Genomic DNA, 224,838 nt, shown 5'->3' on the forward strand with positions numbered 1-224,838 from the left:
TCCGCCGCGCCGATCGCGTCCACCGCCGGCACGGCGCCCACCCCGACCGCCGCCCACGCCGTCGCGGTCGCCTCGTAGCGCGAGCTGACGCCGAGCTTCGCGTAGACGTGCTGGAGGTGCTTGTCGAGCGTGCGCGGGGCGATCCCCAGCTCGCGCGCGGCGTCGGCCGGGGTGCGGCCGAGCGCGAGCAGGCGCAGCGCCTCGGCCTGGCGCGCGGTCAGGCCGAGCGTGCGCAGCGCGCCCGTCGTCAGCTCGCCGCTGTCGCGCTCGATCAGCAGCACGTCGCGCCGGTCCGAGCGGCGGCTCGGCAGCAGGCGCACGAGCACGGTCGCCTCGGCGGTGCGCAGCACGAGCGGTTCGGCGCCGCTGTGTGCATCGGCGCCGCTCCCGCCGGCGCCGTGCGCCCCGGCGACGCGGCCGCCGCCCCGCTGCGCCTCGACCCACGCGTAGATCGCCGGATCGAGCGATCTGCGACCGGAGCGTGCGCCCAGCAGCCGGCGCGCGTCGGGGGTCGCGAACTCGACGCGGCCGCGCGGGTCGAGCACGACGACCTGGCGGCCGAGCGTCTCGAAGCCGTCCTCCAGCGCCCGCAACGTCGCCTCGCGCGCGCTCGTCAGCTCGGCCGAGCGGTACGCCTGGATCAGGTGCGGCCGTGCGAGCGTCAGCAGCAGCAGCTCGTCCGCGTCGTAGTCGTCCGGGCCGCGGCTGAGCGCGAGCGCGATCACCAGCGGCGGCCGTGCCGGCAGCGTGAAGGCGACCTGCGACTCGATCCCGAGCGGCCGGTAGAAGTCGCGGTAGATCGCCAGCCGCTCCAGCGCTGCCCGCTCGATCACGTCGCTGAAGCGCTTCGGCCGTCCGTCGCCGGTGCGTCGCAGCTCGAGCAGCAGCGGGTTCTCGTGCGCGACGCGGACCCAGCGGCGCAGCTGCTCGTCGTCGAGCGGCGGGTCGGAGGCGCCGTAGACGGCGTCCGGCTCCTCGCCGACCTCGTTGTAGGAGACGTAGTCCGACGGCACCGCGCGCCGCAGCAGCTCGAGGATCCCGGCGCGGAAGTCCTCCAGCAGCTCGAACCCGTGCGCGTCGCCGACGAGCTCGACCAGGCGGCGTGTCGTGACCAGCGATCGCGCGCTCATGCTCGTCAGACCGTAGCCGGTCGCGCTCAAGCTGGCACGCCGACAGGCGATTCCCTGGGCATGAGTCCATTCGCCCTCCCCCTCCGGCGCAGAGCGCGTCGCGGCACGTTGCCGCTGCTGCTCGCGAGCGCGGCCGCGCTCGCCGTGCTGCCGGCCGCGGCCGCCGACGCGGCCTCCGACGACACCGTCTACAGAACCTTCGACGCGATCGGCTGCGGCGGCGCCAACGTCTTCACGGTGCCCGCGGGCGTGACCGTCCTGCACGTCAGAGCCACGGGCGCGTCCGGCGGCGCCCGCGGCGGCAACGCCGCGCTCATCCAGGCCGACGTCGCGGTCACCGCCGGGGCGACCTTCGAGGCCTGCGTCGACGTCGGCGGCGGCGCGGGCGGCCCCACCAACGGCTGGCAGAACGGCAACCCCGGCGGCGGCTACTCGTCCTTCGGGCAGCCGTCGAGTGCGCCCTTCGTCGTCGCCGGCGGTGGCGGCGGCATGGGCGGCGACGGCCCCAACGGCGGTGCCGGCGGCGACGCCGGAACGCTCACCACGGCCGGTGCGGCAGGCGGCGCCGCGAGCGTCGACGCGTTCGGCAGCTCCGCGCTCGGCGGCAGCGGCGCGGACGTCGTCGGCCCCGGCGCGGGCGGCACCTACGGCGTCTATCCGACCGAAGGCGCAGACGGCGTCAGCCTCGCCGGCGGCGCGGGCGGCAGCGGCGACATGACCGCCGGCCAGTCCGGCAGCGGCGGCGGCGGTGGCGGTGGCGGCTACTTCGGCGGCGGCGGCGGCGCCGGCGGTCACCGCGCCTCGAGTGCCGGCCAGTACGGCGGCGGCGGTGGCGGCGGTTCGAGCGCCTGCCTCGCCCCGGCGACGGACTGCGAGGGCAGCCTCACCGCCGCCTCGGCGCAGGTCGAGGTCTCCTACCTGAAGCCGAGACCGGTCGTCACGGCGAGCGTCTCGCCGGACCCGGTCGTGCGCGACACCCCCGTCACGTACACGGCGACGTTCGACGTCGCCCCCGGCGACGGCACGGTCGCGTTCAGCCTCGACGGCGAGGAGCTGCCGGAGTGCCCGGCGCAGCCGATCTTCGGCACGACCGCGACGTGCCAGCCGTACGCCCCGTTCGACACCGGCGCGCACACGCTGACGGTCGACTACAGCGGCGGCGACGAGTACCAGTCGGGCAGCGACGACGCCGGCTTCACCGTCGTCGGACCGATCGCGACGGTCTCGCCGACGAGCCTCGACTTCGGCCAGACAGCGCTGACGCAGACGAGCGCGGCGCAGACGGTCACGCTGACCAACAGCGGCGCCGGCTACCTCGTGATCGGCAACCCGCCGTCGTTCGCCGGCGGCATCGGCGCGCGCGGCGCGATCGATACCGGCGTGACGCTGACCGGGGCCGACGCGGCGCGCTTCGCGATCGCCGGCGACAGATGCACCGACACCGTCCTGCTGGCCGGCGAGAGCTGCACCGTCGACGTGACGTTCTCCCCGACCGAGGAGGGTGCCCGCACCGCCGCGCTGCAGTTCGCGACCAACACCGACGACTCGCCGCAGCTGGTCGCGCTCAGAGGTGTCGGCGTTGCGAGACCGACGCCCGATCCGGACCCGGACCCCGATCCGCAGCCGAGACCCGATCCGACGCCGGACGCCAGACCCGACCCGACGCCGGTCGTCCCGACCCCGCCGGCGACGCCGGCGACCCCGGCCGCGCCCGTGACCCGGCAGCCGCCGCCGACGAGCCCCGCTCCGACGTTCCAGCCGGCCACGCTCGCGCCGTCCGCGCAGGGTCGCGTCACGGTCACCAGAAGCGACGACGTGACGCTGCCGCTGGAGTGCCCGAGCACGACGCCGTGCAGCGTCAGCGGATCGCTGACGCTGTCGGCCGACGCGTTCGCGTCGAAGGCGACGGCGCGCTCCAGCGCCGCCAAGGTGCAGGTGCTGGTGCGCTTCGCCGGCGTCAAGGTCGGCGCCAACCAGGTCAAGCAGCTGAGACTGCGGCTGCCGCGCGCGTTCGTGCGCAAGGCCCAGGCCGCCGGCCTGCGGACCGTCCGCGCGACGCTGACGATCACGACCAGATTCGGCGCCACCGGCGCCAGATCGATCACCAAGCGCGAGCGGGTCACGCTCGTCATCCCGCGTGCGAGAAAGGCGCAGAAGCCCGCGTCCAGAACGCAGAGCAAGCCTGCGCAGCGGCCCAGCTTCACCGGCTGAGCCGCACCATGACGGCCCCGCAGCGATGCGGGGTCGTCACGGGGTTCGGCGTCAGCCGCCGCGCACGACCGCGTGCATGCGGTCCAGATCGACCAGCTTCACGCGCGGGCGGCCGTGCGGTTCGCCCGCCGCCTGCTCGTGCGCGTCGATCGCGTCCCAGCCGGACCATGCGACGGCATGACCGCAGCGCTCTTCCAGCCACGCCTCCAGCGCCGCATCGGACGCGTCCGCCGCGGCCGGATCGCTCGCGTCGGCGGAGCCGTCCCCGCGCGCGAGCAGGCCCGCGTCGCGGTCGGCGACGATCGCCGCGACCGTCTCCAGCGCACACTGCTTGTTCGTGCCGATCACGCCGCTGGGACCGCGCTTCACCCATCCGGTCACGTACTCGCCGACGCGGATCGCGTCGTCTTCGAGCACGCGGCCACCAGCGTTCGGGATCAGGCCGCGCTCGTCGTCGAACGGGACGCCGGGAAGCGCGCGACCGCGGTAGCCGACGGCGCGCACGACCAACCCGCACGGGATCGTCTCCTCCTCGCCGCTCGGGCGCGCCGCGAGGCGCCCGTCGGGCTGCAGCTCCAGGCGGTTGACCGCGACGCGCACGCCCGTCACGCGCCCGTCCTCGCCGAGCAGGATCTCGCGCGGGGAGCGCAGGAATCTGAGCGCGACGTTGTGCGAGGCGCCGCTCGGGGCGCGCGCCGCGTACTCGCGCAGCAGCTCGATCCGCACCTGCAGCTCCGGGTCCGCCTCGACGGCGGCCGCGCTGGCCGCGTCGAGCGGCAGTTGCGCGGCGTCGGCGCTGACGTCGGCGCGCGACAGTCTGCCCAGCTCCGCCAGCTCCGGCGTCGTGAACGCCGCCTGCGCGGGGCCGCGGCGGCCGAGCACCGTCACGTCGCGCACGCGCGAGCCGGCGAAGGCGTCGAGCGCGTGGTCGGCGACGTCGGTGGTGCGCAGCTCGTCGGGGTCGAGCACGAGCATCCGCGCGACGTCGAGCGCGACGTTGCCGTTGCCGATCACGACGGCGCGTTCGACGTCGAGGTCGAGGCTGGTGTCGGCGTGCGTCGGGTGGCCGTTGTACCAGGAGACGAAGGCGCTGGAGGCGACCGACCCGCGCGCGTCCTCGCCGGGGATCCCGAGCTGGTTGTCGTGCGGCGTGCCGACGGCGTGCAGGACCGCGTCGTAGCGGGCGCGCAGCTCGGCGACCGCCACGTCGACGCCGATCTCGACGCCGCCGAAGAAGCGGAAGCCGTCGCGCTTGGCGGTCTTGTCGAAGACGCGCGTGACGAGCTTGATCTTCGGATGGTCCGGCGCGACGCCGGAACGGATCAGGCCGAACGGGGTCGGCAGCGCGTCGAACAGGTCGACGGCGAAGCCGGCCTGCAGCAGCGCGCCGCACGCGTAGAAGCCGGACGGGCCGGCGCCGATCACGGCCGCGCGCAGCTGCGCCGCCTCAGACACTGCGGTTCTCGAAGAACTCGCGGTTGAGCGCTTCGAAGTGCGCCCATCTCTCCGGCAGCCGGTCGTCGGAGAAGGTCGCTCTGACTGGGCAGGCCGTCACGCAGGCGTCGCAGTCGATGCACTCGGTCGCGTCGATGTAGAGCTGCTCGACGGAGTCGTAGTCGGGGTCGCCGGGCAACGGCTTGATGCAGTCGACCGGGCACACCTCGGTGCACGAGTTGTCCTTCTGGCCGATGCAGGGCTCGGCGATCACGTACGGCATTGCAGGGTCTCCTTCAGAAGTCGTTTTCAGTGCGTCGAGAAGCCGCCGTCGACCACGACTTCGCTGCCGGTGATGAACGCCGACTCGTCGCTGAGCAGGAACAGCACGGTCGCGGCCACCTCCTCGGGGGTTCCCTCGCGGTTGAGCGGGCTCATCGCCTGAAAGGCGCGGCGCGCGTCGCCGTCGACCGGCCCGCCGGCGGCCGCGGCCATCGGCGTGTCGATCGTGCCGGGATGGATGCTGTTGACACGGATCGCGTCCCTGCCGAACTCCATCGCGGCGCCCTTCGACATCGCCTGGATCGCGCCCTTGGTGGCCGCGTAGGCGGCCGCGATGCCGCCCTGGCCGCCGCAGAACGACATCACGGACGAGACGTTGACGATCGAGCCGCTGCCGGCCGCGCGCAGCGCGGGCAGCGCCGTCTGCATCCCGAGGAAGGTCCCGGTCTGGTTGACGGCGAGCACGCGCTGCCAGCTCTCCAGCGTCGTCTGCTCGATGTTCTCGGTCGGGCAGATCCCGGCGTTGTTGACGAGCCCGTCGAGCCCGCCGAACTCGTCGACGGCGACCGCGACCGCCCGCTTCCAGTCCTCCGCAGAGGAGACGTCGAGCTGCACGAAGGCCGCCCGTCCGCCGTCGGCGACGATCGACGCGGCGACCGCCTCGCCCTCGGCGAGGAGCACGTCGCCGAGCACGACGGCGGCGCCTTCGCGCGCGCACACGCGTGCGTCCGCCTCGCCCATCCCGCGCGCGGCGCCGCTGACCAGCACGACCTTCCCGTCCAGACGGCCGGGCATCAGTCGTAGAACTCCGGCGCCTGCTTCAGCGTCGGCCACAGGTCCGGGTCGTGCCCGGGGATGACCGTCGCCTGCTCGCGCCACGCGAGGTAGCGCAGGCGCTTGAGCGAGCGGCCGGCTTCCTTCGGCATCAGGTTGAAGCCGGGGATCAGCCGCTCCTCGAGGTGGTCGATCGTGTTGGCCGCGTCGACCGTCAGCAGGTACGCGCGCTCGCTCGGCATTCTCACCAGCAGCGACATGTGGCCGGGCGTGTGGCCGGGCGTGAACCAGCACGTCAGGACGCCGTCGCCGAACAGGTCGAAGCCGTCGTCGCCGTCCTCCAGGAGGAACCAGTCGATCCCGTCCTTGACGTAGTCGGCCGGGCAGTAGCCCATCGCGACGAAGCCCTCGGGCGCCTGCGCCCAGGTGAACTCCGTGCGCGTCGCCAGCACCTGCGCGTTCGGCAGTCTGTCGATCACCGCGACGGCGCCGGTGTGGTCGTTGTGCAGGTGGCTCTGCACGACCCAGCGGATGCTCTCCGGGTCGACGCCGATCCGCTCCAGGCCGGGCAGCACGGCCTGGTCCGGGGTCATGACGACTCTGGAGATGTCGAGGATTCTGCCCCAGTGTCTGCGCGCGTCGACCGCGACCTCGGGGGCGTTGCCGCCGTCGATGATCACGTTGCCGCGCGGGTGCACGAGCACCGACCACGTGATCGGGGTGGTGATGAAGTTCTCGCCGCCGCCGAGGATGTGGTTCTTCTCCGGCAGGTGGACCGTGCCGCCCTCGAACAGGTACAGACGGATGTCGTCAGCCATGACTAGCCCTCCACCGAGACGCGCTCGCCGATCGGCGTGCAGTTCCATGACGCGAATCTGACGTCGGACCACCAGGTCGGCAGCTCCGGCCCGTCGTCGCCCGCGTCCTTGCGCTCTCTGTAGGAGTCGACGTCGACGAGCTTCATCTCCTCCATCTCGCGCATCAGCTTGTCGGTGTCGGAGTCGACCTCGTAGACGACGAGGCGCCGGAACGGACCGGAGTGGCCGTCGTCGATCGCCGCTTCGAGTCTGTAGCGCTGCGCCGCCTTGAAGCCCGGGATCGACAGGATCTCCTCCAGGTGCTCCTCGTACCAGCCGTCGAACTGCTCGTCGGTGACGTTGTCGCCCGGGTCGCTGAACACCAGCTGCAGGTGCTTGGCCATCTCGTCTCTCTCTCCTGAAAATCGAGTTCGTCGGCTACGCGGCGCTGACGAGCGCCGGCGCGATGCGACGCCAGATGTCGAGCTGGAGCGTGCCGTTGGGCACGCCGACGACCTGCACGGCGACGTGGTCGGCGCCGGCCGCGTGGTGCTCGGCGACGCCGGCGGCGATCGCCTCCTCGTCGCCGTACGCGACGAGCGCCTTGACGAGCCGCTCGCTGCCGCCGTCGGCGACGTCCTGCTCGGTGAAGCCGAGCCGCAGCAGGTTGTTGACGTAGTTCGGCAGCGCGAGGTAGTCGGCGACGAACGCGCGGGCGCGCTCGAAGCCGCTCGCCGGGTCGTCGTCGAGCACGACCGACACCTCGGGCGCCAGCAGCCGGTCGGGCCCGAGCGTCTCGCGCGCGATCCGCGTGTGCTGCACCGGGACCAGGTACGGGTGCGCGCCGCCGGCGCGGTCGCGCGACAGCTCCAGCATCTTCGGGCCGAGCGCCGCGAGGATGCGGCGCTCCTGCGGCACCGGCGTCGGGCCGGCGTCGAGGCCGTCGAGGTACGCCTTCATCGCCGACAGCGGTCTGCCGTAGCGCGGCTCTCTGCCCTCGGCGTCGACGACGGCCGCGTGGCTGGCGCCGAGCCCGACCGTGAAGCGGCCGGGGTGACGCGTCTCGAGGTCGGCGATGCCGGCCGCGATCGCGCCCGCGTCGTGCATCCAGATGTTGAGGATGCCGGTCACGACCGCGACCTCTCTGGTCGCGTCGAGCACGTGCTCGACGTCGCCGAGCACGTCGCCGCCGACGTCGGGCAGGAACAGCGCGTCGTAGCCGAGCTGCTCCAGCTCGGCCGCCGCGTCGGCGATCGCCGCGCGGTCTTCGGAGTAGCGCAGGCCGTTGGACCAGATCCCGACTCTGCCGATCGACGAAGCCATCAGACGGCCGGCACGTCGGTCGGGGCGTGGCGATGCGTGAACAGCCAGCGGCCGTCCTCGCGCACGAGTCTGTCCTCGTAGTGCCCGATCTTCGCGAGGTCCGGCTGGTCGTCCTCGCCGCGCAGCACGTACGTCCACGTGCTGCGCGCGCTGGCGCGGTCGCCGTCGAGCACGATCTGCACGTTGCCGACGATGTGGAAGTCGTCGCCGCCTCTGGGAGTCAGCATCGAGCCGACCATGCCGGTGACCATTCTGTGGATCTCCGCACGGCTGCCGGCCTGCCACGCCGGGTCGGTCGTCGTGAATCTGCCGTCCTCGGTGAAGAGGTTCGCGTAGCCCTCGAAGTCCTTCTCGTCGAGCATGCGGCGGTACTCCATGAACAGCGCGTGGATCGCCTCGCGGTCCTCCAGCTGCTGCACGCGTTGCTGGAGCTGCGCGAGCTGCTCCTCGATCGATGACGCGACGTCATGCGACATGCAGTCCAACCCTCCTGTCGTAGCGGGTCCGCCGGATCGCGAACTCGCGGTTGCCGCGCTGCTCTGAAGCCGTCTGCTCGCCGTTCGCCGCGCTCAACAGCGCGGCGTGGATCGCATCGCCCATCGACTGCAGCGTGTGCGAGCCGTCGAGGATCCTGCCCGCGTCGAGGTCGATGTCGCCGGCCATCCGCTCGAAGATCGCGGTGTTGGTGGAGATCTTCAGGCACGGCGCGATCGCCGAGCCCGTGGGGGTGCCGCGGCCGGTCGTGAACGCGACGATCTGGCAGCCGCCGGCGACGAGGCCGACCATCTGCTCGATGTCGTGGCCGGGCGTGTCCATCACGTAGAGGCCCGGGACCGTCGGCGTCTGCGCGAAGTCGACGACGCCGGTGAGCGGCGCGTTGCCGGCCTTCTTGGCCGCGCCGAGCGACTTCTCCTCGATCGTCGTGAGGCCACCCTCGATGTTGCCGGGGGTCGGCTGCGCGCCGCGGATGTCGACGCCGAGCGCTTCGACGGAGCGCTCGAAGTCGTGGATCGTCTTGATCATCCGCGCGCCGACCGCGGGCGTGATCGCGCGTGCGGCGAGGATCTCCTCCGCGCCGACCAGCTCCGGCACCTCCGACAGCATCGTCGTCGCGCCCGCGGCGACGAGCCGGTCGCTGGCGACGCCGAGCGCCGGGTTGGCGGTGATGCCCGAGAGCGCGTCCGAGCCGCCGCACTCCAGCCCGATCGCGAGCGCCGACCACGGCATCGGCTCGCGCTGCTGCGCGGCCGCCTCGGACGCCAGGTGCGCAGCCATCGTGCGACCCGCGAGAATCGTGCCGGCGGTGCCGCCGTGGGCGGACATCGCGAGCCGCTCGACGCGCTGGCCGCGGGCGGAGATCGCCTCGGCGAGCTCCTCGTCGGCCCTGATGACCGTGACGAGCAGGACCGCCGCCACGTTCGGGTTCGCCGCGAAGCCCGCGAGCGTGCGCTCGACGAGCGCATGGTCGGGGTCGCCGGGGACGCCCTCCCACTCGTGCGTGACGGCGACCGTGCCCGACACGGCGGAGGCGATCTCCTCCGCAGCCCGGTTGGCCGCCGCGCGCGCCGGCAGCACGAGGACGTGGTTGCGCACGCCCCAGCTGCCGTTCGGGCGGGGGAAGCCGGTCAGTTGTTCACTCATGTTGTGGCCTCCAACGTCGGAAGAACGAGCCGCCAGGCGAGTTCTTCCAGTGGGACGCAAGGCCTCCGGCCGCAGCGTCTCACATTGTCACCGCGAGCCGACGCAGCACGAAGTCGCGCGCGCCGCGGCGCTCGGACGCGGTCCGCTCGCCGTCGGCGACCGCCGCGACGCGCTCTGCGATCCGCTCGGCCAGCGCGGCCGGGGCGTCGTCGCCCGCGTCGAGGTCGAAGTCGTCGTGCAGCGCCGCGTACAGCTCGGGATCGCCGGCGACGGCGATCACGGGGCAGGTCGCGAAGCCGATCGGCGCCTCCTGCGCGCCGCGCAGCGAGACGATCGCCTGCGCGCCCTGGCCGGCGAGCGAGACGTGCGCCTCGGCACCGGACAGCTCCGGATCTGCGAGCAGGGTGCGCCAGCCACGCGCGTCGAAGACCTCCCGCAGCGGCGCGACCAGCGCGTGGTCGGCACGGTCGATGCCGACCGCCAGCGCACCCGCGTCCAGCGGCGTGCGGGCATCGGCGTCGAGCAGCTCGCGCATCCGCGCGACCTCCGCGCGACCTTCCTCGATCGCGCGCGCCGTGCCGCCGGCCTGCTGGATCCCGACGAACGCGACGCGCTGGTCGCGCTGGGCGATCCGTCTGGCGAGGCGGCGGCCCTGGATCGTCTCGCAGCCGAGGCTGACGACGACCACGCCGCCGACGTTCGGGTTCGTGGCGGTCCCGATCAGCTCGTCCTCGGTGTGCGTCAGGTCGTCGCCGACGTGCAGGCAGCCGTGCTGGTGCGTGATCGCGATCGCGTCGTCGCCGTCGCGCGCGATCTCCATCGCCGCGTGCGTCGAGCAGACGACCGACGGCAGCACCAGCACGTGGTTGCGGATCCCGACGCGGCCGTCGGCGCGCAGGTAGCCGGCGCTCATGACGATGCCTCCGCGCCGGCCGCGCGCGCAGCCGCTGCGGCGGCCGCCGCAGCGACCTCCGGCCCCGGCAGCCGTGCGCTGACGACGTTGTGCACGTGCACGTGCGTCCCGGGCTCGATCGCCGTCGACGCGCGCCCGATCGTCTCGTTGTACTTGACGACCGGCTCACCGGCGGGGATCGCACGCAGCGCGAGCTTGTGGCCGAAGCGGATCGGCTCGCTCAGCGTCACGGCGCCGCCCTCGAGCTCCACCACCTCGCCCGCCGACAGCGCGATCACTGCGACCGCGACGTTGTCGGCGGGGTCGAGCACGAGCGCCCGCGGGCGCTCGCTGACAGGGGTCTCAGCCATGGTGGTGGTAGGCCGTCTTGATCTGGGTGTAGCGCAGCATGCCCCACTTGCCGTCCTCGCCGCCCATGCCGGACTCCTTGTAGCCGGTGTGGTGCGCGTGGACGGACTCGCCGAGCGTGCGGTTGATGTAGATCTCGCCGAAGTCCAGCTCGTCCACGGTCCGCATGACCGTCGGGTAGTCGCGCGAGAAGAGGTACGCGGACAGCCCGTAGCGCGAGTCGTTGGCGACATCGAGCGCCTCGTCGAGCGAGTCGATCGCCATGATCGGCGTGACCGGGCCGAACGTCTCGTCGACCATGATCCGCATGTCGCGTCTGACGCCGGCCACGACGGTCGGGGAGACCCAGTAGCCGGGGCCGAAGGAGGCGTCGGCGGCGCTGCCGTCGAGCAGCACCTCGGCGCCCTCGCCGCGCGCGGTCTCGACCGCGCCGCGGACCTTCTCCAGCTGCGCGGCGGAGGCCAGCGGCCCCATGTCGGTGCCGGCCGCCGACGGCGCGCCGACGGTCAGCTGCGAGACGGCCGCGACGTAGCGCTCGGTGAACTCGCCGACGATGTCGCGGTGCACGAAGACGCGCTCGGCCGAGGTGCAGACCTGGCCGGCGTTCGCGTGACGAGCCTGCACGATCGCCGGGATCGTGACGTCGAGGTCGGCGTCGCGCCAGACGATCGCCGGCGCCTTGCCGCCCAGCTCCAGCGACACGCGCGTGAGGTGCTTGGAGGCGGCCGCCATGATGCCCTTGCCGGTGTCGCGGTGGCCGGTGAAGGAGATCAGCGACGTCAGCGGCGAGTCGACCAGCGCGCGGCCGGTGACCTTCGCGCCGGCGACGACGTTGATGACGCCCTTCGGCACGTCGAGCCGCTCGTCGATCAGCCGCACCAGCTCGATCGTGCTCAGCGGCGAGACCTCGCTCGGCTTGACGACGACCGTGTTGCCGGTCACCAGCGCCGGGCCGATCTTGCGGCAGAGGACGGCGAGCGGGAAGTTCCACGGGCAGATCGCCGCGATCACGCCGACCGGCACGCGCAGCAGGTGGATCGTCTCGCCGCGCACGTCGCCGGGCAGGATCTCGCCCTCCAGGCGACGGTCCCACTCGGCGTTGTAGCGCAGGTAGGCCTCGGCGAAGTCGACCTCGCCGAGCGCCTCGCTCAGCGGCTTGCCGACCTCGCGCGAGAGCAGCTTCGCCAGCGGCTCGCGCTCGGCGCGGATCAAGTCGGCGATCGCGCGGATGTGCGCGCCGCGCTCGGGCGCCGGCGTGCGGGCCCAGTCGCGCTGCGCCGCGCGGGCGGCGCTCAGCGCCGCCTTGACGTCGGCCTCCGTGCCCTCGTTCACGCGCGCGAGGACGCTGCCGTCGGTCGGGTCGAAGACGTCGACCGTCGCCCCGCCGGCGGACGACCACTCGCCCGCGACGTAGCGCGATCCCGCGAACTGCTCAGTCGTGGTGCTCATACCTCACCCCACACGTCCTGGGCCACCTGCACGACCAGCTCGAGCTTCGCCTTCTGCGCGTCGTACGTGATCGCGTTGCCTTCGGCGTTGGAGCCGAAGCCGCACTGCGTCGACAGGGCGAGCCGCTCCAGCGGCACGTATCTGCTGGCCTCTTCGATCCGTCCCTTGAGCTCGTCGGCCGACTCCATGTCGGACCTCTTCGTCGTCACCAGGCCGAGCACGACCGTCTGGTCCTCGCGCGCGTGGCGCAGCGGCGAGAAGCCGCCGGAGCGCTCGTCGTCGTACTCCAGCAGCAGCCGCTCGGCGGCGACGTTGGGGAGCACGGCGGCGGCGAAGTCGTCGTACGGCTCCGTCCCGGTGAAGTGGCTGCGGTCGTTGCCGCGGCAGATGTGCAGCGCCGTCGTCGCGCCCTCGACGCCCGCGAAGACGCGGTTGTCGATCTCGACCAGGCGCTTCAGCTCGGCATCGCGGTCGCCGATGTCTCTGACGACCTTCTGGATGTACGCGTAGTGCGGCGCGTCGAGCTGGATGTGGTCGGCGCCGGCGGCGGCAAGCGCCTTGGCGTCCTCGTTCATCAGCTCGCAGAGGTGGTCGAGGTACTCCTCTCTGCTGGCGTAGGCCTGGTCGGAGGTCCCCTCCTTCCAGTACACCGACAGCAGCGACGGGCTCGGCATCGTGACCTTCACGAGCTTTCTCGTGTGGTCGCGCACGTAGTCGAGCTCGTACTCCTTCAGCAGCGATCTGCGCGTCAGGCGCGCGACCGGCGTGGGCGTGCGCAGCTCGTGCTCGACGCCCTCCTCGTCGCGGTGATGACGCACGAAGCCCTGCGGATCGATCCCGTCGACCAGCACCTCGATCGTCGAGAAGAAGAAGCGGCGGCGGTACTCGCCGTCGGTCACGACCGGCAGCCCGGCGTCCTCCTGCAGTCTGATCGCGTCCTCGACCGCTCTGTCCTCCACGGCCCGCAGCTCGTCCGCCGGCAGGTTCGCGGCGCGCGCCTCCAGCAGGTAGTCGGGACGCAGCAAGCTGCCCAGGTTGTCAGCTCGCACGATGCTGGCCATGTCTCTCCTCAGGTCGATGGGTGAACATGATCGTAGATGATTTCCTATGCAACCGGATAGCACTCGAACAGCAGCGCCACGGTGACCGCGCCGGGATCGATCACGCCGCGCGCGACGTCGCCGACGTAGCTGGCGCGACCGCGTCTGGCGACGAGGTCGGCCGTCTCCTCGGCGCCGCCGCGGGCGGCCGCGCCGGCGCTGGCCAGCGCGTCGGCCAGCGCGGCTCCGGAGTCGGCCGCGGCCTGCAGCGCCTGCGCCGCCGGAACCATCGCGTCGACCATCGTCTTGTCGCCGAGCTTCGCTCTGCCGAGCCGCATGACGGCGTCGACGCCGCCCTGCGCGGCGGTCGCCAGCGCGGCGACGTCGAGCGTCGCGCCCGCGGCGTCACCGCTCGCGGCGGCCGCGTCTCTGCCCGCTCTGGCGAACGCGCGGAAGTACATGCCGAACAGCGGACCGCTCGTGCCGCCCGTCTGCATGAAGCCGCTGGAGACGGCCGCGAACGGCTCGGCGACGCTCGCCGAGGCCTCGCCGAGCGCCTCGCGGATGCGCGCGACGGCGGTCTGCAGGTTGGAGCCGTAGTCGCCGTCGCCGGCCTGGCGGTCCAGCTCGCCGAGCGCGAGCCGCTCGGCGTCGACAGCGGTCAGGAACGCCTCGACCCACGCGCGGGCGCGGTCGGCGTCGAGCACTGCGGTCGAGGACATCGACCCGCTCACCAGCGCAGCGCGGCGGTCGTGACCGGCGCGTCCCACAGTTCCAGCAGATCGTCGTCGGCGCGCAGCAGCGTGATCGAGACGCCGCCCATGTCGAGCGCCGTCACGTACGCCCCGACAAGCGCCCGCTCGACGCTGACGCCGCGCTCCCGCAGCAGCGCGACCAGCTCGCGGTGCACGACCGACAGCTCCAGCGGGTGCGTCGAGCCGAGCCCGTTGACGATCGCGATGACGCGGTCGCCGTCGGCCAGCGAGAGCGCGTCGGCGACCGGCGTCGCGAGCGCCGCGACCAGCTCTCTCGCCGGTGCGAACGGGATCCGCGCTCTGCCGCGCTCGCCGTGGATGCCGATCCCCAGTTCGACCTCGCCGTCGGGCAGGTCGAACGAGGTGCGGTCGGCGCCGGGGTGCGTCAGCGGCTCCAGCGCCAGCGCCATCGTGCGCGCCGTGCCGTTGACGCGCTCGGCCAGCGCGACCAGCTCGTCGAGCGAGGCGCCGCGCTCGGCGGCGGCGCCGCAGAGCTTCTCGACGGCGACGACGGCCGCGGTGCCGCGGCGGCCGGGGCCGTCCTCCTGCCCGTCGGTCGCGAGGTCGTCGTCGACGATCACGTGCTTGACGGTGACGCCGTCGTCCGCGGCCAGCTCGGCCGCGATCGAGAAGTTCATCACGTCGCCGGTGTAGTTCTTGACGATCTGCAACACGCCCTGGCCGCGGTCGGCCGCGACGGTCGCGGCGTGCACCTGGGCGGCGGTCGGGCTGGAGAAGATCGCGCCCGGGACGGCGGCGTCGAGCATGCCCTCGCCGACGAAGCCGGCGTGCAGCGGCTCATGGCCGGAACCGCCGCCGGAGACCAAGCCGACCTTCGGCGCGGCGGCCTCGCCGGCGCGCACGACGATGCGTGCGGCGCGGTCGTAGCGCACCAGTCGCCCATGCGCGAGCTCGAACCCTTCGAGCGCCTCGCTGACGAAGTCCTGCGGATCGTTGACGAACTGACGACGTGCCACGACTCTCCTTCTCTCGCGGAAGATCCTACAGGGAAAAGGTATAGGATCGCCGAATGTCACCGCCTCCGCCTTCGAAAGTCATCGCGGTCCACCTCAACTACCGCAGCCGCGCGGAGCAGCGCGGACGGGTGCCCGAGGAGCCGTCCTACTTCCTCAAGCCGCCGTCGTCGATCTCCGGTGACGGCGACCCGATCGTGCGCCCGCGCGGCACCGAGCTGCTCGTGTTCGAGGCCGAGATCGCGGTCGTGATCGGGCGCAGAGCGCGCAACGTGACGCCCGCCGAGGGCCTCGGCTGCATCGGCTGGTACGCGCCCGCCAACGACGTCGGCCTCTACGACATGCGCGCGGCCGACCGCGGCTCCAACCTGATGGCGAAGGGCCAGGACGGCTACACCCCGATCGGTCCGGTCGTGGCCGCCGAGGGCATCGACCCGGCGTCGCTGACGCTGCGCGCGCGCGTCAACGGCGAGGTCGTGCAGGAGGACTCCAGCGCCAACCTGCTGTTCGACTTCGGACTGCTCGTCGCCGACCTGTCGCGCTTCGTGACGCTGGAGCCCGGCGACGTGATCCTCACGGGCACCCCGGCCGGCTCGCGTCCCATGCAGCCCGGCGACGTCGTCGAGGTCGAGCTGGAGGGCCACTCGAAGGTCTCCAACCCGGTCGTCGAGTCCGACTCCCCGCTCGCGTCGTTCGGCGCGCAGCCGCGCGTCTCGGCGAAGACGCGCGCCGAGGCGATCGGCGCCGGCGCGCCGCGCGCGGTGACGCTGTCCGCGGACGCGATCGAGGCACTCAACACGGTCTCGACCGCGACGCTGACGGTCCAGCTCAGAAGACACGGGATCGCCAACACGTTCGTGCGCGGCCTGCGCCCGACACGCCCGGGCATGCGCATGCTCGGCTACGCGCACACGCTGCGCTACGTGCCGCTGCGCGAAGACGTCCTGAAGGCCGACAGAGCCGAGCTGAACGCGCAGAAGCGCGCGGTCGAGACGATCGGGCCCGGCGAGGTGCTGGTGATGGACGCGCGCGAGCAGCCGTTCGCGGGCACGATCGGCGACATCCTCGCCGCGCGCGTGCTCGCCCGCGGCGGCACCGGCATCGTCACCGACGGCGGCATGCGCGACAGCCCCGCCGTCGCGCAGCTGGAGATCCCGGCCTGGTACCAGCAGCCGCACGCGGCCACGCTCGGGCTGATCCACTATCCGCTCGAGGTCAACGTGCCGATCGCCTGCGGCGGGACGTTCGTCGTCCCGGGCGACGTGATGGTCGGTGACGCCGAGGGCGTCATCGTCCTCCCGGCCGCGCTGGCCGAGCGCGTCGCCCACGACGCGGTCGAGCAGGAGTCGCGCGAGAGCTTTGCGCTCGAGCGCGTGCAGGCGGGCGAGTCGATTCGCGGGATCTACCCGCTGAGCGACGCGCGCCGCGCCGACTACGAGGCCTGGAAGGCAGGACAATGAGCAGATTCGCAGCCAACCCCGACGCGGTCCGAGGCGCCATCACGCCGCTGATCACGCCGTTCACCGACGACGGCGCGCTCGACCTCGACAGCATCGAGCCGCTGATCGACTGGCAGCTGGAGCGCGGCACGCACGGCATCTCGGTCGGCGGCTCGACCGGCGAGCCGACGTCGCAGACCGTCGCCGAGCGGATCGAGGTGATGCGCGCGGCGGTGAAGGCGATCGACGGCCGCGTCCCGTTCCTGCCGGGCACCGGTACGGCGCTGATGGCCGAGACGCTGGAGCTGACGGCCGAGGCGCAGAAGCTCGGCGCCGCCGCCGCGCTGGTCGTGACGCCGTACTACGGCCGCGCCCAGCAGCAGGGTCTGTACGACTGGTACGCGCGCGTCGCACGCGAGTTCCCCGACATGCCGATCATCGTCTACAACGTGCCGATCCGCGCCGCCGTCGACATCGTGCCGAGCACGGTCGCGCGGCTGGCGAGAGAGTTCGACAACATCGTCGGGATCAAGGAGACGACGCGCGACTTCGAGCACGTCTCCTACGTGCTGGACCAGTGCGGCACGGACTTCATCGCGCTGTCCGGGATCGAGCTGCTCTGCTACCCGATGCTCTGCCTCGGCGGGGTCGGCCACCTCAGCTGCGTGGCGAACTTCTCCCCCGAGCCCGTCGCGCAGCTGTACGACGCGTTCGTCGCCGGCGACCACGCGCTCGCCCAGAAGCTGCACTACGACCTGCACCCGCTCGTCGACGCGGCCTTCGCGGAGACCAACCCGGTGCCGGCAAAGTGGGCGATGCACCAGCTCGGCATCCTCCCCTCGCCGTTCGCCCGCGAGCCGCTCGCCCCGCTCGCCGACGCGACGGTCACGAAGGTCCGCGCGCTGCTCGACAGCAGCCCGCACGTCGACCTCCCCGCCGCCGTCGCCTGACGGCGGCGATCCTTGCCCGCGCGCGGCGCCCGCAAGGGGCTCCGCTGCGCGGTGGCGCACGAGCCGGACTCAGTCCGGCTGGTGCTCGCCGCGCCAGGCGCGGAAGCTCTGGACCGTGTGCATCTTGTGCTCACGGGCGAGCGCCTCGATCTTCGAGGCGTCGGCGCCGTCCGCGATCAGGTCGATCAGCTCGCCGTGCTCGGCGACCGACGCCGAGCCGCGGTACGGGATCTGCACGAAGACCGTGCGACGGATCGCGTCGAGGCGCCGGGCGACGTCGCGCAGCATGTCGACGAGCGCCTCGTTGGGGCAGCGCGAGTTGATCAGCGCGTGGAACTCCTGGTTGAGTCTGCCGAAGCTGAGCGAGTCGAGCTGCTCCATCGCCGCGCGCATTCTGTCGTTGATGCGACGCAGCTCGGCGATGTCTCTCGCCGTCAGGTGCGGGGCGGAGAGCGCCGAGGCGAAGCCCTCCAGCACTGCCAGCACCGTCATCTCCTCGTCGAAGACGCCGGGCTCGGCCGGCGCCACCTGGGCGCCGGCGTTGGGCCGGTAGATGACCAGGCCCTCAGCCTCCAAGCGGCGGATCGCCTCCCGCACAGGCAGGGCGGAGACCGCGAACTCCTCGGCCAGCGCATCGATCACGACGCGGTAGCCGGGGCCGTACGCGCCGCTCAGGATCCGCTCGCGGATCGCCTGGTAGACGCGCTCCTGCTTCGTTACCGATGGGGTGCGGGCTGCTGACATGTGCGTTGATTATCCCCTCAAAACCGGATCGTCTGTGCCGATCAGACGCCGTCTGGCGCCGTCGCGGGGTCCCACAGCACCGGCAGCGTGATCGGTCCCCGAAACACCCACCCTCTCATGACCGGCGGATCGTCGAGGTCGAGGCGCAGGTTGGGCAGTCGTTCGAACAGCGCCGGCAGCGCCGCGCCGCCGATCATCTGACGCGCGAGCCAGACGCCGAGGCAGAAGTGGTGGCCGACGCCGAACGCGACGTTGCGCGCTCTCGGGCGCGTGATGTCGAACTCGTCGGGGCGCTCCCAATGCTGCTCGTCGCGGTTGGCGGAGCCGACGATCAGGCCCATCCGGGCGCCCGGCTCCAGCGTCGTGTCGCCGAACGTGACGCGCTGCGCCGTCTCGCGCGGGAACATCGCCAGCGGCGAGACCCAGCGCATCGCCTCTTCGTTGGCTCTCGCCCACATCGACGGGTCGTCGAGGCACAGCTGCAGCTGATCGCGGTGGGTCAGCAGACCCCACAGCACGATGCCGATGCCGTCGCGCGGCTCGTTGAGGCCGCCGCCGATGATCAGCTTCGTGTTGGCGCGCGTCTCCTCTTCGCTGAGTCTGTTGCCCTCGTCGTCGCCGTACAGCATGGCGCTGATCAGCGAACCGTCGCGTCTCTTCATGACGCGCTCGATCGCGACCGTCGTGGCGGCGTCGATCTCGGCGATCGCCGCGTCGACGCGCGCCCACACGACGGGGTCGTCGCCGTAGTTGGCGGTGCCGTCCATCAGCGCCTGCGACCACACCTGCAGCTGCTCGTCGGTCGCCTCCGGCACGCCCAGCACCCAGCCGAGCACGCGCGCGGAGAAGGGACCGGCGAAGTCGCTGAAGAGATCGCCGTGACCGCGCTCGGCGAATCTGTCGATGTACTGGTTCGCGATCTTCTTGAACTCGGGCAGCATGTTCTGCTCGACGGCCTTCGGCGTCAGCGGCACCTGCGTCGCACGACGCAGGCGCTTGTGCTCGTCGCCGTCGGTGCGCAGCATCGTGCGGCCCATCACGCGCGTCTGCAGCGAGTCTCTCTCACGCGCGGTGAAGGCCTCGCCGTTGCGCTCGATCGTGTCGATGTCGTCCCAGCTGGCGACCAGCCAGCGGTTGACCTCGGGGACCCACGTGACGCCCTGCTCGCGCAGCTTGCGGTACGCGGGGTAGGGGTTGTGGATCAGCTCGTCGAGCGTGATGTCGTCGGAGACCGGCCCGTGCCCGTAGGTCGTGGCCGGATCCGACAGCGTCAGCGTCTTGCTCATGTCGCCACCGGTGTCGAGTTCGCGGCGGCCGTCGCCGGCCACCACGCCTTGTGCGCCTCCGAGTGGTCCGAGCCGGCCGGCAGCGCGCCGACGGCGTCCTTCCAACGCGAGCTGACGAGCTGCGCGGTGGGGGCGTCGACGCCCAGCTCGGTCGCGAGGTCGGCGGCGATGCCGGCGTCCTTCGCCAGCAGCGCCAGCGCGAAGCCGGTCGCGTACGTGCCGGTCACGACGTGCTCGGTCAGCACGATCTCGCTGACGAAGCTGCGGCCCGTGGAGGTGTTGACGATCTGCACGATCGTCGCCGGGTCCAGGCCGAACTCGCGGCCGATCTCCAGCGCCTCGGCGCCGGCCGCGTAGGCGGCGGCGGCGAGGTAGTTGTTGAGCGCCTTGACGGCGTGGCCGGAGCCGAGCTCGCCGGTGCGGTAGATGCGCGCGCCCATCAGCCGCAGAATCGGCTGGACGCGGGCGATCGGCTCCTCTTCGCCGCCGACCATCAGCGTCAGCGAGCCGTCGGTCGCGCGCGGGACGCCGCCCGAGACGGGGGCGTCGACGAGTGCGATGCCGTCCGGCAGGCGCGTCGCCAGCTCGCGCGTGCCGAGCGGGCGGGAGCTGCTCATGTCGACGATCACGGCGCCACGGGGCAGCGCGGCGGCGATCCCGCCGTCGATCAGCGCAGAGGCGACGATTCTGTCGTCGGGCAGCATCGTGACGAGCACCTCGACGTCGCCGAACGACTCCGGGCCGCTCGCCGCGACGGCGTTGCCGTACTCGGCGGCGAAGCGGGCCGAGGTCTCGGCGTTTGCGTCGTGGACGACGAGCTCGAGCCCGCCGCCCGCGATGTTGGCCGCCATCGGCCAACCCATGTTGCCGAGGCCGACGAAGCCGACCTTGCGGGGATCGGCCATCACTTCGCGCCGAGTCTGTCGAGCACCGGCTCGGCGGTGCGGAACGCCTCCACCGACGCCGGCACGCCGCAGTAGATCGCGGCGTGCAGCAGGATCTCCTTGATCTCGTCCTTCGTGACGCCGTTGGAGATCGCGCCGGCGACGTGGACGCCCAGCTCATGCCCGCGGCCCTGAGCGACCAGCATCGCCATCGTCAGCATGCTCCGCGTTCTGTGGTCGAGCGCCTCGCGGCCCCACGTCGCGCCGAAGCAGTATCTGGTGACGAGCAGCTCGAGGTCGCGCTGGAAGTCACTTGCAGCGTCGACCTTCGCCTGGGCGCCACCGGGGCCCCACATCTGCTCGCGGATCTTGATGCCGGTGGCGTAAAGCTCGTCTTCCATCTCAACTCCTGAATGTTCAGTGTGAGACGGCCCAGACCCACCCCTAGAGGTGGATCGTGACCGTCTTCTCCTCGGTGTTCGCCTCGATGCCGGCGAAGCCCAACTCGCGGCCGACCCCGCTCGACTTCACGCCGCCCCACGGCACCCGCGGGTCGGGCGGGGCGCTGCCGTTGATCCAGACGCCGCCGGCCTTCAGTCTCGCGGCGACGCTGTGGGCGACGGAGATGTCGCGCGTCCAGACGTAGGCGGCGAGGCCGTAGCGGGTGCCGTTGGCCTGCGCGATTCCCTCGTCGATGCTGTCGAACGGCAGCACGAGGCCGACCGGTCCGAAGATCTCCTCCTGCGCGATCGAGGTCTCGTGTCCGCCGCCGGCGAAGACGGTCGGCTCGACGAAGTAGCCCGGTCTGTCGGGCCGGCTGCCGCCGGTGACCAGCTCGGCGCCCTCGGCGGTGCCCTTCGCGATGTAGCCGGTGACGCGCTCCAGCTGTCTGGCGCTGATCAGCGCGCCCATTCTCGTCTCGGGGTCGAACGGACCGCCGAGTCTGACGGCCTTCGCGGCCTCGGCGACGCCGGAGACGACGTCGTCGTACAGCTCGCGCGCGACGAGGATGCGCGTGCCCGCGGCGCAGATCTGACCCTGGTTGGCGAGGAAGCCCATCGCCAGGCCCGGGACGACCGCGGCGAGGTCGGCGTCGCCGAGCACGAGCTGCGGTGACTTGCCGCCCAGCTCCAGTGTCACGGGACGGAACTCCTGCGCCGCCGCGACGGCGATCTTACGGCCGGTCTCGGGGCTGCCGGTGAAGCTCAGCTTGTCGATGCCCTTGTGGTCGACGAGCGCCGCGCCGGCGGTGTGGCCGAGGCCGGTGACGACGTTGACGGTTCCGGCCGGGAAGCCGGCCTCCTCGATCAGCGCGGCGAGGTGCAGCGTCGACAGCGACGCGTCCTCGGCGGGCTTCAGCACGACCGCGTTGCCGGCGGCGAGCGCGGGCGCGAGCTTCCACGAGGCGATCAGCGTCGGCGCGTTCCAGGCCGTGATCGCGCCGATCACGCCGAGCGGCTCGCGCACGGTGTACGCCTGGCGCGGCTGGCCGAAGAACGGCTGCAGCTCGATCCAGCGGCCCTCGATCTTGTCGGCCCAGCCGCCGAAGTGGCGGAAGACGTCGACGACGTTGGGAAGGTCGACCATTCTCGGCTCGAACGCGGGGCGCCCGACGTCGAGCCCCTCGAGCGTCGCGAGCACGTCGATGTCGCGCTCGATCAGGTCGGCGAGCCGGTACAGCAGCAGCCCGCGGTCGGCACCGGACAGCTGCGACCAGGCGCCGCCGTCGATCTGCGCGCGCGCGGCTCTGACGGCCAGGTCGACGTCGGCGGCCGATGCGGCCGCGACCTGCGCCAACTGCTCTTCGGTCGCCGGTGCGACGACGTCGAAGGTCGCGCCGTCAAGCGCGTCGCGCCACTCTCCGTCGATGAACAGCTGCGTGGGTACACGCGGCACTTCGACGCCCGCGACCACGGCTCCGACTGCGATCCCGCTCACGCTGCTCTCCTCGTTCGCTCGTCTATAGCGATCATATAGCAAAACCTATCCGATTACTCGGTCTGTGTCCGCGCTCGCGCGCCCGGACCAGTTGGCAGCCAGGTGGCGCGCCGTGCGGCGCGCGAGCGCCTGCACCGTCAGCGTCGGGTTGTGCCCGCCCGCCGTCGGGAAGACCGAAGCGCCGAGCACGCCGAGGTTCGGCACCTCGTGCGCGAAGCCGTGGCGGTCGACGACCGACGTCGCCGGGTCGTCGCCCATCCGCGTGCCGCCGTAGCAGTGGCGCGGCTCGATCGGCAGATGCGGCGTCGTCCACGTCTGCTCGGCGCCGGCGGCGCCCAGCCAGGCGTGCAGCCGCTCCAGCATGAAGGCGGCGCCGCGCCGCTCGTTCTCGCCGGGCCGGAACGTCACCCGCACGACCGGGTCGCCATGGGCGTCGCGCACGTTCGGATCGAGGTCGAGCACGTTGTGCTCGTACGGCAGCGTGTCGAATTGGGCGCCGACGACGCCGATCGACTGCGCGTTGCGCGCGAACCACTGCTTCCAGCCGCTGCCCCAGCGCGGCACGCCGGGCGGCAGCGGAGCGCGCGCCAGCCCGATCGGCTTCAGCTCATGCGAGGCGGTGCAGAGGCCGCCGCCGATGAAGCCCTCGCCGGCGTGGTCGAAGTGGTCGGCGTCGAAGTCGTCGACGCACGTCGCCTGCGCCCACAGGCCGCTGAAGAGGTTGAGCCGCTTGTCCGGGAAGAGCCCGTAGGCGAACGGCGTCACGTGCGCGATGTAGTGGCGCCCGACCTGGCCGGCGTTGTTCGCGAGCCCGTTCGGGAACGCCGGCGAGGCGGACTTCAGCAGCAGGCGCGTGTTCTCGTAGGTGAACGTGCCGACCAGCACCACGCGCGCGCTCAGCACCCGCTCGACGCCGTCGCGGATCCAGCGCACGCCGCTGGCGCGTCCGTCGGGGCCGACCTCGATCCGCGTCACGCGCGCATCGGTCTCGACGCGCAGCCGGCCGGTCGCAAGCGCCCGCGGGATCACGTTCTGGTCGGTCGATCCCTTCGCGTTCACGTGGCAGCCGTTGGAGGTGCAGAAGCCGCAGTAGGTGCAGGCGGCGCGGCCCTCGTGCGGGACGGAGTTGATCGCGGCGGGCGCCGGATACGGATGCCAGCCGAGCTCGCGCGCGGCGCCGTCCATCAGCTCGGTCCAGCCGCTGCGGCGCAACGGCGGCAGCGGGTAGCCGCTGCGGCGCGGGCCCTCGAACGCGCGCCCGCCCTCGCCGGCCTGGCCGGCGACGCCGATCGTCTGCTCGACCCACTCGTAGTCGGGCTCCAGCTCGTCGTAGCTCAGCGGCCAGTCGGCGAGCGTCGAGTCCGACGGGATCGCGTCGGCGCCGTAGCGCTCCTCGGTCGCGCTGCGGCCGCGGAAGGTCCACGGCGCGAAGCGGGCGCTGAGGCCGGGGTAGTGAACCGTCGAGCCGCCGACCGCGTTGACCATCAGCATCGGCCACGGCGACGGGCCCGCCGGCTCGTCGGCGTGCGAGCGCCAGGTCGGCACCTCGCCGTGCGCCTTCGGCGCGGCGAGCCACTCGCGCACGTCGTTGCGGATCTCGTCGGAGCGCATCTCGGAGGCGGCGCGCTCGGGCCCCGCCTCCAGCGCGACGACGTCGAGCCCCGCCTGCGTCAGCTCCAGCGCCGCGATCCCGTTGGCGCCGCCGAGGCCGACGAGCACGACGTCGGTCATGTCCCTGCGGCGCGCAGCCGTGGCAGCGGGGCGGGCTCGGCGCCGCGCGAGTCGGGGGCGCGCGCGGCGCCGAGCCGGTCGTCGGAGCGCGCGCCGATGCGCTGGTCCTGCGCGCTCCAGGTCAATCTCGGTCCGTCGTAGCCGATCAGCCGCCAGCCGGCCGCGTCGGCGTTGCCGCCCCAGGCGGGATCGCCGAGCAGCCCTTCCAGCAGATGCGTCCAGAGCGTCATGAAGAAGATCGGCTCGTCCTGCTCGACCGCCGCCAGCAGGACGTCCTGCCGATCGCCGGACAGCTCGCAGAAGCCGCGCCCCTCGTGCTCGGCGCGGGCGCGCGCATCGAGCGCGTCGAGACCCGCGCGGTACGCCGGCGCGTGCTGCCCCAGTGCTTCGGACAGCCCGCGCCGGATGTAGCGCGTCGCCTGCGCGTCGAGCGCGCCCGCACCGTGCTCGTCGCGCGGGACGAGCCGGTCGGCGGCCGCATCCAGCACGGCCGCCTGCGCGGTGCTGAGCGGCTCCTGCATCACACCGGCGGCTTGTCCGGGACGTCGGTGTACGTCAGCCGCTGAGCGAAGCGCCAACGGCCGTCCTCGCGCACCAGCGTGTCGGCGTAGTGCCCGTAGAATCTGAGCACCGGTGTGTCGTCCGCACCCCGCACGATCAGCGCCCACGTCGTTCTCGCCGTGGCGCCGTCGCCGTCGAGCACGATCTGCGGATCGGCGATCAGATGGAAGTGCGTCTCGCCCGGCGCCTCGACGCGCGGCGTGATCCGCTCCTCCAGCATGCCCTTGATCCCGGCGGGCGTCGCGGCCCGGCCCGACGCGCCGGCCCACTCGCCGTCGCGCGCGAACAGCGCCGAGTAGGCGTCGAAGTCGCGCACGTCGAGGTGGCGGGCGTAGTCCTTCACGAGGTCGCGGATCTCCTCGAGATCCTCCAACCGCTGCAGGCGCTCTTCGATCGAGCGGCTCATCGGTGGGAGGGCAGCCAGCCCGCTCTGACGTTGGTGCGCACGCTGTAGAGCGTGTCGGAGGCGTTCAGGAACAGCGTCTTGAGGTCGTCGCCGCCCCACACGAGGTTGCCGACGATCTCTCTGACTCTGTAGATCCCCAGCAGCTCGCCGGCCGGCGAGATCACCCACACGCCGTAGGGGCCCGTGCACCACACGTTGCCGTGCTCGTCGCACTTCATCCCGTCGGCGGTGCCCTCTCTCGTCTCTCTGCGATCGATCCCGCTGTGGATCAGCCTGGCCGGCCCGAGGGTGCGATCGGGCCGCACCTCGAACGCCTTCAGCTCGCCGGCCGGCGAGTCGTTGACGTAGAGGATCGACTCGTCGGGCGAGAAGCAGAGGCCGTTGGGCTGCTGGAACTCCGTCTTCTCGACGACGAGCGTCAGGTCGCTGCCGTCTCTCTCCATCCGGTAGACGCCCTGGAAGTCGAGGTCGCACTCGCGACCCAGCCCGAACGGCCCGTCCCAGCGGCCGTAGTTGGGGTCGGTGAACCAGATGCTGCCATCTGACTTGACGACGATGTCGTTGGGGCTGTTGAGGTACTTGCCCTCGTACTGGAAGGCGACGACCTCGTGCCCGCCGTCGGGCTTGAAGCGCGTCACGCAGCTGGTGACCTGCTCGCAGACCAGCAGCGAGCCGTCCTCCTCGAAGACGGTCCCGTTGCCCTTGAAGTTCGGGCTGATCACTCTCTCGAGCCCGTCCTTCTCGGTCCAGCGCCAGCGCACGTCGCGCGGGATGTCGCTGAAGATCAGCTCGTTGCGCTTCGCGCTCCAAGCTGCGCCTTCGGTGAACCAGAACCCGTCCGCCAGCTTCTCCAGCGGCGTGTCGGGGTCGATCAGCGCGTCGAGCGCGCCGGAGGGTGCAGATGACGTCATGGTGGGTGGGGCCTCCCGATCAGACGCGGTCGCGCAGCGCGCGGTCGCGTCCATACACCGTCACCGCGATCAGGATGATCGCGCCGTAGAGGATCTGCTGGTCGGCGGCCGATGCGCCGTGACCGATCAGCACGGTCGTCAGGACCGTCAGGAAGAGCGCGCCGAGGACGGTGCGAGCGTAGTCGCCCGGGCCGCCGAAGACGGTGCCGCCGACGATCACGGCGGCGACGCTCTGGAACAGGTACGGGTTGCCGAGCGTCGCGTCGACGGAGCCGGCGAAGCCGGCCAGCAGGACGCCGACGAGGACCGCCGCCATCGCGCTGAAGGCGAACGCCATCGTCCACACGCGGCGCGTGCGCACGAGCGAGAACTCGGCCGCGCGCGAGTTGGCGCCGGTCGCCATCAGGCGGCGGCCGCCGACCGTGCGGTGCAGGAAGATCGTCATCGCGATCGCGACGGCGGCCCACAGCACGACCAGCGGCGGGATGCCGATGCCGAACGTCTTGGCGGCGGGCGAGGTCAGTCTCGACAGCCACTCCGGCGCGCCGCCGGCGAGCGTGCCGCCGGTCTGCACCTGCACGACGCCGACGGCGATCGCTCCGGTCGCCAACGTCACGATCAGCGGCTGGATGTTGAAGCGGTGGCAGATCTGCCCGGCCATCGAGCCGATCAGACCGGCCGCGACGAGCGCGCCTATCAGGGCGACGGCGAACGAGATGTGGTACTTCGCCGTCAGCGACGTGACGACGAGCGCGCCGCCGACGATGAAGCCGGAGACGGACATGTCGAAGCCGCCCATCAGGATCAGCATCGTCTGTCCGCAGGCCGCGAGGCCGGCGAGCGAGGCGAGCACGAGGATCGAGCGGATGCTCGACGCGCTCGCGAGCCCGTCGAGCGTCATCGCGCCGTAGACGAACACGATGACCAGGGCGATCGCCTGCATGATCGGGTAGCGGCGCTGCAGGTGCAGCGCGTTCTGGAGCACGCTGCCCTCTCTCTGGGCCGCGACGACCGGGGGCGCGGTCTCGACCGTGCTCATGATCCCTCCTTCTGGGCTCTCGTCAGCGCAGCGCCGAAGACGACGGCGATCAGGAGCATCACGCCGTACATGACCTGCAGCCATGTGGTGTTGATCTGCAGCGCGTTGAGCAGGCTCTGCAGCAGGTAGATGCACGCGGCGCCGACCAGCGAGCCGAGCACGCCGCCGCGACCACCTGCCAGCGACGTGCCGCCGAGCGCGACGGCCGCGACCGCGACGAGCGTGTAGGAGGCGGCCGTGCCGGCGTCGGCCGAGCTGACGACCGCCGTCAGGGCGAAGCCGCCGACCGCGGCGAAGAGGCCGCCGAGGGCGTAGGCGCCGATGCGCACGGCGCCGACGTTGACGCCGCTGGAGAAGGCCGTCGCGTCGTTGGAGCCGACGGCGTAGAGGATCCGCTTGTAGGGCACGAAGCCCATCGCGCCCCAGATCGCCAGCGGCAGCAGGATCGTGAAGAGCGCGCCCGGTATCGGCCCGATCGAGCCGCCGAAGTCGCTGACCCAGTTGCCCGACAGCGTGACGGGCGTCGGCGTCGTCTTGAGGTCGATGCCGATGAAGATGAAGTACGTCGACAGCGTCACGACCATCGGCGGGACGCGCAGGAAGACGATGATCGCGCCGTTGATCGCGCCGCAGGCGGCGCCGATCAGCAGCAGGATCGGGATCGCGACGTAGCTGCCGAGGCCGGCCGGCACGAGCCAGCTGACGAACAGGATGCTGATGAACGTCATCAGCGGCGAGATCGTCAGGTCGAAGCCGCCGCGGCCACTGACGATCGACGGCGTGCTCGCCATCGCGGCGATCGCCAGCGGGGCGAACGTCGCGAGCTGCTCGGTCCAGCCGAAGTGATCCTGCGTCAGCAGGTTGGCGACCAGCAGGATGAGCGCCAGGATGAGCGCAAAGCCGAAGCTGTACTGGCGCAGGATTCTGCGCACGTTGGGCCCCAAGCGGGCCCCTCTAACCGGCACTGCGATCGCCATCAGCGTCGCCCTCCTCTCCGAAGAAGCTCGCGAGCATCGCCGAACGCGTCAGCGACGCGCGGTCGAGTTCCTTGAACAGCTCGTGCTCACGGAAGATCAGCACGCGGTCCATCAACTCGATGTGCTCGTCGAGCTCGGTCGACAGCATCACGACCGCGAGGCCTTCGCTCGCGAGTCTCGTCAGCAGTTGGTACAGGTCGCGCTTGGCGTTGACGTCGATGCCGCGCGTCGGGTCGTTCAGCAGCAGGACCTTCGGGTTCGACGCCAGCCAGCGGGCGATGATGACCTTCTGCTGGTTGCCGCCCGACAGCGTCGTGATCGCGTCGTCGGGGTCGCCGAGCACGATGTTGAGCTGCTCTCTGTAGCTCTCCAGCCGCTTGCGCGAGGCGCTCGTGCTGAGGAAGCCGTTGCGTCTGTCCTTCGCCATCGTCGGCATCGCGAAGTTCTCGCGAATCGACATCCAGCTGAAGAGCGAGTCGAGGCGGCGCTCGCGCGGGACGTACGCGATGTCCTGCTGGGCTGCGCCGGCGGGCGACCTGACGACCGTCTCGCCGTTGTCGCCGTGACGCACGACCTCGCCGCCGCTGTTGGAGTGCATCCCCCACAGCGCCTCGAGGAACTGCGTCTGGCCATGCCCCTCCAGGCCTGCGACGCCGACCAGCTCGCCGGCGCGCAGTCTGAGGTCGAACGGTCTGCTGCTGCCCTTCAGCTGCAGTCCGCGCGCCTCCAGCACGACGTCGCCGGTGCGCTCGGCGATCGAGGCGGCGTCGTGACGCGCGCCCTCGGTCATCTGGTCCGAGCCGGTCATCATCTGCACGAGCACTCTCGAGTTCCACTCGCCGCGGGCGAGCGTCCCGACGGTCGTGCCCGACCGCATCACCGTGATTCTGTCGCCGATCTGGTCGATCTCGTCCATCCGGTGCGTGATCAGCACGACGCCGACGCCCTCTCTGGAGAGCCGCTGGACGATCGCGAAGAGGCGGTCGCGCGTCTCGATGTCGAGCGCGGACGTCGCCTCGTCGAGGATCAGGATCCGCGGTCTGCGCAGCAGCGCGCGGACGATGCCGATCGACTGCCGGTCGCTCAGGGAGAGGTCCTCGACGGGGGTGTCGAGGCCCGGTGGGCGATCCAGCAGCTCGGCCAGCGCGGCTCTTGCGCGGTCGCGCTTCTCCTGCTTGGGCACGCGCGAGCGCAGCGGCGAGTCGACGCCGAGCCAGACGTTGTCGAGCACGGAGCTGGCCTCGGCCACGAGCACTTCCTGGAAGACCGTGACGATGCCGCTCTGCTGCGCCGCACGCGGGGTGCGCAGGTCGGGGCCGGTCACGCCGCCGAGCACGATCGTGCCGGCGTCGGGCGCGTGCACGCCACTGAGGATCTTCACGAGCGTGCTCTTGCCCGAGCCGTTCTCACCGACGAGCGCGTGGACCTCGCCGGCCTTCAGCTCGAACCCGCACGCGCGCAGCGCCTGCGTCGGGCCGAATGCCTTCGCCATGTCCGCTACCTGCAGCAGCACCGGCTCGTTCGCATCTCTCGCGATCGGCGCCGCCGTGACGTCAGCGGCGCTCATGCGCCTCGTTCCCTTCGCACAGCTCTGCTCTCCTCGTTCGGCATGCCAGCGCAGCGGTGTTCGTTGTAGCCACTCTCGCCGACCGGACCTTACACGATCCTATAGCATTTGCACGAATGATCTAGGGCCGCCCGTGTACGCGGCCGTCGTGCCCTTCAGTTCAGGTGTCTGAGGTGGTGCGCGCTTCGATCGCGGCGCAGTCCCAGCTGTTGAACGTGATCCGGTCGAAGAATCTCGGCAGCACGATCTCGTTGTTCTCCAACCGCTGCGTCAGCTTCTCCCGCCACGCCGCCATCTCGCCCTCGTACTCGTAGATCGCGAGGTGCTGCGTCGTCACGTCCTCACCGGCCCTTCTGACCGGCGTGGTCGAGTAGCGCCGCGCGGCCCGGAAGCCCGGAGTCTCGATGTTCTCGCGGACATGCGTGTGGTACCAGCGGTCGTACTCCTCCGCTGACACATCCGCTGGCTTCTCACTGAAGACGAGGTACAGGCGTTCGGACATCGAGTGACTCCTCGGATCTCTTCTACGTAAATCGAGGGGGCGCGGACCGAATGGTCCGCGCCCCCTCCCTGCAGCGATTCGTTATCTGGTCGGCTCGACGTTGCCGGGTCTGACGAAGACCTTGTCGAGGTACGCATCCGGCGCGTACTCCTGCGTGGTGCCCGTCGGGTCGTCGACCGTGTTCAGCGTGGCGCCGGGCGGCGCGTATCTGTCCACGTTGTCCGCCGTCACCAGGGCCGGGTTGAGCGGGATGTCGGTGACCTTCAGGCCCTTGCCGTCGAGGATGCGCATCAGGACGCGCCACGCGGCGTCGGCCTGCTGGACGCCGTTGTAGGCGCTGCCGGCCGTCTCGTAGCCGTCTCTGACGTGATCCTTGAACCAGGACAGCTCGCCCGCCTGGGCGCCGACCATCGTGACCGGCGGAACCTCGCGGCCAGCCTGCTCGAAGGCCTGGATGATGCCCTGCGCCATGATGCCGTTCTGCAGCACCGCGTCGATTCTCTGCGGGTGGCTGGCGAGGTACTGGAGCGTCGCCGTCTTGGCCGTCGCGTTGTTCCAGTTGCCGTTGATCTCGCCGATCACCTTGACGTCGGGGCAGGCTCTGATCGAGGCCATGATCTGGTTGTAGCCAGCGGTCTCGGCCGGGACGCCCGGGATGCCGCGGACGACCAGCACGTTGCCCTTGCCTCTGAGGATGTCCAGCGTCTTGGCCGTACCCGCCGCGATGTTCGGCGAGTTGACGACGACGGCGTATCTCGAGGGGTTGGTGTTGCCCATCACGACCGTCGGCACGCCCTGCTCGCCGGCCTTCGTGATCGCCGGGGCGATCGCGTCGCCAGCCAGCGGAAGCATCAGGACGCCGTCGACGCCGTCGCGGACCATCGACTGGTAGCCGGCGATCTGCTGGGCCGGGGTCTCCGTCGCCTGATCCGGGTTGATCGCCTTCTGCAGCGAGCCCGTGACGATGCCCTGCGCCTTGGCCTCGTTGAAGAGGACCTCGATCTGTCTGTACAGATTGACGTTGAACGCGCTGTTGGCTGCGAGCGCGACGAGGCCGATCTTGTACGGCTGCGGCTTGCCTCTGAACGTCTCCCACGGCGATCTGCGGACCGGGCCGGGGTAGCCGTTGAACTTGTCCTGAACCTCTCTGTCGAGGCTCGTGAGTATGCCGTCGGGATCCGGCGGGGCCTGCAGCGGCACCTGGCCGCACTCGTTGCCGTTGGCGACCGTGTCGCCGGACGCGGCCGCGCCGCTGTCGTCGCTGGACGTGGTCGAACCAGCCGCCGCCGTCGTCTCCGACGACGAGCCGCTGTCGCCGGAGGTCCCGGAGGACCCGCACGCGCTCAGCACGACAACCATCAGCACGCTGGCAAGCACGGCCAACAGGCCGCCCAACCGATGCTTCGAATGCCTCATGCCCATCTCTCCTCCTGGTCTCGCCAGCCCCCTCAGGGCTGGCCGACTGGCCTCCCGCACTCTCCTGCGCGGGAGGCTCTCACCACTACGAACTACCTCAGCACAATCCTATAGGATTTGCTAGAGGATATGAAATCAATTGATGAGCGCGCTCACGCCATCGCTTCGCTGCGGGACTTGCGCTCGTCCACGCTGGCCACTCGGGTCTCCAGCACCTTGCCGTCGAGCCCCAGCACCTCAGAGGACTCCTCGTACCAGCTGTCCGGCGCTCTCGTGCCCCAGAACGAGCGGCAGCGGGGGTCGGAGACCGACCAGCGCAGCGGCTTGTGATCCGGGTCGCCCGTCCAGTAGTCGCACGAGTACAGCTCGATGCGATGGCCGTCGGGATCGCGCAGGTAGACGAAGAACGCGTTCGAGACGCCGTGGCGGCCCGGGCCGCGCTCGATCGAGCCGACGTAGCCGGCCGCCGCGAGCTGGTCGCAGGCGCGCAGCACGCTCGCCGGCTCCGCCACCCACAGCCCGAGGTGGTGCAGACGCGGGCCCTTGCCCGCCGTCAGCGCCACGTCGTGCACGCCCGGCTTGCGCAGTAGCCACGCGCCGGTGACACGCTCGTCGTCGCCGTCGGTGGAGATGTACTCCGAGCAGCGGAAGCCGAGCGTGCGCCAGAAGGCGAACGCCTCCTCGGCCTCCGGCACGTGCAGGTTGAAGTGATCGAAGCGCAGGATCGGCGCGCCGCGGTGCAGGTCGAAACGCTGCAGCTGCGGGTCGAACTGCTCGATCTCGTAGAAGAACTCGAGCGGGAAGCCGAACGGATCGCTCGCGCGCAGCACTCTGCCCATCCCGACGAGCTCGCCCTCGATCCACTCGACGCGGCCGCCAGCCGCCTCGATCGCGACGGCGATCGGTGCGAGATCGGCCTCGGAGCGGACGCGAAAGCCGATCCGGCTGACCGCGGCGAGCGGCGCTTGGCGCAGCACGATCGAGTGGTGCTGGCGCTCTTCCCAGCCGCGCAGGTACAGCGCGTCCTCGGTCCGCGCGCTCACCAGCATGCCGAGCTGACCGACGTAGAACTCCTCGGATCTGGCGAGGTCGGTCACGTGCAGCTCGCCGTAGGCGGCGCGCAGGATGTCGAAGGACGGCTGCTCGACCTCAGCGGCCAGCAGCTCGACGACGTTGGTCACAGCAATTCCTCCTTGAAAGGGTCAGTCGGGATCGCCGAGGCCGAGCCGCGGAATCCTGTGCGTGCCGAGCGCCACGTGGACGATCTCCAACTCGCAGTAGAAGTCGAATGCGTAGTCGCCGCCCTCGCGGCCGATCCCCGATGCCTTCACGCCGCCGAACGGGGTGCGCAGGTCGCGCACGTTCTGCGAGTTGATCCAGCACATCCCTGTGTCGATCGCGTGCGCGACGCGATGCCCCCGCTGGATGTCGTTCGTCCAGACGTATGCGGCCAGGCCGTACGGCGTCGCGTTCGCGAGCCGGACCGCGTCCGCCTCGTCGTCGAACGGCATCGCGACGAGGACCGGACCGAAGATCTCCTCCTGGAAGACCTTCATGTGCTCGTTCACGTCGGCGATCACGGTCGCCTCGAGGAAGCAGCCGTCGGGCAGCGACTCCGGGCGGTTGCCGCCGGCGAGCACGCGCGCGCCCTCGTCGCGGGCCGACTGGACGTAGCCGAGCACGCGCTCGTGGTGCTCGGGGCCGATCAGCGGACCCAGCTCCGTGCGCGTGTCGAACGGGTCGCCGACGCGGATGTTGCGCGCGCGCTCGGCGACGGCCTCGACGACCTGGTCGTAGAGCCCGCGCTGCACCAGCAGCCGCGAGCCGGCGGTGCAGCGCTGACCGTTCATCGTGAAGATCTGCGCGACCGCGGCGTCGACCGCCAGCTCCGGATCGGCGTCGTCGAAGACGACCACCGGGGACTTGCCGCCGAGCTCGACCGAGGAGCGCTTCAGCGTCGGAGCGCCCGCGGCGATCACGAGCTTGCCCGTCGAGGTCTCACCTGTGAAGCAGAGCAGATCGACACCGGGATGCGCCGAAAGCGGCGCACCGGCCGTCTCACCAAAACCCTGCACGACGTTGAAGACGCCGTCGGGCAGCTCGGCCTCGGCCATCACCTCGGCGAGCAGCGTCGCCGTCAGCGGCGACCACTCCGCGGGCTTCAGCACGACCGTGTTGCCGGCCGCCAGCGCGGGCGCGATGCGCCACGTCGACAGCATCAGCGGCGCGTTCCAGGGCATGATCATGCCCGCCACGCCGACCGGCTTGCGGATCGTGTAGTTGAGGAACTCGTCGCCGACCTGGAAGGCGCGGCCGTGCAGCTCAGGCACGACGCCGGCGTAGTACTCGAAGTTCATCGCGGCGCGACCGGCGAGTCTCTTCATCTGCGCTATCGGCATGCCGATGTCGCACACCTCGCGCTCGACGAACTCGTCGGCGTGGACCCGGATCAGCTCCGCGATGCGCCGCAGCACGGCCGCGCGCTTCTCGGCGCTCAGGCGCGGCCAAGGGCCCTCGTCGAAGGCGCGGCGGGCGGCGGCGACAGCAGCATCGACGTCCTCCGCGCGACCGTCGCTGGCCTCGGCCAGGACCACGCCGTTGGCAGGATTCGCGGTCGTGAACGTGCCCCCGGCGACGCTCGGACGAAATGCCCCGTCGATGTAGTGCTGCTGCAGCGGGAACCGGTTGGCCTCCACCGCAGGCGCCGTCGCCGCGAGCGGTTCCGCGTGCGGTTGCGTCATGTGCGCTCCTCATTCCGTCCGTGCACAAGCATGCAGGGGATCCTATAGGTTTTCTGATCGGAGATGGCAACACCAAATGATTTGAGGAGATGCGATGGCTGATCTGATCGTGTTCGGAGCGGGTGGCCAGCTCGGCCGGATGCTGGTTGCGGAGGCGCTCACGCGCGGGCTCACGGTGACCGCCGTCGTGCGCGATCCCGCCGCGCAGCAGCAGCTCGCGGGTGACGGCGTGACCGTCGTCACGGCCGACGCGACGTCCGCGGACGCGGTCGCCGAGGTCGCCGCCGGACACGCGACCGCGATCAGCGCCGTCGGTCCCGCGGCCGACTCGCCGCGCGACTACCTGGCATCGCTGCAGCTCGCGATCCTCGACGGAAGTGGGCGCGCAGGCGTCGAGCGGCTGCTCGTCGTCGGCGGTGCCGGCAGCCTCGAGCTGGCGCCGGGCGAGCGGCTCGTGCACACGCCGGACTTCCCGCAGGTCGCGCTGCCGACCGCGCTCGCGCACGCGGACGCGCTCGACGCGATCAAGGCGGCGAGCACCGAGGTCGACTGGGTCGTCGTCTCCCCGCCGGCGATATTCGCCCCCGACGGCGAGCGGACCGGCAGCTACCGCGTCGGCGACAACAGATTCATGACGTCGGAGGACGGCGGCAGCCACGGCTCCTACGCCGACTACGCGATCGCCCTGCTGGACGAGGTGCAGACTGCCGCGCACTCGCGCGCGCACATCTGCGTCGCGGACTGAGCAGTTGAGCTGACGGGTGCGGTGCGATGCGGGCGGCTGCGGGCCACCCGCCCGCCTGCCTCGTCATCATCTGCGTGCGTCGCGCGGCGGCGCCTTCGCCGCACGACGATGGAGCGCAGAGAGAGATGAAGCTGATCGGAGCCGGCCTCGCCCGCACCGCCACGACGACGCAGATGGTCGCGTTGGAGATGCTCGGGATCGGGCCCTGCTACCACATGCGCAACATGCTCCAGGAGCTGCCCACGAGCGTGCCGCTGTGGGAGGACGCGCGCGACGGCAACGCCGACTGGAGCGCGATCTTCGGCGACTGCACGACGACCGTCGACTGGCCGTCGGCCTACTTCTACCGCGAGCTGATGGACGTCTACCCGGACGCGAAGGTGCTGCTCAGCGTGCGCGACGGCGCCGCGTGGGAGGCGAGCATGCGCGAGACGGTCTACGCGATGTTCTACGGCGACTCGGTGATGGCGCACATGCTGCGGGCGCGCTACCACGTCGATCCGCTGTGGCGGCGCTACATGGACGTCGTGCGCAGCATCTCGTTCGAGCAGCGCGGCCCGTACGCCGGCAGCCACCACGACCGCGAGTCGCTGATCGCGGCGGCCGAGCGCTGGAACGACGAGGTCAAGGCGACCGTCCCCGCCGACCGGCTCGTCGTGTGGCAGCCGGCCGACGGCTGGGAGCCGATCTGCGAGGCGCTCGGCGTGCCGGTCCCCGACCAGCCGCTGCCCCACGTCAACGACACGCAGGGCTTCAAGGACATGCTGATCGGCGGCTCGCTGCAGTCGCTGAACGCGTGGTGGGAGCAGACCCACCCCGCCGCGGCCTGAGGACGGCGCGCCCCGTGCGATCACGGGGCGGCGCGAGTCGTTCACTTCTTCTCGCCGGCTCTCGCTCGCTGCGGCGCGGCCGGGCGCGTGGCCGGCGACGGTCGCGCGGCGGCGCGCGCTCAACGCGATGCGTCACGAGCGCACGGCGGCGGCGAAGCCTGCCGTTGCTGATCAAGATCTTCTCGCGCGCGGGCGCGCGAGAAGATCGCGCTGAGCGACAACGCGGCCGAGCAGGAGTTCCTCAGCGAGCAGCTCGCCGCGGCGATGGGGGCGGGCGCGTGATTCGCGCGCACCGATCGAACGCGGCACGCGGACAGCTGGATCCTCAAGCGATCCGCTCCGCCCGTCGATGACGGGACTGTTCCCCTGACGAGAGCGAGCACCCGCGCATGTGCACCACCTTCCGGCTGACGACGAACGACGGCGCCCCGATCGTCGGGCGCACGATGGAGTTCGGCGCCGACCTGGACTGGCGGCTGGCGATCGTGCCGCAGGGGACGCGGTTCGCCGGCACCGCGCCGGACGGAGCGAGCGGCCGGCGCTGGACCGCGCGACACGGCTTCACCGGAGTGACCGCGCTCGGCCGCATGTCCGCCACCGACGGCGTCAACGACGCCGGGCTGTACGCGGGTCTGCTGTACCTGCCTGGCTTCGCGCAGTACGAGGCGGCGGACGGCGTCGCGGCGGAGGACCTGATCTCCCCCGACGAAGTCGCCTCACTCGTGCTGGCGAGCGCTTCGTCGGTGGAGGAGGCGGTCGACGCCGTCTCCTCGGTCGTCGTCTGGAACCGGATCGAAGAGGTCCTCGGCGGCATCCTCCCGATTCACCTGGTGCTGCACGACCGCAGCGGCGCGGCCGCCGTGGTCGAGTGGGTCGACGGCGAGCGCCACGTGCACGAGAACCGGCTCGGTGTCTGCACCAACGCGCCGCCGTTCGACTGGCACCTGATCAACCTGCGCAACTTCGTCAACCTCAGCGCGACGAACGTCGCGCCGTTGGAGCTCGACGGCGCGCAGATCGCCGGCCTCGGCCAGGGCACCGGCCTGCTCGGCCTGCCGGGCGACTGGACCCCGCCCTCGCGCTTCGTCCGTGCAACCGCGATGGCGCAAGCGACCCTGAAGGTCGACGGCCCCGACGCCGGCATGCTCGCCGCCTTCCACGTCGTCAACGCGTTCGACATCCCCAAGGGCGTGGTCCGCGGCCCCGACGGCGGCGACTACACCGCCTGGTCCAGCGTCGTCGACCTCGCCGGCGGCCGCTACGCCGTGCGGACCTACGAGGATCCGACGCCGCGGCTGGTGACGTTGGGAGAACTGGACCTCAGCACCGGCGCCGAGGTCCAGTCGCTCCCGCTGCCGTCACAATCGGCGTTCCTGCCGTGGTCCGCGGTCGAAAGCCGAACGTGATCATGCATGCGGACGCCGATAGGATCGCCCCATGAGCGCGAACCCCGCTGGCAGCCCCTCCGTCCTGATCGTCGGCGCCGGGCCCGTCGGCCTCGTGCTCGCGTGCGAGCTGACGCGCCGCGGGGTGCCGATCCGGGTGATCGACAAGCGTGCGCAGCCGACGACCGAGTCGCGCGCGATCGTCGTGCACGCGCGCAGCCTCGAGCTGATGGAGCGCGTCGGCGCGCTCGACGCGCTGATCGCCTCGGGCGTCAGAACGACCGCGATGGAGATGCACTCCAACGGTCGCACGCTCGCGCACGTGCGGCTCGACACCGTCGACAGCCCGTTCCCGTTCAGCGTCACGACGGCGCAGACGGAGACCGAGCGGATCCTGGGCGAGCGGCTGACGGCGCTCGGGGGGATGGTCGAGCGCGGCGTCGAACTGGTCTCGTTGGAGCAGGACGACGCCGAGGTCCGCTCGACGTTGCAGCACGACGACGGCCGCACCGAGGTCGTCAGCTCGGCGTGGATCGCCGGCACCGACGGCAGCCGCAGCACGGTGCGCGCGCAGGTCGGGACCCGGCTGGAGGGCTCGTTCAAGGGCGAGCGGTTCCTGATGGGCGACGTCGAGACCGAGCACCAGCTCGACCCGACCGCGATCCACACCTTCTTCTCCGCGCATGCCGCGCCGCTGATCGCATTCCCGATGAAGGGCCGGCGGATGCGCGTGATCGCGCAGCAGGACTCGGCGCCGGAGGGCAGCCCGGACGCGGGCTCCAGCGCGTCCGGCGCGGCCCCGACGCTCGCCGAACTGCAGGCCGCCGCCGACCGCCTCGAGACCGGCATCAGGCTGACGTCGTCGCACTGGCTGACGGTCTTCGAGATCCATCACGCGCAGGTGCCGCAGTACCGCCATGGGCGCGCGTTCCTCGCCGGCGACGCGGCCCACGTCCACAGCCCGGCCGGCGGGCAGGGGATGAACACGGGGATGCAGGACGCGTTCAACCTCGCCTGGAAGCTCGCACTCGTCGACGCCGGTGAGGCGGGCGACGCGCTGCTGGACAGCTACCACGCCGAACGCCATCCGGTCGCCGCGCGCGTGATCGAGCTGTCGACGAAGCTGACCGACGCCGCGACGCTGAAGGGCACGTTCGCGCGCAAGCTGCGCAACCACGTCGTGCACCTCGCGACCGGCCTCGCGCCCGTGCAGCACGCGCTCGCGAACGAGACCGAGGAGGTCGACGTCGCCTACCGCGACAGCCCGGTCGTCGCGGGCCGCTCCAGCCGCCGGCTGCACCCGGGCGACGCCGCGCCGGACGTGGCCGGGACGGAGCTGCGCATCGCGCTGCTGGGCGGCAGCGACGCGCGCGCCGCGCACACGATCGTCTCGATCGCGCCGGCCAATGGCGGGGCGCCGGCGCTGCCGGGGTCCAACGGCTCCAGCGTCGCGGACATCCGCCACGTGCTCGTGATCGAGTCGATCACCCACGCGAGCGGCTTCGACGCGATCGTCCCCGATCCCGACGGCCTGATCGCCGAGCGCTACGGCGTCGGCGCCCACGGCGGCACCGTCGTCGTGCGCCCCGACGGCTACGTCGGCCTGATCGCGGCGCTCGACGACGAGGCCGCGGTCGGCCGCTACTTCGACGCGCTGCGCTAATCCTGCAGCAGCCCGGCGGTCAGCAGCCCCGCCGCGACCAGCGACGTGACGGTGCGGACGTGGTTCCAGACAGTCCAGCTGTCGAGGAAGTGCGCCCACTCGCGCGCCGCCGCCTCGCTGTGCGGGGCGAGCGGCGCGAGCGCGTCGTTGAGCGGCACGTTGCCCGCGATCGTGACGCCGACCGTGCCGATCAGGTAGACGACCGCCGCAGCCAGCACCCAGATCGCGCGCGCGTCGGACCAGTTGAGCGCCGACCAGCCGATCAGCCCGAGGCACGCGAGCGCGACGCCGAACAGCGCGATCATCAACGGCGGCAGCACGGCCGTTCTGTTGATCGACTGCATCGCGGCGACGCCCTGCGCGGTCGGGAGCCGCTCCAGCGCCTGCATCACGAAGGCGGAGAAGGCGAACCAGACGCCCGCCATCAGGCCGCAGCCGAGCGCGGTCGCGAGCGTGAGACCGTCGACCCAGTCGTTCATCCGCCTCATCCCTTCAGGACCCAGGCATCGCCGGCGGCCGCGCGGCGAGCGTAGTCGCGGAAGTCGCGCGGCGGGCGCCCGAGCGCGCGCTGCACACCGTCGCCGAGCGTCGCGTTGCTCTGCACCAGTACCTCCGTGAAGAGGTAGCGCAGCAGCGAGATGACGTCGTCGGGGACCCCGGCGGACGCCATCCCGGTCGCGAACTCCTCCAGCGAGATCGGCACGTACCGGGCCGGCCTCCCGATCGCCTGCGCGATCTCTGCGACGGCCTCGGCGAAGGTGAGCGGGCGCGGTCCGGTCACGTCGTAGAGCTGGCCGGCGTGGCCGTCGCCGGTCAACGCGGCGACCGCGACGTCGGCGACGTCGTCGGCGTCGACGAAGGCGGCCGGCACGTCACCGGCCGGGAGCGCCAGCACCCCCGCCGCGATCCCGTCCGCGAAGTAGCTCTCGTCGAAGTTCTGGTTGAACCAGGCGCAGCGCACGACGGTCGTCTCGGCCCCGACCTCGCGCACGAGCTGCTCCGCGCGCTCGGCCTCCGGCTCGCCGCGGCCGGACAGCAGCACGAGCCGCTCGACGCCGCGCTGCGCCGCGAGCTGCGCGAACGCGGCGACGGTCTCGGCGGCGCCCGGGACCGCGAGGTCCGGGTAGTAGCAGAGGTAGGCGGCGCTGACGCCGTCGAGCGCGGCGGACCAGGTCGCGCGGTCCTCCCAGTCGAACGCCGGGCTGCCGGAGCGCGACCCGACGCGGACCGCACGGCCGTCCGACGCGAGCCGCTCGGCGATGCGGCGCCCTGTCTTGCCGGTGCCGCCCGTGACGAGGATGAGGTCTGTCTGTGTGGTTGGCATGGGAAGCAGTCAACCGCGGCTTGGTGAGACGTTCCATCGCTGAGCGTCGACATTTCATACGCAAGCGTCTAAGGTTGCTCGCATGGACGCACTCGCAGGACTGCTCGACGGCCCACGCGCGCGGCAGGCGTTCCTGCTGCGCTCGAGCATGAACCCGCCGTGGGCGCTGCGGATCCAGGACGAGGCACCGCTGACCGTCGTCGCGATGGTGCGCGGCGAGGCGGTCGTGATCCCCGACGCCCCGCCCGGCGTCGAGGTGGAGCCGATCGCGCTGCGCGCCGGCGACGTCGCGATCGCCCGCGGCCCGGATCCGTACACCGTCGCCGACGACCCCGCGACGCCGCTGCAGGCGATCATCCACCCGGGCCAGGTCTGCACCGCCGTCGACGGCAGAGTCCTGACCGATCTCTACGACCTCGGCGTCCGCACGTGGGGCAACGCGATCGACGGCGAGACCGAGATGATCACCGGCACGTACCAACTCGAGGGCGAGGTCAGCGAGCGTCTCCTGCGCGCCCTCCCGCAGCTGATCCTCTTGCGCAGCGACGAGTGGAGCTGCCCGGTGATCCCGCTGCTGGCCGACGAGCTGGTGAAGGACGAAGCGGGCCAGGAGGCGGTGCTCGACCGCCTGCTCGACCTGCTGCTGATCGCCGCCCTGCGCGCCTGGTTCGCGCGCCCGGGGACGGACACGCCCGGCTGGTATCGCGCCTACGACGACCCGGTCGTCGGCCAGGCGCTGCGCCTGATCCACCACAACCCCGCGGCCCCGTGGACGGTCGCCTCGCTCGCCCGCGAGACCGGCGTCTCGCGTGCGGCGCTGGCGCGCCGCTTCCACGAGCTGGTGGGAGAGCCGCCGATGTCGTTCCTGACCGGCTGGCGCATCGCGCTCGCCGCCGACATGCTGCTGGAACCAGGCGCGACGATCGGCTCCGTCGCCCACGAGGTCGGCTACGGCAGCCCCTACGCGCTCAGCTCCGCGTTCAAGCGCGTGCGCGGTGTGAGCCCGCAGCAGCACCGCGTCGCGGTGCTGCTGGCTGCGACGGCATGAGCGGGGCAGTCACGGCAGGCGCCGGCCGTGCCGCCCACGTCTGAGACCAACCCGCGACCACTCGGATGCCGCGCTCCCGCGCGGCACGCTCGATCCTGCCCGCCGGTCGCGACCGACGCCGACGACTACGACCCGACCGCCGGGAGCTGGCGGCCGGCTGCTGCCAGGGGCTGACAGGGCTTACCGCCGCGGCCGCAGCGCGATGTGCGTGACGGCCTCCGTGTCGACCACGCGCGCCTTCTCGAAGCTCACGAGCTCCGGATCCAGCCCGTCGAAGAGGCGGTTGCCGCCGCCGAGCACGATCGGGACGAGGTGGATCAGCAGCTCGTCGAGCAGCCTTGCGTGAAGGAACTGGCGGATCGTGTCGGCGCCGCCGGCGACGTCGACGTTGCGATCGCCGGCGGCGGCACGCGCTTGCTCCAGCGCCACCTCGAGCCCGTCGGTCACGAACGTGTAGCTGGTCCCGCCCTCACGCTGCAGCGTCTCCCGCGGCTCGTGTGTGACGACGAAGACCGGGGCGTGGAACGACGGGTTCGCGCCCCACGGCTCCTCGCCCTCGTCGAACATCCGGCGGCCCATCACGATCGCGCCCCAGTTGGACATCGCCGCCGCGATCGCATCGTCGTCGGGTCCTGTCGAGCCGCCGTCGCGCCCCTGGCGCTCACGCCACGACTTAAGCCCGATGATCCACTCGTGAACCCGCTCGCCGCCGTCGCCGAGTGGATTGCCGATGCCCGCGTTCGGTCCCGCGATGAAGCCGTCGAGCGACATCGCCATGTGCGCCGTGACCTTGCTCATCGTGCGCTCCTTCTCGATCCGGGTGAGCGGCGCCGTCCGCCGCTCTCACCCTCGAGTCGGAGCTGACCCTGTGCACTCGACATGCGCGGCAGAAAAGAGGCGGGCCGGTCTCCCGGCCCGCCTCTCTCCACCGCGGATGCAGTGCTGCTCAGTCGCGCGTCAGCCGGTGAAGCTGGGACGCTGCGCCGGCTTCGGCGCCGGCGCGGCCGCTCTTCTCTGCGCGACTCTCGCGCGCGGGATCAGCAGCGTCAGCTGTTGACGCGTCGTGACGCTTCTGCCGTCGCCGAGCGTCGTGCGGATCGTCAACGTCGTGCGCAGCTTGCGCACGCCCTTGGCCTGCTGCGCCTTCACGAACGCGGCCGGCAGTCTCAGCGACAGCGTCTTCGTCTTGTTCGCCGCCACCCTGATGCCGCTGAAGCGGACCAGCACCGTCGTCTTCGCGGCGGCCGCACGAGCGGCCTTCGAGCCGCCGGCGATCGCCAGCGTCAAGGTGCCGTCGACTCTGCAGGCCTGCCTGTTCGGGCACGTGACCGGAAGCACGAAGGTCCCGTTCTCCTTGACCGCGGCGCGGTTGTCCGCGGACGGCGCCAGCGTCGCGCCTCTCGCGCCCGCGGGCGCGGCGACCGGCGCCGACGGAGCGGGCGCGCTGACCGGCGGGGCGGCGGGCGGCGTCGGCGTCGCCGGGGGAGCCGGCTCCGGCTCTCTCGGCTGCGGCACGACCGGCGCCTCGACGCCGTTGCCGGTCAGCTGGACCGCATCGGCGTCGCCGGCGTAGTCGCCGTAGACGCGCAGCCGCGCGACGCGCTCGCCGAGCACCGTCGGTCTGAACGAGATCTGCGCGGTGCAGCTTCTGCCGGGCGCCAGCACGACGTCGTCGCAGGCGCTGGAGGCGACCGCGAAGTCGCTCGTGTTTCTCTCCGGAGCGCGCCGCGGGGCGAGACGGACGGATGCGGAGTGGTCGTCGACGACGCGGACCGCCGTCGAGCTGAGCACCAGGTCGGCGTCGCCGCTGTTGGCGACGGTGACCTCTCTCGTCGCCGACTCGCCGACGACGACGTCGCCGAAGCCCGCGGGATCCGGCGTCACGGTGACGGCGCCGGCAAGCGGGTCGTATCTGGCGCTGCCTTCGGACGTCGCGTAGTCGGCCGCACCTGAGTAGGTCGCGGTGACCGTCTGCTCGCCGGCCTCCCACGGGGTCTGCGTGTCGCATGTCGCGACGCCCGCGACCACCGGGACCGACTCGCAGTCGTAGATCGTGTAGCCGGCGTGGGCGAACGCGACCGTGCCGCCATCCGGCACGGGCGAGATCGTCGCGGTGTATCTGATCGGCTGGCCGGCGGTCGGGATCGCCGGGGCGACCGTGACCGTCGTCTCGGTCGGCGCCGGCGGCGCCGCGTAGCTGATCTCGACGTAGCTGGCGCTCGACACCAGCGACGAGTCGCACGACAGCGCGGGGTCGCAGAAGCTGCTGCCGCCGCCACCGCCGGCACCGCCGATGGCGACGGTGTCGCCCGTCGAGCCGCCGCCGCCGCCGAAGTAGCCGCCGCCACCGCCACCCCCACCGCCGGCGCCCATCGGCCCGGCGTTGGCGCTGCCGCCCTGGTGGCCGACGCCGGGGAGACCCGAGCCGGTCGGTGCGGCAGCGTTGACGCCGCCGGCCCCGGGACCGGCCTGCGTCCCGCCCCCGCCGCCGCCGGAGCTGCCGCCGGACTCTCCGACTTCGCCTGACCCACCGGGCAGGCCGGCGTCGCCGCCGTCACCGGCGCCGGGACCGCCGCCAGCTCCGCCGCCGCCGCCCGCGAACAGGTCGGGGTCGGCGATGTCGCCGGAGAAGCTGATCGCCGCGAAGCCGCCGCCCTTGCCGGGCGAGTAGCTGGAGGAGCCGCCCCAGGTACCGCCCTGGTCGGCGCAGACCGCCGCTCTCGCTCCGGGCGTGACGGGGATCGTCGCGGTCAGCTTCGCGCCGACGCCCGGCTCGCCGCCGTTGCCCGGTCTGATGCCGATGCCGCCCTGGACGGTCGCGGTCACGCTCGTGACACCCGCGGGGACCGTGAACCAGTTCGCGTCACACGCCGAGGTGGTGAATCTTCTCGTGACCGGCGCGGCGCTCGCCGGCGACGCCGCGACCAGCAGCGCCGCGGCCGAGAGGAGGGGAAGGCCGATGCGGCCGGCCCGGCACAGCGGTGCGCCGAGCTTGACGGGGGACATGTGGTGGGCTCCTTCGAGGTCGGGTCGCGGCGAGCACCTATCGCTCGCCGCGCTGCCGCACTGCGTGCAGATTCCCTCAGTGTGGCATGTCGGAGCGCAGTGAGTTACCCGAATTCACAGCGATGTCAGCATGAGTTCACTACCGCTAAAGGAATCGAATCAAGCGGTCGATGAAGCTGTTTGGAACCACGTTCGCGTCAGCTGTGAACCGGTCGCCGCGCGTCGATGTTGAGGCGCACGTAGTCGAGCACGAGCGGGTCGCCGGCGACGGCGACCGTGTCGGCGATGAAGGCGTCGTGCAGCTGCGGCGGCAGCCGCTCGATGTGCGGGTGCAGGCAGACCGCGCGCAGGAACTCGGCCGGCTCGGGCGGCGTCACGTCCCACGGCTGCAGCCACGTTCTGATCTCGCTGAAGCCGGCATGCTGCAGCCGCTGCGCGGTCTGCTCGGCCGAGGCGTAGTTCCACGGTCCGCTCCAGCCGGCGAGGAACGGCGCGTACGGCTCGCGCGCGGCGACCTCGTCGGAGCGGCGGCGGAACGCGTCGATGTTGCCCTCGCCCCCGCACTGCGCGACGATCCGTCCGCCGGGCTTCAGCGCCGCGAACAATCGTGCGAAGAGCGCGTCGTGATCCGGGATCCAGTGGAAGACGGCGCTGGAGAAGACCGCGTCGACGGGTTCTTCGAGCGTCAACTGGACGAGGTCGGACTGCAGCACGCGCGCGCGATCGCCCTCGGCGGCGAGCAGCTCGCGCGCCTGCTCGACCATCGACGGCGCGCCGTCGACCGCGACCACGCGCCCCCGCGGCAAGCGGTCGAGCAGCTTCAGCGTGACGCGGCCGGAGCCGCAGCCGGCGTCCAGCACGGTCTCCTCGCCGCGCAGGGCGAGCCGGTCGAGCAGGACCGCGGCCCAGTCCTGATGGGGCGCCGAGACGCGGTGATAGGTACGGGCGTCCCAGTCGCGGGTCGAGGAGCCCTGTTCACTCATGACGATCCTCCAGCTCGGTGTACATCTGTACGTTATCACGTACAGATGTACACCTATACGTCGCTGGTCCTCAGATGTGGATCGTCTGGCGCTGCGCGCTGACGGTGCCCGGCTGGGTGACCGTCACGGCGAGCGTGTAGCTGCCCTTCTTGGCGGCGTGCTTGGGCCGCAGCGTCGTCTTGACGCGGCCGTGCTCGAGGATGCCGCGCGCGGTCGCGAGCACGCTCTTGCCCTTCATCAGACGCACCCGCACCGCGGTCTCCGAGCGGTTGGACGGTGCTCTGCCCTTCACGCTGCAGTTGACGGCGATCTTCTTCGCGCTGCCGCTCGTGGTGCAGCGCAGCGTGACCTTCGGCGCCTTCGCGCCTCTGCTCGGCACCTCCTTCACGACGGTCGGACCCGGCGTGACGACCGTCGGGCCGGGGGTCGTGACCGTCTGACCGGGCGTGGTGACCGTCGGCCCCGGCGTCGTGACCGTCTGCGTCGCGCCGGGCGTCGTGACCGTCTGCGTCACGGTCGTGGTGGGCGTGTCGACCGGCGGGGCGGTCGCTTCCGTTCTCGTCACGACGCCGGTCTGCTCGTCGAGGAAGACCTTCGGCACCGTCGGCGCGTCGAAGTCGAACATGTTCTCGATCGTGCCGGCGCGGTCGTCGAACGACTGGTCGCCGATCTGGCCGAGATGCCAGTTGTCCTCGATGAAGCGCAGCACCGAGGTCTGGTCGGTGAGCGTGTGGTCGACGTAGTTCTGCTTGGCGTACGGCGAGACGACCAGCAGCGGCTGACGCGGGCCGTAGCCGCAGCGGTCCGGGTAGGCGCCCGCTCTGACCGTTCCGCACAGGCCCGTGCCCGAGAGCGTGTCGCTGGCGCCGGCGGAGCCGCTGACGATCGGCGACATCTGGTGGTCGTACCAGCCGTCGGAGTCGTCGTAGGCGAGGATGACCGCGGTCGATCTCCACTCCGGCGAGTTCTCCAGCGCGTCGATCGTGCGGGCGACGAAGTGCTGCTCGTCGAGCGGGTCGGAGTTCGACGGGTGCGCGTCCTCGAACGCCGACGCCTTCAGGAACGACACCTGCGGCAGCTTGTCCGCGGCGAGCGCCGCGTCGAAGTCGACGAGGTCGTACTGGTGGTTGGCGTCGCCGTCGTGGCCGATCTCGTCGACGCTGGCCGGCGGCGTGTGGTGCTGGTTCGCCGTCGTCGGGTAGTACTCGAACGGCTGGTGGTGGGGGATGTAGTCGTTGGACGCGCCGCCGGCGACGTTGTTGTGTCTGGACCCGCAGGTCGCTCTGCCGGTCGAGGAATCGACGGCCGTGGGTCGGAAGCCGCCCTCGAACCATCCCCAGCTGACGTTTCTCGCGTTCATCAGATCGCCGACGTTTCTGCCGGACATCGTCGCGCCGGCGCTGCCGTTGGCGCAGTCGTCGAGCGCCAGCGGCGGATCGGGGTCGCCGATCACGGTGCCGTTCTCGATGCCGCTGCCGGTCGTCGGCGTGGAGCCGTGCGTCTGACCGCTGATGAGGTTGATCGCGCCGACCGTGGAGGGGCCGAAGTTCGTGCTGAAGCTGTTGTCGTTGAGCGCGAAGTTCTGCGCCAGGTTCCACATGCCGGTGACGGTGTTGCCGTCGTAGTAGTCCATCACGATCGGCGTCGGGCAGAGCGTGCCGCCGCCCGCGGTGAACTCGACGAATCTGTCCATCAATCCGTTGTCGAACGCTCTCCCCTCGGCGCCGTAGCCGTGGTTCTGCGAACAGGTGACCGCGCGGTCGGGACCGATCCGCTCGGGATTGAGCGAGTTCGGGTTCTGCGTCAGCAGCGCGTTGTTGAGGCCGTTGACGGCGGGCGTGCCCGCCTTCGCGTGGAAGGCGGTCTCGCCGTCGGGGTTCGCCGCGTTCGGGTAGGTCCCGAAGTAGTGGTCGAACGAGATGTTCTCGCCGAAGATCACGACCACGTGCTTGATCGGCGTCGCCGTGTCGTCCGGGCTTGGGGACGTGTCGGCATGGGCGGCCGCGAGGACGACCGCCAACAGGGCGGCAGCCACGAGGCTGCCGCCGGTGAAGACCTTCTTGAACAAGAGAGAACCTCTTTATGTAACGCGCGATCGTGCGAACACGCCGCGCAGTGCGTCGGGGCACTGCGGATGGTGCCCCGACGCGCGCACGAGGTTGTGATGCGGCTGTGAAGAGGTCAGTCGACAGATGAGAATCCGCTGATCGCGGAAGGATGCCCGCGGGGCCGGGGTCTCGGTGACTGCAGGGCCTTGTCACCAAGCATGGAGTTTCCGATGCACAAGCCTCCCCACCCGCGCTGGACCGGCGCACTCGCGCTCGCCGCCGGCGCCAGCCTCGCGCTCGCGCCGACCGCGCTCGCCCACTCGGGGTCGTCCGGCCACGGGTCCGAGCACGACGATCACGGTCACCACGGCCGCGGTGACGACCACGGCCGCGGCGACCACGACGGCCGCAACGACGACCACGTCCGCGACCGCCACGCCGAGCGCACCGTCGGGCGGTTCGCCCAGCGCGACCTCGTCGCCGACGCCGACGGCGCCGCCGAGCTGACCGACCCGGCGCTGGTCAACGCTTGGGGGCTGTCGTTCGGTCCCGCGACGCCGGCCTGGGTGTCGAACTTCGCCAGCGCCAACTCGACGCTCTACGCGGGCGGCGTGAACGGCTCACCGGTGACGAAGACCCCGCTCACCGTGACGATCCCGGGCGGCACGCCGACCGGCCAGGTGTTCAACCCGACGACCGAGTTCGTCGTCAGATCCGGCGACGCCGCCGCCCCGTCGAGATTCATCTTCGCGACGGCCAGAGGAACGATCGCCGGCTGGAGCTCGACGGTCCCGGCCGCCGGCTCGACCGAGGCGCAGACCGCCGTCACCACGCCGACCGCCGAATACACGGGGCTCGCGATCGCCGGCAGCCAGCTCTACGCGGCTGACTTCCACAACGCGCGCGTCGACGTCTTCGACGGCAGCTTCGCCCCGATCGACCGCCCCGGCGCGTTCCGCGACGCGCGCATCCCGCGTGGCTACGCGCCGTTCGGCATCGAGACCGTCGGCGATCGGGTCGTCGTCACGTACGCGAAGCAGGACGCCGCGCGTCAACTCGACGTGCCCGGCCCCGGCCACGGCTTCGTCGACGTGTACAGCACGTCCGGCCAGCTGCTGAAGCGGCTTGCCGCGCGCGGTCCGCTGGACTCGCCGTGGGGCGTCGCGCAGGCACCGCAGAGCTTCGGCGCCGCCCGCGACGCGCTGCTGATCGGCAACTTCGGCGACGGCCGCATCTCGGCGTACTCCCCGCGCGGTCGCTTCCTCGGCCAGCTCGCCGGCGACCACCGTCGCGCGATCGAGATCCCCGGCCTGTGGGCGCTGAAGTTCGGCAACGGCGTGATCGGCACGCCGGACTCGCTGCTGTTCACGGCCGGCCCGGCGCAGGGCAGACACGGCCTCTTCGGCGAGCTGAACGCCGCGCAGACGCAGGCGCCCGCGCCGACGGCACCGACGACGCCGAGCGCGCCGTCGATGCCGGGCGGGTACTGAATCAGCCTCTTCTGCTGCCTCTCGTGGCCGGCTTGTCCGCTCTCGCGGGCTTGCCGGCGGCGAGCGCCGCGCGGTTGAAGGCCGACAGCTTCGGCGAGCCCCAGCCGCTGGCGAGGTCGTAGCCGCGCACCGCCGGGTAGATCCCGAGCGGCGTGCCGTTGCCGAACGACGACGCCGGCGCCGCGGCCGAGATGTCGTTGCTGCCGATCGTGACGTCGTTGAAGAGCGACGTGCGCCGACCGCTGTTGGCGAGCGCGTAGATCAGCGGGTTGAGGAAGCCGAGCGGCTGCTGGCCTCTGCGCGCCGCATCCTGGCTCATCAGCAGGACGCCCGCGGTCAGCAGCGGCGTCGCGGCGCTCGTGCCGCCGATCACGCCCCAGCCCTCGACGCCGATCCCCTTGCACGCGGCGGTCGTGCAGTAGTACGAGTAGCCGGGCTGCGAGTCGGCCAGCGCGGCGACGTCGGGGACGACGCGCGGCGTGCCGGAGAGGCCCGGCGCGACCTGGTACCACGGGCGCTGGAACAGCAGGCTGCGACCGCCGCCGCCCGCGCCGGCAAGCTCGGCGGGCGTCTGACCGAGGTTCAGCTTCTGGTTCACCAGGACGCTGAACGGCGTGTCGTTCCAGACGACCTCTCTGTCGATGCTGTTGTCTCTGTTGAGTCTCAGGTTGGTGCCGCCGACGGCGGTCACCCACGGCGAGCTGGACGGGAACGAGACGATCGGCAGCGCCGAGTTGATGACCCGCGCGCAGCCGCCGGAGCCGGTGTCGCCGGCCGCGACGAGGACGCTGATGCCCGACGCGCCGGCGAGCGCGAAGAGGTCGTTGAGCGACTCGACCGCGGTCACCGAGCCGCCGATCTCCAGCAGGCCCATCGACGCCTCGCAGAGCCCGAGCGACATCGAGATCGCGTCGGGATGCTGGCCTCTGGTGCCGAGCGCAAGCGACGTCGCCTGCACGAGGCTGGCGGCGAAGTTGTTGTCGGCGGCGACGCCGTTGGCGGTGTAGACGTCGATGCGCGACAGCCGCGGCGCGGCGCCGACGAGCACCTCGAGGTCGAGCGTCGTCTCGTCGCCGTCGTCGGAGTTCTTTCTGCTGCCGACGGTCGTACGGTGGATCTGCGGCATCTTCGCGCCGAAGCAGTCCGCGAACGTTCTGATGTCGCTGTGGCGGAAGCCGTCGGTCTCGATCACCGCGACGCGCATGCCCTCGCCGCGCAGCCCTCTTCTGTGCAGCGCGTCGAAACCGTACGCTCTGTGGAGCTGGCTGGGCGTGAAGCCCTGTCTCGCGCCGGCCTCGCAGCCGGCCGGCGTGCCGCTCGGATCGGCCGCGGAGCCGACCTCGGGCGAGAGCCCGTTGTACGGGTCGTTGGGGGCGAAGTCCGGGATGTTTCTCGCGGTCGCTCTCTGCACGCGCTTGGCGAGTGCTCTTCTGGCCGCCGCGGGCCGCGCGACGGGCGCGTCACCGAGCAGCGCCGCCGCTGTCACCGTGCCGCGCAGCGCGGCCGGGACCGGCAGGGCGCTGGCAACCTCGCCGGCGCTCGCGGCGCTGGCGCTCGCGCCCGCGTCGAAGGCGTCGCGGATCGCGCCGGCGGAGCCGTGCGCAAGCACGAACGTGCCGCTCTGCGAGATCGTCGCGCGCAGGCCGTGCGCGCGCAGCCAACTCGTCGTGGCGGCCTTCGCTCTCGGCGCCGCGCCGAAGCGTCTGCGCAACTGCTCGACCGTGAGGTACTGGCGGTACTGCGGCGAGGCGGGGTCGGAGACGCTGCGGGCGAACGCCTGCAGGCCGTCGCTGTCACGCAGTCTGAGGATCGCGACGGACGAGCCGGAGGCGGCCTGCGCGGAGGGGACGGCGACGGCGCCGAGCGCGAGCGCGGCGACGGCGACGGCGCATGCGCGTCGCGCGCGCGGCGCGGCGGCGCGACGGCGCGACAGGCGGGCGTGAGACGTTGAGGCTTCCATGCCGCGATGAATCGACGGCGCGTGACAGCGACTTGAGGCAGGTGTCAGCGCACCGGTTACAAGGTCCGACACGCCGGTTCTATGTCGGACACGCTCACGCGAAGCGCAGGACGTCGAGACCGCCACTGCACCGGGCAAACGTCGCGGCGGGCCGCCGCAGCGCCGTATAGCCTCGCGCCCGTGAGCGACTGGGACGGCGAGTACGAGCGGGCGGGCGTCCCGTCGAGCTTCCGCGACGCGCCGTCGGCGGCGGTCGTGTGGGCGCTGGAGAACTGGGCGCGGCTCGGCGGCTCCGGCGTCCCCGCGCGCGGCCTCGACGTCGGCTGCGGCACCGCTCGCAACAGCGCCTTCCTCGCCCGCCACGGCACCCGCATGCTCGGCTTCGACGCCTCTCCCGTCGCGATCGAGCGGGGCCGCGAGCGGGTGCGGGCGGGGGGAGTCGGCACCGACGCGGTCGAGCTGCTCGTGCACGACCTCCAGGACGGGCTGCCGGCCGGCGACGGCGAGATCGACCTCGTGCTCGACACGTTCGTCTACAAGCACCAGCTCCAGCCGGCCGCGCGCGAGCGCTATCGCGCGGAGCTGGCGCGCGTGCTGGCACCGGGTGGTCGGATCCTGATCTCGCTCGCGGAGCCCGACGACGGCTACTACGGCGCCTGCCCGCCGTCGCCCGAGCCGGGCGCGGGCCCGCACGCGATCGTCGACCCCGAGGTCGGCGCCGGCAGCGTCCTCTTCACGCTCGCCGAACTGGAAGCGGAGCTGTCCGACCGCTTCGCGCTCGAGATGGCATGGCGCAAGCAGAAGCCGGGCACGATGCACGGTCGCACCTACCTGCGCCGCACCCTCGCGACGCTCTGGCGCGCCGCCTGAGGCAGCCAGGCCGCGTGACACAATCGCTGGATGGCGACGTCGGCGCCCTCCACCGCGTCCTTCGAGGCGCTCTACCACGGCGATCGACTGCAGCTGGTGAATCCCACGGGGGACGTGGGGATCGTCACGCTCTGGTCGCCGTGGCGGACCGTCGAGCGCAAGCTCGCGGCCGACGCCCCTGAGCTGCTGGACCCCGCGCGCAGCCGCGTCGCGGTGATCGCCAACCTCTATGGCGACGGCATGTACGCGATGTTCTGCAACCTGCTCTACAACCCGCAGGTGCGGCATCTGATCGCGATCGGGCAGGACCTCGGGCTCGACACGACGCGCGAGATCGCGGCGTTCCTCGCCGACGGGCTGGAGGACGCCGAGCTGCTCGGCCGCCCCGTCAAGCGGATCCGCGGCATGCACCGGGTCTTTCCGGCGGCGGCCGAGTTCGACGACGCGCGGCTGCGCGCCGGGCTGAGCTTCCATCCACTCGGCAAGCTGTCCGATCCGCTGCTCGGCGAGCAGCTGACGAAGCTGATGCGGGAGCTGCCGCGCGCGAGCGGCGGACCGCTCGACGGCGCCGAGCGCATCCGCGTGCCGATCCCGACCGACGTCGCCGACGCCGACATGACGCTCCCGTCCGAGGTCGGCGCGCACCAGGTCGTGCGGCCGCGGCCGCTGGACTGCTGGGACGAACTGGTCGTGCGGGCGGTGCGCTTCGGGCGGCGCGTCGAACTGCGCGACGGGCCGCGGCTGGAACTGCTGAACGCGAAAGCGGTGATCACCGACCCGGCCGAGGACCCGCGCGCCGCCCTTGCCGAGCGCGGCTTCGAGCTCGACCGCTTCCACGCCTACCAGCGCCGCATCCTGCAGCCCGAGCTGCCGGAGGGCATCTCGTACACGTACGGCAACCGGCTGCGCGGGCACTTCGAACTGGGCGGGACGACCGGCGCCGCCGTGCGCGGGAGCGCCGCCGGCGGCGCGCCAGCGTCCACCGACACCCTCCAGGCCGCGATCGACAAGCTGCGCGCCGACCCGCGCACGCGCGGCGCGTACGTCTCGCTGTGGGACACGGCGGAGGATCTGCCGCCGGCCGCCGACGAGGCCAGACGCTCGAAGCCCTGCCTGACGACGCTCTTCTTCCGCACCGCCGCCGACCGCCTCACGCTGACGGCCACCTACCGCGCGCACAACCTGCTGACCGCGTGGCTGGAGAACGTCTACGGGCTGATCGCGATCCAGCGTCACGTCGCGAACGGCACGGGGATCGAGCCGGGCGCGATCACCGTCATCAGCCACTCGCTCGGGATCGATCCGCGCAACCAGCGCTACGAGCTGGCGCGCACGCTCGCGCAGCGCTGGACGCGCGACGACGACGTCGACCACGCGACCGGCAAGACGTCGCTGCGCGAGGACCCCAACGGCTACTTCGTCGTCTCGCCCGATCCCGAGCGCAGGCTGATCGTTGCCGAGCATCGCTTCGGCGGCGTGCTGCTGAAGCGCTACGAGGCCGCGCGCGCGGTCGAGATCGAGCACCAGGTCGCCGCCGACATGGCCGTCACGCTCGTCTCCCACGCGCTCTGGCTCGGCCACGAGCTGGCGCGCGCGGAGCAGCGGCTGAGAGGTTCGTCGGCATGAGCGCCGCAGATGCCGCCGGCGGACAGCGTGACGGCGACGGCGCCCGGCCGGTCGCGCGCCTCGCGATCCTCGACATCGGCGCGACGCTCGTGACCGGTCCGGCGCGCGGCCCTGCCGCACGGATCGCCGAGGCGCTCGGCCTCGACCGCGCGCAGAAGACGGCGCTCGCAAGCGCCCTGATGACGTCGCCGTTCGCGGCACCGGAGGAGGTCGCGACGTTCGCGCGCGGGCTGGGTTGCTCCGCTCCGGAGGTCGGCGACTCCGTCGCCACCATCTGGAACGCCCAGCGCGCCGAGGCCGAGCCGCTGCCGGGAGCACTCGACGCGCTGCAACGACTGCGCGACGACGGGATCGCGCTCGCGCTGATCTCGAACATCTGGGAGCCGTACCTGCGCTCGGTGCGGGTCCACTACGGCGCGTTCTTCGATGCGCACATCCCGCACGATCTGCAGTTGTTCTCGTTCCGCGAGGGCAGCGCGAAGCCGGCGACGCAGCTGTTCGAAAGGGCGTTGGCGCGCGCCGGCGTCGGGCCTGCGGACGCTGTCATGATCGGCGACTCGTACGGCGAGGACATCGCGCCGGCGATCGCGCTCGGGCTGCAGACGACGTGGGTCCTGCACCGGCCGCAGCGCGAGGCTTCGAACCTGATCCGGATCCTCAACGGCGAGGCACCGCCGCCGTCGCGCACGATCGGCGCGATCGCGGACCTCGCCGTCGCCGCACGCCGCGACGAAGCGGACGCGGCGCCCCGCCCGCCAGCCCCAGACCACCAAGGAGTCCCCGTTGCACGTGCTGTCAGTTGAGCCCTTCGGCCGCGACGAGCTGCTCGCCGCGCTGCGCCGCACCCGCCTGCGCGGCTTCGACGGCGCGCAGCCGTACGCCGATGCGACGTTGGAGCTCGTCCCCGACGCCGATCCGGAGCAGCTCGTGCCGGCGCAGCGCTATGTGCTCACGAGCGGCGTGGCGCAGATCCTCGAGCTGCGCGCGGCGCTGCTGCCGCACGGTCTCGACCCGCTGTCGCTCGACGGCGGCGCCTGGGTCGTCTTCGCCGACGCACCCGAGGAGCGCGTCCCGGTGATCCCGCCGATCGTCGAGCAGTCGCTCGAGGACGACGGCCGCACCGTGCTGCTCGTCAACGACGGCATGCACCGTGTCTACGCCGCCCGCGAGCTGGGACTGCCGATCGCGGCGGTCGTCGTGCGCGGCGTCCCGGCCGAGTACCCCTATTACGCGCGCGCGCTGCCTGACGGCTGGGCCGGCGTGCAGGCGTTCGCGCAGCTGCCGGACGGCTTCGAGAAGAAGTCCTACCGCGTCCCCGACAACTACAAGGCGCTCTTTCGCCAGTTCAACGAGGTCTTCCCAGGCGTCCAGCAGGAGCGCAGGAAGACCAACCCGGATCACCTGCGCGCGTAGGGCTATTGCGGGACGCGCGGGCTGACGCGGAAGCGCACCGTCGCGGCCGGCTCCGGATCGAGCACGACGAAGTGCGTGTGCAGGTGCGCGACGCTGCCGCCGTTGAGGCGCATGTCGCCGCTGCGCTCGACCGTCGCGGTCGCCAGCGGGGCGAGTCTCGCCTTCAGCATCCGCTTCAGCGCCCACAGCTCCGCGCCCGCCGCGTCCGGCAGCTCGTCGAACGACGCGACGTGCGGGACCGCGACGATCAGGTAGTGCGCGAGCGTGCCGGCGTACGGGAACGCGTTCTGCGTCACCCACCAGTGCTCGCCGACGTGCTCGACCGGCTGCGGATGCTCGTGGCGGTGCTCGGCGCAGAAGATGCAGATGCCGGCCGCTTCGAGCTGCGCCATCCGCTCCCGCTGCGCGCCGCCGCGTGCAGCGGGCAGATGGTAGAGCGGGTCAGGTCGAACGCTCATACGTGCGGAACGTGAAGACGTGGCCGTTCTCGTCCTGCGGCGCGCTGCGCTCGACGCATTCCCACGCGCCGTCGTCCTCCAGCGGCGCGAAGAAGGCGTCGCCGCGCGGGGCGGCGTCGACGCAGGTCGCGAGCACGCGCTCGGCCAGCGGCAGCGCCTGCGCGTAGATCTCCGCCCCGCCGATCACGAAGCAGTCGCGCTCGCACGCTGCGAGCGCCTCGTCGAGCGAGGCGAACACCTCGGCGCCCTCCGGCGCATACGCCGCAGCGCGGCTCAGCACGATGTTGCGCCGCCCCGGCAGCGGGCGGAATCGCGGTGGCAGCGACTCCCACGTCTTGCGTCCCATCACGACCGTGCCGCCGTGCGTCAGCGCTCTGAAGCGCGCGAGGTCGCTCGGCAGCCGCCACGGCAGCTCGCCGTCGCGGCCGATCACGCCGTTCTCGCCGTACGCGACGACGAGCGCGATCACGTCAGCACCGGGATCCCGGCGATCGCGGGGTGCGGGTCGTAGTCGCTCAGCTCGAAGTGCTCGGCGCGGAAGTCGTGGATGTCGTCGATCCGTCTGCCGGCCGCGGTCAGCTGCAGCGTCGGCAGCGGGCGCGGGGCGCGCGCGATCATCTCGTCGACCGCGTCGAGCTGGTTGGCGTAGATGTGCGCGTACTGGATCCAGTGCACGTACTCGACCAGCTCGTAGCCGGTCAGCTGCTCGATCATCAGCCCGAGCGCGTTGTACTGCGCGAGGTTCGACGGCACCCCGATCGGCGTGTCGCCGGAGCGCTGGTTGTGGATCAGGTGCAGCTTGTCGCCGAACACGAGCGCGTGGATCCAGCCGTGGCACGGCGCGATCGTGTTGCGCGACTTGACGCCCGCCTCGCGGTGGTTGGCCTGCGGGATCCACGGGCTCATCAGTGCGGTGCGGTCGTTCGGCAGGTCCCTCAGCTTCTGGATCAGGTGCGGCAGCTGGTCGAAGCCGGGGTCGTCGCCGTCGAGGTCGGTCGTGAAGTTGCGGAAGGCGTGGCCGTAGGAGCCGGGGCCGAGGTCGCCGGCTTCGAGACCGCGCGAGCCGGACTTCTCCGGCGTCGCCCACGCGTCCCACCAGTCGCAGCCGAACTCCGCCAGCTGCTCCAGCGTGCGGGCACCGTTGATGAACGCGCACAGCTCGCCGATCGCCTTGTTGACGAACCCTCCGATCGAGCGCTCGGTGATCACCGCCGCGCCGTGCGCCATCGGAAAGCGCAGCGCGTAGCCGGCGACCGCGTAGGCGTCCTCGCCCTGCTTCGTCTCGACACGCACGCCCGTCTCGCGGATCGTGCGCAGCATGTCCTGGTACTGCGTGCCGGGGCGGCGCTCGGCGAAGGGAAGGTAGTTCGGCATTCCTGGCGTGGATCGGGTGGGGCCGGGGAGTCTGGCAACGGCGGCGGATGCCGCGGCAGCCGCTATCTTCCTTGCTCGCCCGCCCGGAGATTGCGCTCGATGGTATCCAGCAGCAACGGCATCCTCAGTCCAAACGTCAACTACGAACAGCGGCTGATCGGCTCGCTGGCGGAGATGACGCGCACCGTCGAGCACCTCAAGGGGCTCGGCTTCAGAATCGTGCTGACGTCCGGCTCGTTCGACCTGATCCACCTCGGCCACGTGAAGTACCTGGCGAAGGCGAAGGAGCAGGGCGACGTGCTCGCGGTCGGCGTCGACAGCGACGCGAAGATCCGCCGCCGCAAGGGCGAGGACCGGCCGATGGTGCCGCAGGACGAGCGGTTGGAGATGCTCGCCCACCAGCGCCCGGTCGACCTGATCTACCTGAAGGACGACGACGAGGCGCGCTGGGCGCTGATCAAGGCGGTCGAGCCGGACGTGCTGGTGCTGACCGCGGACCACTCCTACAGCCCCGAGGAGCAGAGAGGGCTGCTGGAGTTCTGCGGTCGCGTCGAGGTGCTGGAGCGCCAGTCGTCGGTCACGACCTCTGAGCGGATCCGGCAGATGTACATGCACCTGGGGGAGCGGCTCGGGCCGAAGCTCGCCGAGGTCCTGCCGGGCTTGATCGACAGCATCCTGCGCCGGGCATGAGCGGCGGCGACGCGGTCGTCGTCGCGTACGTCCCGGTCCTGCACGACGGCTACCGACGCTTCTTCGAGGCGCACGCGCGCGGCCACCGGCTGCTGCTGATCGGGCCGGAGCTGCACCGCGACCAGCGACCGCTGGCGAAGGACGTGCGCGCGCTCGACGCCGAGCACGCGCGCGATGCGATCGCCGCGTGGGGGATCTGCGCTGCGGTCGACGTGCTCGACGAGGCGGGCGCCCGCGCGCTGGCCGCGCAGACGCCCGCGCCGTCGCTGGTGCTGCCGGACGAGGACGTCAGCCACCGGCTCGTCGAGCGCTTCTTCGAGCGCCTGCCGGTGCGCTACGACACGGTCTTCCTGCGCTGGGACAAGACGAAGACGGTGCAGCTGCTGCGGCCGCGGCCGGCGCGCGTCGTGGACGAGCGGGAGGCCGCGACGGACCTGGTCGGCGCGAGCGCGAGCGGCGCGAGCACGAGCGCAGGCGGCGCAGAGGCCCGCGCGCTGGCCGCGGCCGCCACGCAGGCCGCCGCGCACAGCGTCGACTGGTGGCGCCAGGTCGGCGCCGCGATCCGCTTCGCCGGCGGCGAGCTGGTCGCCACGCACAACGAGCACCACCCGCACCCGCTCAGCCCCTACGCCGTCGGCGACCCGCGCAGCAACTTCTACAAGGGCGTCCACCTCGAGCTGTCGACCGCCGAGCACGCCGAGGCGCGCCTGATCGCCGACGCCGCACGGCGCGGGATCGCGACGGACGGCGCGGTCATGTACGTGACCGACTTCCCCTGCCCGCCGTGCGCGAAGCTGATCGCCGGCGCGGGCGTCGCGCGGCTCTACTACCGCGACGGCTACGCCGTGCTCGACGGCGAGCACGTGCTGGCGCGAGCGGGCGTCGAAGTCGTGCGGGTCGCCGAAGCGATGCCGGCCGACACGCCGCGAAGCTGAGCATCGCCGGCATCGGCACGGCTGTCCGCGCGGTGACGGGCGGACGCGGGCAGCTGCGCTGAGACTGGCGCGCCTCCGCTCAAGTCCCGTGCAGATCCGGCCGATGTGACCGAATGCCCGCGCGCCACGCGCGCGCGAGCCCGTGCCCGCGTCCGTCCACCTGCACCGAAGGATCCGCCGATGCCAGCGAGCCGCACCCGTCCGTACCGAACCCGTAGGCGCGTCGCCGCCGCGCTCGCCAGCGCGGCCGCAGCCGTGCTGCTGGCCGCGCCAGCCGGAGCGCAGGCAGAGAGCTGGATCGACGGTCCGTCGTTCGCGACGAGCCCCTTGACGGCGGGGGGCACCCTCGCGCAGGCGCCCGACGGCTCCTCGACCGCCGCATGGGTGGGGCTCGACATCACCGGTCCCGGAGGGGCGCAGCTGAGCGTCCAGCACGCGTCGCCGAGCGGCGACACCGGTCCGGTCCAGGCATTCGGCGCTGCCAGCGAAGCGATCCCGCCCGCGGTCGCCACCGGCCCCTCCGGGGCGACAGCGGTGGCGTGGGTCGGGGAGACGGAGTCGGGTGACCGCAACGAGCTGAAGGTCGCCCTCTTCGCGCCCGACGGCACGACGACCGCGAGCGCGACCGTCGCTTCCGTCGACAGCAGACAGACCTTCGACCCGACGGTCGGGCTCGACGTCGACGCCGACGGCGACGCGACCGTCGCCTGGCACGCGTACAACGCCGCCAGAGGCGATGCCGTCCAGGCCGCCCGCGTCAGCGCGACCGGCTCCGTCGGCACGACGCAGGTGCTCTCAGCGACCGCATCCAGCATCGTGCCGAGAGTGGCGGTCGCGCCCTCCGGCGTCGCATGGGTCGGATGGGCGGACGCGAACACGGCGTGGGCCGCGCGCCTCGGCGCCGACGGCCAGGTCGACGCCGGAGCCGTTGCGCAACCGGTCTCGGACGCGGGCGCCATCCCGTTGTTCAGCTCCGCGCCCACCGTCGGGCTCGCCGCAAGCGCCGCCGGGGGCGTGCTCGAATGGACGTCGGGAAGCGATCCGAGCGCGGTGACGACGGAGGCCGTGCGCCTGCCGCTGTCCGGCGACCTCGTCGGGCAGGCGCTCGACCCGCTGCCGCAGCCCGTGCCGTTCGACACCGCGGCGGCGCTCGCGATCGGGCCCGATGGGACGATCACGCTCGCCCGCTCGCTCGGCGACATCGGCGACCTCAGCGGACCGACGCCCGATCCGGCCGACCTGCAGTTGGAGATCTCGCTGACGCGCATCGCCCCAGGCGCCGCCTCCGGCTCGTCGCAGACGATCTCGGCGCCGCCCGCCGGGGTCCTGCCGCTGTTCCCGAGCATCGCGTCCACGGCTGACGGCACCCTGCTGGTGAGCTGGCTGGAGTCGAGAGGGCTGGCGCCGTTGGGCGCGATCGTCGCGCGTCGCATCACGCCCGACGGCACCCTGGGACCGCTCACGACGGCGGTCCGCTCTGCGCTGCTCGCGTTGTCCGGCGGCCCGGGCGCTACGTCGCTGTACGCGTCGACCGTCGACAGCAGCGGCGGCGCGCTCATCGGTACGTTCGGCCTGGGCCTGCTCGGTGGCCAGACGTCGGTCGTCGCGCTCGACGCCGCGGCACCGGTCGTCAACGCCACGATCCCGGCCTCCGGAGTCGTCGACGCCCCGCTCGCGTTCAGCGCGAGCGCGACCGACCGCACCGGCGTCAGCCTCTGGTGGGAGTTCGGTGACGACAGCGACGCCGGCTCGTCGAGAGCGGCGCCCCGCCACACGTACCACGCCCCCGGGACCTACACCGTCAGGCTGACGGCGACCGACCGCGCCGGCAACGAGACGGTCGTCACGCGGCAGGTGCAGATCGCGACGCCGGCCGGGCCGCCCAACCCGCTGCCGCCGGTGCCGGCGCCCAACAGACCCGCGTCCGCCGACCTGAAGATCTCGCAGGCGAGCCGCAACGGCGCCCGCGTGACGGTCAGCGGAACGATCTCCAACCGCGCGAGCGGCAAGGTCACGATCGCCTACGCGCAGAGAATCGGTCGCAGAACGGTCACGACCAAGACGACCGCGAGAATCGCCAGAGGCCGCTGGAGCGCGACGCTGCGACTGAGCGGCTCGCTGGCGAGAGCGCGCGGCGGCAGAGCGACCGTGACGGTCTCCTACGCCGGCGACGCGGGGGCGCAGAAGGCGAGCGCGAAGCGCGCCGTCACCAGAGCGAGAACCGGAAGCAGAGCGGGCGGCAGAGGCAGAGGCAGAAGCAGAAGAGCCGCGCCGCACAAGGACAAGCGGCACGGCTGAGCCGACGCCTCGCGGACGCCGACGCTCGCGCGGGCTGCGGCCACGGCCGCAGCCCCGCGTCAGTGCTCGTGGTCGTGCGCGTCGCGCTCGTGCGCGGCCAGATGCGCGAGGCGAGCGCGCTCGGCGGCCAGCTCCTGCGGCGTCACCAGCCGCTGCTCCAGCAGCAGCTGCTCAAGCGCGGCGAGCCAGCGAGCGTAGGAGTCCCACTCGTCGCGCTCGCCGTCCCACGCGCCGATCTGCGCGACGAGGCGGTCGCGGAACTCGTTCCAGTCGCAGACGCCCGTCTCCGTCAGCGCGACCGCGACGCTGAACGCGCGCGACTCCCACGGCGCGTCGAAGACCAGCTCGCCGTTGCGCCGCGGCAGCGACGGCTCGTCGCGGATCGCGCTGGAGACGCTCATGCCGCGGACACGGCCCCGCGGCAACGATGCCGTCGATTTGATCAGAAGTCAAATCGACGGCGGGCCGTCTACTCCGCGAACACCGGCGGCACCGGATCGGGGACGTCGACCCGCTCCCCGCCGAGCCGACCGCTGATCCGCCTCAGGTCGATCTGAACCAGCGCCGACGCGCCCACAAGGCCGCGGCCGAATCGCAGCGGCTACCGCGTCCGCAGCCCCCAGCCGAACGGGTACAGCGGGTCGTAGTCCGCATCGCCGACGTTGATCGGCTCCTGGTCGAGCGTCTTGGGCCACGTCATCGGCAGACGGCCGCTGAACGGCCGGCGCCCGAACAGCGTGTCGGCGACGCCCGCGCCCTCGCTGCCGGGCAGCCAGGCGGCGACGAGGCCGTCGATCTCGTCCAGCTGCGCGGGGTCGAGGATCAGCGGGCGACCGGAGACGACGACCACGACGCAGCGCTTCGCTGCGGCGCAGACGCGGTCGACGGCGGTTCTGTCCGCGGCCGACAGCTGCATGTCCTTGACGGGCCGCGGCACGCCTCTGTCGCCGGGGTCGAAGGCCCACTGCGGGCCGCCGACGTCGCCGAAGCCCTCCGCGTACGGCGTCTCGCCGACGACGACCACGCCGGTCGCGTCCGACGGGACCGGCGTTGAGGCATCCTCGCTGAACGTCACGTCAGCGCCGTGGACGGCCTCTCTGATCCCGCCGAGGATCGTCGTGCCGGGGATCACGTTCGTCGAGCCGCCCTGCCACGTCAGCGTCCAGCCGCCGGCCTGGTTGCCGATGTTGTCGGCGTTGGAGCCGGCGACGTAGACGTCGCGGCGGGCGCTCAGCGGCAGCGTGCCGCGGCGGTTCTTCAACAGCACCTGCGACTCCGCGACCGCGCGGCGGGCGAGCGCGCGGTGCGCCGGCGAGCCGATCTCGTCGATCTGGGTGCGGTCGACGAACGGGTGCTCGAACAGGCCGAGCTCGAACTTCTTCGTCAGGATCCGGCGGACCGCGTCGTCGATCCGGTCGGTCGAGACGTTCCCGGCGTCGACCTCGTCGATCAGCGTCGTGACGAAGCTCTGGTAGGCGTTCGGCTCCATGAACATGTCGATGCCGGCGTTGACGCCGGTGCGGACCTGCTCGGGCCACTCGCCGGGCAGCTGATGGATCCCCTCCCAGTCGCTGACGACGAAGCCGTCGAAGCCGAGCCGCTGCTTCAGCAGGCCGTCGATCAGCTCCTGGTTGCCGTGCATCTTGATCGGGTTGCCGACGCCGTCCTCGGTCCAGTCGACGCTCGAGAACGACGGCATCACGCTGCCGACGTCGTGCCGCTTGACGGCCGGCACGTACTGGCGCAGCGAGGTGTTCCAGAAGTCCTGCCGGTTCGTGATCGAGATGCCCTGGTCGATTCTGTAGTCGCCGCTCGCGCTGCCGTAGACGGTGTCGCCGTCGCCGGCGTAGTGCTTCGCGGTCGCCAGCACCCGGTCGCGATCGGCGAGCTGGCCGCGGCGGCCCTGGTAGCCGTCGATCGCGGTCTCGTACTGCTCGACCAGCCGCGGATCCTCGCTGAAGCTCTCGTAGGTGCGACCCCAGCGGTCGTCGCGCGCGGCGCAGATGCACGGCGAGAAGGTCCACTGCGGCCCGCTCGCGCGCGTCTCCTCGGCCGTCACGTGCGCGATCTCCTGCACGAGGCCGGGGTCGCGCGTGGCGCCGAGCCCGATGTTGTGCGGGAAGACCGTCGCGCCGAGCATGTTCGCGTCGCCGTGGACCGCGTCGATCCCGTAGATCAGCGGGATTCTCAAGCGCGTCGCGAGCGCGGCGCGCTGGAACCTGTCGACCATGTCGGCCCATGCCTGCGGCGTGTTCGGCTCCGGCACGGACCCGCCGCCGGAGAGGATGCTGCCGAGGTACCAGGTGGTGATCGGCGTCGCGTCGGGATCGACCTGCAGCCGCTCGGTCTGCGTCATCTGACCGACCTTCTCCGGCAGCGTCATGCGCGACAGCAGATCCTCGACGCGCACGCGCACCGGCAGCCGCGCGTTCTCGTACGGGAGCCCGGCGGACGGGCCGCCGCCCGGCGGTTTGGGGTGGTGGCGGGGTGCGTGTTGGCGGCCGGGGCCGTCGTGGCGATCGGGCGCGTCGCGGTGGCCCGCGGGCGCACCTCCGGCGCCTGTGGCGAATGCGGTCGCGACGAGGCCGGTGGCGAGCGTGGCTGCGGCGGCTGTCGCGAGCCGCCGCCGGCTCGTTCCGTTGACGGACATGCTCTGCTCCCCTCAAGACGGTTGACCCTTGATCGGGGCCCGGGCGCCCGCTACCCGCCGCCCGCGACGCGCTAACCGGTCGTTGCGCCGGATGTCAGACGGATACCGCGGCGCGTTGGTTGCGCGCGAGGTGGCGACGCGCGTGCACGAGCGCTTCGTCGATCGTCGGCAGCACGTGGTTCTCGTGCGCGAGCGCGTCGACGGTGCCGACCCGTTCGAGCAGCAGCAGGTGCTGCGGGCGCACCGACGCGAGCAGGACGGTGATCCCGCGGTGCTCGAGGTGGGCGATCAGGTCGGCGAGCGCCTGCGCCCCTGTGCTGTCGAGCACGCGCAGGCGGCCGAGGCGCAGGATCACGACCTCGACGTCGCTGACCTCGGTCAGCTCCAGCAGGAATCGCTGCGCGGCGCCGAAGAAGAGCGCGCCGTCGAGCCGGTAGGCGACGATGTGCTGCTCCAGCAGGCGGTGCTCCATCTCCGCGTCGACCGTCGTCCCGGTCGACGCGATCGGGTCGCGGTCGAAGGTGGTGCTCACGGCCATCGCTCGCAAGGCCAACAGCGCAGCCAGCGCAACGCCGATCCCGACCGCGATCACGAGGTCGAACGCGACGGTGGCGCCGGCGGTCGCGATCAGCAGCGCCGCGTCACTGCGTGTCGAGCGGACGATCCGCGTGACCGTCCCGAACTCGACCATCCGCACCGCGGTGACCATCAGCACGCCCGCGAGCGCGGCGAGCGGGACCCGCTCCAGCAACGGCGTGAGCACCGCGACGATGGCCAGCAGCACGAACCCGTGCACGATCGTCGCCGCGCGCGTGCGACCGCCGGCGCGCACGTTGACGGCGGTGCGCGCGATCGCCCCGGTCGCCGGCATCCCGCCGAAGAACGAGACGGCGACGTTCGCGACGCCCTGGCCGATCAGCTCGCGGTCGGGATCGTGCGGCTCGCCGTCCGCCATCCCGTCGGCGACCTTCGCCGACAGCAGGCTCTCGATCGCCGCCAACGCCGCCACCGCGACGACCGCGGACAGCAGTCCCGGCACGTCGCTGAGCGCGACGTCCGGCAGCGCGGGGAGCGGCAGGCCCGACGGGATCGCGCCGATCGGGACGACGTCGAGCGCGGTCAGCTGCGTCAGCACTGTCGCCGCCGCGACCGCGACCAGCGAGGCCGGCAGGCCACGGTGCAGGCGCGGCAGGCCGACCATGATCGCCACGACGAGCGCGACGACGGCGAGCGCGGCCCAGCCGCCGCCGGCCCAGTCGGCGACCGCCCGCACGGCGACCGCGGCCGTGTTCTCGCCGTCGGGCTTGGCGACGCCGAGCGCAGCCGGCACCTGCTGCAGAAAGATCAGCAGCGCGATCCCGACCGTGAAGCCCTCCACGACCGGCCACGGGAGGATCCCCGCGTAGCGTCCGAGGCGGGCGGCGCCGGCGACGATCAGCAGCAGCCCCGCCAGCAGCGCGACGACGAGCACGCCGCCCGGCCCGACGGAGGCGACGACCGGGACCAGCACGACCGTCATCGCTCCGGTCGGGCCGCTCACCTGCACGTTGGAGCCGCCGAAGACGCCGGCCGCGATCCCGGCGACGATGGCCGTCACGATGCCGGCCTCCGCGCCGAGGCCGGAGGCGACGCCGAAGCCGAGCGCCAGCGGCAGCGCGACGATCGCGACCGTGATCCCGGCGATCAGATCGGCACGCCAGCCGCCGCGCAGGCCGCGGTAGTCGCGACGCGACGGCAGCAGCGCGGCGAGCGCCGCGCGTCGGCGCGCGCGGCTCTCGCGGTCGCCGGCGCGCACGCGCCCATGCGTCTCGTCGTCGCGCCGTCGTCTCATGACAGGCGCAGCTGGTCGCGCGTGGCGGTGACGCTGTCGAGCAGCATCTGCCGCGCGATCGCCAGCAGCTCGGCGACCCGTTGGTCGGCCAGCTCGTAGACGACGTTCGGCCCCTCGCGGCGCGTCGCCACGAAGCCCGCCCGGCGCAGGACCGCGAGCTGCTGGGAGAGGTACGGCTGCTCGACGTCGACCTGCGCGAGCAGCTCCGAGACCGAAGCCTCGCTCTCGCTCAGCAGCTCCAGCACACGGATGCGCAGGGGGTGGCCCAGGGCCTTGAAGAACTCCGCCTTGAGGCGTGGGATATCCGGCATGGCGAAATAAGGATATTACAATATCTGCATATTGCATAGGCGGGCGGGCGCGGTCGGGCCGCCTGGTGAGCGACGTGCCAGGGCACGCGTGCCCTGGCACGTCGCCGGGTAGCGCAGGTGACGAACCGACCGTCATCAGCAGCGAGGTGATCCGATGCCGCCCAGAGGCGTCAGAAGAGGGAGCAAGCGCGCGCGTCAATACGAGCACGTGAAGCAGGCCGAGAAGGACCAGGGCCGCAGCGAGAGACGCGCCGAGGAGATCGCCGCGCGCACGGTCAACAAGGAGCGCGCACGCAGCGGCGAGTCGAGAACGGCGTCGCGCACGTCGACGAGAGACATCTCGTCCGGTCGCCGCGGCGGCCTGCGCTCAGGCACGAGACGGGCCCGCGGTCGCACGCGCGACCAGCTCTACGAAGAGGCCAAGAAGCTCGGCGTCGACGGGCGCTCGAAGATGGACAAGCAGCAGCTGCAGCGGGCGGTCGACGCGAAGAAGTGAGGAGCGGCGGGCGGGCGGCGCGCGTGCGCCCGCGCGGCCCTCGTCCTCACCCCCTGCCGAGCCGCGTCAACGAGCCGGCGATCGCCAGCATCTGGTCGTTGGAGAGCTGCTTCTCCAGCGTGTTCGAGATCCAGTAGACCGCTCTCGGCTGTCTCCACGCGACCAGCCGCAACTGCTTGCCGTCGTAGTAGAGGTCGAGCTTCTTGCCGTTGATCGTGCGGTGGTCCGCCGACGGGCGGGTGAGGATCGGCGGGTCGGTCCAGGTCATCCCCTGCACGCCCATGTAGTTGCCGGCGCGGTTGCTGCGGCCGACGTCGACGACGAACCGGTAGGCCTGCTTCATCCTGCCGTCCTGCGCCTTCGTGCGGTACTTCAGCGGGTAGCCGCCCTCGGCGCCGGCGTTCGGCGTCATGTAGCCGGTCGGGTTGGGCAGGTAGCGCGGGTAGTAGACGGGGAATCTCATCGGCCCGAGCTGGAGCGCGTACTCCTTGCCGGTCTGCGTCATGTCGACGAGGCCGAGGCTCTCCGGAGTCGGTCCAGCGGGAACGGCGGGCGCGCCGGCGCGGCGTCTGCGGCCTCTCCCGCGCCCTCTCGCGCCGCCGCGCCGCGCGGCGGCTGCTCTGCGCGGCGCCGCCGGCGCGGGGTCCGGGTGCAGGAACGCCCTTCTGACGCGTCTCAGCTCGTCGTCGGTCGCCACGACGTACTGCGCGCCGTCGGATCCGACCTCGTCGTACGGTCTCATCGCGATCTGCTGGATCGGCTTGCTGGCGGAGAAGGCGACCAGCTGCGCGAGCTTCAGCAGCGCGTCGACCGAATGCAGGTCGGCGTCGGTCTGCATCCGTCTGCCGATCACTCTCGTGATCTCGTGCGGGTTCTGGATGAACTCGGCGGCGTCATACTGGGAGCGGACCTGGCGCAGGAAGTCCTGCTGGCGAGCGCCGCGCACGAAGTCGCTGTCGAAGTGGCGGAAGCGGACGTAGTCGAGCGCTCTCTGCCCGCACATCAGCTGGTAGCCGGGCATCAGGTTGATCTCCGCCCACTGCTCGGTGCCGGGCGTGTTGACGTGGTAGTAGCGCCGGTCGACGTCGACGTAGACGCAGCCGATCTGGTCGATCACCTCGCGGAAGCCGGTGAAGTTGACGTTCGCGATGTGGTTGATGCGGATCCCGAGCAGGCCGCTGATGACGCTCGCCGTCAGCGCCTCGCCGCCGATCGTGTACGTCTCGTTGATCTTCGCGGGACCGTGCACGCGCCCGCCCCTGTCGGTGTAGGTGACCTTCAGGTCGCGCGGTATCGAGAGCACCGTCGTCGCGGCCGCGTCGGGGTCGATCCGCATCAGCATCATCGTGTCCGAGCGCGAGTCGTCTCTGCCGGCGCCGTAGCGGTGGTCGGAGCCGATCAGCAGCAGCGTCTGCGGATCGCCGGCGTCGGCGCGCGTGATCACGTCCTCGGCGTCTCTGATCGTGCCGCCGGCCTTCAGGTCGTCGACGAACTTCTGCACGTTCAGCAGCCCGGCGGTCGCGGTCGCGGCGGCCGTCAGCACGATCACGATCACAGCCGCGCAGAGGAAGCGAGCCCAGGTCCCCCCTCGTGCACGACCCGGAAATCCGTCTGGCGCGTCGCCGGTCATCCGTCGTTCAGCCTACCGAGCAGGTGCGGCGGACTCGGCGTCCGCCGTCGCGCCGGTTTTCGCCGCCGGGGCTCGGCATCCTGCTCGCGGCCGACGCGATCACATGCGATTCGCATGCTAGCCTCGAAATCACATGTCGCCGATGATCCAGATCCGCAACGTCCCGGACGAGCTGCACCGCGAGCTGAAGGCGCGCGCGGCGCGCGCGGGGATGACGCTGTCGGACTTCCTGCTGGACGAGCTGCGCGCGCTGGCCGTGCGGCCGACGATGCAGGAGTGGCTCGACGAGAGCCGGAAATGGGAGCCGGTCGAGGTCAGCGAGTCGCCCGTTGACGCGCTCGCGGCCGAGCGCGACCGGCACGCGGCGTGACGGTCGCAGCGCGGGATCGGCGGGCGGCGTGATCGTTGCCGACGCGAGCGCGGTCGTGGAGGTGCTGCTGGCGCGGCCGGCCGCCGCGGCGGTGCGCGCGCAGCTCGCCGCGCACGGCGAGGTCCACGTGCCGGAGCACTTCCACGTCGAGGTGCTGTCGGTCCTGCGCCGCTACGCGCTGCGCCGCGAGCTGAGCGACCGGCGCGCGGCGGTCGCGCTCGGGGCGCTCTACGAGCTGCGGGCGGTCCGCTACCCGGTGATGCAGCTCGCCGACACGATCTGGGAGCTGCGCGACAACCTCTCGACGTACGACGCCGCGTACGTCGCGCTCGCGCGCCGGCTCGACGTGCAGCTGCTCACACTCGACGGCGGCCTCGCCGCCAGCGCCCGGGTGGACGGGCGGCTGGCGGAACTGAACTAGTGGTGTGACCGGTCACACCACTAGGCGCGGGCCTCGCTCGGCGGCTCACGCACGACCGAGCTCCGGCACTTCTGAACCGCTACGGTCCGGAACTTGCCGGTGCTCGCCCGTCAGGCCGGCTCGTAGGCGCGCTCCGCCTCGCGGACGGGCTCTGCGGCGGCTTCCGCGGCGGCCGCCGCGTCCGGCTTCGGCGCGTCGCGCAGCACCACCAGCGCGACGACGAGCGCGGCGGCGCAGAGGCCGGCGGCGATCAGGAAGGCGAGCTGGTAGCCGCCCGTGAGCGCGTCGAGCGTGCTCTCGCCCTGGGCGGTGAGCGTGTCGGTGCGCGTCGCCGACAGCGTCGCCAGGACGGCGAGGCCGAGCGCGCCGCCGACCTGGGCGGTCGTGTTGACGAGGCCTGAGGCGAGACCGGCGTCGCGCGGCGTCGCGCCGGACATCGCGAGATTCATCAGCGCCGGGAAGGCGAGGCCGGCGCCGACGCCGAGCAGCAGCATCACCGGCAGCACGTCGGTCACGTAGCTGCCGTCGACCGGCGCGCGGGCGAACAGCAGCAGCGATCCGGCGATCAGCACGAGGCCCGGCACGAGCGTCGTGCGCGCGCCGAAGCGCGTCACGAGCTGCTCGGAGAAGCGGATCGAGAGCGTCCCCATCACGACCGACATCGGCAGGAAGGCGAGGCCGATCTGCAGCGGGTCGTAGTCGAGCACGCGCTCGAGGTAGAGCGAGCCGAGGAAGAACGTGCCGAACATCCCGGCGACGCTCAGCACCTGCACGGCGTTCGCGCCCGAGACGTTGCGCGAGCGGAAGATCCGCAGCGGGATCAGCGGGTTGCGCGCGGTCGCCTCGCGCGCGACGAAGGCGCCCAGCAGGCCCACCGCCAGCGCACCCAGCAGCAGCGTCTGCCCGGCGCCCCAGCCGAGGTCGGCGGCCGGCTCGACGATCGTGTAGACGCCGAGCATCAGCGCGCCGGTGATCAGCACCGCGCCCGGTATGTCGGCGCCGCCGCCGGTGCCGATCCCTCTGTCGCGCTCGATCAGCCGCGTCGCGGCGACCGCCGTCGCGAGCGCGATCGGGACGTTGATGAAGAAGATCCAGTGCCAGCTGATCGACTGCGTCAGGATGCCGCCGGCGAGCAGGCCGACGGAGCCGCCGGCCGAGGCGACGAAGGCGTAGACGCCGATCGCCTTCGCCTGCTCGCGCGGCTCGGGGAACATCGTCACGATCATGCCGAGGATCACCGCGGAGGTCATCGCGCCGCCGACGCCCTGCACGAAGCGGGCGACGACGAGCATGCCGGAGCTCTGCGAGACGCCGCAGACCAGCGACGCGAGGGTGAAGAGCGCGAGGCCCGCCATGAAGACCCGTTTGCGGCCGAACATGTCGCCGATCCGCCCGGCCAGCAGCAGCAGCGAGCCGAACGCGATCAGGTACGCGTTGACGACCCATGCAAGACCGGAGGCGGAGAAGCCGAGGTCGGTCTGGATCTCCGGCAGCGCGACGTTCACGACGGTCGCGTCGAGCACGATCATCAGCATTCCAGTGCACAGCACGTAGAGCGCGATCCAGCGTCTGCGGTCCTGCTTGACCTCGGACATGTCAGGTGCCTCCAGAAGGGGTCTCGGGTGCTTCATCCGTACAGACCGACGGGCGCGCGGGAACTCATCGCCGTCCGCGGTCGCGGTCGTCGGGCGGACAGCGTGCGGTGGACCGCGCCGTCGCGCAGCGCGAACGCGCTCAGCGCCGGGCGCGCGTGCGCGCCGCCGCAGAAGGTCACGCCGACGGCCGCGTCGAAGCCGGTTCGCAGCGAGGAGACCCACGGGAAGCTCCAGCCCATCCGCCACTTGCACGCGACGATCGCGTCCAGCGGCGCGTCTGAGATCGCGACGAGCGCGACGCCGCTCGCGTTGAGATCCGCGAGCGCGCGCTCGCAGCGATCTGCGGCGCGCGTGCAGGCAGGCAGCGCGGCGTGCCAGCCGGCGTCGAACGGGAAGTGCGGGACGAGCAGCTGCCCGCGGCCGTCGAACAGCTCGGCGAGCGTGCGCGGCCCCTCCTCGGTGTCGAACCAGAACTCCTGCACCAGCGCCATGCCGCCTGCCTCCGTCGCGAATCGGGATCCTGCGGGTGCAGACGCGCGCGGGCGGGTGAACTCATCGGCGAGCGGCGCGTGGGCGCGCCAAGAAGGCAACGCGATGCCGCCGGGCTCGCGCGCTCGGCCCTACCTGCCCTCTTCTCGTGCCCGTGTCACACGATCGGACGCTGCGTCGTCCAGGCAGCATGAGCACGACTGAGACCCACACCCACACGTACGCACCCCGACCCGACCTCACCAAGCACATCGGCGGCCCGATCGCTGCGATGCAGCGGCTCGAGGAGCGGATCGAGTTGGACGAGACGATCCGCGAGCTGGTCAAGCTGCGCACCTCCTTCGTCAACGGCTGCTCCTTCTGCATCGACATGCACTGGACCGCCGCCCGCGCCGCGGGCGAGTCCGAGCAGCGGCTGGCGCAGATCGCCGCCTGGGACGAGAGCCCCTACTTCGACGCGCGCGAGCGGGCCGCGCTGGCGCTGGCCGACGCCGTCACCGACGTCGGCGGCACGCACGTCCCGGACGACGTCTGGGAGGTCGCGGCGCAGCAGTTCAGCGAGGCGGAGCTGGCGAACCTCGTCGTCGTGTGCGCGGCGATCAACTTCTGGAACCGCTTCGCGATCAGCGCCCGCGCGCTGCCCGCGAGCTGGGTGGCGCCCGCGGCCTGACCCGACCCGACTACCCTCACCGTATGGGCGAGCTGCTGTCCGTCAACGTCGCGCGGCCGGAGCCGATCGGGCTCAGACGCGGGCAGCCGGTCGGCAGCGCGATTCGCAAGCGACCCGTCGCGGGCCGCTTGCGCGTCGAGGGCGTCAACGTCGCCGGGGACCAGCAGGCCGACTGGCGCGTGCACGGCGGTCCCGACAAGGCCGTCTACGCCTACGCGCGTGAGGACGAGGAGTGGTGGGCGACCGAGCTGGGGCGCGAGATCCCCGCCGGCGAGATGTTCGGCGAGAACCTCACCACGCGCGGGATCGACTGCACCAACGCCGTGATCGGCGAGCGCTGGCGGATCGGGACGACGGTGCTGGAGGTCTGCCAGCCGCGCGTGCCCTGCTACAAGCTGGGCCTGCGCTTCGACGACCCGCTGATGCTGAAGCGGTTCGCGCTCGCCTCGCGGCCGGGCGCCTACCTGCGGATCGTCGAGGAGGGCGAGCTCGGCGCCGGCGACGCGGTCGAGCTGCTGGAGCGCCCCGGCCACGGCGTCACGATCCGCCTCGTCGCCGACGCGATGCTGCTCGACGAGACGCTGCTGGAGCAGACGCTCGCCGCCCCGCAGCTGCCGGCCCCGCTGCGCGACTGGATCGAGCAGCGGGCCGACTGAAGCGGTCGGCGCCCTCGGCCCGCGCCGCTCCTACAGCAGGAACGTGAAGATCGGCGAGCCGGGCGGGACCTGCTCGATCTGCAGCGGGCTGCGCTCCATCCGCTCCAGCAGCGCCGGCAAGTCGGGCGCGCGCTCCAGCTCGATGCCGACGAGCGCCGGCCCGGTCTCGCGGTTGTTCTTCTTGACGTACTCGAACACGACGATGTCCTCGCCCTGCGCCAGCACGTCGTCGAGGAAGTGGCGCAGCGCGCCCGGCTCCTGCGGGAACGTGACGAGGAAGTAGTGGCGCAGGCCCTCGTGCACCATCGAGCGCTCGACGACCTCGCTGTAGCGGCTGACGTCGTTGTTGCCGCCGGAGACGATGCAGGCGACGGCGCCCTGCGGCGGGCGGCGCAGGAACCCGCGCGCGGCGGCGCTGGCGAGCGCGCCGGCCGGCTCGGCGATGATCCCGTCGGACTGGTAGAGGTCGAGCATCTCGGTGCAGACCGCGCCCTCGGGCACCGCCACGACCTCGTCGACGAGGTCGCGCACGAGCGGATACGTCAGCTCCCCGACGCGCCCGACCGCGGCGCCGTCGACGAACGTGTCGACGTGCGCGAGCGAGACCGGCCCGCCGCCGCTCAGCGCGGCGCCCATGCTGGCCGCCCCCGCCGGCTCGGCGCCGACGACGCGGATCCCCGGCTGGTGGCGCTTGAGCCACAGCGCGACGCCGGCTGCGAGCCCGCCGCCGCCGATCGGCACCACGACGGTGTCGATCTCGCAGCCGGCCGCGGCGGCCTGCTCGGCCAGCTCGAGCGCGACGGTTCCCTGTCCCGCGATCGTGCGCGCGTCGTCGAACGGGTGGACATGGATCGCGCCGGTCCGCTCGCTGTCGGCGTGCGCGGCGGCGCTCGCCTCGTCGTAGGAGCGCCCGGCGATCACCGGCTCGATCCACTCGCCGCCGATGTCGGCGATCCGCTGGCGCTTCTGGCGCGGCGTGTTGGTCGGCAGGAAGACGCGGCCCCTGATGCGCAGCTCGCGGCAGGCGAACGCGAGCCCCTGCCCGTGGTTGCCGGCCGAGGCGCAGACGACGCCGCGCTCGCGCTCCTCCGCGCTCAGCGTCGAGATCAGGTTGTACGCACCGCGCGCCTTGTAGGAGCGGCAGACCTGCATGTCCTCGCGCTTCAGCAGCACCGGCACGCCCAGCCGCGCGCTCAGCCGCTCGCTCGGCTCCAACGGCGTGCGCTTGACGACCGCTGCCAGGCGCTGCGCGGCCTGCTGAATCGCGGCCGCGGTCAGCCCGGTGCCGGCGGGCGCCGCGATCTCCTCGGTGCCGGCAATCGCCGCGACGGCGCGGGCGTCGGCGTCTTCGGCGTCGGGAGCGTGAGCGGGATCGGCGGGCATGCAGCCAAATCTACCCGCGGCCGGGATCGACCAGCTCGCCGGCGAGCAGGTCCATCAGCAGGCCGTCGCGCCAGCTGCCGTCGGGCGCCCGCTCGTAGCGGCGCATGACGCCGACGGGACGGAAGCCGATCCGCGTGTAGACGCCGATCGCGCGCGTGTTCGCGGCGGCCGGGTCGATCGTGAGGCGGTGGTGGCCGCGCGCGCCGAGCAGGTGGCGTGCGAGCGCGACGAGCGCGTCGGTGCCGATCCCGCGGCCGTGATGGCTCGGGTGCAGGGCGATGTCGATGCCGGCGTGGCGGTACATCGGCTCCGGCTCCTCCCACGACTGGATCAGGCCGACGGGCCGCGCGCCGCCGCCGCCGAGCAGCTCGATCGCATAGCTGGTCTCACCAGGCTCCAGCCTGACGAGCGCGTGCAGGTCGTCCTCCTGCTCGCCCCACCAGCGCGCGACCTCCGGCTCGGCGAGCAGCTCGCGCAGCCACGGCACGTCCGCCACCGTCACCCGCCGCAGCCGCACCAGCCGTCCGCCGATCGTCTCCATCAGGACAGTCTGCCGCAGCCGCCCCGCACCGTCGCCGCAAGCCCGTCACCATGCAGGGCCGATGGCCGCACCTCCTCGCAACCTCGTCAACCTCAAGTCCGTCGACAAGGGCTACGGTTCGCGCTCGGTCCTGCGCGACGTGACGCTCGGCGTCAACGCGGGCGACCGGATCGGGATCGTCGGCATCAACGGCGGCGGCAAGTCGACGCTGCTGAAGCTGATCGGCGGGATGGAGGACACCGACGCCGGCGCCGTCACGCGCGTCAGCGGGCTGCACCTCGCGACGATCGCGCAGGGCGACGAGCTGGACGGCGCCAAGACGATCCGCGACGAGCTGGTCGGCGGGCGCGCCGACCACGAGTGGGCCGCCGACAGCCGCTTCCGCGCCGTCCTCGACGGCCTGCTCGGCGGCGTCGCGATGGCGCGCTTCCCACAGGGGCTCGACACGCCGATCGGGCCGCTGTCCGGCGGCGAGCGGCGGCGGATCGCGCTCGCGCAACTGCTGCTCGACAGCCCCGACCTGCTGCTGCTCGACGAGCCGACCAACCACCTCGACGTCGAGGGCGTCGCGTGGCTTGCGCGCCACCTCGCCGGGCGCAGAGGCTCGATGGTCGTGATCACCCACGATCGCTGGTTCCTCGACGCCGTCTGCACCCAGACGTGGGAGGTCTCCGACGGGACCGTGCACCAGTACGAGGGCGGCTACGCGGCCTACGTGCTGGCGCGCGCCGAGCGCGACCGGCAGGCGTCGACGCGCGAGGACAAGCGCCAGCAGCTCGTCAGAAAGGAACTGGCGTGGCTGCGGCGCGGGCCGCCGGCGCGGACCGCGAAGCCGAAGTTCCGGATCGAGGCCGCCAACGCCCTGATCGCCGACGAGCCGCCCGCGCGCGACGGCGTCGAGCTGCTGCGCTTCTCCAGCTCGCGCCTCGGCGACAAGGTGCTCGACGCCGAGGAGCTGTCGGTCGCCTACGGCGACAAGGTGCTGCTGCGGCGCGCGACCTGGCGCCTGGGCCCCGGTGACCGCGTCGCGCTCGTCGGCGTCAACGGCTCCGGCAAGACGACGTTGATCAAGCTGCTCGCGGGGGAGCTGTCGCCGTCGACCGGCGTCGTCGAGCGCGGCGCGACGGTGAAGCTCGCGCACCTGTCGCAGGACGCCGTCGAGATACCCGGCGACGTGCGCGTGCTGCAGTCGCTGGAGCAGGTGCGCGGGCGGATCGCGCTCAGCGACGGCCAGGAGCTGACGGCCGGCCAGCTGTGCGACCGCTTCGGCTTCCGCGGCTCGAAGTCGCGCACGTTCGTGAGGGACCTGTCGGGCGGCGAGCGGCGGCGGCTGCAGCTGATGCGGCTGCTGATGAACGAGCCCAACGTCCTGCTGCTCGACGAGCCGACCAACGACCTCGACATCGACACGCTGACCGCGCTGGAGGACCTGCTCGACGGCTGGCCCGGCACGCTCGTCGTGGTCAGCCACGATCGCTACTTCGTCGAGCGCGTGACCGACGACGTCTACGCGCTCGCCCCCGACGGCTCGATCCGCCACCTGCCCGGCGGGATCGAGCAGTACCTGGAGCAGCGGGCCGGGGCGGACTCGGGGTCGGCCGGGGCCGGGCGCGACGGCGGTTCGGGCTCCGGCGGGGGCTCGCGGGGCGGCGGCTCCGGGTCTGGCGCGAGCGGCAACGGCGGCGGTTCGCGCGCCTCCGGCGGCGAGCTGCGCGCGGCGCGCAAGGAGGTCCAGCGGCTCGAGCGCGCGCTGGAGAGACTCGACAAGCGCGAGGCGTCGCTGCACGAGCAGATGGCCGAGGCGGCCACGGACCACGGCCGCCTGCGCTCGCTCAACTCCGAGCTGGCCGACCTCTCGACCCAGCGCGAGACGCTCGAAAGCGCCTGGCTGGAGGCCTCAGCGACGCTGGAGAGCTGAGGACCGCAGGATCACCGCCGCCGTGCGGCAGCGATCCTGCGGTCCTCGCGCGTCAGGCCGTCGCGAGCGCCTTGGCGGCCGCTTCGAGTCTGTCGTCGCCCCAGAAGAGGCGGTCGCCGACCGCGATCGTGGGGGCGCCGGTGACGCCGCGCTCGCGCGCCGCGTCGGTGTTCGCACGCAGGCGCGCCTTGATCTCCGGCCGCCGCACGCCCTCCGCGACCGCGTCGCGCGGGACGCCAACGGCATCGGCCGCGTCGAGCAGGACGTCCAGCTCTCTGAGGTTGAGCCCGCGCCCGAGGCCGGCGTCGAACAGCGCGAGCGCCATCTCACGCTGACGCCCGTGCTCGTCCGCGACGAGCACCGCGCGCAGCGCCGGGATCGAATAGGTCGCTCTCGGGAAGCCGGACGGCCAGACGAGCGGCAGCCCGCGTGCGGCCGCACGCCGCTCGCACTCGCGCATGTGTCCCTCGCGCACCGTCCCCTCCTGCCACGACCACGGCACCTTGCCGATCTCCAGCAGCAGCGCCCCGAACGCGATCGGCACCCAGCGCGGCGCGACCGGCAGCAGCGCGTCGACGCGGTGGGCGGCGAGGTAGGCGTACGGCGAGCTGACGTCGTAGTAGAAGACCGGCGGCTCAGGCGGCACGCGTCCGAGCGTACGGCGCGGGCGGCGAGCAGGGACCCGGTCGAAGCGACAGCGGGGGCTTCGCGACGGCGACGCGCGCCGGCCGCCCGGCCTGCAACCCTGTCGGGCGATGTCAGACGTCGATTCGCTTCAGAACTCCGAGGAGGCCGTCGCGCAGCTGCGCCAGGAGGCCGCCGACGCCACGCACCGCGCTGCGATCGAGCAGCTGCGCAAGGCTCCGCTGGCCGACACGGCCAGCAAGGCGCAGCGGCGCGTGAGCGCGACGCTCGACCACGTGCGCAGCTCGACGAACATGCGCGAGGGCCCGCTGCCGGAGGTCGAGGAGCTGGCGATCTCGCTGCTGGAGACCGGCCTGCTGCACCCGCCGCTGGTGCGCGAGACCGGTGACGGCGACGTCCCCTACGAGCTGGTCGCCGGCGCCCGCCGGCTGGCCGCGATGCGGCTCGTGGACGAGGCGGAGGGCACGCCGCGCACGTGGGACCTCGACCTGCGCGTCGGGATGACGCGGCGCGAGGCGCTGACGCTGCAGTTCGCCGAGAACTTCCATCAGAGAAAGCCCGAGCCGATCATGTTCGCGCGCGCCGTGCGCCAGATCATGATCGAGGACCCGGAGCTGACCGCGGCCGAGGTCTCGCGCATGACCGGCGCGCCGGCCGAGTGGACGCGCAGCGCGCTGAAGCTGCTGGAGCTGCCCGCGATCGCCGAGCGCGTCGAGGCCGGCGACCTCGCCTTCACCGCCGCCGACATGGTGCGTCGCGCGATCTCGACCGGGCGCGTCAGCGAAGCAGATGCGATCGAGCTGGCCGGCAGAGCGGCCGACGGCGACATCACGACCGGCGAGCTGAGAAGAGCGGTCGGCTACGTGCCGCCGAAGCCCGAGAACTACGACGAGCTGGCCGGCGAGCTGGACAGAGCGCGCTGGGACGCCAGACGCGCGGCCGAGAACGGCGGCGCGGCCTCCGACGCCGACCAGCGCGACTGGGAGCGAGGCGGCCACGAGCAGGAGCCCGGCTTCTCCGCCGGCGCCGCGCCGCTGGACCCCGCCGCCGGCGGCGCGCGCCCCGACACGACCGCGGGCGAGAGCGCCGAGGACGCCGAGCGGCGCGCGAGCGAGCTGGACGCCTACCTGCTCGGCCGCGTCCTCAACGAGGTCGCCGACGAGTACCGCGAGCTGCTCGGGATCGTCGACGACGGGGAGTCCTTCCAGTACGCCTTCGCGCTGCGCCCGTACGAGCGCGTCGCGGCGCTGCGGATGCTCGCGAGAAAGCTGCTGGAGGCGGACCGCAACCCGCCGCGCGAGCTGGCTCACCTGACGCGCGCGGGGGTCTGAGCCGGCGCTGTCCGGCTCGCCGTGTGGCGAGCCGGCCGGCGCAGCGAGCCGGCCGCCGGCGACGCGTTCCGCCGCGGCACCCCCTGCCCCTCACGGCGTCGGGGTCCCGCCGATCCCGGCCAGTCGGGGCAGCGGACCGATCGCGAGCATGTCCTGAACCAGCGCCACACCGATGCGCCCGGAGCGTCCCACGAACGGGAGGGCGTTGCCCGGGACGCCGTCGGGCTGCCTCTGCGGATCGACGGGGTACAGCTCGATCAGCCGGTCGTCGAGCACCAGCGCGACGTGCTGCGCGGCGTCCTCGACCGCGACCCCCGGCAGCATCCGCCCCTGACCGCGCTGCGAGACGGCGCGCGTCAGGTCGTGCCAGGCAGCTCTCTGCGCGTCGGCGAAGACCAGCTCGAACGTCACCTCGCCGCCGCCCGGCGGGATCTGCGTCGTCGCTCTCTCCGCGCCCCGCAGCGCGGGCTGGCCGCGCAGCACGAAGAAGCGCGCACGCGGGTCGCTGCGCGGCATCGCGCGTCCGCGGTCCAGACCAAACGACTGCACGATCCGGCCGTGGCCATCGAGCGCGCGCAGCTGGGTGCGTGCGTCGGCGAGCGTCATCCCGACGCTGGCGGCGCCGCGGCGGCTGATCGCCGTCGCGCGCGCGACCCCGTCGGCGAGGCCCTGCGCGACGGTCGTGCCGTCGGGCAGCAGCGCGCTCGCCTCCCAGTCGTAGACGGTCAGGTTGCCGGGACCCAGCGCGGCGGTCGCGAAGGCGCTGTCCTGCGGCGAGACCGTCGCCGTCAGCCTGTTCCCGTCGCCGATCACCTGTGAGCGCTCGGGACCGATCGCCTGCAGCCGCGCCTGCGCCCGCTCGGCGACCGACGCCGCGTCGTCGACGCTGTACGTCAGCCGTCTGAAGCCGCTCGGGCTCGACGGAGCCGGCGCGTCGATCGGCACGGTCTCGATCGTGTCGATGCGCCCGTCCGTCCGCGTCACCAACTGCACGCGCTTGGCCCTGTTGCGCGCGATGGTGAGCGAGAACGGGCGTGCGACGAGCGTCGGCCCGTTGACCCGTCTGACCGTCACCGTCGGACCGCCGGGCACCGATTCGGCCTTGCCGCCGCGGTTCGCGCCGAGCGGTGGGGTGCCCACGACGATCTGCGCGTCCGGAGCAGCAAGCCCCGTCACGACGACGCGGTCGCCCTCGGCGCGCGCCTGCACCCACGCCGATCTCGCCGGCTGTCGCAACTGTGCCAGCACGAGCCCCTGGAACGCGCAGATCGTCGTGCCTGCCGGGTCGCGTCCGTTCGGCCGGTTTGCGCAGATCGCGGCGCGGTCTGTCGCGTAGACCGCGAAGCGGCCGCCGGCGGCGTCGAGCGAGACGCGTTGGCCGCCGGGCGCCGGCCGCGTACCGCCGACGTCGAACGGCGTCAGGGCTACGACGGCCGCGGCCAGCAGGATCAGCGTCAGCGCGGCGCCCGCGGTCTGCTGGAGGTGGTGGCGACGGCGGCGCCGACGGGCCTGCGCGGCGCCGATCAAGCGGCTGCCGATGCGCGCGAGCGGGTCCGCCGCGGACGACGCCGCCGCGGCTGCGTCGCGGGCGGGCAGATCGTCCGCGGACGACGCCGCGTGTGGATCGCGCGCGAGCGGATCGCCCGCGGGCGACATGCCGCCGGGTTCGGGTTGGTGGCCGCTCATCGCGCGCGCTCCTCCTCTGCGTCGGCCATCCGCAGGCCGACGCGGCGCAGGCCGCGCGACACGCGCGCCCGCATGGTGGTCTCGGTGGTCTGGAAGCGGGCGGCCAGCTGCGCGTAGCCCTGCTCGTCGACGACGCGCGCGAGCACCGCCGCGCGCTGGTCCGGCGGCAGGTCGCCGACGAGCCGCATCGCCAGCTCGCCAGCGGCCGCCTCGCTGAGCCGGCGGTCGACCTCGGCCAGCTCGTCCGCCGACAGGTCCAGCGACGCGATCCCGAGCCGCTGCAGGGCGTCGTCGGCGGTCCGCGCCCGCCGGATCGAGTCGATCAGCTTGTGGTTGGCGATCCCGAACAGCCACGCTCGCACCGGTCCCTCGCCGGGCCGGAAGCGGTGCGCCGACTGCAGCGCGGCGGCGAACACCTCCGCCGTCAGATCGAGCGCTTGCTCGGTCGAGCGGGTGCGCGAGCGCAGGTACGCGAGCACGGCCGGGGCGTGACGCGCGTAGACCGCGCCGAACGCGGCCGGCTCTCGCTTGGTCGCAGCCAGCAGCTGCTCGTCTGATCGCTTGTCGTCCCTCATCTGCTCAGTTCCTCGCACGGGCGCGGAACGTGTGACAGCCCGAGCGGCGTACTCTGAAGCAGATGAGCGACGACGCACGGAACCCGGGCCGCGCGATCACCCACGTGGACGCGACGCCGCCGGCGACGGGTGCCGACGTCGTCGACCTGCTGCGGGCGAAGGCGATCGCGCTGGAGGATCTGGCGACGACCGTCGAGCGGCTGCGCGCCGAGGGCTGGCGCACCGACGGCGCCGTCGGGCTCGGCTTCTCGCTCGGCGTCGACGGCGTCCACCTCGAGTGCGACGCGGCCGGCTACCACGTGCTCGCACGGCTGGGCCGCTCGCTGTCGCCGGGCACGGTGATCCACTGGCACCGCAACGACCGCAGCTGGCGCTCGGGCGGCTGGATCGTCGGGCTGCCGGCGGAGGAGCAGCTCGGCGAGACGGAGGACCTGCCCGTGATCGTGCAGTCGACCCGCTCCGGCCGCCAGACCCGCTGCGAGGACCAGCAAGAGCTGGTCGAGGCGGTCAGACTGCACCTGCGCGAGATCGCCGCCGACCTCGACGAGGACCCGCTGCTGCGGGCACGCGCCGGCGAGGTGCGCGAGCAGCTGGCCGCGCTCGACGCGGGCGAGCCGCCGCAGGTCTTCTACCGCTTCGAGGGCTCGCCAGAGGCCGAGGACGCGCTCACGAGCGCGCACATGGTGCACGTCACGCCCGAGGCGCTGGCACGCTGGGAGGGCTTCCGCGACGGCGTCGCCGGCGAGCCGCTGTACGACGGCGACCAGCGGCTGGAGGGCCTCACGGGCCTCGCCTTCCGCGACGGCTTCCGCCGCGGCAGAGAGTGCGCGCACCTGCTCGCGCGCGACGGCTGCTGAGCGGGGCGCGCGCCGGGGCGGCCGAACGTCAGCCGGCGTACTGGCGCGCGAGCAGCGCCACGTGCAGCGTCAGCAGCTGCTCCGGGTCGCTCAGCTCGACGCCGAGCAGCTGCTCGATCCGCGCGAGGCGGTGGTAGAGCGCCTGGCGGTTGAGGTGCAGCGTCCGCGCCGTCTCGGCCTTGCGGCCGCCGTTGGCGATCAGCGCCTCGAGCGTCGGCAGCAGCACGAGTCTGCGCTCGCGATCGTGCGCGACGAGCGGCCCCAGCACGCGCTCGACCATCGCCGTCAGGTCCGCATCGTCGCGTGCGGTCCACAACAGCCGTCGCAGCTCCAGCGCCTTGACGTCGTGCCAGGCCCGCTCGCCGCTCGCCGCGCCGTCGTCCTCGGATCCGCCGGCTCGCTCGCCGGCCGCTCCGCCGTCCCCCGAGGAGGCGCCGCTGGCCGCGATCGCCGCCGCGCTCTGTTCGCCGCGGCGCAGCTCCGGCCCCGCCGCGGACAGCTCGCTCGCCCGGCCCGCGGCGACGGTGACGCGCTCGATGCCGAGCCGTCTGCCGAGTACCTCGTGCAGGACCGCGGCGACCGCATCCGCTGCGGCCGCGCGTTGATCGGCGTCGCGCAGCGCCACGAGCACCAGCAGCGTCGCGCTGGACGAGCGCCGCCCGACGACCGCGTCCCAGCCGCGCGCGGACAGCTGCCGCTCGGCGTCGCGCAGCGCGGCGTCCCAGTCGCCGCCAAGGTGTTCGCTCCCGTCACCGACCAGCGCCGCAAGCGGCAGCAGCAGCGCCGGCACGCGCTCCAAGCCCGCCGCCAGCGCGGCCCGACCGACCGCGCCCGGCGCGATGCGGCCGTCGGCGAGGTCGACGAGCAGGCTGCCGCGCTCGCGCGCGGCCAACTCCTCCTCCTGACGTTCACGCAGCAGCGCGAGCGCGACGATCCCCGCCGCGGGCTCCAACGCGACGCCCGCGAGCGCGTCGTACGGCGCGCGCAGCGGCGCCACCAGCAGGCGCCCGTCGCCGCGGCCGCCGGTCCGCACGGCGGCGGCGCGTCCGCCCGGCGCGACCCCGCCCCGTCGCGCCATCTCCCACGCGTCGAGCGGGTCGACCATGTCCGCATCGCCGCCGGGCAGCGCGTGCGACAACAACCGCCCGCGCGCGTCCTCCAAGAAGACCGGCGCCTGCAGTGTCGACGCGAGTGCGGCGAGCACGGCCGGGATGCCCTCGCCCTCCAGCAGCAGCTCGGTCAGCTCGCGCTGGATCAGCTCGCCGCGTCGCAGCAGCGCGTAGTGCGAGGAGACGAGCTGGGTGTGGACCGCCTCCGTCACGGCGACGAACGGGATCTCGTTGCGCAGCACGATCAGCGGCAGCTGCGCCTGCTCGGCCGCCTCCACCAGCGCGCGCGGCGCCGCGGAGAAGACCGTCCCCAGCTCGATCACGAGGGCGGCCGCGTCGCGCTCCGCCAGGCGCGCGACGAAGCGCCGCTGCTCGGCCGCCCGCGTGCCGATCCCCATGCCCGTCGTCAGCAGCATCTCGCCGCCGCTCAGCAGCGCCGCGATGTTCGCGACCTCGCCCGTGTGGACCCAGCGGATCGTCTGATCCAGGCGCGCGTGGCCGGCGAGCACCTCGGGCAGCCCGCGCCGCAGCGCCGGCAGCTCCAGCGCGGCGCGAACGGTGATGTCGGGAAGCGCTCTGTCGTCGGTGGCGGTCATGCGCCCTTCCGGGGCGTGGCGCGGACCGATACCGTCGCACAACGAAGCGCGCCAGGCTCCGCCATTTCGGCGCACACCCTGCTCGCTAGGCTCCCGCCCATGAACACGACCACCCGCGCTGCCGGCCTGCGGATGCCGGCCGAATGGGCGCCGCACGAGCGCACGTTGATCGCCTGGCCGGCCCGCGAGGAGGCGTGGCGCGGCACGACGATCGAGGAGGCGCGCGACGCGCACGCCGCCGTCGTCGAGGCGGTCGCGGCGTTCGAGCCGGTCACGCTGGTCGCCGATCCGGCGCACGTCGCGGACGCGCGCAGACGCGTGACGGCCGACAACGTCGAGGTCGTCGCGCTGCCGATCGACGATTCGTGGCTGCGCGACTCCGGCCCGATCGTCGTCACCGGCACCGGCGGCTCCGGCACCACGCGCGCGGGGATCGACTTCCGCTTCAACGCCTGGGGCGAGGCGTTCGAGCCGTACGACAAGGACGCGGCGATCGCGCAGCGGCTGCTGGAGCAGCTCGGGATCGAGCGCTTCGGCTCGCCGCTGGTGCTGGAGGGAGGCTCGATCGCGGTCGACGGCGAGGGCACGCTCGTGACGACCGAGCAGTGCCTGCTGAACCCCAACCGCAACGCGCTGCTGGAGCGCGTCGACATCGAGCAGGAGCTGAGGCTGCAGCTCGGCGTCGAGCAGATCGTCTGGCTCGGCCAGGGCCTGATCGAGGACGCCGACACCGACGGCCACGTCGACAACGTCGCGGCGTTCGTCGCGCCCGGTAGGGTGCTGCTGCAGACCGCTCCCGCCGGCGATCTCAACCACGCCAACACGCTCGAGAACAAGCGCCGCCTGCTGGCGGCCGGACTCGACGTCATAGAGCTGTCGCTGCTGCCGCGCACCCAGCGCGAGGACGGCGAGGCGGTCGTGGTCCCGTACATGAACTTCTACCTCTGCAACGGCGCCGCGATCGTGCCGCTTGCGCAACTCGACCACGACATGGACGACGAGGCGCTGACGCGCCTGCGCGCGCTGCTGCCCGGCCGTGAGGTCGTCGGCGTGCCCGGCCGCGTGCTGGCGCTCGGCGGCGGCGGCGTCCACTGCATCACCCAGCAGGTCCCAGCGATACCGACCCCGGAGCAGCAGGCATGAGCGAGTACGAGCTGATCGTCAACACGAACCCGCCGGTCTCGCTCGCGCGCGTCGAGGACGACGCAGAGCCGCGCGCCCCGTTCCGCGTCGGCGCCGTTCAGCAGCGCTGGAACCCAGACCCCGCGGCGCACGTCGCGGCGCTGAACGAGGGGATCGGCCTGGCCGCGCGCGAGGGCGCGACGCTCGTCTGCCTGCAGGAGCTGACGCTGTCGCCGTACTTCGCGATCACGCCCGACGGCCCGGCCGCCGCGGGCGCCGCGCCGGAGCCGCTGGAGGACGGGCCGACGGCTGCGTTCGCGCGGCGCGCCGCGGCCGAGCACGGCGTGCACGTGCACGCATCGCTGTTCGAGCGCGCCGACGGGGAGGGCGGGACTCAATCCCCCGACGGGCTCGGCTACAACACCGCGATCGTCGTCGCGCCGAGCGGCGAGCTGGTCGCACGCACGCGCAAGTTGCACATCCCCGTCACCGCCGGCTACTACGAGGACAGATACTTCCGTCCGGGTCCGGCCGGCGGAGGCCCCAGCAGCGCCGCGAACGGCGCGGCCGGACCCGGCCCGTTCCCGGTGCTCGACCTGCGCGGCGCGAGATTCGGCTTCCCGACCTGCTGGGACCAGTGGTTCCCCGAGCTGGCGCGCGCCTACTCGCTCGCGGGCGCCGAGGCGATCGTCTACCCGACCGCGATCGGCTCCGAGCCCGACCACCCGGAGTTCGACACCGAGCCGCTGTGGGAGCAGGTGATCGTCGCCAACGGGATCGCCAACGGCACCTTCATGATCGCGATCAACCGGATCGGGCACGAGGAGCCGCTCGACTTCTACGGCTCCTCGTTCGTCAGCGATCCGTACGGCCGCAAACTCGTGCAGGCGCCGCGCGACAAGCCGGCGGTGCTCGTCGCGGATCTGGACCTCGCGCAGCGCTCCGACTGGCTGGCGCTGTTCCCGTTCCTCACGACGCGCCGACCGGACGCGTACGCATCGCTCACGATCACCTGAGGGAACCGCCTCGCGGCGCCAGACGCGATCCGGCCCCCTCAGGCGACCGTCTAGGTGTGGACCGGGAAGCCGAGGTCGATCCCGCGGTCCGCGGGATCGGGCCAGCGCCGGGTGACGACCTTGCCGCGCGTGTAGAAGCGCACGCCGTCGGGGCCGTGGACGTGCAGGTCGCCGAACAGCGAGTCCTTCCAGCCGCCGAAGGAGTGGTAGGCCATCGGCACCGGGATCGGGACGTTGACGCCGACCATGCCGGCGGTCACGTCCTGCTCGAACTGGCGCGCGGCGCCGCCGTCGTTGGTGAAGATCGCGGCGCCGTTGCCGTACGGGCTGGCGTTCGTCAGTTCGATCGCCTCGTCGTAGGAATCCGCGCGCACGACGCACAGGACCGGGCCGAAGATCTCCTCGTCGTAGATCGCCATGCCCGGCTTGACGTGGTCGAACAGCGTCGGGCCGATCCAGTGCCCGCCCGGGCGGCCGTCGACCGTCAGCGTGCGGCCGTCGGCCAGCAGCGTCGCGCCGTCGGCCTCGCCGCCGTCCACCAGCCCACGCACGCGCGCGAGGTGGCGCTCTGACACGAGCGGCCCCATCTCGGAGTCGGCCTCGAAGCCGTCGCCGACCGTGAGGCCCGCGATCCGCTCCTCGATCTTCGCGATCAGCGGCTCCGCAGAGGCGCCGACGGCGACCGCGACGGAGACGGCCATGCAGCGCTGGCCGGCCGAGCCGTAGCCGGCGGACACGAGCGCGTCGGCGGCGAGGTCGAGGTCCGCGTCGGGCAGCACGACGGCGTGGTTCTTCGCGCCGCCGAGCGCCTGCACGCGCTTGCCATGCGCGGTCGCGGTCTCGTAGACGTGTTTGGCGATCGGCGTCGAGCCGACGAACGAGACCGCTCTGATCTCGGGGTGCACGAGCAGCCCGTTGACCGCGTCCTTGTCGCCGTTGATGACGGTGAAGACGCCCTCGGGCAGGCCGGCATCGGCGAGGATCTCAGCCAGCAGCAACGACGCCGACGGATCCTGCTCGCTCGGCTTCAGCACGAACGCGTTGCCGCACGCGAGCGCCACCGGCGCCATCCACAGCGGCACCATCACCGGGAAGTTGAACGGCGTTATCCCCGCGACGACACCGAGCGGCTGGCGCAGCGAGTAGGAGTCGACGCCACGCGAGACCTGGCCCGACATCTCGCCCTTCAGCAGGTGCCCGAGGCCGCACGCGAACTCGATCACCTCCAACCCGCGCTGGACCTCGCCGGCGGCGTCGGAGAGGACCTTGCCGTGCTCGCGCGTGATCGCGCGCGCCAGCTCGTCGCGGCGCGCGTTGACGCCCTCGCGGAAGGCGAACAGGACCTTCGTGCGCTGGCCCAGCGACGATCTGCCCCACGGCACGGCGGCTTCGGCCGCGACGCGCACCGCGCGGTCGACGTCGGCCTCGGTCGCGAACGCGACGCGCGCGATCGTCTCGCCGGTCGCCGACTCGGTCACCGTGCCGAAGCGGTCGCCGCTGCCGGCGTCGGCGCGACCGCCGATCCAGTGGGCGAGCGTCGTGGGGGTGGTGGTCGTTGACATGTGGGGCAGCTCCGTGGTGGCGATCGGTGGTGGCGGCGGGACGAGCGGGGTTCAGGCGGCGGTCGCGGGCGCGGCGCCGGTCGCGGCCGACTCGACGCCCATGAACCTACCCGCGTCGGCGAGCACGTCCGCGAGTCCTTCGACGATCTCGTCGAGCACGGCGCGGTCGGCGATCAGCGGCGGGGCGATCTGCAGGACCGAGTCGCCGCGGTCGTCGGCGCGCGCGATCAGGCCCGCGTCGAGCAGGCGGCCGGGCAGGAAGCCGCGCAGCAGCCGGTCGCGCTCGGGCTTGTCGAAGGTGCGGCCGTGCGCGTCGCCGACCAGCTCCATCGCCCAGAAGTAGCCGCGCCCGCGCACGTCGCCGACGATCGGCAGCTCCAGCAGCTCGTTCAGGCGCGCCTGCAGATGGTCCTCGTTGGCGCGCACGTTCTCCAGCACGCCGTCACGCTCGAAGATCTCGATGCTCTTCAGCGCGACCGCCGCGCTGACGGGATGCCCGCCGAACGTGATCCCGTGGCGCAGCGGGGTGCCCGAGCTGTGGATCGCATCGGCGACCCGGTCGGCGACGAGCACCGCGCCCATCGGCGCGTAGGCGGACGTGAGCCCCTTCGCGGTCGTCGCGATGTCCGGCACGACGCCCTCGCGCTCGCTGCCGAGCCAGCGGCCGAGGCGGCCGAAGCCGCAGATCACCTCGTCGGCGACGAGCAGCGCGCCGCAGTCATCGGCGATCGCCCGCAGCCCGGCCCAGTAGCCGGGCGGCGCGACGAGGCAGCCGCCCGCGTTCTGGACCGGCTCGGCGACGATGATCGCGACCTCGTCCGAGCCGGCCGCCGCGACGGCCTCGCGAACCTCCGCCAGCAGGCGCGCGCAGAAGGCGGCGGCGTCGCCACCGTCCGGCGCACGGAACGCGTTCGTGTTGGAGACGTGCGTCACGTCGATCGCGGGCGTGCCGAACGGCTCCTTGAAGCCGGGCACGCCGGTGAAGCTGAGCGCGCCGAGCGTGACCCCGTGGTATGCGTTTCTGCGCGCGATCGCCTTCAACCGCTGCGGCTCGCCCTTCGCGACGAAGTACTCGCGCGCGATCTTCCACATCGACTCGACCGACTCCGAGCCGCCGTTGGTGAAGAAGACGTGGTTGAGGTCGCCGGGCATGATCTCCGCCAGCTTCGCCGCCAGCTCGATCGCGGGCGGATGCGCCGTCGCCCAGTTCGTGTTGAACGCCAGCTTCTGCAGCTGCGCGCTCGACGCCGCCGCGATCTCCTCCCCGTACGAATAGCCCAGCTGCGCGCAGAACAGGCTCGACAGCGCATCGACGTAGCGCCTGCCGGACGTGTCGAAGACGTACGGCCCCTCGCCCCGCTCCAGCACGAGCAGCTCCCGCTCGCCGCCGTACGCGGACGCGTGGTTGGTGAAGTGCAGCAGCAGATGCTCACGTGCGGTCTCGTGCAGCGCGGATTCCGTCATGCCCCAGAGCCTTCCTCCTCCCCCCGCCCCGCGCGATGCGCAGAACGTCGGAATCTCAGCGCCTGAGGGGGACGGGGTGTGTGGCTAGCGCAGCATTCTCAGCACGAGGTCCGCGTGCAGGCGGCCGATCGATTCGGGGTCGCCGCCGCGTTGGGGGGCGTACCAGCGGGCGGAGTCGACGCCGAGGGAGAGGATCGCGCGGACGGTGCCCTGGAGGTCGTCGACGTGGAGGTCGCCGTTGGCGGCGCCGGCTCTGATCTCGTCGGCGACGAGCCGCTCGGTCGCCTGGCGCAGGGCGAGTATCTCGCCGAAGCGCTCGGGCGGCAGCGCCCGCAGCTCGTGCGCGGTCACCTGGCCGAGCGTCGCGAAGCGGGCGTGCCAGGAGGAGAAGGCCATCACGAAGGCGGCGGTGCGATCGGCGGGGGTGTCGCACGGCGCCATCGCGGCGCGCGCCTCCGCCAGCACCGACTCGTGGCCGATCCGCATGATCTCGCCGAGCATCTCGACCTTGGAGCGGTAGTGGACGTAGACGGCGGCCGGGCTCATGCCGGCGCGTCTGGAGATGTCGCGCGTGGTCGCGGCCTCGAAGCCGCGGTCGGCGAACGCGTCGAGCGCCGCGAGCAGGAGCCGCCGCGAGCTCTCCGGCTCGACGTGCGCCCACAGGTCGGCGTACAGCCGAGCGTTCTGGTCATCCATCCCCACAGGATCGCCGATAACGCCTGGAAACGGCGCCATCGCGAGCGCGCGACGCGTAGGCCCGCGGTCAGGCTGCCAGACACGTCATTGCACGGCTCGATCCGATCTGTCACTCTAAGCAAGCGCTTAGTCACTGAAGGAGAGAACCCGTGCTCTACCAATTCAGCCGCGCCATGTACCGGGCCCTTGCCGACGTGATCGTCGACAGTCCCGGACCGTGCGCAACCGACCGCAGCAACCATGTTCGCGTCCTGCACGCGTGCGAGGAGACGGTCGAACGGATGGCGACCGACCGGTGGTACTTCGCGAAGCCCACACGGAGCCTGATCCGCGACCTGCGTCCGTACTTCCCGCTCTCGGAGCAGGCGCACATGAACGCGGTCGTCGAGCAGTACCTCGCGCTCGTCGACAGCTCGATCGAAGAGCAGTTCGAGACTGGTTACGACTTCGCCGGCAACCGTCTCGAGTGTCGCGCGATGACGCGCAAGGGCACGCCGTGCCAGCGCCTGCCGCACCCGCGCAACGGCTACTGCCCGTCGCACCAGCACATCGCCGACGCCGAGGGCGTCGACCCGGCGCTCGCCGAGCGGCCGCTGAGCGAGCAGCTCGCAGTAGCGGCGTAGGGAGCACAGCGGGCGGAGATCTCTCACGAGATCCCCGCCCTGGCTGTCCCCCTGGACCTGACGCCCGCGCGCTACCGGACCGTCACCGGCAGCACCTGGACGCTGCGCCCGGACGCGATGCGCAGCTTGTAGCTGCCGCGCTTGACCGTGCGCACGGTGCGCAGACCGTGCTTGGTGCCGACCGCGAACGTGCGGCCGTTCTTCACCAGGCGGGCGCTGCCGCGGACTCTCGCCGAGCCGCCTCTGACGTACGCGACTCTGCAGGAGACGGACTGGCGCCCGCCTCTGACCGTGAGCTTGCACGTGACCTTGGCGTCACGGCCGGCCGCGCCGCGTGCGCCCCTGTCACCCCTCGCGCCTCTGGGACCGGCCGCTCCGGCATCGCCCTTGGGACCCGCCGCTCCGGCATCGCCCTTGGGACCGGCGGGACCCGCCGGACCCGGCGCGCCGTCTCTGCCGTCAGCGCCGTTCGCGCCGTCTCTGCCGTTGGCTCCGTCTCTGCCGGCAGCGCCGTCCTCACCGTTCTGCGCTTGGCCGACCGGGTGCACCGCGCCCGACTCGGCGGAGTCCGAGCCGGCGCTGTTGGTGCCGGTCACCCGCACGCTCAGCGCGTGGCCGACGTCACCCGCGGTGACGACGTACGTCGCGTTGACCGCGCCGCCGATGGCCTCGCCGTCACGCAGCCACTGGTACGCGAAGGCGGGGTTGGTGCCGGTCCAGCTGCCGGTCTGCGCCGTCAGCGTCGAACCCGCGACCGCCTCGCCCGTGACGTCCGGGGCGCTCGTCGCGACGGGTGCGACGACCGGCGCGTCCGGATCGTCGGGGTTGACGGCCTTGCCGTCGGCCTTCTCGGCCGTCAGCAACACCGTGCCGCTGACGTCCTTCAGCGTCACCTTCGCCGTCGTGCCGTCCTTGACGTAGCCGGACAGCTCGACCGAGCGCATCGGGTCGCCGCTGAAGGCGACGGTGTCGATCACTCTGCCGGTGACGGCGTCGCTCAACTCGGCCGTCAGGCTCTGGCCGACGAGCGTCGAGTAGACGCGCGCGTTGGCGCTGTGGTCGCCGAACTCGATCAGCGCCTGGCCGGCTCTGGTCGCGTTCGTGACGTTCTTCATGTCCATCGACGGGGCGTAGGACTCCGTCCACGTCTTCGAGCCGCCGGCGGGCAGCACGTCCGGCGTGAAGAACTCGCCCGAGGCGCCGGCCCACAGCTCGATGTACGGACGCGCCGAGGAGCCCTTCTGGTACGGGCTGGTGTTGAACGAGCCGTTGAAGCCCCACTCCCAGAACTTCATGCCCGGCGTTCTGGTGTTGTCACCCGTGCGGATGACGCCCTCGCCGTTCTCGTGGTTGACGACGCCCCACCAGTTGGCCTGCGGCAGCGTCGGCAGGTCCTGGCCGTAGGCGATGCCGTCTCTGGTCCAGTTCGACATCTTGTTGAGCTTGTCGAGTCTGAGGTACGTGAAGCCGCCTCTGGTCTCGGTGACCTCCTCGACGTCTCTCATCCAGTTGTAGGACGAGCCCTGTCTGAGCGTTCTGACGTTGGAGAGGATCTCCATCGTGGAGGAGCCGTTGTAGGTGTCCTCGCCCGGCGCCAGCGTCGTGCAGGTCCAGTACTCGAACTCCTTGTCCTGCGCCGTCGGGTTGTCGAGTCTGACGTTCATGTCGACGACCGGGCTGGTCTTGCTGACCGAGTAGGTGACCGTCGCTCTGAGGTCCGTGCGGCCGTAGCGGAAGCGCGACGGTCTGCCCGAGAAGTCGAGGTCGTCGGTCTTCGTCATGACGATGTCGATTCTGTCCTCGGACTGAACGATCTCGTAGTCCCACGGTCTGAACCAGAACTTGCCGTGCTCGGCCTCGACCCAGGTCGGGAAGACGCCGCCGTAGACCATCAGCCAGCCGGCGTAGAACGGCGAGCCGTTCGGGGTCGCCGAGTTGCCGTACGGGGTGCCGACCGGGTTGGTGTAGAGCAGGTCGTTGCCCGTCGGCTTGTAGATCAACGAGACCATACGGCCGCCGTAGCCGGGCGTGAACGTCGCCTTGATGTACTTGTTCTCGATCACGATCGCGTCGAGTCTCTCGTCGGCGAGACGATCTCTCACGTCGGCGCTTCTGACGAAGAAGCCCTCCGGGTCTCTCATCTCGTAGTCGAAGTGACGGAAGACCGTCGACGATCTCTTGTCGATCGAGAGGAAGTCGGCCTGGTTGGGGTCGTAGCCGGGGGCGGTGCCGCCGCTGGTGACGTTGCCGACCGGGGCCGCGAAGCTGTGCGTCTTGCCGGCCGCGGCGTTGGTCGCGCCGGCGACGTCGACGAGGCGGCTGTCGCCGCGCAGCTTGACCGTGCCGCGCGCGAACGGCGCGAGCCGGGTGCCGCTCTCGAAGCGGATCGCGAGCGTTCTGCGGTCCGGGAAGTAGCCGGCCATGTCGTGCAGGCGGCTGGCGCCGTCGGATGCTTCGCCGAAGATGTCGTTGAACGGCGACGGGCCACCGTCGTCGTCCTCGACGGTCGCGTCGAGCTCGAGCAGCGCGCGCACGTCGTCGTCGGTCAGCACCGCGCCGGCGATCTTCTGGTTCGCTGTCTCGCGCACCATCACGTAGCCGGCGGCGGCGTCGCCGTCGACTCTCGACGGCGCGGCCGGAGCGGACGGCGCCTTCACCTTCGCGATGCGATGGTTGAAGCGGACCCGCAGCTCGTTGCGCGCCTGGTCGACCGTGACGCCCTCGATCTCGGGCGCGTTCCACGGCTTCGAGATGCTCGGGACGCCGTTGACGGTGAGCGCGGCGCCGACGGTGCCGGCGGAGGTCGTCAGGTTCATGCCCGCGGCGAACGTGAGGTCGTACGTCGCGCTGGGGTCGAGGTCTCTCGTGAACTGGAGGTCGAAGACCTTGCGGTCGCTGTCGGCGACCGGCTCGATGTAGGACGGCGTGAAGACCGTGCCGCCCGCGTCTCTCAGCTGGATGTTCGAGGTGCTCGTGTACGTGCCGCCGGCGAGTCCGGACAGCAGCGGCGAGGCGAACGCGACGCGCACGGTGCGGCGGTCGATCGCCTTCGCGCTGTCGACGGCGGCGACGGAGGGCGCCGTGCCGTTGCCCGTGAACGCGACGTTGGCGGTGCTCGACCCGCTCAGCGTCGAGCCGTCCTGGCCTCTGAAGAAGAGGCCGGCGAGCGAGTCGCCGGAGGCGTCGATTCTGAGCTGGTACTCGCGGCCGCCGACGAGCGTCGTCGGGCTCGTTCTCGGGAAGACGAGCCGCAGCGTGTCGTGCGCGGGCGTCTCGACGACGTAGTTGCGCGTGCCGGAGACCTCGGTCGAGAGCGCGGCGGCGCCGGTCAGCGCCGCGTCGGGCTCGCTCGCCTGGCCGCCGGAGACGCGGACGAACTGGTGCAGGTAGCTGGTGTTGGAGTTGTTCGCCGCCACCATGCCGAGCAGCTCGTCGCCGAGCGGCTTGTTGAACTCGATGTCGATCGTCTTGGCGTCGCGCGCGACGACCTCGTCGATCGCCAGGCCGGCTGCGCTGGCGGAGCTGGCTGCGACGCCGCCGCCGAGGCAGACGGCGGTGACGGCGATCGCCGGCAGCCAGATGGGACGCGCGCCGCGGTGGCGCGCGAGGGGATGGTGCATCAGGTCTCTCCTCTGGGGGTGGTACGGAAGCTGCGGTTAGCGGATGCGGACGGGCAGCACGAGCAGCTTGCCGCCGGAGCGGACACGCAGCTTGTAGTTGCCCTTCTTCAGCGCGCGCGTCGGGCGCAGGCCGCGCTTGGTGCCGATCGCGTACGTGCGGTTGGCGCGCACGAGCCGGGCACTGCCCTTGACTCTCGCCGCTCTGCCGGTCACGTACGTGATCTTGCAGGCGATGCTGGATCTGTTGGGCGAGCCTCTGATCGTGCAGGTGACCTGCGCGTCACGGCCTCTGGGGCCACGGGCACCTCTCTCGCCCCGTTCGCCCTTCTCGCCGGTGTCACCCTTGGGGCCGGCGGCGCCGATCGGGCCGACGTCACCCGTGTCGCCCTTGGGCCCGGCGTCGCCGGTGTCGCCCTTCGGGCCGGTGTCACCTCTGTCGCCCTTGTCGCCCTTCTGGACCGGGGTGACAGCCTCTGACGTCGCGTCGGTCGCGCCCTCGACGTTGGTCGCCGTCACGCGCACGCGCAGCTGATGACCGTAGTCACCGGCACCGACGACGTAGGTCGCACTCGTCGCACCGTCGATCGGAGCGTTGTCGCGCAGCCACTGGAATCTGAACGTCGGCGTCGCGCCGGTCCAGGTCCCCTCGGTCGCCGTCAGGGTCGAGCCCTCCGTGACGGAGCCGCTGATCACCGGCGGGGCGGTCGAGACCGGGCCCGGGTGGTCGGAGGCGTCGCGCGGCAGGTAGAGCTTGATGTCGTCGATGCGGGCGTTGCCCTCGTAGACGTTGGTGTAGAGGTCGCCGATGACGAAGTAGTCAGGGTAGGCGGAGCCTCTCGGCCACTGGTTGGGCAGCTCCTGTCTGGTGCCGAGGAAGCCGTTCTGGAACAGCGACCCGTTGAATCTGCCGTCGTACTCCTCCGGCGAGCTGTTGTAGTGCCAGATCGGGTTGTTGCCGACGACGAAGTTGCGGTGGAAGCGGATCGTCCGTCTGCCGGCGCGGGCGAAGTTGCCCGTCACCTCCATCACATAGCCGGTCGCGTCACGCTCGATCGCGAACGTGTAGTCCTCTCTCGGCATCAACTCCGGCTGCAGTTCGGCCGCCGAGGCGAGGCTGCCTCTGTCGACGCCGCCCTGGCAGTCGGTGATGAAGCGCTGCGCGTTGCCGGTGATGCCGCCTCTGCCCGGTCTGTAGTTCGGCAGCGAGCTGATCCACATGTTGACCGTGTTGTATGTGCTCTCCGCGTAGGTGTACTCCTCACCCGTTGCGGAGTTGCAGACGATGCCGCCGGTGCCGGTGCCGACACGATCCGGATGCTGGGCGAAGCCGTCCATCAGGACCTTGCGACGGTAGTGCCAGAAGTGGTTGTTGCGCGGCTCCGGGTGATCGAAGTCGACGATCGCCATGTAGTGGAAGCCGTTGTAGCCGTATCTGCCTCTGCCGACCTCCTGCCACTCGCAGTACGGAGCGTTCGGGTCGCTGAGCCAGCCGGGGGTGTTGACGCCCTCGGGCCACGGGTGCTGGGTCCGGCATCTGCCGTCCAGCTTGTAGCCGTTCTCCTTGCCGTCGTAGAAGATCGTGCCGTTGCGTCTGCCGCCGAAGTCGAGCGTCTTCAGTCTGTACTCGACGCGGTACTGCGACGGAAGCGCGTCGGAGGGCACGAAGATCGCGCCGCCGGAGTGGTCGGGCACGTCGATCTTCGCGACGCTGCCTTCGCTCTCGATCGTCTCGGTGCGGATCGTCGGCGGCGCCTCGATGTTGCCGTCGTTGTCCCAGTCGCGCGCGGTCATCGACGCGGTCAGCCAGCCGTCCTCGCCGAGTCTGACCTTCTTTCTCCACGTCGTGAAGCTGTGGAGCTGGTTCAGCCATGGCTGGCCGAAGTCGTTGTTCCACCACGGGCTGGCGTCATCCATGACGTTGTCGAACGACTGCGAGTAGTCGTCGCGCACCCACGGTCTGTTGTCGAGACCGATCGGTCTGTCGAACGTCTCGTGATACTTCAGTCTCCAGTTGCCCGACGCCGGCGGCTCATCCGCCAGCGCCGCCGACGGCAGTGCCCCGGCCGTCCCGGCGATCAGCGCAGCAAGCATCGCGACGCGCACGCCCTTGCGTGGTCGACCCATCTGTCGATCCCTCCTCGACGTCATTTGAATTGAATGCGCCATCACCCCGCGTCCCACCGCAGGGTGTCACTACTTAAACTACTAGTGGAACAGCGTCATGTCAACGAAATTCACCGTTTGAATTATTCGTACGGCTGACTTCTTCGAACGCCGTTGCGAAGGCCCGTGCCCTGGACGTAATCGCATCGAAGTCACCGGCGTCCAGATCCCGCGCCGGACACAGCGCGCCGCCCGCGCCGACGGCGAACGCGCCCGCCGCGAACCACTCGCCGAGGTTCTCCGCGCTGACCCCTCCGGTCGGCATGAAGCTGATGTCGGAGAACGGCTCGCGCAGCGCCTTCAGCAGTGCGACGCCGCCGACCCCGGCCGGGAACAGCTTCACCGCCCGCAGCCCGAGCGCGGCCGCCCGCATCACCTCCGTCGGCGTGCAGACGCCGGCGTAGGTGGGCAGGCCGCTGGACAGCATCGCGGCGAGCACCTGCTCGTCCAGGCCGGGCGCGACGAGAAAGCCCGCGCCGGCCGCGACCGCCTCGTCGACCTGCGCGGCCGAGCGCAGCGTCCCGGCGCCGAGCAGCAGCTCGTCGCCGTGACGCGCGCGCAGCTCGCGCAGGACCGCCGGCACGTCCGGCGTCGAGTACGTGACCTCGAGCGCGCGCACGCCGCCGCGCAGCAGCGCCTCGCCGGCCTGCACCGCAACCGCGGCCGACGGCGCGCGCAGCACCGCGACGACGCCGGCGCGGGCGAGCTGCTCGACCCCGTCCGCCGCGGACACGCCGTCGACGCCGCGTGCGCCGGCCGCGCCGGCGGCTACGTCGTCGTCGCCCGAGCGCGTCGCCGCGCCCTGATCGCCCGCGCTCATCGCAGCACGCCGGTCTGCGGCACGAGCGTCAGCCGCTCTATCGCCGCATCGACGTCAGCCGCCGTCGGATAGCCGAGCGCGCAGCCGCTCGCCTGGCAGGAGAGCGAGCTGGCCGCGACGCCGGCGGTCAGCGCCGCGGCGGGAGCGGCGCCGGAGTAGCGCCTCGCCAGGTAGGTCCCGGCGAGCGCGTCGCCCGCGCCGGCGGCGTCGACGAGCAGGACCGGCGGCGGCGCGATGCTGAAGCTCTCGCCGCCGGCGAACAGCCAGGCCGGCTCCTCGCCCTGCGTGACGATCACCTCGGCGCCCGGCGCGTCGAGCGCCGCGACCATCTCCACGACGTCGGTCTCGCCGAGCAGCGAGCGACCGTCCTCGATCGACAGGAACAGCACGTCGGCGCGGCGCGCCAGCGCCTTCAGGCGCTCGCGGTCGGGCCGCAGCTGCGGGCGGAAGTTGACGGTGAAGGAGATCGCCGCGCCGGCGGTGCGCGCACGCTCGACAGCCAGCTCGACGGCATCGGCCGCGGTCGCGGAGATCGACAGGCCGATGCCGGTCGCGTGCAGCACGTCGAGCTGCTCGAACCACTCGTCGCGCACGTCGGCGGGCCCCAGCAGCGAGGCCGCCGAGCCGGCGCGATGGAAGCTGAACTGGTGGCGACCGGCGTCGTCGACCTCGTTGACGTAGAGCCCCGTCGGGGCTTCGGCGTCACGCGCGACGTGCTGCAGGTCGACCCCGGCTCTGCCCCAGAAGTCGAGCAGCAGCCGGCCGGCGGCGTCGTCGCCGACGCGCGTCAGCAGACGCGTCGAGGCGCCCAGCCTCGCGGCCATCACGGCGACGTTGGCGGCGTCGCCGCCGTACCCGCGCGCGAGCACGTCGTCGCCGAGGTTGGGGTGAACCCCGACTTCCAGCAGTCCCTCGCCGAGTGTCGCGATCCGTGCGGTGCGGCCGGCGGGGGCGATGTCGCCCCCGCCGTCGCGAACGCCGGTCATCGGATCTTCTCCCGAGCGATCCGTGACCACAGCATCAGAACTCGCTGTTCGGGTCGTAGTACTCGTCGACGTTGGCTCTGGTGATCTGCGGCGACGGGATGACCGTGTCCTTCTCGGCCTCCGCGCCGTCGAGCAGCTCGATCAGGCGCGCGTAGGCCGCGTCGCCCATCGTGACGGCGTCGTTGAGGCCGGTGACCTCGTAGTTGCCGCCTCTTCTGATCTCCGCGAGGGCCTCCTTCTGGCCGTCCACGCCCGCGATGAAGATCTGATCGCTCTTGCCCGCGTCTCTGATCGCCTTCTGGGCGCCGAGGCACATCGAGTCGTTCTCGCAGAAGACCGCGTTCAGGTCGCTGTTCTTCGCGAGCAGGTTCTCCATCACTCTCAGGCCGCCGTCGGCGCCCCACTCGGCGAAGTCCGGCGCGACGACGATCTCGATCCCTCTGGCCTCGAGCACGGACTTGACGCCGTCGGTGCGCGCGAGGCCGATCGAGTTGTCGGCCGGGCCGCCGCGGATGATCGCGACCTTGCCTCTGCCGCCGAGTCTCTCGGCGATGTACTCCCCGTCCTGTCTGCCGATCGCCTCGTTGTCGGGACCGACCCACGAGGTGTACTCGCCGGACTGGAACTTGCGGTCCACGAGCACGACCGGGATGCCCTTCTGCGCGATCGCGTTGAGCGCGGCCGGCGCGGCCTCGAGCGGTCCGCCCGAGATGATGATGCCCTGCACGTCCTTGGCCAGCAGGTCCTCGACGTTCGAGGTCAGCGCAGCCGCGTCGCCCTTCGCGTCGGTGACCGAGACCTCGTTGCCGTCTCTCTGGCCGTCGCGCTCGACGGTCTTGGAGATGCCGATGAAATACGGCGCGCCGAGCGTGAAGTTCGCCATGCCGATCTTGTATCTGCCGCCGCTGGAAGCGCTCTCGTCGGCGGTGGCCTCGGTGGTGCTGGCAGCCTCGACCGGGGTGCTGGTCGAGCCGCTGTCTTCGTCGTCGCTGGAACCGCAGGCAGCGATTCCGAACGCGCACGTCACTGCAACAACCAGTGCGAGCAGTCGTCGCATTGGGATACTCCTCCTTGTTGGTACGGATGGGCGATGGGGGGACCGGCGCGCGGCGCCAACCAGGTGCCGGCCCCTCATCGTTCGTCCTCCTGTCGCCGGGCCAGGACGACGGCGACGATGATCAGGCCCTTGAGGACCTGCTGCCAATAGCTCTGAACGTCGTAGAGCGTGAGCAGGTTGTCGATCAGCGCGAGCAGGACGACGCCGCCGAGCGTGCCGATCACGGAGCCGCGCCCGCCGGCCAGGCTTGCGCCGCCGATCACGCACGCGGCGATCGCGTTCAGCTCGAAGGCGACGCCGACGCTCGGCTGGGCGATCCCCACGCGCGAGGCGAGGATCACGCCCGCGAGTCCCGCCAGGAACCCGCTGATCATGTAAGTGGTGAGGATGTGGCGCGGCACGCTGATGCCGGCCAGGCGGACCGCCTCGCGGTTGCCGCCGATCGCGATGATCGCGCGGCCGGGCGCGGTCCGCGTGAGGAATACCCACGCGAGCGCGAAGACCGCGACGACGATCAGCGTCGCGACCGGGATCGGGCCGATCGACTCGGTCCCGATCCACAGGAAGCCGATCTCGGTCGGCGTGATCGGCGTCTCCGAGTAGACGTACGCGAGGCCGCGGATCGTCGTCAGCGCGGCGAGCGTGACGACGAACGGCGCGAGCTTGAAGCGCGCCACCAGCATCCCGTTGACGAAGCCGCAGACGACCGCGGCGACGACGGCGATCGCCATCGCGAGCGGGATCGGCATGTCGGCGGCGAGGCCGGCCGCGATCAGGCCCGCGAGCGCGACGATCGAGCCGACGGAGAGGTCGATCCCGCCGGTCAGGATCACCATCAGCATGCCGAGCGAGAGCAGGCCGGTCGTGACCGACTGCTTGAGCATGTTGGTGATGTTGTCCTCGGTGAAGAACGAGTCGGTCGTCGTCGCGGCGACGATCAGCAGCGCGACGAAGGCGACGACGAAGCTGCCGTTGATCAGCAGGCTGCGGTCGGCCTTCACGCGGGCGAAGAGGCCGCCGGGACCGCCAGACCCGCCGGCGGTGGCCGGCTCGGTTGCGACGTGCTGGCTCATGCCGCCACCCCGATCGAGCGGGCGAGCAGCAGTTCCTCGTCGGCCTGGTCGCTGCGCACGTCGGCGACGAGGCGCCCCTCGTGCATCACCAGCACGCGGTCGGTCGCGCCGAGCACCTCGGTCAGGTCCGAGGAGATCATCAGCACGCCGAGCCCGGCGCGCGTGAGCTGGTCGATCTCGCGGTAGAGGTCGACGCGTGCGGCGACGTCGACGCCGCGCGTCGGCTCGTCGAGGATCAGCACCTTCGGTCTCGACAGCAGCCACTTCGCCAGCACGACCTTCTGCTGGTTGCCGCCGCTGAGCTGGCGGACCGGCTTTGCCAGCGTGCGCGGGCGCACGTCGAGCCGCTCGGTCATGTCCTCGATCGCGGCGCCCTGCTTGCGGCGGTCCAGCAGCCCGCGCGTGTTCCACGTGCCGAGCGTCGCCAGCGACGCGTTGTCGCGCACCGACAGGTCGAGCACGAGGCCCGAGCCCTTGCGGTCCTCGGTCACGAACGCGAGCCCGGCCTCGATCGCCTCCTTCGGCGAGCGCAGCCGCACGGGCTTGCCGGCGAGGCGGATCTCGCCCGCGTCGACCGGCTCAGCGCCGAAGAGGCACTCGGCCAGCTCGGTGCGTCCGCTGCCGACGAGCCCGAAGACGCCGACGACCTCGCCGGCGTAGACGCTCATCGTCACGTCCTCGAAGCGACCCGCGCGCGTCAGCCCGCTGGTTGCCAGCAGCTCGCGCGGCGGTTGCTCGCGCTCGCGCCGCGCCGGGTAGATCTGCTCCAGCCGGCGGCCGGCCATCTGCCGCACGATCTCCTCCTCGTTCGTCTCCTGGGGTGTGCTGGTCGCGGCGATCAGACCGTCCTTGATGACGACGATGCGATCGGCGATCTCCATCACCTCTTCCAGCCGGTGCGACACGTACAGCACCAGCACGCCGTCCGCCCGCAGCGAGCGGATCAGTCTGAACAGCTGCTCGAGGTCGTCGCCCGCGAGCACGGCGGACGGCTCGTCGAGGATCAGGATGCGCGGCTCGCTCGCCATCGCCTTCGCGATCTCGACCATCTGCTGGCGCGCGACCGACAGCCGCTTCGCCGGCGCTCTGGGGTCGACGCCGGTGAAGCCGGTCCGCTCGAGCAGCGCGTGCGCACGCGCGTGGGCGGCGGCCCAGTCGACCAGGCCGGCCTTCTTCGGCAGGTCGCCGAGCAGCACGTTCTCCGTCACGGTCAGCTCCGGAACGAGCGTCAGCTCCTGATGAACTGTGCGGATCCCGAGCGCCGCGGCGGCGCTGGGGCTGCCGAGCGCCACGTCTCTGCCGTCGACCGCTATCTCGCCCGCGTCGCGGTGGACCGCGCCGCAGAGGATCTTGATGAGCGTCGACTTGCCGGCGCCGTTGGCGCCCGCGATCGCGATCACCTCGCCGCCGCGCGCGTCGAAGTCGATCCCGTGCAGCACCTCGACGCCCGAGTACGCCTTGCGGACTCCCTTCAGCGCGAGCATCAGCCGAGCGCGTCCATCACGATGATCGTCTTCTCCTCGGTCATGTCGCGCAGCGTGTCGTGCAGGCCCTCGCGCGCACCGCCGGTCTGCTTGACGCCGCCGAACGGCAGGTTCTCCGAGCGCAGCGCGGTCGAGCCGTTGACGATCACGCCGCCCGCCTCCAGGCGCGCGGCGAGCTTGAAGGCGCGCGAGATGTCACGCGTGAAGACGGCGGCGTGGAGGCCGTACTCGGAGTCGTTGGCGAAGTCGACCGCCTGCTCGGCGCTGTCGACGCGCACCAGCGGCGCGACCGGGCCGAAGATCTCCATCTCGATCGCGGGCTCGTTCGGCTTGACCCCGGTCAGCACCGTCGGCTGCACGAACGCGCCGTCGCGCCCGCCGCCGAGCGCGAGCGTCGCACCGTCGGCGACGGCCTGCTGGATCGACGCCTCGACGGCCTTCGCGGCCGCCTCGGTGATCAGCGGACCGACCTCCGTGTCCTCTTCGAGCGGGTCGCCGATCTTGAGGCCGCGCGCCTGCTCCAGCAGCTTCGCCGCGAGCTCGTCGTGGACCGCGTCCTCGACGAAGATGCGCTTGACGGCGCAGCAGATCTGGCCGTTGCCGCGCGCGAGGCGGCCGAGCACGATCGCCTCGGCGGCCTTGTCGAGGTCGGCGTCGGCGCAGACGATCATCGGGTCGTTGGAGCCCAGCTCCAGGTGCACGCGCTTGAGCGTCGGCGCCGCCAGCGCGGAGATCGCACGGCCGGCGACGGTGCTGCCGGTGAGGCTGATCAGGTTGATGCCGGGATCGGAGGCGAGCGCGCTGGCGACCTCGGGGCCGCCGCCGAGCAACTGGTGCGCGTGCTGCGGCGCGCCGGCCTGCTCGACGATCTCGGCGATCTCGATCACCGCCAGCGGGCACTTCTCCGGCGGCTTGACGATCACGGCGTTGCCGGCCGCGAGCGCCGCGGCGGCCTTGTGCGCGTACAGCTCGACGGGGTAGTTGAACGGCACGATCGCGGCGATCACGCCGAGCGGCTCGCGCCGCGTGAAGGCGAGGTTGCGCTCCAGCCCAGGGACGGCGTCGAGCGGGATCTGACGGCCGAAGATGCGCTTGGACTCCTCCGCGAAGCCGCGGAAGATGCGGATCGCGGCGGCGACCTCGCCGCGCGTCTGCGCGATCGGCTTGCCGTTCTCGCGTGCGAGCAGGTTGGCGAGCTCCTGCTCGCGAGCGGCGATCCCGTCGGCGATCCGCTGCAGCAGGTCCGCGCGCGCGTGGGCGGGGAGCGCGGCCATCGCGCGGCGGCCCTCCTGCGCGTTGGCGATCGTGGTCGCGATCTGGGCCGCGTCGGCGACCTCCAGCGTGCCGATCAGCTCGCCGTCGGCGGGGTTGCGGATCTCGATCGTCGTCGCTGTCGTCGTGGTCATCGGTGTCACCTCGTGTGGGTCGAAGCAGGGGCGTGCATGCGTGCGCGGCCGAGCCGCCGGGCGATCTCGCCGGCGGCGGCGATCATGTGCGGGGTCAGCTCCGCACAGCGCTCGTGGCTCATCCGCACCTCGGGCGCCGAGACGCTGATCGCGGCGGCCGGCTCGCCGCCGACGACGACGGCGGCGCCGATGCAGCGCACGCCGATCTCGTTCTCCTCGTCGTCGAGCGAGACGCCGACGGTGCGGATCCGCTGCAGCTCGGCGAGCAGCGCGCCCTGCTCGACGATCGTGTGGTCGGTGCGGGCGGAGCGCGGGATCGCAAGCGCGTCCTGCAGCTGCTGACCGTCGAAGTGCGCCAGCACGGCCTTGCCCATCGCGCTGCAGTAGAAGGGGACGCGCGCGCCGATCCGCGAGACGAGCCGGACCGAGTGCGGGCTCTCGATCTTGGCGATGTAGACGATCTCCTGGTCGGCGATCACTCCGAGGTGGACCGTCTCGCCGGTGCGACCGGCGAGGTCGTTGAGGATCGGCGCGGCTGCGCTGCGAACGTCGTCGCCGTCGAGCAGCACGCCGGCCAACTCGACGAGCTTGTAGCCGAGCCTCAGCCGCGCGAAGTCGTCGCGGCGCACGACGCCGAGCGCCAGCAGCGTCGCGACGTAGCGGTGCGTCGTCGACTTCGCGGTCGGGATCGTCGCGGCGAGCTGGCCGAGCGTGATGCCGTCCTCGCCGGCGAGCGCGATCCGCTCGAGCACGTCGAACGCGCGCACGACGCTCGTGGAGGTGCCTGGGCCCTCAGCGATCATCTGACCACCCGCTTTCGGGCAGGGTGAATTCGCACCGGGATGGGGGGCGTCCCGGTGTGCAGGCAGCGGCACACACGCGTCTCTCCTCTTTCTGACCCGACCGCCGGCCGTGCGTGGTACGCGGCCGGCTGAGTTCGTGGCGAATGTTCGAACTGCTCGAACGGGGTTCGCCACAACCGTACGGTCAGCAAGCTAACGGCGACCGCATGTGAACGTCAAGCGAACAAATCGTCTTCCGTTCGAACAGATCGAACGCTACTCGATCACGTTCGAGATATTCGTCTGCGTCCGCACCACTATTCAGATAATTCGAACTTCTTTGGCGGTGGTTCAGTGCGGCTCGTGAACGGAAAGCCTGCCGCGACGCCAGTCAGCGCCGCTCCCCTTCGGCAGGGACGAGCAGTGTCGCACGGGACCCTCGTCGGAGAGAGCCTCGTGCCGAGCGTTCACACGGACGGAGGGATCGAATGCTCGTTCGCTGGAGTCTTGACGCGCGGTGCCTCGTCGGGCCAGTAGCCGTGGGCGTCGAAGTAGCGGCGTGCCTCCTCCTCGTCGTCGCGATCGACGTCGCCGCGCACGCCGGCGCGGTAGAGGACGTTCAGCAGCAGCACGCTGAGGCCCGCGCCGATCAGCGCAGCGGAGCCCTCCATGTTGTTCACGTGCGGATCGAACAGGAAGATCGTCACGCCCGCGACGACGACCACGATCGGCAGCACGTAGCGGACGACGACGAGCAGTGGGCTGGTGGGCTCGGTGGCCTTGGCGGCCTTGCGGTCTGACATCGCGTGCTCCTTTGGTTGTCAGACAGCGTCGCAGCGGACGCGCGGCCGGGACAGAGGTGGGATCGGACGATCACTGTCGGGAAAACCCGACACCCGCGGCGAGCGCGCGGTCGATGACGCGGCGTGACGGTTTTCGACCCCCGACGAGGCCGTCTCGACGCTTTTCGTGAAAATCCTCTTTCTGGACCGCGTAGAGGAACGAATTCGTCACATCCGCGCTTATGGAGCCCCGTAGGGTTGCGCGTCCTCGTGTCAGACATCGGACCTGCAACCCGTTTCAAGCGCTCGTCGGCCGTCGCGCTCGTGCTCGCCGGACTGGCCGCCGGAGCGGCCTTCTCCGCGCCCGGCGCGCAGGCGGGCGAGGCGAAGGCGCGGTGTGAGAACGTCCGTCTCTCCCCGGCCGAGGACACACGGCTCGCGACGCAGGCGATCCTGTGCCTGCTCAACCGCGAGCGCGCCAGTCGCCACCTGCGGAGACTGCGCATCAGCACCAACCTCACGCGGGCCGCCAGCGGTCACTCCAAGGACATGGTGAAGCGGCGCTACTTCGCGCACACGTCGCCGGGCAACGTCACCTTCGACCATCGCATCCGCCGTGCCCGCTACGCCCCGGACGCGAGCGCGAAGCTCGGGGAGAACCTCGCCTGGGGAATGGGCGATCCGGCGCTGCCGATCGAGATCGTGCGCGGCTGGATGAGCAGCCCCGAGCATCGCGCCAACATCCTCGATCCGGCCTACCGCTCGATCGGCATCGGCATATCGGCCGGCGTCCCGGTCGACGCGACCGCCTCCAGCGCGGCAAGCGGCGCGACGTACACGACCGACTTCGGCTCGCGCTGAGCGACGCGGACGCGTGAGCGGGGATCCCCCGCGCGCTCGCACGTCCGTCCGTATCGACGTGTCCGCACTCTGTCGGCTGGGTAGGCTCATAACACAACCGCAGCTCGCTTCTCGAAACGGCAAACCACTCGTGAGGGTGGGACGCAAAGCCACGGGACTCCAGGTCGTATGGAGTCAGCCGGGTCGCCGAAGGAACAAGGCATTCGAGGCATGTAGCGGGCGCCCGAATGCAAAGGAGTTGCAGTGCACACTCGGATCCCCGCGATCCTCGCGTCCGGTCTCGTCGCCGCCGCCATGCTTCCCGGCGCGACGGCCTCGGCAGCCGCGCTCCCCGGGGCGCGGGCCGCCGCCGACGACTGCCGCAACGCGCGCGTCTCGCCGGCCGAGAACGCCCGCGCCGCCGCGGACGCGACGCTGTGCCTGCTCAACCGCGAACGCGCCGACCACGGCCTGCGCCCGCTGCGCGCGAACAACGCGCTCGCTCGCGCCGCGCGAGGCCATTCGCGCGACATGGTCCGTCGCAGCTTCTTCGACCACACCGCGCCGGGCAACGTGACGTTCATCGACCGCATCCGCAGAGCGCGCTACTCGCCGAAGGGCAGCTGGTCGGTCGCCGAGAACATCGCTTGGGGCAGCGCAGAGCAGTCGCAGCCGATCCACATCGTCGAGAGCTGGATGAAGAGCCCGGGCCACCGCGCCAACATCCTCAACGGCAGCTTCCGCGTGATCGGCCTCGGGATCGCCCCCGGCGTCCCCGTCGACGCGGCCGCCGCGCGCTCGCAGCCGGGCGGCACCTACACGACCGACTTCGGCTCGCGCTGAGCCGATCGCCCGGCGCCGCTCGCGTCCGCTCCCTCAGTTCAGCGTCGCGAGCGTCAGCGGGACGATCGCCTCGGCTCCGGCCTTGCGCAGCTGACCGCCGACCATCGCGAGCGTGAAGCCGGACAGGCGCCGATCGTCGACGAGCACGCCCGCTCCCGGCGGGGGCGGCTGCACGACCTGGAAGGCTCCGCGCACGTTCGCGGCCTGCTGCGCGGCGTTCGCCATCTCGCGCTGCGGCGGACGCTCCTCGCGCCGTTGCAGCAGCTGCAGCCGCGGCACGCCGAGCTGGCGCGCGAGCGCATCGGCGAGCTGCTCGATCTGCGTCCCGTGCTGAACCGACGGGACGCTCGTGACCCAGTCGACGCGGCGCCCGCTGAGCGCCTCGGCCAACGCGACCGCGACCTCGTCGTCGAGCCGTCCGCGGCGCAGGCCGCGCTCGATCGCCGGCCACCAGCCGCCATCGCCCAGGCGCGCGAGCGCCCAGCCGGGCTCGACAAGTGCGTCGACGGGGATCTTGCGCATCGTGCCGCCGCGGTCCGGCGCCATCTTGCGCTGCTCCAGCGCGATCGGCTGGGAGCGCAGATGGCGCTGCGCCTGCTCGACCAGCCGCGGTGACGGCGGCTCGGCGTAGCGCGGGCCGGCGCAGACCGAGCAGCGGCCGCAATCGGTCGGAGCGGGGTCGTCCAGCTCCTCCTGCAATGCGCGCATCAAGCAGCGGCCGTCGGTGCCGAACGACGCCATCGCCTCCTGCTCGGCGCGGCGCAACGCGGTGATCTGCGCGTAACGCTCACCGTCGTAGCGCCAGGCGCTGCCCTCGACCGCGCGCCAGCGCGTGCCGTCGCGGCGGACCGCGCCCTCGACGTCGAGGATCTTCAGCATCGCCTCGATGCGCCCGGCGCCGAGGTTGACGACGGCCATCAGCTCGCGGCTCGTGCGACCCTCGCCCGCGCCGCCCGCGGCGTTCAGCTCCGCCAGCACCGCCTGCACCTTCTCCTGCGCGGGGAACGCCTGCTCGATGAAGAAGTCCTGGATCCGCCGGTCCTCCGCACCGCGCAGCAGCACCACCTCGGCGTTGTCGACGCCGCGCCCGGCGCGGCCGACCTGCTGGTAATAGGAGACGACGGACCCGGGGGCTTGGTAGTGCACGACGAACTCGAGGTCGGCCTTGTCGTAGCCCATCCCCAGCGCGCTGGTGGCGACGAGCGCCTTCACGTCGTTGCGCAGCAGCCGCTCCTCGGCGGCGATCCGCTGATCGGTCTCCTGCTCGCCGCTGTAGGCGAGCGCCGGGATGCCGTTCGCCGACAGGAACGAGGCGACCTGCTCTGCGTCGCGCTTGGTGAGCGTGTAGACGATTCCCGAGCCGGGCAGCTGCGGCAGCCGCTCGACGAGCCACGCGAGCCGCTCAGCCGGCCGCGGCAGTTCCAGCGCCTCCAGCCGCAGCGAGCTGCGCCCGAGCGGGCCGCGGTAGGAGCGCAGCGGCTCGGTGCCGGCGCTCACGCCCGGGCCGGCCGCGGCGCCCGCGACGCCCGCGCCCGCATCCGCCGCCGCACCCGCGTCAGGCCGCACCTCGACCCCCGCCGCCAGCTGGTCGAGCACGTCCGCGACGACGCGGTCGTTCGCGGTCGCGGTCGTGCCGAGCACCGCGACGCGTTCGGGCAGCGCGGCGAGCATGTCCTTGACGCGCCGGTAGTCGGGCCGGAAGTCGTGGCCCCAGTCGGAGATGCAGTGCGCCTCGTCGATCACCAGCAGGCCGACCGAGGCGGCGAAGAGCGGCAGCATCTCGTCGCGAAAGCGCGGGTTGTTGAGCCGCTCCGGCGAGATCAGCAGCAGGTCGATCTCGTCGTTGGCGAGCCCGCTCCGGATGTCGTCCCACGCCTCGCGGTTGGTCGAGTTGATCGTCTGCGCTCGCAGTCCCAGCCGCTGGGCGCCCGCGATCTGGTTGCGCATCAGCGCCAGCAGCGGCGAGACGATCAGCGTCGGCCCCGCGCCCTGCGCCCGCAGCAAAGCGGTCGCGACGAAGTAGACCGCCGACTTGCCCCACCCCGTCCGCTGCACGCACAGCACCCGCGCACGATCGACGACGACGTCGTGGATCGCCTCCAGCTGGCCGTCGCGGAAGTCGGCGGCAGGGTTGCCGGTGAGCATCCGCAGACGCTCGAGCGTCTGCGCGGCGAAGTCTGGTGCGACAGCGGTGGACATGCCTGCAGCGTAGCCGCCGTCCCGGCCCGGATCGGCCCTTCCGCAATTAATTTGCAGTCCTGCGCAATTGCGTGACAACTACCCGCGCAGCAGCACGTCGACGAGGCCGGGGAAGCGGGATTCGAGGTCGTCGCGGCGCAGGGAGATGAAGCGTTCGGTGCCGGCGGCGCGGGTGCGGGTGACGCCGGCCAGGCGCAGCAGCTTGAGGTGGTAGGAGCAGGTCGAGGTCGGGAGGCCGACGGCGCCGGTCAGCTCGCCCGAGCGCATCTCCGAGCCCGCGTCGGCGAGCGTGCGGATCAGCTCCAGCCGGATCGGCTCGCCGCAGGCGCGCATGATCGCCGAGAGGTCGAGTTGGTCGGTCGCGGGGTGCGGGATCGAGCGCGCGCTCGCGTGCTGGACGGGCGCTTCGCCGGTGGCAGCTTGGTTCGACATTCTTCGTACTATGGTACAACCTTAGTTCGAAACCTTTGGAACTTTTGAAGGAGACCCCGGTGCCACCCGCCAGCTCCACCACAACCGTCGCAGCCCCGCGCCGGCTCACAGGAACGCCCGCATTCGCGCTCGTCGCGGCCGTGATCGGCCTGGCGCTCGCGGCGTCTGCGACACCGACACCGCTCTACGGGGTCTACCAGCAGGAGTGGGGCTTCTCGACGATCACGCTGACGCTCGTCTACGCCGTCTACACCGTCGGCGTGCTCGCTGCTCTGCTCGTCGCCGGTTCGATCTCCGACCAGGTCGGGCGCCGCCCGGTGCTGTTCGCCGCGCTCACCGGCCTGATCGCCTCGACCGTCGTGTTCGCGTTCGCCGACTCGGTCGCATGGCTGTTCGCCGCGCGGCTCGTGCAGGGCCTCTTCACCGGCGTCGCGCTCGGCGCCGCCGGCGCCGCGATGATCGACCTCCACCCGCGCGCCGACCACCGGCGGGTCGGGCTCGTCAACGGCACCGTCAGCGCCGCCGGCCTGGGCGTCGGCTCGATCGTCTCCGCCGCGCTCGTCCAGTACGGCCCCGCGCCGGAGGTGCTCCCCTATGTCCTCCTCGGCGTCCTCTTCGCGGCCGCGCTGACCGCGACGTTCTTCCTGCCCGAGCCGATCCGCGAGCGCTCGCGCCTGGCCCTTCATCTCCAGCGTCCGCAGATCCCGCCGGCCGTGCGCGGCGCGTTCCTGCTGTCCTCGCTCGCCGTGCTGGCCTCCTGGTCGATCGGCGGCATCTACCTGTCGATCGGTCCGCGCCTGGCCAGTGAGATGCTCGACACGCAGAACCACCTCGCCGGCGGCCTCGCGATCCTCGCGCTCACGCTCCCGGCAGTGCTGACGCAGCTGCGCTTCCACGCGCTCGACCCGCACACCGCGGCGTCCGCCGGCGCGGCCACGCTCGGGGTCGGGATGGCGCTGATCGTCGCCTCGCTGTCGACCGGCTCGGCGGTCTTCTTCCTCGCCGCCAGCGCCGTCGCGGGCGCCGGCTGGGGCGCCGCCTTCCTCGGCGCGCTGCGATCGCTGACCGCGGTGATACCGCCGCAGCACCGCGCCGAGGTGATGTCCGCCTTCTACGTCGTCGCGTACCTGTCGCTCGGCGTCCCAGCGATCGTCGCGGGCGTCGTCGCCACGCACCTCAGCCTCGACGACACCTTCCGCATCTTCGGCGCGCTCGTCGTGGTGCTCGCCGCGACCGTCTCGGTGCTTGCCGCCCGCGTGCGCACGACGACCCGCGCCGCAGCCGTCACGGCGTAGCGGCGCTGGCGCTCCCGCCGCAAGGCACGGAGCGCGTCCTCAGACGCGCTTCGTGTCTCTGCGGTAGGCGCGCATCGCCAGCAGCGACAGCACGACCGACCAGGCGCCGATCACGATCCAGCCCTGCGCGCCCCAGCCGCCGCCTCCGATCGAGACGTGGCTCGCCCGCACCAGCCAGTACGAGGGCAGCAGGCGCGCGAGGTCGTACATGAAGCCCGACGTGATCGGGAACCAGGTGCCGCCCAGCAGCGCCAGCAGCGACGCCGTCCCGCCCATCACCGGGCCGATCGCGTCGACCGTCAGGAGGTGGCCGATCAGCACGCCGAGCGCGGCGAACGGCACCAGCCCGACGAGGATCAGCCCGGTCATCGCGAGCCAGTCGCCGGCGCCGAGGCGCACGCCGAGGATCGAGCCGCAGACGTACATCAGCAGGATCGACAGCGTCGCCATCACGTACGCCGTCAGCACCTTCGCGCCGAGGTAGGAGCGCGCCGACAGCGGCGTGATCCGCAGCTGCCGGTTCCAGCCGACCGAGCGCTCGCCGGCGATCCGCGCGCCGCTGCTGATCGTCGCCATCATCGCGCCGAACGCCGCCAGGCCGATCATGTAGTAGAGCGGCGCCGAGATGCCGGTGTCGCCGAAGTTCGTCTCGCCCTTGTTCGGGCCCGCGATCACGAAGTAGAGGATCACCGGGAAGGCGAACGAGAAGATGAAGAAGCGTGCGTTGCGGAACGTCCGCAGCAGCTCGAAGCGGAGGTACGTGACGCTCATCGAGCCGGCTCCCTCGCCTGCGCGCCCGCGTACAGCGCGTCGTCGGCGTCATCGTCGTCGTAGCCGTCGTCGCCGGTCAGCTGCAGGAACGCCTGCTCCAGCCCGGCGCCGCTGATCTCCAGGTCGCACGCCGCGGGGTGCTCGTCCAGCAGCGCGCGCACGGCGGCGTCGGAGTCGTTGCAGGAGAGGATCACGGCGTCGCCGTGACGATCGGCGTTGACGACGCCCGGCAGCGCGCCGAGCACCGCCAGGTTCACGCCCGGCAGCGTCGCGCGGATCGTGCGCGCGCCGACCATCGCCTTGATCTCCGTCGTCGGGCCGTCCGCGACGATCCGGCCGCGCGCCATCAGCACGGCGCGGTCGGCGTAGGCGTCGGCCTCGTCGAGGTAGTGGGTCGCGAAGACGATCGTCTTGCCGCGCGCGGCAAACGCGCGCATCGTCGACCAGAAGGCGTGGCGGCCCTCGACGTCCATCGCGACCGTCGGCTCGTCGAGCACGAGCAGGTCGGGATCGCTCACGAGCGCGACGGCGGCGCGCACACGCTGCGTCTCGCCGCCCGACAGCTTGTTCGTGCGCTGTTCGGCGATCTGCTCGAGCCCCGCCAGCTCCAGCACCTCGTCGATCGCCATCGGCGCCGGGTACAGCGCGGCCATCATCACGATCAGCTCGCGCACGCTGAGGTCCCTGATCAGCGCCCCGGTCTGCAGCATCGCGCCGACTGCGCCCGCGTCGATCGCGGCGGTCGGGTCCATGCCGAAGACGCTGACGCGGCCCTCGTCGGGCCGCGCGAGCCCGAGCAGCATGTCGATCGTCGTCGACTTGCCGGCGCCGTTGGGTCCCAGCAGCGCGACCGTTTCTCCGCGTCCGATCGAGACGTCGACGCCGCGCACCGCGCGGACCGGTCCGTTCGCGGAGCGGAAGCTCTTGACGAGGCCCTGCAGTTCGACGCCGGGCCTCGTCGCCGTTTCGTTCACCATGCTCCGCAGTCTGCGTCAGCCGAGCCGCGGGCGTAAGTGTCGGCCGTCCGGAATGGGGCATGACATCCGTCACGGTTTCAGACGCTCAGCTCCTGGGCATCGCGCTTGCGCTCCAGCGCCACACGCGGCAGGACCGCCCGCAGCCAGCGCGGCATCCACCACGCCTTTCTGTCCAACAGCTCCATCACCGCCGGCACGATCAGGCAGCGGATCACGACCGCGTCGAGCAGGATCGCGACCGCGAGCCCGAGGCCGAACTGCTTCATCATGCGGTCCGGGCTGGCGAGGAAGGCGCCGAAGACGACGACCATGATCGCGCCCGCGGCCGTGATCACGCGACCGGTCTGCGCCAGTCCCTCGCGGACGGCGTGGCGGGCGTCGTGCGTGCGCTCCCACTCCTCGTGCATCCGCCCGACGAGGAAGACCTCGTAGTCCATCGAGAGGCCGAAGACGATCGCGAAGATCAGGATCGGGATCGTCGCGTCGATCGGGCTCGGCTCCGCCCCGAACAGGCCGTGCTGGAAGACGAGCGTCACGACGCCGAGCGCCGCGCCGATGCTGAGCAGGTTCAGCAGCGCCGCCTTCAGCGGGATCAGGACGGAGCGGAAGACGACCATCAGCAGCAGCGCGGACAGCCCGACGACGATCGCGACGAACAGCGGCAGGCGGTCCTGCACGGCGTGCGCGTAGTCGTCGGTGGCGGCGGTCCCGCCGCCGACCAGGTAGGTCGCCCCGGTTCTCGCCGCCAGCGACGGCAGCACGTCGTCGCGCAGGTCGGTCACGAGCCGCTGGGTCGCCTCGTCCTGGGGCTTGGCGTCGGGGTAGGCGATCACGGTCGCGACGCGTGCAGGCGCCGCGCTCGCGCCGCTGCCACCGGACGCGCCGCTCCCGCCGTCCTGCGCCGGCGCCACCGCGGCAACCCCCGGCGTGCGCGCGAGCGTGTCGCGCAGCGCGTCGGCGGCGTCCGCGCTGCCGCCCTCGGCGACGATCAGCAGCGGGCCGTTGAAGCCGTCGCCGAAGCCTGTCGCGAGCAGGTCGTAGGCCTTGCGCGACGTGCTGGAGGTGCTGTCGTTGCTGGCGTCGGCGAAGCCGAGACGCATGCCCGTCGCGGGCAGCGCCAGCGCGACCATCAGCGTGCCGGCGATCGCGAGCACGGCGACCGGGCGGCGCTGCACGGCCGCGGCCCAGTTGCGCCAGCGCTCGCCCTCGACGCGGTTGCGCTTGCGCGCCCGCAGCGCGCGCTTGCGCACGCTGCGCTCGATCCGCTGGCCGCAGACGGTCAGCAGCGCGGGCAGCAGCGTCAGCGAGGCGATCATCGTCACGAGCACGGTCAGCGAGACGCCGAGCGCGATCCCCTGCAGCACGCCGATGCCGAGCACGATCAGGCCGAGCAGGCCGATGATCACGGTCGTGCCGGCGAAGACGACCGAGCGCCCGGCGGTGTCGAGCGCGATCCGCAGCGCGTCGTCGCGGTCGCGGTCGTTCAGCAGCTCGGCGCGGTAGCGGGAGAAGATCAGCAGCGCGTAGTCGATCCCGACGCCGAGACCGACGAGCGACATCAGCGCCGGTGTGAAGTCGGCGACGTCGATCACGTGCGAGCCGAGCACGATCAGCGCGGTCGTGCCGCCGACCGCGACGAGCGCGGTCACGATCGGGATGCTCGCCGCCAGCAGCGAGCCGAACAGGAAGATCAGGATCACGAGCGCGGCGAGCGTGCCGATCGACTCGGCCCCGCCGCCGCCCGGGTTGAGGTAGCGGACGGCGTCGCCGCCCAGTTCGACCTGCAGACCGTCGCCGCGCGCCGCCTCGGCGGTGTCGACGAGCCGTTCGATCGCGGCCTTCGGGACGCCGTCGGCGGTCTTGTCGAGCATCACGGTCGCGTGCGCGATCGTGCCGTCTCTGGAGACCGCGCCGGCGGTCGTGTACGGGTTCTGCACCGCGGCGACGTGCGGCAGCCTGTCGACGCGCGCGAGCATCGCGTCGACACGACCGCGCGTGCCGTCGGTCCACATGCCGCCGGGATCGCGCATCACGATCTCGACGGTGTCGCCGGCCTGGGCCGGTGCGGAGCGTTGCAGCGTGTCGAGCGCCTGCTGCGATTCGGTGCCCGGCAGCGCGAAGTCGTTGGACCAGTCCGAGCCGAGCGCGAACGAGCCGCCGAGGACGGCGATCAGCAGCGCCACCCACAGCGCGATCGCCCGCCGGCGGTGGTGGATCGACCATTGCGCGAGCCGCTCGAAGCGACTCTCTGAGCGGCGCGTCGGAGCGGGCCGCGAGCGTGTGGAAGTCATGCCAGGCACGCTCTCAACGGCGCCGCGCCGCGTCGCTGGGGTGCCGTGCAGGGCGCGCGGGGGTCCGCGGCCGGATCGCGGGCGGGGGTTATCCCCCGCTCAGCGCTGGATCAGGACCGGCGTGCCGCGCGGGGCGAGCGTGAGCAGGCGGTTGACGACCGTCTGCGGGGCGCGCACGCAGCCGTGCGAGGCGGCGGTCCCGAGCGGGTCGCCGAGCTGGTCGGCCGCGTGGATCGCGGCCTGCGGGATCCCGCCCTGGTAGCGGGCGAGCGCGCGCGAGTAGGCGACGAGCGCCAGCACGCGCGGGCCGAGCAGGCTGCCGGGCGGCTCCTTCGCGATCGCGTCGACGGCGAACTGGCCGAGCGGCGTCGGCGTCTCGGGGGCACCGACGACGACACTCGTGCTGAGGACCCTGCGCCCGGCGCGTGAGAACGTCAGCGTGCGCTCTGACAGGTCGACGACGATGCGGCGGTCGGTTCTCGCCAGCTGCGCCGCGCGCGCCGGGATCCAGCCGTGCGAGCCGGCCGGCATGCCCTTCACGAGCACGTCGAGCCAGCGCTCGTCGGCGACCATGCGCGAGCCCAGCACCAGCAGCACGTTCGGACCGCCCCAGAACGGCGCGCGCGTGTCGAGCGTCCGCACGGCCTTCGCTCGCTCGCCCGGCTGCACCCGCGCGACGACCGTCTCGACGACGGTCGCGGTCCACGCCCCGCGCGCGGTCGGAGCGTGGAGGGCGGAGGGCCGGTCGGCGGGGGGTCGCTTCGCCGGCGCGGAGGCGCTCGGCGCAGCCTTCGCCGCGGGCGCCGCGACCGCCGCGGGCACCAGCGACGCGCCCGCCAGAACGGCGGCGATCAACACGAGCGAGATGGCACGCGGGACGGACATCAGGACCAGTGAACGATGGCAGATCGAGATCGTCGGAGAACGTCCGCGCGCCGACTGCGGGATCGCTCTCGGCTGCCGATCACCCATGACGATGGACATCCTCGGTACGTCGACGAACGGCGCGCGCCGCGCGTGAACCTCGACACACCGTCAGCGGCTGTGCTGGAGTCCGTCGCATGACCGACGAGCGACTCCTCCCGGTCGGCGACGGGATCGAGCTGTGCGCGCAGACGTTCGGCGATCCGGCCGACGCGCCGCTGCTGCTGATCTCCGGGCTCGGGCAGCAGCTGATCGCCTGGCCGGCCGCGCTGTGCGAGCAGCTCGCCGCGCGCGGCCTGTACGTGATCCGCTTCGACAACCGCGACGTCGGGCGTTCGACGCGCGCCGCGGTGCGCCCGCCGACGCCGCTGCAACTCGGAACCCGCCGCTTCGCCGCCGGCCAGTACACGCTCGCGGAGATGGCGCACGACACGGCCGGGCTGCTCGACGCACTCGGGCTCGACAGCGTCCACGTCGCGGGCAGATCGATGGGCGGCATGATCGGCCAGACGCTCGCCGCGCGCCATCCGCAGCGGATCCTGACGTTGACCTCGATCATGTCGACGACGGGCGCCCGCCGGCTCGGGCGCCCGGCGCCGTCGACGTGGCGGCTGATGCTCGGCAAGCCGTCGAGAGAGCGTGCCGCCTCGATCGAGCGCGCCGTCGTGCTGTGGCGCCACATCGGCTCGCACGGCTATCCGTTCGACGAGGACGAGGTCCGCGCCGTCGCGGGCGTCGCATGGGATCGCGGCCACGACCCGGCCGGCGTCGCACGGCAGTTGGCGGCGATCGTCAAGTCCGGCGACCGCACCCGCGAGGTGCGCACGATCAGCGTCCCGACGCTCGTGATCCACGGCGACCGCGACCGGATGGTCAACCCGACCGGCGGCCGCGCGACCGCGGCCGCGATCCCCGGCTCGCGCCATGTCACGATCCCCGGCATGGGCCACGACCTGCCCGTCGGCGCGTGGCCGCAACTGGTCGAGCTGATCGCGTCGCAGACGCGCGCGGGCGCCCGCGCGCCGGCGCAGTCCGCTCGCTGAGCGACGGGCCGCCGGCACACGTCGCGCACGCGCCAAGACGCTGCGCGGTCCGTCCTCACTACCCTTCCCGGTCGTGAACGAGGCCTCCGTCCATCCGCTCAAACGCCTGTGGCGCCGTGCGCCGCGCTACCGCTCGAGAGTCGTGCGCGGCTCGATCTGGGCGGTCCTCAACCAGATCCTCGACATCCTGCCGGAGCTGCTGATCGGCGTCGCGATCGACGTCGTCGTGCGTCAGCAGGGCAGCTTCGTCGGGCAGTGGACGGGGATCGAGGACCGCGAGAGCCAGTTGTTCGTGCTGGCCGGCGTGACCGCGGTCGTGTGGATCCTCGAGTCGCTCACGGAGTACCTCGCGCAGCGCGCCTGGCGCACGCTCTCGCAGGACCTCCAGCACGACCTGCGGATGGACGCCTACGGCCACGTGCAGGAGCTGGAGCTGGCGTGGTTCGAGGATCGCGAGGCCGGCAGACTGCTGACGATCCTCAACGACGACGTCAACCAGCTGGAGCGCTTCCTCGACGTCGGCGCGCTGAAGATCCTGCAGACGGCGACGAGCGTCGTCGGCGTCGGCGCGGTCTTCTTCGTGATCTCGCCGCTGCTGGCGGTGCTGGCGTTCCTGCCGATCCCCGTGATCGTCGGCGGCTCGCTGATCTTCCAGAGACGGCTGGAGCCGCGCTACGCGGCGGTGCGCGACCGCGCCGGCCGCCTCGGCGGCCTGATCGGCGGCAACCTCGGCGGGATCGCGACGATCAAGGCGTTCGGCGCCGAGCGGCGCGAGTCCGCACGCGTCGCCGACGCGTCGATCTCCTACGCGAGCGCGAACCGCGAGGCGATCGCGCTGAGCGCCGCGTTCGTGCCGGTGATCCGGATCGCGATCCTGATCGGCTTCATGGTCACGCTCGTCGTCGGCGGCCACCTGACGCTGAACGGGACGCTGGAGATCGGCATGTACTCCGTGCTCGTGTTCATGACGCAGCGGCTGCTGTGGCCGCTGACGGAGCTGGGCGAGACGCTCGACCTGTACCAGCGCGGAACCGCCTCGCTGCGACGGATCCTCGACCTGATCGACGCGCCCGTGGCGGTGCGACCGGGGACGCGGGAGCTGCCGCCGGTGGGCGCGAGCGGCGTCGCGGCGGGCGGGAACGTCGATGCGGCGAGCAACGGCGACGGGGCGCGCGCGGACCGCCGCGATGACGATCGCGCGTCCCGCGGTCGCGCCGTCTCCTTCGACGACGTCTCCTTCGTCTACCGCGACGGCGACGGCGCGGTCCGCACGCGCGTGCTCGACGGGCTCGCGCTCGACATAGGCGCGGGCGAGACGCACGCGATCGTCGGCCCGACCGGCGCCGGCAAGTCGACCGTCGTGAAGCTGCTGCTGCGGCTCTACGACGCCGACGGCGGCACGGTCGCGATCGACGGCGTGCCGGTGCCGGAGCTGTCGTTCGAGGCGCTGCGCGGCACGATCGGCTACGTCGGGCAGGACACGTTCCTGTTCGACGGCTCGGTCGCCGACAACCTCCGCTACGGCGAGCCGGACGCGACCGACGAGCAGCTGCGCACCGCCGCCGAGCAGGCCGAGGCGCACGATTTCGTCGCGGCGCTGCCGCAGGGCTACGACACGCCCGTCGGCGAACGCGGGGTGCGGCTCTCCGGCGGCCAGCGCCAGCGGCTGACGATCGCCCGCGCGCTCGTGCGCGACCCGTCGATCCTCGTGCTCGACGAGGCGACCTCGGCGGTCGACAACGAGACCGAGGCGGCGATCCAGCGCTCGCTGCTGCGCGTCAGCCGCGAGCGCACGACGATCGTGATCGCCCACCGTCTCTCGACGATCCGCCACGCCGATCGCATCCACGTGCTCGACGGCGGCCGCGTCGCCGAAGCCGGCACGCACGACGAGCTGGTCGCCCGCCGCGGCCGCTACGCCGCGCTGTGGGCGGTCCAGACCGGCGAGGTCGCGACCGCCGACGCCGCGCTCGACTGACGGCGCATCCGCTCCGCTCACGCCCCCGTTCGTCGGACCGGGGACGCACGATCAGTCGCGAGCCGCGCGCAGCTCGCCTCACGCTCCCGTCGTCGACCCCGGTCGCACGACCATCAGGACCGTGACCGTCGCCCACAGCAGGTTGAAGACGCCGACGGTCATCGCGAGCTGAGCGGCGTCGCGGCGGACGCGGTCGGCGGGGGCGAGCAGGACGGCGGTGTCGCCGGCGGGCAAGGCGACAGGTGCGTCGGCGGGCGCCGTCAGCTCGCGCAGCACGCGATCCTGCAACGGCAGCACGAGCCCCGCGAGGACGCCGCCGGCGATGCCGGTGAGGACCATCGAGGCGGACAGCCAGGCGTCGCCGAGCACGCCCATCGCCGCCGCGGTCGCGAAGCCGAAGACGGGGACGAGCAGGGCCAGCACCGCGTAGACGCGGCAGATCCGGTGCAGCGTCCGCAGCGACGCCAGTGCCGCCGCGTCGCCCGGCCCCGCGGCAGCCGCCGCGCGCGCCGAACGGGGGAAGACGCTGGCTGCGACGGCCACCGGGCCGACGGCGAGGATCGCGACGATCACGTGGATGCTGAGCAGGAGCTTGGTCACCGCCGCAACGCTATGAACGGCCCGCGTGACGGACAAGTGGCAAGAATGCCACATGTCAACGGGTTTCGGACAGTAGGCTTGGTGGCATGCACACCGTCGCCGTCCTCGCGCTCGACGCCGTGATCTCGTCCGACCTCGCGACACCGCTCGACCTCTTCGGCCGCGCCCGGCTGGCCGACGGGACGCCGGCGTATCGCGTCCTCGTCTGCGGCCCCGCACCTGAGATCGCGGTGGCCGACGGCGCGTTCTCGCTGACCGCGCCGCACGACCTCAGCGCGCTCACCAGCGCCGACACGATCATGCTGCCCGGTCTCGCGCAGCCGGCCGCGTCGATCTCCGGCGACGTGCTCGACGCGCTGCGCAGCGCGTCCGCGCGCGGGGCGCGGATCGCCTCGATCTGCGTCGGCGCCTTCACGCTCGCCGCGACCGGGCTGCTCGCCGGCAGGCGCGCGACCACGCACTGGGCCGCCGCCGCGGAACTGGCCCGCATGCACCCGGCGATCACGGTCGATCCCGACGTGCTGTACGTCGACAACGGGCAGCTGCTGACCTCCGCAGGCGCAGCCGCCGGGCTCGACCTGTGCCTGCACATGGTCCGCCGCGACCACGGCGCCGCGGTCGCCGCCGACAGCGCCCGCTACGCCGTCATGCCGCTGGAGCGCGACGGCGGCCAGGCGCAGTTCATCGTCCACGAGCCGCCCGCGCCGGACGGCGCGACGCTGCAGCCGCTGCTGCTGTGGATCGAGCGCAACGCGCACCGCGAGCTGACACTCGACGCGATCGCCGCGCAGGCGCTGATGAGCACGCGCACGCTCAACCGTCGCTTCCGCGAGCAGACCGGCACGACACCGCTGCGCTGGCTGCACCGACTGCGGCTGCGGCGTGCCCAGCTGCTGCTGGAGACGACCGCGCACCCCGTCGAGCAGATCGCCGCGCAGGTCGGCTTCGGCTCCGCGACGACCTTCCGCGACCGCTTCAGAGCGCTCGTCGGCACCAGCCCGCAGGCGTACCGGCGCGCGTTCCGCACCGCCCCCGCCGGCTGAGCGGCAGCGCGCCGCGCAGGCCCGCCTCGACCGGCGAAGCACGACGCGCACCGTCCAACCGTCGTTTCGACCGGGTTCCACCGCGACCGCGCGCTGCCAAGATCAACCGCGGTCGAAACTTCGAGGAGAACCTGACGATGACCGATGTCGTGATCGCTTCCGCCGTGCGCACCGCCGTCGGCGGCTACGGAAAGTCGCTCAAGGACGTGCCGCCGAGCGAGCTCGGGGCGACCGCCGCACGCGCCGCGCTGGAGCGGGCCGGCGTCGCGCCGGAGCAGGTCGAGCACGTCGTCTTCGGCAACGTGATCCACACGCAGCCGAGCGACATGTACATGGCGCGCGTCGTCGGGATGGGCGCGGGGATTCCGAAGGAGACGCCGGCCTTCACCGTCAACCGTCTCTGCGGCACCGGCGTGCAGGCGATCGTCTCCGCGACGCAGGCGATCCAGTCCGGCGACGTCGAGGTCGCGCTGGCGGGCGGCACGGAGTCGATGAGCCGCGGGCCGTACTGGCTGCCGACCGGCCGCTGGGGCGCTCGGATGGGCGAGACGAAGATGGTCGACCCGGTCTCGGGCGCCCTGACCGATCCGTTCAACGACATCCTGATGGGCGTCACGGCCGAGAACCTCGCCGAGCGCCACGACATCTCGCGCGAGCAGCAGGACGCGTTCGCGGTCGAGTCGCACCAGCGCGCGATCGCCGCACGCGACGCCGGCCGCTTCGTCGACCAGATCGTTCCGGTGACCGTCAAGACGCGCAAGGGCGAGATCGAGTTCGCGACCGACGAGCACATCCGCGACGACGCGTCGCTGGAAGGGATGGCGAAGCTGAAGCCGGTCTTCAGACGCGACGGCGGCACTGTCACCGCCGGCAACGCCTCCGGCATGAACGACGCCGGCGCAGCGGCCGTGCTGCTGTCCGCCGACAAGGCGGCGGAGCTGGGCGTGACCGTCAGAGCGCGCGTGCTCGGCTACGCCAGCTGCGGCGTCGACCCCGCCGTGATGGGGATCGGGCCGGTCCCGGCGGTCAAGAAGGTGCTCGACCGCACCGGCGTCTCGCTCGACCAGATCGGCGTGATCGAGCTGAACGAGGCGTTCGCGGCGCAGGCGCTCGCGGTCATCAAGGAGCTCGACCTCGACCCCGCGAAGGTCAACCCCAACGGCGGCGCGATCGCGCTCGGGCATCCGATCAGCGCGACCGGTGCGGCGATCACCGCGAAGGCGATCGCGGAGCTGGAGCGTGCCAATCACGACTACGCGCTCGTGACGCTCTGCATCGGCGGCGGCCAGGGGATCGCGCTGCTGCTCGGCAAGCCGTAGGGTGCCGCAGGCCGGACGGCGCCGGCCGCGAGCGCGAAGCGGCGCCGTCTCGGCCAAGCACGGCCACAGAGACTCCGACAGCCCGTGCGCGCGGCCCCGACCGCCGATGCCGGCAGACAGTATCTTCGGTGCGATGGTCCCGGCCCCCGACCTGACCCCTCGTGCGCGTGAGATCGTCGCCGTCGCCCGCGAGCTGCTCGAATCCGAGGGACCCGAGGGTCTGTCGATGCGCCGGATCGCGGCGCAGCTGGGGATCCGCGCGCCGTCGCTGTACGAGCACGTCGCGGACAAGCGGGCGCTGGAGAACGCGATCATCTCGGAGGCCTTCTTCGAACAGGGCGACCTGACGCGCATGTCGGCCGACGCGGCCCGCGCCGTCGGCGAGGACCCGCTGCTGGCGATCGGCTCGGCATACCGCCGCTACGCGCTCGCGCACCCGCACGTCTACCGCCTGATGACGGACAAGGGCCTCGACCGTGCGGCGCTCGTGGAGGGCTCCGAGCAGCACGCCGGCGAAGCGCTGCGCCGGGCGGTCGACGGCGACCTCACGCTGGCGCGCGTGCTGTGGGCGTTCGCCCACGGGATGATCATGCTGGAGCTGAACGACCGCTTCGCCGAGGGCAGCGACGCGGACGAGCTGTGGGACGCCGGGCTGCGCGCGCTGCGCGCGTCCACGCGGGCCGGGTAGCGTGCGCGGGGAGGATCCGGAGCAGTGCCGGGATCAGGGGCTTGGCGCTTGCACGTTGCCGTTCAGCGGGCGCGCACGCGCGGCGCGAAGACGAGCTGGTCGCGACCGGCGCGCTTGGCGGAGTAGAGCGCGCGATCGGAGCGGCCGACGAGCGCCGTCGGCGTCTCGACGCCGTCCCACATCGCGGCTCCGATCGAGCAGGTCTGGCCGTCCGGGACGGACGCGCGCACACGCTCGATCAGCCGCATCGCGGACTCCTGGTCGCACGACGGCAGCACGAGCACGAACTCCTCGCCGCCGTAGCGCGCGACGAGGTCGGTGCGGCGCACCGACGCGACCCACGCCTGCGAGGCGCGCCGCAGCAGCAGGTCGCCGGACTGGTGGCCGAAGCTGTCGTTGTACGCCTTGAAGTGGTCGAGGTCGATCATCGCGACGGCGAGCGGCTCGCCGGTGCGGGCGGCACGCGCGACCTCGCGCGTGAGCACCTCGTCGAGCATCCGCCGGTTCGCGAGCCCGGTCAGCGCGTCGGTGCGGCTGAGCTGCTCCAGCCGCTCCAGCAGCGAGGCGCGCTCGATCGCGACCGCGGCCTGGTCGGCGAGCATCGCGAGCGTGCGCTGCGAGCACGGCGAGAGCGACGTGAGCGGGCTGCGCCACCAGGCGATCAGGACGCCCGCGGCGCCGTCGGGCCCGGCGGGCCCGACGGGGAAGACCGCGGTCGCCTTGCCGCCGACGCGCTGCGTCAGCGCGCGCGATATCGCGGGCACCTCGGCGCTGTCGACGTAGAACTCCGATCTGCCGCTGGCGCAGACGCGCCCGCTGACCGTGCCGGGGCCGACCGGCACCGTCACCAGCTCCGGCAGCGGCTCGCTGGAGGCGGCGACCTCGAGCCTCTCGCCCTCGCGCACGGCGAGCACGACGCCGTCGGCGCCGACGGCGGAGATGACGCCGTCGAAGATCCGCCCGTGCACGTCTGAGAGCTCTTTGGCGCACGCGAGCGCGGCCGTCACCTCGGCTATCGCGACGAGCGTGCCGCTGCGCTCCAGCTCGGTCGCGACCGCGCCCGCCATCGTCTGCAGCGTCTCGACCTCCTCGGGCCCCGGCCTGCGCGGGACCGTGTCGGTCACGCACAGCGCGCCGATCGCGCAACCGCCCGCGGTCACCAGCGGCACGCCGAGGTACGCGCGCAGTCCGGCGACGACGTGCGGGTTGTCGCGGAAGCGCGGGTCCTGCGTCGCGTCGGGGATGATCGTCGGGACGTCGGGGGTGAGAATCGTGTGCCCGCAGATCGACAGCTCGCGCGGTGTCACCTCGCCGGCGTCAGTGGTCGTCGCGGCGACCGTGACCTGGAACGTGTCGTGCAGCAGGTTGATGCTCACGTGCTCGTAGCCGAGCAGCCGCGCGACGAGCGTGACGAGCTGCTCCAGCCCACCGTTGGACTGCCCCGCGGCCGCAGTCGCCGCGCGGACGGCGGCGAGCCGCCGCTGCTCGCCCGGAGAAGCGTTCAGGGTGTCGAGCTCCGCGATGCTCATCTCATCTGGTTGTCGGCGTCCCAGCCGACGACTTGACCGTTTCGGTCGGCGCGGTGCCGTCTGGACGTCAGGACACCGCCAAGTCTCCGAAAAGCTCCCCATGACGGACTATCTTTCAGGGTGCGTTCGGGCCATTCGTCCAGGTCCACACCGAACACATACATTCGCTTGAACAAAATTCCCGATACTGCCCGCATGGCTTTGGCCTCCCAACGCACCGCCCTTCGGCTCGTCCCGACGACGACCGAGCAGGCACGGCCTGCTCAGTGGTTCTGCGGTCACTGCGGCGCGATCGCGGCCCAGACGCCCGCGCCGGTCGCGCGCGTGTGCGGGGACTGCAACCTGGGCCTGCTCGTGGAGGCGCGTGCCGAACTGGTCCCGCAGCGCGGCGAGCCGTTCCTGATCGTCGACGGCGGGCTCACCGTCTGCGCGCTGTCGGCGGAGGCGCAGGAGTTCCTCGCCGTCGACGAGCGCGACGCGATCTCGCGCCCGGTGACGGAGCTGCTGGCCCCGGCCGACGCCGAGGCCGCGACCGTCGCCGCGTTCGCCGACACGATCATGTGGGCGGCCGGCGGCGACGACGAGCCACGCCGGTTGACGGTCCGGCCCGCGAACGTCTTCGGCGTCCGGATGCCGATGCGCGTCGGTGTCTGCGGCCCGCCGCGCGCCGCGCTGCTCGTGCTCGAGTAGCACCCTCGAGCGGCTTCGCGCGCGAGCGGCTTCCCGCGCGCGCACGCGTGCAGTCGCCGCGCCCCGGTGCCATGCAGCGCCGTCGCGCTCAAGCCCGCGCCGGGCGCGCCGATCACCCGGGGTGCCGATGAGCATCGACGCCGCGCTTCAGCGCATCAGCCAGATCCAAGGGATGGTCGCGCCGCTCCACGCGGCGGCGTCGACCGTGCCCACCCAGCGCACGACGGGCGGGGCCACCGCGCCGACCGGCGCGCCGCTGGCGACCGCCGCGACCTACCCGACCGCGACGGCGTATGCGCCGACCGCCACGACCGGGGTCCAGCCGACGAGCTTCACCAACGTGCTCGCCGGCACGACCGGCGCGCTGTCGCCGAAGGCCTCGTCGCTGCTGACGGCCGGCCAGCGCACGTTCGCGACGCAGCTCGCGGCCGAGACCGGCCTCAACCCGCAGGTCGTCGCCGCCTGGATGCTCGCCGAGCAGTCCGGCGGCGCCGCACAGTCGCGCGAGTCGGCCGGCAACCACAACTGGCTCAACATCGGCTACACCGACTCGGCGACCTACGGCGCCTCGGCCTCCGTCTGGAGCGATCCCGCCGCCGCCGCGCACGCGACCGCGGGCTGGCTCAAGGGCGAGGACACGGTCGACGGCTACGGCAAGGCGAGCGCCGGCGTGCAGTCGATCCTCAACAGCGCCGGCCAGCCGCCGGAGCTGCAGGTCCAGGCGCTGCAACGCTCCGGCTGGGCGTCGAGCGGCTACCCGGACCTGCCGGCCGTGCTGCGCATGGTCGGCAGCTGAGCGGCGCGCGCCGCTCAGGCCGCTAGACGACCGCGGGCTCCCACAGTGCGTCGACCTCGCGCTGCGCGTCCCTGAGGCTCTCGGCCGCCAGCTCGCGCAGGTGCTCCATCGCCGGGTTGACGTCGGCGAGCGTCAGCTCGGCCGTGATGAAGCGCGGTTCCAGGCCGGTCAGCGCGACGCCGTGCGGCAGCCATGCGGAGCCGTGGTCCCAGCCCTCGCGCGGGGTGCCGGGCGCGTAGCCGCCACCGCGCGCGATCAGCACGATCACCTCGGTGTCGCCGAGCAGACCTTCGCTGCCCGTCGCGTCGGTGGACAGGCCCGGGAAGACGAGGTGGTCGACCCACGCCTTGACGGTCGAGGGCGCGCCGAAGTTGTAGATCGGCAGGCCGAGCAGGACGGTGTCGGCGGTCTTGACCTCGTCGATCAGCTCCTTCGACAGCGCGAACGCGGCCGCCTGGCCGGCGTTGTGCTGATCGGCCGGGACGAAGCGGGCGAGCCCGGCGTCGGGGTCGAGGTGCGGGAGCGGATTCGCCGCGAGGTCGCGGTAGACGACCTCGCCGCCGGGATGCGCGGCCTTCCAGCGCTCGGCCGCGCGAGCGGTCAGCGAACGACTGATCGAGCGGTCGCCCTGGATGCTGGAGTCGATCTGGAGCAGCTGCGGAGCTGGCATGTGATCCTCGCAAAATGGTTGATGCTGTACAAACGAATGCCAGTGTAGAACATGTTCGCCGCACCTCACGGATTTCTTGTGAGCCCGCCACCGGCGACGACCACCCGCTGGGGCACGAGCAAGAGTTGGCGCCTCGGCGTCGAACGATGAATCTGTGTCTCCAGCTCGCCTGAGATCGACGCTGGCGCTTGCTGCCGTCGCGCTGAGCAGCTGGGGCCTGCTCGCGGGCTGCGGCGGCAGCTCGTCGTCGTCCGACGAGAAGCAGGCCGCGGTCGTGCGCAACCCGCTCGGCAACGGCAGAGCGGTGACGTTCGCGTTCGGCGGAGACGTCCATTTCGAAGAGGGGCTGAAAGCGCGGCTGGCGGCCGATCCGAAGACGGCGCTCGACCCGCTGCCGAAGCTGCTGAAGGGCGCCGACGTCGCGATGGTCAACCTCGAGACCGCCGTCACGACCGACGGCAGCTGTCCACAGACGCAGGCGAAGCAGTTCACGTTCGCGACGGTCCCGAGCGCCTTCGCTGCGCTCAGAGCGGCGGGCGTGACGGTCACGACGATGGCGAACAACCACGGGCTCGACTGCGGGCGCGCGGGGCTGGAGCAGTCGCTCGCGGCGGACAGAAGAGCGGGGCTGCCGTTGATCGGCGTCGGCGCGGACCGCGCCGCGGCGTTCAGGCCGTTCACGACCGAGGTCAACGGCCAGAAGATCGCGATCGTCGCCGCGTCGCAGGTGCTCGACGACAACCTCAAGGGCGAGTGGATGGCGACCGCGACCGAGCCCGGCATGGCGACCGCGCGCGACCTCGGCGGCCTCGTCAAAGCAGTCCGCGACGCGCGCGCCACCGCCGACACCGTCGTCGTCTTCCTGCACTGGGGCACCGAGCTGGAGCAGTGCCCGAACGTCAGCCAGCCGCCGCTGGCGAGACTGCTGAGCGCCGCCGGCGCCGACCTCGTCGTCGGCTCCCACGCGCACGTCCCGCTCGGCGCGGGCTTCGACGGCCGCACCCTGGTCGCGTACGGTCTCGGCAACCTCGCCTTCTACGCGAAGGGCGCGCCGAGAACGTCGAGCGGCACCCTCGTCGTGACCGTCACCGGCCGCCGCGTCGACAGATACGTCTGGCGCCCCGCCGTGATCGAGGACGGCGCCCCGATCCCCCTCAGCGGCCCCGCCCGCACCGCCGCGATCCACGACTGGCGCGCCCTGCGCGACTGCACCGGCCTCGCCGCCAAGCCGAGTGGCGTCTACCTGACGACGCAGAAGTAAGGCCGGCGACGGTAGGACGACGGAATCCGCGTCGGCGTCGTACGCTTCGCGGCAGATGCTGAGACCCGGCAGGGATGCAGGTCGGCTGGTCGGTCGCGCGACGGAGCTGGAACGGATCCGGACGCTGCTCGACGCCGCCCGCGACGGACATGGCGGGGCGGTCGTGATCGAGGGTTCGCCGGGCGTCGGCAAGAGCGCGCTGCTGCGAGCGCTGCGCGTCGACGGCGAAGCGCGGCGCGACGGCGACGGGCGCGGAGTCGCGGCGGATCGAGGCAACGGGACCCGATCGTCGACGCTCGCGACGACCGGGGTCGAGACCGAGCTGGACCTGCCGTTCGCGGGGATCGCGGAGCTGTTGGCGCCGGTGCTGGAGCACGGCGACGGGCTGCCGGAGGCGCAGCGCGGGGCGCTGCGCAGCGCGCTCGCGCTCGACGCGCCGGCCGGGGCCGAGCGGGTGCTCGTGCTGCAGGCGATCGTGGCGCTGCTGCAGGCGGCCGCGGCCGCGCGCGGTCCGCTGCTGCTGCTGGTCGACGACGTGCAGTGGCTCGACGCCTCCTCGCAGGAGGCGATCGCGTTCGTCGCCCGGCGCGCGCCGCGGCTGCCGCTGGCGCTCGTGGCGGCCCGCTCGCTGCGGGGCGAGCCGTACGTGCCGTGGGCGGACGTCGAGCGCGTGCGGCTGACGGAGCTGACGCGCGAGCACGCGCTTGCGCTCGCACGCGCGAGCGGCCTCGCGCCGTCAGTCGCGGAGGCGCTCGTCGACGCCGTCGGCGGCAACCCGCTCGCGCTGATCGAGGCGCCCGCGGAGCTGAGCGCCGCCCAGCGCGACGGCGGCGCCGCTCTCCCCGACCCGTTCCCGACCGGCGAGCGCCTGCGCCGCGCGTACGCGACCCGCGTCGCCGCGCTGCCCGCCGCGACGCAGACCGCGCTGCTGCTCGCGGCGGCGAGCGGCAGTGGCGCGACCGGGCCGCTGGTGGCGGCGTTGGGGAATGGAGCCGACGCGATCGGTGACGCGCCGGGGGCCGGCAGCGCGGCGCGGGCGAGAGCCGGTACCGGCGCCGACGTCTTCATCCCCGCCGAGGACGCCGGACTCGTCCTCGTCGGGCCGACGAGCGTGCGGTTCGTGCATCCGCTCGTGCGCTCCGCCGTCTACCACGCGGCCAGTCCCGGTGAGCGGCGCGCCGCTCACCGCGCGTTGGCCGCCGCCGGGCCGGCGCCCGAGCGCGCGTGGCACCTCGCCGCCGCGGCGACCGCGCCCGACGAGCAGCTCGCGGCGGCGCTGGAGGCGCTCGGCCACGAGGCACGCGAGCGCGGCGCGACGGCGACCGCGATCGCCGTCTTCGAGCGCGCCGCCCTGCTGAGCCCGGAGCCTGCGCAGGCGACCGCGCGCACGCTCGCCGCCGCGGGCGCCGCGACGGTCGCCAGCCAGCCGGCGCGTGCGCGCGCGTTGATCGACGCGGTGCTGCCGTCGATCACCGACCCGCTCGTGCGCGCCGACGCGCAGTTCGTGCGCGGCGCCGCGATCCTGCAGGACGGCCGCCCGATGGCCGCCTATGCGCTGCTCGAAGACGAGGCCGATCGCGTCGCGGCGCTCGACCCGACGCGCGCGGCGCTGCTGCTGACGCAGGCGAGCGTCGCGCTGATGGCGTCCGGGCCCGTACCGCGGCTGGCGGAGCTGGCCGAGCAGGCGCAGCGGCTCGCGCCCGAATGGATCGCGTATGCGCCGGCGGTGCTGCGCGCCGAGGCGCTCGCGGGCCTCGGACAGCACACGCAGGCGCTGGCGCTGCTGGCCGAGCACGCGCAGGCGCTGCGCGACGCCGACCCGGTCGGCCCCGGCCACGAGCTGCTGTCGGTCGCGGCGCTCTGCATGATCTGGATGGAGCGCCACGCCGAGGCCGAACGGCTGCTGACGCGGCTGATCGCGAGCGCGCGCGCCAGGGGGGCGGTGAGCGCCCTCGCGCTGCCGCTCGCGGTGCTCGGGACGGTGCACATACGGCGCGCGGAGTTCGACGCCGCAGCGGAGTGCGCGGCCGAGGCGATCGAGCTGTCCGAGGACGGCCTGGAGGGATTCGTGCGCGCGCTGACGCTGACCTGCGGCGCATTCGTGCAGGCGCATCGCGGCGAGGCGCAGGCGTGCCGCGCGAACGCGACCCGCGTGCTCGACATCAGCGCGGAGCTGGGGATGGTCTCGACGCTCGCGACGGGCGAGCAAGCGCTCGGGATGCTCGCGCTCGGGATCGGCGAGAACGCCGAGGCGATCATCCACCTCGAGCGCTCGCGGGCGCACACGCAGCGCTTCGGCACGCTCGACCCCTCGTTCCTCTACACCTCCGGCGACCTCGTCGACGCCTACGTGCGCGCCGGCCGCGACGACGACGCGCGTGCGATCGCGGACGAGCTGGAGGCCGGCGCGCAGCTGACGGGCGGCGCGTGGGCGCAGGCCGCGGCGGCCCGCAGCCGCGGCCTGCTCGACTCCGACGACCGCATCGACACCCACCTCGCGACCGCGCTGGCCGCCCACGCGCGCGTCTCGACCCCGTTCGAGCAGGCGCGCACGCAGCTCTGCTTCGGCGAGCGGCTGCGGCGCGCGCGGCGGCGCGTCGACGCGCGCGAGCAGCTGCGCGCCGCCCACGCGGCCTTCACCGCGATGGGAGCGACCGGCTGGGCCGAGCGCGCCGCGAGCGAGCTGACGGCGGCGGGCGAGAGCGCGGTCCCGTCACGTCCCGCCGCGACCGCCGCAACCGGCGCGACGCTGACCGCCCGCGAGCGTGCCGTCTGCGAGCTGGTCGCGGGCGGAGCGACGAACCGCGAGGCGGCGACCGCGCTGTTCCTCTCCCCCCGCACGGTCGAGCACCATCTGCGCCAGGCGTATCGCAAGCTCGACGTCCGCTCGCGCACGGAGCTGGCGCTGCGCTGGCGCGAGCTGGGCTGAGCGGCGAGCGGCCGCCGCCGTCGCCTGAGCCGGCGGCTCCGACGGTCTCGGCGGACTGACCCGGCAGACCGCCGGCAGACCGCATCCGCCATCCTGTCCTCGGATGAGAGGACGCAGGACAGTCGCGGCGTTGATCGCGACCGCCGCCGCGCTGCTGCTGTTCGCCTGCGGTGGCGGCAGCAACACGCACGCGACGACGCCGCCCGCCGGCCCGAGCTACACGAACCCCGTGATCGGCGGCCAGCAGCCGGACCCGACGATCCTGCGCGACGGCGACACCTTCTACCTCGCGACGACGAGCCGCGCGTGGGCTCCCGTGTTCCCGCTGCAGCGCTCGCGCGACCTCGTCAACTGGGAGCCCGTCGGCAGCGTGCTGCCGCGCCCGCCTGCATGGTCCGGGGCCCCGTTCTGGGCGCCCGAGCTGACGCGCTGGGACGATCGCGAGACGCGCGTCTACTACACCGCGCGCCTGCGCGAAGACCGCACCCAGCCGTGCATCGGCGTCGCCCGCGCCCCGTCGCCCGCCGGTCCCTACCGCGACCTCGGCCGACCGCTGACCTGCCCGCCCGACGGCGCGATCGACGCGTTCGTGACGCGTGACGAACATGACGATCCCTACCTCGTCTACCGCCGCTTCCACGGCGCGGGCGGGATCTGGGCGCAGCGGCTCAGCGCCGACGGGCTGCGCACGGAGGGCCGCGAGCGGCTGCTGCTGGCGGTCGGAGCGGACGACGAAGGCGTCGTCGAAGGACCGACCGTCACACGGCACGACGGCGCCTTCGTGCTGCTGTACGCCGCCGGCGACTGCTGCAGCCCGCCGTGCGACTACCGCGAGGCGGCGGCGCGCGCGCCCGCGCTGCTCGGTCCGTACGAGCGCGCTCCGCAGCTCGTGCTGCGCGGCAGCGCCCAGCTGCGCTGCCCCGGCCACGGCACGCTCGTCGACGACGGTCGCGGCGGCGAGTGGTTCGTGCACCACGGCGTGCTCGCCGACGACCCCGCCAACGCGCGCCGCAACACGCTGCTCGAACCGGTCACGTGGGGCGACGACGGCTGGCCGCGGATCGGCGACGGCGGCCGTTCGGCGCTGCGCGGTCCCGCCCCGCTCGGCGTCGCGCAGCGTCCGCCCCCGCCGCTGGCGCCCGACCTGCGCGCGCCGCGGCTCGATCCCTCCTGGGAGTGGCCGTGGGACCAGCCGCCGCGCGTCCGTCAGCGCGCTGGCCGGATCGAGCTGAGCGGCGCGCCGCACGGGGCGCTGCTGGCGCGGCAGGTCGCGCCGCTCGACGTGCGCGCGCAGGTGCGCGCCCGTCCGCACGGCTGCGTCGCCGGGATCGCGGGCGTGACCGGCGACCAGGACGCCGGGTCGGCGTACGGGATCGAGCTTGCGCGGACGGACGACGGACGCACGCGCGTGCGCGCCTGGCAGGGCAGAGCCGCGGGCGGCGCCGGACGCACGCTCGCGACGACGACCCTGGAGCAGCCGCCGGCGGCGCTCGCACTCGACGTCCGCGGCGCGCGCACGCTGCGCTTCTCGGTGCGCTCGGCCGGCGGCGGCTGGCGCACGCTCCCCGCGCGCGCGACGACGCTGGGGAACCGTCGCATCCTGCGGATCGGGCTGACGTGCCGCGGGCCGCTCACGAGCGACGCGTCGTTCGACGCACTGCAGATCAGGCGCACCGGCCGCTGACGCGCGCCACCCCGGGGCCGGCCTCGCGTCGCGCTACGCCAGTCAGGACCTTCTCGCACCCGCGTCCGCGTCCGCCTCCAGCACCAGCTCGCGCCGCGCGGCCTCCGGCGACAGGAACGCGAGCAGCCGCTCGGCCTCCTGCTCCAGCTCCGACGGGAGCGCGCCCGGGCCGTCGCCGATCAGCGACCGCAGCGTCAGCGTCGCGACGCCGTCGCGCTCGTCGTGGCGCCAGATGCCCGCGACTTGGCCGTCGACGAGGAAGCTCGGCTGGATCTCGCCGTTTCTCGCTCCCATCACGACGTCTCTGAAGCCGGGCGGCAGGATCCGCGTCCGGTCGCGGTGCGAGATCAGCGCCGCGTCCCACTTCGGCAGGAAGCGGACCGGCGTCTGCACGTCCTCGCGCGGCAACGGGGCGCGCGGCAGATCGAGCAGCTCCCGCCCGCGCGCGTCGGTCACGCGCCGCAACGGCTCCAGCGCCGCGAGCGCAGGATCGAGCTGGTGGAAGCGCAGCCACGTGAACGCCGCCACGTCCTCGCGCGTCGCCGGGCCGAACGCGGCCAGGTAGTCGCGCACGAGCGCGGCCGTGCCGGCGGCGGACTCGGCGGCATCGCCCTCCCGCAGCACCAGCGAGAACTTGCCGTGCCGGCGCCACAGGCCCGACGGCGGGACGTGGACGAGCGGGAGCGTCAGGCGGGCGTAGTCGAGCAGGTCGTGGTCCTGCCGGATGCGGTCGCCGGTCAGCTCGCGCGTGCGGACGCGGATCGCGTCGGTCGTGCGCGGCTCGCGCAGGAACTCGGCCAGCGCGGCGACGATCCGCGGGCGCTCGTCCTCCAGCTCCGGCTCGCGTCCGGACAGCATCCGGCCCGCCTGCACGCCCCACGCCGCGGCGTAGGCGGGATGGGCCGCGGCGTGCACGAGGTGCAGCGTCCCGCGCATCAGCGTCGACTTGACGACCGTCCCGCGCGTCAGCGCGCGCTCCAGCTCCGCGATCTCGAAGCCGTCGAGGCGTGCGTGCAGCGCGAGGTAGGGCGACGGCGAGTACTGCGCCTGCAGCGCGACGAGCCGGCGCACGGCCTGCGCGGCGGGCAGCCGCCGCCGCTCCAGCAGCAGCTGCCGTGCGAGCAGCGACAGCGTCAGCTCGCGCTCGGTCAGGGCGCGCGGGCGCGTCATCGCCGGCGGATCCGATCGCGGGACATGCCACGCATCTTCCACCCTGTTGAGGTCAGTACTCGTCCTCAATACGTGGAAAGCTCGGTCGATGCGCGAGACCTCGGCCCGCCTGTTGAGACTGCTGTCGCTGCTGCAGATGCGGCGCGAGTGGTCTGGCGCGGACCTCGCCGACCGGCTCGAGGTGACGCCGCGCACGATCCGCCGCGACGTCGACAAGCTGCGCGACCTCGGCTATCCCGTCGACGCGACGCGCGGCGTCGCCGGCGGCTACCGCCTCGGCGCCGGCGCCGAACTGCCGCCGCTGCTGCTCGACGACGAGGAGGCGGTCGCCGTCGCGATCGGCCTGCGCACCGCCACCAGCGGCGCGGTCGAGGGGATCGAGGAGAGCAGCGTGCGCGCGCTCGCGAAACTGGAGCAGGTGCTGCCGAGACACCTGCGGCGACGAGTCGGCGCGCTGCAGAGCCACACCGTCGCGCTGCCGGTCTACGCGAACGCGGTCGACCACGAGCTGCTCAGCACGATCGCCGCCGCCGCGCGCGACTGCGAGCGGCTGCGCTTCAGCTACTGCCGGCATGACGGCAGCAGCGCGCGCCGGCTCGTCGAGCCGTGCCGGCTGGTGCACGCCGGGCGCCGCTGGTACCTGGTCGCCTGGGACGTCGAGCGCGACGACTGGCGCACCTTCCGCGTCGACCGGATCGAGGGGCCGCCGACGCTGGACCGCCGCTTCGAGCGACGCGACCCGCCGGCCGAGGACGTCGCAGCGTACGTCGAGCAGAACGTCGTGCGGGCGCGCGGACGCGTCGAGGCGCGCGTGCTGCTGCACACGCCGCTCGAGCAGGCGGCCAGACAGGTGCCGCAGTTGATGGCGTCGCTGAGCGCGGTCGACGAGCGCACCTGCATGCTGTCGACGGGGTCGGAGTGGTACGGCGGGCTGACGGTCCACATCGCCTCGATGGGCTGCGACTTCGAGGTCCTCGATCCGCCCGAGTTCGCCGCTGAGGTCGAGCGCCTGGCGGGCGCGTTCACCCGGGCGGCGGGAGCGGCAGGACGTCCGAAACGTTCAAGACACGGCGCGCGCGGAAGGGAAGAATCGCAGCCATGACCGACCTCGCCACAGCAGAGACCTTCCTCACCACGCACGCACGCCTGCTCGAACGCGCGCGGTTGGACCTCGCGCTCGGCCGCGCCGGCGCGGCCGAGCGCGTGCTGTCCGCGCTCGCCGCCTACCGCAACCGTGACGGCGGCTTCGGCTGGGGCCTCGAGCCCGACCAGCGCGCTCCGAGCAGCCAGCCGGCCGGCGCGTACCAGGGCTTCACCGTGCTGGCCGAGGTGGTGGGAGCGCTGGCTCGCGGCGGTGCTGGGGCGGGCGACGCGAGCGGCGCCGCCGGTACGGGCGGGGCGGGCAGCGGGTGGGACGCGGCTCGCGCCAGCGACCTCGCCGTCGGGCTGTGCGACTGGGCCGGGTCCGTTGCGCTCGACGGCGGAGCGCTGCCGTTCTCGCTCGCGGACGCCGCCTCGCCAGGGACCGCGCCGTGGTGGGCCGGCGCGGATCCGACGGCGCCGTCGCTGCACATCACCGCCGGCATCTGCGCGCACGCACAGCACGTCCGCGCGCACGACGCCGCGCTCGCGGCGCATCCGTGGCTGGCCGCCGCGACCGACTGGTGCCTGCAGCAGGTCGCGGCGCAGGCGCGACCGGACAGCGCCTACGAGCTGGCGTTCGTGCTCGGCCTGCTCGATGCGATCGTGGACGTGCGGCCGGAAGCGACCCCTCAACTGCAGCGGATGGCCGCGTTCGTGCCGCCGTCGGGCGAACTGCCCGTGCACGGCGGCAGCGACGACGAGAAGCTGCGTCCGCTGCAGATCGCCCCACTCCCCGACCGCCCGCTGCGCACGCATTTCCCCGCCGACGCGATCGCGCGCCACCTCGCCGAACTGGAAGAGGAGCAGCGACCCGACGGCGGCTGGACGGTCGACTTCCCCTCATCGTCCCCGGCCGGCGAGATGGAGTGGCGCGGGATCGCGACGGTCGAGGCGATCGGGCTGCTGCGCGCCAACCGCGTATGCCGGTAAGGTCGCGTGCAGTGATCCGGTCCGACCTGACCTCGTTCGCGCGCCCGAAGCGGCACCCCGCCCGCGCGGAGTCGCTCGGCGCGTCCGCGGTCGGCGCGGGAACTGCCGGGGCATTCGGCGTCGGCGCCATGAGTGCCGGGGCGCTCGCGGTCGGCGCAGCGGCGATCGGCGCGCTGGCGATCGGGCGCTTGGCGATCAAGCGCGCGGCGGTCGAGCGGCTGGAGATCGAGGAGCTGGTCGTGCGGCGCCTCCAGGTCGACACGCGCAGCGGGATCTCACGCGAGTCGGTCGCAGAGTGGATCGACGCGTACGAGCGCGCCTGGCGCACCCCCGGCACCGACGCGCTGCTGACGCTGTTCACGCCGAAGGCGACCTACAGCCCGGGTCCGTTCGAGCCGACGCTGCAAGGTCTCGCGGCGATCGCCGAGTTCTGGGACGCGCAGCGCGACGACGACGAGTCGTTCACGCTCGAGAGCGAGCCGATCGCACTCGACGGGATCACCGCCGTCGTGCGGACCCAGGTCGGCTACCCCCGGCCTGTGCCGCGCGAGTACCGCAACCTGTGGGTGATCGAGTTCGCCCCCGACGGTCGCGTCCAGTCGTTCGCGGAGTGGCCGTTCTCGCCCGAGCGCGACGTGGCCGCGCCGCGCCCGGACGCGGACTAGGCGGCGCGGGACCCGCCCTACAGCAGCTCCGGCAGCGGCCGGTCGTCGCCGACCGGGGCCCAGCCGTCGGGGCCCGCGGTGTAGGCGCGGTGCGGCCCCTCTACGACGAGACGCTCGATCGCACGCGCCAGCCGCTCGACGTCGTCGCTGCTGGTGCCGACGCCGAAGCTCGCGCGCAGGGCGCCTGGGTGGGCGGGATCGAGTCCGAGGACGCCGAGCAGCTGGTGGGCGCAGAAGCGGCCGTCGCGGATGCCGACGCCGTGCTCGGCCGAGAGGTAGGCGCCGACGTGCCCGGGCGCGTAGCCGTCGACGACGAACGCGACCGTGCCGATCGCGCCCTCGCTGTCGGACCAGATGCGCGCGACGCGGACCGCGTCGAGCCGCTCCAAGCGCGCCAGCAGCAGCTCGCGCAGCGATGACTCGTGCGCCTCCAGTGCACCCGGGGCGAGCGTGTCGAGCGTCTCGCACGCCTGCGCGAGCGCGACCGCGCCGAGCAGGTTCGGCGTCCCCGCCTCGTGCCGCGCCGGGCCGTCGTGCCAGTCGGTCCCCTCCCACGTCACTTCGCGCACCGCGCCGCCGCCGGCGAGGTACGGCTCGGCCACGTCGAGCCAGTCGGCGCGGCCGACCAGCGCACCGGCGCCGTACGGCGCGTAGAGCTTGTGACCCGACAGCGCGAGGTAGTCGGCGCCGAGCGCGGCGACGTCGACGCGGCGGTGCGGCGCGAGCTGCGCGGCGTCGACCACGACGCGCGCGCCGGCCGCGTGCGCGAGCGCGACGATCCGCTCCAACGGCACCAGTTCGCCGGTCACGTTCGAGGCGCCGGTGATCGCCAGCAGCGCGGCCGGGCCGGCGGCGAGCGCCGCGCGCAGCCGCCGCAGCGTCTCGTCGAGCGTCGGCGCGACCGCCACCGCGCGGTGCCCGCGGCGCCGCCACGGCAGCAGGTTCGCGTGGTGCTCGCTGTCGAGGAAGACGACGTCGCCGGCATCCGCGGGGATCGCGCTCGCGAGCAGGTTGAGCGCGTCGGTCGTGTTGCGCGTGAAGACGACGAGGTCGTCGGGCCGCGCGCCGACGAAGCGGGCGACGGACGCGCGCGACTGCTCGTAGAGCGCGGTCGAGACGCGCGCCGGCAGGCCGGATCCACGATGGACCGAGCCGTAGTACGGCAGCACGCGCGTGACGCGCTCGGCGACCGTCGCGAGCGCGGGCGACGTGGCGCCGTAGTCGAGGTTGGCGTAGCGCGCCTCGCCGCCGCCGACGAGCGGGACGCGCAGGTCCTGGCCGACGACGTGCAGGAGCGAACCAGCAGTCGCGCGGTCGGCGACGGACGAGTACGGAAACGGGGCGATCGACATCGGGACCTCTCGGGGTTCGGGACCCGACAGATCAGGTCCACGTCTTGCCGCAGATCCGTCCTCACGACGGCCTGCGCGGCCTGGTCCTCACCCGGGGCACCCCTACATGGAGAAGGGTTGCCGGCCAGCAAGCCGGGGCTTGACGCTGGCACTCGTGACCGCAAGGGAAATTAGCAGCCGATCCAGACTTGTCAACCACTTCGGTCGAGATTCGCCCCGTCTGGACGAACTGCCGAGCAGTTCGAGGTATGCGGAGCGGCCTATCCTGGACGTGTGCCCTCGCAGTCCCCGCCCGAAGCGCCGATCGCCGACCTGCGCGCGCGTCTCGACGACCTCACGATCCGCGACGAGCACCGCATCCGGCGGCGCTTCGATCGCCTGCGCACGGTCCACGGCGACGAGGCGCGCGGTGAGGCGCTGACGAAGATCGCGCAGGAGATCGAGCAGTCGGAGGCGCGCGTGGCGAGACGGCGCGCGACCGTGCCGCGGGTCTCCTACCCGCCGCAGCTGCCGGTCAGCGCGCGCAAGGACGAGCTGCTGGCGGCGATCCGCGACAACCAGGTCGTCGTCGTCGCGGGCGAGACCGGCTCCGGCAAGACGACGCAGCTGCCGAAGATCTGTCTCGAGCTGGGCCGCGGCGTGCGCGGCGCGATCGCCCACACGCAGCCGCGCCGGCTCGCCGCGCGCACGGTCGCGGAGCGGATCGCCGAGGAGCTGAACGTGCCGCTCGGCGACGCGGTCGGCTACGCCGTGCGCTTCAACGACCGCACCAGCGAGGACACGCTCGTGCGCCTCGTGACCGACGGCCTGCTGCTGGCGCAGATCCAGCGCGACCCGCTGCTGCGCCGCTACGACACGATCATCGTCGACGAGGCGCACGAGCGCAGCCTCAACATCGACTTCCTGCTCGGCTGCATCAAGCGGATCCTGCCGCAGCGCCCGGAGCTGAAGCTGATCATCACCTCCGCGACGATCGACCCGCAGCGCTTCTCCAGACACTTCGGCGACGCCCCGATCGTGGAGGTCTCCGGGCGCACGTATCCGGTCGAGGTGCGCTACCGCCCGCTGACGCTCGACCCGCCGCCGGGCGCGAGAGGCGACAGGGACGACAGGGACGAGAGAGCTTCCGCGCCCGACGACCGCGACCAGATCGACGCGATCGGCGACGCGGTCCAGGAGCTGCGACGCGAGAGCAAGGGCGACGTGCTCGTCTTCCTCTCCGGCGAGCGCGAGATCCGCGACACGGCGGACGCGCTGCAGGGCCGCTTCGGCGACAGACTCGACGTGCTGCCGCTCTACGCGCGGCTGGCGACCGCCGAGCAGCAGCGCGTCTTCAGACCTCACTCCAAGCAGCGCGTCGTGCTCGCCACCAACGTCGCCGAGACATCGCTGACGGTGCCGGGGATCAGATACGTCGTCGACCCCGGCAGCGCCCGCATCTCCCGCTACAGCTCGCGGCTGAAGGTCCAGCGGCTGCCGATCGAGGCCGTCTCGCAGGCGTCGGCGGACCAGCGCAAGGGTCGCTGCGGACGCCAGTCCGACGGCATCTGCATCCGCCTCTACAGCGAGCAGGAGTACGAGGCCCGCGCCCGCTTCACCGACCCCGAGATCCTGCGCACGAACCTCGCGAGCGTGATCCTGCAGATGGCGGCGCTCGGGCTCGGCGCGATCGAGCAGTTCCCGTTCCTCGACCCGCCGGACAGACGCCAGGTGCGCGACGGCGTGCTGCTGCTGCAGGAGCTGGGCGCGTTGGCGCCGCCGCGGCGCCGCGAAGGCGACGGCCGCAGCCGCGAGCTGGGCGCGTTGGCGCCGCCGCGGCGCCGCGAAGGCGACGGCCGCAGCCGCGAGCTGGGCGCGTTGGCGCCGCCGCGGCGCCGCGAAGGCGACGGCCGCAGCCGCGAGCTGGGCGCGTTGGCGCCGCCGCGGCGCCGCGAAGGCGACGGCCGCAGCCGCGAGCTGGGCGCGTTGGAGGAGGGCGAGCTGACGCCGCTGGGCCGCAAGCTCGCGCAGCTGCCGGTCGACCCGCGACTGGGGCGGATGGTGCTGGAGGGCGACAGGCTGGGCTGCGCGAGCGAGGCGATCGTGATCGCGGCGGCGCTGTCGATCCAGGACCCGCGCGAGCGCCCGAGCGAGCTGCAGGCGCAGGCCGACCAGCAGCACGCCCGCTTCAGAGACGACCACTCCGACTTCACGGCCTTCCTGAACGTCTGGAGATACATCCGCGAGCAGCAGCGCGAGTTGTCCAACTCGCAGTTCCGCAAGCGGCTCAAGCGAGAGTTCCTGCACTACCTGCGGGTGCGCGAGTGGCAGGACCTCTCCAGTCAGCTGCGCGAGGCTGCCAGAGGCGTCGGCGTCGTGCTCAATCAGCAGCCGGCGGAGCCAGTGGAGATCCACAGAGCGCTGCTGAGCGGCCTGCTGTCGCACGTCGGCGTGAAGGAGGGCAGCGCCAGAAGACGCGGCGAGTACCTCGGCGCGCGCGGCGCCAGATTCATGATCTTTCCCGGCTCCGGCCAAGCGCGCAGACAGCCGAACTGGGTGATGGCGGCGGAGCTGGTCGAGACATCGCGGCTGTGGGGACGGGTCGTCGCGCGGATAGAGCCGGAGTGGGTCGAGGGGCTCGCGGAGCACCTCGTCAGACGCACGCACTCCGAGCCGCGCTGGGAGAAGAGACGCTCGGAGGTCGTCGCGACCGAACGCGTCACGCTCTACGGCCTGCCGATCGTCGCCGGTCGTACGGTCTCCTACTCGTCGATCGATCCGGTGCTCGCACGCGAGCTGTTCATCCGCCGCGCGCTCGTGGAGGAGGACTGGCACACGCGCCACCACTTCTTCCACGACAACCGCCAGCTGATCGACGAGCTCGCCGACCTCGAGCACAGAGCCCGCCGCCGCGACATCCTCGCCGGCGACGACGTCCTGTTCGCCTTCTACGACAACCGCGTCCCGGCCGACGTCGTCTCCGGCGCGCACTTCGACAGATGGTGGAGACGCACGCGCCAGCGCGAGCCGAGACTGCTGACGTTCACCAGGGAGCTGCTGATCGACAGCGCCGCCGCGGCCGGCGCGCTGGACGAGCGGGCGCGGCCGGAGTCGTGGCGCCAGGGAACGCTGGAGCTGCCGCTGACGTACTACTTCGAGCCGGGCGCCGAGCACGACGGCGTGACCGCGCACGTGCCGCTCGCCGCGCTCGCCGGGCTGCGCGAGCAGGGCTTCGAGTGGCTCGTGCCGGCGTTCCGGCTGGAGCTGATCACGACGCTGATCCGCTCGCTGCCGAAGGAGCTGCGGCGGCCGCTCGTGCCGGTGCCCGACGTCGCCGCCGCGGTGCTCGCGTCGCTGACGCCGGAGCAGGTCGCCAGAGCGCCGCTGCTCGAAACGATCGCGGCCGCGATCGGGCGGCTGCGCGGCGTGCGCGTCGCGGCGACCGACTTCGACCGCTCGCGCCTGCCGGCATGGCTGAGAATGCGCTTCCGGATCGAGGACGAGCGCGGCGCGCTGATCGCCGAGGGCGACGACCTCGAGGCGCTGCGCGCCCGCGTGCGCCCGCGGCTGCAGGCGCAGCTGACGAGAAGCGCCGGCTCGTCGCTGGAGAGACGAGGCCTCAGAGCGTGGACGCTCGGGACGCTGCCGAAAAGCATCGAGCTGCCGGGCAGCGGCGGGATGGCGAAGGCGTATCCGGCGCTGGTCGACGAGGGCGCGAGCGTCGGCGTGAGGGTCTTCGACTCGCCCGGCGAGCAGTGGGTCGCGATGCGCGCAGGCACGCGGCGGCTGCTGCTGCTGTCGGTCCCGGAGGCGACGTTGAAGCACGTCCAGCAGCGGCTCGGCGCGCCCGTCGCGCTCGCGCTGGCGGCGGCGCCGGGCGGTGCGAGCGCGGTGCTCGACGACGCCCTCACCGGGGCGGTCGACGTCCTGACCGCGGAGGCCGGCGGCCCGGCGTGGGACGCCGCGTCGTTCCAGCGCCTGCGCGATCACGTCGCAGGCAATCTCAGCGATCGCACGCTCGCGCTGATCACGCAGGTGTCGCGGATCCTCGAGCTGCAGCGCCAGGTGATGGACCGCATCGTCGCGCTGTCGGCGCCGCAGTTCGAGGCGGTCCGGCTCGACGTCGCGCGCCAGCTCGGCCGGCTCGTCTACCCCGGCTTCGTGACCACCACCGGCGTCGCGCGTCTGGACGACGTCGAGCGCTACCTGAAGGGCGCGCTCTACCGCCTCGAACGGGTGCCCGACCATCGCGCCGCCGACGCCGACCGCATGAAGGCCGTCCACGAGCTGGAGGAGGCGGTCCGCCAGCGGCGCGAGTCATGGCCCCCCGGCCGCCCGATGCCGGCCGCCCTGTTCGAGGTCGGCTGGCTGATCGAGGAGCTGCGCATCAGCCACTTCGCGCAGGGCCTGGGCGTCAGAGGCCAGGTCTCGTCCAAGCGGATCCGCAGACTGCTGGCGGAGGCGTGGGCGGCGGCATAGCGTCGGCGAGGCGCACGCGCTCACGCGCGACGATTCGCTCGCGCGGCGCGGTTCGCCTCCTCCCGCTCAGCTCCACAGCCCGCTGAGCGGGATCGCCCGGATGCGGTCGCTCAGCGACAACGTCGTACCGATCTCGCAGATCTGTGGAGTCGGTGCTCGCAGATCTGTACCTTTGCGGGATTTTCGCCGGTCGCTGCGCGGGGTCGGGTAAAACGGTTGCAACGAGATCTCTCGACCACCACGACGAGGAGGCAGCGACATGCTGTTCGGCAAGGAGCACGTTGAGCGCTACGAGGCGACTGACGGTGAAGAGGGGCACGACTGGCAGAACACGACGACGCTGATCCTCACGACGAGAGGGCGCAAGTCTGGCGAGCTGCGCAGAACGCCGCTGATCTACCAGCCCGATGGCGACAACCTGCTGATCTGCGCGTCCAGAGGCGGTGCACCGGAGCCGCCGGCGTGGTACCTCAACCTGCTCGACGAGCCCGAGGTCGGGCTGCAGGTGAGAGGCGACAGATTCACCGCCCACGCCCGCGTCGCGACCCCGGAGGAGAAGCCGGCGATGTGGCGCAAGATGGCCGCCACCTGGCCGGACTACGACGAGTATCAGAAGAGAACCGATCGCGAGATTCCGATCGTCGTGCTCGAGCGGGCCTGAACGCGCGAGGGGCGCGGCCATGTCGGCCGCGCCCCTCTGCGTGCACTGCGGTGCTCGCGCGCCGTGGCGCTGAGCTGAACTGCTGCGCTGCTACTTCACCTTCAGGAACTTGACGGGCAGCGTCTTCAGGTTGCCCGAGCGGTCGAAGGTGGAGACGGCGACGCGGTACGTGCCCTTCGGCAGCTTCGCGGTCGCGACGCTGACGCTCCAGCTTCCCTTGCCCTTCGCCGAGATCGCGATCCCGCCGTCGATCGGGAGCGCCTTGCTGAGCGTGCCCTTGGCATTCAGGAAGCGGGCCTTTCTCTTGCCGCTCAGTCTGTAGACCGAGACGAGCGTGCGCTGCACGCCGCCGGCGGCGATGCCCTTGCCCGTCGGGCAGCCGCTGTCAGACGCGACGCCGGTCACGACCAGCTTCGACTTCGTCGTCGCCAGACGCGCGACCTTCACGCTCGGCTTCGAGGTGTCGAGGCAGACCTTCGCGGTCGCGGCCGTCGGCGCGACGGCCGGCGGGTTGACGATCGGACCGGGCGGCGGCGACGGCGGGCCGTCGGGGCCGGGGTAGACCGGGTCGACGTCGGCGACGCCCGCACCCGGGGCGGCGCCCGGAGCAGCCGCCTGCGGCGTCTCCTGGAACATCAGGTCGGCGAGCTGGATCGAGCCCAGCGCCGGCTGGCCGAAGCCGAGCTGGACCGAGACGATTCTCGTCAGGTCGACGCCCGTGAACGTGTTCAGCGGGATGCGGATGCCGTTCAGCACGATGTGTCTGTACTGGTTGCCGATCGACGGCTCCAGCGACGTCGTCCATCTCGCCGCGCGCGTCGTCGCTCTCGCGCCGCTCGCGTCGGTCAGCGTGACGCCGAAGTCCTGCGTCACGAGGTTCGGCGTGTAGCCGTCGCCCGCCGGGTTGCGCGGGTCGTTGCGGTTCATCGCGGCGCGCATGTCCAGCACGCCGTATCTCGACACGTCGACCGGCGCACCGGCACGCGCGAGGTACGCCGTCAGCGACGCCGGCTGATCCCACGCGATCGTGAACTGGTTGCCCTTGGAGCGGTTGTTGGCGCCGTCGGGGCAGAGCGGGTAGGCCGTCGGGAACGTCGGGCCCTGACGGTAGGCGATGTCGTTCGGGTTGCAGACCTGGAAGGTCGTCAGCCCCTGCGTCGTGATCGGGCCACCGGAGGCGGTCGTCGTCGTCAGCGTCGCGTCGAACGGGGTCGGCAGGCCGACGGCCGGGTCGGGCTGCGGATCCGGGATCGGCGTCGGCTTCAGCACGTCGAAGCGCGTGACGGCGGGCGCGACGTAGGAGGTCTTGACCTCCTCGGCGAGACCCTTGCCGCTCTCCAGCGGAGCAGCCGACTCGGGCAGCGTGACCTGACCGGTCATGATCGGGTCGAACGCCTTCTCACCGCCGACGTAGCGACGCATGAACGAGTTCATCAGGCCGGCGCCGACACGGCGCTGGTCGCCCGGCGTCAGGCGTGCCGTCGTGGCGGTACCGCGCGAGCAGGCCGGGTCCGTCGCCGAGGAGAAGTCGTCACCGGTCCAGACCGTGTTGAAGAAGTTGTGGTCCGTGCCCTGCACGTACCACTGCACCTTCGCGAACGTGTCCGGGCTGCCGGTCGGGTACTTCGAGTTCTCGAAGAAGCGCGCGCCCTGCAGCGTCGAGACGTCGCCGTCGCAGGCCGGCAGCAGCACCGCGTAGTTGGTCCCGTACGGCATCTTGTACGCCGTGTAGTTGACCGGTGCCAGCGCGAGCACGCCCGCGAGCGTGATTCTCTGGAAGCCGCTTCTGACTCTGTAGTTGCGCGTGTAGCCGATGAAGTCGGTGACGGCGTCACCACCGCGCGAGTGGCCCATGATGCCGATGCCGTCGGCGAAGTTCAGTCTGCCGGTGAGCTTGGTGCCGACGGTGTGGTCGGGCTCGCCGGGGACGTAGGGGCCGGCGCCGTTGTTCCAGCGGAACAGCAGCTCGAGGTTGGCCTGGATGATCTGCGAACGCGCGTTGGCGCCGCCGTCTCTCCAGTTGTTGTCGAAGTTCGAGGTGTTGGCCTCGAGGCTCATCACGGTGTAGCCGTGGCTGGCGAGGTTCTTCGCCATGTAGTCGTAACCCGCGTAGGAGCGGATGTCCGTCTGCGTCGGCGTGCCGTCCTCGTCGGCGACGTCGTCGCAGATCAGTCTGTCCGGCGACGGCGAGCCGATGCAGACACCATGACGGCCGTGCACGAAGACGACGATCTTCGCGAAGTCGACGTCGTCGGCGTACGTGATCGAGCCGCGCAGCGGGACCTGCGTCGTGCTGACGCCGTCAGCCAGCGTCATCAGCATGTTGCCGGCTTCGTAGTCGATCTTCTTGACCGGGTGCGGACCCATCGCAAGCGGGTCTGGCACGTCGGCGGCAGATGCGGCCGAAGCCGTCATCGTGAGCGCCACGAGCGCGCCGGTCGCAGCGGCGAACAACCGCGACCGTCTGAGGGAGATCCTTCTCAAGGGGGGTGCCTTTCTCGGAACGGGGAAGACTTTCTTAACCCTCAGTAAGCGGATGTGCAAAACCTCCATTCCAAGTTTGGACCGGCGGTCGGTGCCGTCACGCGCGGGTTCTGGCAGACGGTCCATAGCGGCCGGCGGCGCTACGTGATTGACCACTCCGAAGCGATGTGCAAAGAAGAGGGGCGCGGCCTGCAGGCCGCGCCCCTCTTTCAACCGACGTGTCGTGTCACCGTGACACGAATCGCGCTGGGTGCTACTTCACCTTGAGCGTGCGCACCCCGAGCGTCTTGAGGTTGCCGGAGCGGTCGAACGTCGAGACGCTGACGCGGTAGGAGCCCTTCGGCAGCTTCGCCGTCGGGACGCTGACCGACCAGCTGTCCTTGCCTCTCGCGGCGATCGCGATGCCGCCGGCCAGCGGAACCGCCTTGCTGAGCTTGCCCTTCGCCGTGACGAAGCGGCCCTTTCTCTTGCCGGCGAGTCTGAAGACCTCGACGAGCGTCTTCTGCACGCCGCCCGCGGCGACGCCTCTGCCGTCGGCGCAACCGGCGTCGGTCGCGACGCCGGAGACGGTCAGCTTCGACTTCTGCACGGCCAGGCGCGACACCGTCACGCTCGGCTTGAGCGTGTCGAGGCAGGCCGCCTTGGCCGTCGGGGTCGTCGTCGTGGCGCTCGTCGGCGCCGTCGCCGGCGGGTCGACGATCGGTCCGGGCGGGATCGACGGCGGCCCGTCGGGACCGGGGTAGATCGGCTCGACGTCGGTCACGCCGGCGCCCGGAGGGGCGGTCGGAGCGGCCGACTGCGGCGTCTCCTGGAACATCAGGTCCGACAGCTGGATCGAGCCCAGCGCCGGCGAGCTGAAGCCGAGCTGAACCGAGACGATTCTCGTCAGGTCGACGCCCGCGAAGCCCCACAGCGGGATGCGGATGCCGTTGAGGACGATGTGTCTGTACGTCGTGCCGATCGACGGCTCCAGCGACGTCGTCCATCTCGCGGCACGCGTCGTGGCTCTTCTGCCGGACGCGTCGATCAGCGTCACGTCGAAGTCCTGCGTGGCGGAGTTCGGCGTGTAGCTGTCGCCCGCCGGGTTGCGCGGGTCGTTGCGGTTCATCGCGGCGCGCATGTCCAGCACGCCGTATCTCGACACGTCGACCGGCGCACCGGCACGGCCGAGGTACGCCGTCAGCGACGCCGGCTGATCCCACGCGATCGTGTACTGCGTGTTGATCGAGCGGTTGTTGCCTCTGTCGGGGCAGAGCGGGTAGAGCGAGACGCTCGCGGTGCAGACCTGGAAGGTCGTCAGCCCGTTCGTCGTGATCGGGCCGCCGGAGGCGGTCGTCGTCGTCAGCAGCGGGTCGACCGGGGTCATCGGGTCCGGCTGCGGATCGATGATCGACGGCGGCTTCAGCACGTCGAAGCGGGCCGCGGCCGGCGCGATGTAGGAGGTCTTGACCTCCTCCGCGAGGCCCTTGCCGCTCTCCAGCGGAGCAGCCGACTCGGGCAGCGTCACAGCCCCGGTCATGATCGGGTCGAACGCCTTCTCACCGCCGACGTAGCGGCGCATGAACGAGTTCATCAGCGCCGCGCCGACGCGACGCTGGTCGCCCGGCGTCAGGCGGGCGCTCGTGTCCGTGCCGCGGGTGCAGGCCGGGTCGCCGGCGCGCGAGAAGTCGTCGCCGGTCCAGACCGTGTTGAAGAAGTTGTGGTCGGTGCCCTGCGTGTACCACTGGATCTTCGCGAACGTGTCCGGCGCGTCGGTCGGGTAGCGCGAGTTCTGGTAGAAGCGCGCGCCGTTGAGGCTGGAGACGTCACCGTCGCAGGCCGGCAGCAGCACGGCGTAGTTGGTGCCGTACGGCATCTTGTAGGCGCTGGAGCTGATCGGCGCCAGCGCGAGCACGCCGTCGAGCACGATTCTCTGGAAGCCGCTTCTGACTCTCAGGTTACGCGTGTAGCCGATGAAGTCGGTGACGGCGTCACCACCGCGCGAGTGACCCATCATGCCGATGCCGTCGGCGAAGTCGAGTCTGCCGGTCAGCTTCGTGCCGACGGTGTGGTCGGGTTCGCCGGGGACGTACGGTCCGGCGCCGTTGTTCCAGCGGAACAGCAATTCGAGGTTGGCCTGGATGATCTGCGAACGCGCGTTGGCGCCGGCATCTCTGAAGGCGTTGTCGAAGTTGGTCGTGTTCGCCTCGACGCTCATGACCGTGTAGCCGTGGCTGGCGAGGTTCTTCGCCATGTAGTCGTAACCCGCGTAGGAGCGGATGTCCGTCTGCGTCGGGGTGCCGTCTTCGTCGTAGACGTCGTCGCACACTCTTCTGTCGGGTGACGGCGAGCCGATGCAGACGCCGTGGCGGCCGTGCACGAAGACGACGATGCGCGCGAAGTCGACGTCGTCGGCATACGTGATCGAGCCTCGCAGCGGGACTCTGGTGGTGCTGACGCCGTCGGCCAGCGTCATCAGCAGCGAGCCGGCTTCGTAGTCGATCTTCTTGACCGGGTGCGGACCCGACGCCAGCGGGTCCGGGACGTCGGCGGCGGTGGCCGCCGAGGCCGTCATCGTGAGCGCGACGACGGCGCCGGTCGCGGCGGCGAACAGCCGCGACCGTCTGAACGAGATCCTGCGCAAAGGAGAGCCTTTCTCGGACGAGGGATCGCTTTCTTAACCCCCACTAAGCCGATGTGCCAAGACATTGATCCAAGTTCGGACCGGCTGTCGGTGCTGGCACGTCTGCGTTGTTGCACACGGTCCATTGCGGCGCGTCGGCCTACGTGATTGCCCGTCCGCGCATGGGTACCTTGAGTGAGACCCCCTCTCGAGACGAGCCGCCCGTGACCGACCTCAGCATCCTCAACTCCCAGCAGCGCGACGCCGCCCTGCAGCGGATGGCGGACGAGACGTTCGAGGTCGTCGTGATCGGCGGCGGCGTCGTCGGCACCGGCGCGGCGCTCGACGCGGCCTCGCGCGGGCTGTCGGTCGCGCTCGTGGAGGCGCGTGACTTCGCCGCCGGCACGTCGAGCCGCTCCAGCAAGCTGATCCACGGCGGCCTGCGCTATCTCGAGCAGCTCGACTTCAGACTCGTGCGCGAGGCGCTGCGAGAGCGCAGACTGCTGCTCAACACGCTCGCGCCGCACCTCGTCAAACCGGTCCCGTTCCTCTACCCGCTGGAGCACCACGTGTGGGAGCGCGGCTACGTCGGCGCCGGCATGCTGCTCTACGACGAGCTGGCCGGCCACGACGGCGTGCCGAGACACCGGCACCTGACCAAGCGCCAGGCGCTGCGGATCGCGCCGGGGTTGAAGCCGGATTCGCTGATAGGCGGGATCCAGTACTACGACGGCAGAGTCGACGACGCGCGCCACACGCTGACGGTCGCGCGCACCGCCGCCCACTACGGCGCCGCGGTCGCCAACAACGCGGCCGTCGTCAGCTTCCTGCGCGAGGGCGAGCGCGTGACGGGCGTGCGCGTGCGCGACGTCGTCAGCGGCAGAGAGATCGACGTGCGCGCGCAGCAGGTCGTCAACTCGACCGGCGTCTGGACCGACGACCTGCAACACCTCGTCGGCGAGCGCGGCAAGTTCAGAGTGCGCGCCTCCAAGGGCGTCCACCTCGTCGTCCCGAGAGATCGCATCCAGCTCGACACCGGGCTGATCCTCAGAACCGAGAAGAGCGTGCTGTTCGTGATCCCGTGGGGCCGCCACTGGATCGTCGGCACGACCGACACCGACTGGGAGCTGAGCAAGGCACACCCCGCCGCCAGCAGGACCGACATCGACTACGTGCTGGAGCACGCCAACAGAGCGCTCGCGCAGCCGCTCACGCACGCCGACGTCGAGGGCGTCTACGCGGGCCTGCGGCCGCTGCTGTCGGGCGAGTCGGAGTCGACCTCGCAGCTGAGCCGCGAGCACAGCGTCGCGGTGCCGGTGCCCGGCCTCGTCGCGGTCGCGGGCGGCAAGTACACGACCTACCGCGTGATGGGCAAGGACGCGATCGACGCCGCCGCGCGCGGGATCGACCGCTCCGTGCCGCCGTCGGCGACGCACCACACGGAGCTGCTGGGCGCCGAGGGCTACTGGGCGCTGTGGAACGGCCGCCACCGGATCGCGGCCGAGAGCGGCCTGCACATCGCGCGCGTCGAGCACCTGCTGAACCGCTACGGCTCCCGCATCGACGAGCTGCTGGCGCTGATCGCCGAGCGCCCCGAGCTGGCCGAGCCGCTGCCGGGCGCCGACGACTACCTGCAGGTCGAGGCCGTCCACGCCGCCTCGCACGAGGGCGCGCGCCATCTCGACGACGTGCTCGCGCGCCGCACGCGGATCTCGATCGAGACGTTCCACCGCGGTGTCGAGACCGCGCCGACCGCGGCGGCGCTGATGGGCAGGGTGCTCGGCTGGAGCAGAGCCGAGATCAGAACAGAGGTCGACACCTACACGGCCCGCGTCGAGGCCGAGCGACGCTCTCAGGAGCAGCCCGACGACAAGGCCGCCGACGAGGTCCGCACCGCGGCGCCGGACCTGCTGGCCGGCGTGACGGAGAGCTGAGCGGGGCACAGGCGCGCGTCGCGGGCGCGCCGCTCGGCACCACGGCTCTCAGCGCCGCGGCGGCGCCTTCCAGTCCGCCATCGCGACGTCGAGCTGCGCCTCGTCGAGCGCGGCGACGGGGAGCTGGCTGTGGCCGTCGCGGCGGGCGCGCAGGCCGTCGAGCACGATCGCGAGGTAGCGCCGCCACAGCTCGGGCTCGATCTCGCGCGAGAAGTCGAGCACGGTGCCGAGCATCAGCTGCAGCAGCGGCGTGTCGCGGCCCTCGACGTCGTCGCGCAGCCTGCCGGCGGCGCGGGCGCGGTCGACCAACTCGACCACGATCGGCGCCATCGTGTCGCGCGCGTGGGCGACGCGGTGCTGGCCGTGCGCGGTGTCGAACAACAGCTCCTTCAGGCCGCGATCCTCCGCCTGGGCGATCAGCGTCTGCTCCATGAACCAGACGAGGCCGTCCCAGGCGTCGTCGTACGCGAGGCCCTGACGCGCGAGCTCCGCCATCGCCTCGATGCGGTCCTCGAAGAGCGCGTCGATCAGCTCCTCCTTGTTGGCGAAGCGGCGGTAGACCGTGCCGACGCCGACGCCGGCGTGGTGCGCGACGTCGTCCATCGTGACGCCGAGGCCGCGCGCGGCGAAGACCTCGCGCGCGGCGTCGAGGATGCGGCGCAGGTTGCGCTCGGCGTCGCGCCGCAACGGCTTGGCATCGCTCATCCGTCCATCGTAGCGAAATCGGAGGATACTTCTCCACTTTGCTGCTACGCTGCGCGTCACCAAAGTTGAGTAACCACCTCCGCTTCTCACCGGATTGTCGTGGGGAGCCGTGAAAGGCACGATGTCCGCTCCCCCCGTCTCCACCAACCCGCATCACGAACGCCGCTGGCTGATCCTCGCGATCATCGGCATCGCGCAGCTGATGGTCGTGCTCGACGCGACGATCGTGAACATCGCGCTGCCGTCGGCCCAGGACGCGCTCGGCTTCACCGACGCCAACCGCCAGTGGGTCGTGACCGCTTATGCCCTGTCGTTCGGCTCGCTGCTGCTGCTCGGCGGGCGCATCGGCGACCTGATCGGGCGCAAGCGCGTCTTCGTCGTCGGCCTGATCGGCTTCGCCGTCGCCTCCGCGATCGGCGGCGCGGCGCAGAGCTTCGGCATGCTCGTCTTCGCACGTGCGCTGCAGGGCGCGTTCGGCGCGCTGCTGGCACCCGCCGCGCTGTCGCTGCTGACGACGACCTTCACCGACCCGAACGAGCGCGGCAGAGCGTTCGGCGTCTTCGGCGCGATCGCCGGCTCCGGCGCGGCGATCGGCCTGCTGCTCGGCGGCCTGCTGACCGAGTACCTGTCGTGGCGCTGGTGCCTCTACGTCAACCTGCTGTTCGCGATTCCGACCGCGTTCGCCGGGCTCGCGCTGCTGCACGACGTCGCCGATCCGAGCAAGCCGCGGCTCGACATCCCGGGCACGCTCGCCTCGGGCCTCGGCCTCTTCTCGCTCGTGTTCGGCTTCGCGAAGGCCGAGAGCGACGGCTGGGGCGCGCCGATCACGATCGGCTTCCTCGTCGCCGCCGTCGTGCTGCTGGGCCTGTTCGTCGCGCTGCAGTCGCGCGTCGAGCACCCGCTGCTGCCGCTGCGCGTCGTCAAGGACCGCGACCGCGGCGGCGCCTACATCGCGATGGGGATCACCGGCGCCGGCATGTTCGGCGTCTTCCTCTTCCTGACGTACTACCTGCAGCAGACGCTCGGCTTCTCGCCGGTCGAGACCGGCCTCGCGTTCCTGCCGCTGAGCTTCGCGATCATGTTGTCGGCGACGAGCGCGACGGCGAAGCTGATGCCGCGTTTCGGCCACAAGCCGCTGATCGTCCCGGGCATGGCGATGGCCGCCGTGGCGATGGTGCTGCTGACGCAGATCGGCGCCGACTCCAGCTACGCCGCGCACGTGCTGCCGGCGCTGCTGATCATGGGCCTCGGCCTCGGCCTCGTCTTCGCGCCGGCGATGAGCGTCGCGACGATCGGCGTCGACCGCCACGACGCGGGCATCGCCTCGGCGCTCGTCAACACCGCTCAGCAGGTCGGCGGCTCGGTCGGCACCGCGCTGCTGTCGACGCTGTTCGCCAGCGCCGTCAGCGGCTTCGTCGCCGACAACGGCGCGGGCTCAGCGGCCGACGCCGCCGTGCACGGTTACACGACCGCGTTCTGGTGGTCCGCCGCGATCTTCGCCGCGGGCGCGCTGATCTCACTGCTGCTGCTGAAGCCGGGCGTCGTGCAGGTGGACCCGGAGGCCGAGCCGGTGATGGCCCACTAGGCAGCGGGCGCGCCGCCCGGGGTCGTCCCGGTCGACGGGGCGGTGTCGTGCGGCAGCTCGCCGGGCGAGGCGCCGCCGCTGGGCGCACCGATGTTGGAGGCCTGCGGCGGGCCGAGCGGGTAGGCGTCGGAGTCGGCGTGCCAGATGCCGAGGACCGTCGCCGTGCCGCTGGCGGGGTCGCCCGCGGGCGCGATCGGCGCGGCGACGAGCGCCGAGACGAGTGTCAGCGCGACGCTCTTCGCACGGGCAGACCGTGCGATTGTGCGGTGCATTCGGTCCCTTCAGACGAGCGACGAGGCGAGCGGGCGGCGGGAGCGTAGCTGCCGCTCCGCGCTCCCGCACGCCTCGCACGCGACCTTGCAGCTACGCCTCCTCCGCCAGCCGCTTGATCGCGGCCAGGCGGCGGTCCCATGCGGCGGCCAGCTCGTCCATCTGGCGGGCGGTCGCCTCGAGCCGCTGCGGGCGCACGCGGTAGCGCACCTCGCGGCCGGCGCGGCGCCGCTCGACGAGCCCGGCTCTGTCGAGCACGACGAGGTGCTTGATCACCGCCGGGCGACTGACGGGCAGCTGCCCGGCGAGCGTCGTCGCCGTGCCCTCGCCCTGTTCGGCGAGCGTGCCGAGCAGGCGCCAGCGGGTCGGGTCGGCGAGCGCGGCGAAGACCTCCGGTGCCGGGTCGGCGACCGCTGCGCTCATCGGCTGACCACCGCCTGTTGCGCGTAGGCGATCAGGTCGTCCAGCTCCAGCTGCCAGCCGCGCACGTTGCCGTCGCGGTTCTCGGCGCGCTGCTCGTCGGCCATGTCGAGCGACGCGAAGCCGGTCTCGACGACGCGCAGCCGCGTCGCCTCGCCCTCGCGGACGAGCGTGAACTCGACGAGCGTCGAGTTGCCCGGCACCGGCTCGGCCTCGTCCCGCGGTCCGAACGGTGCCCAGCGGTAGGCGAAGCGGTGCGGCGGCTCGACGGTCTCGACGCGCCCGCGCGTCGTGCCGTGCTTGGTCCAGCTGAAGCGCATCGCCCCACCTGGTCGCAGGTCGATCTCGGCGCCCGCGTCGCCGAACCAGGTGCCGACGTGCTCGGCCTCGGTCAGCAGCTCCCACACGCGCTCGACGGGTGCCTGGATCAGGACGTCGCGTTCGATCTGGTCGGCCACCATGGCATACCTCCAACGGATTGATTGCGTAACTCGCAGGTTACACATCCGACACCGGAGACGCAACCCCGCGGTTACTCCTCGTCAGGGAACTGCGGGGGAAGCACAGGGGAGCTCCCTCATGTGGCGTGGGCAAATCGATCCGTACGGTGGAGTGCATGCACCGCCATCCGCTGCTTCTCGCCTGCCTCTGCGCCGTCCTGCTGCTCCCCTCGGCCGCGTCCGCCTCGACCACGCTCGGCACCAGCCCGGAGGTCGCGCTGCCGACGACGCCGCTCGCCGGCTGCGCCCCCGCGCTCGCCTGCACCGTCGCCCAGGAGCGCCTCGCCAACCTCGACCTGAACGTGCCGGACACGGGCGTCGTCGTGCGGTGGCGGGTGCACGGCAGCGCCGGACAGGTGCGGCTGCGGCGCGTCGGCGGCGGTGCGACCGCGCCTGCGGCGCTGCCGGCGAGCGCCGGCGCGGTCGAGCAGACGGCGCAGTTGCCGGTGCGGTCGGGCGACCTGCTCGCGCTCGACCTGCTCGACGGCGCGCAGGTCTCGCGCGAGCCCTCGCCGTTCATCAGCGGCGCGGACATGACCAGCACCTGGACGCCGCCGCTCGCCGACGGCGAGACGCGCGCGCCGTCGGCGAGCTTCGAGGGCTATTGGCTGTTCGAGGCGGAGATCGAACCCGACGCGGACGGCGACGGCCGCGGCGACGAGACCCAGGACCCCGACCACGGCATGCCGCCCGGGCAACCGAGCAACCCGGTCCCGCCCACCCCGCCGGCGCCTCCGACGGCTCCATCGCCGCCGACGCCCGATCTGTACGCCGGCCTGCCGGCCGCCGGCCCAGCGCTGAAGCTCGCCGCCACGGCCGCCGCGACGAGACAGGGCGTCGTCACGGTCTCGCTCGCGAACCCGTACGCGTTCAAGCTGACCGGCAGAGCGACGCTGAGACAGGGGCGCAGCAACGCTGCCACGACGAAGGTGACGCTGGCGGCCGCCAGCACCCGCTTGCTGAGACTGCGGCTGGCGAAGGCGGCGGCACGCACGCTCGCGCGCAGACGGACGCTGAAGCTGATCCTCGCCGTCACGCTCAGAGCACCGGTCGGCAAGGCGCGCACGACGACGCGAGCGGTCGTCGTCAAGCTCGGCGCCGTGGCGAGAAGAGCGCCGCCGAGAAGCGGCGGCGGCACCGGCGGCGGCAGCAGAGGCGACGCCCCCAGCGGCGGTGGAGCCGGCTTCGACGGCACCTACCGCGCGCCCGACGGGCAGACGATGGTCGTCGCGAACGGGTTCGTGACGACCTTCAACGGCGACCTGACGCTCTACTGCACCAAGAGCGGGCGGCAGACGAGAACGTCCTACGCGATGATCGCCGACGACCCCGACCCGAAGGTCGCCGCCGACGGCAGCTTCACGTGGGAGGCGACGAGAGGCTACGGCTTCGAGAAGCTCAGATTCGACGGCCGCATCCAGGGCGACGCCGTGACCGGCAGACTGATGGTCGAGGATCGTTCCCCGCTGCTCGGAGGCGACCGGATCGAGTTCGACTACTGCTTCGCGGGCAAGCAGTTCCGCCTCACGCGCTGAGCCGAGTGGACGAAAACAGTACACCGTGCGGTTTGTGCTCAAGGCCGCTCCACCCATGGCCGATAGTGCGCTCAAGCGTCCGGTCGGGGCGCATCTGCGAGCAAGGGGAGGGACCGAACGCTGATGAAGCGATTCGCGGGAGTGCTGTTGACCGTCGTGCTGGGGCTGTTGCTGATCGGGGCGCCCGCACAGGCCGCACCGGCGGCGAAGAAGAAGGCGACGACGTGCGTGGCGAAGAAGGCGAAGAAGGCGAGCAGGGCCGCGGCCACGAAGGCGGCGGCCAGACGCGCGAAGTGCGTCGCCGCCAAGAAGAAGGCAAGAGCGAAGCTCAAGCAGGGCAAGACCGGCAGAACCGGCGCGCGCGGCCCTGCCGGGCCGAAGGGCGACGGCGGCGCGGCGGGCCCCGCGGGGCAGAACGGCGCACCGGGTCCGACGGGCGCCGCCGGGCAGACCGGCGACACCGGCGCCCCGGGTGCTCCAGGTTCGCGGGGTCCCGAAGGCCCTGAAGGCCCACAGGGTCCCGAGGGCCCGGCCGCACCCCAGGCGAGCATCGTCAGATACGCGATCGCGCCGGGCATCGTCACGACCAGACTCACGAGCGGCTACGAGCAGCTCGCGGGCGGACCGGAGGTGACCGTCGTCGTCCCGCAGTCGGGCACGATCCAGGTGACCGCCTCCGCCGAAGCCGTCGACGAGCCCGACGTCGGCGACGGCGCGGTCTCGCTCTACGAGGACGGCGTCCAGATGCCGGGCCAGGCGAGCGGTCAGGCCGGCGACGGCGTCGGCCTCTGCTACGGCCCTGACGGGGTTCTCTTCGACATGCCGGGCGGCTTCGCGCTGGCCGGTCCGTTCGGGACGCCGGGAGCGATGGGCTTCAGCGGCTACTGCTCGACCGTCGGCGCACCCGGTCCGGTCACGTTCCAGACGACCGGCGGCAGACACACGTACGAGCTGCGCTACGCCTTCGACTGCGCCTGCAGCGGCGGCGATCACGCGGCGTTCGAGAACCGTCGTCTGTGGGTCAACCCGGTCCCATGACGGAGCGCTCGCGCGGCGGCCGGGCCGGTCGCCGCACGAGCGGGTTCGTCGCGGCGCCCCGACGGGCGCTGCGCTACATCCGGAAGACGCCGTAGCCGACGGGCTGCAGCGGTGCGTTGCCGCACGCGGCGAGCGCGGCGGCGAGCACGTCACGGGTGCGACGGGGGTCGATCACGCCGTCGTCCCACAGGCGGGCGGTGGCGTAGATCGGATTGCCCTGGCGCTCGTACTGCTCACGCAACTGGGCGCCGACCTCGGGCTGACCGACCTCGGTCATCACCGCGCCGGCCTGCTCACCGCCCATCACGCTGATGCGCGCGTTGGGCCACATCCACAGGAAGCGCGGTGAGTAGGCGCGTCCGCACATGCCGTAGTTGCCGGCGCCGTAGGAGCCGCCGACGATCACCGTCAGCTTCGGCACGCGCGCGCACGAGACCGCGGTGACGAGCTTGGCGCCGTCCTTCGCGATCCCGCCCGCCTCGTAGTCGCGTCCGACCATGAAGCCGGCGACGTTCTGCACGAACAGCAGCGGGATCCCGCGGCGGTCGCACAATTCGACGAAGTGCGCACCCTTCAGCGACGACTCGCTGAAGAGCACTCCGTTGTTGGCGACGATCCCGATCGGGTGGCCGTCGACGTGCGCGAAGGCGCACACCAGCGTCGTCCCGTACAGCGCCTTGAACTCCTGCAGCTCGCCGCCGTCGACGATCCGCGCGAGCAGCTCGCGCACGTCGTAGGGCGTGCGCGTGTCGAGCGGAACGAGGTCGAAGAGACCGTCGGGGTCGTCGACGTGCGCGGGCGGGCGGGCGGCGATCCGCTCCCACGGCGGATTCCGTTCCCACCCACTCGCGGGCAGCGTGCGGACGATGTCGCGGATCCGCTGCAGCGCGTCGGCGTCGTCCTCGGCGAGGTGGTCGACGACGCCGGAGGTGCGCGCGTGCACGTCGCCGCCGCCCAGCTCCTCAGCCGTCACCTCTTCGCCGGTCGCCGCCTTCACGAGCGGCGGGCCGCCGAGGAAGATCGTCCCCTGCTCGCGCACGATCACGGTCTCGTCGCTCATCGCCGGGACGTAGGCGCCGCCGGCCGTGCACGAGCCCATCACGGCGCTGATCTGCGCGATCCCGCGCTTGGACATGTTCGCCTGGTTGAAGAAGATGCGGCCGAAGTGCTCGCGGTCGGGGAAGACCTCGTCCTGCATCGGCAGGAAGGCGCCGCCCGAGTCGACGAGGTAGATGCAGGGCAGTGCGTTCTCCGCCGCGACCTCCTGCGCACGCAGGTGCTTCTTGACCGTCAGCGGGAAATAGGTGCCGCCCTTCACGGTCGCGTCGTTGGCGACGATCATGCAGTGACGGCCGTGGACGACGCCGACGCCCGCGACGACGCCCGCGCTCGGCGCCGCGCCGTCGTACAGCTCCTCGGCGGCGAGCGGCGCCAGCTCCAGGAACGGCGCGCCGGGATCGCAGAGCCGCTCGATCCGCTCACGCGCGGGCAGCTTGCCGCGCGCGACGTGGCGCTCCATCGCCTTCGGCCCGCCCCCGCCGCGGACACGCTCCAGGCGCGCCTCGAGATCGGCGATCAAGGCGAGGTGACCATCGCGGTAGCTCATCCGGCATGCACCTCCAGCAGCACCTGTCTGAGCGTCACCTTGTCACCCGGCTTGACCGTCAGCCCGTCGACGGTGCCGGCATGCGGCGCGCTGACCGACAGCTCCATCTTCATCGACTCCAGCACGACGAGGACCTCGCCCTGCTGCACCGCGTCGCCGTCCGCGACGTTCACGAGCAGGACCGTTCCCGGCATCGGCGCGGCGAGCGAGTCGCCCGTGGCGCTGAGGTCGCCGCCGCCGGCACGCGCCGCAGCGATCTCCAGCTGATGACCGTCGCGACCGATCCAGGCGCGCCCGTCGGCGATGTCGCGTGCGAGCACGTAGCGGCGTGCGACACCGTCGAGCTCGACCGCGACGGCGGAGGCGTCGAGCCGGCGCGCGGCGCCTCGCCAGCTGCTCGCCGCGGCGGCGGCGGGCGCGGGCGCGCCGCGCGGGACGACCTCTCGTGTCGTCACCTTCTCGCCTCGCACGGTCAGCTCCGTCGGTGCGCCGTCGGCCACCGTGACGAGCCGTCGCCATGTGCCGGTCGCACCGTCCGATCGCCACGAGAACGGGATCGACGTGCGCGCGGCATGGGCCTCGCGGTCGCTCAGCTCAAGCGCGAGGGCGGCGGCGGGGAGCAGGTCGGCGGGTGCCTCGCCCGTCAGCTCGTCTCCGCCCAGGACGCGTTCCAGCAAGCCTGTGTCGAGCGCGCCGAGGCGAACGTCGTCGCGCGTCAGCAGGGCGCGCGTGAAGGGGGCGTTCGTCGTGATGCCCAGCAGCTCGGTCTGCGCCAGCGCACGCTCCAGCCGTGCCAACGCGGTCGCGCGGTCGGGGCCGTGCGCGATCACCTTCGCCAGCATCGGGTCGTAATGCGTCTGCACCGCCAGCCCCTGCGCCAGCGCGGCGTCGACGCGCACGCCGTCGCCGGCCGGTGCGCGCCAATGGCGCACGACGCCGGTCGAGGGCAGGAAGCCGGCGGCGGGGTCCTCCGCGTAGAGGCGCGCCTCGACGGCGTGGCCGCGCGGCACCAGCTCGGACTGCCGCAGCGCCAGCTGCTCGCCCGCGGCGACGCGCAGTTGCTGCTCGACGAGGTCGACGCCGTAGACGAGCTCCGTGACCGGGTGCTCGACCTGCAGCCGCGTGTTCATCTCGAGGAAGAAGAAGTCGTCGGTCAGCACGCCGTTGGTCGCGCCCGGGACGATCAGCTCGACGGTGCCGGCGCCGACGTACCCGCAGGCACGCGCGAGCTGCACGGCGGCCGCGCCCATCTCCGCGCGCCAGTCGGGGTCGACGACCGGCGAGGGCGCCTCCTCGACGACCTTCTGGTGGCGCCGCTGCAGCGAGCACTCGCGCTCGCCGAGGTGCACGACCGCGCCGTGACGGTCCGCCATCAGCTGGACCTCGATGTGGCGCGGGCGCTCGAGGTAGCGCTCGACCAGCACGCGATCGTCGCCGAACGCCGCGCGCGCCTCGCGCCGCGCCGCGTCGAGCGCGCCCGCCAGCGCGCCGGCCTCGTGCACGACGCGCATCCCCTTGCCGCCACCGCCCGCGACCGCCTTCACGACGACCGGGAGGCCGTGCTCGGCGACGAACGCCTCGATCTGCTCCAGCGTCAGGTCGACGCCCTCGACCCCCGGCACGACGGGAACGCCCGCCTCGCGCGCGAGCTGCTTGGCGCGCGCCTTGTCGCCCATCAGCTCGATCGCCTGCGGCGGCGGGCCGATCCATGTCAGGCCGGCGCCCTGGACCGCCGCAGCGAACGCGGCGCTCTCGGCGAGGAAGCCGTAGCCGGGGTGGACCGAGCGCGCCCCGCTGATGCGCGCGGCGTCGAGCAGCGCGTCGATCGAGAGGTACGACGAGCGCGCATCGGCGGGACCGATCCGCACGGCCGCATCGGCCGACTGGACGTGCGGGGCGCCCGCGTCGGCATCGCTGTGGACCGCGACCGACGACAGCCCCAGCGCTCTCACCGTGCGGCAGATGCGCACCGCGATCTCGCCGCGGTTGGCGACGAGCACCGGGCCGAGCGCGCTCAGCTCAGCCATCGCCGCTAGGCCCCGAGCGCGCGGGCGATGACCATCTGCTGGACCTCGTCGGTACCCTCGCCGATCGTGAGGATCTTCGCGTCGCGGTAGAAGCGGCAGACCGGGTACTCCTCGATGTAGCCGTAGCCGCCGTGGATCTGCACGGCCTCCTCGCTCGCGCGCACGGCAAGGCGGCCGGTCTTCAGCTTCGCCTGCGCGGCGGTCAGCGAGAAGTCGCGGCCCTGGTCCTTCAGGAAGGCGGCGTTGTAGGTCAGCAGGCGACCGGCGGCGATCTCGGTCGCGACGTCGGCGAGCTTCGCCTGGATCGCCTGGAACTTCGAGATCGGCTGGCCGAACGCCTTGCGCTCCTTCGCGTACCTGAGCGCCTCGTCGAGCGCGCCCTGGGCCAGCCCGACGCCCATCGCGGCGACGCCGATGCGGCCGATGTCGAGCACGCGCAGGAACTGCTTGAAGCCGGCGCCGCGCGGGCCGACCATGTGGTCGCCGGGGACGCGGCAGTCGGTGAAGGTGAGCGGCCGCGTGTCCGACGCGTTCCAGCCCATCTTGCGGTAGGGCGCGCCCTGCTCGTAGCCGGGCGTGCCGTTCGGGACGAGGATGTTGGAGATCTCCTTGCGCCCGTTCGCGTCGACGTCGGTGACGGCGGTGATGACGACGCAGCCGGAGATGTCGGTGCCGGCGTTGGTGATGAACTGCTTGCTGCCGTTGATGACCCAGTCGCCGTCGTCGAGCATCGCGCGCGTCTGCACGTTGCCGGCGTCGGAGCCGGCCTCGGGCTCGGTCAGCCCGAACGCGCCGAGCTTCTCGCCGGCGGTCAACTGCGGCAGCCAGTCGCGCTTCTGCTCGTCGTTGCCGAACAGGTAGATCGGCTGGGTGCCGAGCGACGTGTGCGCGCACAGCGTGATCGCGACCGACGAGTCGACCCGCGCCAGCTCCTCGACGACGATCGCGTAGGCGAGCGTGTCCGCCCCCGCGCCGCCGACCGCCTCGGGAAAGGGGATCCCCATCAGGTTCAGCTCGCCGAGCCGCTTGACCAGCTCATACGGGAACGCCTTCGTGCGGTCGAGTTCCTCCGCCACGGGCGCGATCTCCTGCTCGGCGAACTCGCGCACCGTGCTGCGCAGCAGTCGGTGATCGTCTGAGAGGTCGAAGTCCATGCCGGCCACCATACCGAATGAGTGCTCGGATTTCGAGCGGTGGTTCGGTACTGATCTCTCGTCGCAGCTCGCACCGAGCCGGCATTCGGTTTTTCATCCGCGGCGCGGTAAGGTGACCGGCTCCGATGCCCCCGCCACCCCCGACACGACCTGCCCTGCGCAGACGCTACGACGCCAAGCGCGAGGGGGTCGTGGAGGCGGCGGCGGGGCTGTTCGCGGAGCGCGGGTACCACGCGACGACGATGCAGGACCTGACCGATGCGACCGGGCTGACGGCGGGCGGGCTGTACCACTACATCGGCAGCAAGGAGCAGCTGCTGATCGCGATCTGCGACGCGCTGATGGAGCCGCTGCTGGAGAAGATCGCGGCACTGGAGATCGCGACGCTTGCGCCGGAGCCCGCGCTGCGCGCGCTCGTCGGCGCGTGGGTCGAGCACGTCGCGACGCACCGGCTGCACATGATCGTCTTCCTGCAGGAGCGGCACGTGATCGAGCGCGAGCCGCAGTGGAGACACGTCGCCGGCAGCCGCAAGCGGTTCGAGCGCCTGCTGGAGCAGACGCTCGCGCGCGTCGAGCACGACGGCGGCGTCCACTTCGCCGATCGCCGCCTGACGACGTTCGCACTGCTCGGCATGGTCAACCACCTGCCGCAGTGGTACCGCCCCCGCGGCCGCCTCTCCGTCGAGCAGATCGCGACCGGCTTCTGCGACATGGTGCTCGGGGACGGAGCCGCCGCCGGCTGAGCGACCTGAGTGCGCGCGGCTCGCTTGCCTCCGAGGTGAGCGACGCGCGGCGAGCGCGACGCTGGTCCCCGCCGACGCGGCGACCGCGGCGGCGGTGCGGCGCTACGCCGCCTGACGAGTGCGCGCGACGACGAGCAGGTACTCCAGTTCGTAGCGGGCGCCCTCGCCTCTGCCGGCGGCGAGGTTGGTGCGGCGCGCGAAGTCGATCAGCGCCTCGTCGAGCGCGGTGAGCGCCTGTGGATCGTCGGCGAGCGCGCGGCAGACGGCGATCACCGGCCCGAAGTTCTCTCTGTAGAAGAGCACGAGATCGGCCGGCGTCGCGAAGTGGTCGAGCACGACCATGCGGCGCTGCACGCGCAGGTCGGCGATCCCGTCGCCCAGCAACTCGCGCAGGTGCGGCTCGTGGCCCCACAGCGCAGGCGACTGGAAGTCCGGCGGCGGCGCCGGCATGAACGCCGCGAGTCTCGCGAAGAACTGCCCGCTCCAGCCCTCGGGCGTCCAGTTGAGCAGCCCGATCGTGCCGCCGGGCCGGCAGACGCGCAGCAGCTCAGCCGCGGTCGCGCGGTGGTCGGGCGCGAAGATCGCGCCGAACGCGGAGGTGACGACGTCGAACGCGTCGGCGCCGAACGGCAGCGCCTGTGCGTCCGCCTCGACCCACTCGACGCCGAGTCCCTCCCCCGCCGCCAGTGCACGCCCGGCCGCCAACAGCTCAGGGGTGATGTCCGACGCGACCACCTCCGCGCCGGCGCGTGCCGCCGGCAGGGCGACGTTTCCAGCCCCCGCGGCGACGTCGAGCAGGCGCTGTCCAGAGTGCACGCCGCACGCCTCGACGAGGATGGCTCCCGTACCCGCGATCGTCTCGCGCGCGACCTTCGGGAAGTCGCCCAGCGCCCACACGCCGCTCGGTCCGCTCATCGACTCAGCATCCCACCTCGCGCGAGCGCCGTCGCGACACTTGCAACGTGCCTTGCAACGTGCAGGAAACCACCTGGTAGGTTCCGACGCCGTTACATAGAGCCGAATCGCGGACCCACTGTGGACCGCGAGCGGGGGACCCAATGGTCTGACATGGACCGGGGGCGAATCGTCGCGCCAGCGACGTAGCGTGGCCACTCAGTGGCCCTGCGAGCCCGTCAGCTCACCTCGCAGGCTTACTGAGACAGGAGCACCCAGCTGTGAACCAGGAGCAGCGCGATCTCGCGCTCGATGACCTTTGGGCGGACTCGCTCGAGCGCTCGCTCGCGCGCCGCGGTGCCCGCACTCGGACCTCCTCGGCGCTGGCGCGCCTGCGTCCGCGCGACCTCGCCGACACCGAGCACGTCCTCGACTCGCTGTCCTTCGCCCAGCGCCGCCGCGAAGCGGCCGCCACGCAGACGAAGCTCCCCGCTCCCGCCGCCCGCGGCCTGTCGCTGACCGCGCTGATAGCGGTCACCGCCGGCCCGGCGATCGGCGCGACGGCCGCCTTCACCGGCACCGCCTCGGCCGCCGTCGTCGAGAAGGGCGACAAGGGGCACGAGGTCAAGCGCCTGCAGCGCGCGCTCGGCGTGCACGCCGACGGGATCTTCGGCCCCGGCACGAAGAAGCAGCTGCGCAAGTTTCAGGCACGCCACCATCTGCACGTCGACGGCGTCGCCGGCCCGGCGACCTGGTCGGCGCTCAAGCGCGCGCAGGCGAACACCTCGACCGCCTCGACGAAGACCGTCAAGGTCGGCGGCAAGGCGCGCATCATCGGCCACAGCGTGCGCGCTGTGCAGCACGAGCTCGGGATCCCCGCCGACGGCATCTTCGGCCCGCAGTCGCTGAAGGCGCTGAAGCGCTTCCAGAGCTCGCACGGACTGACGGCCGACGGGATCGTCGGCCCGTCCACCTGGAGCGCGCTCGTGCGCGACGGCGGTGGCGGCGGCAGCTCCAGCGGGCGCAACGCGCGCGCCGCGGTCAAGACCGACGGCTCCGGCGTCGAGGCGCTTCAGCGCGCGCTCGGGATCTCCGCCGACGGCGACTTCGGCCCCGGCACCGAGGCGGCGCTGAAGCGCTGGCAGGCGAGCCGCGGCCTCGAGGCCGACGGCGTCGCCGGTCCTGCGACGCGCTCCGCGCTCGGTCTCGGCGACGGCCCCGTGCTCAAGCGCGGCGGCAGCAACGACAAGCGCGGCGGCAACAACGGTGACGACGCGAAGATCGCGGCGATGATCGCGGCCGGCAACCGGATAGCGTCGACGCCGTACGTGTACGGCGGCGGCCACGGCTCGTTCGAGTCCAGCGGCTACGACTGCTCCGGCTCGGTCTCCTACGTGCTGCACGGGGCAGGTCTGCTCGACTCCCCGCTCTCATCCGGCGGCTTCGAGAGCTGGGGCGAGCCGGGCGAGGGCCGTCGCGTGACGATCTACGCCAACGCCGGCCACGCCTACATGGTGATCGACGGCAGACGCTTCGACACCAGCGGCGCGAGCGCGGCCGGCACGCGCTGGCAGCCGGACGACCGCTCCAGCGCCGGCTACGTCGCGGTCCACCCGCCCGGGCTCTAGGCGCCCGGCTTCGGCGGGCGGCTGTCGGGTCCGTCGCCGGGCGGCGGTCCCGGGGGCGGTGGATCGGGCAGCGACGGTCTGCCGCCTATCGCGTTGAGGAAGCTCTGCTTGAAGCGGGCGCTGCGGGTGTCCGGCCCGAAGCGCTTGCGCGAGCGCTCCAGCTTCTCCTCGTCGTAGTACTTGCGCGCCCACGGCGAGTTCGGCGACGCGAGCCGCACGATGGCCCAGCCGGCGGCGACGAACGGCACGAATATCGCGATCATCCCGAGCAGGATGCGGCCTTTGAAGAAGGCGAGCGCCGCGAGCGTCAGCGTGATCGCGAACCAGGCGGCCGTGCCGAGGATCGAGCCCGCCTCGTCGAGGCCGTAGGGGTTGACGCCGATCACGACGAGGCCGGCGAAGACGGTCGCCAGCACGACCGCGTCGAGCGACGCGCGCCCCTCTCTCGCCCAGTAGACGTCCTGCAGCCGCACCCACAGCGCGAACTCGTCGAGCGTGAAGCCGGCGCCGACGCCGAACGCGACCGACAGGATCTGCCACCACGGCGAGTCGAGCTCGGTCGCGAACGCCGCGAAGCCGGACACGAGCAGGAGCACGATCCCCCACACCAGGTGGTGCAGGTGGACGCCGCCCTCCGTCTCGACGCCGCCCGGCCACCACGACACGCTGCGCGTCAGCCGCGCGCTCGTGCGGATGAAGCCGAACGACAGCAGGAACGCGAGCAGCACGACGAAGGCGGACTCGCGGCCCGGCTCCGCTCTCGTCTGGATCACGTCGACGGAGAAGAGTGCGGCCGTGTGCAGCAGCGTGGAGGTCACGCGCGGGGTCTTCGCCGCGCGCCGCGCGCATCCTGCGCCAACGTCCGGGTGACTAAGGTGGTCGCTTCATGGATGCCTGGGTTCAGCAGTCGGCCGAGCAGATCGCCGCGCGCGCGGCGCGCGACCTGGAGGCGCTGGTCGCCGTCTCCTCGCCGTCGGGCGACCGCCACGGCGCGGAGGACTGCGTCGCCGTCGTGCGCGCGCTCGCGCCGCCGGCCGCGACGGTCGAGCGGATCCCCTGCTCCTCCCCCGGCCATGCCGACGACGTCGTCGTGCGACTGCGCGGCGAGGGCCGCGGCCGGCTGCTGCTGCTCGGCCACCTCGACACCGTCGTCCCGCACCAGCGCCACGCGTCGCTGAGACGCGAGGACGAGCGGCTGACCGGCTCCGGCACGATCGACATGAAGGCCGGCGACGTGCTGGCGCTGGGGCTGCTGCGCGCTCTGGCGGACGCCACGGCCGAGCGACGCGCAGACGCGGGCGGGCGGCGGGCGAGCGGAGCTGCTGCGGGCGTCGCCGCGCCCTCCTTCGCCGAGGTCGCGCTGCTGCTGGTCGTCGACGAGGAGTGGCGGACGGGGCCGATGCAGCACGTCGAGCGCTTCGCCGGCTGGGACGGCTGCCTCTGCTTCGAGGCCGGCGAGCTGGCGCCCGACGGCAGCGACGCGGTGATCGTCAGACGCAAGGCCGCCGGCACGCTGAGCGTCCATGCCCGCGGGGTCGCCTCGCACGCCGGCGCGGCGCCCGACAGGGGCCGCAACGCGCTGCTGGCACTTGCCGCCGCGGCGCAGATCGTCGCCGCGGCGCACGCGCCCGACGGCCCCGACCGTCTCACGGCCGTGCCGACGACGCTGCACAGCGGCGACGCGTTCAACGTCGTGCCCGACGACGGCGAGCTGATCTGCGACCTGCGCTCCGACCGCACCGAGGCGTTCGAGGAGGTGCGCGCGTCGATCCCCCGCGAGCTGGGCGGCGTCGTGCTCGACGCGCAGCTCGCGCGCGTCTGGCCGGCGATGGATTCGCGCGCCGCGACCGCTCCGTTGTTGGCGGCGGCGTCGGAGCGCCTCGGCCGCCCGCTCGTCGCCGCCGGTCGCGGCGGCGCCAGCGACGCGAGCCACGTCGCGCCGGCTGTCCCCTTCACCGTCGACGGCCTCGGCCCGCGCGGCGGCCGCGCGCACGCGCCCGGCGAGTTCGTGCTGGAGGCGTCGCTGCGCCCGCGCGCGGAGGTCGCGCTCGCACTGGCCGCGGCGGTTCTCGCGGCCGCCGACTGAGCAGCGGCGACCTTTGCCCCATAGCGGGGCAGAACTCGCCGGTGCTCGGGTGGGGTGGCGCCGCGGCCAGGGTATGCTCGCGCCCATGCCCGACACGCCCGACCTCGGAGCCCCCACCTCGTACCTGACGCTGCAGCGCGGCGTGGACGTCTACGACGCCGCCGGCGCGCACGTCGGCAAGGTCGACCACGTGCTCGCCGACGCGTCGATCGACATCTTCGACGGCATCGTCGTCGACACGCGCAGCGGCTCCGGCGGCCACCGCTTCGCCGACTCCGAGCAGGTCGAGGAGCTGTTCGAGCGCGGCGTCGTGCTGAACGTGGCCGCCGACGCGCTGCACGACCCCGAACCCGGTCCGGCCGCGCTCGACGTCGACCCGGGCGAGGAGGAGTCCGGGCTGTCCGCGCGCCTGCGCAGAGCGTGGGACTGGATCAGCGGCAACTACTGACGCGGCCCGCGAGCGACGGCTGGCGTGCGCCGGCCGGCGCGACGGCTGCGCTCACGTCGTCGCGAATCTGAGCAGGTCCGCGAGCGTGAAGTCGCCTCTTCTGGCGGACGGGAGGGCGACCGCGCCTCTGCCCGGTCTCCAGCCCGGCTCCTGCTTGAGGAAGCCGCCGGGGTCTGCCTCCAGCAGACCGATCAGCACCTCCGCGACGATCCGGCCGCCGACCGGGCCGAGCTGCGCCGATCTGCCGTGCACCTCGGCCTCGCGCAGCACGTAGAACCACAGCGGCGTCTCCGCCTCGAATGCTCTGCGCGCCGCGGCCGGCAGTCTCAGTCTGCCGAGCGCCAGATGCGCGGTGCTGAGCGGCGGGATTCTCGTCACGCTCTGCATCGCGCCGGCGACCGCCTGACCTGACGGCAGCTGGAGCGCTCTGCCGCGCAGCAGGTTCAGGACCGCCAGCGGGTTGCGCTGCGCGTCGACGCTGATCGGCAGTCTCATCAGCGGCGGCGCGAGGCGGATGTTGATCTTGCGCGAGGGCTGCGGTCTGCGTCTGGTCAGCGGCGCGAAATGCGACCAGTCGATCGTCCACAGCGACGGCAGGCGGCGGAAGCCGTGCAGGCTCTCGAACGTCCCGGGTCTGTCTCGGCCGGAGAAGATCGGCACGCCGGTGACGGTCTCGTTGAGGTCGTAGCCGGGGCGCACCATCGAGTGGCCGAAGCGGTACGCGGCGGCGGAGAACTCGACCGGCATGAACGGCGTGTTCTCCCAGCTGAAGAATCTGCGCCCGTTCGTCAACACGTCTCTGACGAGCGGCGCGCCGACGATCCGCGTCAGGAAGTCGTGCACGACGACCCACTGGTAGTGCCACGTGACGAGCCGGCGCGTCTCGTCGAACAGCGCGGCGCCGCCGAGTCTCGTCGCGCTGCGGACGCGGTCGGCGGCGCGGTCGTGCAACTTCAGGAAGGCGAGCTGCAGCTGCGACACGACGATGTTCTCGTCGTTGCGCGGGTCGCCGATCAGCGCGCGTCCCTGCTCGTTGCGCGGCAGGTCCTGCGGATCGAGCGGATCGCCGCCCTGCAGCGGATCGGTCGCCGGGTTTCTGCCGACCAGCAGCTTCACGCCCCTGAAGGTCGCGTCGCGCGACTCGTACAGGAACGGGCTCGCGGTCGGGCCGGCGCCGTAGACGGAGTCGAGGTCGAAGCGCGGCGTGCGAAAGTCGACGAGCGCGTCGGGATCGTTGACGCGCTGCAGCTGGGAGACCGGATCAAACGTGATGTCGTGGTCGACGAACTGGCCGAAGTAGGTGTACGCCGACGGGATCGCCGGGTTGTCCGCGGTCGCGCCGACACCGGTCTCCTCCGGCAGCGCGTCGCCGAGTCTGCGCAGTGCCCCGTCGTCGTGGGCGGGCACCGGCAGCGTCCGGAATATGCGCCCGAAGCGCCCCTCGAACAGCGCCGACTTCGGTACCGAGTCGAGGCCGCGTGGCGTGATCCCGCCGTGCGTCGTGACTCCAAGCTCGTCCCCGGCCATCGTGCCGCTCCCCGTCTCGCTCTGGAATGTAGTGCTGATTGCGCCCAGAGCGCGGCGCCCAGGTCAACCCCCGCCGCGACGGGTTGGCACGCGGGCGCGGGCGCCCGACTGCGTTTCTGACGCGCGGATCCCGGACAGCTTTACGGCCGGAAGCAGGGACGGCGGAGGAGAGAGCGATGAGCAGCGTTCAGACGGGAACGATCAGATCGCAGATCCCGGCACGGCTCGACCGGCTGCCGTGGTCGCGCTGGCACTGGATGATCGTGATCGGGCTCGGGACCGTCTGGATCCTCGACGGACTCGAGGTCACGATCGTCGGCAACGTCGCCGGCCGGATCGCCGAACCGGACTCCGGGCTCGACATCAGCGCCGCGCAGATCAGCGGCTTGGCCGCCTCGCTCTACGTCGCCGGCGCCTGTTGCGGCGCGCTCTTCTTCGGCTGGCTGACGGACCGGCTGGGACGCAAGAAGCTGTTCCTCGTCTCGCTCGGGGTCTATCTGTTCGCGACCGCGCTGACGGCGATCTCGATGGATCCGCTGTGGTTCTTCGCCTGCCGCTTCCTGACCGGCTTCGGCATCGGCGGCGAGTACGCGGCGATCAACTCCGCGATCGACGAGCTGATCCCCAGCCGCGTGCGCGGCCGCGTCGACCTGGTCATCAACGGCAGCTTCTGGATCGGCGCGTTCATCGGCTCGTTCCTGTCCGTCTTCTTCCTCGACGAGAGCATCTTCGCGGCCAACGTCGGCTGGCGGCTGACGTTCGCGCTCGGGGCGATACTCGCGGTCGTGATCCTGCTGGTCCGCCGGCACGTGCCGGAGAGCCCGCGCTGGCTGATGATCCACGGCCGCGAGGAGGAGGCGGAGGCGATCGTCGCCGAAGCCGAGCGGCGCGTGCGCGAGGAGACCGGCGAGGAGCTGCCGGAGCCCGACAGCACGATCACGATCCGCCAGCGCCGCTCGATCGGCTTCGGCACGATCGCGAGAACGGTCTTCAAGCTCTATCCGAAGCGGACCGTGCTCGGGCTGTCGCTCTTCATAGGGCAGGCGTTCCTCTACAACGCGATCACGTTCGGCTACGCGACGATCCTGATCACCTTCTTCGACGTCCCCTCCGGCGACACCGGCTACTACTTCGCCGCGATCGCGGTCGGCAACTTCGTCGGGCCGCTGCTGCTCGGCCCGCTGTTCGACTCGGTCGGGCGCAAGGTGATGATCTCCGGCACCTACATCGTCTCCGGCGTGCTGCTGCTGGTGACCGCCTACCTCTTCAAGCAGGAGGTGCTGACCGCGACGACGATGACGCTGTGCTGGTGCGTCGTGCTGTTCTTCGCCTCGACCGGCGCCAGCTCGGCCTACCTGACCGTCAGCGAGATCTTCCCGATGGAGACGCGCGCGATGGCGATCGCGTTCTTCTACGCCGTCGGCACCGCGGTCGGCGGCATCACCGGCCCGCAGGTCTTCTCGCGCCTGACGGAGACCGGCAAGGTCAACGACGTCGCGCTCGCGTTCGTGATCGGCGCGATATTGATGATCGCCGCGGGCCTCGTCGCCGCCTTCCTCGCGGTCAGAGCAGAGCGCCAGAGCCTGGAGAACATCGCCAAGCCGCTGACGGCGGAGGACGCCGAGCAGGAGGCGGCCGGCTCGGACCGCAAGGGGACGTCGTCGAGCGGGCCGGCCGCGCCGGCGGCGGCGACGTAGGCTCAGCGGTCGCGCAGGTCGCGCGCGGTGCGTCTGGCGCGGCGGACGAGCTTCGCCTGCTCCAGGCGCTGCAGCATCCGCGGTCTCGGGACGGGCAGCATCGCGACCTCGGCGGCGGTGATCGTCAGCGTGACCGCGCGCTCGGCGATGCGGCCGACCTCGGGCGCGTCGACGAAGCGCTTGCCCTCGCGCGTGTCGACGACGATCCCGTCGAAGATGTTCTCGCGCACGTTGTCCTGCACGCGCGCGACCTTGCCGATCTCGGCGCCCTCGCTGTCGCGCACGAGCGTCCCGCGCTTGAGCGCCTTGTAGGCGATCGCGTGCCCGTCGTCCATCAGTCCCTGCGCTCCTTCTTGCGCTTCGCCCGCACGACCCCGTCGAGCAGGATCCGCAGGTACTGGTCGCTGATCCGCTCCAGGTCGGGCTGCTCGCCCGGGACGTGCCAACGGGCGACCGAGAAGATCGTCTCGCGGATCAGGTGGTAGGCGATCCGCGCGTCCAGCCCGCCGCGGAACTCGCCGTCAGCGATGCCGCGCTCGAGCACGGTCGTCCACGCCCGCTCGATCGTGCGCTCCGCGTCGGCGAGGTGGGCCAGCCGCGGGAGGGCCGCGAGCTGGCGGCGGTCCTGCTCGTAGACGACGGCCGCAGCACGATGGCGCTCCAACGCCATCAACGACGCGTTCGCGAGCGCTTCGAACGCCTCCCGCGGCGGGCCGCCGGCGGCGACGATCGCCTCGTAGGAGGTCAGCACCTCGCTCAGCAGCGGGCTGATGATCGCGTCGGCGATCGCCTCCTTGGAGGGGAAGTGGTGGTAGAGGCTGCCCGACAGGATCCCCGCCGCGTCAGCGATGTCGCGCACCGTCGTCGACGCGTAGCCGTCACGCGCGAACAGCTCCGCGGCAAGTCCGAGCACCTCGGCCTTGCGTCTGCCAGGCACCGGCGTCCGCTCCAGTCTCTGTGCCATATCCACAAGCCTAACTCACCAAGCGCACGCTTGGGAGCGAAGGCGCGCCAGGCGTTAGGGTCTGCGAGATGAAGCGGTCGCCACAGCTGCGGCGTGCGCGTACACGCGCCATGGCTCTGCGCGTGCGCGTGCGCGTTCCGGCACTGGCGCTCGCGACGGTGTCCGCGCTCGTCCTCGCCGGCTGCGGCGGTGGCGGCGACGACTTCGGCGCGACGATCCCGCACGGGACGACCGCGACGACGCCGGGCGCGCCGAGACGTTGGTCGCCGCCCGCGCTGCGACTGGAGCGCGGCAGAGGACGTGAGATCGGCGCCGAGGCACGACTGGAGTACGCGGCCTCGGGCCCGGCGCTGCCGACCGGCTTCGTGCCCGGCGGCGTGCCGGTCGGGACGCGCTCGGGTCCGTGCGTCGTGCCGGAGCCGACCGACGCCCAGCGCACGCAGATCCAGACGACCGCCGAGCGCCAGACGCCCGACGGCTCCGTCGTGCCGATCGACGACGACCACATCCTGCTCGCGGACTGCGGCGACGAGGGCGTCTGGGCGTTCGTCGCCTGGACGGAGGGGACCGCAGAGGGCAGACAGACGGTCTGGATAGACGAGTTCCGCTACGACGGCGGCGACCACTGGACCGGCACCGCGAGAGGCGTCCAGCCCGGCTGCCGCATGCCCCGCGCCGCGGCCGCCGCCTGGCAGATCGACGTGACCGAATGCCCGCCCCCGCCGACCCCGCCGCCACCGACCCCCACGATCCCCGGCCCGACCCCGCAGATCCCCTCCCCGAGACCGGACCAGCTCCCGGCTCCGGGCACCTCGCGGGCCTGACGGATCCGGGATCGCCAGACTCGTGGAGACCGGCCGCGTCCGCTGGAGCGGGTGTAAGCCGGTGCTCCCCAGCCGGTCGCTCTCAGCGGCGCGGGACCGAGCGCGGCGGAGATCGTGATCGCGGACCGCGGACCGGAATGACGCTGTACCTAGCTGCCGGAGCCGGCTCCGGCGACTCGCCCGTAGCCGGCGTGCTGCGCCGCGCGCCGGCGCGGCTTGGAGGCACGCCTATCCTCCCTCCATGACGGCGGCCCCGTATCTGGTGATCGGCGAGGGGACGCTCGCGGACGGGGTACGGAGCGCGCTGGAGGCGGCGGGGCAGAACGTGCGGCTGCTGCGACGGCCAGCCGATCGCGAGCTGCGGCGCACGCTCGTGCACGACACGCAGGCGGCGGTCGTGATCAACCGCGACGACATCCGCGCGCTGCGCGACGCGCTGCTGATCGAGTACCTGCGGCCGGGCGTGCGGCTGGTCGTGACGATCTTCGACCGCACCGTCGCCGACCAGCTGATCCGCGCGATCCCCAACTGCAACGTCGTCTCGATGGCGGACGCGTCGGTCGGCGCGATCGTCGGGCCGTGCGTCGATCCCTCGCTGGTCGCGCTGCACCGCACCGACGGCGACGAGCTGATCGGCGTGCGCGACGGTGCCGACGAACGGCCGCACGTCGCGCCCTACCCGCACCACCGGCCGAGCGCGGCGCGGCGGATCGAGCGCAGGCTGCGGGCGCAGTTCCGCCCGCCCGACCGCGCCTCCTACCTGCTGCTCGTCTCGCTCTTCGGCCTGCTCGGGCTCGCGCTGCTGGAGACGCTGCTCGCGCTCGCGACCGACCACGAGACGCTCGTCGCCGCGCTCTACGAGGCGACGAAGGCGATCACGACGGTCGGGCCGAGCGGCTTCTTCGAGCACGGCTCGGTCTGGGCGCAGCTGTACGGGATCGCGTCGATGACGCTCGCGCTGGTGCTGACGGCCGTCTTCACGGCGGCGCTCGTGAACCGGGTGCTCAACCGCCGCCTGACCGGGATCTTCGGCACGCGCACGATCCCGCGCACCGACCACGTGATCGTCGCCGGCCTCGGGCAGGTCGGCTTCCGTCTCTGCCTCGAGCTGCGCGCGCTCGGGATCGACACCGTCGCCGTCGAGCAGGATCCGAACGCCCCGAACGTCGCGCTCGCGCGCGGGCTGAAGCTGCCGGTCGTGATCGGTCGCGGCGGCGACCGCTACGTGCTGGAGCGACTCTCGCTCGGCCGCGCGCGGGCGCTCGCGGCGGTCACAAGCGACGAGCTGGCCAACATCTCGATCAGCGTCGCCGCGCTCGCCGTCGAGCCGGGGCTGCGGACGGTGCTGCGCGCGGGCTCAAACGAGGTCACGCGCGAGACCGCCGCGCTGTTCCCGATCGGCGTCGCGCAGGACCTCGACCGCGTCGCGGCCGCCGCCGTCGCCGCGACCGCGATCGGCCACGAGCTGGCGCACGCCTTCATCCACCTCGGCGAGACCTACATCGAGACGACCGGCGGCGGGATCGAACGCTTCCCGCCGCCCGCCGCTGCCGCCCAGGCCTGACGTTCGCCGCTCAGGCCGTCGAGCGCGGCGCCCGCGTCGCGCTCAGACGTGAACCGCGACGCCGTCGGCGGCGCCGTGGCCGCGTCTGACGAGCAGCGCGATCCCGGCGCTCATCAACGCCAGCACGGCGCTGACGTACATCGCCGTGTGAAGCCCGCTCATGAACGCGTTGAGCGACGCGTCGGTGATCTGGCGCGACAGCTCGGCGGGCATGTCCGGCGTGACCGGCGCGACGCCCTGGGCGATCAGCTCGGTCTGACCCTCGACCGCTCTCGCCGCCGCGGCCGGGACGCCCGCGTCGGAGAGGTTGCCGGCCAGCACCGAGCCGACGCCGGAGACGATCACGGAGCCGAGCACCGCCGTGCCGAGCACGCCGCCGAGCTGGTTCGCCGTCGACTGCAGGCCGCCCGCGAGGCCGCCGCGCTCGACCGGCGCGTTGCCGACGATCGCCTCCGTCGAGGCGACGATCACGAGCCCCATCGCGACGCCGATCAGCAGGTAGAACGGCCACTGGCTGCCGTAGCCGGAGTCGACCTCCAGGCCGGTCAGGGCGAGGAAGCAGCCGGCCAGGATCAGCATCCCGAGGCAGAGCGGCACGCGCGGGCCGAACCTCTCCGTCAACAGACCGCCGAGCGGGGCGCTGATCGTGAACGTCGCCGTCAGCGGCAACAGCCGCACGCCGGTCTGCACCGGGCTGTAGCCGTGCACGTTCTGCAGATACAGGCCGACGAAGAAGAGGATCCCGAAGAGCGCGAAGAAGCCCGTCACGACGAGCACGACGCCGGCCGACAGCGAGCGGTTCTTGAACAGCTCCAGCGGCAGCAGCGGATCGCTCGTGCGCGCCTCCCACAGCACGAACAGCACCAGCACGACCAGCGCCGCGCCGCAGCAGACGATCACGTACGCCGATCCCCAGCCGTGGTCCTGCGCCTTGATCACGCCCCAGATCAACAGGAACAGCCCGCCCGACAGCAGCCCGACGCCGGGGATGTCGAAGGAGCCGACGTGCGTCTCGTCCTTCGACTCGCGCACCCACCGCAGCGTCACCGTCGCCGCGATCAGGCCGAGCGGCAGGTTCAGCAGGAAGATCGACTCCCACGAGACGTGCTCGACGAGCAGGCCGCCGACGATCGGGCCGGACGCGACGGCGAGCGCGCTCGCGCCGCCCCAGATGCCGACCGCGCGGTTCAGCTCGGCCGGCGGGAACGCCGCGCGCAGCAGCGCGAGCGTGTTCGGCATCAGCAGCGCGCCGGCGACGCCCTGCAGCACGCGCGCGGCGACGAGCACGCCGATCGACGTCGCCAGCGCGCACAGCAGCGAGGTCAGCGCGAAGCCGACGATCCCGGCGAGGAAGACCTTCTTGCGACCGAAGCGGTCGCCGAGCTTGCCGCCGACGATCAGCAGCACCGCGAGCGCGAGCAGATAGCCGTTGGTGACCCACTGCAGACCAGCCAGCGACGCGTCGAGGTCGGCGGCGATCGTCGGGTTCGCGACGCCGACGACGGTGCCGTCGAGCGCGACCATCATCACGCCGAGCGCGACGGCGGCGAGCGTGAGCCAAGGATTGTCGCGCCCGCTCGTGCGCGTGAGCGGAGCCGCGTCGACTGCTGAGTTCATGGGGCGACCTGAGATGGTTGGGGGAGAGCGGCGACCGTTCCGCGGAAGTGTGACACACCGTAACGTTTCGATCCTTCACGATGACGACCGACCCGCCACCACCTCCGTCTGCCCGCGCGGACGCCCGCCGCAACCGCGACGCCGTGATCGCGGCGGCGATGCGCGTGCTGTCCGCGGATCCGGAGGCCAGCATGCGCGAGGTCGCCGACGCCTCGGGGCTGACGCGCACGACCGTCTACCGCCACTTCCCCAGCCGCGAGGAGCTGCTGCGCGCGATCTTCGAGCTGGTCGCGCGCGAGGCCGACGCGGCCGCGCGCGAGGCGACCGCCGGCGATCCCGGCCTGGAGCAGGTGATGCGGGCGGTCGCGCGCAACGCGGTCGCGCTCGGTCAGCGCTTCCGCTTCCTCGCCGGCTACGACCAGACCGTGCTCGGCGAGGCCGCGTTGACGGCCGGCGACGACCCGCTGCTGCGCTGGATCGAGGTGGCGCAGGCGCGCGGCGAGACGCGCGCGGAGCTGCCGCCGGCGTGGCAGCTGCGGGCGCTGCGCAGCCTCGCCACCGGCGCGATCGAGGCGGTCCTCGCCGAGCAGCTCGACGCGGCGGAGGCGCAGCAGCTGCTGGCCGCGACGCTGATCGCGGCGTTCGCGGCGCCGAGCGCGGGTGACAGAGACGACCCCGCAGTACGCTGAACCAGCGCCTGCGCGCCCAAATGTCACACAGGTCTTCAGACCATCGGCAGGTCGCGATCGGTGCCGGTCTACGATGCCCCGGCGATGGACGGCGGCCCCGCAGGACCCGCGCTGACGGCAGGCAGCGTGGGGCATCAGCGCCTTGCGCATGCGCTCACTGGAACCTGCGGTGCGCCGTACGCCGACGCCGTGCGCCAGTTGCGCGAGAGCGCCAGCGCGGCCCTGGCCGCGGCGCGCGAGCAGCGCGCGACGCTGGCCGCCGCGACCGCCCAGGCGCAGCTTGCCGCCGCGCTCGGCGCCGACGACGACCTCGCCGCGGCGGCGCGCCATCGCGCCAGCGCCACGACGCTGCTGGCGCGCGTCGCGACCGGCCCGCCGGCCGAGCGGCGCGTCGCGCTGCTGTGGCTGGCGGTCGTCGACTGGTCGGCGCTCGGCGACGTGCGCACGGCGCGCGACCGACTCGCGCGCGCGGCGGTGCTGGCGGGTGGCGACGAGCCGCCGCAGATCGCGCTGCCCGTGCTGGTGCTGCGCGCGATCGTCTCGACGCTCGCGGGCGACCTCACCGGCGCGGCGAGAACCGCCCGCGACGCGCTCGCCCAGGCGCGCGACTGCGGCGACCCGGCGCTGCTGGCGATCGCGCTCGCCGCGCAGGTCCAGCAGCTGAGCGCCCGCGGCGAACGCGCTGCTGCGCTGGCAGCGGCGGAGCGACTGTTGGAGCTGCGGGCGCAGGCGGGCGGCGGCGGACGCTCGACCGCGGACGCGCCGACCGATGAAGGCGCACAGCCCGGCGACGCAACGCCGACGGACGCGAGCGCACGACCGGACGCGAGCGTGGCGCCGACGGACGCGCGCAACGGGGAGCTGCGCGCGACGCTCGACGCGATCGCCGCCTGGGCGGCCGGCCCCGCCTTGCTCAACGCCGGCGACGCCGAACGCGGGGCGGCGCTTGTCACGGCCGCGACGACGCCGCAGCGGCTCGCACGGTTGCTGCCGCAGGCGCGCTCGGTGCTGCTGGACGCGGGCGTGCAGTGCGCGGTCGCACGCGACGACGCCGACGATGCGCACGTGCAGCTGCAGGCGCTCGAGCAGTTGGCGTTCGCGCAGCGGCCGCTCGGCGCGGCCGTCGCGGGCAGCGCGGCGGCGCTCGTCGCGCTCGCCGACGACCGCCCGATCAACGCCGAGGCGCGCGCGACCGGCGCCGCCGAGCAGGCGCGGCGGGCGCCGTCGAGGCTCCTGGAGCTACGCGCGACGCTGCTGGCCGGCCGCGCGCAGGCCGCGCTCGGCGCGCCCGAGGTCGCGGCCGAGCGGTTTGCGGAGGCCGAGGAGGTCGCGCGCGGGCTCGGCGCCCACGCCCGCGCCGAGCAGGCGCTGCGCGAGCGGCGCGCGCTCGGGGGCCGCGACGACGAGCCGCCCTCGACCGAGGCCTACGGGCTGACGCCGCGCCAGCTGGAGATCGCGCGGCTGGTCGCGGAGGGGGCGACCAACCGCCAGGTCGCGGGCCAGCTCGGGATCAGCGAGCACACGGTCAACACCCACCTGCGCGTCGCCTTCGCCCGCCTCGGCGTGACCCGCCGCACTGCTCTCGCAACGGCGCTGGACGAGCGCGCGGGAGGCGAGCGGCACGACTAGCCGGCGCCGCTCGACGCCGACCGGCGCGCCGCGCGTCAGCGCAGCGACGCGCCGTTCGATCCGGGCGCCGGCACCTCGGACGCCTCGAACATCCGCGCGAGCGCCTCGCCGACGCGCTCGCGCACGACCAGGGCGCTGCGCTGGACGTGCGAGCGCATGAAGGCGGCGGCCGCTCGTGGGCCGTTGCGACCGGCATGGTCGCGCCGTGCCAACTGCTCAGCGCGGGTCGTTCTCGAGCCGGTCGAGCGCCGCGGCGTCGGCCGCGCTCGCACGGCCGTCCGGCAGCTCCACGCCGGGCGGCAGCTCCATGTGCAGGTCGGTGAGCGCGCCGACCTGCAGCACGCCGGGGCCGACGCGGGCGCCGAGGACGTGGCCGCCGCGGGTGCGATCGGCGGTGATCGCGTGCAGGTGGAAGCCGGCCAGCTCGATCCCGCTCGCGAACGCGGGGAAGCAGAAGCCGACGAGCGTGCCGTCGCGCTCCTCCAGCATGAAGTCCTGTGCCGACTTCGCCGCCTCGGCAAGCGGCAGGTAGGGCTTGCGCTGGGGCGGGACCGAGCGGGCGTGGACTGCGGCGAGGCGGCCGTCGAAGCGCAGGCCCTGCATCCGCGAGCCGGGCGGGGCCTGGGCCGTCGCCAGCGCCAGCAGCTGGTCGTGCGACAGCTCGCGGTCGACCGCGACCGTCGCGTCGGCGCTGAACGGGGTCACGACCGCGAACGGCGTGCACTCGTCGTCGCGCACCGCTTCGATCGTGCCGTCGACGCGCGCCCGCCAGACCTCGCCGTCGACGACGACCATCTCGCCGTCGAGCGCGTCGAAGGTGCCGAGGCCGAGGTCGCCGTGGCGGCGCAGCTCGCCGATCGTCAGGTCACCGTCGTAGGCGCCGTCGAGCAGCGCCGCGAGCGTCGAGGTCTGGAACGCGACGTGCGCGGCGCGCTCCTCGCCGAGCGCGGCGTGGCGAACCGCTTCGAGGTGAAGCAGTTCGATCAGCTGCGGGTCGATCGCCATCGCCTGTGATCCTGAACGATCGACCGACCCGCGTGTTGCGATCGCTGGCTAGTTGCCGTTGTCGCCGTTGGGATCGCCCGCGCCGCCGCCGTCCTCGGCGGTGCTGGCCTGCGGCGCGTTGCCGTTGCCGTTGCCGTTGCCGTTGACCTGCGCGGCCGTGACCGGCGTCTGGCAGATCTGCGCGCCGCCGTTGTTGCACAGCTTGTAGTTCGTGCCGGGATCGACCTGCGTGCGGCTGGTGATCGTGTACGGCACGCCGGTGGTCGAGGTCTGGCCGACCGTGACGATGTAGTACGCGCCGTCGGTCCAGCTGCCGAAGCCGCCGAGCACCGCCGCGGCGCCCTGCCTGACGCCCTCGGTCTGCCCGGTCGTGACGCCGACTCTGTCGCCCTGGTCGAAGCCGACCTTCTGGCCCGCTCTCTCGCCCTGCGCCGTGCCGGACTTCAGCCCCGCGCGCATGCCGCGGACGGTGCCGGCTCTGTAGCCGACGTCGTAGATCGCCTTGTAGCCGTCGGCGCCTCTGGCGTACTGGGCCTGGACCTCGGCCTGGCCTCTGGAGAAGCCGGCTCTCTCGCCCGCGCTGTAGCCGGCCTGCTGCCCGGACTTGGTGCCCTCGTCGTCGCCGCTGCTGTGTCCGATCAGGTAACCGCCGACGCCGGCGATCACCAGCACCGCGACGGCGACCGCGGCGAGCACTCCTGCGCCAAAGCTGCGGCCTTCGCCGGCGCCCGGCCCGTTGGGGGACTGACCCGCTCCACTGGCCGGCGGCTGCCCGCCCGGCACGCTACTCGTCGACACGTCGCCTCCTAGAAGTTTTGCCAAGCATCGTGCTGGTAGTCGGCGGATCACCGCCCGGACTGAAGGTCTGCGTGCGATCTGCCCTTCAGCACTGACCACCTGCGGCCGATACTCGGGCCATGCGCACCACCAGCAATCCGGCCCTGAAGGCCTTCGGCCGTGTCGGCAGCGCGGCCAGCGCCGCGGACACCATGACGATCCGCGGCACCGTCGACAAGACGCTCCTGCTGCTGCTGATCGCCTTCATCGCGGGGGCGACCGTCTTCGGCGCGGTCGACGGCGACCAGGACGTCGCCGTCACCGTGATGCTGCCGGCGGCGCTGATCGGCCTCGGCGTCGCGATCGCGACGATCTTCAAGCCGCAGTGGTCGCCGTGGACCGCGCCGATCTACGCGCTCGTCGAAGGCGTCCTGCTCGGCGCGATCACCGCGCTGTTCGAGCAGGAGTACCCGGGGATCGCCGTGCAGGCGGCCGGTCTGACGTTCGGCGTGGCCGGCGTGATGCTGGTCGTCTACCAGACGAGAATCATCAAGGTGACGGACAAGTTCCGGCTCGGCGTGGTCGCCGCGACCGGCGCGATCTTCCTCTTCTACCTCGTCTGCATCGTGCTGTCGATCTTCGGCATGGAGGTCTCGCCGCTCAACGACGCCTCGCCGCTGGGGATCGGGATCAGCCTCGTGATCGTCGGCGTCGCCGCGCTCAACCTGGTGCTCGACTTCGACTTCATCACGCGCGGCGCGCAAGCCGGTGCGCCGAAGGTGATGGAGTGGTTCGGCGCCTTCAGCCTGCTCGTGACGCTCGTCTGGCTCTACCTCGAGATGCTGCGCCTGCTCGGCCAGCTGCGTTCGTAACCCGTCCGTCCCAACTCCCCCCGACAGGACATCTCCGCCGATGACCGGATTCCTCTACCGCCTCGGCGGCTTCTGCGCCCGCCACCGCAAGCTCGTGCTGATCGGCTGGCTCGTCGTCGCCGTCGGGCTCGGCACGCTGGCGGGCAGACTCGGGACGGAGACCAACGACAACGCCTCGCTGCCGGGCACCGGCAGCCAGTACGCGGCGAACGTGCTCGACCGCGACTTCTCGACCGGTGCGCAGAACGGCACCAACCCGATCGTGCTGCGCGCCGCCGACGGCGCGCGGCTGACCGATCCCGCCGAGCGCGCCGCGGTCGAGAGACTCGTCGCCGCCTACAAGCGCGACCCCGCCGTGCTGTCGGTGATCAGCCCGCTGGAACCCGCCGGCGCGGCACAGCTGGCGAGAGACGGGCGGATCGGCTACCTGTCGCTGGCGCTGCGCGACGGCCCGACCGAACTGACGATCGACCAGGCGCAGGCGCTGTTCGACACGGCCGAGGCGGTCGCGCGCGAGCACGGGCTCGACGTCGCCGCCGGCGGCTACCTCGGCGCCGACCTGTCGCAGCCCGGCTCGGCCGACTCCGACGCGATCGGCCTGCTGGCCGCGATCATCGTGCTGCTGTTCACGTTCGGCACCGTCGTCGCGATGGGCCTGCCGATCCTGACCGCGATCCTCGGGCTCGGGACCGGCCTCTCGCTGATCACGCTCGCGACCCACGTCGTGCAGGTGCCGAGCACCGCGCCGGCGCTGGCGACGATGATCGGGCTCGGCGTCGGGATCGACTACGCGCTCTTCATCGTCACGCGCCACCGCGAGCAGCTCGCCGACGGCCACGAGCCGCAGGAGTCGGTCGCGCGCGCCGTCGCGACCGCCGGCGGCGCCGTCGTGTTCGCCGGCGGCACGGTCGTGATCGCGCTCTGCTCGCTGCTGCTGACGGGGATCCCGATCGTCGCGCAGCTCGGCTGCATCGCCGCGATCGCGGTCGTCGTCGCGGTCGCCGCCGCGATCACGCTGCTGCCGGCCGCGCTCGCGCTCGTCGGCCCGAAGATCGACGCGCTCGCGCTGCCCGGCCGCCGCCGCCACGCCGTCATGCACGCCGACGCCGCGATCGAGCAGCGCCCGCGGCTGGGCGAGAGCGACGACCCGGACGCGCCGCTGCCGCACGCCGAGTCCGCCGCGGCGATCGTCAAGCCCGGCATGTGGCTGCGCTGGGCGCACTTCGTCGCCGACCGCCCGTGGCCGCCGCTGGTGGTCGCGCTGGTCGTGATCGGCGCGCTCGCCTGGCCGCTGACGACGCTCGAGCTGGGCCAGAGCGACACCGGCCAGCTGCCGCGCGAGACGACTGCGCGCCAGGCCTACGACCTGCTCGCAGAGGGCTTCGGCCCCGGCGTGAACGGGCCGCTGCTGGTGGCCGTGGAGCTGCCGGGAGCGGGCGCCGACAGCGCGAGCGGAGCGGCTGGTGCGAGAGGCGCTGCCGCGAGCCCGTTCGACGCGCGCACCGCTGCGCAGCTGAGAGCGCTCCAGGACGCGCTCGCCAGAGCACCCGGCGTCGCCGCCGCCAGCCCGCCGCTGCCGTCGCCGAGGGGCGACGCCGCGCTGCTGACCGTGACGCCGAGAACGGCGCCTTCGGACGAGGCGACCGAGCGGCTCGTGCGCGAGCTGCGCGCCGAGACGATCCCCGGCGTGCTGAGAGAGAGCGAGCTGAAGGCGTTCGTCGGCGGCCAGACTGCCGGCTTCATCGACCTCTCCGACGAGATCGGCGAGCGCCTGCCGCTCGTGATCGGGATCGTGCTGCTGCTGTCCTTCCTGCTGCTGACGATGGCGTTCCGCTCGCTGATCGTGCCGCTGAAGGCGGTCGTGATGAACCTGCTCTCGATCGGCGCCGCGTTCGGCATCGTCTCCTACGTCTTCAGCCACGACTGGAGCGCGCGGCTGCTCGGCGTCGACGGCGCCGCGCCGATCGTCTCGTTCGTGCCGCTGATGATGTTCGCGATCCTGTTCGGCCTTTCGATGGACTACGAGGTGTTCCTGATGACGCGCGTGCGCGAGCGCTGGCAGGCGACCGGCGACGCGCACCTGTCGGTCGTCGAGGGGCTCGCCGGGACGGCCCGCGTGATCACCGCGGCGGCGTTGATCATGGTCTCCGTCTTCTGCGCCTTCCTGCTCAACGGCAACCCGACGATCAAGCAGTTCGGACTCGGGATGGCGGCCGCGGTCGCGGTCGACGCGACGGTCATCCGCTGCCTGCTGGTGCCGGCCGTGATGTCGCTGCTGGGCCCGCGCGCGTGGTGGTTCCCGGCCAAGGTCGCGCGCTTCGTGCCGCGCTTCTCGATCGAGGGCGAGGCATGGTTCGAGGAGCGCGCCGCGAAGGCCTCGAGCGACGACGCGACGCCCGCGACGACGCCGCTGCAGGGAGTCTCCGGGTAGCCTTTCGGGCGTGCAGCGCCTCCCCACCTGGATCGCCGCCGGCGGCTCGCTGCTGCTCGGCTTCGCGGTCGCCGACGTGACCGGCGTGCGCGCGCTCGGGGGGATCGTGCTGTTCCTCGCCGCGCTCTGGTGCGGGCTGCGCTGGCGGCGCGAGCAGGGGCTCGCGGTCGGAGTCGCGCTCGTGCTCGCCTACCTCGCCGCGTTCGCGCTGTCGCACCCGCTCGGCAGAGCGATCGGCTCGTGGCCGGCGGTCCTCGTCGTGTCGGCGTTCGTCGCCGCGATCGTGTGGGCGCGCGTGGACCGGCTGTCGACGCCCGCAACCGGCGTGTCGGCCGCGGCGTCGCGCTAGCGTCGCTTCGATCTCCGCCGCGACGCTCGACACCAGCACGCTCCCGCCGGGCCCCAGCGGCCCGCGGCCGCTGACGGTCGCGCGCTTCCTGCTGCAGCCGGAGACGTTCATCCCGGAGTGCCGCGAGCGCTACGGCCCGCTCTTCACGATCCGCCTCTCGGCCGAGCGCACCGTCGTCGTCTGCGGCGATCCGGCGGTCGCCAAGGAGGTCTTCACGGGCGATCCGGCGCTGCTGCACGCGGGCGCCGGCAACGTCGTGCTGAAGCCGCTGCTGGGACCGCGCTCGGTGCTGCTGCTGGACGGCCCCGAGCACCTGCGCCAGCGCCGGCTGATGCTGCCCTCCTTCCACGGCGAGCGGATGCGCGGCTACGGCGAGCGGATGCGGGCGATTGCCGAGCAGCACGTCGCGCGCTGGCCGGTCGGCGAGCCGTTCGCGGTCCACCGCTCGATGCAGGCGATCACGCTCGAGGTGATCCTGCGCGTCGTCTTCGGCGTCGAGGAGCCGGCGCGGATCGCGCAGCTGTCGGCGCCGCTGCGCGCGCTGCTGGACTCGACGAGCCAGCCGCGGCGGCTGCTGGCGCTGCAGTTCACCAGCTCGCAGGGCGCGCGCCCGCGCACGCCGTGGGGCCGCGTGCGGCGGCTGCTGGCACCGTGCGACCGAATGGTCTACGAGGAGATCGCGGCCCGCCGCGCGGAGGCCGCCGACGGCAGCCCGCCGCGCGACGACATCCTCTCGCTGCTGCTGGAGGCGCGCGACGAGGACGGCGCGCCGATGACCGACAGAGAACTGCGCGACGAGCTGATGACGCTGCTGCTGGCCGGCCACGAGACGACCGCGACGGCGCTGGCGTGGACGCTGGAGCGCGTCACGCGCCACCCCGACGTGCTCGCGCGGCTGCGCGAGGAGGCGGCGGCCGGCGACGGCGCGGGCGACGCGTACCTCGACGCCGTCATCAAGGAGACGCTGCGGCTGCGGCCCGTCGTGCCGGCGGTCGTGCGCAGACTGCAGGCGCCGCTGACGTTCGGCGGCTGGGACCTGCCGGCGGGCGTCAACATCGCGCCGAACATCTGGCTGATCCACCGCGATCCCCAGCTGTACCCGGAGCCCGAGGCGTTCCGACCCGAGCGCTTCCTCGACCGCACGCCCGGCACCTACGAGTGGATACCGTTCGGCGGCGGGATCCGCCGCTGCCTCGGCGCCTCGTTCGCGCTGTACGAGATGCGCGTGGTGCTGCAGACGATTCTCGCGCGCGCCGCGCTGGAGCGCACCGACGCGGCGCCCGAACGCGTCACGCGCCGCTTCGTCACGTTCACGCCCGCCGACGGCGGGGTCGTGCGCGTCGGCAGCACCAGTTGAACCTTCTTGTCCTTCTGTCCGGTCAACTCTGGACTGTTGCGTAGAGATTCCGCGGTCGCAGCGGTGAATACTCGTTGCATGACGACCATGCGACCCCCAACCATCGTGGCCTTCGGCGGAGGTGGATTCTCGATGGAGGCCGGGAACCCCTTGTTGGACGACTATGTGCTGTCGCTCACCGGAGTGAGCCGGCCGCGCGTGTGCTTCGTCCCCACCGCCTCAGGCGACGCGGACCACTATGTGGTGCGCTTCTACCGCACGTTCTCGATGACGTGCGACACCTCTCACATCTCGCTGTTCCGCCGCGACCGCGGCAGCGGTGCCGTCGAGGGCGACCTCGAGGAGCACCTGATGAACCAGGACGTGATCTACGTCGGGGGCGGCAGCGTCGTGTCGCTGCTGGGCGCCTGGCGAGCGCACGGGATCGACCGGATACTGCGCAACGCGTGGCGCAAGGGCGTCGTGCTGTGCGGGCTCTCGGCCGGCTCGCTGTGCTGGTTCTCGGAGGCGGTCACCGCGTTCCACGGCGCGCCGAGCGTCGTGCGCGGGCTCGGGCTGCTGCCGTACTCCAACTGCGTCCACTACGACGGCGAGCCGGAGCGGCGCGAGGAGTACAGGCGCTTCATCGGCGACGGCGTGCGGCCCGGCTACGCGGCCGACGACGGCGCGGCGCTGCACTTCGAGCACCGCCAGCTGCGCCACGTCGTCAGCTCGCGGCCGAAGGCGCAGGCGTACCGCGTCGAGCCGGCCGACGGCGAGATCCTCGAGGCGCCGCTGAACGCCCGGTATCTTGGAGAGCGTATGCCGGACATGCTGACGGCCGTAGCGTGAGGAACCAGCCGACGATTCTCGCGATGGGCGGGGGCGGCTTCACGATGGAGCCGGACAACCCCGCCCTCGACGACTACATCCTGTCGCTGACGGACGGGCCCGAGCCGAGGGTGCTGTTCCTGCCGACCGCCTCCGGCGACCCGACCGCGCAGATCACCTCGTTCTACGGTCGCTTCGGGCGGATGTGCTCGGCGACGCACCTGTCGCTGTTCCGCCGCCACGGCTCCGCGCGCTCGCTCGCGGACATCGTGCTGGAGCAGGACGTGCTCTACGTCGGCGGCGGCTCGATGCGCAACCTGCTGGCGATCTGGACCGCGCACGGCCTCGACGAGCTGCTCGTCGAGGCGTGGAGACGCGGGATCGTGCTCGTCGGCCTCAGCGCCGGCGCGATGTGCTGGTTCCAGGGCGGCATCACGCGCTCCGGCGGACCGCCCGAGGTGATCAACGGCATGGGCATGCTGCCCGGCTCCTTCAGCGTCCACGCCGACGGCGAGCCCGAGCGGCTTCCCGTCTGGCTCGCAGCCGTCAGATCCGGCGAGCTGCCCGGCGGCTGGGCCGCCGACGACGGCGTCGCGCTGCAGTTCGCCGGCACGAAGATGGTCAAGGTCGTGACCTCGCGCCCCGGCACGGCGGCCCTGAGGGTCGACGCGGTCGCCGGCCAGCTCGTGCGCCACCGGATCGAGCCGGTGCTGCTCGGCACCGGCGTCTCGAAGAGCCCGATAGACCAGCCCGTCAGCGACGACATCCGCGAGCTGCGGGATCTGCGCTACGGAATGCGCCGCAACTAGCCGGGTCGCGTGAGCGAACCACGCTCACGCGACCCGGCAAGTGGATGGAGTGCCGGATACAGCTCGGCGTAGCGCGCGGCGAGCGGTCCGTAGGTCTCGACCCAGTCGCGGCGCGGCGTGACGGTGCGCTCGAGGCGAACGGTTGCGCGGGCGGCGGTGTGGACGTCGGGGAAGAGCCCGGCGGCGACGCCGCCGAGCAGTGCGGCGCCCTGGGCGGCGGCCTCGGTGACGGCGCAGAGCTCCAGCGGCAGGTCGAGCACGGCGGCGACGATCTCCAGCCACAGCGGCGAGCGAGCGCCGCCGCCGGAGACGCGCGCGACGGTGCGGGTGCGCTGCGGGTCCACCAGCAGCAGCGACTCGCGCAGCGCGAACGCCACGCCTTCGAGCACGGCGCGCACGAGCTGGCCGCGGCCGTGCTGGAGCGAGAGGCCGACGAAGCCGCCGCGCACGTCGGGGTCGGGATGCGGCGTACGCTCGCCGGCGAGGTAGGGCGCGAACAGCACGCCGTCGGCCCCGGGCGCGACCGCGGCGGCCTCCTGCAGCAGCGCCTCGATCGACGCGTCGCCGAGCGCCTGCTGCAGCCACGCGAGCGCACCGCCCGCGGACAGCACGACGCCCATCGTGTGCCAGGTGCCGGGCAGCGCATGGCAGAACGCGTGCACGCGCCCGTCGGGATCGAAGCGATACGCGTCCTCGCCGCCGAAGACGACGCCGGAGGTGCCGAGGACGAGCGAGAGCGGACCGCCGGATCCGAGCGCGCCGACGCCGACGGCACCGGCGGCCTGGTCACCAGCACCGGCCGCAACCGGGACGCCGCCCGAGCGGTCATGCCGAGCCGAGCCGCCTGCGAGCGAGTCCGAGCCGCCCGTGAAGGCGACGCCGCTCACCTCGGCCGACTCCAGCACTCGCGGCAGCCACTCGCGCGGGATCGAGAGCGCATCGAGCAGCTCGGCGCTCCAGTCGCGGGCGGCGACGTCGAGCAACAGCGTTCCCGACAGGTCGGCGACGTCGCTGGCGTGCTCGCCGGTGAGGCGCAGCCGCACGTAGTCCTTCGGCAGCAGGATCGACGCGATCCGCGCGTGGAGATCGGGCTCGTGCTCGGCCATCCACAGCAGCTTCGGCGCGGTGAAGCCGGCGAGCGCGCGGTTGCCGGTCAGCGCGACGAGCCGCTCGACGCCGACCCGCCGTTCGATCTCCGCGCACTGCGCGCCGGTGCGCGCGTCGTTCCAGAGGATCGCGGGACGCAGCGAGCGGCCGCCCGCGTCGAGCGCGACGAGGCCGTGCATCTGACCGGCGAGACCGATCGCATCGGCGCGCGGCGCGTCCAGTTCCGCCAGCACCGCCTGCGCGGCCTCCCACCACAGCTCGGGATCCTGCTCCGCCCAGCCGGGCCGCGGCGTCGCGACCGGGTAGTCGCGCGACGCCTGCGCGAGCACGCGCCCCTCCTCGGAGAGCACAAGCCCCTTGAGGGAGGAGGTGCCGACGTCGAGGCCGACGAGGCGGGCGGACATCAGATCGCCGGGCAGCGGTGGGTCGAGACGGCCATCGCGAGGATCTTCGCGGCGAACCGTCCCGTGAGCAAGGTTCCTGCTTGAAAGGCTGCTCCTGCGGGGCGGCGCAGGAACAGCCTTTCAAGCAGGCGGGGCGAGGGGACGGCCCGGCGCGATCCGCACCACCAGCACGCCGGGCCGCCCTGCCTCGAATGCGAGCGGGGGTGGCACGCCCCACGCTCGCCCTCACGCGGCCTGAAAGGGGGCACGCCCCCCGAAAGCCGCGTGCTTCTCGGCGTCCTATCTGAGCTCCGAGGAGCTCTTGCCGAGCAGTTGCCGGGCGATGATCAGCAGCTGGATCTGCTGGGTGCCCTCGAAGATGTCGAGGATCTTGCCGTCGCGGGCCCACTTCTCCAGCAGCAGCTCCTCGCCGTAGCCGCGGCTGCCCGCCAGACGCACGCAGCGCAGCGCGACGTCGACGCAGGTGCGCCCCGCCTTCGCCTTCGCGTACGACGCCTGCAGCGAGTTGGGCTTCGAGTTGTCCGCCATCCAGGTCGCCGACAGCGTCAGCAGCCGCGCGGCCTCGTAGTCGGCCTCCATCGACAGGTACTCCGCCGCGGCCGCGTGCTGCGACTGCGCGGGCTTGTCGTAGTCGACCTCGACGCCGGCCTCCGCGAGCAGCTCCTTCGTCTGCTCCAGGCAGGCGCGCGTCAGCCCGACCGCCATCGCGGCGACGAGCGGGCGCGTGTTGTCGAACGTCTGCATGACGCCCGCGAAGCCTCTCTTGACGTCGACCTCGGGCGAGCCCAGCAGGTTCTCCGGCTTGACGCGGCAGTTCTCCAGCCGGAACGCGGCCGTGTCGGAGGCGCGGATGCCGAGCTTGTGCTCCAGCCGGTCGAGGATCATGCCGGGGTTGGAGCGCTCGACGACGAACGACTTGATCGCCGCGCGGCCGAGGCTGCGGTCGAGCGTCGCCCACACGACGACGAGGTCGGCGCGCTCGCCGGACGTGACGTAGATCTTCTCGCCGTTGAGGACGTACTCGCCGGTCTCCTCGTCGAGCACGGCGGTCGTGCGGATCGCGGCCGAGTCCGAGCCGGCCTCCGGCTCGGTGATCGCCATCGCGGCCCACTTGCCCCTGAAGCGCTCCAGCTGCTCGTCGTTGGCGACCGAGGCGATCGCCGAGTTGCCGAGCCCCTGGCGCGGCATCGACAGCAGCAGCCCGACGTCGCCCCAACACAGCTCGATGATGCCGAGCGCGGTCGACATGTTGGAGCCGTTGCGGACCTCGCCGTTGCCGCCCTCCTGCCGTCGCACGCCGCCGGCACCGGCGCCGCCGCCCATGTCGGAGCCGTCGTTCATGCCGTCGAGCAGCGCCGCGAGCATGTCCAGCTCTCTCGGGTAGGCGTGCTCCTCCTGGTCGTACTTGCGCGACACCGGGCGGAAGATCTCCTCCGCCACCTGGTGCGCCTGCCCGACCAGCGGGAGGAACTTCTTCGGGACTTCCAGATTCATCGTCATTGGTCTCAGATCTCCTAGACGAGCAGCGCGCCCTCGACGACGCCGACGGCACGCAGGTCGCGGTACCAGCGCTCGACCGGGTGCTCCTTGATGTAGCCGTGGCCGCCGAGCAGCTGGACGCCCTCGGATCCGATCCACGCCCCCTTCTCGCTCGCCAGGTGACGGGCGAGCGCGACCTCGCGCGCGAACTCCTTGTCGAGGTCGGCGCGGGCGGCGGCGCGCAGCGTCGCCAGGCGCAGCCCCTCCAGCTCGATCGCGATGTTGGAGACCGCGAACGCGACCGACTGGCGGTGCGAGATCGGCTCGCCGAACGCGACGCGCTCGTTGACGTACGGGATCACGTAGTCGAGCACCGCTCTGCCGGTGCCGACCGCGAGCGCGCACCACGCGAGCCGCGCGCGGCGGATCGCCTCGGCGTAGACGGCCGGTGAGCCGTCGCCGAGCAGCGCTCTGGCCGGCACGCGCACGTCCTCCAGCAGCACCTCGCCGAAGGCCGCGGCGCGCACGCCCATCCCGGGCGAGGGCTTCGCCAGCACGCCGTCGGACTTCGTCTCGACGAGGAACAGGCCCGGACCGTGGCCGGCGATTCTGGCGGCGACGATCAGCAGCTGCGCCTCCGCCGCCCGCGGCACGAACGACTTGACGCCGGAGAGGACGTAGTCGGCGCCGTCGATGCGCGCCGTCGTCGACAGCTCGAACGGGTCGAACAGCGGTCTCGGCTCGTGCACGGCGAACGCCGCGACGGCAACCTCGTCGCCGATCAGCGCGGGCAGGTACGTGCCCTGCTGCTCGGCGTCGCCCCACAGCGACAGCGCGGTCGCGACGCCGGCCGGCGCGAGCGCCGCGACGGCGAGGCCCATGTCGCCGTGCGCGAGCGCCTCGGCGGCGAGCACGGTCGTGACCGCCGAGCGCTCGCTGACGGCGCCGCCCAGCTCCTCCGGCACGCCGAGCATCGTCAGGCCCAGCTCGGCCGCCTCGGCCAGCAGCTGCGGCGGCGCGGCGGCTGCCGCGTCGGCGGCGAGCGCGTTCGGGCGCAGTCTCTCGGCGCCGAACTCGCCGAACGCCTCGCCGAGCATCTGCTGCTCGTCGGACGGGGTCAGATCGAACAGGCCGCTGCCGGAGGGCTTCAGGCGGGCTGGCTTCTTGCCATTGGGCTGCACCTGCTTGAAGGTGCGGTTGGCGGCGCCGACGGCGCGGAAGCCGTCGCGCGTGGCGCGGTAGACGACGCCCTCCGCCTGCTTGCGGATGCCCAGTCTGTCGACCAGGTCCAACCCTGCGAAACGGCCGAGGGCGCGCAGCCCCAGGCCCATGCTGCGGTCTGCGACGCTCATGCGGCGATCACGTTCCCTTCCAGATGGATCTTGGTGGTGTCCCTCGGATTGCGGACCGCGAAGCGGCCATCTTCAGCCGCGAACGCGACCTTGCCCGGCAGCAGGATCGGCCGCTTGAAGGTCACGTCGACCACGTAGGCGCGCGGCAGCGTCGGCTCCAGCGCCGCGAGGCAGCGCGCCTTCGTCCACATGCCGTGCGCGATCGCGCGCGGGAAGCCGAGCAGCTTCGCGCTGTAGGCGTGCAGGTGGATCGGGTTGCGATCCCCCGACGCCGCGCCGTAACGGCGGCCGAGGTCCTCCTTCAGCCGCCACTCGGCGACGAAGGGCAATTGGCTGGCGCCAATTGCCTTGGAGATCGGCTGGCGCCGATCTCCCGGCGCGGCGGCATCGGCGTCAGGGGTGCCGTTGCCGCGCCGCAGCATCGTGCTGGCGTCCTGCCAGACCAGCTCGCCGCCGACGCGGGCTTCGCTGACGATCGTGAAGATCTTGCCCTTCGCGTGCGGCTGGACCGGCATCGTGTGGACGCGCAGGTCGTAGGTCTCCTCGGCGCGAACCGGGCGCAGCTGCGTGATGCGGTTGCGCAGGTGCACGAGGCCGACCGCGCCGAACGGGAACGCGCCGTCGGTCATCAGCGCCATGTGCAGCGGGAACGCCTGCACGTGCAGAAACGTGGAGGGCAGCTCGTCGCGCAGCGTGAAGCCGCAGACGCGGTCGTAGGCGGCGAGCTGGTCGCGGTCGGTGCTGACGCCGTCGAGCGTCAGCACCGTTCTCGGGATCTTGCCGCCGGCGCCGGCGACGAACGGCAGCTGCGAGGCGCCGGGGATCAGCGGCAGCGCGGCCTTCGCGTAGAGGCCGAGCGTGCCGGGCGGCCCGCTCAGTCTGCGCGTGGAGCTGGAAGAGCGAGCCCCAAGGCGAGTTCTTCCGACGGAATCAAGCCCTTTGGGCGCAGATTTCGCCATCCTAGGCTCCCAGCAGGCTCTGGCCGCAGACGCGCACGGTGTTGCCGGTGACGCCGGTCGAGGCGGGGCTGGCGAAGTAGGCGATCGCCTCCGCCACGTCGACCGGCAGCCCGCCTTGCGAGAGCGAGTTCATGCGCCGGCCGGCCTCGCGCGTGGCGAACGGGATCTTCGCCGTCATCTGCGTCTCGATGAAGCCCGGGGCGACGGCGTTGATCGTCGCGCCGCGCTGCGCCAGCAGCGGCGCGTAGGCGTCGACGAGGCCGATCACGCCGGCCTTCGAGGTGGCGTAGTTGGTCTGCCCGAAGTTGCCCGCGATGCCCGCTATCGAGGCGACGCAGACGATGCGGCCGCCCTCGTTGAGGACCGCTCTTCTTCTGCCCGCGATCAGCGCGTCGGTGATCCGCTGCACGGCGGCGAGGTTGACCTGGATGACGCTGTTCCAGCGCTCCTCGTCCATCCGCCCGAGCGTCTTGTCGCGCGTGATGCCGGCGTTGTGGACGACGACGTCGACGCCGCCGTGCTCTCGCTTCAGAGAGGCGGCGATCTGGTCCGGGGCGTCGTCGGCCGTGATGTCGGCCGTCAGGGACGAGCCGCCGAGCGCGCCCACGACGGCGTTGAGATCGCTCTCCAGCGCCGGCACGTCGAGGCCGACGACGTGCGCGCCGTCGCGCGCGAGCGTCGCCGCGATCGCGGCGCCGATGCCGCGCGAGGCGCCGGTCACGAGCGCGACCTTGCCGGCCAGCGGCTGCTCCCAGTCGAGCGCCGGCACCGCGCCGGCGGGACCGACGTGGATCACCTGGCCGTCGACGTACGCCGACTTCGACGACAGCAGGAAGCGCAGCGTCGAGGCGAGCTGATCCTCCGCGCCGGGCGCGACGTAGACGAGCTGCGCGGTCGCGCCGGCCTTCAGCTCCTTGGCGGCGGCGCGCGTGAAGCCCTCCAGCGCGCGCTGCGCGATCTGCTCGGCGGGTGTTCTCGCCTGCGCGGGCGACGTGCCGAGCACGACGAGCCGGCCGCAGCGCTGCACGCGCCGGACCGTCGGCTTGAAGAAGGCGTGCAGCTCGTCGAGCTGGCCCGGCTCGGTGATGCCGGTCGCGTCGAAGACGAGCGCGCCGTAGCGCTGCGTCTCGGCGGCGGCGGGCGTCCACGGGCCGGCGTCGAGACCGGCCTCGGCGGCGGCGGCGCGGAGATCCTCGCGCAGCGGCGTCGAGGCCTCGGCGCCGATCTCCGCGACCGTCTTCGCGAGCGCGCTCGCGAGCCGCCCGCCCGGCGCGCCGCCCAGCAGCACGCGGCCGTCGACAACGGGGTCGCCGGGGCTGAAGCGCTTCAGCGGGACCGGCGCCGGCAGCCCGACCTGCTTCTGGATGATTCTGCCGATCGGCGTGTTGATGAGGTTCGTGTAGCGGTCAGCTGACATGGTCTATGCCTCCAGGATCGCCACGACGCCGATGCCACCGGCCGCGCAGACGCTGATCAGGCCGCGACCGCTGCCGCGCTCGTGCAGGGCCTTCGCGAGGCCGGCGACGATGCGGCCGCCGGTGGCGGCGAAGGGATGGCCGGCCGCGAGCGAGCCGCCGTTGACGTTGAGCTTGTCGCGGTCGATTGAGCCGAGCGGCCCATCGAGCCCGAGCCGCTGCGTGCAGAAGGCCGGGTCCTCCCACGCCTTCAGCGTCGACAGCACCTGCGAGGCGAAGGCCTCGTGGATCTCGTAGTAGTCGAAGTCCTGCAGCGTCAGGCCGTTGCGCTGCAGCAGCCGCGGCACCGCGTAGGCGGGCGCCATCAGCAGGCCCTCGCGGCCGTTGACGTAGTCGACCGCGGCGGTCTCGGCGTCGACGAAGCGGGCCAGCACCGGCAGTCTGCGCTCGGCCGCCCACTGCTCGCTGCCGAGCAGGACCACGGATGCGCCGTCGGACAGGGGCGTCGAGTTGCCCGCCGTCATCGTGCCGTCCTTGCCGCCGAAGACGGGCTTCAGCTTCGCGAGCTTCTCGACGCTCGTGTCCGGACGCAGGTTCTGGTCGCGCTCGAGCCCGAGGTAGGGGCTGACGAGGTCGTCCTCGAAGCCGCGCTCGTAGGCGGCGGCGAGGTTGTGGTGGCTGCGCTCGGTCAGCTCGTCCTGCGCCTCGCGCGTGATCCCCCACTCGGCCGCGGTGCGGGCCTGGTGCTCGCCCATCGAGAGGCCGGTGCGCGGCTCCTCGTTGCGCGGCGGGGCCGGCGCGAGCTGGCCGGGCCGCAGCCGCAGGAACGGCTTCAGCTTGTCCTGCGTCGAGCGGCCGCGGTTGGCGTCGAGCAGGATCTGGCGCAGGTCCTCGTTGACGGCGATCGGCGCGTCGGAGGTCGTGTCGACGCCGCCCGCGATGCCGGCGTCGATCTGCCCGAGCGCGATCTTCGCAGCGACGAGGTTGATCGCCTGCAGGCCGGTGCCGCACGCCTGCTGGACGTCGTACGCGGGCGTCTCGGCGGAGAGGCGGCTGCCGAGGACCGACTCGCGCGTCAGGTTGAAGTCGCGGCTGTGCTTCAGCACCGCACCGGCGACGACTTCGCCGAGCCGCTCGCCCTCGAGGCCGAAGCGGGTCACGAGACCGTCGAGCGCGGTCGTGAACATGTCCTGGTTGGAGGCCTTCGCGTAGTTGCTGTTGGAGCGCGCGAAGGGGATGCGGTTGCCGCCGATCACGGCGACGCGACGGGGGGGACCGGCGGTCATGATGCTCCTTGGTGTCTGTTCGGGGGTGCGTCTGAAGCGGTGGGGTGGCCGCTCAGCGCGGCGCGCGCCTGCAGGCCCGGCTCGACGGTCGCGACGAGCAGCTCGGCGGCGTCGCGCGGCGGCATCGCGCCGGTTCGCAGCCACCAGCGCGCGAGACCTTCCGCCGCGCCCAGCAGCGCGTTGGAGAGCGCCTCGACCTCGGTCGCCGCTCGCTCGCGGTTGGGCGCGGGGATCAGCGCCAGCTGCGTCTGCGCGACGAGCGCGACGAGCCGCGCGCGGTAGTCGGCGACGGAGCGGCCCAGCTCGCCGCCGGCCGGGAGCGTCTCGTCGAACAGCACGCGCCAGGCGTCGCGGTCGCCGTCGACGAAGGCGAAGAACGCCTTGAGGCCGTCGCGCAGCGCCTCGGCCGGGCCGGAGGCGCTGGCGACGGCCGCGCCGACGGCCGCCAGCATCGCCTCGCCGGCCCGCTCCATGCAGGCGCGATAGAGCCGCTCCTTGTTGCCGAAGTAGGCATACAGCAGGGGCTTGGTGACGCCCGCCTGCGCGGCGACCTCGTCCATCGTGACGGCGCCGTAGCCGCGCTCGGCGAAGCAGCCGTGCGCGATGTCGAGGAGCTGCAGCTCGCGCTCGGCGCGCGGCAGTCGGGAGCGGGTCTGCGCTGTGGTCGACTGGACCATGGCGTTCATATTACCCACGTATAAATTTATATGCCAGTAGGAGATGTCGAGCGGGTGCGATTTCGCTCTGCGAAATGACTACGACATCGCGTAGTACTTGCCGCGAGGCAAGCTGAAACCACGATCGGTCAGGTTTCTGACCGACGCGTCGAAAGACTTGCCGGCGGGCCTCTGACACCGGTTGCAGGTCGGCCAACTGGACAGTGCCCGCCGGCTGTGCGCGCGGTTGACTGCCGCCCGAGGACTGACGCTTCCGTCCCTGCATCCCTCGAGAAGGAGAACTCTTCGTGGTCGGCAACCGACGAACCACAGACGTCCGCCTGCTGCTCGCGGCGCTCGTCGCCGCACTCGCGCTGATGGCGCTGTTCGCAGCCGGCGTTGCGACGCCAGCCGGCGCAACCGGCAAGAAGAAGGCGCATGACGCGCACGACGGTCGCGGCGGCTGGGATCGGCCGGGGCGCGGCGGGCGCGACGAAGGGCGCGGCCACGACGGCGGGCGCGGCCACGACGGCCACGGGCACCACGGCGGTCACGGCCATGGCGATGGCGGCGGCCACGGCGGCAGCAGAAGACCCGACGAGATCGCCTATGTGCCGTCGACGCCCGAGAACACGGTGCTCGGCGGCTTCCCGATCGGCAACGCGCCGGTCGAGACCGTCAGATCGGGACAGATCGTCAAGATCGACACGCTGACGCAGCAGGGCGCTACGAGCGCGACGACCGATCCGGTCACCTACTACGCCAGATTCGGCGTGCCCGCCAGCGGCGTGCTGCCGGACATGATCGCGTTCCAGAGAAGCCTCGCCGACCGCCCGCGCTACGGCGGCCACATCCTCACCGGCCCGGTCTACGTCGACGGGGCCGAGCCGGGCGACACGCTCGAGGTGCAGATACTCGACCTCAAGACGCGCGTGCCGTACGGCGTCAACAGCACCTCGCCGACGAGCGGCGTCTTCAGCACGACGTATCCCGGTTTCCGGACCGGCGACCTGCCGCTCAACATCCTCCCCGAGGAGGGGGCGAACTTCTACAGAACCGGGATGTTCGGCAACAAGGAGGTCGCGTTCTTCAACGACGACATCCAGATCCCGCTGCAGAAGTTCATGGGCACGATGGCGGTCGCCTCGCCCGAGGGCGTCTTCGTCGGCAACACGCCCGACGCGCCGCCGCCCGCGCTCGGCGTGCAGCCCTCGACACCGCCCGGCCCCTACGGCGGCAACCTCGACACGCGCGACCTGACGATCGGTTCGTCGCTGTTCCTGCCGGTGTTCCAGTCCGGCGCCCGCTTCTACACGGGCGACCCGCACAGCCTCCAGGGCAACGGCGAGGTCAGCGGCACGGCGATCGAGCAGTCGCTGCAGGGCACGTTCCGCTTCATCGTGCACAAGGGCGAGGCGATCACCGGGCCGGCCGCGGAGGACAGAGACAACTACATCGTGATGGGGATCGACCACGATCTCGACCGCGCGATGAAGCTCGCCACGGCCAACATGGTCAGATTCCTGGTGATGGAGAAGGGCTTCACCGAGGCGAAGGCGCTCTCGTTCGCCAGCCTCGCGGGCGACTTCCAGGTCGCCGAGGTCGTCGACCGCACCCAGGTCGTCGTCGGCAAGGTCCCGAAGTACCTGTTCGACTGACGCTCACTCGTGCAGCTGCTGCCCGCACGGGCAGCAGCTGCACGAGCAGCGACCACGTTGCGGCGGTGTGCGGGGCGCGCCGCGCTAGCGTTGCGGCCATGCACCTCGCGCGCTACGACGAGCTGGAGCCGTACGTCACCGCCGACGGCTCGACGATCCGCGAGTGGGCGGGGCCGGGGTACTCGCCGGCGAGAAATCAGAGCCTTGCGGAGGCGACGCTGCCGCCCGGCGGCGCGACGATCGCCCACTACCACCCGCAGGCCGAGGAGCTGTACCTGTTCAGATCGGGCCACGGCCGCCTGCGCATCGGCGACGACGAGCGCGACGTCCAGCCGGGCGACTGCGCCGTGATCCCGCCCGGCGTCGTTCACAAGCTGTGGAACACCGGCACCGCCGACCTCGTGCTCGTCTGCGCCTGCTCCCCCGCGTACTCCCACGAGGACACGATCCTCGTCGAGCCCGAGCAGCCGCCGGCGGACTGACCGTCAGCCGTCGTCCTGCCGGAAGGCCCAGCGGACCTCCTCGACGGACAGTCCTGAGGCGACGCAGGCGAGCAGCTTCATGCGGGCCGCCTGGGGGGAGAGGAAACCGACGGGGATGATTCCCGTGTCGCGCAGGTCCTGCTCGGAGCCGGCGTAGCCGTAGGTGCCCTGCAGCACGACGCCGCGCTCGGGGCGGCAGTAGGCGACGATCGGGATCCGCTCGGCGGCCTCGGCCCACAGCTCCAGCAGCGGAGGCGCGAGGTGGCCGGCGCCGAGCGTGCCGATCACGACGCCGTCGGGCTCGGTCGCCAGCGCGGCGCGCGCGAGCGTGCCGTCGTCGCCGGCGCCGGTCGGGACGACGTGGACGCGCTTGTCGAGCGCCGGCGGGTCCAGCGGCGGGTTGCGCGGGAGTCTCGACCAGATCGTCGCGTGGCCCTCGGTGACGCGGCCGAGCGGGCCGGTCTGCGGCGAGGAGAAGGCGACGAGCGACGTCGTGTCGGTCTTGCGCGCGCAGCGGGCGTGGTGGATCTCGCCGCCGAAGACGACGAGCACGCCCATCCCGGACGCTTCCTCGCTGGTCGCGACGGAGACCGCGTCGAGCAGGTTGGCGGGGCCGTCGGCGCCCGCGGCCGTCGCAGGGCGGATCGCACCGGTGAAGACGATCGGCGCCTCCGCGTCGTGGACGACGTCGCACAGCATCGCCGTCTCCTCCAGCGAATCGGTGCCGTGCGTGACGACGACGCCGATCCCGCGCCGCGCGGCGTCGCGCGCCTGGCGGCAGACCTCGAGCTGGTCGGCGAGCGTCAGGTGCGCGCTCGGCTTGTTGACGACGTCGATCGCGTCGATGCCGTCGCCCCCCAGCTCCGGGATCATCGCGACGAGCGCGGCGGCGGCCAGCTGCGGCGTGGCGGAGTCGCCGCCCATCGCGATCGTGCCGCCGGCACCGATGATGCGCACGCGACGCGCTGCTCTGGGGCGATCCATCCCGACAACCCTAGCGACCCGCGTTGCCGGCCCCACGGCTCGCGCGCGGGCCGCCTCGGCGGCGGCGCCCCGGCGCACGGCGGACTGGCACACCGCCTTCAAGGATCGTGCCCGCGAACCGATCACCGGAAGAGGCCCGTCATCCGCCCAGCGAAGTGAGAGAACTCCCCGGTGCCCGAGCGCGTCGTCCGTCTCGCCGGCGAAGTCAGCGGACTCGCCGGCTCAAAGCTGCGTGAGATCGAGCGTGTCGCCGACACGACGAAGATCCTCGCCCTGAATGCCCTCGTGCAGGCCGCGCAGGCCGGCGACCACGGCCGCGGGTTCGCCGTCGTCGCGGAGGAGGTCGGCCGCGTCGCGACGAGCGTGCGCGCCCTCTCCGCCGACCTGACCGAGCAGCTGGAGCCGCGCATCGGCGAGCTGAACGCGCTCGGCCGCGACCTCGTCGCGCAGGTGCGCGGGCAGCGGCTCGCCGACCTCGCCCGCAACGCCGTCGAGCTGATCGACCGCAACCTCTACGAGCGCAGCTGCGACGTGCGCTGGTGGGCGACCGACTCGGCCGTCGTCGATGCTTGCGACGCCCCGCACGAGCCGGCGCGGACGCGTCACGCGAGCGCGCGGCTGGCGACGATCCTCGCCAGCTACACCGTCTACCTCGACCTCTGGATCGCCGACCGCGACGGGCGCGTGATCGCGCACGGGCGGCCCGACCGCTACGCCGGCGTGCTCGGCAGCAGCGTCGCCGACAGCAGCTGGTTCGCCGCAGCGCTCGCGACAAGCGACGGCGGCGCCTACGCCGTCGACGACATCGCGCGCAACCCGCTGCTGGGCGACGCCCCGGTCGCCACCTACGCGACCGCCGTCCGTACGGGCGGCGCGCACGACGGCGCGCCGATCGGCGCGCTGGGCGTGTTCTTCGACTGGGGCAGCCAGTCGCAGGCGATCGTCGAAGGCCTGCGACTCGCCGACGAGGAGCGCGACCGCACGCGCGCGCTGCTGCTCGACGCGGACGGGCGCGTGATCGCCGCCTCCGATCGCACCGGGCTGCTGAGCGAGCGGATCGAATTGCGCACCGAGGGCCGTGAGAGCGGCTTCTACAGCGCCGGCGACGACGTCGTCGGCTTCGCGCGCACGCCGGGCTACGAGACCTACGAGGGCCTCGGCTGGTACGGCGCGCTCGTGCGGCGCGGCTGAGCGCGAGGCAAGGCAGCCGCGGCGGGGCGCGGGCGGGCGATGGGCGGGCGGGCGCCGAGCCGCCGCCTACCGCGGCGCGACCGGCTCGTCCGCGAGCGGCGCGTCGAGGCCGACCTCGCCGCCGACGATGAACTGCTCGGGGTAGCCGTACATGCCGTGCTCGACGATGTCGAGCCCCTCCTCCTCTTCCGCCTCCGTCACGCGCAGCCCGAAGACGGCCTTGATCGCGGCGAAGGTGACGTAGGAGATCGAGAAGACGAGCGTGAAAGCGACGACCACGCCGAGCGCCTGCACCCCCAGCTGCTCGAACGAGCCGTTGTAGATCAGCCCCGCCTGGCCCGGCGCGCCGGGCGCGTCGGCGAGCCGCGGGGCGGCGAAGATGCCGCACGAGAGCGTGCCCCAGATGCCCGCGACGCCGTGCGCAGACAGCGCGCCGACCGGGTCGTCGAGCACGCGGTCGATCGCCAGCACGGAGATCACGACGATCACGCCCGCGATCAGGCCGATCAGCGGGGCCGCCCACAGCTCGACGAAGCCGCACGGCGCGGTGATCGCGACGAGTGCGCCGATCGCGCCGTTGCCAAGCATCCCGACGTCGAGCCGGCGCGTCAGCAGCGTCACCGTGATCGCCGCGCCGACGACGCCGGCGGCGGCGGCGATGTTGGTCGCGAGCGCGATCTCGGCGAAGCGTGCGCCCTCGGTGCTCAGCGTCGAGCCGGCGTTGAAGCCGAACCAGCCGAGCCACAGGATCAGCACGCCGATGCCGAACATCGGCATCGAGTGGCCGGGGATCGCGCGCGGTCTGCCGTCCGGGCCGTACTTGCCGCGCCGCGGGCCCAGCAGCAGCAGCGCCGCGAGGCCGCCCGTCGCACCGGTCAGGTGCACGACGGTCGAGCCGGCGAAGTCCTGCATGCCCGATCCGATCTGCCCGAGCAGGCCGCCGCCGAAGATCCAGTGCGCGACGAGCGGGTAGATCACGGCGGCGAAGACGACCGCGTAGATCGGATAGGCGATGAAGCGGATCCGTTCCAGCGTCGTGCCCCAGACGATCGCGAGCGAGACCGCGCAGAAGACCATCTGGAACAGCACGTAGCCGGTGTCGGCCGGCGTCACCGGGCCGGCTATCGGGCTGCCGGACGAGAGCGTCTGGCCGACGTGCAGAAAGAAGCCCGAGTCGCCGAGGAGCAGCCCGCCGCCGCCGAACGCGAGCGCGAAGCCGCATGCCCACCAGGCGAGCGAGGCGATCGAGAAGTTCAGCAGCACCTTCGCGACGACCGCACCGACGTTCTTGCCGCGCGAGAAGCCGATCTCGACGCACGCGAAGCCGGCCTGCATGAACATCACGAGCACCGCCGCGACGACGATCCAGAGCGCGTCGAGGTCGATCGTGACGCTGCCGAGCGAGCGGGTCGCGAAGGTCAGCGGCGGCGTCATCATGCGGTCACGCGCGCGGGCGAGCGGTCGAGCTGCTCGGCCGGGACCGGGCGGCCCAGCAGGAAGCCCTGCGCGAGCGGCGCGCCGTGCCGGCGCAATAGCGCGAGCTGCTCGGGGTGCTCGACCCCTTCGACGACGGTCGTCATTCCGAGCGCGGCGCCGAGTTCCAGGACGGCCGCGACGATCGCGGTCGAGCCCGGATCCTCGGGCACGCGTCTGAGGAAGGAGCGGTCGACCTTCAGCACCTGCACCGGCAGGTCGCGCAGACGTGCGAGCGAGGAGTGGCCGCTGCCGAAGTCGTCGATCGCGATCGCCAGGCCGGCCGCGTGCAGCTCGTCCAGCAGCGAGCTGTCGCGCCGCTCGTCGCTCATCACCGCGCTCTCGGTCAGCTCGGCGCAGAACTGGCCGGCCGGCAGCTCGTAGCGCGCGATCGCCTGCGCGATCGAGGCGACGAGGTCGGGCTGGCGCAGCTGACGCGGCGAGAGGTTGAAGCAGAGGCGCGGGCGAAAGCCCTCCTTCGCCCAGCGCGCCGCCTGCTTGCAGAGCGCCTCGACGACCCACGTGCCGATCCCCTCGATCAGCCCGGTCTCCTCGGCGACGGGGATGAAGCCGGCCGGCGGCACGAGCCCGTGCTCGGGATCCTCCCACCGTACGAGCGCCTCGACGGCGACCAGCTGGCCGTCCTCGACGCGGTAGATCGGCTGGAAGTGCAGGCGCAGCTCGTCGCTCTCGATCGCGCGCCGCAGGCGGCTGGTGAGCGACAGCCGGTCGCGCGCCTCGCTCGCCCCGCGCTCGTAGAAGGCGACCGTGCCGCCGCCCGCGCGCTTGGCCTGGTGCATCGCCATGTCGGCGTGCTTGAAGAGCGACTCGGCGTTGTTGGCATGACCGGGGAACAGCGCGATCCCGATCGCGGCGCCGATGTGGAACTCGGCGCCCGCGACGGCGAACGGCTGCTCCAGCGCCTCCATGATGCGGTCGCCGGCGAGCTGCGCGACGACCTGCGCGTCCTCCGCGCCGCAGTCCAGCAGCAGCATGAACTCGTCGCCGCCCTGGCGCGCGATCACGTCGCCGGCGCGCGTCAGCTCGGCGACGCGCTGCGCCGTCTCGCGCAGGACGGCGTCGCCGGCGCCATGGCCGAGCGAGTCGTTGACGAGCTTGAAGTTGTCCAGCCCGACCTGCACGAGCGCGACGGCGCCGCCGGTGCGGCGGGCGCGCGCGAGGTCGCGCTGCAACTGCTCCTCCAGCAGCGCGCGGTTGGGCAGGCCGGTGAGGCGGTCGTGGTGCGCGAGGTAGGCGACCTGGGCCTCCGCGCGGCGGCGCTCGGTCACGTCCTCGCCGGAGCTGAGCACCGACGTGACCGTGCCTCTGGCGTCGCGCACGAGCGCGTTGCGCCAGGCGATCTTGCGCTCCTCGCCGCCCTTCGTCAGCAGGAACGTCTCGGCCCGCTCGGGCGGCGGCTCCTCACCGGCCAGCAGTTGCTGGAAGGCCGCGCGCGCCTCCGGACGGTCGCCGGGCGGGATCACGGTCTCGTGCCAGTCGCGCCCCACCAGCTCGTGCTCGGAGTAGCCGAGCAGCTCGCAGCCCTGGCGGTTGACGAGCTCGACGCAGCCGGCCGCGTCGAGCACGACGACGAGCGTCGAGGCGACCTCGAGATAGCGCTGCGCGCGATCGCGCTCCTCGCGCAGGCGCTGCGCGCCTTCGACCGAGCCGGTGACGTCGGCGACGGTCGCGACGACGCCGCGTCTGTTGGTGCCGTGCGCACCGCCGATCGGACGCGCGAGGATCGTGATCCAGCGCTCGCTGCCGTTTGGCATCGCGCGTCGCAGCGTGGCCCTGACGGGGGCGCCCTGGCGCAGTGCGCGCTGCGCCGGGTTGTCCTGCGCGGAGAGCGACTTGCCGCTGTCGTAGCGCAGCGTGTCGCGCGCGAACAGCAGGTCGCGCGCGTCGGCGGCGGCGATCTCGTCGGCGCTGACGCCGAGGATCCGCAGCGCGCTGACGTTCCAGCTGACGGGGCGCAGGCGCGGGTCGAGCACGATCACGCCCTCCTCCAGGCCCTCGACGACCGCGCGGCTGAGCCGCTCGGCCGCGCGCAGCGCCTGACGGGCGCGCTGCTGCGGGGCGGCGTCGACGACGAGGCCGCGGCTCACCAACGGTCCGCTCCGCTTGCCGTTGCGGATGCGTTCGCCGAAGGGTGCGCTGAAGCTCGGACGAGAGCTCACATCACGGTACCTCGACAGAAATCCCAGTCACTTGAGGGACGGGCAGCGGCTCGCACGCGGCCCAGCGGCCCTGCAGCCGACAGAACGCCTGCGTGCCATGGGAATGGACACCGATGTTTCCGCTATGACCGTCGCGCGAGAGAGTCGCGCCGATCGCGGGTAGCCGGCCGCGAGGCCCACCCAAACTTCAGAGGGAGGAACCATGAGCCCGAGCCTCAGGGGGAGGCGGCTCGCCGCTGCCTGCACCGGCGTCGTGGCACTCGCCGGCGCGTGCGCGCCGAGCGCCGTGGCGCAGGATCGCCAGCGTCCCGGCCCGCCGTCCGCGCCGCTGCAGTGGAGCGCGTGCGGCGACGACGACGTCGCCCAGTGCACGACCGCGCCGGTCCCGAAGGACTGGTCCAATCCGCGCCGCGGCACGATCAGCCTCGCCGTCGCGAGAATCCCCGCGAGAGATCCGAGCAGACGGATCGGCTCCCTGTTCGTGAACTTCGGCGGACCGGGCGGCGACGCCGCGGCGACCGTCGAGGCGATCGGCGCCGACCTCTTCGCCGGCGTCAACGACCGCTTCGACATCGTCGGGATGGATCCGCGCGGCGTCGGCGAGAGCAGCCCGTCGATCGACTGCAGATCCAACCAGGAGACCGAGGGCGTCTACGCGCAGCCGTTCGAGACGCCGGACACGCTCGACATCCGCGCGATGGTCCAGCGCGACACGTCCTACATCCGCAGATGCCTGACGCTCAACCGCGAGATCCTGCCGTACGTCTCGACCGCGAACGTCGCGCGCGACGTCGACTACCTGCGCGGCGCCGTCGGCGACAGAAGACTGACCTACCTCGGCTTCTCCTACGGCACCTTCCTCGGCGCCACCTACCAGAGCATGTTCCCCAGCCACGTGCGCGCGATCGTGCTCGACGGCGCGCTCGATCCCGACCAGTACGTCAACGACCCGCTGTCGAGCCTCGACGAGCAGACCGCCGGCTTCGAGCGCGCGATCGGCCGCTTCCTGCAGGCCTGCGCCGCGAGACAGGACGCCTGCCTGAACTTCGGCGGCGAGGATCCGTGGTCCGCGCTCGACGAGCTGATCGAGAGAGCGGCCGCGAGCCCGATCCCGGCGTCCAACGGCGACCCGGTCGACGGCGAGGACGTCGACGCCGCGGTGACGCAGGCGGTCTACTCCAAGAGCCTCTGGCCGGACCTCGCCTACGCCCTCGCGAGAGCTGAGCAGGACAACGACGGCACGGTCCTGCGCGCGCTCGACGACATCTTCTACGGGAAGCTCGACGACGGCACGTACGATCCGCTGACCGATCGCTACTTCACGATCAGCGCGCTGGAGCAGCGCTACCCGTCGAATGTCTCGACGTTCGTGCGCGAGGGCCAGCGCTCCTTCAACGACTACGACCACGCGTTCTGGAACCACGGCTACAGCGAGCTGGCGTGGGGCCTGTACCCGGTCAAGCCCAACAGCGCCTTCTACGGCCCGTTCCGCAACCCGTCCAACGACCCGACGACGCTCGTCGTCGGCACGACGTATGACCCAGCGACGCCGTACAAGGAGGCGAAGCGGCTCGTCAGAGAGCTCGGCAACGCGCGCCTGCTGACGATGCGCGGCGACGGCCACACCGCCTACGGCGGCAACTCCGCCTGCATCGACACGGCCGTCGACGCCTACCTGGAGGACCTGACGCTGCCGGCCGAGGGGACCGTCTGCAGACAGGAGGTCCCGTTCGAGCAGCCGCCGCCCGAGCCGGCCCCGACCCCGGCCCCGCCGCAGGACGGGCAGACGGTCGCGCCGCAGTCGCTCGCCCAGCGCAGCGGCCTGGCCGCGCGCCTGCAGCGGATCGAGCGGCTCGCGCCGCACGTGAAGCCGCTCGTGCAGCCGTAGCGGCCCAGCTCCCACCCCAGCCTGTCCGCCGCGGTCGTCTGGCCGCGGCGGACGGGGGTGGCGCGGGATCCCCCGCGGTTGGGATGCCGCGTCGCCTCACACGCTGTTTCGGTGCGCCGGTGCGCCGGCGCGCCGGGTCAGCCGTCGGCGGCGATGCGCGGCAGCTCGATCGCCGACGGGTGGGCGGCGTCGTGCAGCACCTCGTGCTCGACGGTCACCAGCCGTGTCGCCGTCTGCGGCGGCTCGCCGGTGCCGGCGTTGCGCGCGTAGCGCGGATGCGCGCCACCGGCGACCAGCACGCGAATCCGGTGGCCCGCGCCGAAACGGTGCGCCGTCGGCCACAGCTCGAACGTGACGCGGCGGGTGCCGTCCGGCGCGATCGACGGCGCGGCGTCGGTCAGCCGGATCAGGCTGTCACAGACGTTCAGCGAGCGGCCGTCCGGATGCACGTCGCAGATCCGCACGAAGACGTCGGCGAACGCGCTCGACGTGCGCACGTAGACGTCCGCCTGCACCGGACCGATCGCCTCGACGTCGTGCGCAAGCGGCGCGCCGGTGAACGTCAGCACGTCGTCGCGCGCTTCCAGCGGACGGTTGTCGAGCACCGGCTCGCGTGCGAGCAGCACCGGGCCGCCGAGTGAGGGAGTCGGATGGTTCGGGTCGTAGGTGAAGCGGGAGCGCTCGGACTCGCCCTCCTGCGCCTCCTCGCTCAACCCCCCACCCGCGCGCAGGTGCAGGCGCCACGGCTGCACCTCCGGCGGCGGCCAGTCCGGCAGCGTGCGCCAGGGGTCCTCGCCGTTCTCGCGCGCGATCCCACCGACCCAGATCCGCACAGGCGCCTCGTCGAGCAGGCGCCGGTCGCCGAGCAGGTGCGCGCGCAGCCAGGCGATCCCCTCCCTCAGGCTGCGCGCCAGCAGCGGCGTCGAGGTGTGCGCCCACGGGCCGACGACGAGCTGCGTCGTGCGGCCGGCTCTGCGCAGCGCGACGTAGTCCTCCAGCAGCCACGGCAGGAAGATGTCCTGCCAGCCGCCGATCAGCTGCACCGGCGCGGTCACGCCGGCGACGTCGGCGGAGAAGTCGCGCACCGCCCAGTAGGGATCGTCGGGCGCGGCAACGTCGAACCACTCGCGGAAGAACGGCACCGGCTCGCCCGCGACGAGCGCGTCGAGCTCGTTCAGCGGCAGCGCGTCGAACGCTCTCGGCAGCTTGCGGCGCATGCCGAAGATCAGCCGCAACGGCGCCAGCCGCCGCTCCTGCGCGGCGATGATCAGCGTCCACGAGAGCGCGGTGTCGAGCGACAGCGAGCCGCCGCCGTAGGCCTGCCCGTGGAACTGCGACGCGGTGATCGACGGCGCGAGCGCGCCGATCGACCCCTCGGAGGCGTTCGCGACCGCCCACTGCGTCAGCCCCATGTAGCTGCTGCCGATCATCCCGATCGGCCCGTCGCACCACGGCTGCTCTCTCAACCACCGCAGCGTCGCCAGGCCGTCGGCGCGCTCGTCGAACGGGCGCAGCACGCCGCCGGAGCCGAACGTCCCGCGGACGCTCTGGACGACGACCTGGAATCCGCGCTCGGCCAGCAGGCGGCCGTAGACGAAGCCGAAAAAGCCGTGGCGGCCGTAGGGCGTGCGCACCAGCACCGTCGGCGGTGGGGGCGAACCATCGCCCTTCTCGGCCTCCGCGCGCGCGACGTAACGATCGGCCAGCAGCACGACGCCGTCGTCCATCGTCGCGGGCAGGTCGCGCTGCAGCAGCACGTCGTGCGTCTGCGCGCGCGGCAGACGCAGCGAGCGTCCCGCGATCTCGCTGAGCAGCGTCAACGTCGGCCATCCGTGGAGCGCATCCCACTCGACCGTAGCGCGTCGGGCGGCGCGCGCGGACGCCCGCGCCCCGTGGCGCCGCCCGTGCGTCTATGCTCGCGCCCGCATGCCGCCCAGCGGGGGTGGCGGGGATCGGAGGAGTGGAGATGTCGTCGAGAGCGCAGGAGCCGGAGCGACGGCTCTCGTATCAGGCGCACGTCTGGCTGACCGCGGCCGTCGCCGCGATGGGTGGCATCCTGTTCGGTTACGACACCGGCATGATCTCCGGCGCTCAGCTGTACATCGAGCGCGAGTTCAACCTCTCCTCGGGCGAGATCGGCGTCGTCGTCTCCGCGGTCACCGCAGGCGCACTCGTCGGCGCACTGTTCTCCAGTTGGCTGACGGCGAGAATGTCGCGCCGCGGGATCGTCAAGCTCGCGGCCGTCGTCTTCATCATCGGCGCCGTGCTCGCCGCGGCCGCACCGACGACGTTCGTGCTGATCGTCGCGCGCTTCATCATCGGCCTCGCGGTCGGCTTCGCCTCGACGGTCGTGCCGCTCTACATCTCCGAGGTCGTACCGGCCGCAAGACGCGGCTCGATGGTCGCGCTGTTCCAGCTCGCGATCACGGCGGGCATCCTGCTCGCGTACATCGTCAACGCGGCGACCGCGGAGGAGTGGCGGATCGTCTTCGCGCTCGCCGCGGTGCCCGCGACGCTGCTGTTCATCGGCATGCTGCTGCTGCCGAACTCGCCCCGCTGGCTGGTCGCCAGAGACGACGTCGAGGGGGCGCGCAGAGTGCTGCACGAGCTGCGCGACCCGGACGCGCCGGAGACGGAGGAGGAGCTGCAGGAGATCGTCGCCGCGGTCGAGGAGGACCGCGCGCGACCGAAGGAGTCGCTCACCGCCGCGCTCACGAGCCCACTCGCGCGCACGATCCTCACCGTCGGGATCGGGCTCGGGATCTTCCAGCAGATCACCGGCATCAACACGATCATCTACTACGCGCCGACGATCCTGAAGGAGGCCGCCTTCGGCGATTCCGCCTCGACGCTGACGACCGCCGGCATCGGCACGCTCAACTTCGTCGCGACGGTCCTCGCGCTGCTGTTCGTCGACCGCATCGGCCGCCGCAAGATCCTGCTCGGCGGCATGTTCGGCATGGTGCTGACGATGGCCGGCGTCGCCGTCGCGTTCGCCGTCGACGACTTCAGCGGCATCTGGAGATGGGTGACGGTCTTCTGCCTGTTCGGCTTCATCGCCTGCTTCGCCGTCAGCTGGGGCTGGGGCTTCTGGGTGATGGCGTCGGAGATCTACCCGCTCTTCATCCGCGGCCAGGCGATCTCGATCGGCAACTCCGTCCAGTGGGGAGCGAACTTCGCGATCTCCCTCCTCTTCCCGATCCTGCTGACCGCCTGGGGCGGCGCTCCCGTCTTCGGCATGCTCGCCGGCTTCGGCGTGCTCGCGCTGTGGTTCACCTGGAAGCTCGTCCCCGAGACACGCGGCAAGACGCTCGAGGAGATCGAGGACGAATGGCGCCGCCGCGCCGGCGTCGACGAAGGACGCCCGCCGACGCCGGCCGCGGCGGTCGGCTGAAGGACAAGACACACGCTGTAGACCTGCGCCATCGCATCGACCAAGATCGGTGCATGGCACAGGTGATGATCGACCTCCCCGACGATCTGGTCGGAAGAATCGACGCGTACGCGCGTCAGATGAGAACCACGCGCAGCGACTTCGTGCGCGACCTCGCGAAGCGCGAGTTGCGGTATGCGTCCGAGGCCCGGCGCGAGCGGATTCGCGAGCTGCTCGACAGACCGTCGCGGGGCTACGGTGGTCGCGCGACGGAGTACATCCGTGAGATGCGGGACGCGCGATGAGCGTCCTGCTGCTGGACTCAGGCGTCTGGCTGGCCGCGTGCGACCCGGACGACCGCTACCACCGCGCCGCCGCCGAGATCGTCGCGCTCGGCGAGGATGAGCCCGAACTGGCGGCGCTCGATCTGACCTTGTTCGAGGTCGGCAATGTCGCGATCCGCCGTTGGAGATCGGTGTCTCGCGCGCGGGAGGTCACTCAGCTGGTCGAGATCGCCGCAGCCGGCAATCTCGAACGGGTCGACGGCGAGACGGTCTGCGCGACGATCGCGGACGCGGACACGCACGGGCTCAGCTCGTACGACGCCGCCTACGTGACCGTCGCACGCCGCCGCGGCTGGATGCTCGTCAGCTGCGACCACCGCGACCTCGTCCGGCCAGGCCTCGCAGTTACGCCCACCGACGTGGTGAAGCGCGACGCCGTGCTCGGCTGAGCGACAGCGGCGCGCAGGACGGTCAGACCGCGCTCGGCGTCGGCGCCCCTGCCGCACGCCGACGCCGGTGCGGCTATCTGCCGTCGTCCTCGCCGTCGTCGCTGCCGCCGATGTCGTCCTTCGCCTTGCGCAGCCAGTCGGCGAGCTGCTGGCCGCCCTGGCCGATCGTCTCGCCGGCGTCGCGGAACGCTTCCTTGAAGCGGTCGCTGTAGAAGGAGACGGCGTCGCCGGTCTCGGCTCTGACGCTGATCGGGTCGTCGCGTCTGACGTAGTCGCCGCCGACGATGCGGTCGAAGTCGCCCTCGCGGACCCACAGCATCAGCTCGCGCGTGCGGCGGACCGGCAGCGGGTGGGTGACGCCGAGGTCGAGCATCAGGCGAGTCAGGCGCTCCAGGCCGCCGCCCTTCTCGGCGTACTCCATCGACTGCGCCATGAACGCGTCGAGGTCGAGCTGGTCGGTCATCGCGCCGGCGCTGATCGACATCAGCGTGCGGCAGACGGCGAGCGGGTCGCGCGTGACGAGCGCGGACGCGCGGTCGCAGCTCAGCTCGGTCGCGCGGTACCACTCCATCAGCGCGGTGCGGACCGGGATCAGCGGCAGCGCGATCTTCGCCGTCGCCGTCAGCCGCAGCAGGATCAGCAGCGCGGTCCGGTACAGCTGATGGTCGGAGAGGATGTGCGCCGCCTCGTGCGCGAAGACGGCGCGCCGCTGCGGCGCGTCGAGCAGCTGCAGCAGCTCCGAGTTGACGAGGACGATCGGCTCCTTGGCGCCGATCGCGAAGGCGTTCGCGATCGGGTTCTGCGTCACGTACAGCGACGGCACGTCGGCCATGTCGAGCGTCGAGTAGGCGAACTGATGGTCGCGCCAGACCTCCTGCAGCTGGGCCTCCCCCAACCGCACCGAGGCGCCGAGCGACGCCTGCCGCAGCGCCCGCTCGTAGCCGAGCTGGATCAGCGTGCGCACGACCTTGTCGAGGTAGGGGATCGACGCGAGCGCGGCGGTGGCGGCGCGATCGGCCGGGTGCTGCCACGCGCGCGGCGAGATGTCCTTCAGCTGGTAGCCCTTGACGGGTGCGTCAGACGAGGTCATCCATCGAGCATACGGGGTCGCGTGAGCTGGCTTGCAACCTTTGCTCCCGACCGCTTCCCCCGTTCGGCGGAGACGGCCGGGAGCCGGCGGCCGAAGCGCGGAGCTAGGCGCCGATCGACGGGTGGGGCGGATCCTGCGGGGTCGGGAAGATGCCGTCGATCAGCTCGATCCGGTAGCCGTCGGGGTCGGCGACGAAGCAGATCCGGCCGACCTCCTCACGGCCGCCGGGAGCGTACGGCGGCGTCTCCGGCTGGATCCCAGCGGCGGCGAGCTGCTCCAGCAGGCCGTCGAGGTTCTCCACGGTCAGCGCGAGGTGGTTGTAGCCGTCGCCGAGGTCGTACGGCTCGGTGCGGCCGACGTTGACGGTCAGCTCGAGCGTGTCGCCGCCGCCGGGCAACCCGAGGTAGACGTTGTAGGCCGACTCGAAGTTGAGCCGGCCGCGCAGCTCGAAGCCGAGCAGCTCGTAGAAGCGCAGCGACGCATCGATGTCGCGCGCACGGACGCAGGTGTGGACGAAAGCGGTGGGCATGCATCGCACGCTATCGCGTGCCGCCGCAGCCGTCCGCAACGTTCCAACGATGTGAGGAGAGCACGATCGTGTGCATGATTGGCGGATGCCGCCGCCATCGGACTGGGTCTTCGCCTACGGCTCGCTCGCGGCCGAGCCGGTCCGCGGGGCGTATCCGGCGGTGCTGGCCGGGCATCGGCGACGCTGGGGGGTCGCGATGGACAACCGGTGCGACCTGCCCGGCTACAAGTGGTACCGGGCGCGTGCGAGCGGTGAGCGGCCCGACGTGTACGTCGCATTCCTCGACCTCGTCGCGGACGCGGACGGCGTCGGCGAGGCTGCGGTCAACGGGCTCTGCCTGCCGGTCGACGCGACGGCGCTCGCGCTGCTCGACGCACGCGAGCGCAACTACGAGCGGATCGACGTCAGCGCGCTGGTCACGCCAGAAGCAACGTGGAAGCGTGCGCGCGTGTGGGCGTACGCCGGCAGATCAGACGCGCGCGAGCGGCTTGCGCGCGGTGTGCGGGAGGGCAGGGCCGTCGTCAGCCAGGAGTACGTCGACGACGTCGAGCACGGCTTCCGCCGCCTCGGCGGCGACCAGCTCGCGCGCTACCGCGCCACCACCGATCCGCTGCCGCCCGGATGCGAGCGGCTGTCGCTGGAGCGGATCGACCTGCGGTGAAGGGCGTGGCTATCTGAGCCGGCCCAGCTCGATCGCCGCCAACGCGATCGAGGCGATCGTCTCGCCGTCGACGATCTCACCGGAGCGGATCCGTTGCAGGACCTCGGGGAAGGGGACTCTGAGCACTTCGGTGATCCCCTCGTGGTCGCGGTCCTCGCCGTCGTCGACGACCGCCAGGCCCGTTGCGAGGAAGACGACCTCGGGCGCGTCGGCGACCCCGTTGAGCGCGTTCATCGCGCCGAGCGGCGTCCACTCGGCGGCGACGAGGCCGGTCTCCTCGCGCAGTTCGCGCTTGGCCGCGACGAGCGGATCCTCGCCGTCGGTCGCGCCGGCCGGCACCTCCAGCGAGCGGCGGCCGATCGTGTAGCGCTCCATCGCGACGAGCACGACCTCGTCCTGCGGCGTCAGCGCGACGACGAAGACGGCCGGGTTCTGCAGCTCGATCACGCCGTAGATCCCGCGCGAGCCGTCGGGCTTGACGACCTGGTCCTCGCGCACGCGGATCCATCTGTTCTCGTACACGTCACGGGTGTCGAGCGTCTGCCAGCTCATCGCTCGACACCCTAGAGCAGTCGCCCGCGCGCTCCGGCGGGCGGCGCCGCACCGCGCGCCGCCCGCCGCGCCCGGCCGCACGCCGGCTACGCGAACGCGAACGACTCCCTGCGTCGCTCGATCGCCCCTGCGAGCGCATGCAGCGTCCGCCCCGCCGCGACCGCGTGGCCGCGTCGGTTGAGGTGCAGCATGTCGGCGCTGTAGATCGAGCGGTCGCCGCAGCGCGGGTCGGTCGCGCAGTCGACGACGAGCGCGTCATGACGGCGCGCGACGGCGAACGTGACGAGCGCGAGCGTCGCCATCCGGTCGCGCAGCCGCGACCCCCACGGCTCCGGCAGCTCGACCGCCTGGCCGATGTCGAACAGCGTGTAGAGGAAGACGTCGGCGCCGGCCGCGCGCAGCGGCGCGACGAGCGCGTCGAGGTCGCCTTCGAGCACGTCGGGATCGAACGGATCGGTCATCGTGTCGTTGCCGCCCGCGCAGACGGCCGCGAGATCCGGCGCGAATGCGAGCGCCTGCTGCAGCTGCTGCTCGCGCACCTCGCGCGCGAGCAGCCCGCGGCGGCCGAGGTTCAGGTACGCCAGCTCGGGCCGGTGGCTGCGCAGCCCGCGCACGACGCGGTCGGACCACGACAGGTCCATGTAGCCGTCGACGCGGTCGCCGATGCCTTCGGCGATGCTGTCGCCGATCACCGCGAAGCGCTTCCACGGCATCCCGCGCAGCAGCACGTGCTCCGCGTGCGCGCCGAGCGCGTCGGGGTCGGCCAGCTCGTTGCGATACGGCTCGGCGCTCATGCCGTCACCGCCGCTCTCGTCGTGGTGATCGCGGTCGTGGTCGGCGCAACGGGGGCGCCGTCGCCGACCGTCGCGGGCGCGGGCACGGCAATCGACCGGGCGGCGTCGCCGATGACCGCACCGCTGCCGACCAGGGCCGGCTCGCCCGCGATCGGACCGGCGCGCATCAGCCACAGCGCGCTGACCCCCGCCAGCAGCGCCGCGCTCGCGCAGATCGCGAAGACGGCGCGGTAGCCGCCGATGCCCGCCTCGTCGCCGGCGAGGATCGTCGCCAGCACCGCCACGCCGAGCGCGCCGCCGAACTGGCGCGCGGTCATCACGAGGCCGGTGCCGGAGGCGAACTGCGCCGGTGGCAGGGCCCGCGCGGCGGCAGCGGTGAGACCGACCGTTGCGGCGCCCATCCCGAGCCCGGTGAACAGCCCGAGCGGCAGCCAGAACGTCACGAACTGCGGCGTCTCGCCGATCCCGAGCACCATCCACAGCCCGCCGAGCGCGAAGATCAGCGCACCGATGGCGACGATCGGCGCCGGCCCGCGGCGCTCGATCGCGCGGCCGGCGACGACCGACCCGACCGCGGCGCTGAACGCGCCCGGTGTGACCGCGAGGCCCGCCTCGACGATCGAGTAGCCCCAGGCCGACGTCACGAACAGCACGCTCGCGAGCATCCATGCGAACAGCGCGACGCCGTAGAGCGCGGCGCCGACCGTCGCGGCCGCAAACGCGCGGTTGCGCAGCAGCGCGGTCTCGACCGCCGGCGCCGCGTGCGTGCGCGTGCGCAGCAGCGCGATCGCCAGCAGCGTCGCGCCAGCCGCGCCGCAGGCCACCGTCCGCGCGTCGATCCATCCCCACTGCCCCGTCTCGGTGACGGCGACGAGCACCAGCACCGCCCCCGCGGCCAGCAGCAGCGAGCCGAGCAGGTCGGGCAGCTGCCGGGCGCCGAGCTTCAGCGCCGGCAGCACGCGCCACGCGACCAGCAGGACCGCGATCCCGATCGGGACGTTGATGAGGAAGACGGCGCGCCAGCTGAAGGCGTCGATCAGGACACCGCCGAGCACGGGCCCGGTCGCGGCGGCGATCGACGTGGTCGCGCCCCACAGGCCGACGGCGGCGGCGCGCCGCTCGGGTCTGGAGACGGCCAGCACGATCCCGAGCGCCGCCGGGATCATGAATGCGGCGCTGGCGCCCTGCAGCGCCCGCACGCCGATCAGCACGGGCACGCTCGGCGCGAGCGCGCAGAGCGCCGAGGCGAGCGTGAAGCCGGCGAAGCCGCCGAGGAAGACGGCCTTGCGGCCGACGACGTCGGCGAGCCGGCCGGCCGGCGTCAGCAGCGCGGCGAACAGGACGCCGTAGATCGCGACGACCCAGGACAGCGCGACGAGCGAGTCGCCGGGGAAGTCGCGCTGCAGGTCCGGGAGCGCGACGTTGACGACGGTCACGTCGAGGAACGCGACGAAGGTCGCCGCCGACGCGATCGCGATCGCGGGGCCCGGCCGCGGAGTCGGTCCAGACATTTCGAGATGCCTCCTGTGCGTGGAGCGGTACGCGAAGTGGTCGCGAACCCTAGCGCACTTAGAGACCGATCGGTCGGACCCTATTCTTCTTGGCGCATCAGACCGGCGCGGGCGCCCCGAGAATCCGCTCGACCGCCCGCTTCGCGCGTTCCGGCGCTGCCTGGTCGCGCAGCAGCTGCAGCTGCTGGTCGGCTGCCATCACGACCCCGCGCAGCTCGAAGACGACCTGCTCGGGATCGGTGCCGCGCGGCAGCTCGCCCGCCTCGACCGCTCGCCCGACCTCGCGCAGCATCGCCGACTCGAACTGGCCGAGCGCCTCCGCGAGCGCGTCGCGGACGGGACCGGGTCGGCCGTCGAACTCGGTCGCCGCCGCCGTCCAGAAACAGCCGTTGGGCCACCTCTGCCCGCTGATCAGGTCGATCCAGCGGTGCTCGATCTGCAGCAGCCGCTGCAGTCCCGGCGGCCGCTCGCGCGCGGGCGTCCAGACCTCGCGACGGAAGAACTCCGACGCCGACTCGATCACCGCGAGCTGCAGCAGTTCCTTCGTTCGGAAGTGGTTGAGCACGCCCGACTTGCTCATCTCCAGGCTCTCGGCCAGGCGCCCGATCGTGACGCCCTCGAGCCCGTCGGTCGATGCGATCCTCAGCGCGCGGTCGATGATGCGGGTGCGCGTGTCGCGCGCGTCAGCTGCCGATCTGCGTGCCATCCGCCTAGCTTAGCGACCGATCGGTCTGTCACTGCGCCGGGATCTCCGCGCCCGCGCGCATCTGCGACAGTGAGCGCATGGCGCTGCCGAACACGTTCAGCGGGTCGGGGCTGGACCGCGCGGGGGCGCGGCGCAGAGATGCCGCGTGGGTGCAGGAGCGGCTGCATCACCGCTCCAGCCGGACGCTCGCGGTCACGCGCGACGGGATCCTCGTCACCGGCCGTGCCGACGCGCCCGAGCTGGTGCGGCTGCCGCTGGAGCTGGTGCCGGGCGGCGCGGGCACGACGGTGCTGCTCGGCGTCGAGCAGGACGGCGGCGCGCTGTTCGCCGTCGACGTCGATCACATCCACGCTCACCGGCCGCTGACGCCGGGCGCCCGCGCGCTGGGGCTGCGCGAGGCCGGCGGGCTGCTGTCGCAGGAGCTGGGCGGGCTCGCCGCGTACGCCTCGGCGCTGCTGGGCTGGCATCGCAGCCACCCGCACTGCGCCCGCTGCGGCGCCGTCACCGACGTCGCCGAAGGCGGCCATCTGCGCCGCTGTCCGGTCTGCCACGCCGAGCATCACCCGCGCACCGACCCGGTCGTGATCATGCTCGTGCTGGACGGCGACCGCGTGCTGCTGGGCCGTCAGCGGTCGTGGCCGCAGGGGCGCTACTCGGCGCTGGCGGGCTTCGTCGAGACGGCCGAGTCGCTCGAGGAGGCGGTCGCGCGCGAGGTACTGGAGGAGGCGGGCGTCGCGGTGCGCGACGCGCGCTACGTCAGCAGCCAGCCGTGGCCCTTCCCCAGCTCGCTGATGCTCGGCTTCACCGCCGAGTACGCCGGCGGCGAGCCGGTCGCGCGCGACGGCGAACTGGAGGACGTGCGCTGGTTCACGCGCGACGAGGTCACCGCGGCCGCCGCGCTGGGCGCATCCAGCTCATGGGACGCCACGCCCGACAGCACCGGCCTGCTGCTGCCGCCCCCGCTCGCGATCGCGCGCCGGCTGGTCGACGGCTGGCTGGCGGGCTAGGCGCAAGCGCGCCCGCGGCGGCGACCGCCGCCACGACGGCGCACGACGCTGCGGCACCGGCCGCAGCGCGGGATGCCGCTACGGCAGATCCGCGACGACGTCCGCGAGCGGCTTCTTGATGCCGGTGAAGAACGGCAGCTCCTCACGCGTGTGCCGGCGTGCCTCGGCACCGCGCAGGTGACGCATCAGGTCGACGATCCGCGTGAGGTCGTCGGCCTCGAACGCCAACAGCCATTCGTAGTCGCCGAGCGCGAACGCGCTGACCGTGTTCGCGCGCACGTCGGGGTATTCGCGGCCCATCATGCCGTGGTCGCGCAGCATGCTCGAGCGCTCGTCGGGCTCGAGCAGGTACCACTCCAGCGAGCGCACGAACGGGTACACGCAAACGTACTTGCGCGGCTCCTCCCCGGCGAGGTACGCGGGGATGTGGGACTTCGCGAACTCGGCCTCGCGGTGGACGCCGATGTTCGTCCAGTGCGCGTCGAGCGAGCGGCCCAGCTCGGTGTGGCGAAACGCGACGACCGCGTCCTGCAGCGCGTCGGCGGTCGGCGCGACCAGCCACAGCAGCAGGTCCGCCTCGGCGCGGAAGCCCTGCAGCGAGTAGCTGCCGCGGACGGTCGCGTCGCCGGTGGCGAGCGCCGCCTCGGCCTCCGCTGCCGCGTCCGCGCGCCGCTCCTGCGGCAACCGCCGCGCGGCCGGCGCGCTGAAGGCGGCGTAGAGCGTGTAGAGGTTCGGTTCGGTCGTCACGGAGTCGTCTCCAGAGGTCGCTGCGGCGGTTGGGCCATCGTAGGCGACCTGCTGGAGAACGGCCGCCGCGAGCGCGCTCCCGCACGCGCTTTGCGGCCGTCTCCCCCGGACGTTCGTGCTGACGCCGACGTCGCACCGCGCGCGAGCCTCCTGCTCACGCCGTGCGCTGGTCGGTCGTCCGCGGGCGGCTGCACGATGCGCTGCCGCAGGCCACGCGGCCTGCGGCAGCCATCGCTCCCGCCGCCCCGGCTTGTCACGTCAAGGTCTCGTCATCCCGTCCCATTCGACGCTCTGGAAGGTCGCTGGCAGGTGTGCCGCGAAGACGTTGCCGCGCACTGGCAGCTCGACCTCTCTGCCGTCGACCATGTGCACCCGCACGCGTGTGACGCCGTTCGGTGCAACGCCCACGAGCTCGTCCGTCACCGCTGAGACCACCTGGCCGCGCGTGATGGCGGTGAGGTCGCCCAGCATGATCTGAGGTCCGAGGTCTCGGGTTTGCGTCACGAGCGCGAGGCGGCCTGTCCCGGCGGGCACCAACCAAGCCTTCGTCGTGCTCGGGGTCGCGGCCGAGCCAGCGTTCGGCGCGGCCGGATCGATCAGCAGCGACGCATCTGGGAGAAGACCGGCCGGAAGCTGTCTGATGACGCCCGGGTCGATCGCGTCCACATCGGTTCGAACACGCGACAGCGTCGAGATGCGACGGACCAGCTCGTTGTTGAAGCCACTCGCGCCCTGCGGCCGAGGCCCTGTCGTGACGGGCGCCACCTCGTCACGCAGCGAGATGCCCTCCAACACGACGAACGCCCCGCCGCCGAGCGCGGCGACGGCAGCCAGCACGGGCAACGCCGTCCGCAGCCCCATCGGACGGAGGCGGGGCATCCGCAGACGCCCTCGCCGGCTCGCGGCGCCCTTCGCAGCGGAAGCTTGCGCGTCCGCCTCGGCGACGCGGGCGAACTCCTGCCGCAGCTCTGCCAGGAACGGAGGCTCGACGGCGCTCATGTCAGCCTCTCCTTCAAGTTCGGGATCGCATCGACGGCGTTGACCAGCTGGCGCAGTCCGCGCGAGACACGGGCACGCGCCGTCTGCTCGCTGATCGCGAGCCGCTGCGCGACCTCGGGATACGGCAGCTCCTCGACGACGCGCAGGTGGATCGCCGTCTGCTGATCCGGTCGCAGGCGGCTGAACTCCTCCGCGATGATCGAGCGCAGCTCCGACAGGCCCGCCAGCTGGACGATCCGCTCGTAGTCGGCCTCGACCAGCTGCGGCACGCGGATACCGAGGCGCTCGATCGCCTTGCGCTCGACGATGCCGGTGCGGACGTAGTGACTCAGCAGGTTGCGGGCGATCCCGTAGATCCACGCCGCCGCCTCCTCGTCGGTCGAGCCGCGAAAGCGCTTGCGGCTGCTGTAGGCCTGCGCGAACGTCTCGGCCGTCAGGTCGCGGGCGGCCTCGACGTCGAAGGTGCGGCGCGCGAGGAATGCCAGCAAGCGGGTCGCATGCGCGTCGTAGACGCGCTCGAACGCCCGCGGATCCGCGATCGATCGTGCGAGGTCGCAGCGCTCGCTGCTGGCCGGCCGGGAACTCATCGCTCTCTCAGTGCCACGAGCCCCAGATCTTGTGACCAAACGGCCGGCGGCGCGCCGGTAGCCGTCGCGCAAACCTCATCATCACTTGTGAAAGTCACCGTTACCTACTTGACCTTCACCGTTACACCAGCCTAGGCTGCCGAGCCGCACCGGGCGCATTTCACTCTCATCAAACATCCGGTGCCGGAACGATCCCACCAGGGGGGTTCAATGCCATACAGCACCTGCAACCGGCGCAGACGGTGGCGCAACCGTCTGGCGCTCATCGCCGCCTGCGCGGCCTTCCCGCTGCTGGCGGCCGCCGCGCCGTCCAGTGCGACCGTCGAGCTGTTCTGTCCCGCCGGTGGCGGGACGATCGGGCTCGGCGCCGCCGGGAGAGCCAGCGACGGCTGCACCAACTCGGTCGTCAACTATCTGCTGGAGATCATCTACTACAACGCCGGCGGCGTGAGCCACTGCGCGGTCGGCAAGGCGAGCCCCGACCCAGAGGGCAGAAGCAGCAACGTCACGGCGGCGGTCTGCGGCTACGGCCTGGCTGGCAGCGGCGACGTCCACAGCCTCTCATCGGGCGTGTGGGGCTACGCGCGCGGCACCAACTCGGAGCCGTTCTCCGTGAGCGGCTACTGGGGACAGAAGCGATACTGATGCTGCCGTCATCAGATCGCCCCCACCTCACGACCGCGAGCCGTCTGCTCGCGCTCGCCGCGCTGATCGCCGTGATCGCGGCCGCGATCGCGCTGACCAGCGGTGACACCGCGCAGTCGGCGACCGAGCCGGTCGCGGCGGCTGCCGCCGCAGTCCCTGCCGCCGAGGCGCAGCCGTCCGCGGCTGTCGTCGCAGAACGGCGCCAGGTCTTCGCGCAGAACTTCGCGCTGTTGCGGACGCGCGCGAGCGGGGACATCCCCGCGACGGCCGGGCTCGATGACGCGCGCATCGACCTCGGCGCGGCCCGACGGATCGAGCCGGCCGCGGCGACGCGGCGCGCCAGCGGCGACGACGAGCCCGAAGCGCCCGACGCGACCGTCTGGGTCGTGCCGCGCTCGGACGGTGCGCAGTGCCTGTTGGCGCAGATGACCGAAGCGGGCCAGGGCTATCTCTGCTCCGCACCCGCCGAGGCGGTGCACGGTTACTTCCTCATGACGATGAGCCCGGACGACGGCCACGCCGAGATCTACGGCCTGATGCCCGACGGCGTCGACAGCGTCGACGTCGACCTCGCGGACGGCACGACCGTGACGTTGCCCGTGGTCGACAACGCGTACATGGCGAAGTTCGACCAGATGACCACGTCGATCACCTGGGAGGACGCTGACGGCAGCGAGCATTCGCTGGCCGCACCCGCCGGCGACTGACAGACACGCATGGTGTGGGCGGCCGCGGCCGCCCACACCGGCGCGTTCACCAGAAGTTCATCGCTCTCGCAGCGATCTTCGCTTTCCTTGAGGTTCTCTTGAGGAAGCCGCGCTGAGGTGACTGAATGACCACCACGCCGACGGAACACACCACCGCGTTCGAGCCCACGGTGGCGCTCGACGCGTTGCAGGGACCGGCGGACGCGGACCGCGTCGCGGGTGTTGGACGCCCAGCGCCGGGCCGCTACTTCGCGATCGACGACGGCGGCAGCGAACGGCTGCTCCCGCTGGAACGCGCGATCACGCACATCGGCCGCGGCTTCACCGCCGACATGCAACTCGAAGACGTGAGCGTCTCACGGCGCCACGCGATCGTCACGCAGCGCCGCGGCGCCGTCAGGATCCTCGACGACCGCAGCTCCAACGGCACGTTCGTCAACGGCCGCCGCGTTCAAGAGGCGGAACTGCGCGGCGGGGACGTCGTCGTGATCGGCCGCGTCGTGCTGCAGTACGTCGACGTCCCCGGCTGAACCGCGCCGGGCGCTATCTGCGCACCACCACGCTGCCCGTCATGCCAGGGTGCAGCGTGCAGCGGTAGGCGAACGTGCCGGTCTTGCCGAACGTCACCGAGTAGGTGCCGCTGCTGCGCGTGCTCGAACTCTTGAACTTGCTGCTGGTGACGTTGTGGCGGACGTCGGCGTCACGCCACACCCAGGTGACGCGGTCGCCCTTCTTGATCGTCACGCGAGCGGGGTTGAAGGCGATGTTCTTCAGCGTGACGGTCTTCGTCGCCGCGTTCGCGGCGACCGGCGTCAACAGCAGCGCGCTCGCGAGCGCACCCGTCAGCAGGGCCAGGCGCCGGCGGCGCGCGGATCGATGCACGGTGGTCATTGGTTCTCCTGGTCGGCGGTCGCTTCTCGACTGCTGAGACTCCGTTCGCGCCGGATCCTTCCCGCGTGGTACGCCCGCCTCTCAGCGACGATTCGAGATCCGGCGAAGGGGTAGGACCCGCGTCGTGTCGCAAGAGCCCCGCATCACCCGCCGTGGCCTGCTGAGCACCGGCGCCGGCCTGGCGCTCGGCGCGCTCGCGGCCGAACCCGCGATCGCAGCCGCAGCAGCGCGGCATCGCCGCGCACACGGACAGGGACACGGCGGTGGCCACGCCCATCGCGGCGCCTGGCCGCTGCCCGCGCACGACCTGGCGGCGACTCGCGCCGGCGACCGGCTGAAGGGCGCGGCGGTGCGATGGCGCGCCTCCTTCCCGGGCGGTGTGCCCGCTTCGGCCGCGATCGACGGCGGTGTCGTCTTCGCCGCCTCAGCGGCCGGAGCCGTCGCGGCGCTGAACCTCTCCGACGGGCACGAGCGCTGGCGGCGCGAGCTCGGCACCGCCGAGTACGGCAGCGGCGCCGACAGACGCGCGCTGGGCTTCTTCGCCGGCGTCGCGCTCGACGGGCGGCGGGTGCTCGTCGCCTCAGACCGCGCCTACGCCCTCGACGCCCGCAGCGGGCGCACGCTGTGGCAGTCGGTCCCGCTGCGCACACCGACCAGCGACGACTACCACTGGGGGCTGCCCGCGGTCGCCGGCGGACTCGTGCTGATCGGGTCCGGATCGGGCGCGGAGCTGCCGACGGCGCGCGGTCGCCTCAGCACCTATCGCCTGCGCGACGGCAGGCTGCTGTGGAGCACCGCGACCGTGCCCGAGGGCGCCAACGGCGGCGGCATCATCGGTCCCCCCAGCGTCGACGAGCGCCTCGGCCTCGTCTACGTCGCGACCGGCTCGCCGTACGGCGCCGTGCCGGGCATCAACCCCGGCACCTGCTCGTTGATCGCGTTGCGGCTGCGCGACGGCGGCGTCGTCTGGGAAGACCAGGTGCACGCGGCCGACAGACGCGGCTTCGACTTCAACAGCGCCCCCGTGATCGCCGGACGGCTGCTGATCGCGACCGCGAAGGACGGGATCTACGCGTGGGATCGGCTGGCGCGCCGCCGGCTGTGGCACGTGCAGCTGACCGACCCGGTGCCCGGCGGCGCACCGACCGCCGGCCCGACGACCGGGCCCGAGGGCGGGCCGATCGCCGTCGACCTCACGCGCGAGACCGCGTACGTGCTCTCCAACGACGGCGCCAGCGGCGGCTGCGTCGCAGCGGCGCTGCGGCTGCGCGACGGGCGCGTGCGCTGGCGCAGCGAGCTGCCGGGGCCGACCTTCGCCGCGCCCGCGTTGGCCGGCGGGCGCACGCTCTGCGTCGCGGGCGCCGACGGCACGCTGCGGCTGCTCGACGCTCGCAACGGCGCGCTGGCCGGACAGGCGGACCTCGGCGAGCCGAGCGCGGCCGCCCCGGTGCTGGGCGACGGCCGGCTCGTCGTCGGGACGGGCGCGCAGCCGTTCGTGCCAGGCGCCTCGCTCGTCTGCGTCGGCTGAGCGGCGCGTCGCCGCGCCGCTGGTCTCCACCGCCCGATCCGCGCTGCGCACGCCGGTCGACGGACGCGCTCGGGCAACTCGACTTGCGGTCGGATTCCCGACCATGGCAGTATGTATTAGGTCACCCTAAAACGACCGTGACCCTCATGCTCCCATTCGCGCTCCAAGCCGTCTCCGAATGTCCCGCCCATGCCGACCTCGCACTTGCGCTGGGGGCGGAGTTCGAGCCCGTGCTCGTCGATGACGCGCACGCCGAGTTGGACGCGCTCGCCGGTGAGCTGCTGGCGCTGCGCCACGCCGATCCGCGTGCCCAGCTGCTCGGCTGCGCCGCCGCCGTCGCGCAGCGCTTCGACGCCGCGGCGGAACCGAAGAGAATCAGCGACCGCTGCGTGCTCGACGACCTGCTGCTGCACCGCGTCCTGGAGCGCAACAGCGGCAACGTGCTGCCGCTGACGATCGCCGCGGTCGAGGCCGGCCGCCGCGCCGGGATCCCGCTCGGGATCGTCGGTCGCGGGCGTGAGCAGTACCTCGCGCACGCCGCGCTCGCCGACCCGCACGTCGCCGACCTCGCCTGCCCGGGCGAGCTCGTCGACCTCGACGGCCGCGAACAGGAGGTCGGCTGGCAGTGCGCCCATCAGCTCGCCGCGCTGCTGCTCAACCGGATCGCCGAGCGGACCGAGCGGATCGGGCATCTGACATGGGCGGTGCAGGCCGCGGAGCTGCGCTTGGCGCTGCCTGTCGGCCCGCAGACGCGGGAGCGCATGGAGCGCGACCTGCAGCGCGTTCGGGCACGCCTCAACTAGCGCCCCGCGGAGCCCCTATGATCGCTCCGTGGGCAACGTCCGCGGACACACGGCCGACGACTACCTCGAGGTCATCTACACGCTCGTCTTCCCGGTCGGGGAATACCGCCCGGCCGATGCCGCGACGCCGATCGCGGCACGCGTCGCCGACCGCCTCGGGGTCTCCCGCGCGGCCGTCGGCGAGACGCTCAGACGGCTGGAGGACGAGGGCCTCGTCGAGCGCATGCCGAACCGCTGGATCTCGCTGACGCCGGAAGGCGTCGAGCGCGCCGAGCAGGTCGTGCGGCGCCGGCGGATCGTCGAGCGGTTCCTGACCGACTTCCTCGACTACGAGCCCGCGGACGTGCACGCCGCCGCCGAGACCGTCGGCGACACCTTCACCGACGAGATGGTCGAGCGGCTGCATGAACGGCTCGGCTACCCCGAGCGCTGCCCGCACGGCTGGCCCGTCGCACCGGCGGTCGAGCAGGCGGAGAACGAGCAACTGCTGACGCTGGCCGAACTGGCCGCCGGCGAGGCGTGCGAGATCGTGCGCGTCGCGAAGGAGGATCGCGAGCTGATCGGCTGGCTGTACGAGGAGGGCTTCCGTCCCGGCGCGCACGTGCACGTCGAGGACGTCCAGGCCGCCGCCGGCCATCTGCGCGTGCGAATGGACGACGCCGACGACGGCGCGAACGCCGAGCGCGTGATCGCCGAGAAGGCGGCGCGCAGCCTCTTCGTGCGCCGCGCCGGCGACTGAATCCGACCCGCGGTGGAGCCGATGCGCGGGCGCCGACCGGCTTGTGCCGCTCGACAGCTTCTACGCGCCTGACCCCCCGGACCGGGGGCTCGCCCCGCCCGTGTGCCGCAAAATGCGCGGAAGCGATCATGGGAAGCGCTCCCCGCATGGGGTAGACACCACGAGTCGCACGCTGTTCGACTTCACGCAAAAGGAGCTCCATGGCCCTCGCATCCGCCGCACCCGCACTTCCGCGCCGCGGTCTCGTCCTCGCCGACGCGATCCCCGGTGCTCGCGTCCGCGACGCCGTGCTCGTGCTCGGCGGTGCCGGATTCACCGCGCTGATGGCGCAGATCGCGATCAACGTGCCGCCGTCGCCGGTGCCCGTCACCGGGCAGACGCTGGCCGTCGGCCTCGTCGGCGCGACGCTCGGTGCTCGCCGCGGCACGGCCGCGATGCTGCTGTACGCGCTGCTCGGCCTGATGCTGCCGATCTACGCCGACGGCGAGTCGGGCTGGCACATCATCACGGGCGCCAGCGGCGGCTACATCATCGGCTTCATCGTCGCGACCGCCGTCGTCGGCTACCTCGCCGAGCGCGGCGCCGACCGCAAGGCGCTGACCGCGTTCGTCTCGTTCGTGCTGGCGCAGCTGATCGTCTTTGCATTCGGCCTCGCGGGGCTGAAGATGGCCGTCGGGGAGTCGTGGAGCTGGACCATCCACAACGGCTTCTCGATCTTCATCGTCGGCGGTCTGATCAAGGCAGCCATCGGCGCGATCGTGCTGCCGTCCGCCTGGCAGCTCGTCAGACGCTTCGACCGCGGTTGATGCGGATGGCCGGGTCGGCGATGATGCCGACCCATGGCTTCCCCCTCGCAGGACCCTGACGCAACCGGATCGGCGCGCTCGAACAGAGACAGAGCGCGCCTGATCGCGATCGCGATCCTCGGCATCGCCGCCGCGATCTTCGCGCTGGCCAACCTCAAGCAGGTCAAGGTCAACTTCATCATCGGCACGGCGAAGCTGCCGCTGATCGTCGTGATCGTGCTCTGCCTCCTGATCGGCGTCGCGATCGGCGCGTTGCTCTCGCGCCGCGGTGCCAAGGGCGGCCGCAAGGACTGAGCGCGGCGCCCGGGTTCGAGCGACGCGGGCAGTCAGCCGGCGACGCCGGGCGAGGCGCTCGCATCGGCGAGCGCCCGCGCGATCCCCGGAGCCGCGGCGAGAATCTCCCCGTCGGCGGTGATCAGCTCGGCCCCGGACGCTTCGGCGACGACGACGTACGAGACGTCGTAGGCCGTCAGTCCCGTGGCCGTCCAGCGCGCGACGTCCGGCATGTGGCAAAGGTGCAGCGGCCGATTCGCGCGGACCGCTGCGGGCGGCATACTGAGGGCGTGGACGATCCGATGCGGATCACGCGCGATGTCGCGCTGCCGCTGTCCGAGGTGACGGTGCGCGCGAGCCGTTCGTCGGGCCCTGGCGGCCAACATGCGAACGTGACCGCCTCACGGATCGAGGCGGTCTTCGTCGTGGCCGACTCGGCGACGCTGCAGCCGTGGCAGAAGGAGCGGATCACCGCGCGCCTCGGGCCGCGCGTCACGGCGGTCGCGCAGGATGCCCGCAGCCAGGCGCAGAACCGCGAGCTGGCGCTGGGACGACTGCGCGAGCGGCTCGCGGCCGCGCTCGCCGTACCGCGCCACCGCACGCCGACGAGACCGCCGCGCGCGTCGAGAAGGCGCGTCGCGCAGACGAAGCAGCGCCACTCCGCGCGCAAGCGCGACCGCAGACCGCCGCGACATGACGACTGAGCGACGAAGCGGCGCGGGACCGAGCCCGGCTCGGCTAGCGTCTGGACCATGCGACGTCTCTTCGGCCCCATCTTCGTGCTCGCCGGAATCCTGCACTTCGTCCGGCCGCGGATCTACGAGGCGATCATGCCCGACTGGCTGCCGGCGCATCGCGAGCTGGTCTACGCCAGCGGCGTGGCCGAGATCGTGGCGGGCGCCGCGACGCTGCACCCGCGCACGCGCAGGCTCGGCGGCGCGCTGAGCGTCGCGACGCTGGTGGCCGTCTTCCCGGCGAACGTGCACATGGCACTGCACCCCGAGCGCTACCGTCTGCCCGGCGGACGGCCGGCGCTGATCGCGCGCCTGCCGCTGCAGCTGTTGCTGATCGCGTGGGCCCGCGCCGCCGGGCGGGCCTGACTGCGCGGACGCGGACGCGGGCGCGGGCGCGGCGCTACGCGCCCAGGCCCTGCAGCTGGCTGACGAGCGTCGCGCCGGAGGTGCCGCCGTTGACGCGCACGCGGTTGAGCGTGAAGCGCGCGCCCTCGTCGGGGTCGGCGAGGCCGGGGTTGACAGTCGTCGCGGCGAGGTAGCCGGCCGCCTCGACGGCCGCCAGCGTCGCGTCGTCGTATCTGCCGGCTGGGTAGCAGAAGAAGTTGACCGGCACCCCGAAGGCTCTCTGCAGTCGTCTGCGCGAGTCGGCGACCTCCGCCTTGAGGCGGGCGGCGTCGACGGTCGTCAGGTCGGGGTGGGTGATCGTGTGCGAGTCGATCTCCCAGCCGTCGGCCATCAGCTCTCTGACCTTGCCGGGCGTCAGGCCCCACTCCGGCTGCTGCAGGTTGGCGATCTCGAGGTTCAGGACGGCGGGCCAGCCGAGTCTCTTCAGCACCGGCCGCGCGTTGAGGTAGTTGGAGAGGTAGCCGTCGTCGATCGAGACGACGACCGCTCTCTCGGGCAGCGGGCCGCCTCTGTGCCAGAAGTCCCACACCTCCTGCTGCGTGACGGCGGTGTAGCCGGCGTCCTTCAGCGCCTGCATCTGCTCCTCGAACTCCGACCGTCTGACGTACAGGTCGGGGTACGGCGCGTCCGCCGGCGGGTCGGTCGTGACGTGGTACATCAGGATCGGGACCGGGCGCGCAGGCCCGGGTCTGCCCATGTCACGACCGGCGGTCGGCGAGACGGCCGGTCTGGCGGCTCTTCTCGCCGCTCTTCTGCCGTGCTTCGCGGGCGTCGCGCTGGCCTGGACGGAGGAGCCGTCGTCGCCGCCCGCGATCTTCGCGACGAGCGCGACGACGACCGCGAGCGCGGCGAGGAGCAGCAGCAGCGCGACGATGCGCCGGCGCAGGATGTGCGGCGGAGTGCCCGACATGCGACCTGAGAGCATGGTCGCAGAGACGGACGGGAAGACATCCGCTGATGGATCCCGCGGCCCGTCTCGCGCGCTCGCTGCGCTCGGAGATCGGCGACCGGCGCGTGCTCGCGGCGATCGCCGCGGTCCCGCGCGAGCTGTTCGTGCCGCCCAGCCAACTGGCGCGCGCGTACGACAACGTCGCGCTCCCGATCGCGCGCGGGCAGACGATCTCGCAGCCGTTGATCGTCGCGCGGATGCTGGAGCTGCTGATGCTGCGTCCGAGCGACCGCGTGCTGGACGTCGGCACGGGCTCCGGCTGGCACGCCGCGCTGCTCGCGCAGCTGAGCGCCCACGTCTGGACGATCGAGCGCCACCCCGAGCTGAGCGTGACCGCACAGCGCAACCTCGCGGCCGCCGGCATCGGCGCGGACGCAGTCACGGTGATCGCCGGCGACGGCACACGCGGGTTGCCGGAGGAGGCGCCGTTCGACGCGATCAACGTCGCAGCAGCGGCGTGGCCGGACCTGCCCGTGGCGCTGGAGCAGCAACTGGGCGCCGGCGGGCGCCTCGTCGCGCCGGTCGGCGCCGCCGGCCAGCAGCTCGTGCTGCTGGAGCGCTCCGACGACGGCGCGACGCTGCGACGCACCGCCCTCGATCCGGTTCGCTTCGTGCCGCTGATCGAAGGCCGCTGACGTGGAGGTGTGCGTGAGGCGGCCGGATCGTGGATGCGGGGCGCGATCCGGCGAGCCGATCAGGCAAATTGTCCTTTGAGGCTCGCCGGATCGTGTCCAGCGCCGCGAGGCGGTCGCCTCAGGCACACCTCTCCAGGCGTCTCGTGATGACCTCGATCGCCTCCGCGTTCTCGTCCACGAGCACGTAGTGGCGGCCGAGGCGTCTGGCGACGGCGCCGAGCGTGCCGGAGCCGGCAAAGAAGTCGAGGCACCAGCCGCCCGGTCTGGAGGATGCGGCGACCATCCGGCGCACCACGCCCTCCGGCTTCTGCGTCGGATAGCCCGTCTTCTCGGCGCTGTTGGTCGGCACGATCGTGTGCCACCAGACGTCCGTCGGGCGCTTGCCGCGCGCGACCTTCTCCGGCGTCACGAGGCCCGGCGCCATGTACGGCTCGCGGTCGACCGCCTCGTCGTCGAAGTGGTGACCGCCCGGCGTGCGCACGTAGACGAGGATCGTGTCGTGCTTCGCCGGCCAGCGCGTTCTCGGCTTGCCGCCGTAGTCGTAGGCCCAGATGATCTCGTTGAGGAAGCAGTCGCGCCCGAACAGCTCGTCGAGCAGCAGCTTGCAGTAGTGCGCCTCGCGGTAGTCGATGTGGAAGTAGAGCGTGCCGTGGTCGGCCAGCAACCGGCGCGCATGCTCCAGGCGCGGCGCCAGGTAGCCGAGGTAGTCGCCGAAGTGGTCCTCGAACGCGAGCGCCTGCAGCAGCTCGCTGCGGTAACGGCGGCCGCCGAAGCCGATGCGGTCGCCGTCCGCGTTGGGAGCGACGGAGAGCGTGCGGCGCCGCTGCGCTCTGCCGGTGTTGAACGGCGGGTCGATGTAGATGACGTCGAAGGCGCCGTCCGGCAGGTGCGGCAGCACGGCGAGGTTGTCGCCGTGCACGACGAGGTCCTCATCATCCAGCTCGACCCGGCCAGGCAGCTGTTCGCTCGTCAGCACGCGCATCGCGCGCCGCACGGTACCCGGGAGACCGGCAGCGCGCGGCGCACCTGCGGGCGCCGGCGTCACAGCTCCTCCGCCGGCAGGTGGTCGACCCGGCGGCGCTCGTACAGCGCGATGACCTCCGAGAGCGGGAGCGAGAGGCCGCCGGCGACGGTCAGCATGGTCTTGAAGGTGGGGTTGATCTCGCCCCGTTCGATCGCGCCGACGTAGTTGCGGTGGAGCCCCGAGTAGAAGCCGAGCTGCTCCTGCGAGAGGTCGCGGCGGGCGCGCAGCTCACGCACCGCGCGCCCGAGAACGACATGCTCGAGCGAGATCGCCGAGCTGGAGGAAGTACGCTTGCCGCGCATGGGATGTAGGACTCCTGTGCCGGGCCGGGGGCTGTTTGTGGCAGCGCCCCGGCCGCTTTTTGGGGTTGGTGGTGGGGTGGTTGGGCGACAGTAGGTGGGGTGGCGGAC

205 protein-coding genes and 3 riboswitches (1 of these 208 running past the window's edge) are annotated in these 224,838 nt (G+C 72.3%); of the genes, 84 read left to right on the forward strand and 121 right to left on the reverse strand.

Annotation, left to right across the window (positions count from 1 at the left end; genetic code table 11):
• A protein-coding gene (locus Q7L65_RS12030) for a response regulator transcription factor (protein ID WP_304721448.1) crosses the window boundary here: on the reverse strand, positions 1-1,130 show its 5' portion. 16 nt of this gene lie to the left of the window's left edge; only the first 1,130 of its 1,146 coding nucleotides appear in the window; its start codon is at positions 1,128-1,130; its stop codon lies off the left edge, out of view.
• A 60-nt stretch (positions 1,131-1,190) separates the two neighbouring features.
• On the opposite strand from Q7L65_RS12030, the gene Q7L65_RS12035 reads away from it, so the two are divergent.
• Complete coding sequence (locus Q7L65_RS12035; protein ID WP_304721450.1) at positions 1,191-3,341, forward strand: choice-of-anchor D domain-containing protein; 2,151 nt, start codon at positions 1,191-1,193, stop codon at positions 3,339-3,341.
• Between the two features lie 51 nt (positions 3,342-3,392).
• Here the strand turns inward: Q7L65_RS12035 and Q7L65_RS12040 are convergent, their stop codons facing one another.
• The 14 genes from Q7L65_RS12040 to Q7L65_RS12105 form a co-directional block, all read right to left on the reverse strand.
• Positions 3,393-4,796: an NAD(P)-binding protein gene (locus tag Q7L65_RS12040; RefSeq protein WP_304721452.1), complete on the reverse strand. Its 1,404-nt coding sequence runs from the start codon at positions 4,794-4,796 to the stop codon at positions 3,393-3,395.
• A complete protein-coding gene (locus Q7L65_RS12045; RefSeq protein ID WP_304721453.1) occupies positions 4,789-5,058 on the reverse strand; it encodes a ferredoxin family protein in 270 nt (89 codons plus the stop codon). The genes Q7L65_RS12040 and Q7L65_RS12045 overlap by 8 nt, the downstream gene beginning before the upstream one ends.
• A gap of 26 nt (positions 5,059-5,084) precedes the next feature.
• Positions 5,085-5,852 carry an SDR family NAD(P)-dependent oxidoreductase gene (locus tag Q7L65_RS12050; RefSeq protein WP_304721454.1) on the reverse strand — a complete coding sequence of 256 codons (768 nt, stop codon included), beginning with the start codon at positions 5,850-5,852 and terminating at the stop codon, positions 5,085-5,087.
• Entirely contained in the window at positions 5,852-6,649 is a 798-nt protein-coding gene (locus Q7L65_RS12055) for an N-acyl homoserine lactonase family protein (protein ID WP_304721455.1), read from the reverse strand. Before Q7L65_RS12055 ends, Q7L65_RS12050 begins: the two co-directional genes overlap by 1 nt.
• Positions 6,650-6,651: 2 nt before the next feature.
• Positions 6,652-7,032, reverse strand: a complete 381-nt coding sequence (locus Q7L65_RS12060) for a hypothetical protein (protein WP_304721457.1) — start codon at positions 7,030-7,032, stop codon at positions 6,652-6,654.
• 34 nt (positions 7,033-7,066) lie between these two features.
• Positions 7,067-7,951: an LLM class F420-dependent oxidoreductase gene (locus Q7L65_RS12065; RefSeq protein ID WP_304721459.1), complete on the reverse strand. Its 885-nt coding sequence runs from the start codon at positions 7,949-7,951 to the stop codon at positions 7,067-7,069.
• Positions 7,951-8,427: a nuclear transport factor 2 family protein gene (locus Q7L65_RS12070; protein WP_304721461.1), complete on the reverse strand. Its 477-nt coding sequence runs from the start codon at positions 8,425-8,427 to the stop codon at positions 7,951-7,953. The genes Q7L65_RS12065 and Q7L65_RS12070 overlap by 1 nt, the downstream gene beginning before the upstream one ends.
• Positions 8,417-9,592 (reverse strand): UxaA family hydrolase, encoded by a 1,176-nt coding sequence (locus Q7L65_RS12075; RefSeq protein WP_304721462.1) that lies wholly within the window; start codon positions 9,590-9,592, stop codon positions 8,417-8,419. The genes Q7L65_RS12070 and Q7L65_RS12075 overlap by 11 nt, the downstream gene beginning before the upstream one ends.
• 79 nt (positions 9,593-9,671) lie before the next feature.
• Positions 9,672-10,505 carry a UxaA family hydrolase gene (locus Q7L65_RS12080; protein ID WP_304721464.1) on the reverse strand — a complete coding sequence of 278 codons (834 nt, stop codon included), beginning with the start codon at positions 10,503-10,505 and terminating at the stop codon, positions 9,672-9,674.
• Positions 10,502-10,855: a UxaA family hydrolase gene (locus tag Q7L65_RS12085; RefSeq protein ID WP_304721465.1), complete on the reverse strand. Its 354-nt coding sequence runs from the start codon at positions 10,853-10,855 to the stop codon at positions 10,502-10,504. The genes Q7L65_RS12080 and Q7L65_RS12085 overlap by 4 nt, the downstream gene beginning before the upstream one ends.
• Positions 10,848-12,302: an aldehyde dehydrogenase family protein gene (locus Q7L65_RS12090; protein ID WP_304721467.1), complete on the reverse strand. Its 1,455-nt coding sequence runs from the start codon at positions 12,300-12,302 to the stop codon at positions 10,848-10,850. The genes Q7L65_RS12085 and Q7L65_RS12090 overlap by 8 nt, the downstream gene beginning before the upstream one ends.
• Positions 12,299-13,363: a cobalamin-independent methionine synthase II family protein gene (locus Q7L65_RS12095; protein ID WP_304721469.1), complete on the reverse strand. Its 1,065-nt coding sequence runs from the start codon at positions 13,361-13,363 to the stop codon at positions 12,299-12,301. Before Q7L65_RS12095 ends, Q7L65_RS12090 begins: the two co-directional genes overlap by 4 nt.
• Positions 13,364-13,407: 44 nt before the next feature.
• Positions 13,408-14,064 carry a DAK2 domain-containing protein gene (locus tag Q7L65_RS12100; protein WP_304721471.1) on the reverse strand — a complete coding sequence of 219 codons (657 nt, stop codon included), beginning with the start codon at positions 14,062-14,064 and terminating at the stop codon, positions 13,408-13,410.
• An 8-nt stretch (positions 14,065-14,072) separates the two neighbouring features.
• A complete protein-coding gene (locus Q7L65_RS12105; RefSeq protein ID WP_304721473.1) occupies positions 14,073-15,074 on the reverse strand; it encodes a dihydroxyacetone kinase subunit DhaK in 1,002 nt (333 codons plus the stop codon).
• 53 nt (positions 15,075-15,127) lie between these two features.
• Between Q7L65_RS12105 and Q7L65_RS12110 the strand changes: the two genes are divergently transcribed.
• Positions 15,128-16,531, forward strand: coding sequence for a fumarylacetoacetate hydrolase family protein (locus Q7L65_RS12110; RefSeq protein WP_304721474.1), 1,404 nt, complete (start codon positions 15,128-15,130; stop codon positions 16,529-16,531).
• Positions 16,528-17,460: a 4-hydroxy-tetrahydrodipicolinate synthase gene (gene dapA, locus Q7L65_RS12115; protein WP_304721476.1), complete on the forward strand. Its 933-nt coding sequence runs from the start codon at positions 16,528-16,530 to the stop codon at positions 17,458-17,460. The genes Q7L65_RS12110 and dapA overlap by 4 nt, the downstream gene beginning before the upstream one ends.
• A 69-nt stretch (positions 17,461-17,529) precedes the next feature.
• Here dapA and Q7L65_RS12120 read toward each other — a convergent pair whose 3' ends face one another.
• The 16 genes from Q7L65_RS12120 to hpaE form a co-directional block, all read right to left on the reverse strand.
• Entirely contained in the window at positions 17,530-18,204 is a 675-nt protein-coding gene (locus Q7L65_RS12120) for a GntR family transcriptional regulator (RefSeq protein ID WP_304721478.1), read from the reverse strand.
• A 41-nt stretch (positions 18,205-18,245) separates the two neighbouring features.
• Complete coding sequence (locus tag Q7L65_RS12125) at positions 18,246-19,490, reverse strand: cytochrome P450 (protein ID WP_304721479.1); 1,245 nt, start codon at positions 19,488-19,490, stop codon at positions 18,246-18,248.
• Positions 19,487-20,395 carry an NAD(P)-dependent oxidoreductase gene (locus Q7L65_RS12130; protein WP_304721480.1) on the reverse strand — a complete coding sequence of 303 codons (909 nt, stop codon included), beginning with the start codon at positions 20,393-20,395 and terminating at the stop codon, positions 19,487-19,489. The genes Q7L65_RS12125 and Q7L65_RS12130 overlap by 4 nt, the downstream gene beginning before the upstream one ends.
• Positions 20,395-20,775 carry a carboxymuconolactone decarboxylase family protein gene (locus tag Q7L65_RS12135; RefSeq protein ID WP_304721483.1) on the reverse strand — a complete coding sequence of 127 codons (381 nt, stop codon included), beginning with the start codon at positions 20,773-20,775 and terminating at the stop codon, positions 20,395-20,397. The genes Q7L65_RS12130 and Q7L65_RS12135 overlap by 1 nt, the downstream gene beginning before the upstream one ends.
• A 43-nt stretch (positions 20,776-20,818) precedes the next feature.
• Positions 20,819-22,312 (reverse strand): aldehyde dehydrogenase family protein, encoded by a 1,494-nt coding sequence (locus tag Q7L65_RS12140; RefSeq protein ID WP_304721485.1) that lies wholly within the window; start codon positions 22,310-22,312, stop codon positions 20,819-20,821.
• 45 nt (positions 22,313-22,357) lie between these two features.
• Positions 22,358-24,043, reverse strand: a complete 1,686-nt coding sequence (locus Q7L65_RS12145) for a GMC family oxidoreductase (protein WP_304721487.1) — start codon at positions 24,041-24,043, stop codon at positions 22,358-22,360.
• Positions 24,040-24,564 (reverse strand): gluconate 2-dehydrogenase subunit 3 family protein, encoded by a 525-nt coding sequence (locus Q7L65_RS12150; protein WP_304721489.1) that lies wholly within the window; start codon positions 24,562-24,564, stop codon positions 24,040-24,042. Before Q7L65_RS12150 ends, Q7L65_RS12145 begins: the two co-directional genes overlap by 4 nt.
• Positions 24,564-25,010 (reverse strand): nuclear transport factor 2 family protein, encoded by a 447-nt coding sequence (locus Q7L65_RS12155; protein WP_304721491.1) that lies wholly within the window; start codon positions 25,008-25,010, stop codon positions 24,564-24,566. The genes Q7L65_RS12150 and Q7L65_RS12155 overlap by 1 nt, the downstream gene beginning before the upstream one ends.
• On the reverse strand, positions 25,007-25,921 hold the full coding sequence (locus Q7L65_RS12160; RefSeq protein ID WP_304721493.1) for an SMP-30/gluconolactonase/LRE family protein: 915 nt from the start codon (positions 25,919-25,921) through the stop codon (positions 25,007-25,009). Before Q7L65_RS12160 ends, Q7L65_RS12155 begins: the two co-directional genes overlap by 4 nt.
• Positions 25,922-25,940: 19 nt before the next feature.
• A complete protein-coding gene (locus tag Q7L65_RS12165) occupies positions 25,941-26,960 on the reverse strand; it encodes an ABC transporter permease (protein ID WP_304721494.1) in 1,020 nt (339 codons plus the stop codon).
• Positions 26,957-27,937 carry an ABC transporter permease gene (locus Q7L65_RS12170; protein ID WP_304721497.1) on the reverse strand — a complete coding sequence of 327 codons (981 nt, stop codon included), beginning with the start codon at positions 27,935-27,937 and terminating at the stop codon, positions 26,957-26,959. Before Q7L65_RS12170 ends, Q7L65_RS12165 begins: the two co-directional genes overlap by 4 nt.
• Positions 27,915-29,504, reverse strand: coding sequence for a sugar ABC transporter ATP-binding protein (locus Q7L65_RS12175; RefSeq protein WP_304721499.1), 1,590 nt, complete (start codon positions 29,502-29,504; stop codon positions 27,915-27,917). Before Q7L65_RS12175 ends, Q7L65_RS12170 begins: the two co-directional genes overlap by 23 nt.
• A gap of 160 nt (positions 29,505-29,664) precedes the next feature.
• A complete protein-coding gene (locus Q7L65_RS12180; protein ID WP_304721501.1) occupies positions 29,665-30,006 on the reverse strand; it encodes a hypothetical protein in 342 nt (113 codons plus the stop codon).
• 81 nt (positions 30,007-30,087) lie between these two features.
• Positions 30,088-31,422 (reverse strand): substrate-binding domain-containing protein, encoded by a 1,335-nt coding sequence (locus tag Q7L65_RS12185; protein WP_304721503.1) that lies wholly within the window; start codon positions 31,420-31,422, stop codon positions 30,088-30,090.
• A 152-nt stretch (positions 31,423-31,574) separates the two neighbouring features.
• A complete protein-coding gene (hpaD, locus tag Q7L65_RS12190; protein ID WP_304721505.1) occupies positions 31,575-32,603 on the reverse strand; it encodes a 3,4-dihydroxyphenylacetate 2,3-dioxygenase in 1,029 nt (342 codons plus the stop codon).
• Positions 32,604-32,624: 21 nt separating this feature from the next.
• The gene (gene hpaE, locus Q7L65_RS12195; protein ID WP_304721507.1) at positions 32,625-34,163 is read right to left on the reverse strand and encodes a 5-carboxymethyl-2-hydroxymuconate semialdehyde dehydrogenase; all 1,539 of its coding nucleotides are present in this window, start codon (positions 34,161-34,163) and stop codon (positions 32,625-32,627) included.
• A 94-nt stretch (positions 34,164-34,257) separates the two neighbouring features.
• Between hpaE and Q7L65_RS12200 the strand changes: the two genes are divergently transcribed.
• The 4 genes from Q7L65_RS12200 (at position 34,258) to Q7L65_RS12215 (ending at position 38,786) form a co-directional block, all read left to right on the forward strand.
• The gene (locus Q7L65_RS12200) at positions 34,258-34,908 is read left to right on the forward strand and encodes an NAD(P)-dependent oxidoreductase (protein WP_304721509.1); all 651 of its coding nucleotides are present in this window, start codon (positions 34,258-34,260) and stop codon (positions 34,906-34,908) included.
• A gap of 125 nt (positions 34,909-35,033) precedes the next feature.
• Positions 35,034-35,738: a sulfotransferase family protein gene (locus Q7L65_RS12205; RefSeq protein WP_304721510.1), complete on the forward strand. Its 705-nt coding sequence runs from the start codon at positions 35,034-35,036 to the stop codon at positions 35,736-35,738.
• Positions 35,739-36,127: 389 nt separating this feature from the next.
• Complete coding sequence (locus tag Q7L65_RS12210) at positions 36,128-37,144, forward strand: linear amide C-N hydrolase (RefSeq protein ID WP_304721511.1); 1,017 nt, start codon at positions 36,128-36,130, stop codon at positions 37,142-37,144.
• A 31-nt stretch (positions 37,145-37,175) separates the two neighbouring features.
• Positions 37,176-38,786 carry an FAD-dependent monooxygenase gene (locus Q7L65_RS12215; RefSeq protein WP_304721513.1) on the forward strand — a complete coding sequence of 537 codons (1,611 nt, stop codon included), beginning with the start codon at positions 37,176-37,178 and terminating at the stop codon, positions 38,784-38,786.
• On the opposite strand, the gene Q7L65_RS12220 is transcribed toward Q7L65_RS12215, so the two are convergent.
• Both Q7L65_RS12220 and Q7L65_RS12225 read right to left on the reverse strand, forming a co-directional pair.
• A complete protein-coding gene (locus Q7L65_RS12220; RefSeq protein WP_304721515.1) occupies positions 38,783-39,265 on the reverse strand; it encodes a DUF1772 domain-containing protein in 483 nt (160 codons plus the stop codon). The genes Q7L65_RS12215 and Q7L65_RS12220 overlap by 4 nt on opposite strands.
• A 5-nt stretch (positions 39,266-39,270) precedes the next feature.
• Entirely contained in the window at positions 39,271-40,110 is an 840-nt protein-coding gene (locus Q7L65_RS12225; RefSeq protein WP_304721517.1) for an NmrA family transcriptional regulator, read from the reverse strand.
• 82 nt (positions 40,111-40,192) lie between these two features.
• Here Q7L65_RS12225 and Q7L65_RS12230 point away from each other — a divergent pair, with 82 nt between their 5' ends.
• Positions 40,193-41,158: an AraC family transcriptional regulator gene (locus Q7L65_RS12230; protein WP_304721518.1), complete on the forward strand. Its 966-nt coding sequence runs from the start codon at positions 40,193-40,195 to the stop codon at positions 41,156-41,158.
• 180 nt (positions 41,159-41,338) lie between these two features.
• Here the strand turns inward: Q7L65_RS12230 and Q7L65_RS12235 are convergent, their stop codons facing one another.
• From Q7L65_RS12235 to Q7L65_RS12250, 4 genes are all read right to left on the reverse strand, one after another.
• Positions 41,339-41,956: a dihydrofolate reductase family protein gene (locus Q7L65_RS12235; RefSeq protein WP_304721520.1), complete on the reverse strand. Its 618-nt coding sequence runs from the start codon at positions 41,954-41,956 to the stop codon at positions 41,339-41,341.
• A gap of 159 nt (positions 41,957-42,115) precedes the next feature.
• Positions 42,116-44,164: a choice-of-anchor D domain-containing protein gene (locus Q7L65_RS12240; RefSeq protein WP_304721521.1), complete on the reverse strand. Its 2,049-nt coding sequence runs from the start codon at positions 44,162-44,164 to the stop codon at positions 42,116-42,118.
• A gap of 197 nt (positions 44,165-44,361) precedes the next feature.
• The gene (locus tag Q7L65_RS12245) at positions 44,362-45,147 is read right to left on the reverse strand and encodes a trans-aconitate 2-methyltransferase (RefSeq protein WP_304721522.1); all 786 of its coding nucleotides are present in this window, start codon (positions 45,145-45,147) and stop codon (positions 44,362-44,364) included.
• Between the two features lie 70 nt (positions 45,148-45,217).
• Positions 45,218-47,215 (reverse strand): phospholipase C, encoded by a 1,998-nt coding sequence (locus tag Q7L65_RS12250; protein WP_304721523.1) that lies wholly within the window; start codon positions 47,213-47,215, stop codon positions 45,218-45,220.
• Between the two features lie 210 nt (positions 47,216-47,425).
• Between Q7L65_RS12250 and Q7L65_RS12255 the strand changes: the two genes are divergently transcribed.
• Positions 47,426-48,685, forward strand: coding sequence for a TIGR03118 family protein (locus Q7L65_RS12255; RefSeq protein WP_304721524.1), 1,260 nt, complete (start codon positions 47,426-47,428; stop codon positions 48,683-48,685).
• A 1-nt stretch (position 48,686) separates the two neighbouring features.
• On the opposite strand, the gene Q7L65_RS12260 is transcribed toward Q7L65_RS12255, so the two are convergent.
• Entirely contained in the window at positions 48,687-50,645 is a 1,959-nt protein-coding gene (locus Q7L65_RS12260; RefSeq protein ID WP_304721525.1) for a S53 family serine peptidase, read from the reverse strand.
• 180 nt (positions 50,646-50,825) lie between these two features.
• On the opposite strand from Q7L65_RS12260, the gene Q7L65_RS12265 reads away from it, so the two are divergent.
• From Q7L65_RS12265 to Q7L65_RS12280, 4 genes are read left to right on the forward strand one after another with little or no spacing between them, the layout of a single operon-like run.
• Positions 50,826-51,515 (forward strand): class I SAM-dependent methyltransferase, encoded by a 690-nt coding sequence (locus Q7L65_RS12265; RefSeq protein ID WP_304721526.1) that lies wholly within the window; start codon positions 50,826-50,828, stop codon positions 51,513-51,515.
• A 30-nt stretch (positions 51,516-51,545) separates the two neighbouring features.
• Positions 51,546-53,141 (forward strand): thymidylate synthase, encoded by a 1,596-nt coding sequence (locus tag Q7L65_RS12270; RefSeq protein ID WP_304721527.1) that lies wholly within the window; start codon positions 51,546-51,548, stop codon positions 53,139-53,141.
• Positions 53,138-53,944 (forward strand): HAD family hydrolase, encoded by an 807-nt coding sequence (locus Q7L65_RS12275; RefSeq protein ID WP_304721528.1) that lies wholly within the window; start codon positions 53,138-53,140, stop codon positions 53,942-53,944. Before Q7L65_RS12270 ends, Q7L65_RS12275 begins: the two co-directional genes overlap by 4 nt.
• A complete protein-coding gene (locus tag Q7L65_RS12280) occupies positions 53,931-54,554 on the forward strand; it encodes a hypothetical protein (protein ID WP_304721529.1) in 624 nt (207 codons plus the stop codon). The genes Q7L65_RS12275 and Q7L65_RS12280 overlap by 14 nt, the downstream gene beginning before the upstream one ends.
• Positions 54,555-54,556: 2 nt before the next feature.
• Here the strand turns inward: Q7L65_RS12280 and Q7L65_RS12285 are convergent, their stop codons facing one another.
• The 3 genes from Q7L65_RS12285 to thyA are packed head-to-tail and all read right to left on the reverse strand — an operon-like array spanning position 54,557 to position 56,386.
• Positions 54,557-55,012, reverse strand: coding sequence for an HIT family protein (locus Q7L65_RS12285; RefSeq protein ID WP_304721530.1), 456 nt, complete (start codon positions 55,010-55,012; stop codon positions 54,557-54,559).
• Positions 54,996-55,481 carry a dihydrofolate reductase gene (locus Q7L65_RS12290; protein WP_304721532.1) on the reverse strand — a complete coding sequence of 162 codons (486 nt, stop codon included), beginning with the start codon at positions 55,479-55,481 and terminating at the stop codon, positions 54,996-54,998. The genes Q7L65_RS12285 and Q7L65_RS12290 overlap by 17 nt, the downstream gene beginning before the upstream one ends.
• Positions 55,478-56,386, reverse strand: a complete 909-nt coding sequence (thyA, locus tag Q7L65_RS12295) for a thymidylate synthase (RefSeq protein WP_304721534.1) — start codon at positions 56,384-56,386, stop codon at positions 55,478-55,480. Before thyA ends, Q7L65_RS12290 begins: the two co-directional genes overlap by 4 nt.
• A gap of 99 nt (positions 56,387-56,485) precedes the next feature.
• Between thyA and Q7L65_RS12300 the strand changes: the two genes are divergently transcribed.
• The 3 genes from Q7L65_RS12300 to Q7L65_RS12310 all read left to right on the forward strand — a co-directional run bounded on the left by Q7L65_RS12300 (position 56,486) and on the right by Q7L65_RS12310 (position 60,309).
• On the forward strand, positions 56,486-57,076 hold the full coding sequence (locus Q7L65_RS12300; protein WP_304721535.1) for an adenylyltransferase/cytidyltransferase family protein: 591 nt from the start codon (positions 56,486-56,488) through the stop codon (positions 57,074-57,076).
• The gene (locus tag Q7L65_RS12305) at positions 57,073-58,011 is read left to right on the forward strand and encodes a deaminase (protein ID WP_304721536.1); all 939 of its coding nucleotides are present in this window, start codon (positions 57,073-57,075) and stop codon (positions 58,009-58,011) included. The genes Q7L65_RS12300 and Q7L65_RS12305 overlap by 4 nt, the downstream gene beginning before the upstream one ends.
• 180 nt (positions 58,012-58,191) lie before the next feature.
• A complete protein-coding gene (locus Q7L65_RS12310; protein WP_304721537.1) occupies positions 58,192-60,309 on the forward strand; it encodes a PKD domain-containing protein in 2,118 nt (705 codons plus the stop codon).
• A 59-nt stretch (positions 60,310-60,368) separates the two neighbouring features.
• On the opposite strand, the gene Q7L65_RS12315 is transcribed toward Q7L65_RS12310, so the two are convergent.
• From Q7L65_RS12315 to Q7L65_RS12330, 4 genes are all read right to left on the reverse strand, one after another.
• Entirely contained in the window at positions 60,369-60,710 is a 342-nt protein-coding gene (locus tag Q7L65_RS12315) for a nitrile hydratase accessory protein (RefSeq protein ID WP_304721538.1), read from the reverse strand.
• A gap of 200 nt (positions 60,711-60,910) precedes the next feature.
• The gene (locus tag Q7L65_RS12320; protein ID WP_304721540.1) at positions 60,911-62,959 is read right to left on the reverse strand and encodes a glycoside hydrolase family 3 protein; all 2,049 of its coding nucleotides are present in this window, start codon (positions 62,957-62,959) and stop codon (positions 60,911-60,913) included.
• 94 nt (positions 62,960-63,053) lie between these two features.
• Positions 63,054-64,790 carry a SulP family inorganic anion transporter gene (locus Q7L65_RS12325; RefSeq protein ID WP_304721542.1) on the reverse strand — a complete coding sequence of 579 codons (1,737 nt, stop codon included), beginning with the start codon at positions 64,788-64,790 and terminating at the stop codon, positions 63,054-63,056.
• Complete coding sequence (locus Q7L65_RS12330; RefSeq protein WP_304721546.1) at positions 64,787-65,101, reverse strand: helix-turn-helix transcriptional regulator; 315 nt, start codon at positions 65,099-65,101, stop codon at positions 64,787-64,789. Before Q7L65_RS12330 ends, Q7L65_RS12325 begins: the two co-directional genes overlap by 4 nt.
• 154 nt (positions 65,102-65,255) lie before the next feature.
• Between Q7L65_RS12330 and Q7L65_RS12335 the strand changes: the two genes are divergently transcribed.
• Positions 65,256-65,597 (forward strand): hypothetical protein, encoded by a 342-nt coding sequence (locus tag Q7L65_RS12335; RefSeq protein WP_304721547.1) that lies wholly within the window; start codon positions 65,256-65,258, stop codon positions 65,595-65,597.
• 46 nt (positions 65,598-65,643) lie between these two features.
• Here Q7L65_RS12335 and Q7L65_RS12340 read toward each other — a convergent pair whose 3' ends face one another.
• Positions 65,644-67,152 (reverse strand): LCP family protein, encoded by a 1,509-nt coding sequence (locus Q7L65_RS12340; protein WP_304721548.1) that lies wholly within the window; start codon positions 67,150-67,152, stop codon positions 65,644-65,646.
• Positions 67,153-67,360: 208 nt separating this feature from the next.
• On the opposite strand from Q7L65_RS12340, the gene Q7L65_RS12345 reads away from it, so the two are divergent.
• Positions 67,361-67,597, forward strand: coding sequence for a hypothetical protein (locus Q7L65_RS12345; protein WP_304721549.1), 237 nt, complete (start codon positions 67,361-67,363; stop codon positions 67,595-67,597).
• Positions 67,598-67,625: 28 nt separating this feature from the next.
• The gene (locus Q7L65_RS12350) at positions 67,626-68,018 is read left to right on the forward strand and encodes a type II toxin-antitoxin system VapC family toxin (RefSeq protein WP_304721550.1); all 393 of its coding nucleotides are present in this window, start codon (positions 67,626-67,628) and stop codon (positions 68,016-68,018) included.
• Positions 68,019-68,128: 110 nt separating this feature from the next.
• Here Q7L65_RS12350 and Q7L65_RS12355 read toward each other — a convergent pair whose 3' ends face one another.
• Positions 68,129-69,613, reverse strand: a complete 1,485-nt coding sequence (locus tag Q7L65_RS12355; RefSeq protein ID WP_304721551.1) for an MFS transporter — start codon at positions 69,611-69,613, stop codon at positions 68,129-68,131.
• A gap of 32 nt (positions 69,614-69,645) precedes the next feature.
• On the reverse strand, positions 69,646-70,104 hold the full coding sequence (locus Q7L65_RS12360; RefSeq protein ID WP_304721552.1) for a DUF899 family protein: 459 nt from the start codon (positions 70,102-70,104) through the stop codon (positions 69,646-69,648).
• 188 nt (positions 70,105-70,292) lie between these two features.
• Here Q7L65_RS12360 and Q7L65_RS12365 point away from each other — a divergent pair, with 188 nt between their 5' ends.
• Complete coding sequence (locus tag Q7L65_RS12365; RefSeq protein WP_304721553.1) at positions 70,293-70,772, forward strand: carboxymuconolactone decarboxylase family protein; 480 nt, start codon at positions 70,293-70,295, stop codon at positions 70,770-70,772.
• 23 nt (positions 70,773-70,795) lie between these two features.
• Entirely contained in the window at positions 70,796-71,428 is a 633-nt protein-coding gene (locus Q7L65_RS12370; protein ID WP_304721554.1) for an MOSC domain-containing protein, read from the forward strand.
• 30 nt (positions 71,429-71,458) lie between these two features.
• Here the strand turns inward: Q7L65_RS12370 and ilvA are convergent, their stop codons facing one another.
• Together ilvA and Q7L65_RS12380 are read right to left on the reverse strand one after the other, a co-directional pair.
• The gene (gene ilvA / locus Q7L65_RS12375; RefSeq protein WP_304721556.1) at positions 71,459-72,811 is read right to left on the reverse strand and encodes a threonine ammonia-lyase IlvA; all 1,353 of its coding nucleotides are present in this window, start codon (positions 72,809-72,811) and stop codon (positions 71,459-71,461) included.
• A gap of 10 nt (positions 72,812-72,821) precedes the next feature.
• A complete protein-coding gene (locus Q7L65_RS12380; protein ID WP_304721558.1) occupies positions 72,822-73,352 on the reverse strand; it encodes a GNAT family N-acetyltransferase in 531 nt (176 codons plus the stop codon).
• Positions 73,353-73,413: 61 nt separating this feature from the next.
• On the opposite strand from Q7L65_RS12380, the gene Q7L65_RS12385 reads away from it, so the two are divergent.
• Positions 73,414-75,270, forward strand: coding sequence for an ABC-F family ATP-binding cassette domain-containing protein (locus Q7L65_RS12385; protein ID WP_304721560.1), 1,857 nt, complete (start codon positions 73,414-73,416; stop codon positions 75,268-75,270).
• Positions 75,271-75,322: 52 nt separating this feature from the next.
• On the opposite strand, the gene Q7L65_RS12390 is transcribed toward Q7L65_RS12385, so the two are convergent.
• Positions 75,323-75,916, reverse strand: coding sequence for a 2-hydroxychromene-2-carboxylate isomerase (locus Q7L65_RS12390; RefSeq protein ID WP_304721561.1), 594 nt, complete (start codon positions 75,914-75,916; stop codon positions 75,323-75,325).
• Positions 75,917-76,025: 109 nt separating this feature from the next.
• On the opposite strand from Q7L65_RS12390, the gene Q7L65_RS12395 reads away from it, so the two are divergent.
• A complete protein-coding gene (locus Q7L65_RS12395; protein ID WP_304721562.1) occupies positions 76,026-77,246 on the forward strand; it encodes a ParB/RepB/Spo0J family partition protein in 1,221 nt (406 codons plus the stop codon).
• A gap of 90 nt (positions 77,247-77,336) precedes the next feature.
• Here Q7L65_RS12395 and Q7L65_RS12400 read toward each other — a convergent pair whose 3' ends face one another.
• Both Q7L65_RS12400 and Q7L65_RS12405 read right to left on the reverse strand, forming a co-directional pair.
• Positions 77,337-78,932, reverse strand: coding sequence for a hypothetical protein (locus tag Q7L65_RS12400; protein ID WP_304721564.1), 1,596 nt, complete (start codon positions 78,930-78,932; stop codon positions 77,337-77,339).
• Positions 78,929-79,507, reverse strand: a complete 579-nt coding sequence (locus Q7L65_RS12405; RefSeq protein WP_304721566.1) for an RNA polymerase sigma factor — start codon at positions 79,505-79,507, stop codon at positions 78,929-78,931. The genes Q7L65_RS12400 and Q7L65_RS12405 overlap by 4 nt, the downstream gene beginning before the upstream one ends.
• 62 nt (positions 79,508-79,569) lie before the next feature.
• Between Q7L65_RS12405 and Q7L65_RS12410 the strand changes: the two genes are divergently transcribed.
• Positions 79,570-80,364, forward strand: coding sequence for a hypothetical protein (locus Q7L65_RS12410; RefSeq protein ID WP_304721567.1), 795 nt, complete (start codon positions 79,570-79,572; stop codon positions 80,362-80,364).
• A gap of 28 nt (positions 80,365-80,392) precedes the next feature.
• Here the strand turns inward: Q7L65_RS12410 and Q7L65_RS12415 are convergent, their stop codons facing one another.
• On the reverse strand, positions 80,393-82,069 hold the full coding sequence (locus Q7L65_RS12415; RefSeq protein WP_304721568.1) for a PucR family transcriptional regulator: 1,677 nt from the start codon (positions 82,067-82,069) through the stop codon (positions 80,393-80,395).
• A gap of 99 nt (positions 82,070-82,168) precedes the next feature.
• On the opposite strand from Q7L65_RS12415, the gene Q7L65_RS12420 reads away from it, so the two are divergent.
• Entirely contained in the window at positions 82,169-83,212 is a 1,044-nt protein-coding gene (locus tag Q7L65_RS12420; RefSeq protein WP_304721569.1) for an agmatine/peptidylarginine deiminase, read from the forward strand.
• Positions 83,209-84,207 (forward strand): nitrilase-related carbon-nitrogen hydrolase, encoded by a 999-nt coding sequence (locus tag Q7L65_RS12425; protein ID WP_304721571.1) that lies wholly within the window; start codon positions 83,209-83,211, stop codon positions 84,205-84,207. The genes Q7L65_RS12420 and Q7L65_RS12425 overlap by 4 nt, the downstream gene beginning before the upstream one ends.
• 50 nt (positions 84,208-84,257) lie before the next feature.
• On the opposite strand, the gene Q7L65_RS12430 is transcribed toward Q7L65_RS12425, so the two are convergent.
• The 3 genes from Q7L65_RS12430 to Q7L65_RS12440 all read right to left on the reverse strand — a co-directional run bounded on the left by Q7L65_RS12430 (position 84,258) and on the right by Q7L65_RS12440 (position 87,929).
• Positions 84,258-85,769: a CoA-acylating methylmalonate-semialdehyde dehydrogenase gene (locus Q7L65_RS12430; protein ID WP_304721573.1), complete on the reverse strand. Its 1,512-nt coding sequence runs from the start codon at positions 85,767-85,769 to the stop codon at positions 84,258-84,260.
• A gap of 51 nt (positions 85,770-85,820) precedes the next feature.
• Positions 85,821-87,233, reverse strand: a complete 1,413-nt coding sequence (locus tag Q7L65_RS12435; RefSeq protein ID WP_304721575.1) for an aspartate aminotransferase family protein — start codon at positions 87,231-87,233, stop codon at positions 85,821-85,823.
• An 84-nt stretch (positions 87,234-87,317) separates the two neighbouring features.
• Positions 87,318-87,929: a TetR/AcrR family transcriptional regulator gene (locus tag Q7L65_RS12440; RefSeq protein WP_304721577.1), complete on the reverse strand. Its 612-nt coding sequence runs from the start codon at positions 87,927-87,929 to the stop codon at positions 87,318-87,320.
• Positions 87,930-88,078: 149 nt separating this feature from the next.
• Between Q7L65_RS12440 and Q7L65_RS12445 the strand changes: the two genes are divergently transcribed.
• Complete coding sequence (locus Q7L65_RS12445) at positions 88,079-88,552, forward strand: hypothetical protein (RefSeq protein ID WP_304721579.1); 474 nt, start codon at positions 88,079-88,081, stop codon at positions 88,550-88,552.
• 71 nt (positions 88,553-88,623) lie between these two features.
• On the opposite strand, the gene Q7L65_RS12450 is transcribed toward Q7L65_RS12445, so the two are convergent.
• From Q7L65_RS12450 to Q7L65_RS12495, 10 genes are all read right to left on the reverse strand, one after another.
• Positions 88,624-92,172: a DUF5107 domain-containing protein gene (locus Q7L65_RS12450; protein ID WP_304721580.1), complete on the reverse strand. Its 3,549-nt coding sequence runs from the start codon at positions 92,170-92,172 to the stop codon at positions 88,624-88,626.
• Between the two features lie 36 nt (positions 92,173-92,208).
• Complete coding sequence (locus Q7L65_RS12455; RefSeq protein WP_304721581.1) at positions 92,209-94,296, reverse strand: hypothetical protein; 2,088 nt, start codon at positions 94,294-94,296, stop codon at positions 92,209-92,211.
• A gap of 100 nt (positions 94,297-94,396) precedes the next feature.
• On the reverse strand, positions 94,397-95,155 hold the full coding sequence (locus Q7L65_RS12460; RefSeq protein WP_304721582.1) for a bifunctional 4-hydroxy-2-oxoglutarate aldolase/2-dehydro-3-deoxy-phosphogluconate aldolase: 759 nt from the start codon (positions 95,153-95,155) through the stop codon (positions 94,397-94,399).
• Positions 95,152-96,141 (reverse strand): sugar kinase, encoded by a 990-nt coding sequence (locus Q7L65_RS12465; RefSeq protein WP_304721583.1) that lies wholly within the window; start codon positions 96,139-96,141, stop codon positions 95,152-95,154. Before Q7L65_RS12465 ends, Q7L65_RS12460 begins: the two co-directional genes overlap by 4 nt.
• Positions 96,142-96,175: 34 nt before the next feature.
• Positions 96,176-97,198, reverse strand: coding sequence for a substrate-binding domain-containing protein (locus tag Q7L65_RS12470; protein WP_304721584.1), 1,023 nt, complete (start codon positions 97,196-97,198; stop codon positions 96,176-96,178).
• A 74-nt stretch (positions 97,199-97,272) separates the two neighbouring features.
• Positions 97,273-98,271: an ABC transporter permease gene (locus Q7L65_RS12475; RefSeq protein ID WP_304721585.1), complete on the reverse strand. Its 999-nt coding sequence runs from the start codon at positions 98,269-98,271 to the stop codon at positions 97,273-97,275.
• Entirely contained in the window at positions 98,268-99,755 is a 1,488-nt protein-coding gene (locus Q7L65_RS12480; protein ID WP_304721586.1) for a sugar ABC transporter ATP-binding protein, read from the reverse strand. The genes Q7L65_RS12475 and Q7L65_RS12480 overlap by 4 nt, the downstream gene beginning before the upstream one ends.
• A complete protein-coding gene (locus tag Q7L65_RS12485; protein ID WP_304721588.1) occupies positions 99,755-101,161 on the reverse strand; it encodes an aldehyde dehydrogenase family protein in 1,407 nt (468 codons plus the stop codon). The genes Q7L65_RS12480 and Q7L65_RS12485 overlap by 1 nt, the downstream gene beginning before the upstream one ends.
• A 5-nt stretch (positions 101,162-101,166) precedes the next feature.
• Complete coding sequence (locus tag Q7L65_RS12490) at positions 101,167-101,964, reverse strand: IclR family transcriptional regulator (protein WP_304721590.1); 798 nt, start codon at positions 101,962-101,964, stop codon at positions 101,167-101,169.
• Between the two features lie 446 nt (positions 101,965-102,410).
• Positions 102,411-102,746, reverse strand: a complete 336-nt coding sequence (locus tag Q7L65_RS12495; RefSeq protein WP_304721592.1) for a hypothetical protein — start codon at positions 102,744-102,746, stop codon at positions 102,411-102,413.
• A 249-nt stretch (positions 102,747-102,995) separates the two neighbouring features.
• On the opposite strand from Q7L65_RS12495, the gene Q7L65_RS12500 reads away from it, so the two are divergent.
• Both Q7L65_RS12500 and Q7L65_RS12505 read left to right on the forward strand, forming a co-directional pair.
• Positions 102,996-103,586, forward strand: coding sequence for a CAP domain-containing protein (locus Q7L65_RS12500; RefSeq protein ID WP_304721593.1), 591 nt, complete (start codon positions 102,996-102,998; stop codon positions 103,584-103,586).
• A 108-nt stretch (positions 103,587-103,694) separates the two neighbouring features.
• Positions 103,695-103,777, forward strand: a riboswitch (cyclic di-GMP riboswitch).
• A gap of 52 nt (positions 103,778-103,829) precedes the next feature.
• On the forward strand, positions 103,830-104,408 hold the full coding sequence (locus Q7L65_RS12505) for a CAP domain-containing protein (protein WP_304721595.1): 579 nt from the start codon (positions 103,830-103,832) through the stop codon (positions 104,406-104,408).
• A 33-nt stretch (positions 104,409-104,441) separates the two neighbouring features.
• Here Q7L65_RS12505 and Q7L65_RS12510 read toward each other — a convergent pair whose 3' ends face one another.
• Both Q7L65_RS12510 and Q7L65_RS12515 read right to left on the reverse strand, forming a co-directional pair.
• Entirely contained in the window at positions 104,442-106,607 is a 2,166-nt protein-coding gene (locus Q7L65_RS12510; protein ID WP_304721597.1) for a RecQ family ATP-dependent DNA helicase, read from the reverse strand.
• Positions 106,608-106,685: 78 nt separating this feature from the next.
• Positions 106,686-107,039 carry a helix-turn-helix transcriptional regulator gene (locus Q7L65_RS12515; protein ID WP_304721599.1) on the reverse strand — a complete coding sequence of 118 codons (354 nt, stop codon included), beginning with the start codon at positions 107,037-107,039 and terminating at the stop codon, positions 106,686-106,688.
• A 59-nt stretch (positions 107,040-107,098) separates the two neighbouring features.
• Between Q7L65_RS12515 and Q7L65_RS12520 the strand changes: the two genes are divergently transcribed.
• On the forward strand, positions 107,099-108,334 hold the full coding sequence (locus Q7L65_RS12520) for an MFS transporter (protein ID WP_304721601.1): 1,236 nt from the start codon (positions 107,099-107,101) through the stop codon (positions 108,332-108,334).
• A 39-nt stretch (positions 108,335-108,373) separates the two neighbouring features.
• Here Q7L65_RS12520 and Q7L65_RS12525 read toward each other — a convergent pair whose 3' ends face one another.
• The 4 genes from Q7L65_RS12525 to Q7L65_RS12540 all read right to left on the reverse strand — a co-directional run bounded on the left by Q7L65_RS12525 (position 108,374) and on the right by Q7L65_RS12540 (position 113,345).
• The gene (locus tag Q7L65_RS12525; protein ID WP_304721602.1) at positions 108,374-109,105 is read right to left on the reverse strand and encodes an ABC transporter permease; all 732 of its coding nucleotides are present in this window, start codon (positions 109,103-109,105) and stop codon (positions 108,374-108,376) included.
• On the reverse strand, positions 109,102-110,082 hold the full coding sequence (locus tag Q7L65_RS12530) for an ABC transporter ATP-binding protein (protein WP_304721603.1): 981 nt from the start codon (positions 110,080-110,082) through the stop codon (positions 109,102-109,104). Before Q7L65_RS12530 ends, Q7L65_RS12525 begins: the two co-directional genes overlap by 4 nt.
• 77 nt (positions 110,083-110,159) lie before the next feature.
• Positions 110,160-112,373, reverse strand: a complete 2,214-nt coding sequence (locus tag Q7L65_RS12535) for an MMPL family transporter (RefSeq protein ID WP_304721604.1) — start codon at positions 112,371-112,373, stop codon at positions 110,160-110,162.
• A gap of 99 nt (positions 112,374-112,472) precedes the next feature.
• Positions 112,473-113,345, reverse strand: coding sequence for a L,D-transpeptidase (locus Q7L65_RS12540; RefSeq protein ID WP_304721606.1), 873 nt, complete (start codon positions 113,343-113,345; stop codon positions 112,473-112,475).
• 89 nt (positions 113,346-113,434) lie between these two features.
• Between Q7L65_RS12540 and Q7L65_RS12545 the strand changes: the two genes are divergently transcribed.
• Both Q7L65_RS12545 and Q7L65_RS12550 read left to right on the forward strand, forming a co-directional pair.
• Positions 113,435-114,340: an alpha/beta fold hydrolase gene (locus tag Q7L65_RS12545; protein ID WP_304721607.1), complete on the forward strand. Its 906-nt coding sequence runs from the start codon at positions 113,435-113,437 to the stop codon at positions 114,338-114,340.
• 73 nt (positions 114,341-114,413) lie between these two features.
• Positions 114,414-116,318: an ABC transporter ATP-binding protein gene (locus Q7L65_RS12550; protein ID WP_304721609.1), complete on the forward strand. Its 1,905-nt coding sequence runs from the start codon at positions 114,414-114,416 to the stop codon at positions 116,316-116,318.
• A gap of 78 nt (positions 116,319-116,396) precedes the next feature.
• Here Q7L65_RS12550 and Q7L65_RS12555 read toward each other — a convergent pair whose 3' ends face one another.
• On the reverse strand, positions 116,397-116,918 hold the full coding sequence (locus tag Q7L65_RS12555) for a hypothetical protein (protein WP_304721610.1): 522 nt from the start codon (positions 116,916-116,918) through the stop codon (positions 116,397-116,399).
• Positions 116,919-117,004: 86 nt separating this feature from the next.
• On the opposite strand from Q7L65_RS12555, the gene Q7L65_RS12560 reads away from it, so the two are divergent.
• The 3 genes from Q7L65_RS12560 (at position 117,005) to Q7L65_RS12570 (ending at position 119,968) form a co-directional block, all read left to right on the forward strand.
• Positions 117,005-117,961 carry a GlxA family transcriptional regulator gene (locus Q7L65_RS12560; protein ID WP_304721611.1) on the forward strand — a complete coding sequence of 319 codons (957 nt, stop codon included), beginning with the start codon at positions 117,005-117,007 and terminating at the stop codon, positions 117,959-117,961.
• A gap of 137 nt (positions 117,962-118,098) precedes the next feature.
• Positions 118,099-119,280, forward strand: a complete 1,182-nt coding sequence (bktB, locus tag Q7L65_RS12565; RefSeq protein WP_304721613.1) for a beta-ketothiolase BktB — start codon at positions 118,099-118,101, stop codon at positions 119,278-119,280.
• A gap of 133 nt (positions 119,281-119,413) precedes the next feature.
• Positions 119,414-119,968, forward strand: a complete 555-nt coding sequence (locus tag Q7L65_RS12570; protein ID WP_304721614.1) for a TetR/AcrR family transcriptional regulator — start codon at positions 119,414-119,416, stop codon at positions 119,966-119,968.
• A 62-nt stretch (positions 119,969-120,030) separates the two neighbouring features.
• Here the strand turns inward: Q7L65_RS12570 and Q7L65_RS12575 are convergent, their stop codons facing one another.
• The gene (locus tag Q7L65_RS12575; RefSeq protein WP_304721616.1) at positions 120,031-121,497 is read right to left on the reverse strand and encodes a sensor domain-containing diguanylate cyclase; all 1,467 of its coding nucleotides are present in this window, start codon (positions 121,495-121,497) and stop codon (positions 120,031-120,033) included.
• A 195-nt stretch (positions 121,498-121,692) separates the two neighbouring features.
• Between Q7L65_RS12575 and Q7L65_RS12580 the strand changes: the two genes are divergently transcribed.
• Both Q7L65_RS12580 and Q7L65_RS12585 read left to right on the forward strand, forming a co-directional pair.
• Positions 121,693-122,187: a hypothetical protein gene (locus Q7L65_RS12580; RefSeq protein ID WP_304721618.1), complete on the forward strand. Its 495-nt coding sequence runs from the start codon at positions 121,693-121,695 to the stop codon at positions 122,185-122,187.
• A gap of 127 nt (positions 122,188-122,314) precedes the next feature.
• On the forward strand, positions 122,315-122,983 hold the full coding sequence (locus Q7L65_RS12585; protein WP_304721619.1) for a hypothetical protein: 669 nt from the start codon (positions 122,315-122,317) through the stop codon (positions 122,981-122,983).
• Positions 122,984-123,005: 22 nt separating this feature from the next.
• Here the strand turns inward: Q7L65_RS12585 and Q7L65_RS12590 are convergent, their stop codons facing one another.
• Positions 123,006-123,653, reverse strand: a complete 648-nt coding sequence (locus Q7L65_RS12590; RefSeq protein WP_304721620.1) for an FMN-dependent NADH-azoreductase — start codon at positions 123,651-123,653, stop codon at positions 123,006-123,008.
• Between the two features lie 154 nt (positions 123,654-123,807).
• Between Q7L65_RS12590 and Q7L65_RS12595 the strand changes: the two genes are divergently transcribed.
• The 3 genes from Q7L65_RS12595 (at position 123,808) to Q7L65_RS12605 (ending at position 129,527) form a co-directional block, all read left to right on the forward strand.
• On the forward strand, positions 123,808-124,914 hold the full coding sequence (locus Q7L65_RS12595) for a CapA family protein (RefSeq protein ID WP_304721622.1): 1,107 nt from the start codon (positions 123,808-123,810) through the stop codon (positions 124,912-124,914).
• A 55-nt stretch (positions 124,915-124,969) separates the two neighbouring features.
• The gene (locus Q7L65_RS12600; protein WP_304721623.1) at positions 124,970-127,843 is read left to right on the forward strand and encodes a LuxR family transcriptional regulator; all 2,874 of its coding nucleotides are present in this window, start codon (positions 124,970-124,972) and stop codon (positions 127,841-127,843) included.
• A 103-nt stretch (positions 127,844-127,946) separates the two neighbouring features.
• On the forward strand, positions 127,947-129,527 hold the full coding sequence (locus Q7L65_RS12605) for a glycoside hydrolase family 43 protein (protein WP_304721625.1): 1,581 nt from the start codon (positions 127,947-127,949) through the stop codon (positions 129,525-129,527).
• A gap of 42 nt (positions 129,528-129,569) precedes the next feature.
• On the opposite strand, the gene Q7L65_RS12610 is transcribed toward Q7L65_RS12605, so the two are convergent.
• Complete coding sequence (locus Q7L65_RS12610; RefSeq protein WP_304721626.1) at positions 129,570-130,697, reverse strand: winged helix DNA-binding domain-containing protein; 1,128 nt, start codon at positions 130,695-130,697, stop codon at positions 129,570-129,572.
• An 88-nt stretch (positions 130,698-130,785) separates the two neighbouring features.
• Between Q7L65_RS12610 and Q7L65_RS12615 the strand changes: the two genes are divergently transcribed.
• From Q7L65_RS12615 to Q7L65_RS12625, 3 genes are read left to right on the forward strand one after another with little or no spacing between them, the layout of a single operon-like run.
• A complete protein-coding gene (locus Q7L65_RS12615) occupies positions 130,786-131,799 on the forward strand; it encodes a YafY family protein (protein ID WP_304721627.1) in 1,014 nt (337 codons plus the stop codon).
• On the forward strand, positions 131,796-132,770 hold the full coding sequence (locus Q7L65_RS12620) for a hypothetical protein (protein WP_304721629.1): 975 nt from the start codon (positions 131,796-131,798) through the stop codon (positions 132,768-132,770). The genes Q7L65_RS12615 and Q7L65_RS12620 overlap by 4 nt, the downstream gene beginning before the upstream one ends.
• Before the next feature lie 11 nt (positions 132,771-132,781).
• Entirely contained in the window at positions 132,782-133,435 is a 654-nt protein-coding gene (locus Q7L65_RS12625; protein ID WP_304721631.1) for a nuclear transport factor 2 family protein, read from the forward strand.
• 17 nt (positions 133,436-133,452) lie between these two features.
• Here Q7L65_RS12625 and Q7L65_RS12630 read toward each other — a convergent pair whose 3' ends face one another.
• A complete protein-coding gene (locus Q7L65_RS12630) occupies positions 133,453-134,787 on the reverse strand; it encodes an aminotransferase class V-fold PLP-dependent enzyme (protein ID WP_304721632.1) in 1,335 nt (444 codons plus the stop codon).
• A gap of 35 nt (positions 134,788-134,822) precedes the next feature.
• Positions 134,823-134,947: riboswitch (SAM riboswitch) on the reverse strand.
• 113 nt (positions 134,948-135,060) lie between these two features.
• Here Q7L65_RS12630 and hrpA point away from each other — a divergent pair.
• Together hrpA and Q7L65_RS12640 are read left to right on the forward strand one after the other, a co-directional pair.
• Positions 135,061-139,245, forward strand: a complete 4,185-nt coding sequence (gene hrpA, locus Q7L65_RS12635) for an ATP-dependent RNA helicase HrpA (protein WP_304721634.1) — start codon at positions 135,061-135,063, stop codon at positions 139,243-139,245.
• A gap of 259 nt (positions 139,246-139,504) precedes the next feature.
• Positions 139,505-139,906: a nitroreductase family deazaflavin-dependent oxidoreductase gene (locus Q7L65_RS12640; RefSeq protein WP_304721636.1), complete on the forward strand. Its 402-nt coding sequence runs from the start codon at positions 139,505-139,507 to the stop codon at positions 139,904-139,906.
• A gap of 90 nt (positions 139,907-139,996) precedes the next feature.
• On the opposite strand, the gene Q7L65_RS12645 is transcribed toward Q7L65_RS12640, so the two are convergent.
• Complete coding sequence (locus Q7L65_RS12645) at positions 139,997-142,390, reverse strand: hypothetical protein (protein ID WP_304721637.1); 2,394 nt, start codon at positions 142,388-142,390, stop codon at positions 139,997-139,999.
• A gap of 253 nt (positions 142,391-142,643) precedes the next feature.
• Complete coding sequence (locus Q7L65_RS12650; protein WP_304721638.1) at positions 142,644-145,013, reverse strand: hypothetical protein; 2,370 nt, start codon at positions 145,011-145,013, stop codon at positions 142,644-142,646.
• 161 nt (positions 145,014-145,174) lie between these two features.
• Here Q7L65_RS12650 and Q7L65_RS12655 point away from each other — a divergent pair, with 161 nt between their 5' ends.
• Positions 145,175-146,926, forward strand: coding sequence for a glycerol-3-phosphate dehydrogenase/oxidase (locus tag Q7L65_RS12655; RefSeq protein WP_370552552.1), 1,752 nt, complete (start codon positions 145,175-145,177; stop codon positions 146,924-146,926).
• 48 nt (positions 146,927-146,974) lie between these two features.
• Here the strand turns inward: Q7L65_RS12655 and Q7L65_RS12660 are convergent, their stop codons facing one another.
• Positions 146,975-147,631 (reverse strand): TetR/AcrR family transcriptional regulator, encoded by a 657-nt coding sequence (locus Q7L65_RS12660; protein WP_304721641.1) that lies wholly within the window; start codon positions 147,629-147,631, stop codon positions 146,975-146,977.
• A gap of 121 nt (positions 147,632-147,752) precedes the next feature.
• Between Q7L65_RS12660 and Q7L65_RS12665 the strand changes: the two genes are divergently transcribed.
• Positions 147,753-149,216: an MFS transporter gene (locus Q7L65_RS12665; RefSeq protein WP_304721642.1), complete on the forward strand. Its 1,464-nt coding sequence runs from the start codon at positions 147,753-147,755 to the stop codon at positions 149,214-149,216.
• On the opposite strand, the gene Q7L65_RS12670 is transcribed toward Q7L65_RS12665, so the two are convergent.
• The 3 genes from Q7L65_RS12670 to Q7L65_RS12680 form a co-directional block, all read right to left on the reverse strand.
• A complete protein-coding gene (locus Q7L65_RS12670; protein ID WP_304721643.1) occupies positions 149,213-149,488 on the reverse strand; it encodes a hypothetical protein in 276 nt (91 codons plus the stop codon). The two genes, Q7L65_RS12665 and Q7L65_RS12670, sit on opposite strands and share 4 nt — an antisense overlap.
• 91 nt (positions 149,489-149,579) lie before the next feature.
• Positions 149,580-149,909, reverse strand: coding sequence for a helix-turn-helix transcriptional regulator (locus tag Q7L65_RS12675; RefSeq protein ID WP_304721645.1), 330 nt, complete (start codon positions 149,907-149,909; stop codon positions 149,580-149,582).
• Positions 149,906-150,367: an SRPBCC family protein gene (locus Q7L65_RS12680; RefSeq protein WP_304721647.1), complete on the reverse strand. Its 462-nt coding sequence runs from the start codon at positions 150,365-150,367 to the stop codon at positions 149,906-149,908. The genes Q7L65_RS12675 and Q7L65_RS12680 overlap by 4 nt, the downstream gene beginning before the upstream one ends.
• Before the next feature lie 155 nt (positions 150,368-150,522).
• Between Q7L65_RS12680 and Q7L65_RS12685 the strand changes: the two genes are divergently transcribed.
• Both Q7L65_RS12685 and Q7L65_RS12690 read left to right on the forward strand, forming a co-directional pair.
• On the forward strand, positions 150,523-151,941 hold the full coding sequence (locus Q7L65_RS12685) for a hypothetical protein (RefSeq protein ID WP_304721648.1): 1,419 nt from the start codon (positions 150,523-150,525) through the stop codon (positions 151,939-151,941).
• A 123-nt stretch (positions 151,942-152,064) separates the two neighbouring features.
• Positions 152,065-152,979, forward strand: coding sequence for a hypothetical protein (locus Q7L65_RS12690; RefSeq protein ID WP_304721650.1), 915 nt, complete (start codon positions 152,065-152,067; stop codon positions 152,977-152,979).
• A 73-nt stretch (positions 152,980-153,052) separates the two neighbouring features.
• Here Q7L65_RS12690 and Q7L65_RS12695 read toward each other — a convergent pair whose 3' ends face one another.
• From Q7L65_RS12695 to Q7L65_RS12705, 3 genes are read right to left on the reverse strand one after another with little or no spacing between them, the layout of a single operon-like run.
• Entirely contained in the window at positions 153,053-154,585 is a 1,533-nt protein-coding gene (locus Q7L65_RS12695) for a carboxyl transferase domain-containing protein (RefSeq protein ID WP_304721652.1), read from the reverse strand.
• Positions 154,582-156,612 carry a biotin carboxylase N-terminal domain-containing protein gene (locus tag Q7L65_RS12700; RefSeq protein ID WP_304721654.1) on the reverse strand — a complete coding sequence of 677 codons (2,031 nt, stop codon included), beginning with the start codon at positions 156,610-156,612 and terminating at the stop codon, positions 154,582-154,584. Before Q7L65_RS12700 ends, Q7L65_RS12695 begins: the two co-directional genes overlap by 4 nt.
• Before the next feature lie 5 nt (positions 156,613-156,617).
• Complete coding sequence (locus Q7L65_RS12705) at positions 156,618-157,766, reverse strand: acyl-CoA dehydrogenase family protein (protein WP_304721656.1); 1,149 nt, start codon at positions 157,764-157,766, stop codon at positions 156,618-156,620.
• Positions 157,767-157,891: 125 nt separating this feature from the next.
• On the opposite strand from Q7L65_RS12705, the gene Q7L65_RS12710 reads away from it, so the two are divergent.
• Entirely contained in the window at positions 157,892-158,509 is a 618-nt protein-coding gene (locus Q7L65_RS12710; RefSeq protein WP_304721658.1) for a TetR/AcrR family transcriptional regulator, read from the forward strand.
• Positions 158,510-158,611: 102 nt separating this feature from the next.
• Here the strand turns inward: Q7L65_RS12710 and Q7L65_RS12715 are convergent, their stop codons facing one another.
• Positions 158,612-159,424, reverse strand: coding sequence for a class I SAM-dependent methyltransferase (locus Q7L65_RS12715; RefSeq protein WP_304721660.1), 813 nt, complete (start codon positions 159,422-159,424; stop codon positions 158,612-158,614).
• 90 nt (positions 159,425-159,514) lie between these two features.
• Positions 159,515-159,677, forward strand: a riboswitch (cyclic di-AMP (ydaO/yuaA leader).
• A gap of 7 nt (positions 159,678-159,684) precedes the next feature.
• Between Q7L65_RS12715 and Q7L65_RS12720 the strand changes: the two genes are divergently transcribed.
• Entirely contained in the window at positions 159,685-161,031 is a 1,347-nt protein-coding gene (locus Q7L65_RS12720; protein ID WP_304721667.1) for a peptidoglycan-binding protein, read from the forward strand.
• Here Q7L65_RS12720 and Q7L65_RS12725 read toward each other — a convergent pair.
• Positions 161,028-161,849 carry a hypothetical protein gene (locus Q7L65_RS12725; protein ID WP_304721668.1) on the reverse strand — a complete coding sequence of 274 codons (822 nt, stop codon included), beginning with the start codon at positions 161,847-161,849 and terminating at the stop codon, positions 161,028-161,030. The two genes, Q7L65_RS12720 and Q7L65_RS12725, sit on opposite strands and share 4 nt — an antisense overlap.
• 68 nt (positions 161,850-161,917) lie before the next feature.
• On the opposite strand from Q7L65_RS12725, the gene Q7L65_RS12730 reads away from it, so the two are divergent.
• Both Q7L65_RS12730 and Q7L65_RS12735 read left to right on the forward strand, forming a co-directional pair.
• Positions 161,918-163,117 (forward strand): M20/M25/M40 family metallo-hydrolase, encoded by a 1,200-nt coding sequence (locus Q7L65_RS12730; protein ID WP_304721669.1) that lies wholly within the window; start codon positions 161,918-161,920, stop codon positions 163,115-163,117.
• A gap of 85 nt (positions 163,118-163,202) precedes the next feature.
• On the forward strand, positions 163,203-163,565 hold the full coding sequence (locus Q7L65_RS12735) for a DUF2171 domain-containing protein (RefSeq protein WP_304721670.1): 363 nt from the start codon (positions 163,203-163,205) through the stop codon (positions 163,563-163,565).
• A 51-nt stretch (positions 163,566-163,616) separates the two neighbouring features.
• Here the strand turns inward: Q7L65_RS12735 and Q7L65_RS12740 are convergent, their stop codons facing one another.
• A complete protein-coding gene (locus Q7L65_RS12740) occupies positions 163,617-165,092 on the reverse strand; it encodes a heme peroxidase family protein (protein WP_304721671.1) in 1,476 nt (491 codons plus the stop codon).
• 176 nt (positions 165,093-165,268) lie between these two features.
• On the opposite strand from Q7L65_RS12740, the gene Q7L65_RS12745 reads away from it, so the two are divergent.
• On the forward strand, positions 165,269-166,789 hold the full coding sequence (locus tag Q7L65_RS12745; RefSeq protein ID WP_304721673.1) for an MFS transporter: 1,521 nt from the start codon (positions 165,269-165,271) through the stop codon (positions 166,787-166,789).
• A gap of 2 nt (positions 166,790-166,791) precedes the next feature.
• Here the strand turns inward: Q7L65_RS12745 and Q7L65_RS12750 are convergent, their stop codons facing one another.
• Together Q7L65_RS12750 and Q7L65_RS12755 are read right to left on the reverse strand one after the other, a co-directional pair.
• Entirely contained in the window at positions 166,792-167,124 is a 333-nt protein-coding gene (locus tag Q7L65_RS12750) for a hypothetical protein (RefSeq protein WP_304721674.1), read from the reverse strand.
• The gene (locus Q7L65_RS12755; RefSeq protein ID WP_304721676.1) at positions 167,124-167,753 is read right to left on the reverse strand and encodes a TetR/AcrR family transcriptional regulator; all 630 of its coding nucleotides are present in this window, start codon (positions 167,751-167,753) and stop codon (positions 167,124-167,126) included. The genes Q7L65_RS12750 and Q7L65_RS12755 overlap by 1 nt, the downstream gene beginning before the upstream one ends.
• Positions 167,754-167,863: 110 nt before the next feature.
• Between Q7L65_RS12755 and Q7L65_RS12760 the strand changes: the two genes are divergently transcribed.
• Positions 167,864-168,577, forward strand: coding sequence for a hypothetical protein (locus Q7L65_RS12760; RefSeq protein WP_304721677.1), 714 nt, complete (start codon positions 167,864-167,866; stop codon positions 168,575-168,577).
• A gap of 241 nt (positions 168,578-168,818) precedes the next feature.
• Positions 168,819-170,141 (forward strand): NAD-binding protein, encoded by a 1,323-nt coding sequence (locus tag Q7L65_RS12765; RefSeq protein WP_304721679.1) that lies wholly within the window; start codon positions 168,819-168,821, stop codon positions 170,139-170,141.
• A gap of 42 nt (positions 170,142-170,183) precedes the next feature.
• On the opposite strand, the gene Q7L65_RS12770 is transcribed toward Q7L65_RS12765, so the two are convergent.
• Positions 170,184-171,758 (reverse strand): MFS transporter, encoded by a 1,575-nt coding sequence (locus Q7L65_RS12770; RefSeq protein ID WP_304721681.1) that lies wholly within the window; start codon positions 171,756-171,758, stop codon positions 170,184-170,186.
• An 80-nt stretch (positions 171,759-171,838) separates the two neighbouring features.
• On the opposite strand from Q7L65_RS12770, the gene Q7L65_RS12775 reads away from it, so the two are divergent.
• Complete coding sequence (locus tag Q7L65_RS12775; RefSeq protein WP_304721682.1) at positions 171,839-172,447, forward strand: TetR/AcrR family transcriptional regulator; 609 nt, start codon at positions 171,839-171,841, stop codon at positions 172,445-172,447.
• A 60-nt stretch (positions 172,448-172,507) separates the two neighbouring features.
• The gene (locus Q7L65_RS12780; protein ID WP_304721684.1) at positions 172,508-174,076 is read left to right on the forward strand and encodes a helix-turn-helix transcriptional regulator; all 1,569 of its coding nucleotides are present in this window, start codon (positions 172,508-172,510) and stop codon (positions 174,074-174,076) included.
• Positions 174,077-174,111: 35 nt separating this feature from the next.
• On the opposite strand, the gene Q7L65_RS12785 is transcribed toward Q7L65_RS12780, so the two are convergent.
• From Q7L65_RS12785 to Q7L65_RS12795, 3 genes are read right to left on the reverse strand one after another with little or no spacing between them, the layout of a single operon-like run.
• On the reverse strand, positions 174,112-174,288 hold the full coding sequence (locus Q7L65_RS12785) for a hypothetical protein (protein ID WP_304721687.1): 177 nt from the start codon (positions 174,286-174,288) through the stop codon (positions 174,112-174,114).
• Positions 174,289-174,292: 4 nt separating this feature from the next.
• Entirely contained in the window at positions 174,293-175,081 is a 789-nt protein-coding gene (gene budA / locus Q7L65_RS12790) for an acetolactate decarboxylase (RefSeq protein ID WP_304721689.1), read from the reverse strand.
• Between the two features lie 48 nt (positions 175,082-175,129).
• Positions 175,130-175,879 (reverse strand): hypothetical protein, encoded by a 750-nt coding sequence (locus Q7L65_RS12795; protein WP_304721691.1) that lies wholly within the window; start codon positions 175,877-175,879, stop codon positions 175,130-175,132.
• Positions 175,880-175,998: 119 nt separating this feature from the next.
• Between Q7L65_RS12795 and Q7L65_RS12800 the strand changes: the two genes are divergently transcribed.
• The 6 genes from Q7L65_RS12800 to Q7L65_RS12825 all read left to right on the forward strand — a co-directional run bounded on the left by Q7L65_RS12800 (position 175,999) and on the right by Q7L65_RS12825 (position 182,486).
• On the forward strand, positions 175,999-176,730 hold the full coding sequence (locus tag Q7L65_RS12800; RefSeq protein WP_304721692.1) for a Bax inhibitor-1/YccA family protein: 732 nt from the start codon (positions 175,999-176,001) through the stop codon (positions 176,728-176,730).
• A gap of 40 nt (positions 176,731-176,770) precedes the next feature.
• Entirely contained in the window at positions 176,771-179,161 is a 2,391-nt protein-coding gene (locus tag Q7L65_RS12805) for an MMPL family transporter (RefSeq protein WP_304721693.1), read from the forward strand.
• A 10-nt stretch (positions 179,162-179,171) separates the two neighbouring features.
• Positions 179,172-179,510 carry a hypothetical protein gene (locus Q7L65_RS12810; protein WP_304721694.1) on the forward strand — a complete coding sequence of 113 codons (339 nt, stop codon included), beginning with the start codon at positions 179,172-179,174 and terminating at the stop codon, positions 179,508-179,510.
• A 10-nt stretch (positions 179,511-179,520) separates the two neighbouring features.
• Positions 179,521-180,867 (forward strand): cytochrome P450, encoded by a 1,347-nt coding sequence (locus Q7L65_RS12815; protein WP_370552557.1) that lies wholly within the window; start codon positions 179,521-179,523, stop codon positions 180,865-180,867.
• 87 nt (positions 180,868-180,954) lie between these two features.
• Positions 180,955-181,698 (forward strand): peptidase E, encoded by a 744-nt coding sequence (locus tag Q7L65_RS12820; RefSeq protein ID WP_304721695.1) that lies wholly within the window; start codon positions 180,955-180,957, stop codon positions 181,696-181,698.
• Entirely contained in the window at positions 181,695-182,486 is a 792-nt protein-coding gene (locus tag Q7L65_RS12825; RefSeq protein ID WP_304721696.1) for a peptidase E, read from the forward strand. Before Q7L65_RS12820 ends, Q7L65_RS12825 begins: the two co-directional genes overlap by 4 nt.
• On the opposite strand, the gene xylB is transcribed toward Q7L65_RS12825, so the two are convergent.
• From xylB to Q7L65_RS12860, 7 genes are all read right to left on the reverse strand, one after another.
• The gene (gene xylB, locus Q7L65_RS12830) at positions 182,483-183,997 is read right to left on the reverse strand and encodes a xylulokinase (RefSeq protein ID WP_304721698.1); all 1,515 of its coding nucleotides are present in this window, start codon (positions 183,995-183,997) and stop codon (positions 182,483-182,485) included. The two genes, Q7L65_RS12825 and xylB, sit on opposite strands and share 4 nt — an antisense overlap.
• Positions 183,998-184,276: 279 nt before the next feature.
• On the reverse strand, positions 184,277-185,497 hold the full coding sequence (locus Q7L65_RS12835) for an acyl-CoA dehydrogenase family protein (protein ID WP_304721700.1): 1,221 nt from the start codon (positions 185,495-185,497) through the stop codon (positions 184,277-184,279).
• Between the two features lie 14 nt (positions 185,498-185,511).
• Positions 185,512-186,807 carry an acyl-CoA dehydrogenase family protein gene (locus Q7L65_RS12840; RefSeq protein ID WP_370552558.1) on the reverse strand — a complete coding sequence of 432 codons (1,296 nt, stop codon included), beginning with the start codon at positions 186,805-186,807 and terminating at the stop codon, positions 185,512-185,514.
• A 17-nt stretch (positions 186,808-186,824) separates the two neighbouring features.
• Complete coding sequence (locus tag Q7L65_RS12845; protein ID WP_304721704.1) at positions 186,825-187,787, reverse strand: MaoC family dehydratase; 963 nt, start codon at positions 187,785-187,787, stop codon at positions 186,825-186,827.
• Between the two features lies 1 nt (position 187,788).
• Positions 187,789-189,204, reverse strand: coding sequence for a 3-oxoacyl-ACP reductase (locus Q7L65_RS12850; RefSeq protein ID WP_304721705.1), 1,416 nt, complete (start codon positions 189,202-189,204; stop codon positions 187,789-187,791).
• Positions 189,205-189,207: 3 nt separating this feature from the next.
• A complete protein-coding gene (locus tag Q7L65_RS12855; RefSeq protein WP_304721706.1) occupies positions 189,208-190,488 on the reverse strand; it encodes an acetyl-CoA C-acetyltransferase in 1,281 nt (426 codons plus the stop codon).
• On the reverse strand, positions 190,485-191,174 hold the full coding sequence (locus Q7L65_RS12860; protein ID WP_304721707.1) for a TetR/AcrR family transcriptional regulator: 690 nt from the start codon (positions 191,172-191,174) through the stop codon (positions 190,485-190,487). The genes Q7L65_RS12855 and Q7L65_RS12860 overlap by 4 nt, the downstream gene beginning before the upstream one ends.
• 278 nt (positions 191,175-191,452) lie before the next feature.
• On the opposite strand from Q7L65_RS12860, the gene Q7L65_RS12865 reads away from it, so the two are divergent.
• Both Q7L65_RS12865 and Q7L65_RS12870 read left to right on the forward strand, forming a co-directional pair.
• Entirely contained in the window at positions 191,453-192,802 is a 1,350-nt protein-coding gene (locus tag Q7L65_RS12865; RefSeq protein ID WP_304721709.1) for an acetamidase/formamidase family protein, read from the forward strand.
• Between the two features lie 98 nt (positions 192,803-192,900).
• The gene (locus Q7L65_RS12870; RefSeq protein ID WP_304721711.1) at positions 192,901-193,284 is read left to right on the forward strand and encodes a cupin domain-containing protein; all 384 of its coding nucleotides are present in this window, start codon (positions 192,901-192,903) and stop codon (positions 193,282-193,284) included.
• Between the two features lie 3 nt (positions 193,285-193,287).
• Here Q7L65_RS12870 and Q7L65_RS12875 read toward each other — a convergent pair whose 3' ends face one another.
• Complete coding sequence (locus Q7L65_RS12875) at positions 193,288-194,268, reverse strand: asparaginase (RefSeq protein WP_304721713.1); 981 nt, start codon at positions 194,266-194,268, stop codon at positions 193,288-193,290.
• Positions 194,269-194,439: 171 nt separating this feature from the next.
• Between Q7L65_RS12875 and Q7L65_RS12880 the strand changes: the two genes are divergently transcribed.
• A complete protein-coding gene (locus Q7L65_RS12880) occupies positions 194,440-195,459 on the forward strand; it encodes a methyl-accepting chemotaxis protein (protein WP_304721714.1) in 1,020 nt (339 codons plus the stop codon).
• A 66-nt stretch (positions 195,460-195,525) separates the two neighbouring features.
• Here the strand turns inward: Q7L65_RS12880 and Q7L65_RS12885 are convergent, their stop codons facing one another.
• Positions 195,526-196,896 carry an ammonium transporter gene (locus Q7L65_RS12885; protein WP_304721717.1) on the reverse strand — a complete coding sequence of 457 codons (1,371 nt, stop codon included), beginning with the start codon at positions 196,894-196,896 and terminating at the stop codon, positions 195,526-195,528.
• Positions 196,893-199,040 (reverse strand): bifunctional diguanylate cyclase/phosphodiesterase, encoded by a 2,148-nt coding sequence (locus Q7L65_RS12890; RefSeq protein WP_304721719.1) that lies wholly within the window; start codon positions 199,038-199,040, stop codon positions 196,893-196,895. Before Q7L65_RS12890 ends, Q7L65_RS12885 begins: the two co-directional genes overlap by 4 nt.
• A gap of 274 nt (positions 199,041-199,314) precedes the next feature.
• Here Q7L65_RS12890 and Q7L65_RS12895 point away from each other — a divergent pair, with 274 nt between their 5' ends.
• The gene (locus Q7L65_RS12895; RefSeq protein WP_304721720.1) at positions 199,315-201,000 is read left to right on the forward strand and encodes an alpha/beta hydrolase; all 1,686 of its coding nucleotides are present in this window, start codon (positions 199,315-199,317) and stop codon (positions 200,998-201,000) included.
• Positions 201,001-201,137: 137 nt separating this feature from the next.
• Here Q7L65_RS12895 and Q7L65_RS12900 read toward each other — a convergent pair whose 3' ends face one another.
• The gene (locus Q7L65_RS12900) at positions 201,138-202,820 is read right to left on the reverse strand and encodes a CocE/NonD family hydrolase (protein ID WP_304721722.1); all 1,683 of its coding nucleotides are present in this window, start codon (positions 202,818-202,820) and stop codon (positions 201,138-201,140) included.
• Positions 202,821-202,966: 146 nt separating this feature from the next.
• Here Q7L65_RS12900 and Q7L65_RS12905 point away from each other — a divergent pair, with 146 nt between their 5' ends.
• From Q7L65_RS12905 to Q7L65_RS12915, 3 genes are read left to right on the forward strand one after another with little or no spacing between them, the layout of a single operon-like run.
• The gene (locus tag Q7L65_RS12905) at positions 202,967-204,394 is read left to right on the forward strand and encodes a sugar porter family MFS transporter (RefSeq protein ID WP_304721723.1); all 1,428 of its coding nucleotides are present in this window, start codon (positions 202,967-202,969) and stop codon (positions 204,392-204,394) included.
• Positions 204,395-204,447: 53 nt separating this feature from the next.
• On the forward strand, positions 204,448-204,678 hold the full coding sequence (locus Q7L65_RS12910) for a ribbon-helix-helix protein, CopG family (protein WP_304721724.1): 231 nt from the start codon (positions 204,448-204,450) through the stop codon (positions 204,676-204,678).
• A complete protein-coding gene (locus tag Q7L65_RS12915) occupies positions 204,675-205,106 on the forward strand; it encodes a type II toxin-antitoxin system VapC family toxin (protein ID WP_304721726.1) in 432 nt (143 codons plus the stop codon). Before Q7L65_RS12910 ends, Q7L65_RS12915 begins: the two co-directional genes overlap by 4 nt.
• A 73-nt stretch (positions 205,107-205,179) precedes the next feature.
• Here the strand turns inward: Q7L65_RS12915 and Q7L65_RS12920 are convergent, their stop codons facing one another.
• Positions 205,180-206,196, reverse strand: coding sequence for a M48 family metallopeptidase (locus Q7L65_RS12920; RefSeq protein ID WP_304721727.1), 1,017 nt, complete (start codon positions 206,194-206,196; stop codon positions 205,180-205,182).
• Positions 206,197-206,299: 103 nt separating this feature from the next.
• Positions 206,300-206,725, reverse strand: coding sequence for a VOC family protein (locus Q7L65_RS12925; protein WP_304721728.1), 426 nt, complete (start codon positions 206,723-206,725; stop codon positions 206,300-206,302).
• Positions 206,726-206,810: 85 nt separating this feature from the next.
• Here Q7L65_RS12925 and Q7L65_RS12930 point away from each other — a divergent pair, with 85 nt between their 5' ends.
• Positions 206,811-207,386: a gamma-glutamylcyclotransferase family protein gene (locus tag Q7L65_RS12930; protein ID WP_304721729.1), complete on the forward strand. Its 576-nt coding sequence runs from the start codon at positions 206,811-206,813 to the stop codon at positions 207,384-207,386.
• Positions 207,387-207,395: 9 nt separating this feature from the next.
• Here the strand turns inward: Q7L65_RS12930 and Q7L65_RS12935 are convergent, their stop codons facing one another.
• The 4 genes from Q7L65_RS12935 to Q7L65_RS12950 all read right to left on the reverse strand — a co-directional run bounded on the left by Q7L65_RS12935 (position 207,396) and on the right by Q7L65_RS12950 (position 210,949).
• On the reverse strand, positions 207,396-207,938 hold the full coding sequence (locus Q7L65_RS12935) for an NUDIX hydrolase (protein ID WP_304721730.1): 543 nt from the start codon (positions 207,936-207,938) through the stop codon (positions 207,396-207,398).
• 86 nt (positions 207,939-208,024) lie between these two features.
• Positions 208,025-208,732 (reverse strand): SGNH/GDSL hydrolase family protein, encoded by a 708-nt coding sequence (locus tag Q7L65_RS12940; RefSeq protein ID WP_304721732.1) that lies wholly within the window; start codon positions 208,730-208,732, stop codon positions 208,025-208,027.
• Entirely contained in the window at positions 208,729-210,243 is a 1,515-nt protein-coding gene (locus Q7L65_RS12945) for a DHA2 family efflux MFS transporter permease subunit (RefSeq protein ID WP_304721733.1), read from the reverse strand. Before Q7L65_RS12945 ends, Q7L65_RS12940 begins: the two co-directional genes overlap by 4 nt.
• 97 nt (positions 210,244-210,340) lie before the next feature.
• Positions 210,341-210,949 (reverse strand): TetR/AcrR family transcriptional regulator, encoded by a 609-nt coding sequence (locus Q7L65_RS12950; protein WP_304721735.1) that lies wholly within the window; start codon positions 210,947-210,949, stop codon positions 210,341-210,343.
• Between the two features lie 77 nt (positions 210,950-211,026).
• Between Q7L65_RS12950 and nudC the strand changes: the two genes are divergently transcribed.
• The gene (gene nudC / locus Q7L65_RS12955) at positions 211,027-211,956 is read left to right on the forward strand and encodes an NAD(+) diphosphatase (RefSeq protein WP_304721737.1); all 930 of its coding nucleotides are present in this window, start codon (positions 211,027-211,029) and stop codon (positions 211,954-211,956) included.
• A gap of 78 nt (positions 211,957-212,034) precedes the next feature.
• Here nudC and hemQ read toward each other — a convergent pair whose 3' ends face one another.
• From hemQ to Q7L65_RS12970, 3 genes are all read right to left on the reverse strand, one after another.
• A complete protein-coding gene (gene hemQ / locus Q7L65_RS12960; RefSeq protein ID WP_304721738.1) occupies positions 212,035-212,703 on the reverse strand; it encodes a hydrogen peroxide-dependent heme synthase in 669 nt (222 codons plus the stop codon).
• Positions 212,704-212,961: 258 nt separating this feature from the next.
• Complete coding sequence (locus Q7L65_RS12965) at positions 212,962-213,702, reverse strand: hypothetical protein (protein ID WP_304721740.1); 741 nt, start codon at positions 213,700-213,702, stop codon at positions 212,962-212,964.
• Entirely contained in the window at positions 213,699-214,289 is a 591-nt protein-coding gene (locus Q7L65_RS12970) for an RNA polymerase sigma factor (RefSeq protein ID WP_304721742.1), read from the reverse strand. Before Q7L65_RS12970 ends, Q7L65_RS12965 begins: the two co-directional genes overlap by 4 nt.
• A gap of 210 nt (positions 214,290-214,499) precedes the next feature.
• On the opposite strand from Q7L65_RS12970, the gene Q7L65_RS12975 reads away from it, so the two are divergent.
• From Q7L65_RS12975 to Q7L65_RS12985, 3 genes are all read left to right on the forward strand, one after another.
• Entirely contained in the window at positions 214,500-214,934 is a 435-nt protein-coding gene (locus Q7L65_RS12975; RefSeq protein ID WP_304721744.1) for a hypothetical protein, read from the forward strand.
• Positions 214,934-215,641: a hypothetical protein gene (locus tag Q7L65_RS12980; RefSeq protein WP_304721746.1), complete on the forward strand. Its 708-nt coding sequence runs from the start codon at positions 214,934-214,936 to the stop codon at positions 215,639-215,641. The genes Q7L65_RS12975 and Q7L65_RS12980 overlap by 1 nt, the downstream gene beginning before the upstream one ends.
• 125 nt (positions 215,642-215,766) lie before the next feature.
• Entirely contained in the window at positions 215,767-216,171 is a 405-nt protein-coding gene (locus Q7L65_RS12985) for an FHA domain-containing protein (protein WP_304721748.1), read from the forward strand.
• A 13-nt stretch (positions 216,172-216,184) separates the two neighbouring features.
• On the opposite strand, the gene Q7L65_RS12990 is transcribed toward Q7L65_RS12985, so the two are convergent.
• Positions 216,185-216,532, reverse strand: coding sequence for a plastocyanin/azurin family copper-binding protein (locus tag Q7L65_RS12990; protein ID WP_304721750.1), 348 nt, complete (start codon positions 216,530-216,532; stop codon positions 216,185-216,187).
• A gap of 124 nt (positions 216,533-216,656) precedes the next feature.
• On the opposite strand from Q7L65_RS12990, the gene Q7L65_RS12995 reads away from it, so the two are divergent.
• The 5 genes from Q7L65_RS12995 to Q7L65_RS13015 all read left to right on the forward strand — a co-directional run bounded on the left by Q7L65_RS12995 (position 216,657) and on the right by Q7L65_RS13015 (position 220,702).
• Positions 216,657-218,060, forward strand: coding sequence for a PQQ-binding-like beta-propeller repeat protein (locus Q7L65_RS12995; protein WP_304721752.1), 1,404 nt, complete (start codon positions 216,657-216,659; stop codon positions 218,058-218,060).
• Positions 218,061-218,206: 146 nt separating this feature from the next.
• Entirely contained in the window at positions 218,207-218,863 is a 657-nt protein-coding gene (locus Q7L65_RS13000) for a hypothetical protein (RefSeq protein ID WP_304721754.1), read from the forward strand.
• A 28-nt stretch (positions 218,864-218,891) separates the two neighbouring features.
• Positions 218,892-219,602 (forward strand): metal-dependent transcriptional regulator, encoded by a 711-nt coding sequence (locus Q7L65_RS13005; RefSeq protein ID WP_304721756.1) that lies wholly within the window; start codon positions 218,892-218,894, stop codon positions 219,600-219,602.
• A gap of 200 nt (positions 219,603-219,802) precedes the next feature.
• The gene (locus tag Q7L65_RS13010; protein WP_304721759.1) at positions 219,803-220,408 is read left to right on the forward strand and encodes a biotin transporter BioY; all 606 of its coding nucleotides are present in this window, start codon (positions 219,803-219,805) and stop codon (positions 220,406-220,408) included.
• A gap of 33 nt (positions 220,409-220,441) precedes the next feature.
• Positions 220,442-220,702: a LapA family protein gene (locus Q7L65_RS13015; RefSeq protein ID WP_304721761.1), complete on the forward strand. Its 261-nt coding sequence runs from the start codon at positions 220,442-220,444 to the stop codon at positions 220,700-220,702.
• Positions 220,703-220,734: 32 nt separating this feature from the next.
• On the opposite strand, the gene Q7L65_RS13020 is transcribed toward Q7L65_RS13015, so the two are convergent.
• Positions 220,735-220,914: a hypothetical protein gene (locus Q7L65_RS13020; protein WP_304721763.1), complete on the reverse strand. Its 180-nt coding sequence runs from the start codon at positions 220,912-220,914 to the stop codon at positions 220,735-220,737.
• 57 nt (positions 220,915-220,971) lie between these two features.
• Between Q7L65_RS13020 and Q7L65_RS13025 the strand changes: the two genes are divergently transcribed.
• The gene (locus Q7L65_RS13025; protein ID WP_304721765.1) at positions 220,972-221,385 is read left to right on the forward strand and encodes an aminoacyl-tRNA hydrolase; all 414 of its coding nucleotides are present in this window, start codon (positions 220,972-220,974) and stop codon (positions 221,383-221,385) included.
• A gap of 48 nt (positions 221,386-221,433) precedes the next feature.
• Positions 221,434-221,781: a hypothetical protein gene (locus Q7L65_RS13030; protein WP_304721767.1), complete on the forward strand. Its 348-nt coding sequence runs from the start codon at positions 221,434-221,436 to the stop codon at positions 221,779-221,781.
• Between the two features lie 34 nt (positions 221,782-221,815).
• On the opposite strand, the gene Q7L65_RS13035 is transcribed toward Q7L65_RS13030, so the two are convergent.
• Complete coding sequence (locus Q7L65_RS13035) at positions 221,816-222,730, reverse strand: polysaccharide deacetylase family protein (protein WP_304721769.1); 915 nt, start codon at positions 222,728-222,730, stop codon at positions 221,816-221,818.
• Positions 222,731-222,777: 47 nt separating this feature from the next.
• Between Q7L65_RS13035 and Q7L65_RS13040 the strand changes: the two genes are divergently transcribed.
• Positions 222,778-223,404, forward strand: coding sequence for a protein-L-isoaspartate(D-aspartate) O-methyltransferase (locus Q7L65_RS13040; RefSeq protein ID WP_304721771.1), 627 nt, complete (start codon positions 222,778-222,780; stop codon positions 223,402-223,404).
• Between the two features lie 118 nt (positions 223,405-223,522).
• Here Q7L65_RS13040 and Q7L65_RS13045 read toward each other — a convergent pair whose 3' ends face one another.
• Both Q7L65_RS13045 and Q7L65_RS13050 read right to left on the reverse strand, forming a co-directional pair.
• Positions 223,523-224,386: a site-specific DNA-methyltransferase gene (locus Q7L65_RS13045; RefSeq protein ID WP_304721773.1), complete on the reverse strand. Its 864-nt coding sequence runs from the start codon at positions 224,384-224,386 to the stop codon at positions 223,523-223,525.
• 59 nt (positions 224,387-224,445) lie between these two features.
• Positions 224,446-224,730: a helix-turn-helix domain-containing protein gene (locus Q7L65_RS13050; RefSeq protein WP_304721776.1), complete on the reverse strand. Its 285-nt coding sequence runs from the start codon at positions 224,728-224,730 to the stop codon at positions 224,446-224,448.
• Positions 224,731-224,838: the final 108 nt, after the last annotated feature.

Source organism: Conexibacter sp. CPCC 206217 (assembly GCF_030646165.1).
Taxonomy (GTDB): Bacteria; Actinomycetota; Thermoleophilia; order Solirubrobacterales; family Solirubrobacteraceae; genus Conexibacter.

Coding starts and splice junctions, on each gene's coding strand:
- Q7L65_RS12680 (WP_304721647.1), bottom strand. CDS start 150,367: ATGGTGGCCGACCAGATCGAACGCGACGTCCTGATCCAGGCACCCGTC.
- Q7L65_RS12905 (WP_304721723.1), top strand. CDS start 202,967: ATGTCGTCGAGAGCGCAGGAGCCGGAGCGACGGCTCTCGTATCAGGCG.
- Q7L65_RS12090 (WP_304721467.1), bottom strand. CDS start 12,302: ATGAGCACCACGACTGAGCAGTTCGCGGGATCGCGCTACGTCGCGGGC.
- Q7L65_RS12185 (WP_304721503.1), bottom strand. CDS start 31,422: ATGAGGCATTCGAAGCATCGGTTGGGCGGCCTGTTGGCCGTGCTTGCC.
- Q7L65_RS13020 (WP_304721763.1), bottom strand. CDS start 220,914: ATGCCGGACGTCGCGCGCTGGACGGCCACGGGACTGACGGCCTACGAC.
- Q7L65_RS12845 (WP_304721704.1), bottom strand. CDS start 187,787: ATGGCGAAATCTGCGCCCAAAGGGCTTGATTCCGTCGGAAGAACTCGC.
- Q7L65_RS12535 (WP_304721604.1), bottom strand. CDS start 112,373: ATGACTTCCACACGCTCGCGGCCCGCTCCGACGCGCCGCTCAGAGAGT.
- Q7L65_RS12345 (WP_304721549.1), top strand. CDS start 67,361: ATGTCGCCGATGATCCAGATCCGCAACGTCCCGGACGAGCTGCACCGC.
- Q7L65_RS12985 (WP_304721748.1), top strand. CDS start 215,767: ATGACCACCACGCCGACGGAACACACCACCGCGTTCGAGCCCACGGTG.
- Q7L65_RS12970 (WP_304721742.1), bottom strand. CDS start 214,289: ATGAGTTCCCGGCCGGCCAGCAGCGAGCGCTGCGACCTCGCACGATCG.
- Q7L65_RS12475 (WP_304721585.1), bottom strand. CDS start 98,271: ATGAGCCAGCACGTCGCAACCGAGCCGGCCACCGCCGGCGGGTCTGGC.
- Q7L65_RS12835 (WP_304721700.1), bottom strand. CDS start 185,497: ATGACGATGAATCTGGAAGTCCCGAAGAAGTTCCTCCCGCTGGTCGGG.
- Q7L65_RS12215 (WP_304721513.1), top strand. CDS start 37,176: ATGAGCGCGAACCCCGCTGGCAGCCCCTCCGTCCTGATCGTCGGCGCC.
- Q7L65_RS12870 (WP_304721711.1), top strand. CDS start 192,901: ATGCACCTCGCGCGCTACGACGAGCTGGAGCCGTACGTCACCGCCGAC.
- Q7L65_RS12330 (WP_304721546.1), bottom strand. CDS start 65,101: ATGCCGGATATCCCACGCCTCAAGGCGGAGTTCTTCAAGGCCCTGGGC.
- Q7L65_RS12300 (WP_304721535.1), top strand. CDS start 56,486: ATGGTATCCAGCAGCAACGGCATCCTCAGTCCAAACGTCAACTACGAA.
- Q7L65_RS12255 (WP_304721524.1), top strand. CDS start 47,426: ATGCACAAGCCTCCCCACCCGCGCTGGACCGGCGCACTCGCGCTCGCC.
- Q7L65_RS12175 (WP_304721499.1), bottom strand. CDS start 29,504: ATGAGCGCCGCTGACGTCACGGCGGCGCCGATCGCGAGAGATGCGAAC.
- bktB (WP_304721613.1), top strand. CDS start 118,099: ATGACCGATGTCGTGATCGCTTCCGCCGTGCGCACCGCCGTCGGCGGC.
- Q7L65_RS12150 (WP_304721489.1), bottom strand. CDS start 24,564: ATGCAGGAGCCGCTCAGCACCGCGCAGGCGGCCGTGCTGGATGCGGCC.
- thyA (WP_304721534.1), bottom strand. CDS start 56,386: ATGCCGAACTACCTTCCCTTCGCCGAGCGCCGCCCCGGCACGCAGTAC.
- Q7L65_RS12690 (WP_304721650.1), top strand. CDS start 152,065: ATGAAGCGATTCGCGGGAGTGCTGTTGACCGTCGTGCTGGGGCTGTTG.
- Q7L65_RS12980 (WP_304721746.1), top strand. CDS start 214,934: ATGCTGCCGTCATCAGATCGCCCCCACCTCACGACCGCGAGCCGTCTG.
- Q7L65_RS12570 (WP_304721614.1), top strand. CDS start 119,414: ATGGTCCCGGCCCCCGACCTGACCCCTCGTGCGCGTGAGATCGTCGCC.
- Q7L65_RS12885 (WP_304721717.1), bottom strand. CDS start 196,896: ATGATGACGCCGCCGCTGACCTTCGCGACCCGCTCGCTCGGCAGCGTC.
- Q7L65_RS12940 (WP_304721732.1), bottom strand. CDS start 208,732: ATGAGCGCCGAGCCGTATCGCAACGAGCTGGCCGACCCCGACGCGCTC.
- Q7L65_RS12450 (WP_304721580.1), bottom strand. CDS start 92,172: ATGCACCATCCCCTCGCGCGCCACCGCGGCGCGCGTCCCATCTGGCTG.
- Q7L65_RS12820 (WP_304721695.1), top strand. CDS start 180,955: ATGCGACCCCCAACCATCGTGGCCTTCGGCGGAGGTGGATTCTCGATG.
- Q7L65_RS12160 (WP_304721493.1), bottom strand. CDS start 25,921: ATGACGTCATCTGCACCCTCCGGCGCGCTCGACGCGCTGATCGACCCC.
- Q7L65_RS12525 (WP_304721602.1), bottom strand. CDS start 109,105: ATGAGCGTCACGTACCTCCGCTTCGAGCTGCTGCGGACGTTCCGCAAC.
- Q7L65_RS12670 (WP_304721643.1), bottom strand. CDS start 149,488: ATGCACCGCACAATCGCACGGTCTGCCCGTGCGAAGAGCGTCGCGCTG.
- Q7L65_RS12925 (WP_304721728.1), bottom strand. CDS start 206,725: ATGCCCACCGCTTTCGTCCACACCTGCGTCCGTGCGCGCGACATCGAT.
- Q7L65_RS12705 (WP_304721656.1), bottom strand. CDS start 157,766: ATGGACTTCGACCTCTCAGACGATCACCGACTGCTGCGCAGCACGGTG.
- Q7L65_RS12260 (WP_304721525.1), bottom strand. CDS start 50,645: ATGGAAGCCTCAACGTCTCACGCCCGCCTGTCGCGCCGTCGCGCCGCC.
- Q7L65_RS12220 (WP_304721515.1), bottom strand. CDS start 39,265: ATGAACGACTGGGTCGACGGTCTCACGCTCGCGACCGCGCTCGGCTGC.
- Q7L65_RS12285 (WP_304721530.1), bottom strand. CDS start 55,012: ATGAGCGTTCGACCTGACCCGCTCTACCATCTGCCCGCTGCACGCGGC.
- Q7L65_RS12425 (WP_304721571.1), top strand. CDS start 83,209: ATGAGCGAGTACGAGCTGATCGTCAACACGAACCCGCCGGTCTCGCTC.
- Q7L65_RS12225 (WP_304721517.1), bottom strand. CDS start 40,110: ATGCCAACCACACAGACAGACCTCATCCTCGTCACGGGCGGCACCGGC.
- Q7L65_RS13040 (WP_304721771.1), top strand. CDS start 222,778: ATGGATCCCGCGGCCCGTCTCGCGCGCTCGCTGCGCTCGGAGATCGGC.
- Q7L65_RS12850 (WP_304721705.1), bottom strand. CDS start 189,204: ATGTCAGCTGACCGCTACACGAACCTCATCAACACGCCGATCGGCAGA.
- Q7L65_RS12585 (WP_304721619.1), top strand. CDS start 122,315: ATGAGCATCGACGCCGCGCTTCAGCGCATCAGCCAGATCCAAGGGATG.
- Q7L65_RS12495 (WP_304721592.1), bottom strand. CDS start 102,746: ATGTCAGACCGCAAGGCCGCCAAGGCCACCGAGCCCACCAGCCCACTG.
- Q7L65_RS12630 (WP_304721632.1), bottom strand. CDS start 134,787: ATGTCGATCGCCCCGTTTCCGTACTCGTCCGTCGCCGACCGCGCGACT.
- Q7L65_RS12515 (WP_304721599.1), bottom strand. CDS start 107,039: ATGTCGAACCAAGCTGCCACCGGCGAAGCGCCCGTCCAGCACGCGAGC.
- Q7L65_RS12315 (WP_304721538.1), bottom strand. CDS start 60,710: ATGAGCGTCTCCAGCGCGATCCGCGACGAGCCGTCGCTGCCGCGGCGC.
- Q7L65_RS12665 (WP_304721642.1), top strand. CDS start 147,753: ATGTCCGCTCCCCCCGTCTCCACCAACCCGCATCACGAACGCCGCTGG.
- Q7L65_RS12245 (WP_304721522.1), bottom strand. CDS start 45,147: ATGAGTGAACAGGGCTCCTCGACCCGCGACTGGGACGCCCGTACCTAT.
- Q7L65_RS12120 (WP_304721478.1), bottom strand. CDS start 18,204: ATGTCAGCAGCCCGCACCCCATCGGTAACGAAGCAGGAGCGCGTCTAC.
- Q7L65_RS12530 (WP_304721603.1), bottom strand. CDS start 110,082: ATGGTGAACGAAACGGCGACGAGGCCCGGCGTCGAACTGCAGGGCCTC.
- Q7L65_RS12080 (WP_304721464.1), bottom strand. CDS start 10,505: ATGAGCGCCGGCTACCTGCGCGCCGACGGCCGCGTCGGGATCCGCAAC.
- Q7L65_RS12045 (WP_304721453.1), bottom strand. CDS start 5,058: ATGCCGTACGTGATCGCCGAGCCCTGCATCGGCCAGAAGGACAACTCG.
- Q7L65_RS12945 (WP_304721733.1), bottom strand. CDS start 210,243: ATGTCTGGACCGACTCCGCGGCCGGGCCCCGCGATCGCGATCGCGTCG.
- Q7L65_RS12110 (WP_304721474.1), top strand. CDS start 15,128: ATGTCACCGCCTCCGCCTTCGAAAGTCATCGCGGTCCACCTCAACTAC.
- Q7L65_RS12180 (WP_304721501.1), bottom strand. CDS start 30,006: ATGTCCGAACGCCTGTACCTCGTCTTCAGTGAGAAGCCAGCGGATGTG.
- Q7L65_RS13050 (WP_304721776.1), bottom strand. CDS start 224,730: ATGCGCGGCAAGCGTACTTCCTCCAGCTCGGCGATCTCGCTCGAGCAT.
- Q7L65_RS12415 (WP_304721568.1), bottom strand. CDS start 82,069: ATGACCGCCACCGACGACAGAGCGCTTCCCGACATCACCGTTCGCGCC.
- Q7L65_RS12455 (WP_304721581.1), bottom strand. CDS start 94,296: ATGGGTCGACCACGCAAGGGCGTGCGCGTCGCGATGCTTGCTGCGCTG.
- Q7L65_RS12320 (WP_304721540.1), bottom strand. CDS start 62,959: ATGTCCGTCAACGGAACGAGCCGGCGGCGGCTCGCGACAGCCGCCGCA.
- Q7L65_RS12715 (WP_304721660.1), bottom strand. CDS start 159,424: ATGAGCGGACCGAGCGGCGTGTGGGCGCTGGGCGACTTCCCGAAGGTC.
- Q7L65_RS12210 (WP_304721511.1), top strand. CDS start 36,128: ATGTGCACCACCTTCCGGCTGACGACGAACGACGGCGCCCCGATCGTC.
- Q7L65_RS12605 (WP_304721625.1), top strand. CDS start 127,947: ATGAGAGGACGCAGGACAGTCGCGGCGTTGATCGCGACCGCCGCCGCG.
- hpaE (WP_304721507.1), bottom strand. CDS start 34,163: ATGACGCAACCGCACGCGGAACCGCTCGCGGCGACGGCGCCTGCGGTG.
- Q7L65_RS12660 (WP_304721641.1), bottom strand. CDS start 147,631: ATGAGCGATGCCAAGCCGTTGCGGCGCGACGCCGAGCGCAACCTGCGC.
- Q7L65_RS12860 (WP_304721707.1), bottom strand. CDS start 191,174: ATGAACGCCATGGTCCAGTCGACCACAGCGCAGACCCGCTCCCGACTG.
- Q7L65_RS12085 (WP_304721465.1), bottom strand. CDS start 10,855: ATGGCTGAGACCCCTGTCAGCGAGCGCCCGCGGGCGCTCGTGCTCGAC.
- Q7L65_RS12060 (WP_304721457.1), bottom strand. CDS start 7,032: ATGGCCAAGCACCTGCAGCTGGTGTTCAGCGACCCGGGCGACAACGTC.
- Q7L65_RS12235 (WP_304721520.1), bottom strand. CDS start 41,956: ATGAGCAAGGTCACGGCGCACATGGCGATGTCGCTCGACGGCTTCATC.
- Q7L65_RS12545 (WP_304721607.1), top strand. CDS start 113,435: ATGACCGACGAGCGACTCCTCCCGGTCGGCGACGGGATCGAGCTGTGC.
- Q7L65_RS12470 (WP_304721584.1), bottom strand. CDS start 97,198: ATGCGACGACTGCTCGCACTGGTTGTTGCAGTGACGTGCGCGTTCGGA.
- Q7L65_RS12910 (WP_304721724.1), top strand. CDS start 204,448: ATGGCACAGGTGATGATCGACCTCCCCGACGATCTGGTCGGAAGAATC.
- Q7L65_RS12325 (WP_304721542.1), bottom strand. CDS start 64,790: ATGAGACGACGGCGCGACGACGAGACGCATGGGCGCGTGCGCGCCGGC.
- Q7L65_RS12165 (WP_304721494.1), bottom strand. CDS start 26,960: ATGAGCACGGTCGAGACCGCGCCCCCGGTCGTCGCGGCCCAGAGAGAG.
- Q7L65_RS12385 (WP_304721560.1), top strand. CDS start 73,414: ATGGCCGCACCTCCTCGCAACCTCGTCAACCTCAAGTCCGTCGACAAG.
- Q7L65_RS12920 (WP_304721727.1), bottom strand. CDS start 206,196: ATGACCTCGTCTGACGCACCCGTCAAGGGCTACCAGCTGAAGGACATC.
- Q7L65_RS12365 (WP_304721553.1), top strand. CDS start 70,293: ATGAGCACGACTGAGACCCACACCCACACGTACGCACCCCGACCCGAC.
- Q7L65_RS12510 (WP_304721597.1), bottom strand. CDS start 106,607: ATGTCCACCGCTGTCGCACCAGACTTCGCCGCGCAGACGCTCGAGCGT.
- Q7L65_RS12460 (WP_304721582.1), bottom strand. CDS start 95,155: ATGAGCGCGGGCGATCAGGGCGCGGCGACGCGCTCGGGCGACGACGAC.
- Q7L65_RS12915 (WP_304721726.1), top strand. CDS start 204,675: ATGAGCGTCCTGCTGCTGGACTCAGGCGTCTGGCTGGCCGCGTGCGAC.
- Q7L65_RS12420 (WP_304721569.1), top strand. CDS start 82,169: ATGAACACGACCACCCGCGCTGCCGGCCTGCGGATGCCGGCCGAATGG.
- Q7L65_RS12430 (WP_304721573.1), bottom strand. CDS start 85,769: ATGTCAACGACCACCACCCCCACGACGCTCGCCCACTGGATCGGCGGT.
- Q7L65_RS13015 (WP_304721761.1), top strand. CDS start 220,442: ATGGCTTCCCCCTCGCAGGACCCTGACGCAACCGGATCGGCGCGCTCG.
- Q7L65_RS12335 (WP_304721547.1), top strand. CDS start 65,256: ATGCCGCCCAGAGGCGTCAGAAGAGGGAGCAAGCGCGCGCGTCAATAC.
- Q7L65_RS12465 (WP_304721583.1), bottom strand. CDS start 96,141: ATGACCGGCGTTCGCGACGGCGGGGGCGACATCGCCCCCGCCGGCCGC.
- Q7L65_RS12620 (WP_304721629.1), top strand. CDS start 131,796: ATGACCGACCTCGCCACAGCAGAGACCTTCCTCACCACGCACGCACGC.
- Q7L65_RS12600 (WP_304721623.1), top strand. CDS start 124,970: ATGCTGAGACCCGGCAGGGATGCAGGTCGGCTGGTCGGTCGCGCGACG.
- Q7L65_RS12410 (WP_304721567.1), top strand. CDS start 79,570: ATGAGCGACGACGCACGGAACCCGGGCCGCGCGATCACCCACGTGGAC.
- Q7L65_RS12035 (WP_304721450.1), top strand. CDS start 1,191: ATGAGTCCATTCGCCCTCCCCCTCCGGCGCAGAGCGCGTCGCGGCACG.
- Q7L65_RS12170 (WP_304721497.1), bottom strand. CDS start 27,937: ATGGCGATCGCAGTGCCGGTTAGAGGGGCCCGCTTGGGGCCCAACGTG.
- Q7L65_RS12855 (WP_304721706.1), bottom strand. CDS start 190,488: ATGACCGCCGGTCCCCCCCGTCGCGTCGCCGTGATCGGCGGCAACCGC.
- Q7L65_RS12230 (WP_304721518.1), top strand. CDS start 40,193: ATGGACGCACTCGCAGGACTGCTCGACGGCCCACGCGCGCGGCAGGCG.
- Q7L65_RS12965 (WP_304721740.1), bottom strand. CDS start 213,702: ATGAGCGCCGTCGAGCCTCCGTTCCTGGCAGAGCTGCGGCAGGAGTTC.
- Q7L65_RS12575 (WP_304721616.1), bottom strand. CDS start 121,497: ATGAGCATCGCGGAGCTCGACACCCTGAACGCTTCTCCGGGCGAGCAG.
- Q7L65_RS12590 (WP_304721620.1), bottom strand. CDS start 123,653: ATGCCAGCTCCGCAGCTGCTCCAGATCGACTCCAGCATCCAGGGCGAC.
- Q7L65_RS12485 (WP_304721588.1), bottom strand. CDS start 101,161: ATGACCACGACGACAGCGACGACGATCGAGATCCGCAACCCCGCCGAC.
- Q7L65_RS13035 (WP_304721769.1), bottom strand. CDS start 222,730: ATGTCGGGCACTCCGCCGCACATCCTGCGCCGGCGCATCGTCGCGCTG.
- Q7L65_RS12055 (WP_304721455.1), bottom strand. CDS start 6,649: ATGGCTGACGACATCCGTCTGTACCTGTTCGAGGGCGGCACGGTCCAC.
- Q7L65_RS12145 (WP_304721487.1), bottom strand. CDS start 24,043: ATGACCGACGTCGTGCTCGTCGGCCTCGGCGGCGCCAACGGGATCGCG.
- Q7L65_RS12685 (WP_304721648.1), top strand. CDS start 150,523: ATGCACCGCCATCCGCTGCTTCTCGCCTGCCTCTGCGCCGTCCTGCTG.
- Q7L65_RS12440 (WP_304721577.1), bottom strand. CDS start 87,929: ATGGATGACCAGAACGCTCGGCTGTACGCCGACCTGTGGGCGCACGTC.
- Q7L65_RS12070 (WP_304721461.1), bottom strand. CDS start 8,427: ATGTCGCATGACGTCGCGTCATCGATCGAGGAGCAGCTCGCGCAGCTC.
- dapA (WP_304721476.1), top strand. CDS start 16,528: ATGAGCAGATTCGCAGCCAACCCCGACGCGGTCCGAGGCGCCATCACG.
- Q7L65_RS12750 (WP_304721674.1), bottom strand. CDS start 167,124: ATGGACGACGGGCACGCGATCGCCTACAAGGCGCTCAAGCGCGGGACG.
- Q7L65_RS12580 (WP_304721618.1), top strand. CDS start 121,693: ATGGCTTTGGCCTCCCAACGCACCGCCCTTCGGCTCGTCCCGACGACG.
- Q7L65_RS12435 (WP_304721575.1), bottom strand. CDS start 87,233: ATGACGGAATCCGCGCTGCACGAGACCGCACGTGAGCATCTGCTGCTG.
- Q7L65_RS12770 (WP_304721681.1), bottom strand. CDS start 171,758: ATGAACTCAGCAGTCGACGCGGCTCCGCTCACGCGCACGAGCGGGCGC.
- nudC (WP_304721737.1), top strand. CDS start 211,027: ATGGCGCTGCCGAACACGTTCAGCGGGTCGGGGCTGGACCGCGCGGGG.
- Q7L65_RS12740 (WP_304721671.1), bottom strand. CDS start 165,092: ATGGCCGGGGACGAGCTTGGAGTCACGACGCACGGCGGGATCACGCCA.
- Q7L65_RS12610 (WP_304721626.1), bottom strand. CDS start 130,697: ATGACGCGCCCGCGCGCCCTGACCGAGCGCGAGCTGACGCTGTCGCTG.
- Q7L65_RS12275 (WP_304721528.1), top strand. CDS start 53,138: ATGAGCGCCGCAGATGCCGCCGGCGGACAGCGTGACGGCGACGGCGCC.
- Q7L65_RS12950 (WP_304721735.1), bottom strand. CDS start 210,949: ATGGCACGCAGATCGGCAGCTGACGCGCGCGACACGCGCACCCGCATC.
- Q7L65_RS12310 (WP_304721537.1), top strand. CDS start 58,192: ATGCCAGCGAGCCGCACCCGTCCGTACCGAACCCGTAGGCGCGTCGCC.
- Q7L65_RS12775 (WP_304721682.1), top strand. CDS start 171,839: ATGACGACCGACCCGCCACCACCTCCGTCTGCCCGCGCGGACGCCCGC.
- Q7L65_RS12050 (WP_304721454.1), bottom strand. CDS start 5,852: ATGCCCGGCCGTCTGGACGGGAAGGTCGTGCTGGTCAGCGGCGCCGCG.
- Q7L65_RS12205 (WP_304721510.1), top strand. CDS start 35,034: ATGAAGCTGATCGGAGCCGGCCTCGCCCGCACCGCCACGACGACGCAG.
- xylB (WP_304721698.1), bottom strand. CDS start 183,997: ATGTCCGCCCGCCTCGTCGGCCTCGACGTCGGCACCTCCTCCCTCAAG.
- Q7L65_RS12155 (WP_304721491.1), bottom strand. CDS start 25,010: ATGAGCCGCTCGATCGAAGAGCGCCTGCAGCGGTTGGAGGATCTCGAG.
- Q7L65_RS12710 (WP_304721658.1), top strand. CDS start 157,892: ATGCCCCCGCCACCCCCGACACGACCTGCCCTGCGCAGACGCTACGAC.
- budA (WP_304721689.1), bottom strand. CDS start 175,081: ATGGCGATCGACCCGCAGCTGATCGAACTGCTTCACCTCGAAGCGGTT.
- Q7L65_RS12395 (WP_304721562.1), top strand. CDS start 76,026: ATGTCAGACGTCGATTCGCTTCAGAACTCCGAGGAGGCCGTCGCGCAG.
- Q7L65_RS12100 (WP_304721471.1), bottom strand. CDS start 14,064: ATGTCCTCGACCGCAGTGCTCGACGCCGACCGCGCCCGCGCGTGGGTC.
- Q7L65_RS12490 (WP_304721590.1), bottom strand. CDS start 101,964: ATGATCGCTGAGGGCCCAGGCACCTCCACGAGCGTCGTGCGCGCGTTC.
- Q7L65_RS12075 (WP_304721462.1), bottom strand. CDS start 9,592: ATGAGTGAACAACTGACCGGCTTCCCCCGCCCGAACGGCAGCTGGGGC.
- Q7L65_RS12675 (WP_304721645.1), bottom strand. CDS start 149,909: ATGAGCGCAGCGGTCGCCGACCCGGCACCGGAGGTCTTCGCCGCGCTC.
- Q7L65_RS12130 (WP_304721480.1), bottom strand. CDS start 20,395: ATGGCCGATCCCCGCAAGGTCGGCTTCGTCGGCCTCGGCAACATGGGT.
- Q7L65_RS12615 (WP_304721627.1), top strand. CDS start 130,786: ATGCGCGAGACCTCGGCCCGCCTGTTGAGACTGCTGTCGCTGCTGCAG.
- Q7L65_RS12730 (WP_304721669.1), top strand. CDS start 161,918: ATGGATGCCTGGGTTCAGCAGTCGGCCGAGCAGATCGCCGCGCGCGCG.
- Q7L65_RS12095 (WP_304721469.1), bottom strand. CDS start 13,363: ATGGCCAGCATCGTGCGAGCTGACAACCTGGGCAGCTTGCTGCGTCCC.
- Q7L65_RS12700 (WP_304721654.1), bottom strand. CDS start 156,612: ATGGCTGAGCTGAGCGCGCTCGGCCCGGTGCTCGTCGCCAACCGCGGC.
- Q7L65_RS12400 (WP_304721564.1), bottom strand. CDS start 78,932: ATGAGCGGCCACCAACCCGAACCCGGCGGCATGTCGCCCGCGGGCGAT.
- Q7L65_RS13030 (WP_304721767.1), top strand. CDS start 221,434: ATGCGACGTCTCTTCGGCCCCATCTTCGTGCTCGCCGGAATCCTGCAC.
- Q7L65_RS12765 (WP_304721679.1), top strand. CDS start 168,819: ATGACGGCGGCCCCGTATCTGGTGATCGGCGAGGGGACGCTCGCGGAC.
- Q7L65_RS12200 (WP_304721509.1), top strand. CDS start 34,258: ATGGCTGATCTGATCGTGTTCGGAGCGGGTGGCCAGCTCGGCCGGATG.
- ilvA (WP_304721556.1), bottom strand. CDS start 72,811: ATGCCCGCCGATCCCGCTCACGCTCCCGACGCCGAAGACGCCGACGCC.
- Q7L65_RS12875 (WP_304721713.1), bottom strand. CDS start 194,268: ATGGATCGCCCCAGAGCAGCGCGTCGCGTGCGCATCATCGGTGCCGGC.
- Q7L65_RS12270 (WP_304721527.1), top strand. CDS start 51,546: ATGGCGACGTCGGCGCCCTCCACCGCGTCCTTCGAGGCGCTCTACCAC.
- Q7L65_RS13010 (WP_304721759.1), top strand. CDS start 219,803: ATGGCCCTCGCATCCGCCGCACCCGCACTTCCGCGCCGCGGTCTCGTC.
- Q7L65_RS12370 (WP_304721554.1), top strand. CDS start 70,796: ATGGGCGAGCTGCTGTCCGTCAACGTCGCGCGGCCGGAGCCGATCGGG.
- Q7L65_RS12975 (WP_304721744.1), top strand. CDS start 214,500: ATGCCATACAGCACCTGCAACCGGCGCAGACGGTGGCGCAACCGTCTG.
- Q7L65_RS13045 (WP_304721773.1), bottom strand. CDS start 224,386: ATGCGCGTGCTGACGAGCGAACAGCTGCCTGGCCGGGTCGAGCTGGAT.
- Q7L65_RS12735 (WP_304721670.1), top strand. CDS start 163,203: ATGCCCGACACGCCCGACCTCGGAGCCCCCACCTCGTACCTGACGCTG.
- Q7L65_RS12125 (WP_304721479.1), bottom strand. CDS start 19,490: ATGAGCAAGACGCTGACGCTGTCGGATCCGGCCACGACCTACGGGCAC.
- Q7L65_RS12805 (WP_304721693.1), top strand. CDS start 176,771: ATGACCGGATTCCTCTACCGCCTCGGCGGCTTCTGCGCCCGCCACCGC.
- Q7L65_RS12655 (WP_370552552.1), top strand. CDS start 145,175: ATGGGTACCTTGAGTGAGACCCCCTCTCGAGACGAGCCGCCCGTGACC.
- Q7L65_RS12305 (WP_304721536.1), top strand. CDS start 57,073: ATGAGCGGCGGCGACGCGGTCGTCGTCGCGTACGTCCCGGTCCTGCAC.
- Q7L65_RS12840 (WP_370552558.1), bottom strand. CDS start 186,807: ATGGGCCTGGGGCTGCGCGCCCTCGGCCGTTTCGCAGGGTTGGACCTG.
- Q7L65_RS12745 (WP_304721673.1), top strand. CDS start 165,269: ATGAGCAGCGTTCAGACGGGAACGATCAGATCGCAGATCCCGGCACGG.
- Q7L65_RS12355 (WP_304721551.1), bottom strand. CDS start 69,613: ATGTCCGAGGTCAAGCAGGACCGCAGACGCTGGATCGCGCTCTACGTG.
- Q7L65_RS12380 (WP_304721558.1), bottom strand. CDS start 73,352: ATGGAGACGATCGGCGGACGGCTGGTGCGGCTGCGGCGGGTGACGGTG.
- Q7L65_RS12480 (WP_304721586.1), bottom strand. CDS start 99,755: ATGCTCGCGCTGAAGGGAGTCCGCAAGGCGTACTCGGGCGTCGAGGTG.
- Q7L65_RS12135 (WP_304721483.1), bottom strand. CDS start 20,775: ATGGAAGACGAGCTTTACGCCACCGGCATCAAGATCCGCGAGCAGATG.
- Q7L65_RS12895 (WP_304721720.1), top strand. CDS start 199,315: ATGAGCCCGAGCCTCAGGGGGAGGCGGCTCGCCGCTGCCTGCACCGGC.
- Q7L65_RS12695 (WP_304721652.1), bottom strand. CDS start 154,585: ATGAGCTACCGCGATGGTCACCTCGCCTTGATCGCCGATCTCGAGGCG.
- Q7L65_RS12760 (WP_304721677.1), top strand. CDS start 167,864: ATGGCTCTGCGCGTGCGCGTGCGCGTTCCGGCACTGGCGCTCGCGACG.
- Q7L65_RS12930 (WP_304721729.1), top strand. CDS start 206,811: ATGCCGCCGCCATCGGACTGGGTCTTCGCCTACGGCTCGCTCGCGGCC.
- Q7L65_RS12560 (WP_304721611.1), top strand. CDS start 117,005: ATGCACACCGTCGCCGTCCTCGCGCTCGACGCCGTGATCTCGTCCGAC.
- Q7L65_RS12990 (WP_304721750.1), bottom strand. CDS start 216,532: ATGACCACCGTGCATCGATCCGCGCGCCGCCGGCGCCTGGCCCTGCTG.
- Q7L65_RS12640 (WP_304721636.1), top strand. CDS start 139,505: ATGCTGTTCGGCAAGGAGCACGTTGAGCGCTACGAGGCGACTGACGGT.
- Q7L65_RS12800 (WP_304721692.1), top strand. CDS start 175,999: ATGCGCACCACCAGCAATCCGGCCCTGAAGGCCTTCGGCCGTGTCGGC.
- Q7L65_RS12755 (WP_304721676.1), bottom strand. CDS start 167,753: ATGGCACAGAGACTGGAGCGGACGCCGGTGCCTGGCAGACGCAAGGCC.
- Q7L65_RS12405 (WP_304721566.1), bottom strand. CDS start 79,507: ATGAGGGACGACAAGCGATCAGACGAGCAGCTGCTGGCTGCGACCAAG.
- Q7L65_RS12935 (WP_304721730.1), bottom strand. CDS start 207,938: ATGAGCTGGCAGACGCTCGACACCCGTGACGTGTACGAGAACAGATGG.
- Q7L65_RS12360 (WP_304721552.1), bottom strand. CDS start 70,104: ATGGCGCTGGTGCAGGAGTTCTGGTTCGACACCGAGGAGGGGCCGCGC.
- Q7L65_RS13000 (WP_304721754.1), top strand. CDS start 218,207: ATGCTCCCATTCGCGCTCCAAGCCGTCTCCGAATGTCCCGCCCATGCC.
- Q7L65_RS12540 (WP_304721606.1), bottom strand. CDS start 113,345: ATGGGTGATCGGCAGCCGAGAGCGATCCCGCAGTCGGCGCGCGGACGT.
- Q7L65_RS12065 (WP_304721459.1), bottom strand. CDS start 7,951: ATGGCTTCGTCGATCGGCAGAGTCGGGATCTGGTCCAACGGCCTGCGC.
- Q7L65_RS12240 (WP_304721521.1), bottom strand. CDS start 44,164: ATGTCCCCCGTCAAGCTCGGCGCACCGCTGTGCCGGGCCGGCCGCATC.